Source organism: Sphingomonas sp. SphC10 (assembly GCF_057004845.1).
In genome coordinates, this window is sequence record NZ_CM168044.1 from 3,302,038 (window position 1) to 3,525,930 (window position 223,893).

General features: G+C 67.1%; 218 protein-coding genes, 4 tRNA genes and 2 pseudogenes (2 of these 224 cut by a window edge). 135 read left to right on the forward strand and 89 right to left on the reverse strand.

Annotated features, from left to right (window positions below; translation table 11 throughout):
- Window positions 1-1,218, forward strand: partial view of a hypothetical protein gene (locus tag ACWKSV_RS15215; RefSeq protein ID WP_483666814.1) — the 3' portion only. 525 nt of this gene lie to the left of the window's left edge; only the last 1,218 of its 1,743 coding nucleotides appear in the window; its start codon lies beyond the left edge, outside the window; the stop codon is at window positions 1,216-1,218.
- Window positions 1,219-1,276: 58 nt separating this feature from the next.
- Window positions 1,277-1,571, forward strand: a pseudogene (locus ACWKSV_RS15220) (GMP synthase (glutamine-hydrolyzing)); the annotation flags it as partial.
- A 128-nt stretch (window positions 1,572-1,699) separates the two neighbouring features.
- On the opposite strand, the gene ACWKSV_RS15225 reads toward ACWKSV_RS15220, so the two are convergent.
- Together ACWKSV_RS15225 and ACWKSV_RS15230 are read right to left on the reverse strand one after the other, a co-directional pair.
- Window positions 1,700-2,827 carry a sensor histidine kinase gene (locus tag ACWKSV_RS15225; RefSeq protein ID WP_076714745.1) on the reverse strand — a complete coding sequence of 376 codons (1,128 nt, stop codon included), beginning with the start codon at window positions 2,825-2,827 and terminating at the stop codon, window positions 1,700-1,702.
- Window positions 2,817-4,070 (reverse strand): response regulator, encoded by a 1,254-nt coding sequence (locus ACWKSV_RS15230; protein WP_172839619.1) that lies wholly within the window; start codon window positions 4,068-4,070, stop codon window positions 2,817-2,819. The genes ACWKSV_RS15225 and ACWKSV_RS15230 overlap by 11 nt, the downstream gene beginning before the upstream one ends.
- 153 nt (window positions 4,071-4,223) lie before the next feature.
- Between ACWKSV_RS15230 and ACWKSV_RS15235 the strand changes: the two genes are divergently transcribed.
- The 3 genes from ACWKSV_RS15235 to ACWKSV_RS15245 are packed head-to-tail and all read left to right on the forward strand — an operon-like array spanning window position 4,224 to window position 9,782.
- Window positions 4,224-4,901: an ABC transporter ATP-binding protein gene (locus tag ACWKSV_RS15235; protein WP_076717855.1), complete on the forward strand. Its 678-nt coding sequence runs from the start codon at window positions 4,224-4,226 to the stop codon at window positions 4,899-4,901.
- Window positions 4,902-4,921: 20 nt separating this feature from the next.
- A complete protein-coding gene (locus ACWKSV_RS15240) occupies window positions 4,922-7,345 on the forward strand; it encodes an ABC transporter permease (protein ID WP_191864735.1) in 2,424 nt (807 codons plus the stop codon).
- Window positions 7,346-7,370: 25 nt separating this feature from the next.
- The gene (locus ACWKSV_RS15245; protein ID WP_076714747.1) at window positions 7,371-9,782 is read left to right on the forward strand and encodes an ABC transporter permease; all 2,412 of its coding nucleotides are present in this window, start codon (window positions 7,371-7,373) and stop codon (window positions 9,780-9,782) included.
- A gap of 553 nt (window positions 9,783-10,335) precedes the next feature.
- Here the strand turns inward: ACWKSV_RS15245 and ACWKSV_RS15250 are convergent.
- Complete coding sequence (locus ACWKSV_RS15250) at window positions 10,336-10,755, reverse strand: DUF2721 domain-containing protein (RefSeq protein ID WP_237243510.1); 420 nt, start codon at window positions 10,753-10,755, stop codon at window positions 10,336-10,338.
- Between the two features lie 219 nt (window positions 10,756-10,974).
- On the opposite strand from ACWKSV_RS15250, the gene ACWKSV_RS15255 reads away from it, so the two are divergent.
- The 3 genes from ACWKSV_RS15255 to ACWKSV_RS15265 all read left to right on the forward strand — a co-directional run bounded on the left by ACWKSV_RS15255 (window position 10,975) and on the right by ACWKSV_RS15265 (window position 15,727).
- A complete protein-coding gene (locus tag ACWKSV_RS15255) occupies window positions 10,975-13,470 on the forward strand; it encodes a DegT/DnrJ/EryC1/StrS family aminotransferase (protein ID WP_191864734.1) in 2,496 nt (831 codons plus the stop codon).
- Entirely contained in the window at window positions 13,467-14,546 is a 1,080-nt protein-coding gene (locus ACWKSV_RS15260; RefSeq protein WP_076714749.1) for a glycosyltransferase family 2 protein, read from the forward strand. The genes ACWKSV_RS15255 and ACWKSV_RS15260 overlap by 4 nt, the downstream gene beginning before the upstream one ends.
- Before the next feature lie 449 nt (window positions 14,547-14,995).
- The gene (locus ACWKSV_RS15265) at window positions 14,996-15,727 is read left to right on the forward strand and encodes a phosphatase PAP2 family protein (RefSeq protein WP_237243512.1); all 732 of its coding nucleotides are present in this window, start codon (window positions 14,996-14,998) and stop codon (window positions 15,725-15,727) included.
- Here ACWKSV_RS15265 and ACWKSV_RS15270 read toward each other — a convergent pair.
- Complete coding sequence (locus ACWKSV_RS15270) at window positions 15,704-16,543, reverse strand: HpcH/HpaI aldolase/citrate lyase family protein (protein ID WP_076714751.1); 840 nt, start codon at window positions 16,541-16,543, stop codon at window positions 15,704-15,706. The two genes, ACWKSV_RS15265 and ACWKSV_RS15270, sit on opposite strands and share 24 nt — an antisense overlap.
- A gap of 4 nt (window positions 16,544-16,547) precedes the next feature.
- Entirely contained in the window at window positions 16,548-17,552 is a 1,005-nt protein-coding gene (gene galE / locus ACWKSV_RS15275; RefSeq protein ID WP_056431964.1) for a UDP-glucose 4-epimerase GalE, read from the reverse strand.
- A 79-nt stretch (window positions 17,553-17,631) separates the two neighbouring features.
- Here galE and msrA point away from each other — a divergent pair, with 79 nt between their 5' ends.
- Complete coding sequence (gene msrA, locus ACWKSV_RS15280) at window positions 17,632-18,171, forward strand: peptide-methionine (S)-S-oxide reductase MsrA (RefSeq protein ID WP_056431961.1); 540 nt, start codon at window positions 17,632-17,634, stop codon at window positions 18,169-18,171.
- Between the two features lie 260 nt (window positions 18,172-18,431).
- Here the strand turns inward: msrA and ACWKSV_RS15285 are convergent, their stop codons facing one another.
- Entirely contained in the window at window positions 18,432-19,367 is a 936-nt protein-coding gene (locus ACWKSV_RS15285) for an L-threonylcarbamoyladenylate synthase (RefSeq protein ID WP_076714753.1), read from the reverse strand.
- A 68-nt stretch (window positions 19,368-19,435) separates the two neighbouring features.
- Between ACWKSV_RS15285 and ACWKSV_RS15290 the strand changes: the two genes are divergently transcribed.
- From ACWKSV_RS15290 to ACWKSV_RS15370, 17 genes are all read left to right on the forward strand, one after another.
- Window positions 19,436-20,254: an arylamine N-acetyltransferase family protein gene (locus tag ACWKSV_RS15290; protein ID WP_076714755.1), complete on the forward strand. Its 819-nt coding sequence runs from the start codon at window positions 19,436-19,438 to the stop codon at window positions 20,252-20,254.
- Window positions 20,255-20,697: 443 nt separating this feature from the next.
- On the forward strand, window positions 20,698-21,009 hold the full coding sequence (locus ACWKSV_RS15295; RefSeq protein ID WP_056431953.1) for an STAS domain-containing protein: 312 nt from the start codon (window positions 20,698-20,700) through the stop codon (window positions 21,007-21,009).
- Window positions 21,006-21,374: a response regulator gene (locus tag ACWKSV_RS15300; protein ID WP_056431950.1), complete on the forward strand. Its 369-nt coding sequence runs from the start codon at window positions 21,006-21,008 to the stop codon at window positions 21,372-21,374. The genes ACWKSV_RS15295 and ACWKSV_RS15300 overlap by 4 nt, the downstream gene beginning before the upstream one ends.
- On the forward strand, window positions 21,371-23,341 hold the full coding sequence (locus tag ACWKSV_RS15305; protein ID WP_076714757.1) for a chemotaxis protein CheA: 1,971 nt from the start codon (window positions 21,371-21,373) through the stop codon (window positions 23,339-23,341). The genes ACWKSV_RS15300 and ACWKSV_RS15305 overlap by 4 nt, the downstream gene beginning before the upstream one ends.
- A gap of 4 nt (window positions 23,342-23,345) precedes the next feature.
- Window positions 23,346-23,843: a chemotaxis protein CheW gene (locus ACWKSV_RS15310; RefSeq protein ID WP_056431945.1), complete on the forward strand. Its 498-nt coding sequence runs from the start codon at window positions 23,346-23,348 to the stop codon at window positions 23,841-23,843.
- A 352-nt stretch (window positions 23,844-24,195) separates the two neighbouring features.
- A complete protein-coding gene (locus ACWKSV_RS15315) occupies window positions 24,196-25,998 on the forward strand; it encodes a methyl-accepting chemotaxis protein (protein ID WP_191864733.1) in 1,803 nt (600 codons plus the stop codon).
- A 129-nt stretch (window positions 25,999-26,127) separates the two neighbouring features.
- Window positions 26,128-28,035 (forward strand): methyl-accepting chemotaxis protein, encoded by a 1,908-nt coding sequence (locus ACWKSV_RS15320; RefSeq protein ID WP_076714761.1) that lies wholly within the window; start codon window positions 26,128-26,130, stop codon window positions 28,033-28,035.
- A complete protein-coding gene (locus ACWKSV_RS15325) occupies window positions 28,032-28,517 on the forward strand; it encodes a chemotaxis protein CheW (protein ID WP_076714763.1) in 486 nt (161 codons plus the stop codon). The genes ACWKSV_RS15320 and ACWKSV_RS15325 overlap by 4 nt, the downstream gene beginning before the upstream one ends.
- A gap of 37 nt (window positions 28,518-28,554) precedes the next feature.
- The gene (locus tag ACWKSV_RS15330) at window positions 28,555-30,459 is read left to right on the forward strand and encodes a methyl-accepting chemotaxis protein (protein ID WP_076714765.1); all 1,905 of its coding nucleotides are present in this window, start codon (window positions 28,555-28,557) and stop codon (window positions 30,457-30,459) included.
- A 170-nt stretch (window positions 30,460-30,629) separates the two neighbouring features.
- The gene (locus ACWKSV_RS15335) at window positions 30,630-32,303 is read left to right on the forward strand and encodes a methyl-accepting chemotaxis protein (RefSeq protein ID WP_076714767.1); all 1,674 of its coding nucleotides are present in this window, start codon (window positions 30,630-30,632) and stop codon (window positions 32,301-32,303) included.
- Complete coding sequence (locus ACWKSV_RS15340) at window positions 32,300-32,788, forward strand: chemotaxis protein CheW (RefSeq protein WP_076714769.1); 489 nt, start codon at window positions 32,300-32,302, stop codon at window positions 32,786-32,788. The genes ACWKSV_RS15335 and ACWKSV_RS15340 overlap by 4 nt, the downstream gene beginning before the upstream one ends.
- A gap of 70 nt (window positions 32,789-32,858) precedes the next feature.
- Entirely contained in the window at window positions 32,859-33,713 is an 855-nt protein-coding gene (locus tag ACWKSV_RS15345; RefSeq protein ID WP_076714771.1) for a CheR family methyltransferase, read from the forward strand.
- A gap of 5 nt (window positions 33,714-33,718) precedes the next feature.
- Complete coding sequence (locus ACWKSV_RS15350; protein WP_056431193.1) at window positions 33,719-34,792, forward strand: protein-glutamate methylesterase/protein-glutamine glutaminase; 1,074 nt, start codon at window positions 33,719-33,721, stop codon at window positions 34,790-34,792.
- Window positions 34,793-34,805: 13 nt separating this feature from the next.
- The gene (locus ACWKSV_RS15355) at window positions 34,806-36,554 is read left to right on the forward strand and encodes a hypothetical protein (RefSeq protein ID WP_156884169.1); all 1,749 of its coding nucleotides are present in this window, start codon (window positions 34,806-34,808) and stop codon (window positions 36,552-36,554) included.
- 134 nt (window positions 36,555-36,688) lie between these two features.
- On the forward strand, window positions 36,689-38,413 hold the full coding sequence (gene poxB / locus ACWKSV_RS15360) for a ubiquinone-dependent pyruvate dehydrogenase (protein WP_076714775.1): 1,725 nt from the start codon (window positions 36,689-36,691) through the stop codon (window positions 38,411-38,413).
- The gene (locus ACWKSV_RS15365) at window positions 38,410-38,928 is read left to right on the forward strand and encodes an FUSC family protein (RefSeq protein WP_056431185.1); all 519 of its coding nucleotides are present in this window, start codon (window positions 38,410-38,412) and stop codon (window positions 38,926-38,928) included. The genes poxB and ACWKSV_RS15365 overlap by 4 nt, the downstream gene beginning before the upstream one ends.
- A gap of 286 nt (window positions 38,929-39,214) precedes the next feature.
- Entirely contained in the window at window positions 39,215-41,026 is a 1,812-nt protein-coding gene (locus ACWKSV_RS15370) for a glycoside hydrolase family 127 protein (protein ID WP_483666815.1), read from the forward strand.
- 447 nt (window positions 41,027-41,473) lie between these two features.
- On the opposite strand, the gene ACWKSV_RS15375 is transcribed toward ACWKSV_RS15370, so the two are convergent.
- A tRNA-Val gene (locus tag ACWKSV_RS15375) sits at window positions 41,474-41,549 on the reverse strand.
- Window positions 41,550-41,737: 188 nt separating this feature from the next.
- Between ACWKSV_RS15375 and ACWKSV_RS15380 the strand changes: the two genes are divergently transcribed.
- The 18 genes from ACWKSV_RS15380 to ACWKSV_RS15465 all read left to right on the forward strand — a co-directional run bounded on the left by ACWKSV_RS15380 (window position 41,738) and on the right by ACWKSV_RS15465 (window position 56,462).
- Complete coding sequence (locus tag ACWKSV_RS15380) at window positions 41,738-42,217, forward strand: hypothetical protein (protein ID WP_076714779.1); 480 nt, start codon at window positions 41,738-41,740, stop codon at window positions 42,215-42,217.
- The gene (locus ACWKSV_RS15385) at window positions 42,217-43,527 is read left to right on the forward strand and encodes a DNA-packaging protein (protein WP_076714781.1); all 1,311 of its coding nucleotides are present in this window, start codon (window positions 42,217-42,219) and stop codon (window positions 43,525-43,527) included. Before ACWKSV_RS15380 ends, ACWKSV_RS15385 begins: the two co-directional genes overlap by 1 nt.
- Before the next feature lie 151 nt (window positions 43,528-43,678).
- The gene (locus tag ACWKSV_RS15390; RefSeq protein WP_076714783.1) at window positions 43,679-44,782 is read left to right on the forward strand and encodes a phage portal protein; all 1,104 of its coding nucleotides are present in this window, start codon (window positions 43,679-43,681) and stop codon (window positions 44,780-44,782) included.
- On the forward strand, window positions 44,779-45,084 hold the full coding sequence (locus ACWKSV_RS15395) for a DUF6127 family protein (protein WP_056431169.1): 306 nt from the start codon (window positions 44,779-44,781) through the stop codon (window positions 45,082-45,084). The genes ACWKSV_RS15390 and ACWKSV_RS15395 overlap by 4 nt, the downstream gene beginning before the upstream one ends.
- Entirely contained in the window at window positions 45,081-45,461 is a 381-nt protein-coding gene (locus ACWKSV_RS15400) for an HK97 family phage prohead protease (protein WP_076714785.1), read from the forward strand. Before ACWKSV_RS15395 ends, ACWKSV_RS15400 begins: the two co-directional genes overlap by 4 nt.
- Window position 45,462: 1 nt before the next feature.
- Entirely contained in the window at window positions 45,463-46,461 is a 999-nt protein-coding gene (locus ACWKSV_RS15405) for a phage major capsid protein (RefSeq protein WP_076714787.1), read from the forward strand.
- Between the two features lie 198 nt (window positions 46,462-46,659).
- Entirely contained in the window at window positions 46,660-47,154 is a 495-nt protein-coding gene (locus tag ACWKSV_RS15410) for a hypothetical protein (RefSeq protein WP_237243516.1), read from the forward strand.
- Window positions 47,151-47,540 carry a tail completion protein gp17 gene (gene gp17, locus ACWKSV_RS15415; RefSeq protein WP_076714789.1) on the forward strand — a complete coding sequence of 130 codons (390 nt, stop codon included), beginning with the start codon at window positions 47,151-47,153 and terminating at the stop codon, window positions 47,538-47,540. Before ACWKSV_RS15410 ends, gp17 begins: the two co-directional genes overlap by 4 nt.
- Before the next feature lie 11 nt (window positions 47,541-47,551).
- Entirely contained in the window at window positions 47,552-47,959 is a 408-nt protein-coding gene (locus tag ACWKSV_RS15420; RefSeq protein ID WP_076714791.1) for a phage major tail protein, TP901-1 family, read from the forward strand.
- Window positions 47,956-48,264: a gene transfer agent family protein gene (locus ACWKSV_RS15425; protein WP_076714793.1), complete on the forward strand. Its 309-nt coding sequence runs from the start codon at window positions 47,956-47,958 to the stop codon at window positions 48,262-48,264. Before ACWKSV_RS15420 ends, ACWKSV_RS15425 begins: the two co-directional genes overlap by 4 nt.
- Complete coding sequence (locus ACWKSV_RS15430; protein WP_076714795.1) at window positions 48,261-48,458, forward strand: phage tail assembly chaperone; 198 nt, start codon at window positions 48,261-48,263, stop codon at window positions 48,456-48,458. Before ACWKSV_RS15425 ends, ACWKSV_RS15430 begins: the two co-directional genes overlap by 4 nt.
- On the forward strand, window positions 48,451-48,987 hold the full coding sequence (locus ACWKSV_RS15435) for a tail tape measure protein (protein ID WP_076714797.1): 537 nt from the start codon (window positions 48,451-48,453) through the stop codon (window positions 48,985-48,987). Before ACWKSV_RS15430 ends, ACWKSV_RS15435 begins: the two co-directional genes overlap by 8 nt.
- A 160-nt stretch (window positions 48,988-49,147) precedes the next feature.
- The gene (locus ACWKSV_RS15440; protein ID WP_076714798.1) at window positions 49,148-51,421 is read left to right on the forward strand and encodes a DUF2460 domain-containing protein; all 2,274 of its coding nucleotides are present in this window, start codon (window positions 49,148-49,150) and stop codon (window positions 51,419-51,421) included.
- A complete protein-coding gene (locus tag ACWKSV_RS15445; protein WP_076714800.1) occupies window positions 51,418-52,224 on the forward strand; it encodes a phage/gene transfer agent baseplate hub protein in 807 nt (268 codons plus the stop codon). The genes ACWKSV_RS15440 and ACWKSV_RS15445 overlap by 4 nt, the downstream gene beginning before the upstream one ends.
- Window positions 52,221-52,589 (forward strand): hypothetical protein, encoded by a 369-nt coding sequence (locus tag ACWKSV_RS15450; protein ID WP_076714802.1) that lies wholly within the window; start codon window positions 52,221-52,223, stop codon window positions 52,587-52,589. The genes ACWKSV_RS15445 and ACWKSV_RS15450 overlap by 4 nt, the downstream gene beginning before the upstream one ends.
- Window positions 52,589-54,712 (forward strand): phage tail protein, encoded by a 2,124-nt coding sequence (locus tag ACWKSV_RS15455; protein WP_076714804.1) that lies wholly within the window; start codon window positions 52,589-52,591, stop codon window positions 54,710-54,712. The genes ACWKSV_RS15450 and ACWKSV_RS15455 overlap by 1 nt, the downstream gene beginning before the upstream one ends.
- Entirely contained in the window at window positions 54,712-55,218 is a 507-nt protein-coding gene (locus ACWKSV_RS15460) for a DUF2793 domain-containing protein (RefSeq protein WP_076714806.1), read from the forward strand. The genes ACWKSV_RS15455 and ACWKSV_RS15460 overlap by 1 nt, the downstream gene beginning before the upstream one ends.
- Window positions 55,219-55,334: 116 nt before the next feature.
- Window positions 55,335-56,462, forward strand: a complete 1,128-nt coding sequence (locus ACWKSV_RS15465) for an OmpA family protein (RefSeq protein ID WP_076717867.1) — start codon at window positions 55,335-55,337, stop codon at window positions 56,460-56,462.
- Between the two features lie 271 nt (window positions 56,463-56,733).
- Here the strand turns inward: ACWKSV_RS15465 and pncB are convergent, their stop codons facing one another.
- Complete coding sequence (pncB, locus tag ACWKSV_RS15470; RefSeq protein WP_056430985.1) at window positions 56,734-58,038, reverse strand: nicotinate phosphoribosyltransferase; 1,305 nt, start codon at window positions 58,036-58,038, stop codon at window positions 56,734-56,736.
- Between the two features lie 143 nt (window positions 58,039-58,181).
- On the opposite strand from pncB, the gene ACWKSV_RS15475 reads away from it, so the two are divergent.
- From ACWKSV_RS15475 to ACWKSV_RS15485, 3 genes are all read left to right on the forward strand, one after another.
- Window positions 58,182-60,269 carry a DUF3857 domain-containing protein gene (locus ACWKSV_RS15475; protein ID WP_237243517.1) on the forward strand — a complete coding sequence of 696 codons (2,088 nt, stop codon included), beginning with the start codon at window positions 58,182-58,184 and terminating at the stop codon, window positions 60,267-60,269.
- 198 nt (window positions 60,270-60,467) lie between these two features.
- A complete protein-coding gene (locus tag ACWKSV_RS15480) occupies window positions 60,468-62,051 on the forward strand; it encodes a Na+/H+ antiporter (protein WP_483666816.1) in 1,584 nt (527 codons plus the stop codon).
- A 62-nt stretch (window positions 62,052-62,113) separates the two neighbouring features.
- Window positions 62,114-62,704 carry an NADPH-dependent FMN reductase gene (locus ACWKSV_RS15485; protein WP_056430979.1) on the forward strand — a complete coding sequence of 197 codons (591 nt, stop codon included), beginning with the start codon at window positions 62,114-62,116 and terminating at the stop codon, window positions 62,702-62,704.
- Between the two features lie 46 nt (window positions 62,705-62,750).
- On the opposite strand, the gene ACWKSV_RS15490 is transcribed toward ACWKSV_RS15485, so the two are convergent.
- Window positions 62,751-63,461 (reverse strand): VIT1/CCC1 transporter family protein, encoded by a 711-nt coding sequence (locus tag ACWKSV_RS15490; protein WP_076714810.1) that lies wholly within the window; start codon window positions 63,459-63,461, stop codon window positions 62,751-62,753.
- Between the two features lie 101 nt (window positions 63,462-63,562).
- Window positions 63,563-63,652 (reverse strand) — tRNA-Ser (locus ACWKSV_RS15495).
- Between the two features lie 165 nt (window positions 63,653-63,817).
- Here ACWKSV_RS15495 and ACWKSV_RS15500 point away from each other — a divergent pair.
- Complete coding sequence (locus ACWKSV_RS15500; RefSeq protein WP_056430973.1) at window positions 63,818-64,582, forward strand: DUF1134 domain-containing protein; 765 nt, start codon at window positions 63,818-63,820, stop codon at window positions 64,580-64,582.
- Window positions 64,583-64,710: 128 nt separating this feature from the next.
- Here ACWKSV_RS15500 and ACWKSV_RS15505 read toward each other — a convergent pair whose 3' ends face one another.
- Together ACWKSV_RS15505 and ACWKSV_RS15510 are read right to left on the reverse strand one after the other, a co-directional pair.
- Window positions 64,711-65,112, reverse strand: coding sequence for a hypothetical protein (locus ACWKSV_RS15505; RefSeq protein ID WP_076714812.1), 402 nt, complete (start codon window positions 65,110-65,112; stop codon window positions 64,711-64,713).
- Entirely contained in the window at window positions 65,109-66,428 is a 1,320-nt protein-coding gene (locus ACWKSV_RS15510) for a dihydroorotase (protein ID WP_076714814.1), read from the reverse strand. The genes ACWKSV_RS15505 and ACWKSV_RS15510 overlap by 4 nt, the downstream gene beginning before the upstream one ends.
- A 47-nt stretch (window positions 66,429-66,475) precedes the next feature.
- Here ACWKSV_RS15510 and ygfZ point away from each other — a divergent pair, with 47 nt between their 5' ends.
- The gene (ygfZ, locus tag ACWKSV_RS15515; protein WP_076714816.1) at window positions 66,476-67,237 is read left to right on the forward strand and encodes a CAF17-like 4Fe-4S cluster assembly/insertion protein YgfZ; all 762 of its coding nucleotides are present in this window, start codon (window positions 66,476-66,478) and stop codon (window positions 67,235-67,237) included.
- Window positions 67,238-67,250: 13 nt separating this feature from the next.
- Here the strand turns inward: ygfZ and ACWKSV_RS15520 are convergent, their stop codons facing one another.
- Window positions 67,251-67,772, reverse strand: a complete 522-nt coding sequence (locus ACWKSV_RS15520) for a PilZ domain-containing protein (RefSeq protein WP_076714817.1) — start codon at window positions 67,770-67,772, stop codon at window positions 67,251-67,253.
- Window positions 67,773-68,039: 267 nt separating this feature from the next.
- On the opposite strand from ACWKSV_RS15520, the gene ACWKSV_RS15525 reads away from it, so the two are divergent.
- The 4 genes and pseudogenes from ACWKSV_RS15525 to ACWKSV_RS15540 all read left to right on the forward strand — a co-directional run bounded on the left by ACWKSV_RS15525 (window position 68,040) and on the right by ACWKSV_RS15540 (window position 72,256).
- The gene (locus tag ACWKSV_RS15525) at window positions 68,040-68,495 is read left to right on the forward strand and encodes a hypothetical protein (protein ID WP_156884170.1); all 456 of its coding nucleotides are present in this window, start codon (window positions 68,040-68,042) and stop codon (window positions 68,493-68,495) included.
- Between the two features lie 103 nt (window positions 68,496-68,598).
- The gene (locus ACWKSV_RS15530; RefSeq protein WP_076714819.1) at window positions 68,599-69,693 is read left to right on the forward strand and encodes a Gfo/Idh/MocA family protein; all 1,095 of its coding nucleotides are present in this window, start codon (window positions 68,599-68,601) and stop codon (window positions 69,691-69,693) included.
- A 317-nt stretch (window positions 69,694-70,010) separates the two neighbouring features.
- Window positions 70,011-70,385, forward strand: a pseudogene (locus ACWKSV_RS15535) (PAS domain-containing protein); the annotation flags it as partial.
- A gap of 89 nt (window positions 70,386-70,474) precedes the next feature.
- On the forward strand, window positions 70,475-72,256 hold the full coding sequence (locus ACWKSV_RS15540) for a hybrid sensor histidine kinase/response regulator (RefSeq protein WP_483666925.1): 1,782 nt from the start codon (window positions 70,475-70,477) through the stop codon (window positions 72,254-72,256).
- Window positions 72,257-72,262: 6 nt separating this feature from the next.
- Here ACWKSV_RS15540 and ACWKSV_RS15545 read toward each other — a convergent pair whose 3' ends face one another.
- Entirely contained in the window at window positions 72,263-72,682 is a 420-nt protein-coding gene (locus tag ACWKSV_RS15545) for a DUF4383 domain-containing protein (protein ID WP_076714821.1), read from the reverse strand.
- Between the two features lie 141 nt (window positions 72,683-72,823).
- Between ACWKSV_RS15545 and ACWKSV_RS15550 the strand changes: the two genes are divergently transcribed.
- Window positions 72,824-73,678 (forward strand): MBL fold metallo-hydrolase, encoded by an 855-nt coding sequence (locus ACWKSV_RS15550; RefSeq protein ID WP_076714822.1) that lies wholly within the window; start codon window positions 72,824-72,826, stop codon window positions 73,676-73,678.
- A gap of 114 nt (window positions 73,679-73,792) precedes the next feature.
- Entirely contained in the window at window positions 73,793-75,556 is a 1,764-nt protein-coding gene (locus tag ACWKSV_RS15555) for an aspartyl protease family protein (protein WP_237243518.1), read from the forward strand.
- Window positions 75,557-75,689: 133 nt separating this feature from the next.
- Here ACWKSV_RS15555 and ACWKSV_RS15560 read toward each other — a convergent pair whose 3' ends face one another.
- The gene (locus ACWKSV_RS15560; protein ID WP_156884171.1) at window positions 75,690-77,831 is read right to left on the reverse strand and encodes a TonB-dependent receptor; all 2,142 of its coding nucleotides are present in this window, start codon (window positions 77,829-77,831) and stop codon (window positions 75,690-75,692) included.
- Between the two features lie 156 nt (window positions 77,832-77,987).
- Here ACWKSV_RS15560 and ACWKSV_RS15565 point away from each other — a divergent pair, with 156 nt between their 5' ends.
- Window positions 77,988-78,167, forward strand: a complete 180-nt coding sequence (locus ACWKSV_RS15565; RefSeq protein WP_042490606.1) for a hypothetical protein — start codon at window positions 77,988-77,990, stop codon at window positions 78,165-78,167.
- A gap of 45 nt (window positions 78,168-78,212) precedes the next feature.
- On the opposite strand, the gene ACWKSV_RS15570 is transcribed toward ACWKSV_RS15565, so the two are convergent.
- Both ACWKSV_RS15570 and ACWKSV_RS15575 read right to left on the reverse strand, forming a co-directional pair.
- Window positions 78,213-78,764 carry a phosphoribosyltransferase gene (locus ACWKSV_RS15570; RefSeq protein ID WP_076714823.1) on the reverse strand — a complete coding sequence of 184 codons (552 nt, stop codon included), beginning with the start codon at window positions 78,762-78,764 and terminating at the stop codon, window positions 78,213-78,215.
- A 99-nt stretch (window positions 78,765-78,863) separates the two neighbouring features.
- Window positions 78,864-79,214, reverse strand: coding sequence for a VOC family protein (locus tag ACWKSV_RS15575; RefSeq protein ID WP_076714824.1), 351 nt, complete (start codon window positions 79,212-79,214; stop codon window positions 78,864-78,866).
- 266 nt (window positions 79,215-79,480) lie between these two features.
- Between ACWKSV_RS15575 and ACWKSV_RS15580 the strand changes: the two genes are divergently transcribed.
- From ACWKSV_RS15580 to ACWKSV_RS15590, 3 genes are read left to right on the forward strand one after another with little or no spacing between them, the layout of a single operon-like run.
- Window positions 79,481-80,767, forward strand: a complete 1,287-nt coding sequence (locus ACWKSV_RS15580) for an MFS transporter (RefSeq protein ID WP_076714826.1) — start codon at window positions 79,481-79,483, stop codon at window positions 80,765-80,767.
- Window positions 80,764-81,870 carry a metallophosphoesterase family protein gene (locus ACWKSV_RS15585; RefSeq protein WP_083706536.1) on the forward strand — a complete coding sequence of 369 codons (1,107 nt, stop codon included), beginning with the start codon at window positions 80,764-80,766 and terminating at the stop codon, window positions 81,868-81,870. The genes ACWKSV_RS15580 and ACWKSV_RS15585 overlap by 4 nt, the downstream gene beginning before the upstream one ends.
- Window positions 81,867-83,117, forward strand: coding sequence for an arsenic transporter (locus tag ACWKSV_RS15590; RefSeq protein ID WP_216637089.1), 1,251 nt, complete (start codon window positions 81,867-81,869; stop codon window positions 83,115-83,117). The genes ACWKSV_RS15585 and ACWKSV_RS15590 overlap by 4 nt, the downstream gene beginning before the upstream one ends.
- Window positions 83,118-83,206: 89 nt before the next feature.
- Here ACWKSV_RS15590 and ACWKSV_RS15595 read toward each other — a convergent pair whose 3' ends face one another.
- The 3 genes from ACWKSV_RS15595 to ACWKSV_RS15605 form a co-directional block, all read right to left on the reverse strand.
- On the reverse strand, window positions 83,207-84,430 hold the full coding sequence (locus ACWKSV_RS15595; protein WP_076714828.1) for a threonine synthase: 1,224 nt from the start codon (window positions 84,428-84,430) through the stop codon (window positions 83,207-83,209).
- Window positions 84,431-84,470: 40 nt separating this feature from the next.
- Window positions 84,471-85,250: an SDR family oxidoreductase gene (locus ACWKSV_RS15600; protein ID WP_076714830.1), complete on the reverse strand. Its 780-nt coding sequence runs from the start codon at window positions 85,248-85,250 to the stop codon at window positions 84,471-84,473.
- A 296-nt stretch (window positions 85,251-85,546) separates the two neighbouring features.
- The gene (locus ACWKSV_RS15605) at window positions 85,547-86,149 is read right to left on the reverse strand and encodes a DUF2238 domain-containing protein (RefSeq protein ID WP_237243519.1); all 603 of its coding nucleotides are present in this window, start codon (window positions 86,147-86,149) and stop codon (window positions 85,547-85,549) included.
- 111 nt (window positions 86,150-86,260) lie between these two features.
- Between ACWKSV_RS15605 and ACWKSV_RS15610 the strand changes: the two genes are divergently transcribed.
- The 4 genes from ACWKSV_RS15610 (at window position 86,261) to ACWKSV_RS15625 (ending at window position 89,554) form a co-directional block, all read left to right on the forward strand.
- The gene (locus tag ACWKSV_RS15610; protein ID WP_076717879.1) at window positions 86,261-87,004 is read left to right on the forward strand and encodes a dienelactone hydrolase family protein; all 744 of its coding nucleotides are present in this window, start codon (window positions 86,261-86,263) and stop codon (window positions 87,002-87,004) included.
- A gap of 146 nt (window positions 87,005-87,150) precedes the next feature.
- Window positions 87,151-87,690 (forward strand): TadE/TadG family type IV pilus assembly protein, encoded by a 540-nt coding sequence (locus ACWKSV_RS15615; RefSeq protein WP_237243520.1) that lies wholly within the window; start codon window positions 87,151-87,153, stop codon window positions 87,688-87,690.
- Window positions 87,691-87,698: 8 nt separating this feature from the next.
- Entirely contained in the window at window positions 87,699-88,238 is a 540-nt protein-coding gene (locus tag ACWKSV_RS15620; RefSeq protein ID WP_237243521.1) for a TadE/TadG family type IV pilus assembly protein, read from the forward strand.
- Window positions 88,235-89,554, forward strand: a complete 1,320-nt coding sequence (locus tag ACWKSV_RS15625) for a TadE/TadG family type IV pilus assembly protein (protein ID WP_076714838.1) — start codon at window positions 88,235-88,237, stop codon at window positions 89,552-89,554. Before ACWKSV_RS15620 ends, ACWKSV_RS15625 begins: the two co-directional genes overlap by 4 nt.
- Window positions 89,555-89,597: 43 nt before the next feature.
- On the opposite strand, the gene ACWKSV_RS15630 is transcribed toward ACWKSV_RS15625, so the two are convergent.
- Window positions 89,598-91,382 (reverse strand): ABC-F family ATP-binding cassette domain-containing protein, encoded by a 1,785-nt coding sequence (locus ACWKSV_RS15630; RefSeq protein WP_076714840.1) that lies wholly within the window; start codon window positions 91,380-91,382, stop codon window positions 89,598-89,600.
- A gap of 119 nt (window positions 91,383-91,501) precedes the next feature.
- Here ACWKSV_RS15630 and ACWKSV_RS15635 point away from each other — a divergent pair, with 119 nt between their 5' ends.
- The 3 genes from ACWKSV_RS15635 to ACWKSV_RS15645 all read left to right on the forward strand — a co-directional run bounded on the left by ACWKSV_RS15635 (window position 91,502) and on the right by ACWKSV_RS15645 (window position 93,930).
- Window positions 91,502-91,813, forward strand: coding sequence for a PepSY domain-containing protein (locus tag ACWKSV_RS15635; protein WP_076717881.1), 312 nt, complete (start codon window positions 91,502-91,504; stop codon window positions 91,811-91,813).
- A gap of 46 nt (window positions 91,814-91,859) precedes the next feature.
- Complete coding sequence (locus tag ACWKSV_RS15640; protein ID WP_056430910.1) at window positions 91,860-92,549, forward strand: response regulator transcription factor; 690 nt, start codon at window positions 91,860-91,862, stop codon at window positions 92,547-92,549.
- 70 nt (window positions 92,550-92,619) lie between these two features.
- Complete coding sequence (locus tag ACWKSV_RS15645) at window positions 92,620-93,930, forward strand: sensor histidine kinase (RefSeq protein ID WP_483666926.1); 1,311 nt, start codon at window positions 92,620-92,622, stop codon at window positions 93,928-93,930.
- A gap of 369 nt (window positions 93,931-94,299) precedes the next feature.
- Here ACWKSV_RS15645 and ACWKSV_RS15650 read toward each other — a convergent pair whose 3' ends face one another.
- Window positions 94,300-95,301 (reverse strand): LLM class flavin-dependent oxidoreductase, encoded by a 1,002-nt coding sequence (locus ACWKSV_RS15650; protein ID WP_076714844.1) that lies wholly within the window; start codon window positions 95,299-95,301, stop codon window positions 94,300-94,302.
- Between the two features lie 49 nt (window positions 95,302-95,350).
- Complete coding sequence (locus ACWKSV_RS15655) at window positions 95,351-97,642, reverse strand: S8 family peptidase (protein ID WP_261340775.1); 2,292 nt, start codon at window positions 97,640-97,642, stop codon at window positions 95,351-95,353.
- 170 nt (window positions 97,643-97,812) lie between these two features.
- On the opposite strand from ACWKSV_RS15655, the gene ACWKSV_RS15660 reads away from it, so the two are divergent.
- Both ACWKSV_RS15660 and dapD read left to right on the forward strand, forming a co-directional pair.
- Window positions 97,813-98,475 carry a pyrimidine 5'-nucleotidase gene (locus ACWKSV_RS15660; RefSeq protein WP_076714846.1) on the forward strand — a complete coding sequence of 221 codons (663 nt, stop codon included), beginning with the start codon at window positions 97,813-97,815 and terminating at the stop codon, window positions 98,473-98,475.
- 2 nt (window positions 98,476-98,477) lie between these two features.
- Window positions 98,478-99,305: a 2,3,4,5-tetrahydropyridine-2,6-dicarboxylate N-succinyltransferase gene (gene dapD / locus ACWKSV_RS15665; protein WP_076714848.1), complete on the forward strand. Its 828-nt coding sequence runs from the start codon at window positions 98,478-98,480 to the stop codon at window positions 99,303-99,305.
- 405 nt (window positions 99,306-99,710) lie between these two features.
- Here dapD and ACWKSV_RS15670 read toward each other — a convergent pair whose 3' ends face one another.
- Both ACWKSV_RS15670 and ACWKSV_RS15675 read right to left on the reverse strand, forming a co-directional pair.
- Window positions 99,711-101,252 carry a glycine betaine ABC transporter substrate-binding protein gene (locus tag ACWKSV_RS15670; RefSeq protein ID WP_076714850.1) on the reverse strand — a complete coding sequence of 514 codons (1,542 nt, stop codon included), beginning with the start codon at window positions 101,250-101,252 and terminating at the stop codon, window positions 99,711-99,713.
- Window positions 101,249-102,004 (reverse strand): ATP-binding cassette domain-containing protein, encoded by a 756-nt coding sequence (locus ACWKSV_RS15675; RefSeq protein WP_076714852.1) that lies wholly within the window; start codon window positions 102,002-102,004, stop codon window positions 101,249-101,251. The genes ACWKSV_RS15670 and ACWKSV_RS15675 overlap by 4 nt, the downstream gene beginning before the upstream one ends.
- A 159-nt stretch (window positions 102,005-102,163) precedes the next feature.
- Between ACWKSV_RS15675 and glpX the strand changes: the two genes are divergently transcribed.
- Both glpX and ACWKSV_RS15685 read left to right on the forward strand, forming a co-directional pair.
- Window positions 102,164-103,138, forward strand: coding sequence for a class II fructose-bisphosphatase (gene glpX / locus ACWKSV_RS15680; protein ID WP_056430890.1), 975 nt, complete (start codon window positions 102,164-102,166; stop codon window positions 103,136-103,138).
- A gap of 134 nt (window positions 103,139-103,272) precedes the next feature.
- Complete coding sequence (locus tag ACWKSV_RS15685; protein ID WP_083706538.1) at window positions 103,273-103,992, forward strand: CPBP family intramembrane glutamic endopeptidase; 720 nt, start codon at window positions 103,273-103,275, stop codon at window positions 103,990-103,992.
- Between the two features lie 127 nt (window positions 103,993-104,119).
- Here the strand turns inward: ACWKSV_RS15685 and ACWKSV_RS15690 are convergent, their stop codons facing one another.
- Genes ACWKSV_RS15690 through ACWKSV_RS15705 form a run of 4 tightly spaced genes read right to left on the reverse strand, consistent with a single transcriptional unit; the run spans window position 104,120 to window position 107,897 of the window.
- Window positions 104,120-104,881 (reverse strand): ABC transporter permease, encoded by a 762-nt coding sequence (locus ACWKSV_RS15690; RefSeq protein ID WP_058745464.1) that lies wholly within the window; start codon window positions 104,879-104,881, stop codon window positions 104,120-104,122.
- Window positions 104,878-105,810: an ABC transporter ATP-binding protein gene (locus tag ACWKSV_RS15695; protein ID WP_076714854.1), complete on the reverse strand. Its 933-nt coding sequence runs from the start codon at window positions 105,808-105,810 to the stop codon at window positions 104,878-104,880. The genes ACWKSV_RS15690 and ACWKSV_RS15695 overlap by 4 nt, the downstream gene beginning before the upstream one ends.
- 33 nt (window positions 105,811-105,843) lie before the next feature.
- Window positions 105,844-106,551 carry a DsbA family protein gene (locus ACWKSV_RS15700; protein WP_076714856.1) on the reverse strand — a complete coding sequence of 236 codons (708 nt, stop codon included), beginning with the start codon at window positions 106,549-106,551 and terminating at the stop codon, window positions 105,844-105,846.
- Window positions 106,551-107,897 (reverse strand): M48 family metalloprotease, encoded by a 1,347-nt coding sequence (locus ACWKSV_RS15705; protein WP_076714858.1) that lies wholly within the window; start codon window positions 107,895-107,897, stop codon window positions 106,551-106,553. The genes ACWKSV_RS15700 and ACWKSV_RS15705 overlap by 1 nt, the downstream gene beginning before the upstream one ends.
- Before the next feature lie 147 nt (window positions 107,898-108,044).
- On the opposite strand from ACWKSV_RS15705, the gene ACWKSV_RS15710 reads away from it, so the two are divergent.
- Window positions 108,045-108,407 (forward strand): hypothetical protein, encoded by a 363-nt coding sequence (locus tag ACWKSV_RS15710; RefSeq protein WP_483666817.1) that lies wholly within the window; start codon window positions 108,045-108,047, stop codon window positions 108,405-108,407.
- 132 nt (window positions 108,408-108,539) lie between these two features.
- On the opposite strand, the gene ACWKSV_RS15715 is transcribed toward ACWKSV_RS15710, so the two are convergent.
- Genes ACWKSV_RS15715 through ACWKSV_RS15730 form a run of 4 tightly spaced genes read right to left on the reverse strand, consistent with a single transcriptional unit; the run spans window position 108,540 to window position 110,893 of the window.
- A complete protein-coding gene (locus ACWKSV_RS15715) occupies window positions 108,540-109,427 on the reverse strand; it encodes an LOG family protein (RefSeq protein ID WP_042490639.1) in 888 nt (295 codons plus the stop codon).
- Between the two features lie 33 nt (window positions 109,428-109,460).
- On the reverse strand, window positions 109,461-110,123 hold the full coding sequence (locus tag ACWKSV_RS15720) for an extensin-like domain-containing protein (protein WP_076714862.1): 663 nt from the start codon (window positions 110,121-110,123) through the stop codon (window positions 109,461-109,463).
- A gap of 42 nt (window positions 110,124-110,165) precedes the next feature.
- On the reverse strand, window positions 110,166-110,387 hold the full coding sequence (locus ACWKSV_RS15725) for a helix-turn-helix domain-containing protein (protein ID WP_076714864.1): 222 nt from the start codon (window positions 110,385-110,387) through the stop codon (window positions 110,166-110,168).
- Window positions 110,387-110,893 carry a DUF2975 domain-containing protein gene (locus ACWKSV_RS15730; protein WP_076714866.1) on the reverse strand — a complete coding sequence of 169 codons (507 nt, stop codon included), beginning with the start codon at window positions 110,891-110,893 and terminating at the stop codon, window positions 110,387-110,389. The genes ACWKSV_RS15725 and ACWKSV_RS15730 overlap by 1 nt, the downstream gene beginning before the upstream one ends.
- Window positions 110,894-111,206: 313 nt before the next feature.
- On the opposite strand from ACWKSV_RS15730, the gene ACWKSV_RS15735 reads away from it, so the two are divergent.
- The 5 genes from ACWKSV_RS15735 (at window position 111,207) to ACWKSV_RS15755 (ending at window position 117,419) form a co-directional block, all read left to right on the forward strand.
- On the forward strand, window positions 111,207-112,361 hold the full coding sequence (locus ACWKSV_RS15735) for a phosphoserine transaminase (RefSeq protein ID WP_076714868.1): 1,155 nt from the start codon (window positions 111,207-111,209) through the stop codon (window positions 112,359-112,361).
- Between the two features lie 150 nt (window positions 112,362-112,511).
- On the forward strand, window positions 112,512-114,089 hold the full coding sequence (gene serA / locus ACWKSV_RS15740; RefSeq protein ID WP_076714869.1) for a phosphoglycerate dehydrogenase: 1,578 nt from the start codon (window positions 112,512-112,514) through the stop codon (window positions 114,087-114,089).
- Window positions 114,090-114,572: 483 nt separating this feature from the next.
- On the forward strand, window positions 114,573-114,914 hold the full coding sequence (locus ACWKSV_RS15745; RefSeq protein ID WP_076714871.1) for an endonuclease domain-containing protein: 342 nt from the start codon (window positions 114,573-114,575) through the stop codon (window positions 114,912-114,914).
- Window positions 114,911-116,017 carry an ATP phosphoribosyltransferase regulatory subunit gene (locus tag ACWKSV_RS15750; protein WP_076714872.1) on the forward strand — a complete coding sequence of 369 codons (1,107 nt, stop codon included), beginning with the start codon at window positions 114,911-114,913 and terminating at the stop codon, window positions 116,015-116,017. Before ACWKSV_RS15745 ends, ACWKSV_RS15750 begins: the two co-directional genes overlap by 4 nt.
- A 112-nt stretch (window positions 116,018-116,129) precedes the next feature.
- Window positions 116,130-117,419, forward strand: a complete 1,290-nt coding sequence (locus ACWKSV_RS15755) for an adenylosuccinate synthase (protein ID WP_483666818.1) — start codon at window positions 116,130-116,132, stop codon at window positions 117,417-117,419.
- Between the two features lie 123 nt (window positions 117,420-117,542).
- Here ACWKSV_RS15755 and ACWKSV_RS15760 read toward each other — a convergent pair whose 3' ends face one another.
- From ACWKSV_RS15760 to ACWKSV_RS15785, 6 genes are all read right to left on the reverse strand, one after another.
- The gene (locus ACWKSV_RS15760; RefSeq protein ID WP_076714876.1) at window positions 117,543-117,959 is read right to left on the reverse strand and encodes a hypothetical protein; all 417 of its coding nucleotides are present in this window, start codon (window positions 117,957-117,959) and stop codon (window positions 117,543-117,545) included.
- 62 nt (window positions 117,960-118,021) lie between these two features.
- The gene (aroC, locus tag ACWKSV_RS15765; protein WP_076714877.1) at window positions 118,022-119,089 is read right to left on the reverse strand and encodes a chorismate synthase; all 1,068 of its coding nucleotides are present in this window, start codon (window positions 119,087-119,089) and stop codon (window positions 118,022-118,024) included.
- On the reverse strand, window positions 119,086-119,631 hold the full coding sequence (locus tag ACWKSV_RS15770) for a GNAT family N-acetyltransferase (RefSeq protein WP_076714879.1): 546 nt from the start codon (window positions 119,629-119,631) through the stop codon (window positions 119,086-119,088). Before ACWKSV_RS15770 ends, aroC begins: the two co-directional genes overlap by 4 nt.
- Window positions 119,632-119,836: 205 nt before the next feature.
- Window positions 119,837-120,628: an enoyl-ACP reductase FabI gene (fabI, locus tag ACWKSV_RS15775; protein WP_076714881.1), complete on the reverse strand. Its 792-nt coding sequence runs from the start codon at window positions 120,626-120,628 to the stop codon at window positions 119,837-119,839.
- 8 nt (window positions 120,629-120,636) lie between these two features.
- Window positions 120,637-121,608 (reverse strand): YihY/virulence factor BrkB family protein, encoded by a 972-nt coding sequence (locus ACWKSV_RS15780; RefSeq protein WP_056430834.1) that lies wholly within the window; start codon window positions 121,606-121,608, stop codon window positions 120,637-120,639.
- Window positions 121,609-121,615: 7 nt separating this feature from the next.
- Entirely contained in the window at window positions 121,616-122,584 is a 969-nt protein-coding gene (locus tag ACWKSV_RS15785; protein WP_076714883.1) for a DnaJ C-terminal domain-containing protein, read from the reverse strand.
- Between the two features lie 100 nt (window positions 122,585-122,684).
- Here ACWKSV_RS15785 and ACWKSV_RS15790 point away from each other — a divergent pair, with 100 nt between their 5' ends.
- Window positions 122,685-122,915: a hypothetical protein gene (locus ACWKSV_RS15790; protein ID WP_076714885.1), complete on the forward strand. Its 231-nt coding sequence runs from the start codon at window positions 122,685-122,687 to the stop codon at window positions 122,913-122,915.
- A gap of 143 nt (window positions 122,916-123,058) precedes the next feature.
- Here ACWKSV_RS15790 and ACWKSV_RS15795 read toward each other — a convergent pair whose 3' ends face one another.
- The 4 genes from ACWKSV_RS15795 to ku are packed head-to-tail and all read right to left on the reverse strand — an operon-like array spanning window position 123,059 to window position 129,794.
- Complete coding sequence (locus tag ACWKSV_RS15795) at window positions 123,059-123,952, reverse strand: transglutaminase family protein (protein ID WP_076714887.1); 894 nt, start codon at window positions 123,950-123,952, stop codon at window positions 123,059-123,061.
- A gap of 10 nt (window positions 123,953-123,962) precedes the next feature.
- A complete protein-coding gene (locus ACWKSV_RS15800) occupies window positions 123,963-126,419 on the reverse strand; it encodes a circularly permuted type 2 ATP-grasp protein (RefSeq protein WP_076714888.1) in 2,457 nt (818 codons plus the stop codon).
- Window positions 126,420-126,463: 44 nt separating this feature from the next.
- Window positions 126,464-128,914 carry a DNA ligase D gene (ligD, locus tag ACWKSV_RS15805; protein WP_076714890.1) on the reverse strand — a complete coding sequence of 817 codons (2,451 nt, stop codon included), beginning with the start codon at window positions 128,912-128,914 and terminating at the stop codon, window positions 126,464-126,466.
- The gene (ku, locus tag ACWKSV_RS15810) at window positions 128,907-129,794 is read right to left on the reverse strand and encodes a non-homologous end joining protein Ku (RefSeq protein ID WP_076714891.1); all 888 of its coding nucleotides are present in this window, start codon (window positions 129,792-129,794) and stop codon (window positions 128,907-128,909) included. The genes ligD and ku overlap by 8 nt, the downstream gene beginning before the upstream one ends.
- A 96-nt stretch (window positions 129,795-129,890) precedes the next feature.
- Here ku and pdxH point away from each other — a divergent pair, with 96 nt between their 5' ends.
- The 3 genes from pdxH (at window position 129,891) to ACWKSV_RS15825 (ending at window position 132,225) form a co-directional block, all read left to right on the forward strand.
- On the forward strand, window positions 129,891-130,472 hold the full coding sequence (pdxH, locus tag ACWKSV_RS15815; protein ID WP_076717885.1) for a pyridoxamine 5'-phosphate oxidase: 582 nt from the start codon (window positions 129,891-129,893) through the stop codon (window positions 130,470-130,472).
- A 62-nt stretch (window positions 130,473-130,534) separates the two neighbouring features.
- The gene (locus tag ACWKSV_RS15820) at window positions 130,535-131,422 is read left to right on the forward strand and encodes a cation diffusion facilitator family transporter (RefSeq protein WP_428970626.1); all 888 of its coding nucleotides are present in this window, start codon (window positions 130,535-130,537) and stop codon (window positions 131,420-131,422) included.
- A complete protein-coding gene (locus ACWKSV_RS15825; RefSeq protein ID WP_076714894.1) occupies window positions 131,422-132,225 on the forward strand; it encodes a PhzF family phenazine biosynthesis protein in 804 nt (267 codons plus the stop codon). Before ACWKSV_RS15820 ends, ACWKSV_RS15825 begins: the two co-directional genes overlap by 1 nt.
- A gap of 211 nt (window positions 132,226-132,436) precedes the next feature.
- Here ACWKSV_RS15825 and ACWKSV_RS15830 read toward each other — a convergent pair whose 3' ends face one another.
- On the reverse strand, window positions 132,437-135,823 hold the full coding sequence (locus ACWKSV_RS15830; RefSeq protein ID WP_076714896.1) for a chromosome segregation SMC family protein: 3,387 nt from the start codon (window positions 135,821-135,823) through the stop codon (window positions 132,437-132,439).
- Between the two features lie 238 nt (window positions 135,824-136,061).
- Between ACWKSV_RS15830 and ACWKSV_RS15835 the strand changes: the two genes are divergently transcribed.
- A complete protein-coding gene (locus ACWKSV_RS15835) occupies window positions 136,062-136,358 on the forward strand; it encodes a hypothetical protein (RefSeq protein WP_083706539.1) in 297 nt (98 codons plus the stop codon).
- A gap of 52 nt (window positions 136,359-136,410) precedes the next feature.
- Here the strand turns inward: ACWKSV_RS15835 and ACWKSV_RS15840 are convergent, their stop codons facing one another.
- On the reverse strand, window positions 136,411-137,676 hold the full coding sequence (locus ACWKSV_RS15840) for an NAD(P)/FAD-dependent oxidoreductase (RefSeq protein WP_076717889.1): 1,266 nt from the start codon (window positions 137,674-137,676) through the stop codon (window positions 136,411-136,413).
- Window positions 137,677-137,721: 45 nt separating this feature from the next.
- Between ACWKSV_RS15840 and ACWKSV_RS15845 the strand changes: the two genes are divergently transcribed.
- Window positions 137,722-138,735 carry a 4-hydroxyproline epimerase gene (locus ACWKSV_RS15845; RefSeq protein WP_216637078.1) on the forward strand — a complete coding sequence of 338 codons (1,014 nt, stop codon included), beginning with the start codon at window positions 137,722-137,724 and terminating at the stop codon, window positions 138,733-138,735.
- Window positions 138,736-138,954: 219 nt separating this feature from the next.
- Here the strand turns inward: ACWKSV_RS15845 and ACWKSV_RS15850 are convergent, their stop codons facing one another.
- The gene (locus tag ACWKSV_RS15850) at window positions 138,955-140,157 is read right to left on the reverse strand and encodes a M24 family metallopeptidase (RefSeq protein WP_076714897.1); all 1,203 of its coding nucleotides are present in this window, start codon (window positions 140,155-140,157) and stop codon (window positions 138,955-138,957) included.
- A 259-nt stretch (window positions 140,158-140,416) separates the two neighbouring features.
- The gene (locus ACWKSV_RS15855; protein WP_083706540.1) at window positions 140,417-141,925 is read right to left on the reverse strand and encodes a S10 family peptidase; all 1,509 of its coding nucleotides are present in this window, start codon (window positions 141,923-141,925) and stop codon (window positions 140,417-140,419) included.
- A gap of 149 nt (window positions 141,926-142,074) precedes the next feature.
- Here ACWKSV_RS15855 and uvrA point away from each other — a divergent pair, with 149 nt between their 5' ends.
- The 3 genes from uvrA (at window position 142,075) to ACWKSV_RS15870 (ending at window position 146,454) form a co-directional block, all read left to right on the forward strand.
- The gene (gene uvrA / locus ACWKSV_RS15860; RefSeq protein ID WP_076714899.1) at window positions 142,075-144,975 is read left to right on the forward strand and encodes an excinuclease ABC subunit UvrA; all 2,901 of its coding nucleotides are present in this window, start codon (window positions 142,075-142,077) and stop codon (window positions 144,973-144,975) included.
- Window positions 144,976-145,493: 518 nt separating this feature from the next.
- A complete protein-coding gene (locus ACWKSV_RS15865) occupies window positions 145,494-145,904 on the forward strand; it encodes a glycine zipper 2TM domain-containing protein (RefSeq protein ID WP_153008083.1) in 411 nt (136 codons plus the stop codon).
- A 226-nt stretch (window positions 145,905-146,130) separates the two neighbouring features.
- Complete coding sequence (locus ACWKSV_RS15870; protein WP_076714900.1) at window positions 146,131-146,454, forward strand: hypothetical protein; 324 nt, start codon at window positions 146,131-146,133, stop codon at window positions 146,452-146,454.
- Here the strand turns inward: ACWKSV_RS15870 and ACWKSV_RS15875 are convergent.
- The 14 genes from ACWKSV_RS15875 to ACWKSV_RS15940 form a co-directional block, all read right to left on the reverse strand.
- On the reverse strand, window positions 146,442-147,470 hold the full coding sequence (locus ACWKSV_RS15875) for a cell wall hydrolase (RefSeq protein ID WP_076714902.1): 1,029 nt from the start codon (window positions 147,468-147,470) through the stop codon (window positions 146,442-146,444). The two genes, ACWKSV_RS15870 and ACWKSV_RS15875, sit on opposite strands and share 13 nt — an antisense overlap.
- 172 nt (window positions 147,471-147,642) lie before the next feature.
- Window positions 147,643-150,483: an insulinase family protein gene (locus ACWKSV_RS15880; protein ID WP_191864563.1), complete on the reverse strand. Its 2,841-nt coding sequence runs from the start codon at window positions 150,481-150,483 to the stop codon at window positions 147,643-147,645.
- Window positions 150,484-150,510: 27 nt separating this feature from the next.
- A complete protein-coding gene (locus ACWKSV_RS15885; RefSeq protein WP_076714903.1) occupies window positions 150,511-150,723 on the reverse strand; it encodes a hypothetical protein in 213 nt (70 codons plus the stop codon).
- A gap of 22 nt (window positions 150,724-150,745) precedes the next feature.
- Window positions 150,746-151,876: a tRNA guanosine(34) transglycosylase Tgt gene (gene tgt, locus ACWKSV_RS15890; protein ID WP_076714905.1), complete on the reverse strand. Its 1,131-nt coding sequence runs from the start codon at window positions 151,874-151,876 to the stop codon at window positions 150,746-150,748.
- The gene (locus ACWKSV_RS15895) at window positions 151,873-152,379 is read right to left on the reverse strand and encodes an EF-hand domain-containing protein (RefSeq protein ID WP_076714906.1); all 507 of its coding nucleotides are present in this window, start codon (window positions 152,377-152,379) and stop codon (window positions 151,873-151,875) included. The genes tgt and ACWKSV_RS15895 overlap by 4 nt, the downstream gene beginning before the upstream one ends.
- A complete protein-coding gene (gene queA / locus ACWKSV_RS15900) occupies window positions 152,376-153,413 on the reverse strand; it encodes a tRNA preQ1(34) S-adenosylmethionine ribosyltransferase-isomerase QueA (RefSeq protein WP_076714908.1) in 1,038 nt (345 codons plus the stop codon). Before queA ends, ACWKSV_RS15895 begins: the two co-directional genes overlap by 4 nt.
- Window positions 153,410-154,192 carry a peptidylprolyl isomerase gene (locus ACWKSV_RS15905; protein ID WP_056431388.1) on the reverse strand — a complete coding sequence of 261 codons (783 nt, stop codon included), beginning with the start codon at window positions 154,190-154,192 and terminating at the stop codon, window positions 153,410-153,412. Before ACWKSV_RS15905 ends, queA begins: the two co-directional genes overlap by 4 nt.
- Before the next feature lie 274 nt (window positions 154,193-154,466).
- Window positions 154,467-154,970: a pantetheine-phosphate adenylyltransferase gene (coaD, locus tag ACWKSV_RS15910; protein WP_056430774.1), complete on the reverse strand. Its 504-nt coding sequence runs from the start codon at window positions 154,968-154,970 to the stop codon at window positions 154,467-154,469.
- Complete coding sequence (locus ACWKSV_RS15915; RefSeq protein WP_076714909.1) at window positions 154,967-155,866, reverse strand: polyprenyl synthetase family protein; 900 nt, start codon at window positions 155,864-155,866, stop codon at window positions 154,967-154,969. The genes coaD and ACWKSV_RS15915 overlap by 4 nt, the downstream gene beginning before the upstream one ends.
- A 2-nt stretch (window positions 155,867-155,868) precedes the next feature.
- Window positions 155,869-156,108 (reverse strand): exodeoxyribonuclease VII small subunit, encoded by a 240-nt coding sequence (locus ACWKSV_RS15920; RefSeq protein ID WP_007406073.1) that lies wholly within the window; start codon window positions 156,106-156,108, stop codon window positions 155,869-155,871.
- Window positions 156,109-156,155: 47 nt separating this feature from the next.
- On the reverse strand, window positions 156,156-156,335 hold the full coding sequence (locus ACWKSV_RS15925; protein WP_082442044.1) for a hypothetical protein: 180 nt from the start codon (window positions 156,333-156,335) through the stop codon (window positions 156,156-156,158).
- Window positions 156,332-158,104 carry a sensor domain-containing diguanylate cyclase gene (locus ACWKSV_RS15930; protein WP_083706734.1) on the reverse strand — a complete coding sequence of 591 codons (1,773 nt, stop codon included), beginning with the start codon at window positions 158,102-158,104 and terminating at the stop codon, window positions 156,332-156,334. The genes ACWKSV_RS15925 and ACWKSV_RS15930 overlap by 4 nt, the downstream gene beginning before the upstream one ends.
- Window positions 158,105-158,269: 165 nt before the next feature.
- Complete coding sequence (clpA, locus tag ACWKSV_RS15935; protein WP_076714912.1) at window positions 158,270-160,588, reverse strand: ATP-dependent Clp protease ATP-binding subunit ClpA; 2,319 nt, start codon at window positions 160,586-160,588, stop codon at window positions 158,270-158,272.
- A 188-nt stretch (window positions 160,589-160,776) separates the two neighbouring features.
- Window positions 160,777-160,971 carry a DUF1192 domain-containing protein gene (locus ACWKSV_RS15940; RefSeq protein ID WP_056430762.1) on the reverse strand — a complete coding sequence of 65 codons (195 nt, stop codon included), beginning with the start codon at window positions 160,969-160,971 and terminating at the stop codon, window positions 160,777-160,779.
- Window positions 160,972-161,098: 127 nt separating this feature from the next.
- On the opposite strand from ACWKSV_RS15940, the gene ACWKSV_RS15945 reads away from it, so the two are divergent.
- The 4 genes from ACWKSV_RS15945 to ACWKSV_RS15960 all read left to right on the forward strand — a co-directional run bounded on the left by ACWKSV_RS15945 (window position 161,099) and on the right by ACWKSV_RS15960 (window position 164,164).
- The gene (locus tag ACWKSV_RS15945; protein WP_076717895.1) at window positions 161,099-162,106 is read left to right on the forward strand and encodes an NAD(P)H-quinone oxidoreductase; all 1,008 of its coding nucleotides are present in this window, start codon (window positions 161,099-161,101) and stop codon (window positions 162,104-162,106) included.
- A gap of 70 nt (window positions 162,107-162,176) precedes the next feature.
- Window positions 162,177-162,905, forward strand: coding sequence for a hypothetical protein (locus ACWKSV_RS15950; protein WP_237243522.1), 729 nt, complete (start codon window positions 162,177-162,179; stop codon window positions 162,903-162,905).
- Window positions 162,906-163,062: 157 nt separating this feature from the next.
- Window positions 163,063-163,740, forward strand: coding sequence for a DUF1013 domain-containing protein (locus ACWKSV_RS15955; RefSeq protein ID WP_076717898.1), 678 nt, complete (start codon window positions 163,063-163,065; stop codon window positions 163,738-163,740).
- A 115-nt stretch (window positions 163,741-163,855) separates the two neighbouring features.
- The gene (locus tag ACWKSV_RS15960) at window positions 163,856-164,164 is read left to right on the forward strand and encodes a hypothetical protein (protein WP_076714914.1); all 309 of its coding nucleotides are present in this window, start codon (window positions 163,856-163,858) and stop codon (window positions 164,162-164,164) included.
- A gap of 193 nt (window positions 164,165-164,357) precedes the next feature.
- Here the strand turns inward: ACWKSV_RS15960 and ACWKSV_RS15965 are convergent.
- Window positions 164,358-164,433: transfer RNA gene (locus ACWKSV_RS15965), tRNA-Trp, on the reverse strand.
- A 304-nt stretch (window positions 164,434-164,737) separates the two neighbouring features.
- On the opposite strand from ACWKSV_RS15965, the gene rpsL reads away from it, so the two are divergent.
- From rpsL to ACWKSV_RS16110, 29 genes are all read left to right on the forward strand, one after another.
- Window positions 164,738-165,109: a 30S ribosomal protein S12 gene (gene rpsL / locus ACWKSV_RS15970; RefSeq protein WP_007406072.1), complete on the forward strand. Its 372-nt coding sequence runs from the start codon at window positions 164,738-164,740 to the stop codon at window positions 165,107-165,109.
- A 66-nt stretch (window positions 165,110-165,175) separates the two neighbouring features.
- Entirely contained in the window at window positions 165,176-165,646 is a 471-nt protein-coding gene (rpsG, locus tag ACWKSV_RS15975; protein ID WP_042491196.1) for a 30S ribosomal protein S7, read from the forward strand.
- A gap of 147 nt (window positions 165,647-165,793) precedes the next feature.
- A complete protein-coding gene (gene fusA / locus ACWKSV_RS15980) occupies window positions 165,794-167,869 on the forward strand; it encodes an elongation factor G (RefSeq protein ID WP_056430756.1) in 2,076 nt (691 codons plus the stop codon).
- Window positions 167,870-168,001: 132 nt separating this feature from the next.
- Entirely contained in the window at window positions 168,002-169,195 is a 1,194-nt protein-coding gene (gene tuf / locus ACWKSV_RS15985) for an elongation factor Tu (protein ID WP_056430753.1), read from the forward strand.
- A gap of 595 nt (window positions 169,196-169,790) precedes the next feature.
- The gene (gene rpsJ / locus ACWKSV_RS15990; protein WP_007406109.1) at window positions 169,791-170,099 is read left to right on the forward strand and encodes a 30S ribosomal protein S10; all 309 of its coding nucleotides are present in this window, start codon (window positions 169,791-169,793) and stop codon (window positions 170,097-170,099) included.
- A gap of 284 nt (window positions 170,100-170,383) precedes the next feature.
- A complete protein-coding gene (gene rplC, locus ACWKSV_RS15995; protein ID WP_056430750.1) occupies window positions 170,384-171,118 on the forward strand; it encodes a 50S ribosomal protein L3 in 735 nt (244 codons plus the stop codon).
- Window positions 171,119-171,121: 3 nt separating this feature from the next.
- Complete coding sequence (gene rplD, locus ACWKSV_RS16000) at window positions 171,122-171,748, forward strand: 50S ribosomal protein L4 (protein ID WP_056430747.1); 627 nt, start codon at window positions 171,122-171,124, stop codon at window positions 171,746-171,748.
- Window positions 171,741-172,052, forward strand: coding sequence for a 50S ribosomal protein L23 (locus tag ACWKSV_RS16005; RefSeq protein WP_042491181.1), 312 nt, complete (start codon window positions 171,741-171,743; stop codon window positions 172,050-172,052). The genes rplD and ACWKSV_RS16005 overlap by 8 nt, the downstream gene beginning before the upstream one ends.
- Window positions 172,053-172,056: 4 nt before the next feature.
- Window positions 172,057-172,908: a 50S ribosomal protein L2 gene (gene rplB, locus ACWKSV_RS16010; RefSeq protein WP_042491179.1), complete on the forward strand. Its 852-nt coding sequence runs from the start codon at window positions 172,057-172,059 to the stop codon at window positions 172,906-172,908.
- Between the two features lie 6 nt (window positions 172,909-172,914).
- Window positions 172,915-173,193, forward strand: coding sequence for a 30S ribosomal protein S19 (rpsS, locus tag ACWKSV_RS16015; protein WP_037569384.1), 279 nt, complete (start codon window positions 172,915-172,917; stop codon window positions 173,191-173,193).
- The gene (gene rplV / locus ACWKSV_RS16020) at window positions 173,193-173,570 is read left to right on the forward strand and encodes a 50S ribosomal protein L22 (RefSeq protein WP_042491177.1); all 378 of its coding nucleotides are present in this window, start codon (window positions 173,193-173,195) and stop codon (window positions 173,568-173,570) included. Before rpsS ends, rplV begins: the two co-directional genes overlap by 1 nt.
- Window positions 173,570-174,280 (forward strand): 30S ribosomal protein S3, encoded by a 711-nt coding sequence (gene rpsC, locus ACWKSV_RS16025; RefSeq protein ID WP_056430744.1) that lies wholly within the window; start codon window positions 173,570-173,572, stop codon window positions 174,278-174,280. The genes rplV and rpsC overlap by 1 nt, the downstream gene beginning before the upstream one ends.
- A gap of 12 nt (window positions 174,281-174,292) precedes the next feature.
- Window positions 174,293-174,727 carry a 50S ribosomal protein L16 gene (rplP, locus tag ACWKSV_RS16030; RefSeq protein WP_007406071.1) on the forward strand — a complete coding sequence of 145 codons (435 nt, stop codon included), beginning with the start codon at window positions 174,293-174,295 and terminating at the stop codon, window positions 174,725-174,727.
- Window positions 174,727-174,927 carry a 50S ribosomal protein L29 gene (gene rpmC, locus ACWKSV_RS16035; RefSeq protein ID WP_007406063.1) on the forward strand — a complete coding sequence of 67 codons (201 nt, stop codon included), beginning with the start codon at window positions 174,727-174,729 and terminating at the stop codon, window positions 174,925-174,927. The genes rplP and rpmC overlap by 1 nt, the downstream gene beginning before the upstream one ends.
- Before the next feature lie 12 nt (window positions 174,928-174,939).
- Window positions 174,940-175,212, forward strand: coding sequence for a 30S ribosomal protein S17 (gene rpsQ, locus ACWKSV_RS16040; protein ID WP_056430742.1), 273 nt, complete (start codon window positions 174,940-174,942; stop codon window positions 175,210-175,212).
- A 234-nt stretch (window positions 175,213-175,446) separates the two neighbouring features.
- Window positions 175,447-175,815: a 50S ribosomal protein L14 gene (gene rplN / locus ACWKSV_RS16045; RefSeq protein WP_007406105.1), complete on the forward strand. Its 369-nt coding sequence runs from the start codon at window positions 175,447-175,449 to the stop codon at window positions 175,813-175,815.
- Complete coding sequence (gene rplX, locus ACWKSV_RS16050; RefSeq protein WP_007406132.1) at window positions 175,815-176,132, forward strand: 50S ribosomal protein L24; 318 nt, start codon at window positions 175,815-175,817, stop codon at window positions 176,130-176,132. The genes rplN and rplX overlap by 1 nt, the downstream gene beginning before the upstream one ends.
- Window positions 176,125-176,706, forward strand: a complete 582-nt coding sequence (gene rplE / locus ACWKSV_RS16055) for a 50S ribosomal protein L5 (protein ID WP_042491169.1) — start codon at window positions 176,125-176,127, stop codon at window positions 176,704-176,706. Before rplX ends, rplE begins: the two co-directional genes overlap by 8 nt.
- Before the next feature lie 57 nt (window positions 176,707-176,763).
- A complete protein-coding gene (gene rpsN / locus ACWKSV_RS16060; RefSeq protein WP_042491166.1) occupies window positions 176,764-177,069 on the forward strand; it encodes a 30S ribosomal protein S14 in 306 nt (101 codons plus the stop codon).
- A gap of 12 nt (window positions 177,070-177,081) precedes the next feature.
- Entirely contained in the window at window positions 177,082-177,477 is a 396-nt protein-coding gene (gene rpsH, locus ACWKSV_RS16065) for a 30S ribosomal protein S8 (protein ID WP_042491163.1), read from the forward strand.
- On the forward strand, window positions 177,477-178,010 hold the full coding sequence (gene rplF / locus ACWKSV_RS16070; RefSeq protein WP_042491159.1) for a 50S ribosomal protein L6: 534 nt from the start codon (window positions 177,477-177,479) through the stop codon (window positions 178,008-178,010). Before rpsH ends, rplF begins: the two co-directional genes overlap by 1 nt.
- Window positions 178,010-178,366 carry a 50S ribosomal protein L18 gene (gene rplR, locus ACWKSV_RS16075; protein WP_076714915.1) on the forward strand — a complete coding sequence of 119 codons (357 nt, stop codon included), beginning with the start codon at window positions 178,010-178,012 and terminating at the stop codon, window positions 178,364-178,366. Before rplF ends, rplR begins: the two co-directional genes overlap by 1 nt.
- 1 nt (window position 178,367) lies before the next feature.
- Window positions 178,368-179,087, forward strand: coding sequence for a 30S ribosomal protein S5 (gene rpsE, locus ACWKSV_RS16080; protein WP_076714917.1), 720 nt, complete (start codon window positions 178,368-178,370; stop codon window positions 179,085-179,087).
- Between the two features lie 6 nt (window positions 179,088-179,093).
- Complete coding sequence (gene rpmD / locus ACWKSV_RS16085; RefSeq protein WP_042491154.1) at window positions 179,094-179,270, forward strand: 50S ribosomal protein L30; 177 nt, start codon at window positions 179,094-179,096, stop codon at window positions 179,268-179,270.
- Between the two features lie 148 nt (window positions 179,271-179,418).
- Window positions 179,419-179,949 carry a 50S ribosomal protein L15 gene (gene rplO / locus ACWKSV_RS16090; protein ID WP_056430736.1) on the forward strand — a complete coding sequence of 177 codons (531 nt, stop codon included), beginning with the start codon at window positions 179,419-179,421 and terminating at the stop codon, window positions 179,947-179,949.
- Window positions 179,950-180,107: 158 nt separating this feature from the next.
- A complete protein-coding gene (gene secY / locus ACWKSV_RS16095; protein ID WP_056430733.1) occupies window positions 180,108-181,472 on the forward strand; it encodes a preprotein translocase subunit SecY in 1,365 nt (454 codons plus the stop codon).
- A gap of 44 nt (window positions 181,473-181,516) precedes the next feature.
- Window positions 181,517-182,164 (forward strand): adenylate kinase, encoded by a 648-nt coding sequence (locus ACWKSV_RS16100; protein WP_058746484.1) that lies wholly within the window; start codon window positions 181,517-181,519, stop codon window positions 182,162-182,164.
- A 319-nt stretch (window positions 182,165-182,483) separates the two neighbouring features.
- The gene (locus tag ACWKSV_RS16105; RefSeq protein ID WP_076714918.1) at window positions 182,484-183,362 is read left to right on the forward strand and encodes a tyrosine recombinase XerC; all 879 of its coding nucleotides are present in this window, start codon (window positions 182,484-182,486) and stop codon (window positions 183,360-183,362) included.
- A 128-nt stretch (window positions 183,363-183,490) separates the two neighbouring features.
- Entirely contained in the window at window positions 183,491-183,718 is a 228-nt protein-coding gene (locus tag ACWKSV_RS16110) for a hypothetical protein (protein WP_156884174.1), read from the forward strand.
- A gap of 18 nt (window positions 183,719-183,736) precedes the next feature.
- Here ACWKSV_RS16110 and ACWKSV_RS16115 read toward each other — a convergent pair whose 3' ends face one another.
- Window positions 183,737-184,342: a DedA family protein gene (locus ACWKSV_RS16115; RefSeq protein ID WP_056430728.1), complete on the reverse strand. Its 606-nt coding sequence runs from the start codon at window positions 184,340-184,342 to the stop codon at window positions 183,737-183,739.
- Window positions 184,343-184,660: 318 nt separating this feature from the next.
- On the opposite strand from ACWKSV_RS16115, the gene lepB reads away from it, so the two are divergent.
- Entirely contained in the window at window positions 184,661-185,479 is an 819-nt protein-coding gene (gene lepB, locus ACWKSV_RS16120) for a signal peptidase I (RefSeq protein WP_076717900.1), read from the forward strand.
- Entirely contained in the window at window positions 185,434-186,141 is a 708-nt protein-coding gene (gene rnc / locus ACWKSV_RS16125; RefSeq protein WP_237243591.1) for a ribonuclease III, read from the forward strand. Before lepB ends, rnc begins: the two co-directional genes overlap by 46 nt.
- Window positions 186,142-186,180: 39 nt before the next feature.
- On the opposite strand, the gene ACWKSV_RS16130 is transcribed toward rnc, so the two are convergent.
- Entirely contained in the window at window positions 186,181-186,402 is a 222-nt protein-coding gene (locus ACWKSV_RS16130; RefSeq protein WP_056430721.1) for a hypothetical protein, read from the reverse strand.
- 138 nt (window positions 186,403-186,540) lie between these two features.
- On the opposite strand from ACWKSV_RS16130, the gene era reads away from it, so the two are divergent.
- Window positions 186,541-187,437, forward strand: coding sequence for a GTPase Era (gene era / locus ACWKSV_RS16135; RefSeq protein ID WP_076714924.1), 897 nt, complete (start codon window positions 186,541-186,543; stop codon window positions 187,435-187,437).
- A 243-nt stretch (window positions 187,438-187,680) separates the two neighbouring features.
- Here the strand turns inward: era and queG are convergent, their stop codons facing one another.
- Window positions 187,681-188,730 (reverse strand): tRNA epoxyqueuosine(34) reductase QueG, encoded by a 1,050-nt coding sequence (gene queG / locus ACWKSV_RS16140; RefSeq protein ID WP_076714926.1) that lies wholly within the window; start codon window positions 188,728-188,730, stop codon window positions 187,681-187,683.
- A gap of 41 nt (window positions 188,731-188,771) precedes the next feature.
- Between queG and ACWKSV_RS16145 the strand changes: the two genes are divergently transcribed.
- The 3 genes from ACWKSV_RS16145 to msrB all read left to right on the forward strand — a co-directional run bounded on the left by ACWKSV_RS16145 (window position 188,772) and on the right by msrB (window position 191,566).
- Window positions 188,772-189,683: an ABC transporter ATP-binding protein gene (locus ACWKSV_RS16145; protein WP_483666819.1), complete on the forward strand. Its 912-nt coding sequence runs from the start codon at window positions 188,772-188,774 to the stop codon at window positions 189,681-189,683.
- Window positions 189,680-190,906 (forward strand): ABC transporter permease, encoded by a 1,227-nt coding sequence (locus tag ACWKSV_RS16150; protein WP_076714930.1) that lies wholly within the window; start codon window positions 189,680-189,682, stop codon window positions 190,904-190,906. Before ACWKSV_RS16145 ends, ACWKSV_RS16150 begins: the two co-directional genes overlap by 4 nt.
- Before the next feature lie 165 nt (window positions 190,907-191,071).
- Window positions 191,072-191,566 carry a peptide-methionine (R)-S-oxide reductase MsrB gene (msrB, locus tag ACWKSV_RS16155; RefSeq protein ID WP_076714932.1) on the forward strand — a complete coding sequence of 165 codons (495 nt, stop codon included), beginning with the start codon at window positions 191,072-191,074 and terminating at the stop codon, window positions 191,564-191,566.
- A gap of 194 nt (window positions 191,567-191,760) precedes the next feature.
- Here msrB and ACWKSV_RS16160 read toward each other — a convergent pair whose 3' ends face one another.
- Both ACWKSV_RS16160 and ACWKSV_RS16165 read right to left on the reverse strand, forming a co-directional pair.
- Window positions 191,761-192,255 (reverse strand): CHAP domain-containing protein, encoded by a 495-nt coding sequence (locus tag ACWKSV_RS16160; RefSeq protein WP_237243523.1) that lies wholly within the window; start codon window positions 192,253-192,255, stop codon window positions 191,761-191,763.
- A gap of 224 nt (window positions 192,256-192,479) precedes the next feature.
- Window positions 192,480-194,336, reverse strand: coding sequence for a M1 family metallopeptidase (locus ACWKSV_RS16165; RefSeq protein WP_076714934.1), 1,857 nt, complete (start codon window positions 194,334-194,336; stop codon window positions 192,480-192,482).
- A 98-nt stretch (window positions 194,337-194,434) separates the two neighbouring features.
- On the opposite strand from ACWKSV_RS16165, the gene ACWKSV_RS16170 reads away from it, so the two are divergent.
- A complete protein-coding gene (locus tag ACWKSV_RS16170; RefSeq protein WP_076714936.1) occupies window positions 194,435-194,836 on the forward strand; it encodes an HIRAN domain-containing protein in 402 nt (133 codons plus the stop codon).
- Between the two features lie 91 nt (window positions 194,837-194,927).
- Here ACWKSV_RS16170 and ACWKSV_RS16175 read toward each other — a convergent pair whose 3' ends face one another.
- From ACWKSV_RS16175 to ACWKSV_RS16190, 4 genes are all read right to left on the reverse strand, one after another.
- Entirely contained in the window at window positions 194,928-195,164 is a 237-nt protein-coding gene (locus tag ACWKSV_RS16175) for a hypothetical protein (protein ID WP_056430701.1), read from the reverse strand.
- A gap of 178 nt (window positions 195,165-195,342) precedes the next feature.
- The gene (locus ACWKSV_RS16180) at window positions 195,343-195,963 is read right to left on the reverse strand and encodes a LysE family translocator (protein ID WP_076714938.1); all 621 of its coding nucleotides are present in this window, start codon (window positions 195,961-195,963) and stop codon (window positions 195,343-195,345) included.
- Window positions 195,963-196,343, reverse strand: coding sequence for a hypothetical protein (locus tag ACWKSV_RS16185; protein WP_089413639.1), 381 nt, complete (start codon window positions 196,341-196,343; stop codon window positions 195,963-195,965). The genes ACWKSV_RS16180 and ACWKSV_RS16185 overlap by 1 nt, the downstream gene beginning before the upstream one ends.
- A complete protein-coding gene (locus ACWKSV_RS16190; protein WP_076714940.1) occupies window positions 196,340-197,014 on the reverse strand; it encodes an EI24 domain-containing protein in 675 nt (224 codons plus the stop codon). The genes ACWKSV_RS16185 and ACWKSV_RS16190 overlap by 4 nt, the downstream gene beginning before the upstream one ends.
- A gap of 128 nt (window positions 197,015-197,142) precedes the next feature.
- Between ACWKSV_RS16190 and ACWKSV_RS16195 the strand changes: the two genes are divergently transcribed.
- The gene (locus ACWKSV_RS16195; protein WP_483666820.1) at window positions 197,143-198,135 is read left to right on the forward strand and encodes an adenosine kinase; all 993 of its coding nucleotides are present in this window, start codon (window positions 197,143-197,145) and stop codon (window positions 198,133-198,135) included.
- Window positions 198,136-198,315: 180 nt separating this feature from the next.
- On the opposite strand, the gene ACWKSV_RS16200 is transcribed toward ACWKSV_RS16195, so the two are convergent.
- The 8 genes from ACWKSV_RS16200 to hisB form a co-directional block, all read right to left on the reverse strand.
- A complete protein-coding gene (locus ACWKSV_RS16200; RefSeq protein ID WP_076714944.1) occupies window positions 198,316-199,854 on the reverse strand; it encodes an amino acid permease in 1,539 nt (512 codons plus the stop codon).
- A gap of 317 nt (window positions 199,855-200,171) precedes the next feature.
- On the reverse strand, window positions 200,172-200,549 hold the full coding sequence (locus ACWKSV_RS16205; protein ID WP_056430687.1) for a histidine triad nucleotide-binding protein: 378 nt from the start codon (window positions 200,547-200,549) through the stop codon (window positions 200,172-200,174).
- A gap of 17 nt (window positions 200,550-200,566) precedes the next feature.
- A complete protein-coding gene (locus ACWKSV_RS16210) occupies window positions 200,567-200,881 on the reverse strand; it encodes a phosphoribosyl-ATP diphosphatase (protein ID WP_076714945.1) in 315 nt (104 codons plus the stop codon).
- A gap of 32 nt (window positions 200,882-200,913) precedes the next feature.
- Window positions 200,914-201,069, reverse strand: coding sequence for a hypothetical protein (locus tag ACWKSV_RS16215; RefSeq protein WP_172839620.1), 156 nt, complete (start codon window positions 201,067-201,069; stop codon window positions 200,914-200,916).
- A gap of 388 nt (window positions 201,070-201,457) precedes the next feature.
- A complete protein-coding gene (hisF, locus tag ACWKSV_RS16220) occupies window positions 201,458-202,219 on the reverse strand; it encodes an imidazole glycerol phosphate synthase subunit HisF (protein WP_076714947.1) in 762 nt (253 codons plus the stop codon).
- Window positions 202,216-202,950 carry a 1-(5-phosphoribosyl)-5-[(5-phosphoribosylamino)methylideneamino]imidazole-4-carboxamide isomerase gene (gene hisA / locus ACWKSV_RS16225; RefSeq protein ID WP_076714949.1) on the reverse strand — a complete coding sequence of 245 codons (735 nt, stop codon included), beginning with the start codon at window positions 202,948-202,950 and terminating at the stop codon, window positions 202,216-202,218. Before hisA ends, hisF begins: the two co-directional genes overlap by 4 nt.
- The gene (gene hisH / locus ACWKSV_RS16230; RefSeq protein WP_076714951.1) at window positions 202,947-203,552 is read right to left on the reverse strand and encodes an imidazole glycerol phosphate synthase subunit HisH; all 606 of its coding nucleotides are present in this window, start codon (window positions 203,550-203,552) and stop codon (window positions 202,947-202,949) included. Before hisH ends, hisA begins: the two co-directional genes overlap by 4 nt.
- On the reverse strand, window positions 203,549-204,136 hold the full coding sequence (gene hisB / locus ACWKSV_RS16235; protein WP_191864564.1) for an imidazoleglycerol-phosphate dehydratase HisB: 588 nt from the start codon (window positions 204,134-204,136) through the stop codon (window positions 203,549-203,551). The genes hisH and hisB overlap by 4 nt, the downstream gene beginning before the upstream one ends.
- 71 nt (window positions 204,137-204,207) lie before the next feature.
- Between hisB and ACWKSV_RS16240 the strand changes: the two genes are divergently transcribed.
- The gene (locus tag ACWKSV_RS16240) at window positions 204,208-204,693 is read left to right on the forward strand and encodes an SspB family protein (protein ID WP_042486441.1); all 486 of its coding nucleotides are present in this window, start codon (window positions 204,208-204,210) and stop codon (window positions 204,691-204,693) included.
- Window positions 204,694-204,836: 143 nt separating this feature from the next.
- Here ACWKSV_RS16240 and ACWKSV_RS16245 read toward each other — a convergent pair whose 3' ends face one another.
- Both ACWKSV_RS16245 and ACWKSV_RS16250 read right to left on the reverse strand, forming a co-directional pair.
- The gene (locus tag ACWKSV_RS16245) at window positions 204,837-207,101 is read right to left on the reverse strand and encodes a DPP IV N-terminal domain-containing protein (protein ID WP_191864565.1); all 2,265 of its coding nucleotides are present in this window, start codon (window positions 207,099-207,101) and stop codon (window positions 204,837-204,839) included.
- Entirely contained in the window at window positions 207,098-210,205 is a 3,108-nt protein-coding gene (locus ACWKSV_RS16250; RefSeq protein WP_076714953.1) for a glycoside hydrolase family 2 TIM barrel-domain containing protein, read from the reverse strand. The genes ACWKSV_RS16245 and ACWKSV_RS16250 overlap by 4 nt, the downstream gene beginning before the upstream one ends.
- Before the next feature lie 145 nt (window positions 210,206-210,350).
- On the opposite strand from ACWKSV_RS16250, the gene ACWKSV_RS16255 reads away from it, so the two are divergent.
- From ACWKSV_RS16255 to ACWKSV_RS16275, 5 genes are all read left to right on the forward strand, one after another.
- Complete coding sequence (locus ACWKSV_RS16255; protein WP_076714955.1) at window positions 210,351-210,764, forward strand: MerC domain-containing protein; 414 nt, start codon at window positions 210,351-210,353, stop codon at window positions 210,762-210,764.
- Window positions 210,765-210,780: 16 nt separating this feature from the next.
- Window positions 210,781-211,581 carry an acid phosphatase gene (locus ACWKSV_RS16260; protein WP_076714957.1) on the forward strand — a complete coding sequence of 267 codons (801 nt, stop codon included), beginning with the start codon at window positions 210,781-210,783 and terminating at the stop codon, window positions 211,579-211,581.
- 77 nt (window positions 211,582-211,658) lie between these two features.
- Window positions 211,659-212,558, forward strand: coding sequence for an ROK family protein (locus ACWKSV_RS16265; protein WP_083706543.1), 900 nt, complete (start codon window positions 211,659-211,661; stop codon window positions 212,556-212,558).
- Window positions 212,559-212,755: 197 nt separating this feature from the next.
- The gene (locus ACWKSV_RS16270; protein WP_076714959.1) at window positions 212,756-213,313 is read left to right on the forward strand and encodes a glycoside hydrolase family 108 protein; all 558 of its coding nucleotides are present in this window, start codon (window positions 212,756-212,758) and stop codon (window positions 213,311-213,313) included.
- Window positions 213,310-213,561: a 3TM-type holin gene (locus tag ACWKSV_RS16275; RefSeq protein WP_056430661.1), complete on the forward strand. Its 252-nt coding sequence runs from the start codon at window positions 213,310-213,312 to the stop codon at window positions 213,559-213,561. The genes ACWKSV_RS16270 and ACWKSV_RS16275 overlap by 4 nt, the downstream gene beginning before the upstream one ends.
- Here ACWKSV_RS16275 and ACWKSV_RS16280 read toward each other — a convergent pair.
- Together ACWKSV_RS16280 and ACWKSV_RS16285 are read right to left on the reverse strand one after the other, a co-directional pair.
- On the reverse strand, window positions 213,555-214,787 hold the full coding sequence (locus tag ACWKSV_RS16280; RefSeq protein ID WP_237243596.1) for an aspartyl protease family protein: 1,233 nt from the start codon (window positions 214,785-214,787) through the stop codon (window positions 213,555-213,557). The two genes, ACWKSV_RS16275 and ACWKSV_RS16280, sit on opposite strands and share 7 nt — an antisense overlap.
- Window positions 214,788-214,881: 94 nt before the next feature.
- Window positions 214,882-216,420, reverse strand: a complete 1,539-nt coding sequence (locus ACWKSV_RS16285; protein WP_076717907.1) for a TadA family conjugal transfer-associated ATPase — start codon at window positions 216,418-216,420, stop codon at window positions 214,882-214,884.
- A 52-nt stretch (window positions 216,421-216,472) separates the two neighbouring features.
- On the opposite strand from ACWKSV_RS16285, the gene ACWKSV_RS16290 reads away from it, so the two are divergent.
- The 3 genes from ACWKSV_RS16290 to ACWKSV_RS16300 all read left to right on the forward strand — a co-directional run bounded on the left by ACWKSV_RS16290 (window position 216,473) and on the right by ACWKSV_RS16300 (window position 220,124).
- Window positions 216,473-218,047: a S1C family serine protease gene (locus ACWKSV_RS16290; RefSeq protein ID WP_237243524.1), complete on the forward strand. Its 1,575-nt coding sequence runs from the start codon at window positions 216,473-216,475 to the stop codon at window positions 218,045-218,047.
- Between the two features lie 493 nt (window positions 218,048-218,540).
- Window positions 218,541-218,933 carry a hypothetical protein gene (locus ACWKSV_RS16295; protein WP_191864566.1) on the forward strand — a complete coding sequence of 131 codons (393 nt, stop codon included), beginning with the start codon at window positions 218,541-218,543 and terminating at the stop codon, window positions 218,931-218,933.
- A 774-nt stretch (window positions 218,934-219,707) separates the two neighbouring features.
- Window positions 219,708-220,124 carry a tetratricopeptide repeat protein gene (locus tag ACWKSV_RS16300; protein ID WP_083706544.1) on the forward strand — a complete coding sequence of 139 codons (417 nt, stop codon included), beginning with the start codon at window positions 219,708-219,710 and terminating at the stop codon, window positions 220,122-220,124.
- A gap of 275 nt (window positions 220,125-220,399) precedes the next feature.
- Here ACWKSV_RS16300 and ACWKSV_RS16305 read toward each other — a convergent pair.
- The 6 genes from ACWKSV_RS16305 to ACWKSV_RS16330 all read right to left on the reverse strand — a co-directional run.
- Window positions 220,400-220,475, reverse strand: a tRNA-Phe gene (locus tag ACWKSV_RS16305).
- 31 nt (window positions 220,476-220,506) lie between these two features.
- Window positions 220,507-220,674: a DNA gyrase inhibitor YacG gene (locus tag ACWKSV_RS16310; RefSeq protein WP_076714963.1), complete on the reverse strand. Its 168-nt coding sequence runs from the start codon at window positions 220,672-220,674 to the stop codon at window positions 220,507-220,509.
- Window positions 220,671-221,621 (reverse strand): Rne/Rng family ribonuclease, encoded by a 951-nt coding sequence (locus ACWKSV_RS16315; RefSeq protein WP_076714965.1) that lies wholly within the window; start codon window positions 221,619-221,621, stop codon window positions 220,671-220,673. The genes ACWKSV_RS16310 and ACWKSV_RS16315 overlap by 4 nt, the downstream gene beginning before the upstream one ends.
- Window positions 221,614-222,183 carry a Maf family protein gene (locus ACWKSV_RS16320; RefSeq protein WP_056430646.1) on the reverse strand — a complete coding sequence of 190 codons (570 nt, stop codon included), beginning with the start codon at window positions 222,181-222,183 and terminating at the stop codon, window positions 221,614-221,616. Before ACWKSV_RS16320 ends, ACWKSV_RS16315 begins: the two co-directional genes overlap by 8 nt.
- A gap of 14 nt (window positions 222,184-222,197) precedes the next feature.
- Window positions 222,198-222,416, reverse strand: coding sequence for a translation initiation factor IF-1 (gene infA / locus ACWKSV_RS16325; RefSeq protein WP_007403889.1), 219 nt, complete (start codon window positions 222,414-222,416; stop codon window positions 222,198-222,200).
- Between the two features lie 265 nt (window positions 222,417-222,681).
- On the reverse strand, window positions 222,682-223,893 hold the 3' portion of the coding sequence (locus ACWKSV_RS16330; RefSeq protein WP_076714967.1) for an alpha/beta hydrolase family protein. Its footprint extends 759 nt past the window's final position; the window shows 1,212 of its 1,971 coding nt (coding positions 760-1,971); the start codon falls outside the window, past its right edge; it ends in the stop codon at window positions 222,682-222,684.

The window sequence follows — 223,893 nt, forward strand, 5'->3', positions numbered from 1 at the left end:
CCCGAAACGGTGGCGAAGGTGGTTGCGACGGGCGCGGCGCTGCTACGCGGGTGGCCCACCTCGATGCAGGCGTTCGCCGACGCCCGACTCGAGGCGATCGCCGGCGATGTCATCGCCTACGAGACCATGCGCCGCGACATCCGGTGGATCGCTCAGCGCTCGGCCAGTGAGGAACGGCGGCTCGTCAGTCTGGCGTTCCGTGACATCGACGGACGCAAGGTCCAGACCTTCGCGAAGGACACGCGATACTACACGGCGACTGAGACGAACATCCATCTCTGGACGTCGTCGCAGCAACTGAAACAGCTTCGCAGCGCGAGGGCACTCTGCTTCGAAGAGCTGCCCGGCGGACAGCGCAAGCGCGTGCGATATGACGCGGACGACGTCGACAGGCTTCGGGCCCTCCTTCGTTCGTCCATCACCCCGGAGTCGGCCGCCGCGCGCTTCGAACTGCCGGTCTACGCCATCGGCCAGATCGCATTTCCGAAGCCTGCGCCGACCGCGGGCAAGGGGGACGTCGAACCGAACACTGCTCTGCTTACAGCCTTGGAGCACCCCGGGGTTGTGGTGCTACAGGGTCAGAAGCTCGACGCGGCGTCCGTCGAGGATCTCGCCCGCGACTTAGACGCGACCGCCATCCGACGGCGGCCACCTCAAGGCTTCGTTCCTCTGCGGAGCGCGATGATCAGGTATCCGGGAGAGAAGCCCTGGGGTCGGGTGCTGCGCGCGCTGCTCGCGAGGCGCATACCTTATTATGTCGACGGCACGCAGTCGCCGACCGCACGCAGTATGCACGTGCATCCGGCCAGACTGCCGGCGCTCCCGCTCTCCCGGCAGGAGCGATGCGAGAGCTTCCTGAGCTTCACGCACGTGTCCATGCGGGACGCAGGCGAGATCCTCGGCGCTGGGTTCGAAGAGACCGCCGCGGCGATAGCCTCGCGCGAGATCGAGATTACTCGCCACGGCAAGGGGAACGGAGTCTCGCGCGAAGCGGTCAACGCGCTGGCCAGCACCATTGCGTTCACCGGGGAGGCCGCCGTCTTCGCCAACCGCAACGCGGTCGGCCTCTATCACGAGTTGAAGCGGGGCGGCGTCGCTCGACTGCATGGTGGCTGGTCCCGTCGCGCGTTGGCTGATCTGGGGCTTGTCAGCCCTGTGGGTCACCCGACCGCGGATCAACTGCGCGAACGAAGCGGCGAGCTTGCCTCGTCAGACTAGGACCTGCATAATCTTGGTACAATGCACCAGTGTTCACCAGCCTGCGGCTGGTTCAACTGCTACATTATACCGGGAAATTCGCAAGGCGGGGCTGTACGGACGCCATCTGGCAGGCGTTCGCGGTGCTGCTGCCGGTGCGCTCGGTCGGCGTGATGGGCGACGGCCGGACCTACGACTCGGTGCTGGCGCTGCGCGCCGTGACCTCGGTCGACGGCATGACCGCGCAGGCGTTCGCCTTCCCCGGCGACTTCCTGCCGCGCGGGACGACCCGGATCATCAACGAGGTGAGGGGCATCAACCGCGTCGTGTACAATTACACCAGCAAGCCGTCGGGCACGATCGAGTGGGAATAATCGAGGCGCGTGGCCCTGCGGGTGCGGGCCACGGCCTGGCTATTCGGTGTCGTAAGCCACAGCCGACGCGACCGCAGGCTCGGTCTCCCCGGTAAGAGGGGAGATCGCGGTCGCGCCACCCGGTCCGGTCATCCCGTTCCGCCCGGGATCCGCAACCGGAAGCTCGTCGGCGAAAGGGTCGAAAGGTTTAACGTCCCACCATGCCCGCGTGCGATCTGGCGCGCCAGACTGAGCCCGATGCCGCTGCCCGCCGTCTTGGTGGTGGCGAAGGGGCGAAAGATCGCATGGGCCTGTTCGGGCGCGATGCCCGGGCCATCGTCGCTGACGTCGATCAGGATCGCGCCGTCCTGCACGCGGAGCGACAGGCCGAGATGCCCGTGCGGGCCCGCCGCCTCGACCCCGTTCTGCAACAGCGCCCAGATCGCCTGATTGAGCTGATCCCGGTCGAGCGCGGCATGCAGGGGGTGCGGCATGTCGACGGTAAGCCGTGCGGTCGGCCAGCGGCTGGAGAACAGCCGTTCCAGATCGTCGACCAGTTTGGCCAGCGCAACCGGCTGGCGCAGCGGCGGCGGCAGGCGCGCGAGCGAGCGGTAAGCCTCGGTAAAGCGCTGCAATCCCTCGGCCTGCCGGGCGAGGGTGGTCAGGATTTCGGGAAGCAGGGCGGGGTCGCCCGTTTGCGGGTCGGCGGCGGCGATACCGCATTCGGCCAGCGAGACGATGGGCACGAGGCCGTTGAGCATCTCATGCCCCAGCACCTGGATCATCTCGGCGCTGGCGCGGGCTTCGGCCGTTTGTTCCTCGCTGTCCACGTCGATCAGCGCCACGACCGCCTGCCGGCCGATATCGACCCGGTCCGCGCGCCAGCGTCGCCCGGCATGGCGCAGGTGCGAGGTATCGCGGTCGAGCAGGGCAGGGGGGGCGGGCAGAACCCGGTCGTCGGTTTCGAACAGGCGCCGCGCGGCGCGGTTGAGCGCGCGGGCGACCGTTCCGTCGACGAGCAGCAACGGGGTGGGTGAAACGTCGAACACCATGCGCTGGAGCGCCGTCTCGCGATCTTCGGTCGCGGTGGGCGCCGGGCGCGTGGCGGCGGGGCGTCGGGTGGCCACCACGCTGAGCAGGATCAGCCACAGGATCGCCAGCAGCGCCCCCGCCAGCGCCAGCCACAGACCGTAAAACCATGCGCCGGCCGCCGTGGCGCCTGCCAGCGCGAGCGACAGGCTGATGGCGATCGCATGCCGCTCGGACCTAGAGACCATGCTGGGCCATGCGACGGTACAGTGTGCCCCGGCTGATCCCCAGGGCATCGGCCGCGCGCGAGATATTGTGGCGATGCTCCTTCAGCGCAGCCTCGATCATTAGCCGCTCGGCATCCTCCAGGCGGAAGGCGGGGGCGGGATCCGGTGCGGCTGGTGACGGTGTCGCGGGCGTGACGGGGCGGACCGCCGCCGCGTCGATCACGCCGTCGTCGGACAACAGCACTGCCCGCTCGATAGCCGCCGCCAGCCCGCGCACTTCGTCGGGCCAGTCGATTGCGGCGATGATCGCTTCGGCGGCAGGCGTCAGGGTTACGGTCGCACGGCCATAGGTTTCGCCTGCGATCTGGGCGAAGTGGCGCGCCAGGACCACCGAGTCGTCCCGCCGCGCCGCCAGCGGCGGCACCGCAATCTCCAGCGTGCACAGCCGCCGCCGGAGCGCCGGGGCCAGGCCGTCTAACGAGTCGGCCACGCTGATGCAGCGCAGCCCCGGCAGCAGGCGGTCGAGCAGGCGGGCTTGCGCCACGCCGTCCAGCCGGTCGGGATGGCGCAGCAGGGCCGTGCCCTGGGCCCGATCCAGTGCGCCCCATTGTTCGGCATCGCGCAGGTCGATCCGGATCGGCGGCGCGGCGGCATCGCCCGAGGCGCCGTGCACCGCCATCGCCACCAGCGTCCGGCCGACGCCCGACCGGCCGGTGACGGCGATATTGGCGACGGTTGGCCCGACCCGGCGGACGATCGCGCGCACCTCCGCCATCACGGCCGAATCGCCGAGCAGGGGGGTACCCGTGGTGCCTATGACGGGGCGGGGGGCGGGGGACGCACCGGGCATTTCGCGCCGGCCGATGACGGCGGCGCATTTCGCCAGCAGGTCGTCCTTGCGCCACGGCTTCATCAGGAAATCGCGCGCGCCCGCCTGCATGGCGGCGACGGCGATGCGGATGCCGCTATGCGCGGTGATGACGATCACCCGCGCGCCCGGATGGTCGGCCACGATCCGCCCGATGCACGCCAGCCCCTCCTCGCCGCTCGATCGACCAGCGGTGAAGTTCATGTCGAGCAGGATCGCGTCATAGCGCCGCCGGGCGAGCAGCGAATAGGCCGCGCCCGGATCGGCAGCGAGATCGAGGTGATGACCGGCCAGACGAAACAGGATGTCCGTCGTGCGCGCGACGACCGGATCGTCCTCTATCAACAGGATGTTCCAGGCGCTTGACACGTCCGGCAAGTGTCCGTGCGTGGACATTGTGTTCCGCGCCGCCTGGCCGTTCGATGGCGCCGGAGGAGATAAGTCTTCGTTCATAACGGGTTGGCAGTTCCGGGCTTGGACAGTGACACTGTGTCCATGATGACCGAACAACCAATTGGCGCAAGTGCCGCCCAGGCCCAGGCCACCGCGATGATCCGGCTGGAGAATATCCAGCGCCGCTATGTCTCCGACGAGGTCGAGACGACGGCGCTGCACGACATCGACCTGCACGTCGCGCGGGGCGAGTTCCTGGCGATCATGGGACCGTCCGGCTGCGGCAAGTCGACCTTGCTCAACACGCTGGGCACGGTCGACCGGCCGACCGGCGGGCATTACTGGTTCGACGGTCGCGACCTGGCCGCATTGGACGAGCGGGCGCTGGCGCGGTTCCGGGGCGAGACGCTGGGTTTCGTGTTCCAGAGCTTCAACCTGATCGACGAGCTGACCATCGAGGAGAATGTCGCGCTGGGTCTCGCCTATCGGCATGACGGCGGAGACCGGCGGGGGCGGGTGGCCGCCGCGATGGACAAGGTCGGCATCGCGCACCGCGCCCGCCATTATCCCCATCAGCTTTCGGGCGGTCAGCAGCAGCGTGCCGCCATCGCCCGCGCCATCGTCGGCGACCCGAAGCTGATTTTGGCGGACGAGCCGACCGGCAATCTCGATACCGCCAATGGCGAACAGGTGATGGATATCCTGACCGGTCTCAATACCGAAGGCGCGACGATCGTGATGGTCACCCACTCGCCCAGCCATGCCGATCTGGCGAAGCGCCGCATCGACATGCTCGACGGGCGTATCGTCGCCAGCGCGATGCGCGCAATCTGATCCTCGAAGGGCATATGACGATGAACGGCTTCGCCCTGACCGCGCTCTACCGCTCGCTGACCCGACACAAGCTCCATGCCGCGCTCAATATCGGCGGACTGGCGGTCGGGATCGCGGTGTTCCTGGTGCTGGGCCTCTATGTCCGGTTCGAGACCAGTTTCGAGCGCTGGCTGCCGCATCATGACGAAATCCATGTCGTGCAGACCGAGCTTCGGATTCCCGGCAGCCCCTTCAACGGTGCCTATCCAGTGACGATGCTGGGCCTGCTGGAAGAATTGCGACGGGATTTCCCCGGACTGGTTGGCACGCGCATGCGTGGCGGCAAGCAGGGGGGCAGCGTCATCCGCGAAAACGACGCGATCGGCGCGGACGTGGCGCAGGTCGATCCGTCCTTTTTCGACGTGTTCGACATTCCCATGGTGCGCGGCGACGGACGAAGGGCGCTGGCCGATCCGTCCGGCGCGCTGCTCAGCCGAACCGAAGCCGAGCGACTGTTCGGCAATGCCGATCCCATCGGCCGGACCATCGCCATCGCGGTCGACACGCCGCAGGTCTACCGAGTCGCCGGTATCTTCGAGGATCTGCCCAAGACCACCGATCTTCAGGCGAACATCCTGATCCCGATGCCACGCACGCCGCCGCCTGCGGTGCGATGGTCCTGGTACAAATGGGGCATGGTCGACGGTGCGACCTATCTGCGGTTTCCCGATGCGGCGGCGGCGCATGCGTTCGCGGCCAGGATGCCCGCCTTCGTCCGGCGTCATGCCGGGCAGGATCTGGGCCCCGATCCCGCCAAGATCATCGCGCTCTCGCTGCTGCCGCTCACGCGCCTGCATCTGCAACCGCCCGGTGGGGCGGAGAGCAGCGGCCGCACGCTGACCATCGTGACGCTGGGGCTGGTGGGCTTGCTGACCCTGCTGATCGCGATCATCAATTATGTGAATATGGCGACCGCCCAGTCGGGCCTGCGCGCCCGCGAAGTGGCGATGCGCAAGGTGCTGGGCGCGAACCGGGGGATGCTGATCCGCCAGTTTCTGGGCGAGGCGGCGGCGATGGCGGCGATCGCCAGCCTGCTCGGCATGATCTTGGCGGAGGTCAGCCTGCCCATCGTCAATGCGGCGGGGGGCCTGTCGCTACGCTTTCCTTATACCCTGGCGCTGCCGTTGCTGGTGGCGCTGGTCCTGGTCATCGCACTGGCGGCGGGTTTCTATCCGGCGGTTCTCCTGTCCCGCTTTCCGGCCGCCGCCGTGCTGGCGTCGGCACGGGCGCCGGGGGGCGGGCGCAGCGGCGCGCGGTCGCGCGAGATGCTGGTCATCATCCAGTTTGGTCTGGCCATCGCCTTCATGATCGGTACGGTCGTGCTGGTCGCGCAGACCGCGCATGTCCGGCGATCCGATCTGGGGTTCCGGCGCGACGGGCTGTTGCTCATAGCCTCGCTGGCCGACAAGCGCATCTTCCCGACCCAGGCCCGGCCGATCCTGGATGCGCTCCGTCGTCTGCCCGGCGTGGTGTCGGTCGGCTCGAGCAACTCGGCACCCGGCATGGTCAATGCCAGTCTCGACGTGATCGAGCGCCCCAGCGGACTGAGTCTCACCGTCAACAACATCACCGTCGGACCCGACTTCTTCCACGCCTACGCACCCCGGCTGCTCGCCGGGCGGGTGTTCGACGATGCGCATGGCGGCGACGATTCCAGTGACTGGACCAAGTGGAAATACGGTCGCAACGTCGTCGTCAATCGCAAGGCGGTCGAGCAGCTCGGCTTCCGCACGTCCGAGGCGGCGATCGGCAAGACCGTGGGGCGGGGTGCCCCGCGCACGATCATCGGCGTGGTAGACCAGCTCCGCTTCGCCTCGCCGCGCACCGCCGAAACCGCGACCCTGTATCAATATGCTCGCGACGTCCCACCATCCGCCGTCGCCGCGATCCGCTACACCGGCGACACCGCCGCCATGCTCGCCCGCATCCGTTCGACCTGGCAACGCCTGTCGCCGCAGGTGCCGTTGGTCGTTGGTACGGCGGACCAGCGGCTGGCGGACTTCTATAAGGCGGATGAGCAGGCCGCGCGCCTGTTCGGGATCGGTGCGGGGCTGGCGGTGCTGATCGGCTGCGTCGGCCTGTGGGGCCTCGCCTCGTTCAACACGGCGCGGCGGGTGAAGGAGATCGGTATCCGCAAGACGCTGGGTGCGTCCTCGGCCGATATCGTCAAGCTGCTGGTCGGGCAGTTCCTGCGGCCCGTGCTGATCGCCAACGTCATCGCCTGGCCCTTGGCCTATGTCGCGATGCGCACTTGGCTGGCGGGGTTCGACGACCGGATCTCGCTATCGCCGCTCTACTTCGCCGGGGCCAGCCTGCTGGCCATCGTCATCGCGGTGCTGACCGTCCTGGGCCAGGCCCTGCGCGCTAGCCGCGCCGCCCCCGCCTGGGCGCTGCGCCAGGATTGATCGCATTTTTCGAAAGCCGGACACGATGAACAGCTTTGCCCTGACCTCGTTCTATCGCTCGATCGCCCGTCACAAGCTCTATGCCGCCCTCAATATCAGCGGTCTGGCGGTGGGGATCGCGGTATTCTTCGTGCTGTCGCTCTATGTGCGGTTCGAGACCAGCTTCGAGCGCTGGCTACTGCATCACGACCAGATCTATCTGGTCCAGAACGACTGGAAGCGTGCCGACGGCCCCTATTTCGGCCGGTTCCCCGATACGATGGGCGGTCTGCTGGACGAGATGCGGCAGGATTTCCCCGGCCTGATCGGCACCCGGTACATGGGCGGCAAGGAGGGGGGCAGCGTCATGCGCGGCGGCATCGCCCAGCTGGAGGATATCGCGCAGGTCGATGCGTCCTTCTTCCAGGTGTTCGACTTGCCGATGGTGGCAGGCGACAAGGCGACCGCACTTGCCGATCCGATGAGCGTGGTGATCAGCCGGTCGACGGCGCGGCGATTGTTCGGCGATGCAGATCCGATCGGCCAGACCCTGACCCTGATGCTGGACGAAAAGTCCACGCGCCGGGTGACGGGCGTGTTCGAGGATCTGCCCAAGACGACCGACTTTCAGTTCGCCATCCTGACCCGCCTGTCGACCTATCACCCCGAAGAATGGTGGACCCGTTGGGGCAGCGGATCGGTGCAGACCTTCCTGCGCTTTCCCGACGCGGCGGCGGCGAAGGCGTTCGCGAACCGGATGCCGAGCTTTATCGACCGACGCGGGGCCCGCGATCTGGGGCGGGACGCGTCGGCGAAACTGGGCCTGCCGCTCTTGCCCATTACGCGCCTGCACCTGGAGCCGTCGAACGGCGAGAGCGGCGGGCGCAAACAGACCCTGGTGACGCTGGGCGTGGTCGGTGTCCTCACCCTGCTGATCGCGGTGGTGAACTATATCAACCTGGCGAGCGCCCGGGCGGGCCTGCGGGCGCGCGAAGTGGCGATACGCAAGGTGCTGGGCGCCGACCGGGCGACGCTGATCCGTCAGTTTCTGGGCGAGGCGATCCTGGCGGTCGGCGTGGCCGGACTGCTCGGCCTGATCCTGGCCGAGATCGGCCTGCCGCTGGTCAATGCGGCAGGCGGGCTGTCGCTGGCCATGCCCTATGCCCTCGTCCTTCCGGTGCTGTCGGTGGTTTCGCTAGTGGTCGGCACGGCGGCGGGTTTCTATCCGGCGGTGCTGCTGTCGCGCTTTCCCGCCGCCTCGGTGCTCGCCTCCGCGCGCGCGCCGGGTGGCGGACGCGCGGGGGCGCGAGCGCGCGAGGCATTGGTCGTGTTCCAGTTTACCCTGGTCATCGCCTTTCTGATCGGCACCGGGGTGCTGGTCGCGCAGACCCGTCACCTTCGCACCGCCGATCTGGGCTTTCGCCGCGACGGGATGCTGATTCTGCCCTGGGTCAGCTATGTCGATGCCGCCAAGCGCCCGGCGCTGATCGCCGCATTCAAGGCGGTGCCCGGTGTCGATATGGTCGCGACCGCCGACACCGCCGTGGGGCGGCTGGGGAACAACAATGCCGAAAATGTCCCCATTGCGGGACGGCCGGGACCGGGGCCGTCGCTGCGCCAGATCAATGTCGGCAGCGATTTCTTCGGGCTCTATCGGCCCCGCCTGCTCGCAGGACGCTTCTTCGACGACGACCACCGCACCGATGACGGGACCGACCAGAAGCGCGGCGACCCGCGTAATATCGTCATCAACCGCCAGGCGGTGACCGCGCTGGGCTTCGCCTCGCCCGAGCAGGCGATCGGCAAGACCGTCGGGCAGGAGCATTTGTGGACCATCGTCGGTGTTATCGACGCGCTCCGCTTCTTTTCGCCCCGTGCGCCCGATCAGCCGACCATGTATTTCTACACGCGCGGGATCGTGCACTGGCCCTCGGTCACGGTTCGCTTCACCGGCGATCCGCGCACGGTCCTGACAGCGGTGCGCGCTGCGTGGCAGCGGGTCGCGCCCGAGGCACCGTTCAAAGGCGACACCAGTATGCAACTGCTCCAGACCTATTACGATGCCGATGAACGCGCGACGCGGCTGTTCGGGATCGGCGCGGGGCTGGCGGTGCTGATCGGCTGCGTCGGCCTGTGGGGCCTCGCCTCGTTCAACACGGCGCGGCGGGTGAAGGAGGTCGGCATCCGCAAGACGCTGGGCGCATCCTCCGCCGATATCGTGCGTCTGCTGGTAGGGCAGTTCCTGCGGCCGGTCCTGATCGCCAATGTCATCGCCTGGCCGCTGGCCTATGTCACTATGCGGACCTGGCTGGCGGGGTTCGAGGACCGGATCGCGCTATCGCCGCTCTACTTCGCGGGAGCCAGCCTGCTCGCCATCGCCATCGCGGTGCTGACCGTGCTGGGCCAGGCCCTGCGCGCCAGCCGCGCCGCCCCCGCCTGGGCACTGCGCCACGATTAGGGATCGGCGCCCGCCTATCTCGGTGCCGTCGACCGGGCCGCAACGCACAGCGACGGCGGCGGCGCCACGGGCATCGACCTGATCCTTCACCGCGCTTGGCACGAAACCGGCGCCAGTCAGGTGCTCGGTGTGAGCGGCGTACCATCATTCGACCGCATGGTCCGGTACAAACCTACCCGGGTCATGCCGAGCGGCCCACCCATGCTCGGCTTGGTCTAGGCGCAGGATACCGGACATCCCGATATCCGCATCGAATAGGCCAGGCGTGCGACATGTTGGTCATGCCTCAAAATCGCCTCGGGAAGGGTGGTCGACATACCCTTTCCGACAGGTCGCGGCCGCGCATCCTGGAAATTTTGGGACCTTCGCTGCATTAGGGAACGACACGTGGCGGCCCATCGGACCGGCAGTATGCGTGCCTTGCGCGTGCATTAAGGGGCAGTGTCTCGTCGCGGCTTGCACTGGCACGAGGAGCGTTGCGGTATAATGTAGCAGGTACTTGGCGGTTCAGACGAAGTCCCCTGTGACAAAGTTAAAGCGCCGCAGCGACCGATCAGCCTTCGCCATGATCGTCGCGAAGCGCGCGCCCCGCGATCGTGATCTCCCCGACGAAACATGCCAGCCCTGCCACCGCGCAGATCAGGCCGCCGCCGAAAAAGAAGAACAGCACCCCCGCATGACGCGAGTCGCGCAGCGTCCCCAGGAACAGGGTGATCGCCGCGCAGCAGGTCATCGCGCCCGCCGCCGCGGTCAGGGTGACGGCGATGTCGAGGATTTTCGAGCGCAGGCGCAGGCGGCGCATCTCATAACCGTTCGTCCGGCCATCCCTCTTCAACCCCTGGATACGGTCGCTGATCCGCCCCAGCCGAGTCGCAAAGACGTTCAGCAGCGATCCCACGGCGGTCAGCAGGAAGATCGGCGTCAGGGCCAATTGGATGACGCGGGCAGCGGCGTTCAGGGGTTCGGTCATCATGGCTCGCTTCTCGGAAGATCAACGATCGAACAAATGGCGCCAATGTTCCCGGGATAAGCATCGCCGGAGGATCGCCGCGGGCCGGGGCCAGTATAAAGCGGCGGGACGTCTCTCCCGAAATGGGATGGCGGGGACGATCGTGTGATCCCAATCATCTTGTGCTAAGAGCTTTTTAGGACGGATATGGAAAAGACGGGGCGTTTTCAGGGGGAAAGGCAGATGGAATTTCCGCTCATCGCGCCGCGACCGCCCCGGCTGTCCGAACAGATGGAGGGCCTGAAGCGGATCGAGGCGTCCGGCCAGTTCAGCAATAACGGCCCCGAGGTCCGCGCGCTGGAGGCCGAGATGGTCGCACGGCTGTTCGACGGGCGCGGTGCGGCGCTGGCGGTCGGCAATGCGACGCTGGGGCTGATGATCGCCATCCGGCAGGCGGCGGGGCTGCATCCCCGGCCCGGCACGCTCGCCATGATGCCCGCCATGACCTTTGCCGCGACGGCGCAGGCGGCGATCTGGGCCGGGCTGACCCCCCTGATCGTCGATATCGACCCGCAGGACTGGACCGCCGATGCGGCCGAGGAAGAGCGGATGCTGGCGCAGCATGGCGGCCGGATCGGTGTCGTCGTGCCCTATGCGACCTTCGGCACGGTCATCGATCTGGACCGCTATGCCTGGCTGGCGCGGCGGTACGAGGTCGGGATCGTCATCGATGCGGCGGCCTCGCTGGGGACGCTGGACGAAGCGGGGCGGGGCTTCGGCACGGGGGCGCCCTTTGCGCTGGTCTATTCGATGCATGCGACCAAGACCTTTTCGGTCGGCGAGGGCGGGCTGGTCTATAGCGGCGATGCCGACCGGATCGACCAGCTGCGCGCAATGGTGAATTTTGGTTTTGAGAGCGGGCGCAACGCGACCCTGCCGGGCATCAACGCCAAGATGCCCGAGATACTGGGCCTGATGGCACGGAGCAAGCTGGCCGAACTCGATACGATCTGTAACGCCCGCGCCGCGCTGGACCGCGAATATCGCGCGGCGCTGACCGGGCTGACATGCCAGCATGGGACGGCCAGGCGGCAGGCGACTCAGTTCATGCCGGTGCTGCTTCCCCCCGAACTGGCCTCGCGCCGGACCGCCATCGCCGAGGCCCTGGCGGCGGACGGGGTCGGGACGGGGCAGTATTTCAGCCCGCATCTGGGGGAGCAGACGCTGTTCCGCGACACCGCGCTGGTCGAGGCGACGCCGGTGGCGGATGACGTTTCGGCGCGGATGCTCAGCCTGCCGATCACCGATGCGATGCGGCCCGGCGATGCGACGATCGTGGCCGGGCGGCTGATGCGCGCGATCGCGCGTGTTGCTGCCGATGCCGGGTCAGCTGGGGCAGGGCAGGCGCGCGGCGACGCCGTGCTGGGCTGCGTGATGATCGGCGGCGGACCGGCGGGCACCGCCGTGCTGACCGCCGCGAGCAAGAAGGGATTGCTGGAGCGGCTGGCTGGCGACGGCCTCGTGCTGGTCGAGCGGTCGCCCCATGTCGGGCCGGGCGCGCTGGGCGGCTATGCGATCCGTTCGGACACCACGGCGGAAACCTTCCTGTCGGCGGTGCGCGGCAACCCTTATCCCGAACTCGCCGCGCTGGAGACGCATCCGGCCGGGCAGATGATGGCGCGGCATTGCGGGGCGCTGGGCGCGCCGCTGGCCGAGACCGCGCCGTTGCTGGCGGCGACCGCGCAGCGGCTGCGCGGCATCGTGACGGCGCATGGTGGTGAGATCCGTAGCGATACCGAGGCGCTGAGCGCCCAAGCCACGGCAGACGGGCTCTGGCGGACCACCATTGTCGGTCGCGAAGGGCAGCGCATCCTGACGTCGCGCCATCTGGTCGTGGCGACCGGCGGCTACCAGACCGATGCGCATGTCGCGGACAAGAGGGTTGCGGGCGCCAGCCTGGGTGAATTGGCGGGTGACCGGCTGATGCGCTCCGACTTGTTGTTGCGGCGGGGCGGGGTGGAGGCGGTGGCGGCACGGCTGGCCGACCGGCGCGCGCCGCGCGTGGTGATCGTCGGGGCCTCGACCAGCGCGCTGGCCTCGGCGGTGCAGCTGCTCAAATGCCATGACCTGCCCTGGGGCGCGGGCGCGATCACTTTGATGGTGCGCACCCCGCCCAAGCCCTTCTTTCCATCGGTAGAGGCGGCGGCGGCGGAAGGCTTCACCGACTTCACCGCCGACGATATCTGCCCGGTCAGCGGATTCGTGCTGCGCCTTGCCGGGCTCCGGCTGGAGTCGCGCGAGTTGGTGATGCGGATGCTGGGCCTGGGCGGACGGACTCCCGACCCGCGCCTGCGCCTCCACCGGATCGCGGGAGAGGACGATGCCGAGGCGCGTCGGATCATCGGCGAAGCCGACCTGGTGGTCGGGGCGCTCGGCTATCGTCCGCGCGCGCTGCCGCTGTTCGACGTCAACGGACAGCCGATCGCGCTGGCGCACCGCGCGGGGCGACCGATGGTCGACCGGCATTGCCGCGTCCTCGACGATCAGGATCGACCGGTGCCGGGCGTCTTCGGCATCGGCCTTTCCGCCGGTTTCGTGCCTTGGGGTGCGCTGGGCGGGGAGAAAAGTTTCCGAGGGCAGGCCAATGGCTTGTGGCTCTGGCAGAATGATGTCGGCCAGATGATCGTCGACCAGCTGCTCAGGCAGGATGCAGCGGCACGGAGCAGCGCGGCGGCATGAGCGATCCGGTCGCCGATCCTGTCGTCAGCGTCGTCATCCCCGCCTATAACGGCGCGGCGCTGATCGGCGAAACGCTGGCGAGCCTGGGCGAGCAGACGCTGACCGCCTGGGAGGCGTTGGTCGTCGATGACTGTTCGTCGGACGACACCCGCGAACTGGTGCGGAACTGGCCCGATCCCCGCGTTCGCCTGATCGAAAATGCGGTCAATGGCGGTCCGGTGACAACGCGCAACCGCGGATTTGCCGAGGCGCGGGGGCGCTATCTGGCGGGGTTGGACCAGGACGATCTGTGCCGCCCGGAACGGCTGGCGCGGCAGGTCGCGTTTCTGGAGGCGCATTCCGATATCGTGCTGGTCGGCACCCAGACCGAGCAGCTGGTCAGGCGGCGCGTGCTGCCCATGGACTATGCGCCGCACACCACGCCCGAACTGATCGCCTGGCTGAGCTGGATCGAAAATCCGCTGGCATGGTCGACGGTGATGGTCCGCGCCGATGTCGCGCGGCGGCTCGATCCCTTCACCCGGCCCGAAATCCTTTATGCCGAGGATTTCGACCTGTATCACCGCATCGGCGCATTCGGGCGCATCGCGCGACTCGATGAGCCGCTGCTGATCTATCGCCAGCACGAAGGCGGTGCGTCGAAGCGGTTCACGACGATGATGCGCGCCAGCGCGACGCGGGTGCTGGCCGAGGCACATGCGGCGCTGCTTGGCGACGATGCGGACGAGGTCGCGCGGCTGCTGGTCCAGCATAATATGGGGGGTGTGCCGGTCCCGGATGGCGCAACCCTGCGCCGCCTGGGGCAGGCCATCGCGCAACTCCAGAGCGCGTTCGTCGAGCGGTTCGCGCCCGATGCGCAGAGCCTGACGCTGATCCGCTGGGAAACCGCGCGACGCTGGCGGCAAATGGCGCGGGCGGCACTGCGGGGCGGCCAGGTCACGCTGGGCGATGTGCTGGCGTCGCGGCCGCCGCATCTGGGGCTGGGCTATGCCGGTGTCGACGATCTGCTGCGATGGCGCGCGATCGGTATGGCGCGGCACCTATATCGGAAAGGGCGCGCCCATGACCGGGACTGATCCGATCAAGCCCGAGCCATGCGCCGTTTCACGTGGCAATCCCCAGCCGCGGAAAGCCCCGGGGATTGCCCCGACCTGTCTTAGAAAAGGTGCTCGATCAGCTTGGACGCGCCCAGGGCGACGCCGCCGACGGCCAGCCAGCTCGATACCGCACCGATGGTCAGGATCATCAGGCGATCGATCGGCGAAATCATGTGCTCTTCCATGGTGGTGCAGTCCTCTCCCGCCAATCGTGGTCGTCGGCGTGCCTCATTTATGAAACAGAACTGGTTAACAGACAAACCCGTTTTTCGAATGACGCTGATCGATCGGGCCGTTTCTGAAAGAGCTGTCGGCCATTCAATGGCTTGGCCATGACGAAAAGCTCATCCAGCCCCGGTCTAAAAGCCTGATTCGCTTGCCCTTGAAGAGCATTCGCCACAAAGGCCGGGCATGACGAGGCCATTCCCATGATCGATCAGACCCGTTTTTCGGGCGGCGATTCGTCGCGCGACGAATCGCGTGATTCGCCGCTTGCCGCCCCGCCGCGCCTGTCGGCCATGCCGATGGCATTGCGCGGGGCGGCGGCGGGGGCGGTGGCGCTCGCGCTGTTGCTGCTGTTCGGACTGGCGGTCGATCACTGGCCCTTCGACTGGGATCGGGCGATCCTGACAGGCTTGCGGACCCATGCGTCGTCGCCGGGGCTGCGCGCGGCGGCGGTGGATTTCACCGCGCTGGGCAGCGTGCCGGTGCTGGTCCTGATGGTGGCGGGCGCGGCGGTACTACTGCTGGCGCGCGGCTGGTGGCTGCTGGCGCTGATGACGGCGCTTTCGGGGATCAGCGGCGGCGCGGTCGTGACCTGGGTGAAGCTGATGGTCGCGCGCCCGCGGCCCGACCTGGTGCCGCACTGGGTCGATGTTCACAATGCCAGTTTCCCCAGCGGCCATGCCGCGGGCAGCGCGATGGTCTATCTGACGCTGGCGGCCCTCGCGACGCAACTGACCGATCATCGCCGGGTGCGCCATGCCATTGTGGGGATCGCGGTGCTGCTGGTCGGGGCGATCGGGGTCAGCCGTGTCTATCTGGGCGTGCACTGGCCGTCCGACGTGGCGGCAGGCTGGAGCTTCGGCACGATCTGGGCACTGGGCTGGTGGTGGGCGACGGCGGCCGCCCGCCGGTCATGGGTGGCCGACCGCCAGTAACGCCTGCGCCGCCTTCAGGTGCGGTGCGTCGAGCATCTTGCCGTTCAGCTGGAGCACACCGGCCCCCGGATTCGCCGCAAACAGATCGACGATCGCCTGCGCGCGCGCCAGCTCCTCGGGAGAGGGGGTGAAGGCGGCGTTGATGACCGGCACCTGCCTGGGATGGATGGCCATCATGCCGGTAAAGCCGTCGCGCCGCCCGCGCGCGGCATAGGCGGCCAGCCCGTCCAGATCGGCGAAATCGGGATAGACCGTCTCGATCGCCGCCACGCCCGCCGCATGGGCCCCGAACAGGGTCAGCGACCGGGCGAGCTGATAGGGAGCGGTATAGCCGCCATCCGCCTCGCGCGAGGTGACGGCACCGATCGCGGCGGGCAGATCCTCCGCGCCCCAGGTCAGCCCGGCGAGCGGCAGCGGCGATCCGGCATATTCGTGCAGCCGGAACAGCGCCATCGGCGTCTCGGTCGCGATCGGCAGGATCGGGATATGCGCCACCCCGCGTGCCGCCAGCGCATGCAGGCTGACCAGCCCCTCGGCCTTGGGCAGGACGATGCCATCGGGCCGGGCAGGCAGGATCGCGGCCAGATCGTCCGCCGCCAGTGGGCCATCGACCGGGTTGATGCGCACGAACAGCTGCACGCCGGGCCGACGCGGTCGGTCCAGGAACCGCGCCACTTCTTCGCGTGCGCGCGACTTGGCATCGGGGGCGACCGCATCCTCCAGGTCCAGGATCAGCGCATCCGCGCCCATCCCCAGCGCCTTGGCCATCCGCTCGGGCCGGTCGCCCGGCACGAAGAGAAGCGAGCGCAACCGCACCGGATCAGCGGCCCATTTCGGCCAGCTTGCGCTCCCAGGCCAGCGCGTCGCGAACGATGCCTTCCAGATCGTCCCGCTCGGGCCGCCAGGACAGGGTGGCCAGGATCGCGCCATTGTCGGCGACCAGCTCGGCCGGGTCGCCCGCGCGGCGGCCTTCCATGCGGCGCTCGATCGTCAGGTTGGTCACGCGGTCGACCGCATCGAGCACCTCCAGCACCGAGAAGCCACGGCCATAGCCGCAGTTCAGCGTGTGGCTCTCGCCCGGCTGCTCGACCAGCAGTTCCAGCGCGGCGACATGCGCGGCGGCGAGATCGGAGACGTGGATATAGTCGCGCACGCCGGTGCCGTCGCGGGTGGCGAAGTCGGTGCCATAGACGCCGACGGCGTCGCGCTTGCCGATCGCCGCCTCGACCGCGATCTTGATCAGGTGCGTCGCGCCGACCGTCGACTGGCCCGAACGGCCCTGCGGATCGGCGCCCGCGACGTTGAAGTAACGCAGCGCGCAATAGTTGATCGGATGCGCGGCGGCGACGTCCTTCAGCATGATCTCGGTCATCAGCTTGGACATGCCGTACGGGTTGATCGGCGCCTTGGGATCGCTTTCCTTGATCGGCACCCGCTCGGGCGTGCCATAGGTGGCGGCGGTCGACGAGAAGATGAAGTGGGCGACGCCCTCTGCCACCGCGCTTTCCATCAGCGAGCGGCTGGCGGCGGTGTTGTTGCGATAATATTTGAGCGGGTCAGTGACCGACTCGGGTACGATGATCGAGCCCGCAAAGTGCATGATCGCGCGGACCCGGTGCTCGCGGATCGCGGCACGCACCGCGTCGTCGTCGGCGACATTGGCCACGACCAGCGATGCGCGCGGATCGACCGCCCAGTCGAAGCCGGTGACGAGATTGTCGAGCACGACGACCTCATAGCCTGCATCCAGCAGCGCCAGCACGGCATGGCTGCCGATATAACCGGCGCCGCCCGTCACCATCACCTTACCGTCGATCGTCGCCATCACTTTTGCCCCAAGTCGCTGGATTGCCGTGGCCTAGCCGCTTCCTATCTAAGCATACAAGACGACAAGGAGATTCCGAGTGACCGAATATGTAACGCTGGCCGGGGGCTGTTTCTGGTGCACCGAGGCGGTGTTCAAGGACGTGATCGGGGTCGAATCGGTCGAAAGCGGCTATATCGGGGGCACCGTGCCCAACCCGACCTACAAGCAGGTGTGCGGCGGCGACACCGGCCATGCCGAGGCGATCCGCATCGGCTTCGATCCGGAGCAGCTGGCGCTGGGCGATCTGCTCGACATTTATTTCGCGACCCATGACCCGACGCAGCTCAATCGCCAGGGCAATGACGTCGGCACGCAATATCGCTCGGCGATGTTCCCGGCGGACGAGACGCAGGAGGCCGCGATGAAGGCCGCCGTCGAGCGGGCCCAGGCCGGGCTGGACAAGCCGGTCGTGACCACGATCGAGCCGATGGCGCAGTGGTATCCGGCGGAGGATTACCATCAGGATTATTGGGAAACCTCGGGCCGGTCGAACCCCTATTGCATGGCGGTGATCCCGCCCAAGCTGCAAAAGCTGCGCAAGAGCTTCGCCGCGCGGTCGAAGGCGGTGACGGCGTAAGGGATGGGGCGGGGCTGGCGCCGCTCGCTCTGCCCCTGCCTCCGTTCAGCCTGAACGGAGGCCTTGGGTTAATCCCAACATCCGTTCAGCCTGAGCGTAGTCGAAGGCCATGCACGGACCTTCGCCCAAAAATGCCCTTGTGGCATCGAGCATCCCTTGGCCTTCGACTTCGCTCAGGCTGAACGGGGGGTGGGGGCTATCCCCCAAGTCCGCTCGCACCGAGCGAAGTCGAAGTGCACACCGCGAACTCGGCCCAGACCCTAGCGCGTCGCCGCCCGCCGCAACCGGTCGTTGATCGCCTCGCCGATGCCGTCCGCCGGGATCGGTGCCACCGCCAGCCTCGCACGATCGCTGGCATCGGCGCGGTGGAGTGCATCGAACAGGTGCGCCGCCGCCTCGATCGGATCGCCGCGTTCCGACAGGCTGTCCTGCCCGCGCACAGCTCCGAAACCGATCAGCCACTCGTCCGCCGCCGCCTGGGTGACGTTCAGGCGCAGAGGCTTGCGCGGCGCATAATGGCTGGCAAGCTGGCCCGGCGCGGTGACGATGGCGGGGGCTTCCGGGCCTTGCTCCACATCGCCCAGCACCGCCGCCAGCATCGCCGCCGTGACCGGGCCGGGACGCAGGATGGTGCGGCCCGAGACGATGGTCGATTCCAGCCCCGCCTCGGTCGCACCGTCATCGAGGACCGGCACCGCCGGCCCCAGGCTGGCACGAACATGGGCGGCGCGGGTCGGACTGATCCCGCCGCTGGCATTGGCGGAGGGGGCGGCGAGCGGGCGGCCGGTCTCGGCCAGCAGGGCCTGCATCGCGCGGTGGCGCGGCACGCGGATCGCGACCGTATCCAGCCCCGCCGTGACCAGCGAGGCGATCCCCGTCCCCGCTTTCAGCGGCTGCACCAGCGTCAGCGGTCCCGGCCAGAAGGCGCGGGCCAGCGCCAGCGCGTCGTCGTCGAAGTCCGCCAGCGCCAGCGCCGCCGCCAGATCGGGGACATGGACGATCAATGGGTTGAACGAGGGCCGCCCCTTCGCCGCATAGATCCGCGCCACCGCCTCGGCCGCCGTCGCGTCGGCGGCGAGGCCATACACCGTCTCGGTCGGCACGGCGACGATGCCGCCATCCAGGATCACCGTCGAGGCGGCGCGGATCGCATCGGGGCCGAAGGGCAGGGTCGGGTCTTTGAGGGGAAAGGTCATGATCGCCCCGGCCTATATCCCCTGGCGTGCGGTGACAGAAGGGGCCGGGCCCCTTAAAGGACGCACGCATGTTCGATCTCGATTCCTATCTCGCCCGTATCGCTCTGCCCTCGCGCGTGACCGTCGATGCCGAAGGGCTGGGGCGGCTGCAATGGGCGCATCGCCAGGCGATTCCGTTCGAGAATATCGATGTCCGGCTGGGCCGTGCCATCGCGATCGACAGCGCCGGGGTCTTTGCCAAGCTGGTGACGGCCAAGCGCGGCGGCTATTGCTTCGAGCAGAACCGCCTGTTCCTCGACGCGCTGGCGGCGCATGGCTTCCATGCGCGGCCGCTGCTCGCGCGGGTCTGGCTGGCGGCGACCGACGTGCCGCCGACGACCCACACGCTTAGCCTCGTCCATATCGATGGACAGGACTGGATCGCCGATGCGGGCTTCGGGGGCAGCTATCTGCCGTCCATGCCGTTGGTCGAAGGGGCCGAGGCGACCGCGCCCGACGGCGCGCTGTTCCGGCTGGACCGCGATCCGCAGCATGGCTGGATGGTGCTGCGCAACGGTCATCCCGGCCTGACCGATGGCCGCGCGACGGGCGAGGGGTGGCAGCCCCAGTACAGCTTCACCACCGACCACGTGTGGGACGCCGACCTGGCGCTGGCCAATCACTGGACCTCGACCGCGCCGGAGAGCCGTTTCCGTCAGGCGACGATCGTCAGCATCGTTCTGCCGCGCGGCTTCGCGGCCCTGACCGACCGGCATTATCGCCGCCGCGTGGGGGAGGATGAAACCGCCGCGACGATCACCGATCCGCGGGTCTATCGGATGCGGTTGAGCCTGATGTTCGGCATCGACCTGAGCACCGAAGACGCGGGTACGCTGTTCAGCGAATAACTGATTCGTTCTTATGCCGTCATGATCCGGCATCCGGATCGGGTTAGACAGATTATTGCTTGATCCATGTTAGTCGTCGGCTGGCGGGTGGTGCCCATGTACCGCTCGCCCAGGTGACGGCTGCCCTCGTGATTCCGACGATATGCAAGGTGTTGCACGTGGCAAACGGGCCATGGTGCAGCCATTCCCCATTTCCGTCATATGTCTTGTATATTTAAGTCGGATTTTACCATTGCGCGATACACCCCCGAATGAACTTGGGGGACATAAGAGATGATCGGGTGCGATGAGCCCCGGCTGGGACTGAGGGGGTTCAGCCGAGCGATTCCACTCGCAGGCCGTGATGTACACGGCCCAGTCGGCGTTGATGCGTATTTCGTGAAATATTGATGGGGCCGCAGGGCGATCCTGCGTGTCCGAACCTTTGACCTGAAGGAAAGATCATGTCGATCACCATGGTGATGGCAAGCGAGGATGTGTGCCTGCCGACCATCGGCGCTTTGGCCGAAGATTTGAAGAACGCGATCGCCCCTGACGCGACCGTCCGGCTGGACCTGTCCGGCGCCGCCTCACCGGACCTTAGCGTCATCCAACTCGTCCAGGCGGCGCGTGTCCATGCGGCGGCGGCGGGGTGCGATTTCGCGCTGTCGGCACCCGCCGACGCGACGCTTCACGCCCTGCTGACCCGCGCGGCCTTCCTGCCCGCCTCGGTCGACGACACCCAATTCTGGCTTCACGGAGATACCGCCCAATGACCGCTTCCATCCTGACCGTCGACGACAGCGCGAGCCTGCGTATGGCGATCCGCATCGCCCTGACCGGCGCGGGCTATACGGTGACGGAAGCCGCCGATGGCGCCGAGGGCCTGGCCAAGGCGACCGGGACCCGGTTCGACCTGATCGTCACCGACCTGAACATGCCCAATATGGACGGTCTGGAGATGATCCGTGCGCTGCGCCAGCAGCCCGCCCAGGCGGGCGTGCCGATCATCTTCCTGACCACCGAGTCCGATGACTCGATGAAGGCGCAGGCCAAGGCAGCGGGCGCGACCGGTTGGCTGGTGAAGCCCTTCCAGCCCGAACAGCTGATCCGCGTCGCCCAGAAGGTCCTTGCGCGATGAGCGGCGAAGATCCGACAGCCGCCTTTCGGATCGAGGCGGGCGAGCTTCTGGAGCAGGTCGAACAGGGCCTGCTCGACCTGGGGCACCGGCTGGACGACATGAACCTCGTCAACGCCGTGTTCCGTGGCCTTCACACGCTGAAGGGCTCGGGCGCGATGTTCGGCTTCGATGCGCTGGCCGCATTTACCCATCACTGCGAGAGCGCGTTCGACCGCGTGCGCAAGGGCGATGTCCGTGCGACGCCCGACCTAGTGTCGGTGATCCTGTCGGCGGCGGACCATATGCGCGCGCTGGTCGATGGCGACGCGCCCGCCGCCCATGGCCAGGCGATCCTGGACCGGCTGGCGACGGCAGTCGATGCGGCCGCCGGTATCTCGGCCCCCGTGGCCGCGCCTGCCCCGCGCAAGCAGGGCTGGACCCTGTCCTTCCGCCTGCCGCCCGACGCGATGGCCAATGGCACCAGCCCGCTGGCGCTGCTCGACGAACTGCGCGAGCTGGGTGAGGCGACCATCGTCGCGACCTTCGACACGCTGCCGGCGCTGGACGATCTCAACCCCGGTCATTGCTTTGTCGGCTGGGACTGCACGCTGATCGGCGACATTTCGCGCGAGGCGATCGAGGACGTGTTCCTGTTCGTCATGGACGATATGGACATCACCATCACCCCGCTGGCGGTCGAAGAGGCCGGGGAAGCGGACGTGGCGGCGGCCCCCGAACAGGCGCCGGTCGTCGTCGATGCGCCGGTGGCGGCCAACGACATCACGCCGCGCGCTGCCTCGGCCAACCGGGCGCAGGGCGAGCATGTCCGCGTGCCCGCCGAGCGTCTCGACGAGCTGATGGACCGGGTCGGCGAACTCGTGATCGCACAGAGCCGTCTGTCGCAGCTGGCGGGGCATGGCCACGACCTCAGCCTGCGGTCGGTCTCCGAAGAGATCGAGCGTCTGGCGGGCGAGATGCGTGACACGATGATGATCCTTCGCATGGTGCCGGTGTCGACGCTGTTCGGCCGTTTCCGCCGCCTGATCCACGATCTGGCCAACGAAACCGGCAAGGCGATCGAGCTGGTGACCGAAGGCGAGACGACCGAGGTCGACAAGACCGTCATCGAGCGCCTGTTCGATCCGTTGGTCCACATCATCCGCAACAGCTGCGACCATGGCCTGGAAAAGGCCGAGGACCGGATCGCGGCGGGCAAGTCGGCCAACGGCGTCATCCGGCTGAGCGCGCATCAGGCGGGCGGCGAAGTCCTGATCACCATCACCGATGATGGTCGCGGCATCGATGTCGAGCGGGTCCGCGCCAAGGCGGAGGCCAATGGCCTGATCCAGCCGGGCCAGGTGGTCAGCGAGGACGAACTGCTGGGCCTGATCTTCCACCCCGGCTTCTCGACCGCGGCGCAGGTCACGAACCTGTCGGGCCGGGGCGTCGGCATGGATGTGGTCAAGCGCACGATCGAAAGCCTGCGCGGCTCGATCGACGTGAAGAGCGTGTCCGGCCAGGGCTCGACCATCACGCTGCGCATCCCGCTCACGCTGGCGATCATCGAGGGGCTGCTCGTCCGCGTGGGCGAGGGACGCTATGTCATCCCGCTCGCGGCGGTCGAGGAATGCCTGGAGCTGTCGCTGGAGGAGGATTTGCGCTCGCGCGGGCGCAGCATCATCACGCTGCGCGAACGCCTGGTGCCCTTCCTGCGGTTGCGCGACCTGTTCGAGACCGGGACCAAGCCCGACACCTATCAGAAGATCGTGGTGGTCGGCACGGGGGCGGAGCGCGTCGGACTGGTCGTCGACCAGATCGTCGGCAACCACCAGACGGTCATCAAGGCCATGTCGCCCCTGCACCGCAACGTCGCGGCCTTTGCGGGCGCGACCATCCTGGGCGACGGTTCGGTCGCCCTGATCCTCGACATCGCCCAGCTCATCGCGATGAGTCAGCCCAGGGAGGAGCGGCGTCTGGCCGCTGGATAAGCCCATGCCCTATCACAAAGTACCCAATTGGACGCCCGAGAACGGCCTGGAGGTCCTGACCTTCGGCCTGGGCGGCGAGACCTTCGCGCTGGAGGCGGGCATCGTCCGCGAAATCCTGGACATGATGCCGGTGACGATGGTGCCGGGCGCCGATCCGCTCGCCGCCTCAGTGATCAACTTTCGCGGCCGCATCGTGCCGCTGGCCGATCTGCGCGGCTCGTTCGGGATGGAGGCACATGCCAACACCGCTGACAGCCGGATCATCGTGATCGAGCTGGACGTGAATGGCGACCCCTTTCTGATCGGCCTGACCGCCGACCGGGTGAACGAGGTCACGGTGCTGCACGCGGGGGATGCCGAGGAGGCGCCGGTCATCGGCATGCGCTGGCCACGCGACCATGTCCGCTGCCTGGTGCGGCGCGAGGGCGACCTCGTGGTGTTGCCGGACCTGACGGCGCTGTTCGCCCGCCTGACCAGCGACGCCGAGACCACCATCCACTGACCCCTAACACAGAGTGCGTCGGACGCCTTTGAGGCCATGAGCATGCGATAGCATTTCGTATCGACGCCTCTGCAAACGGATCGGACTGCACCGGGTCGGGTTATTTATCATGGCCATCCCGGTGCAGCCCCCCGGCGGGAAAATTCCCGCCCCGGGAGCGACCGTATCGCATTTCGCGGGACCGCCCCGGCACGATGCCGAATGGCGAGATCGCCGCCGACGCCCGCGTATTGGGCAGTATTCCTGACATTCCTGCCGGATCCTTGTCCGGCCTGTACGACCATTCATCGGGCGTCCGACAGCGTGTCGGCGTTTCACACCACCATCGATATTTTCGGGGAGGATCCTGATCATGCGAGCCACGATAAAAATGAAGCTGGGCGCGACATTCGCGCTGATCGTCTGCCTTCTGCTGGCGGTCGTCGGCGTCGGCGTGATGAAGATGAGCGCGCTGAACACCGCGATCACCGATGTCATCGCCGGTCCGTCGAAGCGGCTGGAAATCGCGCTCAGCGTCAACGAGCGGATGAACCGGGTGCTGCGGTTCGAAAAGAACATGGCACTGACGGATGATAATGCGCTGACCCGGAAGTTCGATGCCGAGGTCCTGAAGTCGCGCAACGAAACGCGCGAGCTGATCGCCGCCGGTCTGGCCATCTCCACGACGGAGGGCAAGCCGCGTTGGATGCAAGTTCAGTCGCTGTTTGACCAGTATGTGCCGATCAACGATCAGATCCGCACCTTGGCGCTGGCCAACGACAATGCCGAAGCCGGACGGATTTCGGTCACCAAGTCGCGTGAAGTCGCGGGCCAGATCAGCGGCCAGATCGACCAGATCGTCGGCCTTGCCAAGGACGCGATGAAGCAGGCCGATGCCGATACCAGCGCCCAATATGCCAATGCCCGCAATGTCCTGTTCGCCACGGCGGCACTGGCGCTGCTGGTCGCGGTCGGCGGTGCGCTGTGGATTTCGCGTCTCGTGTCGCAGGGGCTGAACAAGGTTTCGGCGGCGATCGACGCGGTGGCGATCGGCGATCTGTCGCAGGACGTGGCCGTCACCTCGAATGACGAGATCAAGGACCTGGTCGACACGGTCAACCGCATGACCGCCAACCTGCGCGAGAGTGCGCAGCTGGCCGACACGATCGCGGGCGGCGACCTGACCGTCCAGCATCAGCCGCTGTCGGACAAGGACGTGCTGGGCCATGCCCTGGTGTCGATGGTCGAGCGTCTGCGCGGTGTCGTGGGCGATGCGACCCAGGCGGCGCAGAATGTCGCGGCGGGCAGCCAGCAGCTGTCGTCCTCGTCGGAACAGGTGAGCCAGGGCGCGACCGAACAGGCCGCCGCCGCCGAGGAAGCCTCTGCCTCGATGGAGCAGATGGCCGCCAACATCAAACAGAATGCCGACAACGCGACGCAGACCGAGAAGATCGCGCGCCAGTCCTCGCAGGATGCCGAGGTGAGTGGTCAGGCCGTGCAGAAGGCCGTGGTCGCCATGCGCACCATCGCCGAAAAGATCGGCATCGTGCAGGAAATCGCGCGCCAGACCGACCTGCTGGCGCTGAACGCGGCGGTCGAGGCGGCCCGTGCGGGCGAACATGGTCGCGGCTTTGCGGTGGTTGCCGTCGAGGTCCGCAAGCTGGCCGAGCGCAGCCAGTCGGCGGCGGCGGAGATCAGCGGCATGTCGTCGGATACCGTCGGTGCCGCGACCCAGGCAGGCGAGATGCTGATCAAGCTGGTGCCCGACATCCGCCGTACCGCCGAGCTGGTCGCCGAGATCAGCGCGGCCTGCCGCGAACAGGATATCGGTGCGGTCCAGATCAACGAGGCGATCCAGCAGCTCGACAAGGTGACGCAGCAGAACGCCTCGGCGTCCGAGCAGATTTCCTCGACCTCCGAAGAACTCGCCAGCCAGGCCGAGGAGCTTCAGGAAAGCATCGCCTATTTCCGGGTCGAAGCCGGTGGCAATCGCAGCCGCGGCAAGGCGGCGGTCCGCAAGCCGCTCGCCCGTCCGGCGGCCAAGTCCGGCAAGTCGGGCAATGCGCCCCGCGCGGGCTCGGTCGCCGATCAGCAGGCCCGGGTGCGCGGCTTCGCGCTGGACCTGACCAATGGCGGCCCGGATGGCGAGGATGCCGAATTCGGGCGTGCCGCCTGAGCCAAGACGATCGGGGGCGGGCGCTGCTCCGCCCCCTGACAGCCGGGATATTCGCGAACATCCCGCCGCTTCGTAGCCCCCAGGCAGGCGAACCGTACGACGCGCTGGTCAACCCTTTAGGACAAGAACATGCTGGGTTCCTTCAATCACCTGTCGATGTCGAAAAAGCTCACCCTCTGCCTTGGCGCGATCATCGCGATCATGGTGGGGGTTGACGGCGTTATCCTGTCCAATGCCGGGCAGGTGAAGGCGACGACCGAAATCAACGAACATACCTATCAGGTCATCGCCACCGCCGACGGCATCGTCTCCAGCATGGTCAATCAGGAAACCGGCTATCGCGGTTATCTCGTATCGGGGAACGAACAGTTCCTGGCGCCCTATCACAAGGGATGGACCGATTTCGCCCATGCGTGGGGCGACGTCCGAGACCTGACCAGCGACAATCCGGTGCAGCAAGGACGGCTGGACGAGATCAAGCGGCTTGCCGAAAGCTGGCATAATGACGTGGCCGAAAAGGCCATTCGCCTGATGGCGCATCCCGAAACCCGCGAGGCCGGGCGCGCGCTGGAAAGCAGTGGCGCGGGCAAGCAGGCGATGGACCAGCTGCGCCAGCGGGTGGGCGAGCTGATCGCGACCGAAAAGGGTCTGCTGGCGCAGCGGCAGGCAGCGCAGCATCAGTCCTTCTCGTCCATCACGCTCGCCATCTGGATCGGCATGGCGGCCAGCGTGCTGGCCGCGATCGGCATCGGGGTGCTGATGACCCGCACGATCGCGCGGCCCATGTCGCGGCTGACCCAGGCGCTGGCGCGTCTGGCCGAACCGCTGGCGACCGAGCGCCGCGACGAGATCGGGCGGATGCAGGGCAGTGTCGGCGCGGTCGAAGGCGCGTTCGACCAGATTTCGACCGTGCTGACCGCCGTGTCGAAGGGCGATACCGGCGTCGGCATGAACCAGCGCTTCGGCGGCCTGACCGATCAGCTGTCCGCCAATCTGGACGCGCTGCGCACCAGCTTCGAGGGCATGGCGAAGATCGCCGAGGAGATTGCGGGCGGCAATCTGAACGTCCAGCCCCGGGCATTGTCGGACAAGGACAAGCTGGGCCAGGCACTGGTGTCGATGGTCGATCGCCTGCGCGGCGTCGTCGGCGATGCGACCCAGGCGGCGCATAATGTGGCCAGCGGCAGCCACGAACTGTCCTCCTCGTCGGAACAGGTGAGCCAGGGCGCCACCGAACAGGCGGCAGCGGCCGAGGAAGCCTCCGCCGCGATGGAGGAGATGGCGGCCAACATCAAACAGAATGCCGACAATGCGACGCAGACCGAGAAGATCGCGCGCCAGTCCTCGCAGGACGCCGAGAATAGCGGCGTGGCGGTGCAGAAGGCCGTGGTCGCGATGCGGACCATCGCGGAGAAGATCGGCATCGTGCAGGAAATCGCGCGCCAGACCGACCTGCTGGCCCTGAATGCCGCCGTCGAGGCGGCGAGGGCCGGGGAACATGGTCGCGGCTTTGCGGTGGTGGCCGCCGAGGTGCGCAAGCTGGCCGAGCGCAGCCAGTCGGCGGCGGCGGAGATCAGCGGCATGTCGACCGACACGGTCGATGCCGCGACCCAGGCGGGCGAGATGCTGACCAAGCTGGTGCCCGACATCCGCCGCACCGCCGAACTGGTCGCCGAGATCAGCGCCGCCTGCCGCGAGCAGGACATCGGCGCGGTCCAGATCAACGAGGCGATTCAACAGCTCGACAAGGTGACGCAGCAGAACGCCACCGCCTCCGAGCAGATTTCGTCCACCTCCGAAGAACTGGCCAGCCAGGCGACGGAGCTTCAGGAGAGCATCGCCTATTTCCAGATCGATGGCGTGGGACGTGCCGTCATCCGGCATACGGCCAGCCGTCCGGCCCAGGCCAGATCGAAGCAGGCTGCGCGCCGCACCGGTTCGGTCGCCGAACAGCAGGCCCGCGCGCATGGCTTCGCGCTCGACCTGAGCAATGGCGGCCCGGACGGCGAAGACGCCGCGTTCGGACGCGCGGCATGAGCGGCGCGGCCGATATCCAGGTCGTGGTCTTCGGACTGGGCGATGAAGAATTCGCGCTGCCCGTCACCACGGTCCGTGAAATCCTCGACCACCGCACCGCATACCGGGTGCCGCACGCCCCCGACTGGCTCCTGGGGCTGACCGATGTGCGTGGCGATTCCGTGCCGATGGTCGACCTGCGGGTTCGTTTGGGGATGCCCCCGGTCGAACCGACGCTGACCACACGGATTCTGGTCGTCGATGTGGCGGGCGCGCAGGGCCAGCCACTGGCGTTGGGCATGGTCGTCGACCGGGTGCTCGATGTTTCGACCTTCGCGGCCGATTCGGTCGAGAGCGCGCCCGACCTGGGCGGTCGCTGGCGATCCGAGCAGATCGAGGCAATCCTGCGGCGGGGGGCGGGCTTCGTCGCGCTGCTCGACCCGGTGCGCCTGTTCGGCGCGGCCGACCTCGACGTCACCCGTGCGGCTGCGATTGCCGCCTGATTCAGGCTCTCAGCATAGAATAGGAAAGAGGACTATCATGCGTTTCCATGCTTCGTTGAAAGACACCTCGCATGTCGACGTCGCCACGACGGAGATCGGCCGGCTCCAGCGGGCCTTTGCCCAGGGGCGGGTCGGCGAGCGGGCCGACCTGTCGGGTGCGACCGGCAAGGCGCGCGAGATGCTCGTCGCGGTCAACGAACTGCTCGAAACCGCCGCCATCCCCGCCACCGCCTTCAACCGGCGGCTGGCGCATGTCGCCGCCGAGCATGAGCGCGGTGACATCGACGTGCTGCTGCCGGTCGAGGAGTTTTCCGGCGACCTGGCCGTTGCGGCGCGGACCGTCAACGAACTGGTCGCCAGCCATATCGCGGTCAAGAAACAGGCGATGGCCTGTGTGGCCGCGCTAGCGCAGGGCGATTTCGAGGCGCCGCTGGCGCGACTGCCGGGCAAGAAGGCCTTCATCAACGACACGATCGAGCAGCTTCGCGGCAATCTGAAGGGCCTGATCGCCGAGATGAACACCATGTCGGCCGAACATGATCGCGGCGACATCGACGTGTTCGTGCCGGTCGAGAAGTTCCAGGGTGATTTCGGCGTCATGGCCCGCCGCCTGAACGAGATGGTCGCCAACCACATCGCCGCCAAGAAGATGGCGATGGCCTGCATCAAGCAGTTCGGCGAGGGCGATTTCAATGCGCCGATGCAGCAGCTGCCCGGCAAGAAGGCGTTCATCAACGACACGATCGAATTGCTGCGCGCCAATTTCCAGGCGATCATCGGCGAGATCCAGTGTCTGATCGCGGCCTCGACGGCGGGCAAGCTGAGCGAGCGTGGCGACGCGACCCGCTTCCCCGGCGACTTTGCCGGGCTGGTGAGCGGGATCAACGGGATGCTCGACGCGATCCTGCTGCCGATCGGCGAGGGCAATCGCGTGCTGAACCTGGTCAGCACCGGCTCGCTGCTCGAACGCGTGGAGATCGAGTGCGAGGGCGATCACCGCCGGATGAAGGATGCGATCAACAATCTGGTCGACAACCTCACCCAGTTCGCGAGCAATGTCGCGGGGGCGGCCGATCAGGTCGCCAGCGGCAGCCAGCAACTGTCATCCTCGTCCGAACAGGTGTCGGAAGGCGCGACCGAGCAGGCCGCCGCCGCCGAGGAAGCCTCTGCCTCGATGGAGCAGATGGCCGCCAACATCAAACAGAATGCCGACAATGCGACGCAGACCGAGAAGATCGCGCGCCAGTCCTCGCAGGACGCCGAACAGAGCGGTGCCGCCGTGCAGAAAGCCGTGACCGCGATGCGCACCATCGCCGAGAAGATCGGCATCGTCCAGGAAATCGCGCGCCAGACCGACCTGCTGGCGCTGAACGCGGCGGTCGAGGCGGCCCGTGCAGGCGAACATGGTCGCGGCTTTGCGGTGGTGGCCGCCGAAGTCCGCAAGCTGGCCGAGCGCAGCCAGACGGCGGCGGCGGAGATCAGCGGCATGTCGTCGGACACCGTGTCGGCCGCCACCCAGGCGGGCGAGATGCTGACCAAGCTGGTGCCCGACATCCGCCGCACCGCCGAACTGGTCGCCGAGATCAGCGCGGCATGTCGCGAACAGGATATCGGCGCGGTCCAGATCAACGAGGCGATCCAGCAGCTCGACAAGGTGACGCAGCAGAACGCCTCGGCCTCCGAGCAGATTTCCTCGACCTCGGGGGAACTCGCCAGCCAGGCCGAGGAGCTTCAGCACAGCATCGCCTTTTTCCAGGTCGCCGAAAACGCACGACCGGCGGTGCGCAAGCCTGTCACCCGCCAGTCGGTCGCCAGGACGCGCAAGGCTGCGGTGCAGGCGGGTTCGATCGGGCATCAGCAGGCGCGGGTGCGCGGCTTCGCCCTCGACCTGAACGAGGGTGGGCCGGACGGGGAAGATGCCGAGTTCGGCCACGCGGCATGACCCGTGCGTGGTGCTTGCGAAGTGCCGGGGGGCCTTCGCCAGCACCATGGTCATGACGCCGATATCATCGTCCTGAACCAATAATTCATCAATTTCTGCCTATGATCCGCTCAGTTTCGGCGGGTGGTTTCATAGCATCCGAAGTGTCGGGTTTCATAGCGGGGTGGCATATGCGAGTTACGATCAAGGCCAAGCTGGCAGGTACATTTGCGATTGTCTTGTTACTTCTGGCGGTTGTCGTCGGAGTCGGGGTTTCGAAGGTCAACGCGTTGAATGTGATGATCGCGCAAATCATCGACGGACCGGCCCAGCGTATCAAGCTGTCGTTGACCGCCGATGGCGATATCGGTCGCGCCATCCGCGCCGAAAAGAACATGATGCTGACGGAAGATGTTGCGCAAAAGCGCAACTTCGACGGCGGCTTCGCCCAATATGACGCCAAGGTCCTGGAAAGCCTGAACAGCGGCCTGAAGATCGCCACCGAACAGGGGCGGCCGGTCTGGACCAAAGCGCTGGAGGAATGGCGCGCGTACAAGACGATCAGCGACCGTGCGCGCTCGCTGGCGATGCAGAACCACAATGCCGAGGCATCGACCGTTTCGATGACCGAGGGTCGCGCCGTGGCCGTGCGCCTCACCGACACGCTGACCAAGCTGGCGGAGATCACGCAGGGGCAGATGGTCAAGGCCAAGGCCGACTCCGCCATCCTCTATGAGTCGGCACGAACCACGCTGATGGCGACGGCGATCGTCGCGTTCCTGATCGCGATCGGCGGCGCCCTGTGGGTCGCGTTGCTGGTGTCCAAGGGGCTGCGCAAGATCGGCGAAGCCGTGTCCGCCGTCGCCGATGGCGACCTGAGCAACGAGGTGGACGTTGCCAGCAATGACGAGATCAAGGACCTGGTCGACACCGTCAACCGGATGACCGTCCGCCTGCGCGAAACGATCGGCCAGACCACCCAGGCGGCCCACAATGTCGCGGCGGGCAGCCAGCAGCTGTCGTCGTCTTCGGAACAGGTGAGCCAGGGCGCGACCGAACAGGCCGCCGCCGCCGAGGAAGCCTCTGCCTCGATGGAGCAGATGGCCGCCAACATCAAACAGAATGCCGACAATGCGACGCAGACCGAGAAGATCGCGCGCCAGTCGTCGCAGGACGCCGAACAGAGCGGTGCCGCCGTGCAGAAGGCCGTGGTCGCGATGCGCACCATCGCGGAGAAGATCGGCATCGTCCAGGAAATCGCGCGCCAGACCGACCTGCTGGCGCTGAACGCGGCGGTCGAGGCCGCCCGTGCAGGCGAACATGGTCGCGGCTTCGCGGTCGTGGCGGCCGAAGTCCGCAAGCTGGCCGAGCGCAGCCAGTCGGCGGCGGCGGAGATCAGCGGCATGTCGTCGGACACCGTCGGTGCCGCGACCCAGGCAGGCGAGATGCTCATCAAGCTGGTCCCCGACATCCGCCGCACCGCCGAACTGGTCGCAGAGATCAGCGCGGCGTGCCGGGAACAGGATATCGGTGCGGTCCAGATCAACGAGGCGATCCAGCAGCTCGACAAGGTGACGCAGCAGAACGCCTCTGCGTCCGAGCAAATTTCCTCGACCTCCGAAGAACTCGCCAGCCAGGCCGAGGAGCTTCAGGAAAGCATCGCCTATTTCCGGGTCGACGGACAGGGTGCGCAGATCCGCTCGGTGCGCCGCGTCGCGCCGCGTCCCACCAAGGCCAAGCCCAAGGCGGCTCCGGCACGCAGCGGCTCGGTCGCCGATCAGCAGGCCCGGGTGCGCGGTTTCGCGCTGGACCTGACCAATGGCGGCCCCGACGGCGAAGACGCCGCGTTCGGACGCGCGGCATGAGCGGCGCATCCGACATCCAGGTCGTGGTCTTCGGGCTGGGCGACGAAGAATTCGCACTGCCGGTGACGACGGTCCGCGAAATCCTGGACCACCGTAACGCCTATCGGGTGCCCCATGCACCCGACTGGTTCCTGGGCCTGACCGATGTGCGCGGCGATTCCGTGCCGATGGTCGACCTGCGGGTTCGCCTGGGCATGCCCCCGGTCGATCCGACGCTGACCACCCGCGTTCTGGTGGTCGACGTGGCGGGGGGCGAGGGCAAGCCGCTGGCGCTGGGGATGGTCGTCGACCGGGTACTCGACGTCGCGACCTTCCCGGCCGAATCGGTCGAGAGCGCGCCAGACCTGGGCGGTCGCTGGCGATCCGAGCAGATCGAGGCGATCCTGCGGCGAGGTGCAGGCTTCGTCGCACTGCTCGACCCGGCGCGCCTGTTCGGCGCGGACGGTGCCGAGGCCGCCCTGGCCGATTTCGGCATGGCGGCGTAATCCCATTGCTTTTCGGCCGCCCGGCGCGGCGGCCGATCCCTTCCTCTCGCTTCCGACAGGAGCCGTTCCTTTGAGCAGTCTGGCCCGCGCGGCATCGGCATCGCCCGACGCGCTACAGCGTCGCGATTTTGATCGCATCTCCGCCTATGTCTACAAGGAGTGCGGGATTCGCCTGCCGCCCGCCAAGATGACGATGATCGAAGGGCGCCTGCGCCGTCGCGTGCGCGCGACGGGGCTGAGCAGCCTGGGCGATTATTGCGCCTGGGTGTTCCAGGCCGATCATCTGGAGGGCGAGCGCGAGCATCTGCTGAACGCGGTCACGACCAACAAGACCGACTTCTTCCGCGAACCCAAGCATTTCGACTATCTGATGGGCACGGTCATGCCGCGCCTGCGCGACGAGGGGCAGCGCCGGGTCCGCGTGTGGAGCTCGGCCTGCTCGACCGGCGCGGAGCCCTATACGCTGGCGATGCTGCTCGACGCCTTTGCCGCCGACAGGGGCGGCCCCGACTTCGGTATCCTGGCGACCGATCTGGACAGCGAGGTGCTGCGCACCGCGCGTCGGGGCATCTATGCGGCCGCAATGCTCGATCCGGTGCCGACGGCCTTGCGCAAACGCTATGTCATGAGCGCCAGCGATCCCAAGCGCGACGAGATGCGCATCGTGCCCGCGCTGCGTTCGTCGATCGGCTTTGCCCAGATGAACCTGATGGACGAGCGCTATCCGGTGGGTGATCCGATGGACATCATCTTCTGTCGCAACGTCCTGATCTATTTCGACAAGCCGACCCAGGAAAAGGTCGTGCGCCGTCTGGCCGAATGCCTGCGCCCCGGCGGCTGGATGTTCCTGGGCCATTCCGAATCGATCACGGGTTTCGACCTTCCCCTGAAGACGGTGTCCAACACCGTGTTCCAACGGATCTGACGGCCATGAGCAAAGTCCGCGTGCTGGTGATCGACGACAGCGCCAGCGTCCGCCAGGCGATGACCGCGATCCTGTCCGCCGATCCCGATATCCAGGTGATCGCCGCCGCCGCCGATCCCTTCGCCGCCGCGCGCTATATCCATGAGGAGGTGCCCGACGTCATCACGCTGGACGTCGAGATGCCGCGCATGGACGGCATCACCTTCCTGCGCAAGCTGATGGCGCAGCGCCCGCTGCCGGTGGTGATGTGCTCCTCGCTGGTCGAGGAAGGCTCGGAAACGCTGCTCCAGGCGCTGGAGGCCGGGGCGGTCGACGTCATCCTGAAGCCGCGCGTGGGGGTCGCCGACCACCTGAACGAAGCGCATATGATGATCCGCGAGACGGTGAAGGGCGCGGCCAAGGCGCGGCTCGGCGCACGGCGCTCCCAGGTCAAGCTGAACCCGGCGCAGAAACTGACGGCCGATGCCGTCCTGCCGCCGCCGACCGGCCGCGCGATGAGCCGCACGACCGAGATGGTGGTGTGCATCGGCGCCTCGACCGGCGGCACGGAGGCGCTGCGCGAGGTGCTGGAGGCGCTGCCCGCCAATTCGCCGGGCATCGTCATCGTCCAGCATATGCCGGAGAGCTTCACCCGCGCCTTTGCCAAGCGGCTCGACGGGCTGTGCCAGGTCGACGTCAAGGAGGCCGAGGACGGCGACACGGTGATGCGCGGCCGCGTGCTGATCGCGCCGGGCGGCCTGCGCCACACCATGCTGGAGCGGCAGGGCGCGCGCTATGTCGTGTCGGTGCGCGAGGGGCCGCTGGTCTCGCGCCATCGCCCCTCGGTCGATGTGCTGTTCCGTTCGGCGGCGCGCAACGCGGGCTCCAACGCGGTCGGCATCATCTTGACCGGCATGGGCGACGACGGCGCGCGCGGCCTGCTGGAGATGAAGCAGGCGGGCGCCCGCACCTTTGCGCAGGACGAGGCGACCTCGGTCGTGTTCGGCATGCCCAAGGAAGCGATCGCGCGCGGCGCCCATGACAAGATCATCCCGCTGGGCAGCGTCGCACGCGAACTGCTCCACGCCACGGCACGCTAAGAAGGAACGACACATGTTTGTGGCACGGATCGATACCGACAATGCGGCTCCGCTGGCCGGCGACCTGCCGACCTCGCCCGCTATTTCCTTCGCGACACTGGCGGAGCAGGTGCAGGACCGGATGGGCGGCCTGGAGGATGCCTTTCGCGAAACCGGCGAGACGCTGGCCACCGCGATCGGCACGATCGACGGCATGGCGGACGGGCTGACGACCATTCGCCAGGCCCTGTCGCACGACACCGCGGGAGTGGCGGTCTCCCGGCTGCGCGACGTCGCCTATCGCCTGATCACCCTGCCGATCATCCAGAAGCGGCGCGCGATTGAGGTCGAGACGCTGACCGGCCGTACCCGCGAGCTTCGCGGCCTGTTGAACGAGGTCAGCACCATCCTGAAGCTGCTCGGCATCTATGGGATGAACATCAAGATCGCCTCGTCGGGCGAGGCGGCGTTCTTCAACTTCGTCGTCGGCATGGACGAGAAGCTGACCACCGGCCGCCAGGAACTGCGCCAGATCGAGCGCCAGCTGGACCAGTTCGGCCGGGTGGTAGGCGACGTGCAGCAGGCCGACCGCCTGCTCGCCACCGAATGCGACCGCGCCGGGGCCGCCGTGCCCGCCGAACTGACCGCCAACGCCAATGCGCTGCAGGATCATATCGAATCGGTGATGCGCATGACCGACGAGGTCGGCGGCATCGTGCGCACCGTACAGGGTGAGGTCGCGCGCATCCTGGGCGCGATCCAGATCGGCGACAGCGTGCGCCAGCGCGCCGAACATGCCATCGCCATGCTGCGCCTGGTCGCGATGGACGATGCGCAGGGCGGCATGCCGGAAGGGGCCAAGGCGCATATGGCCCGGCTGATCTCCGCTCAGCTGAACGCGATGGCCGACGAGTTCGGGCGGGAGATCGCCTCGATCGTCACCGCGCTGGAACGGCTGGCGCCGCTGGCGGATCACTTGCGCGAGCTGCTGGGGTCGCAGGGCGGCGCGGACGGACAGCTGCTGTTCCGGCTGGAACATGGCATCTCCTCGCTGGGCAATGTCACCGACCAGCTGTGCGACGCCGATGGCCATCTGGCCGAGCTGACCGGCTTTGTCAGCCGCACGCTGGCCGACCTGACCGACGGGCTGAGCCGCATCCGCCACATCGCCGTCAATGTGCAGGATATCTCGACCAACACCCAGCTGCTGTGCCGTCGCCACGGCACGCTGGGCCGCGCGGTGGCCGTGATCGCCAAGGAAGTCGCCCCCTGCGCCAGCCGCCTCGACCAGTTGAGCGTGGCGGTCGGTTCGCTGATCGGCGTGCTCAGCGGGATCGATCTGGTCCAGCAGGACAACACGCACAGCGAGAATGGCGACACGCGCGGCGCGCTTCAGGAAGCGCTGGCGGTCGTGCGGCGCGCCTGCGAAAGCTCGGCAGGGGCCATGGTCAAGGGTGGCGGGGATGCCGAGCGGATCGTCGCCTCGCTGCAGGCGAGCGCCGGGGATCTGGGCGAGCAGCATGATTTCGTGGGGACGCTGTGCACCGTCGCTCTGGAGCTGACCCGCTACGCCGATCGGGTCGCGCCCGAAACCCCGAACGGCACCGAAATGACCGCGGCGGACGAGGCCGTGCTGGCGGACATGCTGCCCTGGGCGGCAAGCCTCTATACGATGGCGTCCGAACGTCTGATCCATGCGGCCTATCTGCTGCCCGGCATGGAGCCGGTCGCGACGGTGACGGCGGCGGTGACGTTCGACGATGATGATGACGGGCTGTTCTGATCCCGATTGCACGGCGCTTTAGCCGCCTTGCACGAAGTTCATCCCCGGGGTGCGAAGCCATTCGCACCCCGGATCGTTTCGCTCTTGCAGCATGACGGGCACCGGCCCCGTCCACAGCAAGGGAAAGACGAACCATGGCCGAGACGATCGCCGATCTTTTGAACCGCACGCTGGTCGAGGCGGGCGTCGAGCGGATCTGGGGCGTGACGGGCGACAGCCTGAACGCGTTCAACGACTCGCTCCGCAAGTCGGGCAAGATCCAATGGATGCATGTCCGCAACGAGGAAGCGGGCGCCTTTGCGGCGGGGGCGGAAGCGGCGGCGACCGACAGGCTGGCGGTCTGTGCAGGCAGCTGCGGGCCGGGCAATCTCCATCTGATCAACGGGCTGTTCGACTGCCACCGCAACCATGTGCCGGTGCTGGCGATCGCGGCGCATATCCCGTCGAGCGAGATCGGCCTGAACTATTTCCAGGAAACGCATCCCACCGAGCTGTTCCGCGAATGCAGCCATTTCTGCGAGATGCTACAGGACCCGCGCCAGATGCCCGAACTGCTCCACCGCGCGATCCGCACCGCCATCGGCAAGCGCGGCGTGGCGGTGCTGGTCATCCCCGGCGATGTCGCGCTGAAGCCCGCACCCGAGACGCGCAGCGTCGCCTTTCCGCCGCTGGCCACGCCGCGCCTCGTGCCGCCGCAGGCGGAACTGGGCAAGATCGCCGACCTGCTCAACGGGTCGAAGGCGGTGACGCTGCTGTGCGGCGCAGGCACGGCGGGTGCCCATGCCGAGGTCGTGGCGCTGGCCGAAGCGCTGAAGGCCCCGATCGTCCATGCATACCGGGGCAAGGAATGGATCGAATACGACAACCCCTATGATGTCGGCATGACCGGGCTGATCGGCTTTTCGTCGGGCTATCACGCGATGATGGAGTGCGACACGCTGCTGATGCTGGGCACCGACTTCCCCTATCGCAACTTCTATCCCGAAAAGGCGAAGGTGGTGCAGGTCGATCGCGACCCGGGTGCATTGGGGCGGCGGGTGCCGCTGGACCTGGGCGTGGTTGGCGACGTCGCCGAGGTGGCGCGCGGCCTGCTCCCGCTGATCGCGGGCGAGCGCGACGGGCGTTTCCTGGACAAGGCACGCGCGCATTACCGCGACGCGCGCAAGGGGCTGGACGACCTCGCCACCCCGCGAGACGGCGACAAGCCGCTGCATCCGCAATTCGTCGCGCGCACCATCGACCGGCTCGCCAATGAGGATGCCGTCTTCACCGCCGATGTCGGCACGCCCGCCGTCTGGGCGGCGCGCTATCTGACGATGAACGGTCGGCGTCGGATCATCGGCTCGTTCAACCATGGCTCGATGGCGAACGCCCTGCCGCAGGCGCTGGGCGTGCAGGGGGCCTATCCAGGGCGGCAGGTCGTGTCGATGTCGGGGGACGGCGGACTGACCATGTTGATGGGCGACATGCTGACCGCCGTGCAGATGAAGCTGCCGGTCAAGATCGTCGTCTTCAACAATTCGACGCTCGGCTTCGTCGCGCTGGAGCAGAAGGCGGCGGGCTATGTCGACGACAATGTGTCGCTCCAGAACCCGGACTTCGGCGCGATCGCGCGCGAGATGGGCTATTTCGGGGTGCGCGTCACCCGTTCTGACGCGCTGGAGGGCGTGTTGCGCGAAGCGTTCGCGCATGACGGCCCGGCACTGGTCGATGTCGTGACCGAAACGCAGGAACTCATCATGCCGCCCAAGATCCAGGCCGAGCAGATCAAGGGGTTCAGCCTCTATGCCGCGCGCGCGGTCCTGAGCGGGCGTGGCGACGAGGTGTTGGAACTGGCGCGGGCCAATCTCTTCCGGTGACGCCGCCGCCGCTCTTGCGCGACTGGGTGACGGCGCATGTGTCGCGCGAGGAGACGGTGCGCACCATCGCCTTCGTCGCGCGCTGTACCGGCGCGGCGGTGCTGGCGCTCAGCATCGCCGACCGGCTGCACCTCGACCATCCGGTCTGGGCGAGCGTCTCCGCGCTCGTCGTCTCGCAGGACCGGCTGGGCGACACGCATCGCTCGCTCACCTGGCGGATCGTCGCGACGCTGATCGGGGTGGCGGTGGCGCTGCTCGTCGCCTTTGCCATGCCCGATGCCGGGGCGGTCGCGATGCTGGCGGTGGCGGTCGGAGTCACCGCCGCCATTGCGCGGATCCGCACCGAATTGCGGGTGTGCATGTGGACCTCGGTCATCGTCCTGCTGACCGTGCCGCCGGGGGGCACGATCCTGACCGCCGCGCTGGCGCGGGCGCAGGAAGTCATGCTGGGCGTCGCGATCGGGGCGATCCTGCACTGGGGCTTCGAGCGATTGCTGTTCCGCCGAACCGGCTGAACCAGGCCTAACCTGTCGGACAAATAAACCAGATCGATCGGCCTCCAACAACGCCATTTGCGTGCACATACGAAAACATTTGCGGATTCGCGTGGCGCAACGCACACTGGCATAAAATAAGATTAGTCGGAGAAGATCGGTGCCTTCATGCTGTCCCGCCCCGTCGCGGCGTCAAGTCCTTGCCACGGCCAGCACGGCCGCGTTGGCGACAGGATGGGGGGCGGTGATGCCCGCTTCGGCCTGGGCGCAGAATGGCCTCAAGCCGATGGCATCTATGGCGGCCCCCATGCCTGCTAACGCGGTGCAGCCCTTCGACATGGCCGACGTCATGCTGGCGGACAGTCCCTTCCTCCACGCGCAGAAGATGACCGAGGCGTATCTGATGCGCCTGCAGCCCGACCGGTTGCTCGCGAATTTCCGCACCAATGCCGGATTGAAGCCCAAGGCGCCGGTCTATGGCGGCTGGGAGTCGGAGGCGCAGTGGGCCGACATCAACTGCCATGGCCATACGCTGGGCCATTATCTCTCGGCCTGTGCGCTGGCGTACCGCGCGACCAAGGACAAGCGCTACCGCCAGCGCATCGACTATATCGCGAACGAGCTGGCCGCGTGCCAGCAGGCGGCGGGCACCGGCCTGGTCTGCGCCTTTCCGAAGGGGCCCGCGCTGGTCGCGGCGCATCTGCGTGGCGAGCCGATCACCGGTGTGCCCTGGTACACGCTGCACAAGGTCTATGCGGGCCTGCGCGATGCGGTGCAGCTGGCGGGGAGCGAGGCGGCGCGGCCGGTGCTGATCCGGCTGGCCGATTGGGGCGTCGTCGCCACCAAGCCGCTGTCGGATGCCCAGTTCGAGACGATGCTGGAGACCGAATATGGCGGCATGAACGAGGTGTATGCCGATCTGTATTTCATGACCGGCAACGACGACTATCGCCGCCTCGCCGAACGCTTCTCGCAAAAGGCGGTGATGAAGCCGCTGGGCCAGGGCCGCGACTATCTCGACGGGATGCACGCCAACACCCAGATCCCGAAGATCATCGGTTTCCAGCGCGTCTATGAGGCGAATGGCGATGACGCCTATCACAACGCCGCCGCCTTTTTCTGGCGGACGGTCGCGCATACCCGCGCCTTCGCCACCGGCGGGCATGGCGATGGCGAGCATTTCTTCGCCATGGCGGACTTCGACAAGCATGTCTTCTCCGCCAAGGGATCGGAGACATGCTGCCAGCACAATATGCTGAAGCTGACCCGCGCGCTGTTCCTGCGCGACCCGCAGGCGGAATATGCCGATTATTACGAGCGGACGCTCTACAACGGCATCCTCGCCTCGCAGGACCCGGACTCGGGCATGGCGACCTATTTCCAGGGTGCGCGGCCGGGGTACATGAAGCTCTATCACACGCCCGAGGACAGCTTCTGGTGCTGCACCGGTACGGGCATGGAAAATCATGTGAAGTATCGCGACTCGATCTACTTCCATGACGACCGCGCGCTGTACGTGAACCTGTTCATCCCCTCGACCGTGACCTGGGCCGACAAGGGGGCGTCGCTGACCCAGGCGACGAACTTCCCCGAGGCGGGCAACACCCAGTTCCGCTGGAAACTGCGCCAGCCGACCGAACTGACCCTGAAGCTGCGCCACCCGAAATGGAGCCGCACCGCGACCCTGCTGGTCAACGGCGCGGAGGTGCAGCGCTCCGACAAGCCGGGAAGCTATGCGGAACTGACCCGGACCTGGAAGACCGGCGACACGGTCGAATGGCGTATGGTCATGGAACCCGCCGTCGAGAGCGCCCCCGCCGCGCCCGAGATCGTCGCCTTCACCTATGGCCCGCTGGTGCTGGCCGGTGCGCTGGGCCGCGAGGGGCTGGCGCCGGGTGCGGACATCATCGTCAGCGAGCGGAAGTACGGCGAGTATAACGACACGCCGTTCCAGGCCCCGACGCTATCGGGTGAGCCCGATGCCTTAGCGAAGACGATCAGCGCGACCGGCAAACCGCTGGAGTTCACCATCCCGGCGGCGGATGGCCAGAAGGTGCGGCTGGTCCCGTACCACCGCATCGCACATGAACGTTACGCGACATATTGGAAGCTGGCCTGATTGCGGACTAGGACCACCCCGGCGAAGGCCGGGGTCCAGTTGCCCTGTCACCGCGGTTGATCCCGGAAGATTTGTTCGCGCGGAGGCGCGGAGGACGCAGAGAGGGTGTCCGGTTGGCGACGGCGCAGCTCCATCAGCACATGATGGAGAGAGGCAGAGCAGGATGACATTACGCTGAGTCTATGAGAGCCCCTTCCCTTCAGGGGAGGGGTTGGGGTGGGGCCTTTCCACGAACGCCGCGCTTGCGGAAGCGCCCCACCCCCGGCCCCTCCCCTGAAGGGGAGGGGGGCCATTTCAGGTCATCAAGGTCGAGAGCTGCCCCATGCGAGACACCTCCGCGTCCTCCGCGCCTCCGCGCGAACATAATCGCTCTCGGCGCTCCACCGATCGCGTGGCAACTGGACCCAGGCCTTCGCCGGGGTGGGGCTATAGAGTGATGTCGGAAAATGGTGGGCGATGACGGGCTCGAACCGCCGACATTCTCGGTGTAAACGAGACGCTCTACCAACTGAGCTAATCGCCCCCTCTCGGGAAGCCCCGCCTAATGCCGATGCGCTTGGCGTCTGGCAAGCCGCTTTTGTGCGTTAAACCCATCTGGTTCGTTTGTTGGATACAAACCCGACTGTCATCGGTACATAACAGGAACATCGAGGGGCGGATGCGATCGGGGGAGCGGTCGGGTTCGCGCTCGGTGTTTCGGGGGGAGCGGGGATGGCCGGAACGGGGGAGGGCGCGCGGTGGACGCTGGCGCGGCGACGGCAATTCCTGGCGGCGCTGGCGGTCAGCGCCGATGCGGGGGCGGCAGCACGCGCGGTGGGAGAGACGCTGCGGGCTGCACGCACTTTGCGGGCGCGCGACCGGGCCTTTGGCGAGGCCTGGGATGAAGCGATCGGCGCGGCGCATGCGCTGGTCGAGGAAGGGCTGCTGCGCCGGATGCTGACCCTGTTGGCGGCCGAGGACGGGGAGGAGGGCGGAGAGGCCGGTGCGGGGACCACCGGCCTCTCCATCACCCCGCCGCTCAGCGCCACCGAGGTGCAATTCTATCTGAAGCTGCTCGCACGCCGCGATGCGCTGGCCAAGGCTGGTGACGGCGCGAGCGAAGCGGCACGGGCCGACTCGGCCGAGACCGATGCGGCGCTGGAACGCGCGCTCGATGGGCTGGCGCGTCGGCGGTTGAAGGGGATGGCGTGATGGCGGGACAGGATGCGGCGACGCGGCTCGCCACGCTGGCGATGCTGGAGCCGGGTGCGCGCGAACAGGCGCTGGCCGCGCTGAGCCCTGCGCAGAAGCGCGAACTGGTCGAGCGATGGGAATTATGGGCGCATGATGGACAGGTGGCGCCGCCGGGCGACTGGCGGGTGTGGCTGATCCGCGCCGGGCGTGGTTTCGGCAAGACGCGTGCGGGGGCGGAGTGGGTGAGTGCGCTGGCCCGCGAGCATCCGGGGGCGCGGATCGCGCTGATGGGCGCGACCTTGCGCGATGTCGAGCGCGTGATGGTGCGCGGCGAAAGCGGACTGCTGGCAGTGGCGCGCAAGGGCGAGACGCCGAAGTGGATCGGTAGCCTGGGGCAGGTGCATTTCGCATCCGGCGCGATCGGCTTCGCCTATTCGGCCGCCGCGCCCGAGGCTCTGCGCGGGCCGCAGCATCATGCCGCCTGGTGCGACGAACTGGGCAAGTGGAAGGGGGAGGCCGGATGGGACAATCTGATGATGACGCTCCGGCTGGGCGAGCGGCCGCGCGTGCTGGTCACGACCACGCCGCGCGCGACGCCCCTGATGCGCAAGGTCATGGCGCTGCCCGATTGCGTCGAGACGATCGGGCGGACCAGCGACAATGCGCATCTGCCCGACAGTTTTCAGGATGCGATGCTGGCGCAATATGGCGACACGCGGTTGGGGCGACAGGAACTGGACGGCGAGATGGTCGACGACCGCGAGGGGGCCTTGTGGACCCGCGCGCTGCTCGACCGGCAGCGGGCCAAGACGGTGCCCGCGCTCGATCGGGTCGTGGTCGGCGTCGATCCGCCCGCGACCAGCAGCGGCGATGCCTGCGGGATCGTGGCGGTCGGGCTGGGGCGCGACGGCCATGGCTATGTGCTGGAGGATGCCAGCGAGGCCGGGCTTTCGCCGGAGGGCTGGGCGGCGCGGGTGGCGGGCTGTGCCAGGCGCAACCGCGCGGACCGGGTGGTGGCCGAGCGCAACCAGGGCGGCGACATGGTGGAAAGCGTGCTGCGGCTCGCCGATCCGACCCTGCCGGTGCATCTGGTGTACGCCTCGATCGGAAAGGCGGCGCGGGCGGAGCCGGTGTCGTTCCTCTATGCGCAAGGTAGGGTTTGGCATTCGCGGGGTTTTCCGGCGCTGGAGGATGAGCTGTGCGGGCTGGGGGTGGCGGGGGCCTATGACGGGCCCGGCCGCTCACCGGACCGGGCGGATGCGCTGGTCTGGGCGCTGACCGAGCTGATGCTGTCGGGGCGGGGGGCCCCGGGCATACGGAATTTATGAGCTGATCCTCCCCGGAACGGGGAGGGGGACCGCCGCGAAGCGGTGGTGGAGGGGGCGTGCCGCAAAGGGCGACCCGTGTGGAAGCCCCCCTCCGTCAGCGCTGCGCGCTGCCACCTCCCCGTGCCGGGGAGGAGCTAAAGGAGATTCGACAATGAGGATGTTCGGTCGCAAGACCGGGCGGGGGGCTGCGCGTCCTTTGCTCGGGCTGGGTTTGGCGCGGTCGGGGGTGCCGTTGACCGGTGCCGCGCCGTCCTATGAGACGCAGGTCCGCGAGGGTTACTTACGCAATCCGGTGGCGCAGCGGGCGGTGCGGATGGTCGCGGGCGGACTGGCCGATGCGCCGCTGACCGCTTCGCATCCCGAACTGGTTGCCTTGGTCGCGGCGCGCAGCGAGGGGCAGGCGCTGCTGGAGACGGTGGCGACGCACATGCTGCTGCACGGCAATGCCTATGTGCAGATTCTGCGCGATGCCGAGGGCGAGGTGGCCGAGCTGTTCGCGCTGCGCCCCGAGCGGGTCGCGATGGAGCTGGACGCCAGCGGCTGGCCCGCCGCCTATCTCTACCGCGCGGGCGGTCGCGTGACGACCTTGCCGGTCGATCCGGTGAAGCCGTCGGTCGTGCATCTGAAAAGCTGCCACCCGCTCGACGATCATTACGGGCTGGGCTGTCTGGGCGCGGCGGCGGGGGCGATCGCGATCCACAATGCGGCCGCCGTGTGGAACCGGGCGCTGCTCGACAATGCGGCGCGGCCGTCAGGGGCTTTGGTCTATGATCCGGGCGACGGTTCGACGTTGACGCCCGACCAGTTCGAGCGGTTGCGCGCCGAGATGGAGGGCTTTGCGGGTAGCGGCAATGCCGGGCGTCCGCTGCTGCTGGAGGGCGGGCTGAAGTGGCAGGCGATGAGCCTGACCCCGGCCGAGCTGGACTTCATCGCGGCCAAATCGTCGGCGGCGCGCGAGATCGCGCTGGCCTTCGGGGTGCCGCCGATGCTGCTCGGCCTGCCCGGCGACAACACCTATGCCAATTATCGCGAGGCGAACCGTGCCTTGTGGCGACAGGCTATCCTGCCGCTGGCGGGTGGAATCCTGAGCGGCCTGGCGCAGGGACTGGCGGGCTGGTTCGAGGGAGCGAGCCTGTCGGTCGACATCAACCGCGTCACCGCGCTGGCCGAGGAACGCCAGATGCTTTGGGCCATGGCGGCGAGCGCCGACTTCCTCGATCCGGCGGAGAAGCGCCAGATGGTCGGCCTGTCATGAGCGGGGACGTTTTGGCGCGACTGCTGGCGCAGGCGGCGGATAGCGGTGCGGACCTGGTGACGCTGCGCGCGGTGGCGGAGGAAGCGGGCGAGCTGGGCGCGACGCGGGCGCTCACCCGGCTGGGCCTCGCCGATGCCGACGCCGCAGAGGATGTCGCCGAACTGCGCGAACTGCTGACCGCCTGGCGCGAAGCCAAGTCGTCGGTGTGGAAGAGCGCGGTCGGCTGGCTGACCCGACTGCTTGGCGCACTGCTGCTGGCGGGAATCGCGATGCGGCTGGGGATGGAGGACTGGCTGAAATGAGCCTTTCCTTCACCGGCTATGCCGCGATCTGGGACCGGATGGACCGGGCGGGCGATGTCATCCGGCGCCGGGCCTTTGCGGGGGCGGGCGACGTGCCGCTGCTCTGGCAGCATCGGGGCGAGGCGATGGGGCGCATCACCGCGCTTACCGAGGACGATAGCGGCTTGGCGGTCGAGGGCGTGGTCGACGACCCGGCACTCGCCGCGCTGGTCCGTTCGGGCGCGGTGGCGGGCCTGTCGGTCGGGTACCGACCGCGTGTCGTCCACCAGGGCGCGGCCCGCGCGATCCTGTCGGCCGAGCTCATCGAGATCAGCCTGGTGACGGTGCCGATGCAGCCGCTCGCCCGCGTGACTCACATTTTGACCAAGGGGGACTGATATGGACGTGATCGAACGACCCGTGCTGGACGGCGCGGCGGCCAAGACGAACGGCGCGTTCGACGGCTATGTGCGCAGCGGCACCACCGTCGAGCTGAAGGCCTTTACCGGCACCACCGGCGACAGCGGCGGTTTCGCCGTGCCGCGTGAAATCGACGCGGCGATCGGATCGGTGCTGCGCAACGTCTCGCCGATCCGCGGGATCGCCAATGTCGTGACGGTCGGCTCGGCGGGCTATCGCAAGCTGGTGACCACCGGCGGCACGCCTTCGGGCTGGGCGAGCGAGACGGCGGCGCGGCCCGAAACGGCGACGCCCAGCTTCGTCGAACTCGCGCCGCCGATGGGCGAGCTCTACGCCAATCCCTCGGCCAGCCAGGCGATGCTCGACGATGCGGCCTTCGATGTCGAAGGCTGGCTGGCCAGCGAGATCGCGACCGAGTTCGGCCGCGCGGAGGGGCAGGCCTTTGTCAACGGTTCGGGCGTCAACCGGCCCAAGGGCTTCCTGACCAACCCGGTCTCGACCGCCAAGGACGGGGTACGCCCCTTCGGCACGCTGCAATATATCCCGAGCGGCGCGTCGGGCGCGTTCATGGCTGGCGGGGAGGATCGGCTGATCGAGCTGGTCCAGCTGCTGCGTGCACCATACCGACAGGGGGCCTGTTTCGTGATGAATGCGGCCACTTCGGCCCGCATCCGCAAGCTGAAGACGACGGACGGCCAGTTCCTCTGGGCGCCCGGTCTGGTGGCGGGGCAGCCCGCCACGCTGCTCGGCTATCCGGTCGTCGAGGCGGAGGATATGCCCGATGTCGCACAGGATGCCTGTGCCATCGCCTTCGGCAATTTCCAGGCGGGCTATCTGATCACCGAACGCGCCGAGACCGCGATCCTGCGCGATCCGTACAGCAACAAGCCGTTCGTCACCTTCTACGCCACGCGGCGAGTCGGCGGCTGCGTCAGCGACTCGGAGGCGATCAAGCTGATGAAGTTCGCGACGGCCTAAGCCCCTGAAAAATCGGGGCAGCCGACAAAGGGCTGCCCCGTAGTTCAGGGAGGATGCCGAACCGGCCGGGGGGCGCGGGGTCGGCATGGCCGGTGCCCAAGGGGGAGGCGGGCAGCGGCTGTCGGACTCTCTGCGCGCCAACTGTGACGCCCGTGTGTCGAGCTTGTCGCAACTTGTATCGGTGAAGGAGAATTCATGATGAGCGGGACGAAGGAGGCCATGCCCCTTGCGACCGTGACGGCGGCGGCGGGCGCGGTGCGCGCATTGCTCCGGCTGGAAGAGGGCAATGAAGCGGCGCTGGTCGAGCGCGTGGCGGGCGTTGCGCTGGGACTGGCCGAATCCTTTTGCGGGCAGATGCTGATTCAGCGGTTGGTCGAGGAACCGATGCCGGGATCGGTAGCGTGGCAGGCGTTGGCGGCGACGCCGGTCGTGACGATCCTGTCCGGCGGGGAAAACGCGATCGACCGGGACGGGCGCGGCTGGGTTCGCATGCAGGAGGCCGCGACGGTGCGCTATCGTGCAGGCCTGGCCGAGGCTTGGGACAGCCTGTCGCCCGAGATCGCGCATGGCGTGGCGATCATGGGGGCGCATCTGTTCGACAATCGCGATGCCGCCGCCGTGCCGCCCGCCGCCGTTGCCGCACTCTGGCGGCCCTATCGGCGGATGCGGCTCGATGGGCCGAGGCGGGCATGACCGCGCGGGAGGCACTGCGGGCCGGATTGATGACCGTGCTCCGCCCCGCGCTCGCGCCGCTGGGGGTGGCCCTGTTCGATGCGGTGCCGGTGCGGGCGAGCGTGCCGCAAGCCGTGCTGGGCGAGCCGAGCGATAGCGATTGGGGCGCGGCGGGAATCGAGGGGCGCGAGCTGCGCGTCGCGCTGACCCTGACCGATGAGGGCGAACAGCCCCGACGGCTGCGCGCCTGCGTCCAGGCGGCGGAGGCGATCGGTCTGCCAGAGATTTTGGCGGACGGGTGGCGGGTGGCGGGGCTGAGCGTGACCGCGACCCGCATGGCGAAGACGGGCGCGCGCTGGACTGCGAGCCTCGAATGGCGCGCCCGGCTGTGGCGCACGGGACAATAGGGGGACGGGACATGGCAATCGAAAAGGGAAGCGCCTTTCTGCTCAAGATCGGCGACGGGGCGGAGCCGCCCGCCTTCGCGACGATGGCGGGGCTGCGCACCACGCAGCTGTCGATCAATGGCGAGACGGTGGTGGTGACCAGCAAGGATTCGGGCGGCTGGCGCGAATTGCTGTCGGGCGCTGGCGTGCGGCATGTCAGCGTGGCGGGCGCGGGCGTGTTCACCGGATCGGCGGCGGAGGCGCGAATGCGCGGCCATGCGCTGGCGGGCACGATCGAGACCTATCGGCTGAGCTTTGAGAGCGGCGGGTCGATGACCGGGCGGTTTCTGGTCACGCGCCTCGACTATAGCGGCGATTTCGGTGGCGAGCGGACCTACACGCTGGCGCTGGAAAGCTCCGGCCCGGTGGTGTCGGCATGAGCGCGAATCCGATGCGCGGCGAGGCGAGCGTTCGGGTGGGCGGCAGCGAGCTGGTCGTACGGCCGAGCTTTCAGGCGCTGGTCGCGGCGGAGGGCGAGCTGGGGCCGTTGTTCGAGCTGGTCGAGCGGGCGGGCGAGGGCAAACTCTCGCTGGGGGAGGCGGCTACGCTGATCTGGCATTGCCTGCGCGAGGTGCCCGAGGGGCTGAGCCGCGAACAGCTGGGCGAGGCGCTGGTCGATCTGGGTCTGGCGGCGCTGGCACCCGTACTGCGGCAATTGCTGCGCCAGATACTGGGCGGCCGATGACCTTTGCCGAGGTGGCGGCGCGGCTGGCGGGGGTGGCGGGCGCGGTGCTGGGCTGGTCGCCCGACCGCTTCTGGCGCGCCACCCCGGCCGAGCTTCAGGGAATCGTGGCGGCGATGACGGGCGGGGCGGAGGGTGGCGATCCGCCCTCGTCCGCCACCCTCGCCCGCTTGCGGGAGATGTATCCGGATGGATGAGCAGGATTTCGCACCCCGCATCGATATGCGGGGCTTCATGGCGGACATGGGGTCGATGCGGGCCGAATTGTCGCGCGGACTGGCCGATGCGGCGGAGATCGGCGCGCGCTCGGTCGAGGGGGCGCTGCTACGCGCCGCGCGGACCGGAAAGTTCGGTTTCGAGGAACTGAAGGCGACGGCGCTGTCGGTGCTCGACCAGATTGCGCGCATGGCGCTGAAACAGGGGGTGGGCGCACTCAGCGACGGCGGGTTGCTCGGCCTGCTGGGCGGCCTCGCCTCGGGCCTGCCGGGGCGGGCGACCGGCGGGCCGGTATCGCCCGACCGCCCCTATCTGGTCGGTGAGCGCGGGCCGGAGGTGTTCGTGCCGACGAGCAGCGGGCGGGTCGAGACGCTGCGCCCCGGTGGTTCTCCGCGCGACGTGCGGGTGGCGATCACGATCAACGCCGGGGCGGGCGATGCGGCGGGCGTGCTTCAACGCTCCAGCCGACAGGTGGCGCGGGCGGTGCGCGCGGCGCTGGCGGAGGATTGAGCATCTTTCCTCCCCTGCAAGGGGAGGTGGCAGGGCGCAGCCCTGACGGAGGGGAGTCGCGGTGAGAGAGACGGTGGAGACTCACCACTGGGGACACCCCTCCACCATGCTTCGCATGGTCCCCCTCCCCTTGCAGGGGAGGAAATGAAGGAACGAAATCATGCAATGGTGCCTGCATAGCAAACGCCGCGACCAGCGGAGCGACACGCTGTCGCGCTTCGATCCGCGTTACTGGACGGTCGATTTTCCGCGCCCGATGATGGCAGCGGTGGTCGCGACCGCATCGGACGCGCTGCGGATCGACGCGATATTCTACCGTGCCGACGATCTGGCGGGGCTGATCTGGGAATCGGCCGACCGGCACGACCATCCGCTGCTGCGCTACGACACGGTGCGCGACTATCGCGATTGCCGGTTGCGGTTCCGCTGGCGCTCGGGCGGGATCAAGCCACTGGACGCGCGGCATGGGCCGACGTTGACGATCGAGGGGCGCGACGAGAGCGGCAAGGTCCGTGCATGGTATGTCCGGCTATGGAATTACGCGACTGGCACGCCGGAGGATGCGGAAGTCGTGATCGACTTCGCCAACCTCGCGGGCGGGTTCCGATTTCCGGAAGATCGCGATCCCGTCTGGGCGGGGGATGTCGACCGCATGTTCGTCTCGCTGGTCGCCCCCGATTATGATGCGGGCGCTACCCTGCTGGCGCAGCCGCACGAGGGCTGGGTCGAGTTGACCGGCATCGCCTGTGACGGACCGGGCGCGGTGATCGGGGTCGGCGCAGGCATTATGCCCGAACAAGGGTTCCGCATCGCCAGCGGTTATGACGACAGCTATCACCTGACGCCGCAGCGTTTGCTGCGCAACATGCTGCACCTCGGCTATCGCGGCGGGATCGTCCATTATGTCGGCATGAGCCATTATTTCCGGCTGGAACGCAGCGGGGACGGTCTTTACGCCAGCTTGGTCGGCGGCGTGCTCAACATGGCCTGTGCGGCTTGGCATCGAGCGTTCGCGGGAGAGGCGAAGGCGCTGGGATACGACCTGATCTGGTCGCTATCCTACGAATTGTTCGACGCGCATTGCTGGGGCGACTGGAAACAGCGCTCTGCCGATGGCGCGCCCGCGCTGACCGGCTGGGAGCCGCCCTCGACCCTGCTCAGCCCGGCGCATTCTGGCGCGATGGCCTATCTCCAGGCGGTGGCGCGGGCGTTCCTGGCGATCGGCCAAGCGGCCGGGCTCGCCCCGCAATTCCAGGTCGGCGAACCCTGGTGGTGGGTGCGGCCCTCGGACGGTGCGCCATGCCTGTACGACGCGGCGGCGGTGGCGGCCTTCGCGCCGGTGCCGATGGCAAGCATCGCAGGTGCGAAGAGCCAGGCGCAGCGCGACACGCTGGACCGCGCGGGGGCGTGTCTTGCGGCCTCGACGGCGGCGTTGTGCGCGGCGGCAAAGGCGGCGGCGCCGGGCTGCGTCACGCATCTTCTCACCTATCTGCCGACCGTGCTCGACCCGCTCGCGCCCGAGGCTAGCCGCGCCAACATGCCGATCGGCTGGGCGAGCCCGGCCTTCGATGTGCTGCAACTGGAGGATTATGACTGGGTGACGGCGGGCGACACCGCCTCGACCCGCAAGGGCGTCGCGCTGGCCGAGGCACGGCTCGGCTATCCGCCTGCGCGCCAGCATTACCTGTCGGGCTTCGTGCTGCGCGCCGACCAGCGTGCGCAGTGGGGCTGGATCACCGAGGCGGCGCAGACGGCGCGCGAGCGGGGCGTTGCCGCAACCTATCTGTGGGCGATGCCGCAGGTGATGCGCGACGGATTTGTGTGCTGGGAAGGGGAGGAGGACGAGGTGCAGGCTTTCGACGATGTGCTGTTCCCGCTGGCGCTGGGGCGCGAGGCGGAGGTGACGCCGGGCTTCTCGACCGCGATCCTGACCAGCGCGGGCGGGCGCGAGGCACGCAATGCGGCCTGGGCGGAGGCGCGGACGACCTATGATGTCGGCCCCGGCATCCGCTCGGCCGAGGACATTGCCGCGCTGCTCGGCTTTTTCCGGGCGCGGATGGGACCGGCACGGGGCTTCCGCCTCCGCGATCCCTTCGACAGCATCGGCACCGACGAAGCGATCGGCATCGGCGACGGCACCACCCGCCGCTTTGCGCTGGTCCGCCATTATGGTGGCCAGTCGCGCCGTATCACCCGACCGGTGGCGGGCAGTGTCTCCGTGAAGGTCGCGGGCCTCAGCGTCACCGGCTTTGGACTGGAGCCGGGCGGCTGGCTGCTCTTCGACACCGCCCCTGCCAAGGGCGCGGCGATCACCGCCAGCTTCATCTTCGACGTGCCCGTCCGCTTTGCCGAGGATCGGTTGAGCGCGACGCTGGCCGGGTTCCGGGCGGGCGCGGCGGCGTCGGTCCCGCTGGTCGAGGTGCGGGAGGCATGAGTGCCGATACGCTGACGACATGGGTGCTGTGCTGGCGGATCGACCGGCGCGACGGGGTGACGATCGGACTGACGGGCCATGACCATGACCTGTGGATCGAGGGGCTGCGCTATCGCGCTGCGCCCGGCCTGACGCCCAGTGCGATCCTGCGCGGCGATGGCCTCAACCCCGATCTGATGGAAGCAACCGGCGCGCTGACCAGCGCGGCGATCGGCGAGCGCGATCTGCTGAGCGGCCGCTGGGACGGGGCGAGCGTGGCGGCGATCGCGGTCGACTGGACCGGCGAGGCAGCGCCTGTGCCGCTGGGACAGGGAACGATCGGCGCGGTCCAGCTGGGTGAGGGCGGCTTCAGCGCCGAATTGCGCGGGGTGGCGGCATCGCTCGATCGGCCGGTGGCGGAGGAAACATCGCCCGATTGCCGCGCCTCGCTGGGCGACCGGCGGTGCCGCGTGGCGATGGCGGGGCGGCGGCGGTTCGCGCGGGTGACGGCTTGGGACGGCGAAGTCATGCTGACCCTCGGCGCCGCCGAGCCGGTCGCCAACGCCTATGGTCAGGGGCGGCTGATCTGGTTCGGCGGCGACAATGCCGGATTGGAAGCCATGGTGGCGCGGTCCGAGGGGAACCGGCTGTGGCTGTCCGCCGCACCTGCCTTCGCGGTCGCACCGGGCACGCTGCTCGAACTGGTCGAGGGGTGCGACAAGCGGCTCGAAACCTGCCTGTCGCGCTTCGGCAATGTCGCGAATTTTCGCGGCGAGCCGTTCCTGCCCGGCATCGACCTGCTCACCCGCTATCCCGGCGCATGAACGGCGTGGAGGCGACGGCGCGGGCGCTGGTCGGCGTGCGCTTCCGGCTGCACGGGCGCGACGCGGTGCATGGGCTGGATTGCGTCGGGCTGGTCGCGCTGGCGACGGGGCGGGAGGCGCCGACCGGTTATGGCTGGCGCAGCGGCGACGAGGGGCGGGTGGCGGCGCTACTCGATGCCGTGTTCGAGCGAGGCGGGGATGAGCCGGGCGCGGTGCTGCTGATGCAGGCCGGGCCGGGCCAGCTTCATCTGGCGATCCGGGTGAGCGACGGGATCGTCCATGCCGATGCGGGGCTTCGCCGTGTCGCCTGGCGGCCGGGTGCGCCGCCTTGGCCGGTGCTGGGATATTGGAAGGGGGAGGGGTAATGGCGACCTTGGTCTTGGGCACGGTGGGACGTGCGCTGCTGGGGCCCGTGGGCGGCGCGATCGGCGCGCTGATCGGCAATCGGGTCGATCATGCGGTGCTGGGCCCGCCACGCAGGCAAGGCCCGCGCCTGGCCGAACTGTCGGTGCAGACATCGACCTATGGCACGCAAATGCCCGCCGTCTTCGGCACGATGCGCGTCGCCGGGCCGCTGATCTGGGCGACCGATCTGGTCGAGGCGCGGGGCGTGACCGGCGGCGGCAAGGGGCGGCCGGGTACGGAAAGCTACAGCTACTCCGCCAATTTCGCGGTCGCCTTGTCGGGGCGGGCGATCCGGCGGGTCGGGCGGATCTGGGCTGATGGCCGATTGCTGCGAGGGAGCGCGGGGGACTTCAAGGTCGCGACCGGCTTTCGCGTCTATCCGGGCACCGAGGACCAGACCGTCGACCCGCTGATCGCCTCGATCGAGGGGGCGCGGGCATCGGCCTTTCGCGGTGTCGCCTATGCGGTGTTCGAGGGGCTGGCACTCGCCGAGTTCGGCAATCGTATCCCGCAACTGACCTTCGAGGTGGAGGCCGATTCCGGTCCCGTCTCCTGTGACGGGATCGCACAGGCGCTGTCGCCCGTGGTGCGGCCCGGCGATGCGGGGATGAGTGTGGCGGGCTTTGCGGCGAGCGGTGGCAGCGTGCGCGCGGCGCTGGAGATGCTGGCCGACATGAGCGGTGGGCAATGGGTCGCCGAGGGGGCGGGCGTACGGCTGGCCGTGCCGGGTGCCGGGGCCGGGACGGTCATCCGCGACGATGGCATGGGCGCGAAGGGACCAGGGCGTCGCGGCGTGCGCGAGATGGCGGGGGAGGATGTGGTCCCCGCCAGCGTCACGGTCGCCCATTACGACCCGGCCCGCGATTATCAGATCGGCGTGCAGCGCGCCCGTCGCCCCGGTGGCGTGCGGGACGACCGAGTCGAACTGGCCGCCGCGCTTGATGCCGCGACCGCGCGCACGCTGGCGCAGGATCGGCTGGCGCGCCACGCCGTGGAGCGGGTGCGGCGTATCGTGACGCTCGGTCCCGAGGCGCTGACCGTCACGCCGGGCGGCATTGTGCGGATCGATGGCGAGGCGGGGCGCTGGCGCGTGATCGAGGCGGCGTGGGAGGCGATGGCGGTCCGGCTAAGCTGCGTACCGCTGGGGCAGGGCGGGCCGATGCTGTCTGCCTCGCCCGGCCGGATCGCGCGGGCGGCGGATCGAGTGATCGGCGCGACCCGGCTGATCGCGTTCGAGGCGCCACCGCTGACCGACGAACTGCTCTCAGCGCCGCGCCTGTCGGTCGTGGCGGCGGGCGGCCCCGGCTGGCGACAGGCGGAGCTGGCCTATAGCCTCGACGACGGCGCAAGCTGGACGGCGCTCGGCCCGACCGCGCTGCCCGGTATCATCGGCGTGGTCAGCGCGGTGACGCCCGGTGGCGGCAGCGCCCTGGTCGATCGTCGGGGAAGATTCGACGTGCAACTGGCCGAGGATCTGGCGGATGCCGATGACGCCGCGCTGGAGGCGGGCGCCAACCTCGCCTGGATCGACGGCGAATTGATCCAGTTCGCCCAGGCACGGCCGCTGGGTGACAAGCGCTGGCGATTGAGCGGCTTGCGGCGCGGGCTTCGTGGAACCGAGGCGATGATCGGGCAAGCGGCGCCCGGCGCATCCTTCGTCCTGATCGCGCCCGGTTCGGTGCGGACATTGGACGTGCCGGTCGAGATGCTGGGCCGCAACGTCCGCTTTCTGGCGCACGGCCTGGGCGACCCGGTCGAGGGTGTTCAGGCGTCGGCGGCAGTCACTGGCCTATCGGTCCTGCCGCCTCCGCCGGTCGGCTGGCGGTGTCGGCGCGGTGCGGACGGGCGCGTCACCATCGGTTGGACGCGGCGGAGCCGGATCGGCTGGCGCTGGCTGGACCGGGTGGATGCGCCGCTGGGCGAGGAGACGGAGCGCTATCGCATCACCATCGGCGACCGGGTCGAGGAACTGACCGCACCCATGTGGAGCGGCACGGTGGCGGACGGAACGCGGGTGGCGATCCGGCAGATCGGGACCTGGGGTGCATCTGCGCCGCTGGTTGGAATCGTGGGGGAGGGATGATGACGACGAACGACACACCGCGCTGGATGTTGCCCATGCTGGCGGCGGGACAGGCGCAGAAGGAGCTGACCCACAACGAGGCGCTGAGCCTGCTCGATCTGGTCGTGCAGCCTTGCGTCGAGGCGGTCGGCGTGAATGCGCCGCCCGCCGCTCCATCGCCCGGCCAGGCCTGGATCGTCGGCGACCGGCCGGACGATATCTGGACGGGCCGTGCCGGAATGATGGCAGGCTGGACCGATGGCGGCTGGCGATTCCTGGTTCCGCGGGTAGGATTGTCGGTGTGGAGCCGGGCCGATGACTGCCGCTGCGAATGGGACGGAAATCAGTGGCGGCTGGGCCGTGTCGCGGCCCGGTCGCTGGTGATCGAGGGAAAAAAAGTTGTTGGCGCGCAACGACCTGGCATCGCGCTGCCATCTGGCGGACAAGTCATTGATTCCGAAGCGCGTTTAGCGCTGAACGCGATTGTCGCGACGCTTTCCGACCATGGTCTGGTGGCCTCTGGCTGACCGGAAATCTGTGCTTTTAATGCCACAGTCGGGGGCTTTTGTTCGCTTGCGTGGAAACCAACGCTCCGATAGTGGGTTTGCGCTGTCCGTAGTGACAACCAAGAAAGGGGACTATGATGCGGAAGCTTGCCATTGTTCTGGCACTCGCCTCCACCGCTCTGGCTTCGCCTGCCCTCGCCCGCGACAAGTCGTGGTACGTCGGCATCGAAGGCGGCGGGATGATCGTCGAAGACATCGATTATGATGTCACCGGCACGCGCACCGGCGTTGCGACCGTCGACCATGACTATGGTTACGACGTTGACGGCGTGATGGGTTACGACTTCGGTGGTTTCCGTCTGGAAACCGAAGTCGGCTATCGTCGCGCAACGGTTGACGGCTTCAGCTCGACCACGTTGACCAACACCGGCATCGGTGCTGGCACCGTTCCGGCTGGCAGCTACAGCTATGCCGGTGGTTCGACCTCGGCGCTCAGCTTCATGCTGAACGGCTTGCTCGACTTCGGTGCTGACGACGGCATCCAGGGCTTCGTCGGTGGCGGTGTCGGTGTGGCTCGCGTCAAGGCGAACTACGCTCTCAACAACCGCGCTGACTTCCTGAACGACTCGGACACCGTGTTCGCGTGGCAGGCTCTGGCGGGCATCCGTGCACCGCTGACCGACCACATCGACGCGACGCTGAAGTATCGCTTCTTCAACGCCGAGAACGTCAAGCTGGTCGACGTCGCCAACAACACGCATGACGGCCGTTTCCGGTCGCACTCGCTGCTGGGTGGCGTGGCGTACAACTTCGGTGAGCCGGCTGCTCCGCCGCCTCCGCCGCCGCCCCCGCCGCCCCCGCCGCCTCCTCCCCCGCCGCCCCCGCCGCCGGCTCCCGAGGCCGTGCCGTGCTCGCCGGGTCCGTTCATCGTGTTCTTCGAGTGGAACAAGTCGGACATCACCCCGGAAGCAGCGTCGATCCTCGACAACGCGATCACCCAGTACCAGAGCTGCGGCAATGCCCGCGTGATGGTTGCAGGCTTCACCGACACGTCGGGTACGCCGAAGTACAACATGGGTCTGTCGCAGCGTCGTGCCGACGCGGTGAAGGCGTACATGACCTCACATTCGATCCCCGATGGCTCGATCGCCACGGAAGCCTTCGGCGAACAGCGCGACAAGCTGCGCGTTCAGACCGCCGACGGCGTCCGCGAGGTCCAGAACCGTCGTGTCGAGATCACCTACGGTCCGGGCGCTGGCCAGTAAGCCACGCTCAACCAAGGTTGATTGCGAAAAGAAGGAGGTCGGCGAAAGCCGGCCTCCTTTTTTCTTGTCCGGAATGCGAGGGGGAGAGGGTTAGCGACGCTTGCTCGCCGGAGGCTCGGTCCACCCCTTACTCAGGATGCGCTAGCCAGCTACTCCAGCAGTCTCCGCCGACCCCCCCTCTAAAGTGAGAGGGGAGAGGCGGCATTATGAATGATGATCAATCCCGGCGTGACAATCCGGCGAACCGCCCCTGCCAGCAACGGCTATCCCGTCACACACGGACCGCCTTGGCGCGGCGTCCATCCTCGCCGAAGATACGCAGGTAACGTTCGATTTCGGCCGGATCGCCGGTCGCCTTGGCGGGATTGTCGGACAGCTTGACCGCCGGATGCCCATCCGCGCTGATGACCTTGGCCACCAGCGAGATCGGCTCCAGCCCCGCCGCGCCCGCCGGATCGCAGTCGCGAAAGTCGTTGGTCAGGTTGGTGCCCCAGCCGAAGCTCATCCGCACCCGGCCATGGAAATGGCGATAGGTCGCCTCGATACTGTCGACATCCATCCCGTCCGAAAAGATCAGCAGCTTGCGGCGCGGGTCGCGGCCATGCGCCTGCCACCAGGCGATGATCTGCTCGCCCCCCTCGATCGGCGGCATGGAGTCGGGGCGAAAGCCCGTCCAGTCGGCCAGCCAGTCGGGCGCGTTGCGCAAGAAGGCGGTGGTCCCGAACGCATCGGGCAGCGCGATCAGCAGGTTGCCGTCATACAGCGCCTGCCACTCCTCCAGCACCCGGTACGGCGCTGCCGCCACCCCCGCATCGTCGGGGGCGAGGGCGGCCATGACCATCGGCAGCTCATGCGCGTTGGTGCCGATCGCCTCCAGGTCATTGTCCATCGCCAGCAGCACGTTGGACGAGCCGATGAACCGGTCCCCCAGCCCTTCCTTCAGCGCCTCGACGCACCAGCGCTGCCACAGGAAACCGTGCCGCCGCCGCGTACCGAAATCAGAGAGAACCAGATCGGGCAGATCGCGCAGCCGCTCGACCTTGTCCCACAGCTTGGCCTTGGCGCGGGCATAGAGGATGTCGAGTTCGAACCGCCCCTTGCCTTTCAGTGCGGCGCGTGAGCGCAGTTCGTTGACGATGGCGAGCGCCGGGATTTCCCACATCGTCGTCTCGGCCCAGGGGCCGTCGAAATGCAGCTCGAACTGCCCGTCGACGGTGCGCAGCTCGTAATCCGGCAGCTGGAAGCGGGCGAGCCAATCGAGAAACTCGGGCGAGAACATGCGCTGCTTGCCGTAGAAGCTGTTGCCCGCCAGCCAGATCAGCTCCTTCTTGCCGAACCGGAGCGAGCGCGCATGGTCGAGCTGTTCGCGCAGTTCGGCTTCGTCGATCACTTCGGCCAGCCGGACATGCTTGCTGCGGTTGATGAGCGAGAAGGTCGCCGTCACCTCCGGATGGAGCCGCCGGATCATCTGCAGCATCAGCAGCTTGTAGAAATCGGTATCCAGCAGGCTGCGCACGACCGGGTCGAGCCGCCAGCCGTGATTATAGACGCGGGTGGCGATGTCGGTGACGGGCATGGACGCTCCCCCAGATCTTGGGCCAAACTCAGCCGTGGGACCCGGGCGATGCACCATCGCCCGGACAGGGGCAAGCATGGCGCGGCTTGCGCCCGCCGCTCTTTTGGCCACTATGGCGGCCATCCGGGGAGGATGGGGGGACTATGAGGTTGCGTGGCGTAATGGCGATCGCGCCGGTGTGGGCGCTGGTGTCGGTATTGGCGGCGGGGGGCGCCGGGGCCCAGAGTGCGGCGAAGCAGGCGGGGCGGCCCGTAGCGGCCGAGCGCGGCCCGCAAACGGGGCCGGTCCCCGCCTGGGTCACGCGGTCCGAACCGCTGGCGGTGCCCGGCGATGTCGGGGGCCCGGTCTTCATGCGCCGACAGGATGTCGTGGCGCACATCACCGACCAGGGGCAGGCCCAATATATGGGCTATCGCATCAAGATCCTGCAATCCAACGCCCTGCAGATCGGCAATATCGCCATCGCCTGGGACCCGGCGGCGGGGCCGCCGATCGTCCATGGCATCCATGTTATCCGCGACGGCCAGACGATCGACGCGATGAAGGCCGCCGCGTTCGAGGTGCTGCGCCGCGAGGGCAAGCTGGAAGAGGCGATGCTCGACGGCACGCTGACCGCCGTGCTGCGCGTGCCCGACCTGCGCGTCGGCGACGAGCTGGAGGTCGAATGGACGACCTTTGCCAAGGACCCGACCATGGGCGGCAAGGCATCGGGCCTGCTGGTGCTGGCCGCCAGCCCGGCGCCCGGTCGCTATCATCTGGGGCTGAACTGGGATGCCGGGCACAAGCCGCAGCTGAAGATCAGCCCGGACATGACCGCCGCGCTGAAGACGCAGGACCAGGGCGTCGACTTCCACTTCGACAATCCCGCGACGCTGACCCCGCCCAAGGATGCGCCGCCGCGTTACCAGTGGCAGCGCATCGTCGAATATAGCGATTTCGCCGACTGGCCCTCGGTGTCCCGCCACTTCGCCCCGCTCTATACCAAGGCGGCGACCCTCGCGCCCAATTCGCCGCTGCGCCAGGAAGCGGCGCGGATCGCCGCGGCTGCGCCCAAGCCGCTCGACCGGGCGGCCGCCGCGCTGAAGCTCGTCCAGCAGGATGTCCGCTACATCTATGTCGGGTTGAACGGCGGCAACCTGACCCCCGCCTCGGCCGACGAGACGTGGCAGCGGCGCTATGGCGACTGCAAGGGCAAGACCGCGCTGCTGCTTGCCCTGCTCCGCGAACTGGGGATCGAAGCAGAGGCGGTGCTCGTCAATTCCAACGCCGCCGATGACGGCTTCGACCAGCGTCTGTCGGGCCCGCAGCTGTTCGACCATGTGCTGGTCCGCGCGCATGTCGATGGCGCAACTTATTGGCTGGACGGAACGATGCCCGCCGTCGTGCCGCCCGCCGCGCGGCCGGTCTTTCCGGTGCAATGGGTCTTGCCGCTGACCACGCGCGGCGAGGCGCTGGAAAAGCTGAACCGGACGCTGGCCGACGTGCCGGACGAGACGACGCTGTACGACATCGACACGCGGGCCGGGTTCGACAAGCCCGCCAGGATCACCTCCACCACGATCACGCGCGGCGTCGCGGGGCTTCAGCAGCAGGTGCAGTTCTCGGCGGTGACGCCGGGGCAGATGCTCGACGCCTTTCGCCAGCAACTGACCGGCGATTTCTGGCAGGCGATCGACAGCGTGCAGTGGCGTTACGACCAGAAGGCGCAGGCGAGCATCCTGACGATCGCAGGCACCGGCACGGTCGACTGGGACAAGGATGATTACGGTGGCCGCTCCCTCGCGCTGCCCGGCGGCGGCTTCAGCCCGCCCGATCGCCGCGTGCGCAGCGCCGATCAGCCGCAGGGCGTGCCCTTTTATTCAAAGCCCGAATATAGCTGCCATGTCACCACCGTCCGCCTGCCCACAGGCACCGACGCGAAGCAATGGTCGTCCAAGCCCAGCTTCGACACGATGATGTTCGGCCGCCATTACCGCCGCGCCTGGGAGATGCGCGACGGCACCATCCGCATGGTCCGGGGCTCGCGCGTCGAACAGCCCGAGATCGATGCGGCCATGGCGGCGCGCGACAATGGCCGGATCGACGCCTTCGACAACAGCATGGCCTGGATCTTCTATGCGCCGAAGGGGACGAAGCCCGGCGTCGGCCAGGGCGAAACCGTGCCCGCCAGCTACGACCATGACTGGGTCGCCGATCCAGCGCCGTGCATGCCGACCGCCAAGGGGGTGTGAAACGATCCTGCCCTGCAAGGATCCCCCTGCGAATGTCGGGCCGTCGCTCCAGAGCATGCACCACCCCGGCCTTCGCCGGGATGGGGGGGGGAGTTTCGTCGGGGGAATCCTGCAAGGGTAAGGAACCGGCCAAGCCTGTTGATTTTGCGCCCTTTCTGCGCTTTCCCTTGATCGTCGCAGCGGGGGGAGAGCAGGGCGGTGCATCCGGCGGAAGGTTTCGAGCTGATCATCGCCATGTTCCTGGCGGTGGTCGGGCTGCATTATCTGGCGCATCGGCTGTCGCTGCCGCCCGCCGCCGCGCTGATCGTCGGGGGCGGGGCGATCGCCTTCATGCCCGGCCTGCCAGGGATCACCATCGATCCCGAGCTGGTGCTGGTCCTCTTCCTGCCGCCGCTGTTGATGGACGGCGCTTGGTTCACCGCGATCGCGCCGTTTCGACGGCACATGGTCGGGATATTGTCGCTGGCGGTCGGCGCGGTGTTCTTCACCACCGCCATCGTCGCGGTCGTGACCAAGCTGCTGCTGCCCGCGCTGCCCTGGGCCGCCTGTGTCGCGCTGGGCGCGATCCTGTCGCCGCCCGATGCGGTGTCGGCACGCGCGGTGTTGCAGCGCGTGCGCCTGCCGCGACGGCTGTCGACCCTGCTGGAGGGCGAGAGCCTGCTCAACGATGCTGCCGGGCTGGTGCTGTTCCGCTTCGCCGTCGCCGCCGTCCTGACCGGCGGATTTAGCCTGGGCGCGGCAGTGGGCAGCTTCTTCCTGCTGGTACTGGGCGGGATCGCGGTCGGTGCGGCGATCGGCGCGGCCTGGGTCCTGCTGCTCCGGCGGCTCGGCGACGATACGCTGATGATCGCGCTGACGCTGCTGGTTTGCTGGAGCGCCTATATCGCGGGCGAGCTGCTCCATGTCTCGGGCGTGATCGCGGTGGTCACGGCGGGGCTGACCTGCGGCTGGTACCAGCATGTCGTGTTCAGCGCGAGCGTGCGCATCCGGGCGCTGGCCTTTTGGCATGTGCTGGTCTTCCTGCTTGAAGCGGCGGTATTCACCCTGATCGGTCTGTCGCTGCGCGGCCTGTCGGAGCGGGTCGGCGATCCGGCGGTGGTGATCGATACCATGGGGCTGCCGGTGCTGGTCATCGTGGCGGCGGTGATCGTCGCGCGGTTCGTGTGGATATTCGGGGTCGATGCGGTCGTGGCGGGCCTGCGCCGCGTCGGTTGGCGGATCGCCCGGCCGCTGGGAGGGCGCGCCGCGCTGGTGATGAGCTGGGCGGGCATGCGCGGCGTCGTGACGCTGGCGGTCGCGCTGTCGCTGCCCGAACAGATGCCCGCGCGCGACCTGATGCTGGTGACGGCCTTCGTCGTCATCCTCGTCACCGTGCTGGTGCAGGGCACGTCGCTGGGCTGGGTGATCCGGCGGGCCGCACCGCGCGAGAACCCCGCCTCGCATCCCCCGCTCAACCTTCATGCGGCGGAGGCGGCGATGTTCCGCGCCCAGCTGGTCGCCGTGGAGCGCGAGGCGCATGACGATGACGGGCAACTGATCCACCCGCAATTGCTGCGCCGTTACCAGGCGCGCGCGACGGCCGGGCAGAATTTCGAGGGCAGCGCCGAGGAACTCACGGCCGCGATCACGAGCCATTTCGACGTCATCATCGCCGCCGTCACGGCGGGCCGCGCCGAACTGGTCCGCCTGCACCGCGCGGGTGAGATCGACGACGAGACGCTGCACGATCTGGAACATGACCTGGACCTGGAGGAACTGGCCGCCACCGCCGCCAAGGGGTGAGGCCGGATCGCCGCCACGCCCCCTCGCGTTGTGCAGGCGGGCAGACCTTAAGGAGACATCTGATGGCCGACCATATCCTGATCTTCTACGGTTCCTACCGATCCGATCGGCAGGGCATCCGGCTGGCCGATTATCTGGTCCGATCCTTCCGCGAACGCGGTGCCGAACCCGAGCTGATCGACGCCAAGGCGGTCGGGCTGCCCATGCTGGACCGGATGTACAAGGAATATCCCGCCGGTGAGGCACCTGAGGCGATGGAGACGCTCGCCGCCAAGATCCGTGCCGCCGATGCCTTCGTCTTCGTGACCGGCGAATATAATTGGGGGCAGCAGCCGGGGCTGAAGAACCTGACCGATCACTTCCTGGAGGAATGGTATTGGCGCCCCGCCGCCATCGCCAGCTATTCGGCCGGACGGCTGGCGGGCGCGCATGCCAGTGTCGCATGGCACGGCACGCTGAGCGAAATGGGGATGGTCGTGGTGTCCAGCACGCTGACCGTCGGCGGCATCGGCCAGACGCTGGATGCCGGGGGGCAGCCGACCGGCGATGGCGGGGCCGCGCTGTCGCGCAGCTTTCCGCGCTTCGCCGACGATCTCGCCTGGTGGACCCAGGCGGCGCGGGAACAGCGGGCGAAGGTCGCCCCGCCTTACTGAACCTCCCCTCCCCTGAAGGGGAGGGCCTAAAGCTTCTATACTATCGTCAGATCACCGTGCCGGTCAGCGTCCCGATCAGCGCGGTCACCCCCATCGCCAGCGCGCCCAGCAGGACCACGCGCGCCATGCCGCGCCCGACCGGCGCGCCGCCCGCTTTCGCGCCGAGTGCGCCCAGCACCGCTAGCAGGACCAGCGCCGTCGCGGGCGTCAGATAGAGGACCCAGGCCCGGGGCGACAGCGCGGCGGCCAGTACGGGCAGGATCGCGCCCCCGCTGAACGCCCCCGCCGAGAACAGTGCCGCCTGGAGCGGGTCGGAGCCGCCGTCATCGGCCAGCCCCAGTTCGTCACGGCGATGCGCGCCCAGCGCGTCATGCGCCATCATCTGCTCGGCCACCTGCCGCGCCAGCCCCGCCTCGACTCCGCGCTGTTCGTAGATCGCGGCCAGCTCGCGCGTTTCGGCCAGCGGCGCACGGACGAGCTCCGCCGCCTCGCGCGCCAGATCAGCCCGCTCGGTATCGGCCTGCGAACTGACCGACACATATTCGCCCGCCGCCATCGACAATGCGCCGCCGACCAGAGCGGCGATCCCGGCCACCAGCACGGCGGCCGCCGTCGCACCGGGCGCGGCGGCGACGCCGACGATCAGGCTGGAGACCGAGATGATGCCGTCATTGGCCCCCAGCACGGCGGCGCGAAGCCAGCCCGTGCGATGGACCAGATGCTGTTCGCCCATGGCGTGAATGGTGGTCTGGCTCATGGGGTATCCTCAGGCATGCCGGACGCACAGGATCCGGCGCGCGCCTGTGGCGGGGGCCCGTCCGGGCGGTCGATCGAATGTCGGGAAGCGGCGGCGCAATATGGCGGAGACGGAGGGATTCGAACCCTCGGTACGGTTTCCCGTACGACGCTTTAGCAAAGCGTTGGTTTCAGCCACTCACCCACGTCTCCGGCTGCGGCGAGGTGCGGCTATAGCGGGGCCGGTGGAGGCAATCAACCGGGTCTGGGCGGGATTTTATCAGGAAAATCGACTAATCCCCATTTCGTCATTCATTGCGCCGCAAGCTGCGGGCTGGTTAACGTGGCCTATCAGTTCGCCGGGGGAGTTGAGAATTCATGCGTATCGTCTGTCTGGGCCTGTCATGGCGTCTGTCCCTGCTGGCTGGCCTGGCCATGGTCGCCACCGCGCCGGTTGCGGCGCAGGTCCGCACGATCGACCCCAATCAGGGCATCGACAGCGACCTCGGCACCCAGCCTTCGCGCCCCGCACCCCAGCAGAGCGCACCGCCGCAGGACTATGATCCGCCGGTCCAGTCGACCCCGCCCGCCCAGCAACCGCCGGTCACGACCACGCCCGGCACCCCCGATTCGCGCGCGGCCCAGACGACGCAGGCTGCCGATACGTTCGAGCGCGACGACCTGTTGGCGGCGGGTGAGGGTGTGTTCGGACAGGGCGCCGAGGGGCTGGCGGGCATCATCGAGCGAATCCTGCGCGAACAGGGTCGGCCCAACGCCTATATCGCCGGGCGCGAGGCATCGGGCGCGTTCGTCGTCGGCCTTCGCTATGGCTCGGGCGTGATGACCCACAAGGTCGAGGGGCAGATGCCGGTCTATTGGACCGGGCCGTCGCTGGGCTTCGATATTGGCGGCGATGCGAACAAGGTGTTCGTGCTGGTCTATAACCTCTACGACACCGAGGAACTGTTCCACCGCTTCCCCGCGGCCGAGGGGCGGCTCTATTTCGTCGGCGGGTTTGCGGCGACCTATTTGCGGCGCGGCAATGTCGTGCTGATCCCGGTGCGGCTGGGCGTCGGTTGGCGCGCGGGCGTCAATGTCGGGTATATGAACTTCACGCACAAGGCGCGGTGGCTGCCGTTCTGATCGGGTCTTGAGGGCCGGGGGATTCCCTTGGCCTTCGACTTCGCTCAGGCTGAACGGTGGTGGGGTAGTGTGGCCAAGCTTTTACAACGGCCGTTCAGGCTGAGCGAAGTCGAAGCCCACGCTCGACCCTATCCCCGCATCAGCAACCGATAAGGCTCGCTGACGGCCATCACCGGCACGTCCCAGGGATGCGCGGCGAGCAGGGCGTCCGCCAGCGCCTCCACATCCGCCTCCGCATCATGGATCGCGGTCAGGATGACGGTCGGCGACCAGCTCGCCGCACCGACCGCGCCCAGGGTCGGCACCGCGCCCGCGCCCGGCCGGAACCCCTCATAGCCGAGCGCCAGCTCGACCACTTCGCGATATCGCCCGAAATCGCCGAGCGGGGCTGTGCGCAGGATCGCCAGCAGCGCGGCGGCGGTGGGATCGTCCTCCACCGCCGCCGGATGGCCCGCCATCAGCGCCGCGAGCGTGGCGGGTGCGACCGGGCAATAGACCCGGATGTCCCGCACCCACCGGCTCTCGCTCATCCGAAGTCGACCGCCTCGAAGCGGATCGGCTGGCCGGTCGGCGCCTCGGCGAGCTGGTCTTCCCACATCGCCACCTGGCCGCGCACGATGGTGCCGATCGGCTTGCCGGTCAGTTCCATGCCGGTGAAGGGCGACCAGCCGCACTTGGACTGGAGCCACCGATCCTCGATGGTCCAGCGCTTCTTCAGGTCGACGATGGTGAAGTCGGCGTCGTAGCCCGCCGCGATCCGCCCCTTGCCGACGATGCCGAAGATGCGCTGCGCACCCGCGCTGGTCAGTTCGATCACGCGCTGCAGCGACAGGCGGCCGTTCGCGGCATGGTCGAGCAGCAGCGGCAGCAAAGTCTGCACGCCCGGCATACCGCTCGGGCTGCCTGGATAGGGCTTGGCCTTTTCCTCAAGCGTGTGCGGCGCATGGTCCGAGCCGATCACGTCGGGCACGCCCTGGTTCAGCCAGTGCCACAGCCCGTCGCGATGCGCGCCCGAGCGGATCGGCGGGTTCATCTGCGCCAGCGTGCCGAGACGCGGATAGGCTTCCTCACCCGCCAGCGTCAGATGCTGCGGCGTGACTTCGCAGGTCGCGATGTCCTTGTGCTGCGCGATATATTCCAGCTCGGCGGGCGTGGTCACGTGCAGGATGTGGATGCGGCGATTCGCCTCGCGCGCCAGGCGAAGGATGCGACGGGTGGCGAGCAGCGCGCTCTCGTCGTCGCGCCAGACCGGGTGCGAGGACGGATCGCCCTCGATCCGCTCGTCGACGCGGGCGTTCATCCGGTCTTCGTCCTCGGCATGGATCGCGACGCGGCGATGGCCCGAGGCGAGCACTTCGGCCAGCCGCGCATCCTCGGACACCAGCAGGTCGCCGGTCGAGGCGCCCATGAAGATCTTGACGCCCGCCGTGCCCGGCATCCGCTCCAGCTCGGCCAGGTCGCGGGCATTGTGATTGGTCGCACCCACGTAAAAGGCATGGTCGCAGAACATCGTCCTGGCGCGGGTCAGCTTGTCGGTGATCGCCTCGGCCGAATCGGTGTTCGGCTTGGTGTTGGGCATTTCGAACACGGCGGTGACGCCGCCCATCACCGCCGCGCGGCTGCCGGAGGCCAGGTCTTCCTTGTGCATCAGGCCGGGCTCGCGGAAATGCACCTGGCTGTCGATCACGCCGGGCAGGATGTCGAGGCCGGTGCAGTCGATCACCCGGCCCGCATCGCCTTTTGCCCCGATCGCCACGATCCGGCCATCGCGCACGCCGACATCGGCGCGGACGGGGCCGCCGGGGGTGTGGACGGTGCCGCCGGAGAGAAGCAGGTCGAAGGTCATGGCAAACGGGCCTTTCGCATAGGGTCACGCCCTCCTACCTTGCGGTCATGACCGATGCCACCCCAACAGCCATTCCTGCGACGACCTCCGCAACGACCCTTTCCGACCGTCGCCTGATCCGCATCGCGGGCGAGGATGTGCGCGGTTTCCTGCAGGGGCTGGTGACGCAGGATGTCGTGGGCCTGAAGCCGGATGCCCCGCGCTGGGCCGCGTTGCTGACGCCGCAGGGCAAGGCGCTGTTCGACTTCCTCCTATGGGCCGAGGGCGAGGCGGTGCTGGTCGATGCGGAGGCGTCGCAGGCCGAGGCGCTGGCACGGCGGCTGGGCATGTATCGCCTGCGCCGCGCGATCACGATCGATCCGGTCGAGGGACTGGCCGTCCATTGGAGCCGCAGCGCCGAGGGACGCCCCCATGATCCGCGCCTGCCCGCGCTGGGCCATCGCTGGCTCGCCCCGGCGGGGGAGGCGGCGAGCGGCTGGACCGCGCACCGGTTGTCGCTGGGCGTGACCGAGGGTGTCGGCGAGCTGGGCTCGGGCGAGACGCTATGGCTGGAGTGCAATGCGCGCGAGCTGAACGGCGTCAGTTTCACCAAGGGCTGTTATGTCGGGCAGGAGAATACGGCGCGGATGCACCACCGCTCGAAGGTCAATCGGCGGCTGGTCGTCGCTCCCCTGGGCGAGGCGGGCGACCGGACCCGCGCGACCTATCCGGAACTGGGCCTGATGGTCGAGCATCGCCGCGTCGAGTCGCTGGGCGACGCGATCCGCCCCGACTGGCTGGCGGCGGCGTTGCAGGCCGATCAGGACTGACCGACCCCTCGGATTATCGAGACAGGGCCTGGGTGATCTGCGCGGCCGGGGCGGCCAGCACATGGCCGACCTGAATCGCGATGGTCGCGGCGGCAACCAGCCCGAAAAGGCCGAGCGCACCGAATTGCATTGCCTGCGACAATGAGCGGCTGCGCTCCATGCGCCGGGCGGCGTCGATCTCCCCGGCCATGGTGTGACGCAGGGTGGAGCGGTCCTCGCTGCGACGCGTGCCAGTCGGCCGCGCTTCGAGGCGGGGCTCGTTGACCAGCGCATCGGCGCTGATGACATCCTGCGTACGGACGCCCGAGAATCGGTCGCGCCGCCAGACGACCCGGCCGATCACCACCTGACGGCCGCGCCGCAGGTCCAGATATTCGCCCGGCGCGAGGGGATCGTCACAGGCGATCATCATGCCCCGCGACGAGATATTGTGGATGCACGCATCGCCCCAGCCGCGGACGGACTTGATCCGACAGGGAATCAGAACCTGTCGGCGCGCTTCGCGATTCTTATAGCCCGGTCCGGACCGCCCCATGGCAGTTTCCCTGCTCCAAATTCGACCAAGTCCCTGTCCATAGTGGGCAGAGGGAAAGAAAGGATGAATCGGTTTTCACTAATGTATGTTGCGCCGGGCGTAACGGTGTGGACAGCCGTCTCGGCCGTGGCATGTCCCGTGTCGGGAGGAATCGGAAAGGCATGACGCGCCCGCCCTTTTCGGTTAGCTTCGGGGTAGAGAAACCGAGGAGAGGTCATGCCGAAGATCGGTCTTGCGCTTGCCCTGTTGTGCGCGTCGTCAGCCGCCTTGGCCGCAACCCCCCAGCCCTATAGCTGGGGCAGGCCCGGCGCTTCGCGGGAGGCTTTCGACGGTGGCAGCCGCGCCTGTATGTTGAAAGCGGCCCGGCGCGACGTGGCCGGGGACACGGCGGCGAAACGCTATGTACGCGGCGCTGCCGTGTTGGATCGCGAAGCGAACGTCCCCCCGGTCGTCCCGACCGACGACATATTCGACATCAGCACGCGCCAGATGCTGTTGCGGCGCGCCTATGCGCCGGACCGGCAGGTCGATGCCCTGCAGTCGCAACTGCAATCCGAAGTCGACCAGTGCCTGGTCCGGTCGGGCTATGTCCGCTTCGCCTTGACCCGCGAACAGGCGCGCATATTGCGTCGCTACCGCCCCGGCTCGGAGCAGCGAAAGACCTATCTCTATACGCTGGGCAGCGACGCCCGGATCGTCGAGGCACAGAGAATGCGCGACTGATCCCCCCTCCCGGCGGGAGAGGATTACCATGACAGGTCTTCGTCGTTCATGATAACCCTCTGATCGAACAGGCGAACATGCCTGGCGAACACGGGAGAGCATCATGCGGGACGCCGATCGTCGGACCATCATCGCGGGGCTGGGGGCGGGGCTGGCCCTGGCGGCGGGGGGCGGGGCCTGTGCCGCGCCGCGCGGGCGCAAGGCGGGGTACGCCATTGTCGGGCTGGGCCGCTATGCCGAGCTGATCATGTCGAAATTCGCCGAATGCGAGCAGTCGCGGCTGGTCGCGCTGGTCAGCGGCACGCCGGAGAAGCTGGCGCGCTTCGGCGAGAAATATGGCGTGCCCGAGAGCCACCGTTATTCCTATGCCGATTTCGACCGCATCCGCGACAATCCGGATGTCGACATCGTCTATGTGATCCTGCCCAATTCCATGCACGCCGAATATACGGTGCGCGCGGCCAAGGCGGGCAAGCATGTCATGTGCGAAAAGCCGATGGCGATCTCGGTCGCGGAATGCCGCACGATGATCGCGGCGTGCCGGGCGGCGGGGCGCAAGCTGATGATCGGATATCGCTCGCGGTTCGAGCCGCACAATCGGCTGGCGATCGACATGGCGCGGAAAGGTTTCGTCGGGCCAACGCGGATCATCACCGCCGACCATGGCTTCAACGCGCAGCCCAACCAGTGGCGGCTGGACCGCAAGCTGTCGGGCGGCGGCTCGCTGATGGACATCGGCATCTACAGCCTGAACGCCACCCGCTATCTGACCGGGGAGGAGCCCGTGGAGGTCAGCGCGATCGAATCCACCGACCGCAGCGATCCGCGTTTCCGTAACGTCGAGGACCGGATCAGCTTCCTGCTGCGCTTTCCATCCGGCATCGAGGCGACCTGCGTGTCGAGCTACAGCTCCAACCACAATATGTACCGCGTGTCGGGCACCGATGGCTGGATCGAGCTGGAGCCCGCCACCTCTTATGAGGGGCAGAAGATGTGGGTCCGCCGCAATGGCCGGACCGAGGAGCAGCAGGTGCCCGCAGGCAAGGGCCAGCATGCCGGACAGCTAGACCATTTCGCCGAGTGCATCACCAACGGCACCGATCCGCTGGTGCCCGGCGAGGAGGGGCTGGCGGATATGCGGGTGATCGAGGCCATCTATCGCTCGGCGCGGGAGGGGAGGCGGATCACCCTGGCCTGACCGTTGCCACGGGGCGGTATGGCGGATTTTGCCCTGAAATCCGTCGCATGGCGCGGGAATTTGGTCTAGCGTCGGGATCGCAGCCCGGCTCCGTCGGTCGCGGCCCTGGAGGATTGCACCCACTCATGACGACCGCCCCCGGCTTTCGCGACAGCCTGTACAGCGGCGGGATGTGCGGCGCGCTGATCGCCGAGCGTGACTGGTCGCAAACGGCGCTGGGGCCGATCGAGGGCTGGAGCGCGCCGCTGCGCACCGCCACGCTGATCCTGTTGCGCTCGCCCGTGCCGATGGTGATGCTGTGGGGCGAGGGCGGCGTCATGCTCTATAACGACGCCTATGCGGTCTTTGCGGGCAAGCGGCATCCCCAGTTGTTGGGATCGCCGGTGCGTGAGGGCTGGCCCGAAGTGGCCGACTTCAATGACAACGTCATGCGCGTCGGGCTGGCGGGGGGCACGCTGCGCTATCAGGATCAGGAACTGACCCTGTACCGCAACGACGTGCCCGAACAGGTATGGATGAACCTGGATTACTCGCCGGTCATCGACGAGGACGGGCGGCCCGGCGGCGTGCTGTGCGTGCTGGCCGAGACGACGGGCCATGTCACCGCCCGCGCCGCGCTGGTCGAGAGCGAGGCGCGGTTCCGGCTGATGGTCGACACCGTGCCGCAGATCATCTGGATCGCCGATGCCGAAGGGCGGATGGAGTTTCTGAACCGGCAATTCTCCGACTATACCGGCGCCGCCTTTCAGTCGCTGTCCCCGGCGGAGATTGCGGGGCCTTCATCCATCCCGGCGACGGCCCGCATGTCGTCGCGGCGTTCCAGGCGGCCCGCGACAGCGAAGGCGTGCACCGGTCCGAGCACCGTATCCGCTCGGCCGCGGGGGAATATCGCTGGTTCCTGGACCTCGCTCACCCCTATCGCGACCCGCGCACCGGCGAGATCGTCCGCTGGTTCGGATCGTCGGTCGACATCCATGACCGCAAGGTGGCCGAGGACCGGCTGCGCGAGCTGAACGCCACGCTGGAGCAGAGGGTGGCCGAGCGGACCGCCGAGCGCAACATGCTGGCCAAGCTGGTCGAACATACCGACATCATGGTCATGGCGATCGACCTGGATTTCAACATCCTGGCGCTGAACGCCGCCAATGCCGCCGAGTTCGAGCGGGTGTTCGGCGTGCGCCCGCACACCGGCGACAATATGCTGGCACTGCTCGACGACCAGCCGGTGCTCCGCGAGGAGGTGCGCGCGGCCTGGACGCGGGCCATGGACGGCGGGCGCCTGACCGTCGTTCAGGAGTTCGGCGATCCCGACCGTGACCGACCCTGTTACGAGATCAGCTTCCACCCCCTATTCGACGAGGCGGGTGCGCAGGTCGGCCTGTACCAGTTCGTCACCGACGTGACCGAGCGTCTGCGTCGCGAGGCACAGCTGGTCGAGGCGCAGGAGGCGCTGCGTCAGGCGCAGAAGATGGAGGCGATGGGCCAGCTGACCGGCGGCGTCGCGCATGACTTCAACAATCTGCTGACCCCGATCGTCGGGACGCTCGACCTGTTGCAGCACAAACAGTTGGGCGGCGCGCGCGAACAGCGGCTGATCGCGGGCGCGGCGCAGTCCGCCGAGCGCGCCCGCACGCTCGTCCAGCGGCTGCTCGCCTTTGCACGGCGCCAGCCGCTTCAGCTGATCCCGGTCGACATGGCCCAGCTGGTGGCGGGCATGAGCGATCTGGTCGCCAGCACCACGGGGCCGCAGATCGCGATCGAGGTCGATATCGCCCCCGGCCTGCCGCCCGCCGATGCCGATCCCAACCAGTTGGAAATGGCGCTGCTCAACCTGGCGGTTAATGCGCGCGACGCGATGCCGGACGGCGGCACGTTGCGCATCACGGCGTCACGGCGCGACGTGGGCACCGATGGCGCGCCGGGCGACCATATCTGCCTGTCGGTCGCCGATACGGGCAGTGGCATGGATGCCGCCACGCTGGCGCGCGCGGTCGAGCCGTTCTTCTCGACCAAGGGCGTGGGCAAGGGCACGGGGCTTGGCCTGTCGATGGTTCATGGCCTGGCTTCGCAGCTCGGCGGTGCGCTCGATATCCATAGCGTCCCGGGGCAGGGGACGCGGGTCGCGCTGTTCCTGCCGGTCAGCGGATCGGCCTCGCCCGTCGCCGCAGCCGGACCGGCCTGTGCGGGGCCCGCGAAGCGCAGCGGCCGGGTGCTGCTGGTTGATGACGAGGAACTGGTGCGGCACAGCACCGCCGATATGCTGGGCGACCTGGGCTATGCGGTGATCGAGGCGGGCTCGGCCGAGGAAGCGGTCCGGCTGGTCGAGGCCGACACGGCGTTCGACCTGCTCGTCACCGACCATCTGATGCCCGGCATGTCGGGCACCGATCTCGCCCGGCTGGTTCAGGCACGGCGGCCGGGCGTCGCGATCCTGCTCGTCTCGGGCTATGCCGAGGCGGAAGGGGTCGAGCCCTCCATGCCGCGCCTGACCAAGCCGTTCCGCAAACAGGAACTGGCGCAGATGCTGGCGCAATTCACCAACGCGCCGGCGGCGGTGGCCTGACCGCCGTTACCGCAGCGTGCCGTTCACGACATGCTCGCGGTGGACGAAACCGAAATAGCCCGCGACCAGCGCCAGCAGCGCGTGCAGCCAGATGTCGTTGCCATAAAGCGGCACCAGCCCGAAGGTCGTCGCGGTCAGCGGGATCAGCCCCATCACCGTCAGCACGGCATAGATGATCGCCACCCCCTTGGCATAGCCGAAGGCGGTCGGGATACGGCGCGCCGCCAGCACGCCCCACAGGCCGAAGGCGAGGTGGACCAGATTGTGCAGGATGTTCACCGGAAACAGCCCCAGCGCCAGCCGGGACGATGCGGTGACGCTGACCCCCGGATGGGCGTGCGTGGGCGACAGGCCGGGCACGAACCCCGCCGCGCCCGCGAGAAGGAAGACGATACCGAAGATCATGGCAAAATGTCTGACCGACATGGGGGTGCTCCTGTGGCGTTGCTTGTCCCAGCGTCTCCGGCGGGGGGCTTGTTCCCCGCCCCTGATCCAGATGAGTCGATTTAACCGATTGGAAGAGAACGGAATAAGGAACCGTCCTTTGCGTCGTCCGGTTGAGGGGATATGCGGATTCACCATCTCAACTGTGGCACCGACTGCCCATTGGGCGGGGCGCTTTTCGACGGACGCAGCCGGGGCCCGATCGGCCAGCTCGTCTGCCATTGCCTGCTGATCGAGACCGAGGCGAACGGGCTGGTGCTGGTCGATACCGGCTTCGGCCTGCGCGATGTGGCGCATCCCCATCGCCGTCCCGAACCGCGCATCCCCCTGGCGTGGCGCGCGATGCTCAACATCCGGCTGCGCGAGCAGGAGACGGCGATCCGCCAGATCGAGGCGCTGGGCTATACCGCGCACGACGTGCGGCATATCGTTCTGACCCATCTCGACTTCGATCATGCGGGCGGGCTGGAGGATTTTCCGCACGCGACCGTGCACGTCATGGCCCGCGAATATGACGATGCGACCGGCCCCCATGACGGCATCGTCGCGCGCAACCGCTGGCGCCCGCCGCAATGGAACGGGGTGGATCGCTGGCGGCGCTATACCGCCAGCGGGGAATCCTGGTTCGGCTTCGACGCGGTGCGCGATCTGGCCGGGCTGCCGCCCGAGATTCTGATGGTGCCGCTGCCGGGTCATACATGGGGCCATGCCGGGGTCGCGATCCGCCAGCCGGGCGGGCGCTGGCTGCTCCATGCGGGCGACGCCTATTTCTACCGGGGCGAGATGCGCAGCGCCCGGCGGCATTGCACGCCCGGCCTACGCGCGTACCAGCGTTTGATGGAGGTCGACGCCACCGCGCGCATGACCAACCAGGCCCGCTTGCGCGCATTGTCGATCGAACGGCGGGACAGCGTCACCATGGCCTGCTCCCACGACCCCGTGGAATGGGAACGCTGTCGCGACGGGCATCCGCTATAGCCGAATAGCTGGCGGGAAACGGCCCCGTATTTCGAGAATGTCAGGCGCGCGTCATCCTGGCCCGCGCCCTGCGCTGATATGCTCGGCCCCTATAGCTGGCATGGGGATGGTGGCATGGTGAAGGGGGCAGGGCGCAGGCGGATCATGGTCGCGGCGCTGTGGGTCGGGGCGGCGGCGAGTCCGGCCATGGCGGAGACGTGTAAGGTCGGCCAGATGGCGGCGATTCCGGTCACGATGCAGGGCCTGCGCCCGGTGGTCGAGACCCGGATCAACGGCAAGCCCGCCCCCTTCATCCTCGACAGCGGGGCCTTTTACAGCAACATCTCGCCTCCCGTCGCACGCGAACTGGGCCTGCCGGAACAGCCCTTGCCCTTCGGCTTCCGGGTGAACGGGATCGGCGGCAGCTCGGACGCCACCGTCGCCACGGTCAAGCATTTCACGCTGGCCGGAGCCGACATCCTGAACATCCAATTCATCGTCAGCGGCAGCGATGTCGGACAGACCGGCCTGCTCGGGCAGAATGTCCTGGGCCTTGGCGACGTCGAATATGACCTGCCCGGCGGCATGGTCCGCCTGTTCAGGCCCAGTGGCTGCGCACACGCCTCCATGGCCTATTGGACCGGCGGCAAGCCCTATTTCGAGATCCCGATCGAGACCAAGGATCAGGCGCACAGCCACACCGTCGGCACGGTCGAGCTGGACGGCGCGAAGCTGAACGCGACCTTCGACACCGGCGCGGCGCAGACCGTCCTGAGCTTGCGTGCCGCCGCCCGGGCGGGCGTCCATCCCGGCGATCCGGGCGTCGAGGCGGCGGGATGGGAGCGTGGGCTGGGCCGCCATGTCGTCCAGGGCTGGACCGCGTGGTTCAAGCTGTTGAAGATCGGCAATGAGGAACTGCACAATGTGCGCCTCCACATCGCCGATCTGGGGCCGCTGGAGACCGACATGCTGCTGGGCGCGGACTTTTTCGTGTCGCACCGGCTCTATGTCTCCAATCTCCAGCACCGCATCTATTTCACCTATAGCGGCGGGCGACTGTTCGATGCGGTGGCGCATGCCGATCCGGGCACGGCGGCGGTCGTCGCGCAATCCACCACCGAGGCCGCGCCGCCAGGCGATGCCGAGGGTTACAGCCGTCGCGGCGCGATGTTCGTCACCCAGCACGACCTGCCCCATGCGATCGACGCCTTTACGCAGGCGATCGCGATGGCACCCAAGGACCCGCGCTTTCCCCGCCAGCGCGCGCTCGCCTATCTGAACCAGCATCGCCCGGTGCTGGCGATCGACGATCTCAACACCACGCTGACGCTCGACCCGGCCGATACGCAGGCGCGGTTGATCCGCGCCGAACTGCGGTTGCGCGCGGGCAATCCGGCGGGGACGATCACCGATCTCGACCTGCTGAACGGGCAGTTGCCGCGCGAGGACGCGGTACGGCTTCAGATGGCGCGGCTCTATTCGGGGGCGGACGCCTTCGATGCGGCGATCGCGCAATATGATCTGTGGATGGCCGCGCATCATGACGACTCGCATCGCAGCAATGCGCAGAACGGCCGGTGCTGGTCGCGGATGCTGGCCGACAAGGATCTCGACAAGGCGCTGGGCGACTGCAACGCCGCCGTCCACGCGATCCCCGGCGATCCGAGCTTTCTCGACAGCCGGGCCTTCATCCATCTCCGCCAGAAGGACGACCGGGCCGCGCTTGCGGATTTCAACGCCGCGCTGGCGATCGATCCGAAGCGACCCTGGGCGCTGTACGGGCGCTCGATCGCCGAGACGCATCTGGGCATGACCACCGAAGCCGCGCGCGACCGGACGCTGGCGACGGGGCTGGACAAGCGCATGCCGGAGCGGATGAGGAAATACGCGATCGGCTAAAGATCCTCCCCGGTACGGGGAGGTGGCAGGCCGAAGGCCTGACGGAGGGGGCGTGCCACAAAGGGCACCCCTTGCCGCACGCCCCCTCCACCATGCTGCGCATGGTCCCCCTCCCCGTGCCGGGGAGGATTTCTTAGAACGCCTTCGACACGCCGACGAAGAAACCGCGACGCGGGCCATATTGCGGCGCGCCGACACCCACGCCGGTCCCGTCGCGGATTTCGTATTTGTGGTCGAGCACGTTGATGACGTCGAACCGGATGTCCAGGTTCGGCCCCGCCAGATGCTGGCTCGCGGTCAGGTTGAATTGCGCATAGGGCGACAGCTTGGCGCCGTTGGGGATGGAATTGACGTCGTCGTCGCGGCGCAGGCCCGAACCATAGATCATGCTGCCGCCCAGCTTGGTCCCTTGCGCAAAGGCATAGGACAGGCCCGCCGATCCGGTGAACGTCTGGTCGTGGTCCAGATAGATGTAATGCCGCGCAATATAGTCGAGATCGTCCTGGCCGAAGCTGAACTGGCTGGAGACGATGCTGCGCCCCTTGGCCTTGGCGGCGGCGAAATTGGCATAGGCGAGCAGGCCGCCGCGGGCATAGCTCATATTCGCCTCGATCCCACCGATGCGGCCCTGCTTGTAGTTGAACGGCGTCAGGATGATCGGCGCGCCGAACTGCCCCTCGTCGATCAGGTTCTTCGAGATGCGGTAATAGGCGTCGACGCCATAGGTGAAGTAGCGGCTGGGCTTGGCCTGGAATCCGACATCGAAATAATCCTGCCGCTCGGCATAGGGCACGTCGTTGACGGTGACGGCCGGATAGGCGCTGGTGCCGACGAACTTGGCGATACTGGTGTTGCCGACCAGCTCGAAGGGCGGCGGCACGAAATAGCGCGAATAGCCCGCGTGCAGCGTGTAGATATCACCCGGCTGCCAGACCAGGTTGACGCGCGGCGACAGCTGCCCCTCGCGCCGATAGCCATTGTAGAGGTCGTAACGCGCGCCATAGTTGAGCGTCAGCTTGGGCAGGAGCTTCCATTCATCCTGGAGATAGGCGCTGAAGCTGGTCGCGGTCTTGCCGCTATTGTCGGGAATCGCGATCGGTTCGCCCGCTTGGGCACCATTGCCGTCGACCGGGAAGACATTGGTCGTCGTCGCGCTGGTCGAGCGGTCGCGCGTCACCAGCAGGCCGCCGCGCAGCGTGTGTGCATCGCCGACATGATAGACCGCATCGACCTGTCCGCCGATCGCGAAGTCCTGCTTATACGCCTGTTGCGCTTGCCCGTTATAGAGAAGCTCGCCCAATATGTCGGGGCGATAGCGCAGCGACGAATAGCGCGCGAAGAGCGAGGCCTGCACGGTCAGCGGCTCGGCATCGTGGAGAAAGGCGACCTGGCCGAAGCCGGTCTTTTCCAGCTGCGTCTCGTTCAGCTTTTCGCTGGGGAAGGCGGTCTGGCCGCCGACGCTCCACCCGGCGCTCGGCTGCTGGCCGACGGGGTTGGGAATCTGGAACCACTGGTTGGAATAGCCGCCGACGAACGACACGCGATTCTGATCGTCCAGGATATGGTCGATATAGGTGAAGGCCTGATATTGGTCGGTATCGTCATGCACCGGGTTCGACCGGCCGTCGACGCTCTCGATTCCAAGCCCGCTGTGCCGGTAATCGCCCGACACGAAGTAATTGGTGCTTCCCGAAGAGCCGCCATAGGTCAGGCTCGGCTGGATGGTATTGTGGCTGCCGCCATAGATGGAGGCGGTGCCGCCATTGTCGAACAGCCCGCTCTTGGTGGTAATGTCGATGATCCCGGCGGTGCGCAGACCGTATTGGGCAGGCAGGGCGCCGGTCAGGATGTTGACCTTGTCGACCAGGCGCGGCGACAGGGTCTGACCGAACACCGCCAGCCCCTCGGGCAGGATGGTGCCGTTGATGCGATATTGCAGACCGTTGTGATCGTCGCGGACATGGAACTGGCCGAAACCGTCCTGCACGACGCCGGGGGCCTGGAGCAGGATCTGGTTGAACTGCTGGTTCTCGCCACCGGGCAGCGCCTTGATCGTGGCGCTGGTGATTTCATAATTGGAGGCGCCCAGGCTGGGCTGGATATGCTCGCGCGCGGTGTCGAGCCGCTTGGCCGTGACGACGATGTCGGAGGGCTGATTCGCCGTGGCCGCCGGGGTGGCGTCCGCATCGGGCGTCGGCACGCCGCGGGTCTGCGCCAGCGCAGGAAAGGCGATCGCGGACGACGCGACACAGCAGAGGAGAGCACAAAAACGCATCGATAACCCCAAATGTTATAACGTCTCCCGAGCGAGCTATCTTGCTGCGCCGCAATGGGATGGCAAGGCAGGTCAGGGTTCATGACGCATTTGTAAGCGGGCCATCATGCGGGGCGCCGCCATGGTCAGGGGCCCGCGAGCGCGCTATAAGGGGGCATGGCCGAACGCTTCGAACGACACCGCCAGCCCTGGCGGCAGGACGAGATTCAGAAACTCCACACCCTTGCGAAGAAAGGCATGGCGCTGAAGGCCATCGCCAAGGCGCTGACCCGCAGCGAGGAGTCGGTCAAGGCGCGGGCGAAGGAAGACGGGCTGTCGATCGCCAAGCTCCACTGAGGTTTCGGGGCGCAGTCCGTCCGCGCCCGGCCCGCGCCTCGACCGTCAGCGCAGGATGATGGCGGCCCCGTGCTTGTGGGCGCGAATTTCCTCTTCGGTCAGGCCGTTGATCTCGTGCGGGAAGATCAGCCAGTCATTCGTCTCATGGACGAAGAAGTCCGGCGTCAGGTCGGTCACGTTGCGTGACGGCTTGTAATAGACGGTCGCGACCTTCACCTCGTCCGGGAGATTGTTCCGGCAGCGTTGCTTCAGTTCCTTCAGCAAGGCGCGGACCGAACGCCCGGAATCGAACACATCGTCGATCAGGAGCAGACGATCCTCCGGGTTCAGCACGTCGACCAGATGACCCAGCCCGTAAATGCGGACCTGCGGCTCCTGCTGGTCGATGCCGGTATAGGAGGCGGTGCGGATCGCGATATGGTCGCTCTGTATGCCGCGATATTCGAGCAGTTCCTGGACCGCGATGCCGACCGGCGCACCGCCGCGCCAGATGCCGACGATATGGGTCGGGCGAAAGCCGGAGTCGAAGACCAGATTGGCCAGGCGGAAGGAATCCTCCAGCAGGCGGTCGGCGGACAGGTAGATTTTGGTGGTCACGGCAGTCGTCCATCATCATTGCGGAGCCGGGCACATAGGCTTCGGCATCCGGACAGGCCGCCTATGTGATGCGGTCGGGCCGACAGGGCAAGTTGGGGGCTATTCGACGATACGGCCGATCCGCACCAGCACCCCGGTCGGATCGCTGACCGCGAACTCATAGGTGCCCCAGGGCTTGGCGTGCGGCGTGCCCGGCTCTATGATGCAGTCGCGGACCCGCTCGGCGACCGCGTCGACATCCTCGACATAAAGATAGAGACCGAACGGATTGTCCTGCGTGCGCACCGGCCAGCCCGGCATGTGGTTGAGGTGCAGATGCCAGCCGCGTCCGTCCTCCAGGATGCGATAATGACCGAAATCGGCGGCGACCGAAAAGCCGAGCCGTTCGTAGAAGGCGGTGCTGGCATCGAGGTTGTCGGCGGGGACGATGGCGACGCAGTGGTGGTTCATGCTGATGCCTTCCTTGCGGCCGAAGGGATGTGCCGAATCCTGAAGTCATGGCCATCACCGTTTTGACCATCGGGCGAAAAGTTCCGGCGCTTTCTCATGAAGTTATTGTCATGAATTCTTGCGCGGTATTTGAGTTGGTAACGGGTTTATCCTTGTTGTACAGCAGGATAACTTTGCCGCCAATCGTTCGCCAAACATAAATCATACGATCGGCGGATATTTCAAACTATTGCTGGGTTGGGCCCCGCATCTCGCGGAGACCTATCATGGCCACAGCGGCATTACCCGATTCTCGAACGTCCCCATCGTCCGAAGGCGATCGCCGCCGCGCGACACGCTGGTTGCAGGCGCTCAACTTCTTCATGGCCGATATGCAGGCGGGCATCGGCCCGTTCCTGGGGGTCTTCCTGCAACAGCGCGGGTGGCAGACCGGGCCGATCGGCACCGTCATGACGCTGGGCGGCGTGGCGGGCATGGTGATGACGGTGCCTGCGGGCGCGTTCATCGACCATACCGACAAGAAGCGCTGGGTCGTCGTCATCACCGGCATCTGCACGGTTCTGGCCTCCTTCCTGATCCTCTGGTCGCAGACCGGCATCGTCGTCGGGGTCAGCCAGGTGGCGACCGCCATTGCGGGCGCGGCGATCGGCCCGGCGGTGACCGGCATGACGCTGGGCGTCGTCCGGCAAAAGGGCTTTAACGCGCAGAACGGCCGCAACCAGGCCTGGAACCATGCGGGCAACATGGTCGGCGCGGGGCTTTCCGGCTTTCTCGGCTGGAAGTTCGGCATGCCCGCCATCTTCTTTCTCGCGGCGGCCTTCGGCGTGTTGGCGATCATCTCGGTCCTGTCGATCCCCGAACGCGCCATCGACCACCGCGCCGCGCGCGGGCTTGAGGATGAGGACGGCGACGATCAGGAAGGCGGCCAGGCCGAGGGTTTCAAGGCGCTGCTCGCCAACAAGCCGATGCTGATCCTGGCGGCGGCGCTGGCCTGCTTCCATCTCGGCAACGGCGCGATGTTGCCGCTATACGGCATGGCGGTGGTCGGCGCAGGGAAAGGCGATGCGGCGATGTTCACCGCGACCACCGTCATGGTGGCGCAGGCGGTGATGATCATCGCCAGCCTGGTCGCGATGAAGGTCGCTGCCGGGCGCGGTTACTGGCTGGTCCTGCTGATCTCCTTTGCCGCCCTTCCCCTGCGTGGCTTTCTGGCCGGCACCTTTATCGAGCATTGGGGCGTGTGGCCGGTCCAGGCGCTCGACGGCATCGGTGCGGGGCTTCAGAGCGTCGCGGTGCCCGGCCTCGTCGCCTGCCTGCTCAGTGGTACCGGCCGGGTCAATGTCGGGCAGGGCGCGGTGATGACCATCCAGGGCGTCGGCGCCTCGCTGTCGCCCGCCATCGGTGGCTGGCTGGCGCAGGAGTTGGGCTATCACATCGCCTTCTATATTCTCGGCGGTTTCGCGATGGCGAGCCTGGGGCTGTGGATCGGCTTTGCGGGCACGTTGCGCCCCGCCTGCTCCGGTGGTGCCAAGCCCGAGGAGGCACAGGCGTGAGCGGCATTTGCTGGGTCCATATCGGCGACCTGCATCTGGACGAAGCGGACGACTGGCAGGGCCTCGACCGGCTGGAGACCATCGTCGCGCAGGTGAATGCGCGGATGGGCGACGCGGACTTCGTCTTCGTGCCCGGCGACAACGCCAATCACGGCACGCCCGAGCAATATGCCCGGATGATCGACGCGCTCGCGCCGCTGTCGCTGCCCTGGCGGATCATCCCGGGCGACCATGATTTCGAGCCGGGGGACCTGTCCCACTACGAAGCGGCGATCCTTAAGGCCAACCGGCCCGAGACGGAGGTGATTGCCGGGCATCGCTGCCTGTTCCTGGACGTGGTGTCGGCGGGGGCCGGTGGTCCCGACTTCCGTCTGACCATGCACCACCGCAACAAGCTGGCCGAGGAGCTGGCACGGGCAAAGGCGTCGGGCGAAGTGCCGCTGGTCTTCATGCACGCCTATCCCGGCGATCTGGCGGCGGACGGCGACATGATCGCGCGCCAGTTCATCGACGGCGAGGTCGCCTTCGTCGACACCGGCCATACCCATTATAACGAGCTGCTCAACGACGGCCGCGTGATCTATGGCGCGACCCGCTCGACCGCGCAGATCGAGGAGGATGGCGGCGCACCGGGCTTCACTATCGTGTGTGTCGAGGACCGGGTGGTCAGCTGGCGCTTCCGGCGGCTGGATGCGGCTTGGCCGCATGTGCAGATCGTGTCGCCGGGCGATGTCCGGCTCATCACCCGCCCGACCGACCCGCATCAGGTGCCTCGGCCCGGTGCGGTCGAGATCGTCGCTCGGCTGTTCGGTGCGGATGCGACGCCGGTCGCGCGGGTCGGCGATAACGACACGCCGATGACGCGGGGCGAGGACGGCCTGTGGCGGGCGACCGTGACTTTGGCCGAGGGATTGAACGCGATCGAAGTCCGCTGCGGCGAAGGCTATGACCGGATCGACTGTCTGGTCCGCGGCGCCCATGCCATCCCGAAGCGCCGCCTGCCCGTCGCACCGGGCGAGGATTGCCACGCGATCGGCGCCTGGCCTATCGCCGGGATCGATGGTGCCCGGCTCGGGCCGAACAAGAATGGGTGCGGATGGTGACGCTGGCTTATGGAGCCACCTGGGCGATTGCGGGGCTGTCGACCGCGGGCGTGATCGCGCGGCCGATGCGCTGGCCCGAATGGATCTGGGCGGTGGCGGGCGCGGTGCTGCTGATCGTGCTCGGCCTGATGCCGCTGGGCGAGGCGGGGCAGGCGATCGCGAAGGGCACCGACGTCTATCTCTTCCTGATCGGCATGATGCTGCTCAGCGAGACGGCGCGCGAGCATGGCGCGTTCGACTGGATCGCGGCGACCGCCGTCAACATGGCGGGCCGGTCGCGCGCCAAGCTGTTCGCGCTGGTCTATGCGACGGGCGTGGTCGTCACGACCTTCATGTCCAACGACGCCACCGCTGTGGTGCTGACGCCCGCCGTGTTCGTCGCGGCGAAAAAGGCCAAGGCCGATCCGCTGCCTTTGCTGTTCGCCTGTGCGCTGATCGCCAATGCGGCCAGCTTCGTGCTGCCCATCTCCAACCCGGCGAACCTCGTCCTCTATGGTGGGCACATGCCGCCGCTGGGCGCATGGATGGCGGCGTTCGCGCTGCCCTCGCTGGCGTCGATCCTCGTGACCTTCGCGGTGCTGCGTTTTACCCAGCGGGCGCGGATCGCGGGGGACTGCGAGAGCGATGTGACTCGCGACCCGCTGTCGACGGGCGGCAAGCTGGCCATTGCGGGCATCGTGCTGACGGCGCTGCTCCTGTTGGTCGTGTCGGCGCTGGATGCCGAACTGGGCCTGCCGACCGCATTGGCGGGGATCGCGACGGCGGTGATCGTGTCGCTGCTGGCGGGGCGCTCGCCGCTGACGCTGGCCAGGTCGGTGTCCTGGGGTGTGCTGCCGCTGGTCGCGGGGCTGTTCGTGCTGGTCGAAGCGCTCGACCGGACGGGCGTGATCGCCTGGGTGGCGCGGGGGCTTCGCGACATGCTGGCCGATCCGACGCGGGCGGCGGCGGTGTCGGGCACGACGCTGGCCTTTGTCAGCAACGCGATGAACAACCTGCCCGCTGGCCTCGTTGCCAGCAGTGCCATCGCCCAGGCGCATCCGCCGCAGATCGTCACCGACGCGTTGTTGATCGGTGTAGACCTCGGCCCGAACCTGTCGGTCACGGGGTCGCTCGCGACGATCCTGTGGCTCCAGGCGATCCGGCGCGAGGGGGAGGATGTGAGCTTCCTCGCCTTCCTGAAGGTCGGCGCGGTGGCGATGCCGCTGGCGTTGCTGGCGGCGTTGGGAATTCGGCTGTTGATCGGGTGAGGCTGGAACGTGCACTTCGACTTCGCTCAGTGCGAACGGGGTTCAGTACCAATTTCCGTTCAGCCTGAGCGAAGTCGAAGGCCAAGGGACTACAGCGCCGCCAGATCGATCGCCCCGTTCTTGTCCAGCCATTGCCCCGCTTCGGGCATCGGGTATTTCAACCCGGTGGCGCAGTTGAACAGCACGACCCGCTCATCCTCATCGACCAGATTGTCGCGCACCGCCTGATTGTACGCCGCCAGCGTCGCGCCGCCCTCGGGACAGAGCAGCAGTCCGTCCTTCTTGGCGCAATCCTCCACCGCCTTCAGGATCGCCGGGTCGCCCACCGCCAGCGCCGCGCCGCCGGACTCGCGGACCGCGCGCAGGATCAGGAAGTCGCCGACCGCCTTCGGCACGCGGATGCCCGCCGCCACCGTCGCGGCATCCTCCCAGCGTTCGGCATGTTCCTCGCCCGCTTCATAAGCACGAACGATGGGGGCGCAGCCGCTCGCCTGTACCGCATACATGCGCGGACGTTTGCTGCCGATCCAGCCCAACCGCTCCATCTCGTCGAACGCCTTCCACATGCCGATCAGGCCGGTGCCGCCGCCGGTCGGGTAGAAGATCGCATCGGGCAGCTCCCACCCCAATTGCGCGGCGAGTTCCAGCCCCATCGTCTTCTTGCCCTCGATCCGGTAAGGCTCCTTCAGCGTCGAGAAGTCGAACCAGCGCCCCTCGGCCGCACCGCGCCCGACGATCGCGCCGCACTCGTCGATCTGGCCGTTGACCCGCCAGACGCGCGCACCCTGGGCGGCGATCTCGCGGACATTCACTTCCGGCGTTTCCTCCGGGCAGAGGATGACGGTCTCGATCCCGCAGCGCGCGGCATAGGCGGCCAGCGCCGCGCCCGCATTGCCGTTGGTCGGCATCGCGATGCGGGTCACGCCCAGTTCGCGCGCCATCGCCACTGCCATGACCAGTCCGCGCGCCTTGAACGAGCCGGTCGGCAGTCGCCCCTCATCCTTGACCAGCACATTGCCGCCGCCCGATCGGGGAATGGGGATCAGCGGCGTCTCGATCTCGCCCAGCGAGACGATGCTCCCGGTGCGGCGCACGGGCAGCAGTTCGCGCCAGCGCCACAAGTCCGTCTCACGCGCGGCGATGGTGTCGCGCGACACCGCCTGGCCCAGGGCCTCCAGATCGTAGCGGACCAGCAGCGGGCGTCCGGCGCGCGACAGGCCGTGAAGCTGGTCCGCCTCATAGCGTTCGCCGGTCAGCGAGCATTCCAGATGGGTGATGAAGGTCGGGCGGTCTTCGGTGAGGTTGCGATTCATGGCCCCAGCCTATCGGCCGAAACCGCCCGACACCATAGGCTTAGCCTGGGCTCGCCGCCGACCCGGCCAGCAGCCCGCCATCGATGGTGAACTCCGATCCGGTGATATAGCTCGCCTCGTCCGAGGCCAGCATGACCGCGATCGCAGCCACCTCGTCCGGTTCGCCGAAGCGTTTGAGCGGCGTATCGGCGACGAGCGCGGCCATCCTAGCGGCGCGGTCGGGGCCGTCGCCCAGCATCGGCTCCCAGATCGGCGTCAGGATCGCGGCGGGGTGGATGGAATTGCAGCGGATTTTCCACCCCGCCTGCGCACAATAGAGCGCGACCGTCTTGCTGTGGTTGCGGATCGCCGCCTTGGACGAGGCATAGGCCGCCGCGCCCGGTATCCCGACCAGGCCCGAGCGCGACGAGATGTTGATGATCGAGCCGGTGCCCGCCGCCTTCATCGCGCCGATGGCATAGCGACAGCCCAGGAAGGTGCCGTCCAGATTGACCCGGTGCACCGCCCGCCAGTCCGTCAGCGACGCATGTTCGGGATCGTGCGGTACGAAGCCGTCCTCGAACCCGGTGATCCCGGCATTGTTGACGACGACATCGGCGGTGGGCACGACCCGGGAGAGGCGCTCCCAGTCGGCTTCTTCCGAAACGTCGAGCGGTTCGAAGCGGCAGCCGATGCTCTCTGCCGCTTCGACGCCGGTGTCGGCATCGCGATCGGTCAGGATGACGGTTGCGCCTTCCTCGTGAAAGCGGCGGGCGATGGCATGGCCGATCCCGCGCGCAGCGCCGGTGACGACGCACGTCTTATTCTGCAAGCGTGACATGAATCTCTCGAAATGATGGGGCAGGGGGCGGTGCGTGCCGCCGTGCAAAGCTGTGCCGCGTCAGCGGTGCCGCTGGACCATGTCGAGAACTCCTGGTGTCGGCCCGACTTTACCATAGAGCGGTGTGCGCTTCATCTTTTTTTGTTCGCGCGGAGGCGCGGAGACGCGGAGGTGTCTGGATTTGCCGCGCTTTCGCACACCCTCTCGATCGGAAGACGAAGTCGATTGGTTGTGAATGGAGGCAGCCTGCGGCTGGGCGAGACTCCTCCGCGTCTCCGCGCCTCCGCGCGAACAAATCACCGCTCCACCATCCCCGCCATCTGCCGATCATGCACCCGCGACAGCGTAACCACCGCCGCGACCGCGCCGATGAGGCACATCAGCATGTCCCATTGCGTGTCCCACGGATCGCCCTGCGTCCCCAGAAACTCGTCCGCGCCCTGGCCCAGCGCCATTGCCGCGCCGAACTCGATCAGTTCATACGCCGCGCTCACCGCCAGGCAGCACGCGATCACGAGGAAGGTCAGCATCCCGCCGCGCACCAGCCCGCCCCGCCGGACCAGCCATTCCCGAAACACGATGGCGGGCACGAACCCCTGCGCGAAATGGCCCAGCCGGTCATAGGGGTTGCGCGCCAGATGCAGCCAGGCCTGCACCCAGAACCCCGCCGGCACGCGCGCATAGCTATATGCCCCACCGAGCATCAGGATCAGCCCGTGCACTCCGATCAGGACCAGCGCCAGCTCGGTCAGCGGAAAGTGCCGCCGCCATCCCCAGAGCAGAGGCAGCGCAACCAGCACCGGCGCGACTTCCATCCACCAGGTCGCCCGGTCGAACGGATGCAACCCCGAGGCGATCAGTCCCAATATCCAGACCGCGCTCAACAGCGCCAGCCGCATCCTGCTCCCCGACATAGGCCGACGATAGCGACGGCCGTGGTCCACGCAACCCGATTGCCCTGCCTTCAACGGGATGCGATGGGCAAGGCCATCAACCAGGACAGGCCCGCCATGATCATACGCAGCGACGAGACCCAGGATGTCGAGGTGCCCGGCAACGGCACGATGCGGATGCACCTGTTCCGCCCCGCCATCGACGGGCGCTTTCCCGGCATCCTGCTGTTTTCCGAAATCTATCAGGTGACCGCCCCGATCCGGCGGCTGGCGGCGATGCTGGCGGGGCAGGGCTATGTCGTCGCGGTGCCCGAGGTCTATCATGAATATGAACCCGCCGGGACCGTGCTCGCCTATGACAAGCCGGGCACGGACCGGGGCAACGACCTGAAGTTCACCAAGCCGGTCGCCGCCTATGACGCGGATGCGACCGCAGGCCTGACCGCGCTGTCCGCGCATCCCGCGTGCAACGGGCATCTCGGCACGTTCGGCGTCTGCTTGGGCGGGCATCTGGCCTATCGCGCCGCGCTCGATCCGCGCGTGGGCGCGGCGGCATGCTTCTATGCCACCGACATCCATTCGGGCACGCTGGGCGAGGGGCGCTGCGACGACAGCCTGGCACGCATGGGCGAACTGAAGGCCGAGACGATGTTCGTCTGGGGGCGGCAGGACCCGCATGTCCCCTATGCCGGGCGCGAGACGATCCGCGCGCGCCTGGAAGAGGTCGGCGCCTCCTATGAATGGCATGAGGTCGCCGGGCAGCATGCCTTTCTCCGCGACGAGGGGCCGCGTTACGACCCCGCGCTGTTCCTTCAGGCGATGAGCTGGACATTGGCGCTCTACGCCCGCGCGCTACGCTAAGGCAGGAAGGGGCGGCTCGATCGGTTCCGTTACGCAGCCGGTTTGTTTGCCGAAGTTTAACCGGTTCTGACCAATATGGGCGGGAAGGATATCCGCCGCCCATGTCACCCTCTCTCCCCTCCCGCCATTCCGGCGACGTTCCACCCGTGCTCCGGACCGATCGGCGGGGGGCGGTGATCGTCGAGTTCGCGCTGGTCGCCGCGCCGTTCATCGCGCTGCTGCTGGCGATCCTGCAGTCGAGCCTCGCCTATCTGGCGCAGGAGGCGCTGGAGAGTGCGGTCGAGGTCGCGGCGCGCGGTATCGTCACCGGCCAGACCCAGGCCGCCGATCTCGAGGGCCTTGGCGACGGCATGACCAAGGCGCAGCTGGCCGAGCGGTTCCGCAGCAAGGGGTGCCAGTCGCTGCCCAGCTTTCTGTCCTGCTCGCGGCTGTTCGTCGATGTGCAGAGCGTCGCGGCGGGGGCGACCATCCCGACGGGCGGCACGGGATCGTTGAACTTCGATGCGGCGGCCCGGAAGTTCACCGACCTGTCCTATGACGTGGGATCGCAGGGCTCACTGGTCACGGTGCGTTTCATCTATCTCTGGCCGATGCCGATCGCACCTGCCGCCGATCTGTCGCCGCTGAGCAGCAAGCCGACCATCCTGATCGCGACATCGGTGTCGAAGACCGAGGCCTATCTGTGACGGCGCGCGTGTTTCGGGCCCTGCGCGGCGACGAGCGCGGCGTCGCGCTGGTCGAATTCGCGATCATCCTGCCGGTGATGCTGGTCCTGTATCTGGGCGGGGTGCAGTTGCAGGACGCGATGGCGTGCAAGCGCAAGGTGACGATCACCGCCCGCGCCGCCGTCGACCTGATCGCGCAGAACGCGACCGGCAAGATGACGAAGGCCGAAATCCAGTCGAATCTGGTCGCGGCCTCACAGGTGATGCAGCCCTATGTCGCCGGGGATTCCCAGATTCGGGTGAGTGAGGTGTCGACCGATGCCACCGGAAATACCAAAGTGGTCTGGAGCCAAGGCTTGTCGATCGCGCCCTATGCGCCCGGCCAGGCGATCGACATTCCCGCCGCCATGAAGACGCCCAACGCCACCTTCCTGCTGGCGCAGGTCAACTATCCCTATCGTCCCCCCACCAGTTTCGGTCAGTTCGGCCCGATGACGCTCGGCGACACGCTGTGGATGGTCCCGCGCAACACCGACCAGATCGCCTGTTCGGATTGCTCACTCCCATGATCCTTTCGCTTTATCGCTTCGTGTGCGGCGTGCTGCGTCATCGTCGCGGTGCGGTGATGATGATGTTCGCCATGGCGCTGCCCGTCCTGATCTTCGCGATCGGCATGGGCATCGATTATGCGCGGGCGATGAAGGCGCAGACCAAGATGAATGCGGTGGCGGACTCCGCCGCGCTGTCGGCGGTCAGCAAGGTCGCGATGGGTATGAATGACGGCGATGCGGTGGCCTATGCCCGCAAGATTTTCGACGCCCAGGCGGCAGCTTTGATCGCGGCGGGCGACATCACGGTCGGCACGGTGACCATCACCGCCCCGACCGACAGCAACGGCCGCCGGAACGCCGCAGTCAGCTATAGCGGCGTGTCGAACAACGTTTTTGCGGGTATCCTGGGACTGGGAACGCTCGCGATCTCCGGCAAGTCGGAGACAACGAACGCCGTCGCGCCCAACATCAACTTCTACATGTTGCTCGACGTGTCCAGTTCGATGGCCCTGCCCACGACCAGTGCGGGTCTGGCCAAGGTGGCGGCCAGCAATTCGAAAAAATGCCAGTTCGCCTGTCACGCCGAAAATGACCTGAAGGGCCGGAACGCTTCGGGCAATACGGTCGATCTCTACGACGTTGCGCAATCCTATAACCTGACGCTTCGCATCGACGACGAAGGGACCGCCGTGTCGAAGCTGACGACAAATGCCACCAGCACGTCCAGCAAGACCGGAGCAAAGTATCGGATCGCCGTCGGGACATTCCGGGGACGCGGCGGGTTTCAGCTGATCCGCAAGCTTACGTCCAGCATGTCGAAGGTCGTTGCGGCGACACAAAATCTGGAACCGTTCAAATATGACCGGAACGGGTGCCCGACGTCTGCCTGCCGGTCGAACGAAGTGGGTTACAACGACACCGACACCGGCACCAGTGACGCGATGGTCCAGATGAACAAGGTCATGGGCACGCCCGGCACCGGCATCAACAACGACACGCCGCAGGCGGTGATGTTCCTGGTCACCGACGGCATGCGCGACGAATTGCGCAGCGGAGGTCTCCCGGAAATCGCGATCGACACCGTGCCCTGCGATACCATCAAGGCGCGAGGTATCCGGATCGCCGTCCTCTACACCGAATATCTACCGGAATCGCTGACCGGCGACCCGTGGTCGGAAACCTATATCAAGCCCAATCTCTACAAGATCGAACCGGCGCTTCAGGCGTGCGCGTCGCCCGGTCTCTACACCAAGGTTTCGACCGACCAGGATATTTCGGCGGCCATGGCCGCGCTGTTCCAGAACGCCGTCGCAACCGCACGGATCACGCAATAAGCGAAGGGGCGGGGGATACCCCGCCCCGATTACCCCGCTCCGATTACCCTGCCAGCGCCTCGACCTGCTCGGCCAATTCCAGCCAGCGCATCTCGGCCTCGTCCTTTTCGTCGCGCGCCTTTTCGATCGCCTTCATCAGGCGGTCGAACTGGGCCGGGTCCTTGGCATAGAGATCGGGATCGGCAAGCTTCGCCTCGTCGCGCGCGATGCCCGCCTCCAGCTCCTCGATCCGCTTGGGCAGCAGTTCATAGTCGCGCTGATCCTTGTAGCTCAGCTTAGTCTTTGCCTGCACCGGCGCGGCGGGCGAGGGGGCGGCCTTGGCCGGGGCCTTTTTCGCTTCCGGGGCGGCCTTGCGCTTGGCGACCCAGTCGGCATAGCCGCCCGCCACCACATCGACACTGCCCGACCCGTCGAGGCCGAGCGTCACCGTGACCGTGCGGTCCAGAAAGTCGCGATCGTGGCTGACGATCAGGACGGTGCCCTCATAATCGCCGATCACTTCCTGCAGCAGGTCCAGCGTCTCCAGGTCGAGGTCGTTGGTCGGCTCGTCGAGGACCAGCAGGTTGGACTCGCGCGCGAACTCGCGGGCCAGCAACAGGCGCGAGCGCTCGCCGCCCGACAGGGTGCCGATCTTCGCCTCGGCCAGCGAGGGGTCGAACAGGAATTCCTTCAGATAGCCGTGGATATGCTTGCGCACGCCCCGCACGTCGATCCAGTCGCCGCCGTCCGCCAGCACCTCGCGCACGCGCTTTTCCGGGGCCATCAACTTGCGCTGCTGGTCGATGATCACGCCGTCCAGCGTCTTGGCCAGGAAGACGCTGCCCTCGTCGGGCTGGATCTCGCCGGTCAGCAGGCGGAGGAGCGTCGTCTTGCCCGCCCCGTTCGAGCCGACGATGCCGATCCGGTCGCCGCGCGTGACCTTCAGGCTCAGGTCCTTGATGATCGTGCGGTCGCCATAGCGCTTGGTGACATGCTCGGCCTTGATGACCTCCTTGGTCTTCACATCGTCCGACGCGATGCCGAGCTTGGCGGCGCCCTGGGGCCCGATCATCGCGGCACGGGTGGCGCGCATCTGGACCAGCTTTTCCAGACGGCCCTGGTTGCGCTTGCGCCGCGCGGTCACGCCGCGGTGGAGCCAATGCTCCTCGATCTTGAGCTTGGCGTCGAGCTTTTCGGCGGCGCGCTGTTCCTCGGCATAGACCTGTTCGGTCCAGGCATCGAAGCCGCCGAAGCCGACCTCGTTGCGCCGCATCTGGCCGCGATCGAGCCACAGCGTCGACTTGGTCAGGCGGGTCAGGAAGGTACGGTCGTGGCTGATGACGATGAACGCGCCGGTGAAGCGCTTCAGCCAGTCCTCCAGCCATTCGATCGCGGCAAGGTCGAGATGGTTGGTCGGCTCGTCGAGCAGCAGCACGTCCGGGTTCATCGCCAGCGCGCGGACGATCGCCGCGCGCCGCCGTTCGCCGCCGCTGGCGGTCAATGCCTCGCGCGTCAGGTCGATGCCGAGCTGTCCGGCGATGGCATCGGCCTCATAGGCTTCCGGCGCGTCGTCGCCCGACAGGACATAATCGCCCAGCGTTGCGCACCCGGCCAGATCGGGGTCCTGTTCGAGATAAACGACATGGGTGCCCGGCACGATCACGCGCCGCCCTTCGTCCGAATCGATGATCCCGGCCATCAGCTTCAGCAGGGTCGACTTGCCCGCCCCGTTGCGCCCGATCAGCGCGAGCCGGTCGCGCGGACCGACATGGATGTCGAGATGCTGGAAGAGCCAGCCCGAACCTTGTACAAGGCCCAGGTCTTCGTAGGAAAGAACGGGTGCTGCCATGATGGCCTTGCAGTTAGGGGCGGATGCGGAACCCGGCAAGCACCCCAAGCGCTGTCGCGCGGCTGCATGATCCATTCAGAGGCTGTTCAACGGTTGACCGCTATGCCAATTTCATGTCGATGACCGTCCTTCTGGCTCTGCTCGCCGCACCGATGGGTTCGCCGCCGCTGATCGAGGCCCCGATGGGAATGGGCGCCGATCAACGTCGCGGCGACCAGATGCGCGCCTATCAGCAGCGCAAGGAAGGCAATCTGTCGCTGCGCGAGATCGAGGCGCGGGTCGTGCCGACCATGCGCGATTCGCAATATATCGGTTTCGATTATGATGCGGGTGCGTCGGTTTACACGCTCAAATTCCTGCGCAATGGCACGGTGATCTGGGTGGAGGTGGACGGCCGCACCGGCAAGGTCATCGGCCGAACCGACGGCTGATGACCGGCTTGTCGGTCAGCCCCATAGAAATACAGGGAGTTTTGCGATGCGCGTTCTGATCGTCGAGGACGAGCCCAATCTCGGCCAGCAGTTGAAGGCCACGCTGGAAGGCGCGGGCTATGCCATCGACCTCGCCACGGACGGCGAGGAAGGGCATTTCCTGGGCTCGACCGAAAGCTATGACGCGATCGTGCTCGACTTAGGGTTGCCCGAGATTGACGGGCTGACCGTGCTCGACCGCTGGCGCAAGGAGGGCAAGACCACGCCCGTCCTCGTCCTGACCGCACGCGACAGCTGGTCGGACAAGGTGGCGGGGCTGGATGCGGGGGCCGACGACTATGTCGCCAAGCCGTTCCAGACCGAGGAGCTGATCGCCCGCCTGCGCGCGTTGATCCGCCGGGCCAGCGGCAATGCCTCGTCCGAGCTGACGGCGGGTGACGTCCGCCTCGACACGCGTTCGGGCAAGGTCACGCGGGCGGGCGAGCCGGTGAAGCTGACCGCGCAGGAATATAAGCTGCTCAGCTATCTGCTCCATCACAAGGGCAAGGTGGTCAGCCGCACCGAGCTGATCGAGCATATCTACGATCAGGATTTCGATCGCGACTCGAACACGATCGAGGTGTTCGTGACGCGTATCCGCAAGAAGCTGGGACAGGATGTCATCACCACCATCCGGGGCCTGGGCTACAGCCTGGATGATCCGGCGGCGGGGGCTGTGGCGGGTTCGGCGGCCTGATCCGGCTTTTTCCGTGACGGAGGGACATACACCGCGCCGGACTTTGCGCACGGGATCGCTGTCACGCCGCATGATCCTGATCGCCGCCGGGTGGATCCTGGTCCTGCTGGCAGGCGGCGGCTTCGCGCTCGACCGGGTGCTGGTATCCGCCGTCACGCAAAATTTCGACGACCGCCAGGCCTATGTGCTGAAATCCTTGCTGGTGTCCGCCGGGATCGACTCGCAGGGAGAGGTCTGGTTCAACCGCGAGCCAGCCGATCAGGGGTTTCTGGAGCCCGGCTCCGGCGTCTATTGGCAGGTTTCGGGCAAGGGTTATGACCCCTTCCCGTCGCGATCGCTCTGGGATCGGCGCCTCGCCTATGGCCCGGCGCGCAACGACGACGACATTCACGTCTATAACAGTACCCAGTTTCCGGACGAAAAGCTGCGTATCGTCGAACGGGACGTCAAGCTGCCCGGATCGGATGTCCGCTGGCGTTTCCAAGTGGCGCAGCGAACGACTGAGCTGGACGCACAGATCGGCGCATTGCGCCGCATCCTGGTGCGCAGCTTTGCGCTGCTGGGCGTCGGCCTGTTGCTGATGGCGGCGATGCAGACCTTTTACGGCCTCTATCCCTTGCGCCGCGTGCGCGAGGAGATTGCGGCGATGCGCGCCGGAAAAGCCGATCGCATCTCCGACGCGATGCCCAACGAGGTCGCGCCGATGGTCGAGGAGCTGAACGCGCTGATCGAGCATAACGAGAAACAGGCCGAGGAGGCGCGGCGTCATGCGGGCAATCTGGCGCATGCGCTCAAGACGCCGCTGACCGTCATCATGAACGCGGCGACCGCCCAGTCCGAGGATCTGGCCGAAACGGTGATCCGCGAGGCGCGCACGATGCGCCGCCAGGTCGACCACCATCTGGCGCGCGCCCGCGCGGTCGGACGACGCGGTTCGGCGCACAGCCGCGCCGAGGTCTGGCCCAGCCTGCAATCGGTAGAGCGCGCGTTCGGCCGCCTCTATCGCCATGTCCGCATCGACGTGGATGGGCCGAAGGACCTGGTCGTCCATGTCGAGCGCCAGGACCTGGACGAGATGCTCGGCAATCTGGTCGAGAACGCCGCCAAGTACGGCGGCGGCAGCGTCTTCGTGACGGTGGGTGCACAGGCCGGGTTCGTCGAAATCCTGGTCGAGGACGACGGCACCGGTATTCCGGAAGACCAGCGCGTCCGCATCTTCGATCGCGGCGTGCGGCTGGACACGGGCAAGCCGGGGACGGGCCTGGGCCTCGCCATCGTGCGCGACGTGGCCGAAATCTATGGCGGCACCGTGGCGCTGGAGGAAAGCGAGGATTTGGGCGGCCTGCTGGTGCGGCTCCGGCTTCCGGCGGCTGTGGGGTGATTTCGGTTCGCGCGAAGCCGCGATGGCGTGAAGAGGATTGTGTTCGCGCAGAGGCGCTGAGGACGCAGAGGTGTCGGGTAAGTGGCTGGGCCAAATCGCCCCGTCTTATGTCTTTGCTGACGGTATGACGGATTTCATTCCTCCCCTGTAAGGGGAGGGGGACCGTCCGGAGGATGGTGGAGGGGTGTCCCCTATCGACAGCGCGACACCCCTCCGTCAGCGCTTCACGCTGCCACCTCCCCTTGCAGGGGAGGAATGAGGGGAGGGGACTCTGTTCAAGAAGCCAAACCCCCTCCGCGTCCTCCGCGCCTCCGCGCGAACCATCCTCTTCTCTTCGTATCGTCGCGGCTTCGCGCGAACCCCAACAGTTCAGGCCGCCACCATACCCAACGCGTCCATCGCGCGCGCCGCGATCCCGATGGACCGTTTCCGTGCCGCATGGTCGAAGATCGAGCTGACGATCATCACCTCGTCCACCTTGGTCCGCTCGACAAAGGCCGCCAGCTGCCGCTCCACGCTCGCAGGCGAGCCAATGGCCGAGCAGGACAGGACATGGTCGAGGATCGCCGATCCTTGCATCCCCAGGCTTTCGCGATAGCCGGGGACGGGCGGGGGCAGCTTGCCGGGGTTGCCGGTGCGCAGCGCGACGAAGGCCTGTTGCTGCGAACTGGCCAGCAATTCGGCTTCGGCGTCGGTATCGGCGGCAAAGACGTTGAAGCCCGCCATCGCATAGGGCTTGTCGAGCATTGCCGAAGGTCGGAAATCGCGACGGTAGATGGCCAGGGCATCGTCCAGCGCGTCGGGCGCGAAGTGCGAGGCGAAGGCATAGGGAAGGCCCAGTGCGGCGGCGAGCTGCGCGCCGTAGAGGCTCGACCCCAATATCCACATCTGCGGTTTCGCGCCCGCGCCGGGCGTTGCCACGATGCCGGTCTGCCCGTCATCGGCGAAATAGCTTTGCAGCTCCATCACGTCGCGCGGGAAGGCGTTGGGATCGCTGTCCAGCGTCCGGCGCAACGCGCGGGCGACGCGCTGGTCCGATCCCGGTGCGCGGCCGAGCCCCAGGTCGATCCGGCCGGGGAACAGCGCATCGAGCGTCCCGAACTGCTCCGCGATGGTCAGCGGCGCATGGTTGGGCAGCATGATGCCGCCCGCGCCGATGCGGATCGTCTTCGTCGCCTGCCCGACATGCGCCAGCACCACGGCGGTCGCGGCGGACGCGATGCCCGCCATGCCATGATGCTCGGCGGTCCAGTAACGGTGAAAGCCGACCGCTTCGGCATGGGCGGCGAGGGCGGCGGCGTTGGCCAGTGCCTGGGCCACGGTGCCGCCCTCGACGACGGGCACCAGATCGAGCAGGGAATAGCGTGTCATATGAGGAAGATGGGGACGATCTGCCGCCCCCGCCAGCCAAGACCGCGTATCAGAAGGTCAAGCCATACTTCACCGCCATGCCCCGCTCGGGCGGCAGCATCGCGATGTTGCCGGGGTCACGCCGCCAGAACAGATGCGTCGACCACTCGCCCCCGCCCAGCCGGATGCCATGGCGCAGCTCGACCAGCGTTTCCTGCCCCGTGGGGGCCAGCGAAAGACGGTTGCTCGTCCAGCCATCGACCTGCCCGCTGGCATAATCCCAATGACCGGGCAGCCGCAGGTCCAGCCCGCCGCCACTGACCCGCAAGGGCCGCGACAGGCGCAGGTCGATCCGGTCGTGGCCGAACAGTCCGGCCTTGCCCGCCTCGACCGACCAGGCGCGGCTGGCCAGCATGCCGCCGCCCAGGCCCCCGATCGCGCGGGTCCAGCCGCTGCGCCAGCGAGCCCCCAGCGTCCAGCCGCCATCGTCCTGCCAGCGCGCGGCCCCGTCGGCGAACCAGCTGAGCCCACGTGCCTGGCCCAGCGCGCCGCCGAACCAGCCGCCCAGCACGGTCGATTGCTCGTCCAGCCGGGTCACGCCCAAGGTCGCGGCGATAGGCCCCAGCCTGCGGTCGAACGTCACCGTCATCTGGTCATAGCCGGGCGCAGCCATGCCGGGCATCGGCGCGGCGAAGCGGCCATTCTCGGCCGCGACGCTGACGCCCACCCGGCCCATGACGTGATGCAAGGCTGCGGCGGCGCGGGGCGCGCGGTCCATGCCCGCGCCGGGATCGGTCATCAGATAGGCGGGGCCGGACTGGCCGGTCCATCCCGAGACCATCGCGTCGCCGGTGCTGGCAAAGCCGAATCCGATGGCGGTGTCGGGGGTGAGCGTCTGGGTGACGCTGCCCGCGACGATCCGCTGGGTGGCGCTGGGCGCGTCGGTGGGGACGATCGCGCGCAGCCGCGCCTCGCCGGACGAGGTGATCGCACGGGTCAGCGCGATCGAACGGGTGCCGTCGCTGACGACCGTGCCCTCGATCCGGCCGAGCAGCGATGGCGCCAGCATCGGGCGGGGGGCGGCCTGCGCCACCGTGCCGGATATGTCGATATGGTAGGCGCGGGCATAGCCGTCGAGCGCGACCAGGGTCAGCCCCTCCGCCCGCGAATCGCCCATCGCCGGAGACAGTCGCGCATTGACCCCCATTGAGACGGCGGCACCGGTGCCAGCCACGCTGGTGCTGCCGACCGGTCGGAAGGCGGCAGTCAGGTCCAGCGTGCCGCGACCATAGACATCGTCGGTGCCGCTCGTCCCCGCCTCGCGCGCGGTGCGCAGCAGCAGGTCGGCGATCTGCGCGCCGGTCAGGTTGGGAAAGGCCTGGGCGAGCAGGGCGACTGCGCCGCTGATCTGCGGTGCGGCAAAGGAGGTGCCCGACCAGAGGAACCGTTCGCCCTTGGCATCGGGGGCCTCCACCCGTTCGCCCAGCGCGGTCAGATAATGGGCGGCCGACTGGCCCGCCCGGTTGCTGAACGTCGAGATGGAGCCGCCCGCGTTCACCGATCCGGCGATGATGACCTGTCCGCGCGCGACCGCATTGTTGTTGGCGATCTGTGCCATCAGCGTGGGGTTGGATTCGCCGTCGTTGCCCGCCGAGATGACGATCACCATGCCCGCCGCCGTCGCCCGCCCGATCGCCGCGAGCAGCGCGCTGGGCGGCGTATCGTTGGAGCCGAGCGAGATGTTGACGACCCGCGCGCCTGCGTTGCGGGCGGTGTCCAGCCCTCGGGCGATGGCGTCGGAGGAAAAGCTGCACGTCCCGCCCAGCCCGCCATTTTCGGTGGAGCCGCCGCAACTGCCCGGCTCGTCGGCGCGCAGCGCGACCAGCGTCGCGTCGAACGCCACGCCCTGCGCCCGGTTGCCGTTGCGGCCGCCCAGGGCGGTGAAGGCGACGGCGGTGCCGTGCCCGTCCAGATCGCCGGTGCCGCGCGTCCCCGCGACATCGGCGGAGGCGCTGGAAATCCGCCCGGTAAAGGCGCCGGTGCGATCGTCCACGCCCGAATCGATGACGCCCAGGGCAACACCCGCGCCGGTCGCCCCGCGCTGATAGGCGGCCAGCGCATTCATCGCGACCGCGCCCGCCGTCGCCCGATAGCCCGCCGTGTCGTAATTCTGGGTCGGTGCAGGGGCGGGAGTGGGTGCTGGAGTCGGCGTCGGAGTTGGGGTCGGACTGGCGATCGGGGTTGGAATCGATTGGATGCCGTTGCCGCCGCCGCCACAGGCCGCGACCATCGTGCCCGCGCCGATGACCAGGCTCCAGACTGTCGCGATGCCCCCGGCACCGCGCGCTTCCCGCGCTCGCAAGCTCAGCCCCCTCATCCCATCATTCCGCCTGCCCAACCGACAGGGGTGAGCCTGATCTTTGGGATAGCATGATTTTCTTGCGCCGTCGTTAAGGGGGGGCCAGCGATGGGGCGCGGACGGGCCACGGGGCGGCTTGCGGCCATGGGGCCTCACGCCTACACGCTGCCGCCATGCTGCCCGCGCTTGCCCATATCGACGCCTGGATCTTCGATCTGGACAACACGCTGTATCCGGCGAGCGCCAATCTGTTCACACATATCGACCGGCGCATGACGCAATTCGTCAGCGACCTGCTGGGCCTGGACCCGGCCGAGGCGTTCCGGGTGCAGAAGGAGTATTTCCACGCGCACGGCACCACGCTGGCGGGGCTGATGGCCGAGAATGACGTCGATCCCGCCGCCTTCCTCGCCTATGTCCATGATATCGAGATGGACGTGCTGGAACAGGACGCGCCGCTCGCCGCCGCGCTGGCCAAGCTGCCGGGGCGCAAGCTGGTCTTCACCAATGGCGACAAGCCCTATGCGCTGAAGGTCCTCGACCGGCTGGGGCTGGGCAGCCATTTCGAGGCGGTGCACGACATCACCGCCATGGGCCTGGTGCCGAAGCCGCAGCCGTCCGCCTATGCGGGCCTGTGCGCGGCGTTCGACATCGATCCGACCCGCGCGATCTTTTTCGAGGACATGGCGCGCAACCTGGTCCCCGCCAAGGCGATCGGGATGACGACCGTGTGGGTCGACAATGGCTCCGAACAGGGGCCCGAAGCCGCCCGCGACCATATCGACTATACCGTCCACGCGCTGACGCCGTGGCTGACGAGCATATTGGAGGACTGACGATGGCACATGAACTGGCCGCCACCATCGATGCCGCCTGGGACAACCGGGCCGAGCTGAACTTTGCCACGCAGGGTGAGGAGCGGATCGCCGTCGACCGCGCGCTGGCGCTGCTCGACCGGGGCGAGGCGCGCGTGGCCGAGCCCGACGGCGATGGCGGCTGGACCGTCAACCAGTGGCTGAAAAAAGCCGTCCTCCTCTCGTTCCGCCTGAACGACAATGTCCTGATCGACAATGGTCCGGGCGCGGGCCATTGGTTCGACAAGGTGCCGTCGAAGTTCAGCGGCTGGTCGGAAGCCGATTTCCGCGCCGCCGGGTTCCGCGCGGTGCCGGGATCGGTCGTGCGCCGCGGCGCGCATGTCGCCAAGGGCGCGATCCTGATGCCGAGCTTCGTCAACATCGGCGCCTATGTCGGTGAGGGCACGATGGTCGACACCTGGGCGACCGTGGGCAGTTGTGCGCAGATCGGCAAGAACGTCCACCTGTCGGGCGGTGCCGGCATCGGCGGCGTGCTGGAGCCGCTTCAGGCCGATCCCGTCATCATTGAGGACGGCGCGTTCATCGGCGCGCGCGCCGAGGTGGCCGAGGGCGTCCGCGTCGGTGAGGGCGCGGTGCTGTCGATGGGCGTCTATCTGGGCGCCTCGACTAAGATCATCGACCGCGAGACGGGCGAAGTCTTCCGGGGCCATGTGCCGCCTTACTCGGTGGTGGTTCCTGGCACGACGCCGTCGGTGGACGGCAAGCCGGGCCTCTATTGCGCGGTGATCGTCAAGCGCGTGGACGCGCAGACCCGCTCGAAGACCAGCATCAACGACCTGCTGCGCGATTGATTGCGCTGAACGCCTGACCCTTGGCACGCCCCTCCCGTAAACGGGAGGGGATGGGGGAGGGCAAGGCCACGCGCGACGGTCTCGGTGAGACTCCTCGCCCTCCCCAAACCCAGTTTCAGGTAAACGATGCCCCGCATCGTTTAGGTCATGCCGGGGGCATGACCGACCTGAAACTCGCCTGCGGGAGGGGCTTAAGGTTCACGCGAAGCCGCAAAGTCGCGAAGAAGATTTTGGTTCGCGCGGAGGCGCGGAGAACGCAGAGGTGTCGGGCCGGCGGCAGCCTTCATCCTGCCTCTTTGGTCGGTGGAAAAAACAGGACGATCGCCCAGCGCGATCCCCCTCCGCGCCTCCGCGCGAACCAAAATCTTCCCTGCTTCGCGTCCTCGCGGCTTCGCGTGAATCAAACTACAGTCCCACCCGCTTGGCCAGCCACCGCGCCGCCGCCTCCGTGCTTTCCTTCGCTGCGTCATCGCGGTCGACCCGGTAGTTCGCCTCGCGCATCGCCTCGACGGGAATCCGATTCAGCATCGGCCGCAGCGCCTGAACGAACTTCGCGTCCCCCGCCCGGTCCTTAGCCACCAGCAGCACCGCATCGTAACCGGGGATCGCCCGTTTCGGATCGCCCAGCACGGTCAGCCGTTCCGCCGCGATCCGGCCATCGGAGGAGAAAGCCGAGATCACATCCGCCCGTCCGCTCTCCAGCGCGCGGTACATGAAGGTCGGGCTGTACGGCGTCATGCGGGCGAAGCGCAGGCCGTAAGCGTCGCGCACCGCCGCCCATTCGGGTCGGTCAAGAAACTCCAGGTCGCTGCCCAGCTTCAATCGCGGTGCAGCGGCGGACAGATCGGCGAGCGACCGCACCCCCATTCGCTGCGCCAGCGGCGCCTTCATCGCGAAGGCATAGGCATTCTCGAACCCCAGCGGCCCCAGCATCGTCACGTCGCGGGTCGCCGCCCAGTCCTTCAGCGCACCCAGCATCGCCGCGCGGGGCGGGGAATCATGCCGACGCATCGCGGTCGTCCATAAGGTCCCGGCATAATCGACATAGACGTCCACACGCCCGCCCGCCGTCGCCTCGAACGCCACGGTCGAGCCCAGTCCGTCGCGATAGCTGACGTCATAGCCCGCGCGCGTCAGCCGGTCGCCGATCAGCCGTGCCAGTATATATTGCTCGGAAAAGTTCTTCGCCCCGATCACCACCTGTCGCCGCGCATCGCCACCGCGCGGCCAGAGCGGCTGTGTCGCCAGTGCGATCCCCAATGCCAGCGCAACCAGTCCGCCCAACCACATCCAGCGCCGCCGCGTCGCCAGCCCGCGCTCGATCAGCCCGATCAGGGCGTCGACCACCAACGCCAACGCGGCGGCGGCAAAACAGCCCGCCAATACCAGCGCCCAGGCCTGGGTCTGGAGGCCCGCAAAGATCAGGTCGCCCAAGCTCGGCTGGCCCACCGTCGTCGACAGGGTGGCGGCCCCGATCGTCCACACCGCCGCCGTGCGGATGCCCGCCGCCAGCACCGGCGCGACCAAGGGCGCCTCGACCAGCCGCAGCTTCTGCGCCCGGGTCATCCCCACCGCATCGGCGGCCTGCAAGACCGCTGGGTCGAGCTCGACCAGCCCCGTCACGCCATTGCGCAGGATCGGCAGCAGCGCATAGAGCGTCAGCGCCAGCAGCGAGGGCAGGAAGCCGAGCGCCGGTATCCCGCCGCCGACCAGCCCCGACAGGCTGAGCAGCACCGGATAGAATAGCGCCAGCAAGGCCAGCGCCGGGATGGTCTGCACCAGGCTGGCGAAGCCCAGCGCCACGCGCGACAGCCCCGGCCGCCGCGCGCAGGCAAAGGCCAGCGGCACCGCGATCAGGATGCCGAGCAGCAGCGCGGCCATGCTGACCAGCACATGCTGGGCCAGCAGCGGGGGAACGCGGGTGAGGGCGTCGAGAAAGGGGCTCATGCCTGGAGCGCCGCGAGCCGTTCAGCCTGATGCCGGGGGACCGCCATCAAATCCTGCGCCGCGCTGCCGCCTTCGCCGCGTACCAGTTGGGCAGGGGTGGCATCGGCGACGATCCGGCCGGCTTCCATCACCAGCACGCGGGCGGCGGTCAGCAATGCCTCGGCCATGTCGTGCGTGACGAGGATGGTGGTCAGCCCCAGCCTTTGATGCAGTTCGACCAGCCGCCCCGCCACCGCATCGCGGGTGACCGGATCGAGCGCGCCCAGCGCCTCGTCGAGCAGCAGGATCGGCGGCTCTGTCGCTAGCGCGCGGGCGATGGCGACGCGCTGGCGCTGGCCGCCCGACAGCGCATCGGGCATACGCTGCGCCACGTCGCGCGGCAGGTCGACGAGATCGAGCAGTTCGTCCATCCGGTTTCCCACGGTCCGCCCGGCGATGCGCAGGCCGATGGCGATATTGGCCGCGACCGTCATGTGCGGGAACAGGCCATGTTGCTGAAAGACATAGCCGATGTGGCGACGGAGCAGGGGCGGGGGCTCGGCGGTCACATCCTGTCCGTCGATCAGGACCCGGCCCGTATCGGGCTGCTCCAGCCGGTTGATCATGCGCAGCAGCGTCGACTTGCCCGATCCGGATGCGCCGACCAGTGCGACGAACGCGCCCCGCTCGACGGTCAGCGACACGGTGTCGACCGCCGCGACCGTGCCATAGCGGCGGCTGACTTTCTCCAGCACGATCATCGGTTTGGGCATGGGGCCATCTTGGGAGGGAAGCGGGAACGGGTCAAACGCGGTGGCGTGCCGTTTCGCTGCACCGGCTTCGCGGCTTTCGGGCTATGCCTGTGCCGCCACGCGCGATATGGCGCCGTAAAACATGTTCAACATAGCCACGGGTCAGTGGCAGGAGAGTTTATGAGCCAGACCGATCTTCAGAGCGCCAGCCAGGTTCTCGACCGTGTCCTCGTCCTCGAAATGGTGCGCGTGACCGAGGCGGCGGCGATCGCGGCCTCGACGCTGGTCGGGCGTGGGGATGAAAAGGCGGCGGACGCGGCGGCGGTCGAGGCGATGCGCGCCGCGCTCAACGAGCTCGACATGGACGGCACCGTCGTCATCGGCGAGGGTGAACGCGACGAGGCCCCGATGCTGTTCATCGGCGAGAAGGTCGGCACCGGCAACGGCCCCGAGATCGACATCGCGCTCGATCCGCTGGAGGGCACGACCATCTGCGCCAAGGCGGGGCCGAACAGCCTGGCGGTGCTGGCGATCGCGGAGAAGGGCCATCTGCTCAACGCACCCGATGTCTATATGGACAAGATCGCGGTCGGCCCCGGCTATCCGGCGGGTGTGATCGATCTGGACCGCAGCCCCAGCGACAATATCCGCGCCATCGCCGAGGCCAAGGGCGTGGCGGCCAAGGATATCGTGGTCTGCGTGCTCGACCGGCCGCGTCACGAGGGGCTGATCGCCGAGCTGCGCGGCTTGGGGTGCGGCGTGGTGCTGATCGGGGACGGCGATGTCGCGGGGGTGATCGCGACGACCGATCCGGACACGACCATCGACGTCTATATGGGCTCGGGCGGTGCACCCGAGGGCGTGCTGGCCTGCGCCGCGCTGCGTTGCGTCGGCGGGCAGTTCAAGGGACGGCTGCTGTTCCGCAACGATGCCGAGCGGGCGCGGGCGCACAAATGGGGCGTGACCGACCTCGACAAGCAATATGACCTGACCGAACTGGCACAGGGCGACTGCATCTTCGCGGCGACCGGCGTGACCGACGGCTCGCTGCTGGCCGGGGTGAAGCGTCGGCCCAAGGTCATGACGACCGAGAGCGTGGTCATGCGCGCTTCGTCGGGCACGGTGCGCTGGGTGAAGGGGCAGCATCGGCTTTGATGTGCAATGCGTGAGGGTTCCGTCTTGACCAAGCCCCTCCCCTTCAGGGGAGGGGTTGGGGTGGGGCCTCACCTCAAACCCTGTGCTTGCGGAAGCGCCCCACCCCCGTCCCCTCCCCTGAAGGGGAGGGGTGAATGACGACGGCCGCCGCCCTCCTGCTGCTGGCCGCCTTGGCGGGCATCTGGTGGTTCCAGAAGGGCGATCTGGGCGAGTATCGGCGGTTCAGCGCGCTGAACGACAGCCATTCGCGGCGGATGCGCTTCCGGTTGTGGCTGGCGCGGTCGGCGCTGGCGTTCCTTTTGCCGGTTCTCGTCGGGCTGGCGCTGCTCGGCCGGAGCGATGCATTGGTCGTGATGCCGGACGAGTTCGCCCCTGTCGCCGCGACCATGCCGCCGATCTTCGACAGCGGCGAGGCGATGCAGGGGATGCTGATCGGCGGCGCGATCGGCGGGCTGGTCGTGGGGGCCGTGCTGGCACGCCTGCGCAAGCGCAAGCCGCTGGGCAATATTTCCGCCCTGCTGCCGCGCGAGCGGCGAGAGGTGAAATATGCCGCCGCGCTCAGCATCATGGCGGGGGTGACGGAGGAGGCGTTCTTTCGCCTCTATCTGCCGCTGCTGGTCGCGATGGCGACGGGGCAGGCGGGGATCGGCTTTGTCGCCTCGCTGATCCTGTTCGGGGCGATGCACCGTTATCAGGGCTGGGTCGGTGTGGTCGCCACCACTGCGCTGGGGGCGGTGATGACCGGGCTGTATCTGATGACCGGCAGTTTGTGGGTGGTGATGCTGGTCCATGTGCTGGTGGACCTGAACGGGTTGGTGGTGACGCCGGTACTGGGCGGGGTGCTCAGAAAGTAGATATTCCTCCCCTGTAAGGGGAGGGGGACCAGCGAAGCTGGTGGAGGGGTGTCCCGCTGTCGAGAGGGTGACACCCCTCCGTCATCGCTACGCGATGCCACCTCCCCTTACAGGGGAGGAATTACGCTCAATTCTTAAGCCGCCAGCCGGTGCGGAAGATCCAGCCGATCCATGCCAGGCACGCCAGCAGGAACAGCGCGGTCACCCCCAGGCTGACCCCCGGCGTCACGTCCGAGGTGCCGAAGAAGGTCCAGCGGAAGCCGTTGATCAGATACACGACCGGGTTGAACAGCGTCACCGTCCGCCACGGCTCGGGCAGGATCGTCACCGAGTAGAAGGCGCCGCCGAGGAAGGTGAGAGGCGTGACGATCAGCAGCGGGATGACCTGCAACTGCTCGAACCCGCGCGCCCAGATGCCGATGGCAAAGCCGAACAGCGAGAAGGTCACGGCGACCAAGAGCAGGTAGAAGAGCATCGCGACCGGGTGCAGGATCGTCAGGTCGACGAACAGATGGGCGGTCGCGAGGATGACGAGGCCGATCACCATCGACTTGCTGGCCGCCGCGCCGACATAGCCCAGCACCGTCTCGATCGGTGACAAGGGGGCGGAGAGGATTTCGTACATCGTCCCGGTGAATTTGGGCATGTAGATGCCCAGGCTCGCGTTCAGGATGCTCTCCGAAAAGATCGACAGCAGCATGAGGCCCGGCACGATGAACGCGCCATAGGGCACGCCCGAAACCTGGTTCATCGCCGAGCCGATCGCGGTGCCGAACACCACGAAATAGAGGGTCGTGGTGATGACCGGCACCATCAGGCTGGTCCACACCGTCCGACGGAACCGCGCCATTTCGAAGCGATAGATCGACCAGATGCCATGCAGGTTCATGCGCGTGTCCCCTCGACCAGATCGACGAAGATATCCTCCAGCGAGGATTTATAGGTTTCCAGATCGTTGAACCCGATCCCCAACTCACCCAGCCTCCGCAAGAGCGAGGGGATGCCGGTATGTTCGGCGCGCGCGTCGAAGATGTAGCGCAGGCGCTTGCCCTCGTCCTCCAGTGTCAGCTGCCATTCGGCCAGCGTCGCCGGGATCGCCGCCATAGGTTCGGCCAGCGTCAGCACCATCTCGCGCTTGCCGAGCTTCTTCATCATCTCGGCCTTTTCCTCGACCAGGAGCAGCTTGCCCTTGGCGATCACGCCCACCCGGTCGGCCATCTCCTCAGCCTCTTCGATATAATGGGTGGTCAGGATGATGGTGACGCCGCGCTCGCGCAGGCGGTGGACCAGTTTCCACATGTCGCGGCGCAACTCGACATCGACGCCCGCGGTCGGCTCGTCGAGGAAGAGCAGGTCGGGTTCGTGGGACAGCGCCTTGGCGATCAGCACGCGGCGCTTCATGCCGCCCGACAATTCCATCAGCTTGGCGTGACGCTTGTCCCAGAGCGACAGGTCGCGCAGCACCTGCTCGACATAGGCGGGGCTGGGCGCGCGCCCGAACAGGCCCCGGCTGAAATTGACGGTGTCGATGACTCGCTCGAACATGTCGACCGACAATTCCTGCGGCACGAGCCCGATCTTGCGCCGGGCGCCCTTATAGTCGCGCAGCGCATCATGCCCGTCGACCCGGATGGTCCCGGCCGAGGGCGTAACGATGCCGCAGACGATCGAGATCAGCGTCGTCTTGCCCGCGCCGTTCGGTCCCAGCAGCGCGAAAATCTCGCCGCGCCGGATGCTCAGATCGACCGGCTGGAGGGCGGTGAACCCGCCCTTATAGGTTTTGGTCACGCCCTCGACGGACAGGATCGGGTCGGTCATGCGGCAGTCCCCCGTTGGAAGACCGCCGCTTTATCAACGGTTTCGCGCTTCGGCGACGGCCTTTTGCAATTGTTCGAGCGGCAACGCGCCCGACAGGATGCGGTTGCCGACGATCCAGCTCGGCGTGCCGGTCAAACCAAGCCGCCCGGCGGCTTCGAGGTTGCGGGCGATCTCGGCATCGGCCTGGGGCTGGAAGGCGGCCATCCTGCTCATGTCGACGCCCGCCTTGGCGGCGGCGGCGGCGATGGTCGCGTCGCTGACCGGACCCCCGGCATAAAGCGCGTCGTGAAAGGCGGCGAACTTGCCCTGCGATGCGGCGAGCAGGCTGGCGCGCGCCGCCGCACGGCTGGACGGCGCCAGGATCGGCAGCTCGCGATAGACGATGCGCAGTTTGGGATCGGCCTGGGCCAACTGCTTCAACAGCGGCAGGCTGGCCCGGCAATAGCCGCAATTATAGTCGTAGAACTCGACCAGCGTGACATCGCCCTTGGGATTGCCGGTATAGGCATTGCCGAACGGCTTGGTCAGGTCGCCGCCGATCGCCGCCACCGCCTTGCCCTGTTCGCGGTCCTGCAGGCGCTGCATCGCCTCCGGGATGACTTCGGGATGGTCGAGCAGATAGGCGCGGACGCTGTCGCCCGAGGCGCCGCCCGACGCGACCAGCGGAGCCAGGGCCAGCGCGGTGCCGCCACCGACCAGGCCGCCCAGGACCGCGACGGCGGCCAAAGTCTTCATGCCCATCAGCGGCGCTTCTTCTTGGAACTGGCGGCGGCGTCGGCAGAGGTCATGGCGATATCCTGCGCCCGAATCCATTCGGACGTATTGGGGGTGAGATTGGCCATCGCATAGCGTGCGCTCTGGATGGCGGTGCGGGTGTCGCCCATCATGCTCGCCCGCTCGGCGGTGGCGAGCGCGGCGCGGGGTTCGTCGCCCATCTGTTCATAGGCGGTGCCCAGCTGGACCCAGGCAAAGGGATTGTCCTCGTCCCGCTGGACCGCGACCTTCAGGACCTTCACCGCCTCGGGCAGGTTGCGCTTGTCCTCGGTGGCGATCAGCGCATGGCCGAAGGTGGTGGCGATCAACGCATTCTGGCCCGAGCCCATGGTCGCGGCACGTAAAGGCGCCAGCGCCTCTTGCGGCTTACCCGATTCCAGCAGGATCTGCCCCTGGATTTCCTGGAAATACGGGTCCTTGGGGTCCTTGGCGATCAGCGCGACGGCCTCCGCCTCGGCTTTGTCGGGATACGCGGCCTTATGATAGGCATAGGCGCGGGCATAATGCGCATAGACCGATTGGTCGGTGTCGGGATATTTGCTCAGCGTCGTCTCGGGCGGCGAGACATAGCCGAACAGCTTGGCCTTCACCCGCAGGAAGCGTTCCTGGAGCCTGGGATCGATCGGCGTGTTCCAGGCGGGCGATCCCTGGAGATCGGCGGTCAGCGACTGGATACGCGTCGCCGACAGCGGATGGGTCTGCGCGAACGGATCGATATTGGTATAGCCGTACCGATATTGCTGGTTCTGCAACTTCTTGAAGAAGCTAAGCATCCCCTTGCCGGTGATACCCGCCGTGGTCAGATAGCGCGCGCCCGCCGCGTCCGCCGCCGATTCCTGGTTGCGGCTGAAGGCGAGGACCTGGCCCATCGCGGCCTGCTGTCCCGCAGCGAGCACGCCCATGCCCGCCGCACCGCCGCCCATCGCAATGGTGGCCAGGCCCAGCACCATCGACAGAAGCTGCATCTTCATCGCGGGCTTCATCGCCTGTTCGCTCAGGATGACATGACCATCGGCGATATGGCCGAGTTCATGCGCGACGACGCCCTGTACCTCGTTCACATTGTCCGCCGCCTGAAGCAGCCCTGAATGAACATAGACGATCTGTCCGCCCGCCACGAAGGCGTTGATCGAATCATCGTTGATCAGGACGATCTTCACGTCGCGCGGGGACAGCCCAGCGGCCTTGATCATCGGCGCGGACATGTCCGCGAACAGCGATTCGGTTTCCGCATCGCGCAGGATCGACTGCGCGGCGACCGGCTGCGCCCAGATCAGGACCGTAACGGCGAAGGCGGCGATCAGACGCTTCATGCTTCCTCTATCGACGGGTCGGCCGTGGTAGACAACCGGGTTTGCGGCGGTGATAGTTATTGCCTCTGACACCGAGCGGCTGAACGCCCGGCGAACGAAAAGGGTGGCGCGGCTATGCTGATGATCGATGCCGGACAGGTTTCCCCGATGCCCGCTCTTCCGAACTGCGCCATCGCTGGCGCCCGGCCGGCGACGCGGCGGATGGCGGAGCTGCCGACGCCGGTGCATGATGCGTTGCTCGCATCGGTCGGACAGCCGATCGCCGAGGCGGGGGGGCCGTTCCACGCGTCGGACGTCGTGCCGCCGAACGCCCCGCCGCGCGTGCGTTTCCTGCGAGCGTATCGGGTGCGCGACCTGTGGCTGGTCTGGGTCGAGAAGGGCGGCATCGGCCACGACTTCCGCCTGCTTGCCTTTCGCGATGCCGCGAAGGGGGCGAGCGTTGCGGTGCCCGTGCCGCAGGATACAAGCCGCAACCTGTGCACCGCGTCGCGGGCGATGGCGAAGGTTTGATTCACCCCTCCCCTGAAGGGGAGGGGGCGGGGGGTGGGGCGCTTCCGCAAACGTTTCGCCGGTGGACAGGCCCCACCCCAACCCCTCCCCTGAAGGGGAGGGGCTATCGATGGTCCAATCAACCGACCAGCATTACGCCTGTTCGGCTTCCTTGCGGGCGCGTTCCTCGTAGAAGTTGCGGACCACGTCCCACGCCTCTTCGGCGGTTTCGACATAGGTGAAGATGCCGAGATCGCGCTCGGACACCACGCCTTCCTCGACCAGCGCCTCGAAATTGACGACGCGTTCCCAGAAGGCGCGGCCGAACAGCAGGACGGGAATCGGCTGGATCTTGCCCGTCTGGATCAGGGTCAGCAGCTCGAACAGCTCGTCGAACGTGCCGAATCCACCAGGAAAGGCCGCCAGCGCGCGGGCGTGCAGCAGGAAGTGCATCTTGCGCAGCGCGAAATAGTGGAACTGAAGGCTCAGCGACGGCGTGACATAGGGGTTGGGCGCCTGCTCGTGCGGCAGGACGATGTTCAGGCCGACCGACTCGGCGCCGACGTCAGCCGCACCGCGATTGGCGGCTTCCATGATCGACGGGCCACCGCCCGAGCAGACGACGAACTGGCGCATCCCGCGATCGTCGCGGGGCAGGCGGCTGGTGATCTGGGCCAGCTCGCGCGCGATGTCGTAGTATTTGCTCTTGGCGACGAGATTCTCGGCGATCTTGCGCGACTTGTCGTCATGCGCCAGCGCCAGCAGCGCCTCGGCCTTGGCGGGCTCGGGGATGCGCGCCGAGCCGTAGAAGACGAAGGTCGAGGCGATCTTGGCCTCTTCGAGCAGCAGCTGCGCCTTCAGCAGTTCCAGCTGGAAACGGACGGGGCGAAGGTCTTCGCGCAGCAGGAAGTCCATGTCCTGAAAGGCCAGCGTATAGGCGGGGCTTTCGGTCTGCGGCGTCGAGACGATCGTCTTGGCGCTCTCGGCGTCCTGGCTGGCATTGGGGAAGACGCGGTTCGGTACTTGGGTTTTATCGGTCATTTTGGGTGATGTAGGGTATCGCCGGTCCATGCGCTACCGGCAAAAATGCGCGGCATCATCCTCCAGATGCAGGTGGTTGCGATGCGCGGCGTTGTAATCCGGGCTTAAAACCGTGCCGAAACGCTTGCAGGCCGAGGCGCGGATGACCGTCCAGAATTGCCGCACCTGCGGGTCGGTCGAATGCCAGTCGTTCAGCAGGGTGATCCGCCGCCCGTCCTTCAGCACGAAGCCGCCGACATCGACCGCATTGGCCAGCGCATGGCCCGAACGCCGGTCGCCGATCCGCTTGGTCCCGACGATGTTGCGACAGGCATAGGTGCCCATACCTTCCACCTTGGCCAGCGGTGAGCCCAGGATCTGCCAGGCGGCGGGCGCGACGGCGTTGCGCACCCATCCGGCAAAGGCGCGCGCATTGCCGCATCGCATCGCGGTGACGCCGGTGACGGGCACGCCGATATCGGTCAGCTGCACCGCGCCATAGAGGCCGCAGCCGGGCCCCAGTTCCTTGTCGGGCAGGCGGCGATAATCGACGCCCTCGCGCCGCAGATCGGCCTCGCACTGCGCGGTTTCACGGACCGGCGGGCGATAGGGTTCGGGGCGCGAGGCCTGCTGGACGGGCCGATCGGGACGCCCGCAGGCAGAGAGGAGCGCGGCCCCCAGGATCGGAACGACGAGAAACAGGGGGACGCGAACCATGCGACCCCTTGCTCCCTTTACCGCCGCTTTGGCCAGCCCCGATCAGCCATTCTGAGGCGTGTCTGCGACATGTTCCAATATGTCGCCCGGCTGGCAGTCGAGCACGGTGCAAATGGCATCGAGCGTGGTGAAGCGGATCGCCCGCGCCTTGCCGGTCTTCAGGATCGACAGATTGGCGAGCGTCAGGTCGACCCGCTCGGCCAGTTCGGTCAGCGACATGCGCCGGTCGAGCAGCAGCCGGTCGAGATTGATGCGGATCGCCATCAGATGGTCCCTTCCGCATCCTCGCGCAGGCGCACGCCCTCGCGAAAGATTTGTGCCAGCACCAGGGTCAGCAGGATGGCGAACACGCCGTCCACGCCCATCGGTTTGACCATGTCGTGCGCGTCGAAGGGCAGGATAGGGGGCAGCGCGAATTGTAGCAGATAGGCGACCGCGATGGTGCCCGCGATCCAGTTCAGCCGCTTGACGTTGGCGAGGGTGAAGGGCGCGCCCGCCGCCGTGCTGCGCAGCATCTGGATCAGCGGCAGCAGCGAGGCCCAGGCAAGCCCCAGTGCCGTCAGCATGACCGCCAGCGCAGCGGCGACCACGCCGGAGGTCTTCATGTCCAGCGCTTTTGCGTTCACATGCACCGCCCCCAGCGCGCCGGGCGAGATCGCATCGACGATCAACACACCGGCAGCCGCCAGGATAACGGCCGTGACGAACGCCAGAATGGCGAGCAGCGCGACGTAGAGTAACGTGCTGATGTGACTGGCAAAGCGTGTCATGCGGCCTATCCTCCATTCCGAATCAATATCGATATTCAATAATTCATCATCGAATATCGTGCAATAAATATATTGAAAATCGATATGACGGATAACGAGGATGGCTTCTTTGGGTGTGTAGAGAGCGCACGCTCGACAACGTACGAAAAGGGTAGGCGAGGCTCACATTGCAAAAGTCCTGCGTCTAGCCGCACGACAAAAGTAAAATTGCGTCATCGCGATTGTGGTTGTCATCGTCGATCGACATCGCTAGGGCCGTCGACGGGCCACGCGGTCCCAACGCCGCGCGTGCTCTCTGTGAGGAGAGTCTTAAATGACTGATTTGAATACCGCTGACGCCACTCTTGCGCCCGCGAAGCCCGCCACCAAACCGGCGCGTCCCTATTTCTCCAGCGGCCCCTGCGCAAAGCCTCCCGGTTGGGAAGCAGCCAAGCTCGCGACGGACAGCCTCGGCCGTTCGCATCGCTCGAAGATCGGCAAGCAGCGGCTGCAATATTGCATCGACCTGATGCGCGAGCTGCTCAAGCTGCCCGACACCCACCGCATCGGCATCGTCCCCGGCTCCGACACCGGCGCGTTCGAGATGGCGATGTGGACCATGCTGGGCGCCCGCCCGGTCACCACGCTTGCCTGGGAAAGCTTCGGCGAGGGCTGGGTGACCGACGCGGTCAAGCAGCTGAAGCTCGATCCCACCGTCCTGCGCGCCGATTACGGCCAGATCGCGGACCTGGATGCGGTCGACTGGTCGAACGACGTGCTCTTCACCTGGAACGGCACCACCAGCGGCGTGCGCGTGCCCAACGGCGACTGGATCGCCGACGACCGCGAGGGCCTGTCCTTCGCCGACGCGACCAGCGCGGTGTTCGCCTATGACCTGCCCTGGGACAAGATCGATGTCGCGACCTTCTCGTGGCAGAAAGTGCTGGGCGGCGAGGGCGCGCATGGCGTCCTGATCCTGGGGCCCCGTGCGGTCGAGCGTCTGGAGACCTACACCCCCGCCTGGCCTCTCCCCAAGGTCTTCCGCCTGGTGTCGAAGGGCAAGCTGGCCGAGGGTGTCTTCAAGGGCGAGACGATCAACACGCCCTCGATGCTGGCCGTCGAGGACGCGATCCTCGCGCTCGAATGGGGCAAGGGTCTTGGCGGCGCTGAGGCGCTGATCAAGCGTTCGGACGCCAATGCGGCGGCGCTGAACAAGATCGTCGAGGAGCGCGACTGGCTCGGCCATCTGGCGGCCGATCCGGCGATCCGCTCGACCACCAGCGTCTGCCTGACGGTCGAGGGTGCGGACGAGGCGGTCATCAAGAAGATGACCGCGCTGCTCGAAGCCGAAGGCGCGGCCTATGACGTGGCGGGCTACCGCGACGCGCCCGCCGGCCTGCGCATCTGGTGCGGCGCCACGGTCGAAACCGCCGATATCGAGGCGCTCGGCCCCTGGCTCGACTGGGCCTACGCGACCGCCAAGGCGTAATCCTTTTTAGCCCTCTCCCCGCCGGGGAGAGGGTTGGGTGAGGGGCGATGCTGGGCCATCGGCGCGTGTGTCGCCAAGCCCCAACCCCTCACCCCGACCCTCTCCCCAGTTGGGAGAGGGAGAAATCCCCCTATTCCCGGAGCTTTCCCCATGCCCAAAGTTCTCATCAGCGACAAAATGGACCCCAAGGCCGCCCAGATCTTCCGCGAGCGCGGGGTCGAGGTCGACGAAATTACCGGCAAGACGCCCGAAGAGCTGAAGGCGATCATCGGCGAATATGACGGTCTGGCGATCCGCAGCTCGACCAAGGTTACCAAGGAAATCCTGGAGCACGCGACGAACCTGAAGGTCGTCGGCCGCGCCGGGATCGGCGTCGATAATGTCGACATCCCCGCCGCCAGCGCCAAGGGCGTGGTGGTGATGAACACGCCGTTCGGCAACTCGATCACCACCGCCGAACACGCCATCGCCCTGATGTTCGCACTCGCCCGCCAGCTGCCCGAGGCCGATGCCTCGACCCAGGCGGGCAAGTGGGAGAAGAACCGCTTCATGGGCGTCGAGCTGACGTCGAAGACGCTGGGCCTGATCGGTGCGGGCAATATCGGCTCGATCGTCGCCGACCGCGCGCTGGGGCTTCGCATGAAGGTCGTCGCCTTCGATCCCTTCCTGACGCCGGAGCGTGCGCTGGAAATGGGCGTCGAGAAGGTGACGCTGGACGAGCTGCTCGCCCGCGCCGACTTCATCACGCTGCACACGCCGCTGACCGACCAGACTCGCAACATTCTGTCGGCGGAAAATCTCGCCAAGACCAAGAAGGGCGTGCGCATCATCAACTGCGCGCGCGGCGGCCTGATCGACGAAGAGGCGCTGAAGGCAGGGCTCGATTCGGGCCATATCGGCGGCGCGGCGCTCGACGTGTTCAAGGTCGAACCGGCCAAGGAAAGCCCGTTGTTCGGCACGCCCAACTTCATCTCGACCCCGCATCTGGGCGCCTCGACCACCGAAGCGCAGGTCAATGTCGCGATCCAGGTCGCCGAGCAGCTGGCCGATTTCCTGGTCTCGGGCGGCGTCACCAACGCGCTCAATATGCCCAGCCTGACCGCCGAGGAAGCGCCCAAGCTGAAGCCCTACATGGCGCTGGCGGAAAAGCTGGGCTCGCTGGTCGGTCAGCTGTCGCATGGCGCGGTGACCGGCATCGCGATCGAGGCGGAGGGGGCCGCCGCCGCGCTCAACCTCAAGCCGATCACGGGCGCCGTGCTGGCGGGCTTCATGCGCGTCCATTCGGACACGGTGAACATGGTCAACGCGCCGTTCCTCGCCAAGGAGCGTGGGCTCGACGTGCGCGAAGTGCGTCATGACCGCGAGGGCGATTACCACACGCTGGTCCGCGTGACGGTGACGACGGCGGACGGCGAGCGCTCGGTCGCGGGCACGCTGTTCGGCGATCAGGCCCCGCGCCTGGTCGAACTGTTCGGCATCAAGGTCGAGGCCGACCTCGCCGGGCCGATGCTGTACGTGGTCAACGAGGACGCACCGGGCTTCATCGGGCGTCTGGGCACCACGCTGGGCGAGGCGGGCGTCAACATTGGTACCTTCCACCTGGGCCGCCGCTCGGCGGGCGGCGAGGCAGTGCTGCTGCTCTCGGTCGACGAGGCGGTGGATGCGGAGCTGCTGGCCAAGGTCAAGGCGCTGCCGGGCGTGAAGACCGCGATGGGTCTGGTGTTCTGATCGGCTGAAATCAGAAGCTGATGGAAAGGGCCGGATGCGGAAACGCGTTCGGCCCTTTTTCTGCAAAAGCTATTCGAGCGGGGCTTCTGCTCCGCTCGACAAGGGCCGCGGTCTCGGTCCTGACGGAGGCTCGACAGGTTCCGGTCCATCGTCGCGGCGTAAGGGCGGGAATTTGGGTGGTGGACGGCCGCCTGCCACGAATATCGCCGTGATCCCGGCTCGTATGGCTTCCCTTTCCGCATCGGTCATGCGGGAAGGGCCGGTAAGGTCCTTGATGGGCATGAGGTCATCCTCGCTGCTGCTGATCGGTGTATAGCATATCACCGAGCGAATGGGGAAAGCCCTCTCCCCGCCGGGGAGAGGGTTGGGTGAGGGGCGGGGGCTGGGCCGCGACGTCTCACCCGGCCCCAGCCCCTCACCCCGGCCCTCTCCCCAGTGGGGAGAGGGAGTGGTACATTCCTCCAAACGGGGGGGCGATAAACTATGCAGACTGATCCGGTACTCCGCGATCGCGCCCGCGCCATGCGTCGGGAGATGACCGAGCCGGAAAAACGCCTTTGGCTGATCCTGCGTGATCGCCGCTTCCACAACATCAAATTCTCGCGCCAGGTCGCGATCGGCCCATACATTGCCGACTTCGCTGCGCGGTCCCACAAGCTGGTCATAGAGGTTGACGGCGATACGCATAACGACCAATCACGCGACGCCCGCCGTACCACCTGGCTCCAAAGCCGAGGCTATGCGGTGATCCGCTTCCGAAACGCGGATGTCATGACCAACCCCGACGGCGTGGCGCACACGCTGATGAACAGGCTTATCCGATGACCGCGCTCCTTCCCGAAGGCTATCACGACCGTCTTCCCCCCTATGCCGATGCCGCCGCCTCGGTGGAGGCGCGGGTGCTGGAGGCGGCGCGGCTGCATGGCTATGAGCGCGCCGATCCGCCGTCGATCGAGTTTGCCGAGGCGCTGGGCTCGCGGCTGAAGGCGGGTGGCTTGCATGACGCGGTGCGCTTCGTCGATCCGGTGTCGCAGCGCACGCTGGCGATCCGGCCCGACCTGACCGCGCAGGTGGCCCGCATCGCCGCCACCCGCATGGGCCATCACCCGCGCCCGGTGCGCCTGTCCTATGCGGGCACGGTCGTCCGCCTGCGCGGCTCCGAACTCGCGCCCGCGCGTGAGTGGCGGCAGATCGGGGCGGAGCTGATCGGCCTCGACTCGACCGCCGCCGCCACCGAAGTGGTGCGGGTCGCGGTGGAGGCTCTGATCGCTGCGGGGACGACGGGCATTTCGATCGACTTCACGCTGCCCGATCTGGTCGATCTGCTCGCCGCCGGGCCGCTGCCGGTCGCTGCTGATCAGGTGGCAGCGCTGCGGGACCGGCTGGACGCCAAGGATGCGGGCGGGGTCGCGGCGATCGCACCGGACTATCTGCCGTTGGTTGAAGCCGCCGGGCCGTTCGCGACGGCGATGGAGCGGCTGCGAGCCTTCGACGCCCAGGGTGTGCTCGCCGGCCGCCTTGACGCGCTGGAGGCGATTGCGGGGGCGCTGGGCGAGCGGGTGTCGATGACGCTCGACCCGACCGAGCGGCATGGTTTCGAGTTTCAAAGCTGGCTGGGCTTCTCGCTGTTCGTCGCCGGTCCCCCGCGCGAGGTCGGGCGCGGCGGCACCTATACGATCTTTCACGAGGACGGTGCGGAGGAGAAGGCCACCGGCTTCTCGCTCTATGCCGACGCCATCGTCGCCACCGCGCCGCCGACCGAGCGGCGGCGGCTGTTCCTGCCCTTCGGCACCGCGCCTGAAACGGGCGCTTCGCTGCGGGTGCAGGGCTGGGTGACGGTGCAGGCGCTGGAGGAGGGCGACACGCCCGAAGCACAGCTTTGCACCCATATCCTGAACAACGGCCAGCCGACCGCCATCGCCGGTTGACATAGGGGGCCGCGTCCCGCTAGGCGCGCCCCGCACATTATTGGAAACCCCCATCCGCCGAGTCCTGTCGAAGGGCGCATGGGGTCCGTCCGGCAGGCGGAGCATAGCATCCATGGCAAATGTAGCAGTCATCGGCGCGCAATGGGGCGACGAAGGCAAGGGCAAGATCGTCGACTGGCTGGCAGAGCGCGCCGACATGGTCGTCCGCTTCCAGGGCGGGCATAATGCCGGTCATACGCTGGTCGTCGGCGAGAATGTCTACAAGCTGTCGCTGCTGCCCTCGGGCATCGTGCGCGGCACCCCCAGCGTCATCGGCAACGGCGTCGTCCTCGACCCCTGGGCCCTGAAGGCCGAGATCGAGCGTCTGGCCGAGCAGGGTGTCCATGCCTCGCCCGAGACGCTGCGTATCGCCGACAATTGCCCGCTGATCCTGCCGATCCACCGCGACCTGGACGGTCTGCGCGAGGACGCCAGCGGCGCGGGCAAGATCGGCACGACGCGGCGCGGCATCGGCCCGGCCTATGAGGACAAGGTCGGCCGCCGCGCGATCCGCGTGTGCGACCTGGCGCATCTGGACGACCTCGGCCCGCAGCTCGACCGTCTTTGCGCGCATCACGACGCGCTGCGTGCCGGGTTCGGCGAGCCGCCGGTCGATCGCGAGCGGCTGCTGGCCGATCTGCGTGAGATCGCGGCCTTCGTCCTGCCCTTCGCCAAGCCGGTGTGGCGCGACCTCAACGAGGCGCGGACTGGCGGCAAGCGCATCCTGTTCGAGGGTGCGCAGGGTGTATTGCTCGACATCGATCACGGCACCTATCCCTTCGTCACCTCGTCCAACACCATCGCCGGTGCGGCGGCGGGCGGATCGGGCCTGGGGCCGTCGGGCGTCGGCTTCGTGCTGGGCATCGCCAAGGCGTACACCACCCGCGTCGGCTCGGGCCCGTTCCCGACCGAGCTGGAGGACGAAACCGGCCAGCTCCTGGGCGAGCGCGGTCATGAGTTCGGCACCGTCACGGGCCGCAAGCGGCGCTGCGGCTGGTTCGACTCGGTGCTGGTGCGCCAGTCGGCGGCGGTCGGCGGCATCACCGGCATCGCGCTGACCAAGATCGACGTGCTCGACGGGTTCGACGAGGTGAAGATCTGCGTCGGCTACAAGCTGGGCGACGAGACGCTCGACTATTATCCGACCCATGCGGCGGATCAGGCGAAGGTCGTCCCCGTCTATGAGACGATGGAAGGCTGGCAGGAATCGACGGCGGGTGCGCGGAGCTGGGCCGATCTGCCCGCCCAGGCGATCAAATATATCCGGCGGATCGAGGAGTTGATCCGCTGCCCCGTGGCGCTGGTGTCGACCAGCCCGGAGCGCGAGGACACGATCCTGGTTCGCGATCCCTTCGCGGATTAATCTTGGAGGCCCCGGCGGAAGTCGGGGCCTTTTTTGGCAGGTTTCCCTTGCCCCGCAACCATAGCAAAGGGCCCGGCCGCCTGTGCGACCGGGTCCTTGCCATAGTGACGAACCCGAAAGGGATTACATGCCGCCGCTGCTGCCCGGCGGCGTCGTGGTCCCACCGCTGGTGCCGGTGCCGACTTGGCCGCTGGTGGTCGGATCGCTGCCAAGCGTACCGCTGCCGGTCGTGGTGGACGATCCGGTGGCGTCCGGCAGGGTCGAGGGGGTGTTGACCGTGCTGTCCGGCGTGGTCGTCCGGCTGCGGCTCTTGCCGCGCGTCGTCGAGCGGGTGGTGGTGCCGGGCGTCGTGCTCATCGTGTCACCGGGCTGGCCCATGGTCTGGCCGGGCATCTGCCCCGGCATGGTCTGACCCGGCATCGACTGCCCCGGTGCGGTGGTCTGTCCCGACATTCCGCCAGCCGTGCCGCCCGACACTTGGGCGAAGCCCGCAGCGGGGATCACAAGCGCGGCGGCGGCGATTACATGCATGTAACGCATTGATTCTCTCCTGCTTTATTCTCGTAATGGTTAACGAGGCAGGAGAACGTCCGTTCCTCTAGTTAACCACATTGGCCGCGATGAAGCAACGCCTGATCGGCTAAAACCAGCGCGACCATCGCCTCGACCACGGGAACGCCGCGAATGCCGACACAGGGGTCATGACGGCCCTTGGTGGCGATCTGCGTTTCCTCACCGGTGCGGGTGATGGTGTCGACCGGGGTCAGGATCGAGCTGGTCGGCTTGAACGCGACCCGCATCGTGACGGGCTGGCCGGTGGCGATACCGCCCGCGATGCCACCCGCATGGTTCGCCAGGAAGCGCGGGCCACCATTGCCAGCGCGCATCGGATCGGCATTCTGCTCACCGGTCAGCGCAGCGGCGGCGAACCCGTCGCCGATCTCGAAACCCTTGACCGCATTGATGCTCATACAGGCGGAGGCGAGTTCGCTGTCCAGCTTGGCATAGAGTGGCGCGCCCCAACCGGCGGACACGCCGGTCGCTTCGCACGCGACGACGGCGCCGACGGAGGAGCCGGACTTGCGCGCGCCGTCGACGATCGCTTCCCAGCGTTCGGCGGCCGCCGCATCGGGGCAGAAAAAGGGGTTGGCGTCGATCTGCGCATCGTCGAACGCCTCATAGTCGATCCGATCGCCGCCGATCGACTCGACCCAGGCGCGAATCTTCACCTGCGGGATCACGGCGCGGGCGACCGCACCCGCCGCGACCCGCGCCGCCGTCTCGCGTGCCGAGGATCGCCCGCCGCCGCGATAGTCGCGAAAGCCGTACTTCGCGTCATAGGCATAATCGGCATGGCCGGGGCGATAGGCGAGCGCGACGTTGCCATAATCCTTGGACCGCTGGTCGACATTCTCGATCATCAGGCTGATCGGCGTGCCGGTGGTCCGCCCCTCGAACACGCCCGACAGGATGCGGACTTGATCGGGTTCGCGGCGCTGCGTGGTGAAGCGGCTGGTGCCCGGACGGCGCTTGTCGAGCCAGGGCTGGATGTCCTCTTCCGACAGCGCGATGCCCGGCGGGCACCCGTCGACCACCGCGCCCAGCGCCGGGCCATGGCTCTCGCCCCAAGTGGTGAAGCGGAACAGGCGGCCGAAACTGTTGAAGCTCACGCAGCATCTCCCAGCCGGGCAAAGGCCGGCGCATGTGTGGCGGCCCCGCGCACGCCGCAGGGGATCAAGCCGCCCTGCAGCGGGGCGGCCAGGAAATAGTCGCCCGCATAGGGGCTGTCGAAGCCGCTCGCGACATCGGCGGCGAAACCGAAGCGGCCATAGAAAGCGGGATCGCCCAATGCGAAGCACAGGACGACGCCTTCCTTTTCAAGCCGTTCGAGCCCAGCGGCGACCAAAGCCTCGCCGACGCCCTGCTGCCGCCAGTCGCGCGCGACCGCGATGGGGGCGAGGGCGACGGAATTGATGGGCTTGCCGCCGATCTCGACCGCCATCCGGCTGAAGGCGATCGCGCCGATCAGCCCGTCCGTGGCCTCGTCGATGGCGACCAGCATCAGCACCATGTCGCCCTCCACGCACAGGTCGCGGACCAGCGCGGCTTCGGCGGGGGCGGGGAAGCTGGCGACGAGCAGCGCGTCGAGCGCGGCGACGTCCTGCCCTTGGGCCGGGCGGATGGTGATGGCGGCGGAAGGCTGGTCGGACATGGGTTCGTCTTTAGCGTCGCCGAGGCGCAAGGCGCGATAGATAAAGTTGGCCGCCCATTCCTCCCCTGTAAGGGGAGGTGGCAGGCCGCAGGCCTGACGGAGGGGTGTCGCATTCTGGAAGGCAGGTTGTCTTACGACCCGCCATGCCCCTCCACCATACTTCGCATGGTCCCCCTCCCCAAGCAGAGCTTGGGGAGGATCGGGGTTACGCCAGCGCGATGTCCGGCGCGTCTTCGGCCTTCATGCCGATGACATTATACCCGGCGTCGACATGGTGGATCTCGCCGGTCACGCCCGAGGACAGGTCGGACAGCATATAGAGGCCAGCGCCGCCGACATCCTCGATGGTCACGGTGCGACGCATCGGCGCGTTCAGCTCGTTCCACTTCAGGATATAGTTGAAGTCGCCGATGCCGCGCGCGGCCAGCGTCTGGATCGGGCCCGCCGAGATCGCGTTGATGCGGATATTCTCCGGGCCGAGGTCGACCGCGAGATATTTCACGCTGGTCTCCAGCGCCGCCTTGGCCACGCCCATGACGTTATAATGCGGGATGACCTTTTCCGCGCCATAATAGGTCAGCGTCAGGATCGAGCCGCCCTTGGGCATCATCGTCCGCGCACGCTGGGCGACGGCGACCAGCGAATAGGCCGAGATGTTCATGGTCATCAGGAAATTGTCGAGCGTGGTGTCGTAATATTTTCCACGCAGCTGCGACTTGTCCGAAAAGCCGATGGCGTGAACCACGAAGTCGATCGTCGGCCACTCGACCTTCAGATCGACAAACAGCTTGTCGAGCGACTCCATCTCGGAGACGTCGCAATCGAACAGGCGCGCCACGCCCAGCTGTTCGGCCAGCGGGCGGACCCGCTTTTCCATCGCCGCGCCCTGATACGAAAAGGCGAGCTCCGCGCCCGCCTCCGAAAGCTGCTTGGCGATGCCCCAGGCCAGCGATTTGTCATTGGCCAGGCCCATGATGAGCCCCCGCTTGCCTGCCATCAATCCGTTCACGCCGTTACCGCTCCTGCCGGTTCACTTCCATCAATCCCCCTCTCTAGCGCCGGTTCGGGGGGTTCCGCCAGTGCCGCGTTCAAATGCGCGCCGAAAACCAGCCCCAGGCCTATGAGATAGAAGAACAATAGCATCACGACGACGCCCGCCAGGCTGCCATAGGTCAGGTCATAGCCACCCAGCTTGGACAGGACCCAGGGCAGCAGCGCGGTCATGCTGACCCACCAGGCGGCGGTGAACAGGGCCCCCGGCCATTTGGGGCAGTCGCTCTCGCGATATTTCCCCGGCGTGACCGAATAGAAGAGCAGGTAAAGCGCACCGAACATGACTACGCCGGGGATCAGTCGCGACAGGCCGATCCAGCCCGCCATGTCCTGCGCGAAGGGGACGAGGCGATAGATGAACTGCTCCGCCGCCGTCAGGATACCGGCCGCCAGGAAGGACAACAGCGCGACGACGACCGAGGCGATCATGACCAGCGTCGAGGACAGCCGCGATTTCCAGAAGGCGGCCGTCGCCTTTACGCCGTAAGCGCGGTGGAAGATGTCGCGGATCGTCTCAATGAACCCGCCGACCGTCCACAGGCCAACCAGCCCGCCCAGCCACAGCAGCGATCCGGTCCGTGCCGCCAGCACGTCGGAGATGGGCTTGCGCAACAGCTCGCTGACATCGGGGGGCAGGACGTGGAGGAAGCTCTCCACCGCATGCTGCGTCTCGTTGCTTTGCCCGAACAGCGAGAGCAGCGCGGCGGTGGTGATGAAGAAGGGGAACAGCGTCATCAACGCCAGATAGGCGAGGTTCCCGGCATGGATGAACCCGTCATTGAACACGCCCAGGCTCGTTCGTTTCAGGATTTCAAAAGCATAAGAGCCGGGCCGGACCTTGGCGATCTGCCGGTCCAGCCGCTGTCGAGCCTTGCCTGGATGGTGTGCGCGTTCTTCTGGAGTCAGGCCGTTCACATCGCTCATGGAACGATCAGACGCCCATGGCGGCCCTCGGGTTCCTGCCGTCGGTCCATTCCGCCGCAAACTGTTGTAGCGCGGCATCATCGGCGGGGATGTCGATCATCAGCGTGATCAACTGGTCGCCGCGCCCGCCATCCTTCTTGTGAAAGCCCTTGCCCTTCAGGCGCAGCGTCTTGCCCGAGCTGGTGCCCTTGGGCACGGTCAGCATCACCGGACGCTCGACCGTCGGCGCCTTCACCTGGCCGCCCAGCACCGCCTCGGCCAGCGAGATGGGCAGGTCCAGTCGGACATCGTCGCCGTCGCGGGTGAAGAAGGCATGGGGGACGACCTCGATGGTGATGATCGCGTCGCCGGGGCCGCCGGGGCCTTGCTCGCCCTTGCCGCCAAGGCGCATCTGGGTGCCGCTCTCGACACCGGCGGGCAGTTTCAGGTCGATCGTCTTGCCATCGGCCAGCGTGATCCGCTGCGGGCTGAGCGTGGCGGCGTCGACAAAGGGGACACGCAGGGCATAGGCGCTGTTCGCGCCCTTGGCGGCGGAACGGCCCCGTCCGCCGAACCCGCCAAAGCCGCCCGAAAAACCGCCGCGCCCGGCACCGCTGAACATCCCTTCGAAGATATCCGACATGTCGGCGCCCTCGCCGCCGAAATCGAATTGCTGGCGGAAACCGCCCCCGGCCCCACCAGTGCCGCCCGCACCCGGGCGCGGACCGCCGCCGAAACCGCCGGGGCCGCCGCTATAGCCGAAGGGCGAGGTGGGGTTGCCGTCGCCATCGATCTCGCCCCGGTCGAACCGGGCGCGCTTGTCCTTGTCGTTCAGCAGGTCATAGGCGTTGGTGACCTGGCTGAACTTCTCCGCCGCTTTCGGATTGTCCTTGTTGCGGTCGGGATGCAGTTCCTTCGCCAGCTTGCGATAGGCTTTCTTGATATCGGCTTCGCTGGCCATGCGGCTCACGCCCAGCGTCTGATATGGATCGGCCACTCTGTTCCCCGTTGGCAGTGTATTACCTTCTCATGTGGGGGAGTCCGTGCCGGAGCGCAATCCGTTCCCCATGCGTTGGACCGCCGGAAGGAGACGGATCATGACCGAACCGATGCAGGCCGTTGGCAAGGACGGCAAGAAGGGGGCGCCGGACGGCGTTTCGGATGCGCCCGGCAAACATGGTGGCGAGAGCCAGGGCGGCGGGTACGAAGGCGTGCCCGAGCGCGAAGGCGATTTCCATGGCGGCCAGAGCGGCGCGGCCTATCACGGCAAGGGCGGGCATCCGGACCCGGACAAGGACAATCCCAATGCGGTGACGGAAGAGGGCTAAACCCGACCTGCGTCTATCCCCAACCTCCGTTCAGCCTGAGCGAAGTCGAAGGCCACGGGATACAACTCGCGGGGAACGGTCCGGCGTGCACTTCGACTTCGCTCAGTGCGAACGGAGGTTGGGTCTGGTCGCGGGATGGCGGGCTATCCCGCGACCATCTCTTCCAACGGCGCGACGTCGACGCTGACGTCCATTTTCTGCGCGCCCGAGCCTAGGACGACGCCATCGACCGGCGCGATCTCGGCATAGTCGCGGCCGACCGCGACGATGATGTGATCGCCCGCCATCCAGATGCCGTTGGTCGGATCGACCCCGACCCAGCCATGCTCCGGCCCGCCCCAGATCAGCACCCAGGCATGGGTCGCGTCCGCGCCGACCAGCCGCGCCTGGCCCGGCGGCGGCAGCGTGCGGATATAGCCCGAGGCATAGGCCGCCGGGATGCCCGCGGCGCGCAGGCCCGTGATCATGATCTGCGCAAAGTCCTGGCACACGCCGCGCCGCTGGCGGAACGCCTCGGCCGGGGGCGTGTCGACCAAAGTGGCGGCGGGGTCGAAGGCGAATTCGCGCTGGATGCGGTTGGCGAGCGCGAACCCCGCCTCCAGCGCGCCGCGTTCCGGCGACAGATCCGGCGCGCACCATTCGGCTATGGCGGGGTCGAGCGGGATCAGCGGCGAGGGGAAGATGTAATTGGCCGGGCTCACCGCCGACAGGTCGCGGCTGCTTCGGGCGAGCGCGGAGACTTCGGCCAGTGTCGGATCATTCGGGGACGGCATCGGCACCGGACGATCGACGACCATGCGCGCGCGGCTCTCGATGGTCAGGCTGCGCACCGGGCGGTCGACCACCAGCCGGGTGACATGCGCCAGCCCCGCTTCGGCATGGGCGGCGCGCGTGCGGCCGACCGGCTCGACGATCAGGTCGTACGCCTCCAGCGTCTGGCCGGGCCAGTCGATGGGCTTCAGCCGCAGATTGCAGCGCGCATATTTGACCTGCGCGCCGTAATCGAAGCGGGTGATGTGGCGGATGTCGTAGATCATGCCCCGTCTCTCATGCCAGGGTAAGTCCCCCGGCGCGCAACGGCTCCGCGCCTTGAAGGAAATAGCGGCGCGCGATCGCTTCCGACAGCAGGCCCAGCCGCCGCTCGACATCGCCCAGCGTATCGGCGTCGAGCGTGCGGGCGTCCGCCGTTTCCAACGCGGCGCGGATGGCGATGGCTTGCGCCTGTTGCGGCTCGGCCATGTCGTCGTCGGACAGGACGGGCAGGCGCGACAGGCAGTCGGCGATGCGCGCGGTCTGATAGGCGAGCGCGCGCGGGTTGTTGGGATCGAGCGCGACCAGATCGACCACGGCGACGCGGGCCAGGCCGGTCGGATAACGCTGGCGATAGCTGATCTGGCTGTTGGCGAGGTCGAGCAGGGTGGACAGGTCGTCCGCCGACGCCCCCGCCATGCCGAACAGCCGCGTCGCGCGCGCCACCGCCACCGCCCGCTCGACGCGGCGACCGAGATCGTGGAAGCGCCAGGCGGTGGTGCGCACCATATGCTCGGCCGACAGCCCGGCGATCGCGGCATAGCGGCGTTGCAGCGATCCCGCCCGGTCGAGCATCCCGGCATGGCTGGGGAAGGGGGCTTCCAGCAGCCGCACCATGTCGGCGGACAGGCGGTCGCGCGACCCTTCGCTGATCCCGCGCGCGAGCCGGTTGATGCGGGCGACCGAATGAAAGCCCTCATCCTCCATCGCGGTCCGCGCGAACTGGGTGAGCGCGGCGCGGTGCAGGCTGTCGGGATGCGGGGCCGCGCCGCCGCCGGTGATGAGGCCGACCAGCCGCCCGACCGTGCGCGGGTCGAGCGCGGCGCCGCCATCGACGTCGATCGAATTGCCCAGCATCACGCGGATCGCCGCGAGCAGCGCCTCGCCCCGCTCCAGATAGCGGCCCAGCCAATAGAAATTGTCCGCCACCCGGCTGGGCAACGTCCCCGGATTGCGCCGGACATGCAGCGAATCGGGGTCGGCGAGCAGTGACATGGGCGTCACCGGCTCCGGCCCATGGACACAGACATCGGCGGACCACAGCCCTTCGCCGATCATCGCCGCGGTCGCCTCGGGATGGTCGCCGATCCGGCCGAAGCCGCCGGGCATGACGGTCCACCGCCCCTCGCCGTCACGCGCGGCAAAGACGCGCAAGGTGAAGGGGCGCGGCTCCAGCCGGTCGCCGATGACCACGGGCATGGTCGACAGGCGCACCATCTCCTGCCCGACATAATCCTGCGGGCGTTTCGCCATGTCGGTGAGCAGCGTGGCGCGCTCCTCGGCCGACAGGCTCGCACCTGTGCGAGCGCCATCTGGCAGGCCCAGCGGGCGGGGGCCGAAGGCGGGGGCGATCAGCAGCGTGTCGAGATGCTCGGCGACATGCGCGGCCTGGCGCGGACCACCGCACCACCATGTCGCGATATTGGGCAGCATCAGCGGCACACCCGCCAGAGCCTGTGCCAGCGCGGGCAGGAAGGCGGAGACGGCGGGGCTCTCCAGCACGCCCGCGCCTGGCGCATTGGCGATCACCACCTGCCCCTCGACATAGGCGTCGATCAGGCCGGGCACGCCGATCTGCGAATGGCTGTCAAAGGCCAGCGGGTCGAGCATCCGGGGGTCGAGCCGCCGCCACAGCGCGTCGATCCGCTTCAGTCCCGCAACGGTGCGGACATAGACCTGCCCCTCGATCGCGGCGAGGTCCGCGCCCTCGACCAGCAACAGGCCGAGATAGCGCGCCAGATGCGCCTGTTCCGGGTAGCTCGGGTTGAACCGGCCCGGCGTCAGCAGGCCGATACGCGGATCGGTGCGGCGGCATTGGGCGGCCAGCCCGGCGCGGAAGGCGGCGAAGAAGGGCGCGTGCCGCTGCACGTTCAGCCGGTTCTGCAGGCCGCCCAGCGTCCGGCTGACCGCCAGCCGGTTCTCCAGCGCATAGCCCGCCCCCGCCGGGTTGCGCAGATGATCGGCCAGCACCCGCCACTCGCCGTCCGGCCCGCGCGCCAGGTCGAAGGCGACGAAGCTCAGATGATGGCCGCCGGGCGGCGTCACACCGACCATGGGCCGCAGGAAATAGGGGCTGCCGGTCGCCAGTGCGGCGGGGATGAGCCCTTCCGCCACGAGCCGACCGGGGCCGTAGAGATCGGCGAGGATCGTCTCCAGCAGCGCGGCACGCTGCATCACGCCCGCCTCGATCCCCGCCCATTCCCGGGTGTCGATCAGCAGGGGGACGGGCGAGACGGGCCAAGGCCGCTCGTCGGTTTCGCCGATGATGCGAAAGCCGGTACCGATATCGGCGGCGTGGCGCTGCACCCGCTCGCGCGCATGGGCCAGGTTGCTGGCGACGGCGGCCAGTTCCTCCAGCATGGCGGACCAGGCCGGGTCGCCGGACCGCGCCAGCACGTCCGCGCCGGGGGCGGCCGCGCGATAGGCGTCGATCCAGGCGGCGGCCTGCGCGGGGCTATCCTCGGAGGGGTCCATCGGCGGGGAAAATCGCCGGATCGGCCCAAGGTTGCAACAGGCGATTAGAGATCGGGCAGGATTTGATCCGCCACACCCCAGCCGCGCAACGCCGCGCTGCCCGCGCGCGTCGCCAGTTCCCCGGCATCGCGGATCGTCCAGCGCGCCGCCGTATCGATGCCGTCCAGCTCGCGCCACGCCACCGGGGCCGCGACCGGCGCGCCCGATCTCGCCCGCGCCGAATAGGGCATGACGGCGGTCGCCCCGCGCTGGTTGCGCAGCCAGTCGATGAAGATTCGGCCCTTGCGCCTGGCCTTGGTCGCCACCGCGACGAAGCGGTCGGGATCGCTCTCTGCCAGTGCCTTGGCGAAGCGTTCGGCGAAATCCGACACGGCGGGCCATTCGGCGTTCGGGGTCAGCGGTACGACGACATGCACCCCTTTGCCGCCCGACAGCATGGCAAAGCTGGTCAGGCCCAGTTCGGCGAGCTGGTCATGGATATGCACGGCGGCGCGTTTCACATCGTCGAAGGTCACGGACGGGTCGGGGTCGAGGTCGAAGATCATCCGGTCGGGCTGTTCCAGCGTGGCGATGGAGGAGCCCCAGCCGTGAAACTCGATCGAGCCCATCTGGATACAGGCGCGCAGGCCCTCCGCATCCTCGATATAGAGATAGGGTTCGGTGCCGCCGTCCTTTTCCTGGATCGGCACCGAATGGACATGCGGTCCGAAACTGCCCGCGTCATGCTTCTGGAAGAAGCATGCCCGCGCCCGCCCCTGCGGACAGCGGACCAGGCTGACCGGTCGGCGCGCGACCCAGGGCAGCATCAGCGGGGCGACCGCCGCGACATAATCGGCGAGATTGCCCTTGGTCAGGTCGCCGTCGGGAAAGATCACCCGTTCGGGATGGGTGATGGCGATATCGCTCTCCTCGGCCGAAGGCGCGGGGGCGGGGCGTTCCTCGACCACCTGATCGGCAGGCTTGTCCTCGCGAAGGCCGATGAAGCTGGGGTGGCGGAGCAGGCCGTCGGGCGTCGTCTCGGTAAAGGCGATCTCGGCGACCAGATCGGGGCGCACCCATTTCGCGCCGCGTACCATCGCGCGCGGCGCCTCGACGGGGGCGGTCTTGCGGGGGCGGGCGTCGAGCAAGGTGCGCAACTCGGCCATGCGGTCTTGCGTAAAGCCGGTGCCGACCTTGCCGACATAGGCCAGCTTGCCGTCGCGGTTCACCCCCAGCAGCAGCGACTTCAACCCCCGCCGCGCCTTGTCGGACGGCAGCCAGCCGACGATCACGAACTCCTGCCGCTTCAGGCATTTGATCTTCAGCCAGTCGCGGCTGCGCGCATTGGGATAGCGGCTGTCGGCGCGTTTGGAGACGACGCCTTCCAGCCCCTCGGCACACAGTTTGTCGAACAGCGCCTCGCCCGAGCCGGTGACGTGTTCGGCGAACTGGATCGTCCCGTCGCCCTTGGGCACGATGCCGCGCAACCGTTCCTTGCGCTGGACCAGCGGCAGGCCGGTCACATCCTCGCCGTCCAGTGAGAGGAGGTCGAAGGCGAACAGGCTCATCGGCTTGGCCGTGCCGATCGCATCCTTCAGCGTCGAGAAGTCGGGACGGCCGTCCTCGAACGCGACGATCTCTCCGTCGATCAGCGCGCTGGTGACGGGCAGGTCGGCGGCGGCCGCCACGATGCCGGGGAATTTCTCGCTCCAGTCCAGCCCGCTGCGGGTGAAGACCCGCGCCTCGCCCCCGCCGACCGCGATCAGCGCGCGGTAGCCGTCATATTTGATCTCATGCAGCCAGCCATTTCCGGCGGGGACCTGATCGACCAAAGTGCAGAGCGCCGGGGGCTGAAATTCGGGCATCGTGCCCGCTTTCGCCTCGGCCTTCGCTTTCGCACTGCCCGGCCGCGCCTTCGCTGCCTTGGCGGACTTTGGCTTCGCCGCTTTCCCTTCGGCGATCTGCGCCATAGTCCGTCCGGTCGACACGCTGGTCAGCGCCTGATCGGTCAGCGTGTCGGTGCCCCCGGCCTGGGCGTCGGCAACCTTGCGCAGCAGCCAGTTCTCGCGCTTCTCCTTGCCCCGTGGCTTCATGCGGACGAGCAGCCATTCGCCCTTCATCCGCTCGCCATCGAGGATGAAGTGGAGATGCCCGTCCTCCAGATCCTTCGCGCTCTTGCCCGCGACCGGCGACCAGGTGCCGCGATCCCACAGCATCACCGTGCCGCCGCCATATTCGCCCGCCGGGATGGTCCCCTCGAACGTCGCATAGGATAGCGGATGATCCTCGGTCCGTACCGCCAGCCGCTTTTCGTCAGGGTCCAGGCTCGGCCCGCGCGTGACCGCCCAGCTTTTGAGCACCCCGTCCACCTCCAGCCGGAAGTCCCAGTGGAGCCGGGTCGCGTCATGCTTCTGCACGATGAAGCTGTTGCCCTGGCCCGGCGCCAGCGTCCCCGCCGGTTCGGCGGTGCGGGTGAAGTCGCGCTTGGCGTTATAGCGTTCGAGCGGATCAGCCATGTTTGCGCGCCGGGGCTTTGCGGGTGGTCTTTTTCGCAGGCGTCTTGCGGGTCGTCTGGGCCGGAGCCTTGCGGGATCGGCTGCGCGTCTCGCCCGTCTCCATCGACTGTTTGAGTGCCGCCATCAGGTCGGCGACATTGCCGCTCGACTTGGGCGTTGCGTCCTCCTCGTCCTCGATGACCTTCTTGCCCTTGGCCTTGCGCTTGCGTTCGATCAGGCGGTGCAGCGCCTCGACATAATGATCGTGGAATTGCTTGGGGTCGAAGGGGCCGGACTTCTTCTCGATCAACGCTTCGGCCAGATCGAGCAGCTCGGCATCGGGCTTGGCATCGCCGATGTCGCTGAAATAGCTTTGCGCCTTGTTCACCTCGTCGGCGTAGCGCAGCGTCTCCAGGATCAGCCCGCGCCCGCAGGGCCGCAGGCTGACGATATATTCGCGCCCCCGCAGCGCCAGCTGGCCCAGCCCGACCTTGCCCGTCCGCTTCAACGCCTCGCGCAGGACGATAAAGGCTTCCTCGGCCAGATCGTCGGCGGGCACGACGAAATAGGGGCGCTCATAGTAAAGGACGTTGATCTCGCCCGCATCGACGAAGCGGGTCAGCTCCAACGTCTTCTTCGACTCCAGCTTGACCGCGTCGATCTCGTCCTGGTCGAGCAGGACGTAATCGCCCTTGGCGACCTGATAGCCCTTCACGATCTCGTCGGTGTCGACCGGGCCGATGTCGTTGACGACCTTTTCGTAATGGATCGGCTTGCCGCTGGGTTCGTGGATCTGCTTGAACTGGATGGTCGCGCCGCTTTTGGTCGCCGGATAGATCTCGACCGGGATCGATACGAGCGCGAGGCGTATCTGGCCCTGCCAGTAAGCGCGTGCGGGCATTGGGGAAATCTCCGTTGCGTAATCCCTCCAATGACGGACTCAGCGTTTCCGTTCCCGACATTGGTTTTCCGACCCCACAGGCGTATGGGCGGGCGCATGGCTGACGATCCCTTTGCCCTGTTCGATGCGTGGCTTGCCGAGGCGCGGGCGAGCGAAATCAACGATTACAACGCGATGGCGCTGGCGACGGTAGATGCGCGCCTGCAACCTTCGGTACGCATGGTCCTGCTGAAGGGCCATGACCGCCGCGGATTCGTGTTCTACACCAACCGCGAGAGCCGCAAGGCGCAGGACCTGGGCGAGGGCAGCAACGCCGCGCTTCTCTTCCACTGGAAATCGCTGCGCCGCCAGATCCGCATCGAGGGGCCGGTGTCGCGCGTCGACGATGCCGAATCGGACGCCTATTTCGCCAGCCGGGGCCGCGACTCGCAGCTCGGCGCCTGGGCCTCGGACCAGTCGCGCCCGCTCGACGCCCGCGAGACGTTCGAGGCGCGCTTCGAGGAGATGCGCGCCCGCTTCGAGGGCGGCGCTGTGCCGCGCCCGCCGCATTGGGGCGGATACCGCGTGACCCCGCAGCGGATCGAGTTCTGGCTCGACCGCGAACACCGGCTGCACGAGCGCCGCGTCTTCACCCGCACCGGCGAACATGGCTGGGACGAGGGATTGCTGTTCCCGTGACCCAGGACGAACGCAAGAAGGTCATCCCGCTGGCGACCAAGGCGGCGCTGGCCAGCGTCGCGATGGCGCTGTTCCTGCTGGCGCTGAAGGGGTTCGCCGCGTGGCGGACGGGCTCGGTCGCGATGCTGGGGTCGCTCGCCGACACCGCGCTCGACCTGCTGGCCAGCCTGGTGACGCTGTACGGCGTGCGGCTGGCGGCGACCCCGGCCGACCACGACCATCGCTTCGGGCACGGCAAGGCGGAGGCGCTGGCGGCCTTGTTCCAGGTCGCGCTGATCACCGCCTCGGCGGCGGGGATCGCCTGGCGCGCGGTCATGGCGCTGGGCGCGGACAATCCGACCAGCGACGCGGAATTCGGCATCGGCGTGTCGGTGATCGCGATCCTGGCGACCATCGTCCTGCTCGCCTATCAGCGCAGCGTGATCCGTCGCACCGGTTCGGTCGCGATCCTGGCCGACAATGTCCATTACCAGTCGGACGTGCTGCTCAACGGATCGGTCATCATCGCGATGGTGCTGGACCAGTATTTCGGCTGGCACGGCGCGGACCCGGTCTTCGGCATCGCCATCGCCGTGTGGCTGGCCTGGGGCGCGTTCCAGGCATCCTCGACCGCGATCGACCAGCTGATGGACAAGGAATGGTCCGACGACCAGCGCGCCGCCTTCCTCGACGTCGCCGCGCGCCAGCCGGGGCTGAAGGGCATACACGACTTCCGCACCCGCCGCTCGGGCAGCCACGACTTCGCGCAATTCCATATGGAGGTCGACCGCGACATGACGGTCGCCGCCGCGCATGACGTGGTCGAGGGCGTCGAGCGGGCGCTGCGCCGCGCCTTCCCCAAGGTCGAGGTGCTGATCCATCTCGATCCCGAAGGCCATGTCGACACCGACAATCCGCTGGTCGAGGCGGACGTGACCCCCCACTGGTTCGGCAAGCGGGTAGGCTATTGATGCGCATACCCTTCACCCAGGTCGACGCCTTTGCCGACGCGGCTTTCGGCGGCAATCCGGCGGCGGTGATGACGCTGTCCTCCTGGCCGGGCGACGCCACGCTGCTGGCGATCGCGCAGGAGAACAACCTGTCGGAGACCGCCTTCCTGGTGCCGATGGACGGCGGTGAGGCGGATTTCGAGCTGCGCTGGTTCACGCCGGGCGACGAGGTCGAGATGTGCGGCCACGCCACGCTGGCGAGCGGACATGTGGTGCTGTCGTCGGATACGACGCGCGACCGCGTGCGGTTCGCGACGCGCCATGCCGGAATGCTGGAGGTCGCGCGCGACGGGCTGGGCTACAGCATGTCCTTACCGGAGCGTACGCCGTCGCCCGAGGCGCTGCCGGAGGTGATCGAGGCGCTGGGCGTGGACGGCGTGGTCGAGACGCTGCGCCATCCGGCGGGCTATGCGGTCGTGGTTGTCGACGATGTGGCGACGGTGCGAGGCTGCACGCCGGACTTTACCGCGCTGGCCAAGGCGGGGCGCTATGTCGTGATCCTGACCGCGCGCGGCGGGGCGGGGGAGGCCGATGTGGTGAGCCGCGTCTTCGTGCCCGCCTTCGCCATCGACGAGGACCCGGTGACGGGCGCGGCGCATGCGGTGCTGACGCCCTACTGGACGCAGAAGCTGGGCCGTGAGTCCTTCGTGGCGGAGCAGGCCAGTGCGCGGGGCGGACGGTTGACCTGTCGGCTGGATGGCGACCGGGTGATCCTGGGCGGTGGATGCGTCACGGTGATCGAGGGGACGTTCCTGCTGCCGTGAGGGCTTCGCCTTCACTCATCCTAAGAGGCGTTTCTAAAAATGCAGCCGTACCCCGGCGAAGACCGGGGCCCAGGCTCCACCAAGTCGGTGGCGCGCTATTCGATGCGGGGGAGGCAAAGGCGTCCCACCTGCGACAGCGCACCGCAACTGGACCCCGGCCTTCGCCGGGGTACGGCGATGATTCGCCAGGTCGGCGTTTTGAAACGCGGCCTCACTCCGCCGCCAGCAACGTCTCCGCCGCCTGCAAATCCACCGACACCAACCGGCTGACCCCGCGCTCGATCATCGTCACGCCGAACAGCCGGTGCATCCGGCTCATCGTCACCGCATTGTGCGTCACGATCAGATAGCGCGTATCCGTCTCGCGCGTCATCCGGTCGAGCAGGCCGCAGAAGCGGTCGATATTGGCGTCGTCCAGCGGCGCATCGACCTCGTCCAGCACGCAGATCGGCGCCGGATTGGTCAGGAACAGGCCGAAGATCAGCGCCACCGCCGTCAGCGCCTGCTCGCCCCCCGACAAGAGCGTAAGCGACTGGAGCCGCTTGCCCGGCGGCTGCGCCATGATCTCTAGCCCCGCCTCCAGCGGATCGTCCGAGTCGATCAGCGCCAGATGCGCCGAGCCGCCGTCGAACAGCGTCGCGAACAAGGTCTGGAAATGACCGTTCACCGCCTCGAACGCCTCCAGCAGCCGCTGCCGCCCCTCGCGGTTGAGCAGTCCGATCGAGCTGCGCAGCCGTGCCACCGCCTGCACCAGATCCTCGCGCTCGGCGGCGCTGGCCGCGCCGCTCGCCTCCAGATCGGCCAGTTCCTGTTCGGCGACCAGATTGACCGGGCCGATGCGTTCGCGGTCGGCGGACAGCTTGTCATGCGCGGCCGCCTCGGCCTGGGGCGAGCCGACGCTGGCGCTGTCGAAGGCCAGTTTCTCGGGCAGCACCGGTGCGGGGCAGGCGAAGCGTTCGCCCGACACACGGCCCAGCTCGACCCGGCGGAGTTCGTGATTCTCAACCCGCGCCAGCGCGCCCGCGCGCGCCTCCCGCGCGGCGGACAACAGCGCATGGGTCTCGGCATGCGCGGCCTCGATGGCACGCAGCGCGCGTTCGGCGTCGGCTTCCTCGATCTGGGTGCGCTCCGCCTCGGCCTTGGCGGTGTCATGCGCGGCGGCGAGCCGGGCGATCTCCTCGGCCAGCAGATCGGGCTGGTCGGCCAGCGCGGCGGCGTCGCGGTCGAGCGTCGCGGCGCGGTCGTCCATCTCGGCGATCCGGCCCGCCGCCTGGCCCGCACGCTGGTCCCAGCCCTGCGCCTCGGCCATCGCGGCGGACAGCCGGTCGCGAGTCTGGGTCAGGCTGCGCTCCAGCGTCGTCCGCTCCGACCGGGCCAGCGCCACCGCCGAGCGCGCCAGCTGTGTCTCCTGCTGGAGCCGCGCCGTCTCCGCCGCATTTGCCGTGCCATCGGGCAGTCCGGCCAGCGTCGCCTGGGCGCGGTCGCATTCGGCCAGCGCCTCGTCCATCTCGGCGGCGATGCGTTCGGCGCGTGCGGCAAGATCGGTGCGCTGGGCGGACAGCCGCTCGATCACCGCCTGCGCCCGGTCCTCGGCACGCTGGGCATCGCGCAAGGATGCTTCGGCGGTGGCGTGGAGGTTCCGCGCGCTGGCGGCGGCGGCGCGGGCGCGGGCGATCCGGTCCTCGATCGCGGCGCGCGCCTCGGTCGCGGTCTGTACCGCCGCCTCGGCCGCCGGACGTTCGGCCTCCAGCGCGGCGAGCCGGTTGCGCCGCTCCATCCGCTCCGCCGCCGCCGCGCCGCCGCCCTCGCCGATATATCCGTCCCAGCGCCGCAGCCGCCCCTCGCGCGTGACCAGCCGCTGCCCGACGCTCAAATGCTGGCCAGAATCCGCCTCGACCAGGAAAATCTGCGACAGCCGCCGGGCAAGCGTAGGCGGCGCCTTGATCCGCTCACCCAGCCGCAGCGTGCCGACCGGCGCGGCGGGGTCGTCAGGTGCGACGGGGGAGCCATGCCAGTCGACGAGCGGCGTCTCCAGCTCGTCGCCCAGCGCGGCCGCCAGCGCGCGTTCGAACCCCGGCTCGGCCTGCACCTCGTCGAGCAGTCGGTCGCCGCCCTTGCTCGCGGTCGCACGGGTCAGCGTCGCCGCCTCGGCCTCCAGCGCGGCGAGGGCGGCGATGGCGCGGGCGCGGGCTCCCTCGGCGGCATCGCGTTCGCCGGTCGCGGTCAGTTCGCTTTCCTCGGCCCAGCCCAAAGCCGCGCGCGCCTTGTCCGCATCGACCTTGGCGGCGGCCTGGGTCGCGATGGCCGCTTCGCGCGCCGCCTCCTGCTCGGCCATGTCGGGCAGCGCCTCGATCGCGGAGGCGACCGCGCGGGCATCGCGTTCGGCACGGGCATGGCGGGCGCGGGCGGCGGTCAGCGCCGCCTCCGCGATGCGGCGCTCGGCGGCCTCGGCAGCCTGGGCCGACAAAGCGCGGGCCAGCGCGACCTCGGCATTGCGGTTCTTCGTCTCCGCCTCGGCCAGCAGCGCGTCGAGCCGGGGCATGGCCTGCACCGCATGGGCGATGCGCGCCTCCAGATCCTCGCACTCCTCGGCCAGCCGCCGGATCGCGGCGGCCGCGTCGTGCGCCAGCGCATCCTCGCGCGCGCGGTCCTCGTCGATGCGGGTACGCGCGGCGGCCAGTTCCTCGATCCGCCGTTGCAGCCCATGGCGGCGGTCGCGAGTGCGCGACAGGGCATGACCCGCCTCGCTCAGCGTATCGCGCGCGGCGAGCGAGGCGGCGCGGGTCCGGGCGGCGCGCGCTACCGCCTGTTCCTGCGCGGCGGCGGCTTCGCGCTCGGCGGCGGTGGTTTCGGTGACGCGGCGCTCGGCGGCCTCCGCCTCGATCTTGGCCGCGCCCGCCGCCTCGGCCGCATCGCGCCAGCGGGCGAAGATCATCCGCGCCTCGGCCACCCGGATCTGGTCGGAGAGCAGGCGATACCGCTCCGCTGCGCGGGCCTGTCGCCGCAACGTCCCTATGCGGGCGTCCTGATCGGCGATCGCCTCGTCCAGCCGGGTCAGGTTCGTCTCGGTCGCGCGCAGCTTGGTCTCGGCATCGCGGCGGCGGACATGGAGCCCGGCGATCCCGGCAGCTTCCTCCAGCATCGCGCGGCGCTCGGCGGGCTTGGCGGCGATGACCGCGCCGATCCGGTTCTGGCTGACCAATGCTGGCGAATGCGCGCCGGTCGCGGCGTCGGCGAAGAGCAGCGCCACGTCCTTGGCGCGCACGTCGCGCCCGTCGATGCGATAGGCCGAGCCCGCGCCCCGCTCGATCCGGCGGACGATCTCGGTCTCGTCCCCCTCGCGTTCGGCCAGGATCGTGACTTCGGCAAAGTCGCGCGGCGGGCGGGTGGCTGTCCCGGCGAAGATCACGTCTTCCATGCCCGCGCCGCGCATCGAGCGCGCGCTGTTCTCGCCCATCGTCCAGCGCAGTGCTTCGAGCAGGTTCGACTTGCCGCAGCCATTGGGCCCGACAACGCCGGTCAGCCCCGGTTCGATGACCAGATCGGCCGGATCGACGAAGCTCTTGAAACCCGAAATGCGAAGCCGCTTGATCTGCACGGACCCGGTCGCCGCTCCCCCGATGCGCTGTGGTTAACCGATAGCGAATGGGGGCGGGATGTCGAGGGAAGGATTGTGATACCGCCGACGTGAGTATGACCTCGATCGCGTGGTATCGCGGGTCGCTCATGAGGGGGGGGCATTCGCCCAAGCGGTCGACAAGCGCCATATTCGGCCACTTTCCTTACCCGGCAAACAACGTCATGATGCTGACCGCCGTCCGTCAGATGGAGTGCTTATGCAATTGATCCATAATCCACGGGGGAGCAATTCCCGGGCATTGCGGAATTTCGTCTGGGCGCTGCTGACGTGCGTGCTTCTCGCACCGGCGCTAGCAATGCCATTTACCAGTGAGGTCGATTGGAGCCTGGTCGACTTCATATTTGCCGCCATATTGCTCGGGACGATCGGCGTTGCCTGCGAATGCGCCCCGCGCCTGTCGGCTCCCCTGGCGGTCCGTGCCCTGATCGTGATCGGAACAGTGGCAGTGGTGTGCACGATATGGGCCGATGCGGCGGTTGGCATCTTCGACTAGCTACTGCCCGACATTCGGCAAGACCCGTCGTCCGACGGAGAGTTTCCCCGGATCACCTGAATCGCTGCAATTCGAACGGCGACGTGGGAACGGGCGTCGACTCCCCAGCCACCATTGCCGCCACCAACTCGCCCGTAATCGGGGCAAGCGTCAGGCCGAGATGGTTGTGCCCGAACGCGTAGGATACGCCTCTGGTCCCCGGCACCTTGCCGATCGCGGGCAGGTAATCCGGCAGGGTCGGCCGCGCGCCCATCCAGGGCTTGGCATCCTCACCGATCGGCAGGCCCAGCGCGGCGATATGGTGGCGCAGGCGGTTCCACTTGGCGGGGTCGGGCTTGGCTTCGGCGCGGGCGAACTCGACGATGCTGGCGGCGCGCAGGCCGCCTGCGAAGCGGGTGACGATCATCGAGCGGTCCTCGAACACCACCGGCGGCAGGTCGGCGGGCCAGTCGACGTCGGGGCCGGTCTGGAGGTGATAGCCGCGCTCGGCGATGATCGGAGCCTTCAGGCCGAAGGGGCGGAGTAGGGCAGCGCTCGCCACGCCCGCCGTCACGATGATCTGGTCGGCGGACAGGGGGCGATGGTCGGTCAGGCGGACCTCGCCGTCGCCGACAACCGCGACGCGCGCGATGAGGCGGGTGCCGCCATCTGCCAGAAAGCGCGCGGTCGTGGTTTCTGCCAGCCGGGTCGGGTCGGCGATCTGGCCGCTGCCCTCGAAGCGGATGCCGCCTGCGATGGACACGCGAACCCGGGCGCGCCAGTCCTGCAATTCCGCCTCGGGCAGCGAGCGGAAGCGCGTGGTGCCAGTATCCGCCGCCTGCCAGTTGGCCAGCCCGCGCGCGGCGCTCTCCGGCGTTTCCCACAGCACGACATGGCCGTCTGGGCGGAGCAGATCGGGCTCTCCGAGCGCGGCGACGTGCCGCTGCCACGCAGGCATGGCTTGGGCGAGCAGCGCAGCCAGCGCTTCATGCGAACGTTCGTACCGTGCGGGGCGGGCGGCCTTCAGCAGGCGGAGCGAAAAGGGCAGCCATGTCGCGATCTCACGCGGCGGCAGGGCGAGTGCACCGCCGCGACAGAATAGCCGTTTGGCAAAACCGCGCACCATCGCGGGCGAGGCTATCGGCTCGGCCTGTTCGGTCGCAATATGGCCCGCATTGCCCCAGGACGCGGCGCGCGGAGTGTCCTCCGCCTCGATCAGCGTCACTGTCCAACCGGTGCGTTGCAGCGCAAGTGCGGTGGTGGTGCCGATAACGCCGCCGCCCACGACGATGGCGCTGCGACGATCCGAGGCTGAGGTGTAATTTTCCGGCTTGGGCATGAGCCTGGTCATATCGTATACGGATTTTACAGCAAGGGAATCCCGATGACGTCACCCACGATCCGCCATACCTTTTTCTGCATCGACGGCCATACGGCGGGCAATCCCGTCCGGCTGGTGGCGGGCGGCGCGCCGCTGCTGCGCGGGTCCAGCATGGCCGAGCGGCGGCTGGACTTTCTGGAGCGGTTCGACTGGGTCCGCACCGGCCTGTGCTTCGAGCCGCGCGGGCATGACATGATGTCGGGCGGCTTCCTCTATCCGCCCTGCGAGCCGGACAGCGACGCCGCGATCCTGTTCATCGAGACGAGCGGCTGCCTGCCCATGTGCGGGCATGGCACGATCGGCATGATCACCTTCGGCCTGGAAAACGGCCTGATCACCCCGCGCGAGCCGGGCAAGCTGAAGGTCGAGGTGCCCGCTGGCACCATCCATATCGAATATGAGAAGGAGGGCGCCAAGGTCACGGCCGTACGTATCCGCAACGTCCCCGCCTATCTGGCGGCCGAGGGGATTCAGATCGACGTGCCGGGCTTCGGTCCGTTGACGCTGGATGTCGCCTATGGCGGTAACTATTATGCGATCATCGAGCCGCAGGGGGCCTATACCGGGCTGGACGATCTGGGCGCGTCGAAGCTGGTCGAACTGAGCCGCACGATCCGCGAGCTGGTGCGCGAAAAGTTCGAGCCGGTGCACCCGCTCGAACCCTCGATCCGGGGGGTCAGCCATGTGCTGTGGGCCGACAAGCCCTCGGCGGAGGATGCCGACGGCCGCAACGCGGTCTTCTATGGCGAGCGGGCGATCGACCGGAGCCCGTGCGGCACCGGCACCTCGGCGCGGCTGGCTCATCTGGCGGCGAAGGGGCGGCTCAAGGTCGGCGACCGCTTCGTGCATGAAAGCTATATCCGCAGCCGTTTCATCGGTCGGGTCGAGGAAGCGACCGAACTGGGTGGTCAGGCCGCGATCGTGCCGTCGATCCAGGGCTCGGCGGTGTCGACTGGCTACAACACGATCTGGATCGACCGCGAGGACCCGTTCTGGGCGGGGTTCACGGTGGTATAAGGCCGTCGTTCACGCGAAGCTGCGAAGGAAAGAGGTTCGCGCGGAGGCGCGGAGACGCGGAGGGTTGGGACTTGCCGCGCCAGCGGCCCTGTCATCTCCACCTGTCGACGATGTCCAAGCGCTGCCGCGCGGGCTGTCATCTCCGCGCCTCCGCGTCTCCGCGCGAACCTCTTCGCGGCTTCGCGTGAAGCTTGCCCCGGCCTTTGCCGGGGCGATCCTTCATCCCAGATCGTCGATGGCGGGCTGGGGCTGGGTGAACCAGGCGGCGCCTGTCTCGGTCACGTGGAAATGATCCTCCAGCCGCACGCCGAAGCGGTCGGGCACGACGATCATCGGCTCGTTGGAGAAGCACATGCCCGGCGTCAGCGGGGTCTTGTCGCCGCGCACCAGATAGGCGGGTTCGTGGATCGACAGGCCGATCCCGTGACCCGTGCGATGCGGCAGGCCGGGCAGGCGATAGTCGGGGCCGAGGCCCGACCGCTCCAGCACGGCGCGCGCGGCAAAGTCGACCGCCTCGCACGGTTCGCCGGGCCGGACGGCGACGAAGGCGGCGGCTTGCGCTTCCTTCTCGATGTCCCAGATGCGGCGAACCTCGTCACCGACCTCACCGAACGCATAGGTGCGGGTGATGTCGCTGTGATAACCGTCGATCAACGTGCCGGTGTCGACCAGCACCACGTCACCGTCGCGCAGCACATCGTCCTGCGGCAGGCCATGCGGGAAGGCCGTCGAGCGCCCGAATTGCACCGCGCAGAAATAATTGCCGGTCGACGCACCCAGCGCGCGGTGCGCCTGGTCGATGAAGCGGATGACCTCCGACGCGCGGATGCCTTCGTGCAGAATGCGCGCGGCGCGACGATGCACCTCCAGCGTGATGTCCATCGCCTGTTGCATCAGCGCGATCTCGGCAGGCGACTTGATCATGCGGCAGCCATCGACGACCGGCCCGGCATCGACCAGCGCGACGCCCGGCGCGGCGGCGCGGATACGCTCGACGAACAGGAAGGCCATGGCGGGGTCGATCGCCAAGGTCTGGGCCCCCGCCGCCTTCAGCGCGTCGGCGACCAGCGCGGAGGGGCTTTTATCCTCTTCCCACAGGCGGATGTCGGTGGCGGGGATGGACAGGCTGGCCTCGAACGAGCCCAGTTCGAAGCCGGGGCAGATGAAGATCGGCTCGCCCGCGATCGGCAGCAGCATCGCCACCAGCCGCTCGGTCGCGCCCCAGGCGACGCCGGTGAAATAGCGCAAAGAGGCGCCCGCATCGATCAGCAGCGCGTCGGCGCCCATCTGGCCCATCCGTTCGCGCGCGCGCGTCAGCCGCTGCGCCCGTTCCTGTGCCGTGATGACCGGCGCGGGGTTCGCCCAGGGCGACAGGCTCGCCAGTTCGCGCTCCGCCGTCGATCCGCCGATCATTCCCGCCATGTCACTCGCTCCGTTTCGTATACGGTTGGCGTGTTAGCGCGGGTTGGCATGAGGCGCCAGACAGGGCGTGGGCTTCGACTGCGCTCAGCCCGAACGGAGCGGGGGAGCCGGGGCGTAATCTATGCCCCTAACCCCCGTTCAGCCTGAGCGAAGTCGAAGGCCAAGGGATGAACTTCGCCCAGCAAATATCATGGGACGTACGCTTCGACTTCGCTCAGCGTGAACGGCTGTGGGATATCGTTCCACAGAGGTGCGAGGCTCACCCCCCGTACATCGCCATCGCATCCCGCCGGAACGCCGCGCCGCTGTCAGTGCGGCTGTAGAACATGTGTCCACCCGGATAGACGTTCAGCTTCACCCGCTGCGCCACGCCATAGCTCGGCATCTGGTCGACGATCAGCCGCGACGCGAAGTACGGGCAGGACAGGTCGTCCCAGCCGTGCACGATCATCACCTTCATCTTGGGATCGTTGGCGATCGCCTTGCGCAGGTCGGTGACGGGGGCATCCTCGGGCTTGCCGCGATCCCAGGCGCTGTTCACCTCATAGGATAGCGCATGATAGCGCGCATCGGTCTTCCAGCCCACTTCGCGCGTCACGAAGTCGACCATCGCGCTGGTCGTCGGCGCGATCAGCGAGTCGAGCAGCGGGTCGTTGGACCGCTGCTGCGACGACCAGGGGAAGGGATCGAAGGCGGTGACGTTCGAATCGTAGATGCTGCCGATCGTCGAATCGTTGCGGTGAATCTCGCGCAGGTACGTCCGCGTGTCGATCCGCCCGCCCAGCTTGCGGACCAGGGCGGGGTCCAGCCCGGTCAGCTCGGTGACGCGGGTCACCATCCGGTCGACGGCTTGCGTATCCGACCGCCCGCGCATCAGGTCGCGCAGGTAGTCGCCGCGCGCATAGGCCTCGACCCCGGCCATCGCTTCGGGCGTCAGCTTGCCCTGCCGCTCCAACTGGGCGGCGGCCATCGAGGGCAGGTCGATCATCCACGGCAAGGGCGACAGCGCGGTGGCATCGTCGCCCGAGGCGGGGTCGAGATAGGGCGACACCATGATCAGGCCATTCACCCCGACGCCGATCTGCGACTGGAGCTCATAGGCGATGCGCGGCGCGCGATAGCCGCCATAGCTTTCGCCCATGACGTACTTCGGCGAACGCAACCGGCCTTCCTTGACCAGCCAGTCATAGACGACCTTGGACAGATATTTGATGTCCGGGTCGTTGGCGAAGAAGGCCTTTTTGGTCTCCGCCTCATCGACCAGGCTGCGGCTGAAGCCGGTGCCGATGGGATCGATGAAGACCAGGTCGGTGAAGTCCAGCCAGCTGTTCGGATTGTCGGTCGTCACCGGCGCGTCGGAGGGCGCATCGCCCTGCGCGCCGAATGGCACGCGCTTGGGACCCACTGCGCCCAGGTTCAGATAGACCGAGGCCGCGCCCGGCCCGCCGTTGAACGCGAAGGTGACGGGGCGCCGCACATCGCCGCCAGGCACAGTATAGGCGGTGTAGACGACCTGCCCGATCTCCTTGCCCTTGTCGTCGCGCACCGCGATCTTGCCGATGGTCGCCTTGTAGTTGACGACCCGGCCGCCGATCCGTGCCGATTGGCTGATCGTCTTGTCGGCGGGCAGGGGCGGACGCTTGCTGTCATCGTCCTTCGTTTCGGTGGTCGTCTTGGTCTCGGTCTTCTCGGCCTTTTGCGCGAAGGCAGGCGTGGCGGCGCTGGCGGCCAGCAGCAACAGGGCGGTCAGGTGCAAGGTCTTGGACACGTTGGAAACTACTCCCCCTCGAACGGCGATCGGCAGGGATCATGCGCCGGACTTCCGCGTTCCCGCAAGCCCGCCCCTCTCGAAACGGCCGTTCCCGCTCCCTATCTCGCCTCTGGCATTCCTCCCGGAACAGAAGTAGAACCTGCCTCATGCTGACCAAGATTTCCGTCCGCGGCGCGCGCGAGCATAATCTCAAGGATGTCGATATCGACATTCCCCGTGACACGCTGACGGTCATCACCGGCCTGTCGGGGTCGGGCAAGTCCAGCCTCGCGTTCGACACCATCTATGCCGAGGGGCAGCGGCGCTATGTCGAGTCGCTGTCGGCCTATGCGCGCCAGTTTCTGGAGATGATGCAGAAGCCGGACGTCGACCATATCGAGGGGCTGTCGCCCGCCATCTCGATCGAGCAGAAGACGACCAGCCGCAATCCGCGTTCGACCGTGGCGACGGTCACCGAAATCTACGACTATATGCGCCTGCTCTGGGCGCGAGTCGGCATCCCCTACAGCCCGGCGACCGGCGAGCCGATCGCGGCGCAGACGGTCAGCCAGATGGTCGACCGAGTGATGACCCTGCCCGAGGGGACGCGCCTCTATCTGCTCGCCCCCGTCGTGCGCGGCCGCAAGGGCGAGTATCGCAAGGAAATGGCCGAGTGGCAGAAGGCGGGCTTCACCCGCGTTCGCATCGACGGCCAACTCTACGAGATCGACGAGGCGCCCGCGCTCGACAAGAAGTTCAAGCACGACATCGAGGTGGTGGTCGACCGTCTGGTCGTGCGCGAGGATATCGCCACGCGCCTGGCCGACAGTTTCGAGACCGCGCTGAAGCTGGCGGACGGGCTGGCCTATGTCGACCCCGCTGATCCGGTCGAGCCCGCGACGCCCAAGTCCGCCGTGCTGGGCAACAACGCGCCCGATGGCCGGATCGTGTTTTCGGAAAAGTTCGCCTGCCCGATCAGCGGCTTCACCATTTCCGAGATCGAGCCGCGCCTGTTCTCGTTCAACGCGCCGCAGGGGGCCTGCCCAGCCTGTGACGGTCTGGGCGAGAAGCTGATCTTCGACGAGGACCTGGTCGTCCCCAATCACGAGTTGTCGATCAAGAAGGGCGCGGTCGTGCCCTGGGCCAAATCCAACCCGCCCAGCCCCTATTATATGCAGGTGCTGGGCAGCCTGGCGCGCGAGTTCGGTTTCTCGCTGGAGACGCCGTGGAAGGATCTGGAGGACAAGGTCCGCGAGGCGATCCTGCATGGCACCAAGGGCAAGGCGGTCACGCTGACCTTTGTCGACGGCAAGAAGTCATACGACGTGAAGAAGCCGTTCGAGGGCGTCATTGGCAATCTCAACCGCCGGATGCTTCAGACCGAAAGCGCCTGGATGCGCGAGGAACTGGCCAACTACCAGTCGTCGCAGCCCTGCGAAGTCTGCCACGGCGCGCGGTTGAAGCCCGAGGCGCTGGCGGTCAAGATCGCCATGCAGGACATCAGTTACGCCACGCATCTGTCGGTGGTCGATGCGCTGGCCTTCTTTACCGGCCTGCCCGAACATCTGACCGACCAGCAGCGCGCCATCGCCCAACCGATCCTGAAGGAAATCGTCGAGCGGCTAGGCTTCCTCAACAATGTCGGCCTCGATTATCTGAATCTCGATCGGACCAGCGGCACGCTGTCCGGCGGCGAGAGCCAGCGCATCCGGCTGGCGTCGCAGATCGGCTCGGGCCTGTCGGGTGTGTTGTACGTGCTCGATGAGCCGTCGATCGGGCTTCACCAGCGCGACAACGACATGCTGCTCGCGACGCTGCGCCGGTTGCGTGACCTGGGCAATACGGTGCTGGTCGTCGAACATGACGAGGATGCGATCCGCACCGCCGACTATGTCATCGACATGGGGCCGGGCGCGGGCGTGCATGGCGGCCAGATCGTCGCGCATGGCACGCTCAAGCAACTGCTCAAGTCCAAGACCAGCGTCACCGCCGATTACCTGAACGGCACGCGCGAGGTCGCGGTCCCGGCCAAGCGCCGCAAGGGGTCGGGCAAGAAGCTGACCGTGCACAAGGCGACCGCCAACAATCTGCAAGGCGTGACCGCGAGCATCCCGCTGGGCACCTTCACCTGCATCACCGGCGTGTCGGGGTCGGGCAAATCGAGCTTCACCATCGACACGCTCTATGCCGCCGCCGCGCGGTCGCTGAACGGCGCGCGCATCCTGGCGGGCAAGCATGAGAAGATCACCGGGCTCGACCATCTCGACAAGGTGATCGACATCGACCAGTCGCCGATCGGCCGCACGCCGCGTTCGAACCCGGCGACCTATACCGGCGCCTTCACCCAGATCCGCGACTGGTTTGCCGGACTGCCCGAGGCGCAGGCGCGCGGCTACAAGCCGGGCCGTTTCTCGTTCAACGTCAAGGGCGGCCGATGCGAGGCGTGCCAGGGCGACGGCGTGCTCAAGATCGAGATGCACTTCCTGCCCGACGTCTATGTCACGTGCGACGTGTGCCACGGTGCGCGCTACAATCGCGAGACGCTGGAAGTGAAGTTCAAGGGGCACTCGATCGCCGATGTGCTCGACATGACGGTCGAGGACGCCGCCGAGTTCTTCCAGGCGGTGCCGCCGATCCGCGACAAGATGGCGATGCTGGTCGAGGTGGGCCTGGGTTACGTCAAGGTCGGCCAGCAGGCGACGACCCTGTCGGGCGGCGAGGCGCAGCGGGTAAAGCTGGCCAAGGAATTGTCGCGCCGCGCGACGGGCAACACGCTCTACATCCTCGACGAGCCGACGACCGGCTTGCATTTCGAGGACGTTCGCAAACTTCTCGAAGTGCTCCACGCGCTGGTCGAGCAGGGCAATACGGTGGTGGTGATCGAGCATAATCTCGATGTCATCAAGACCGCCGACTGGATCGTCGACCTCGGCCCCGACGGCGGTGTGAAGGGCGGCGAGATCGTCGCGGTCGGAACGCCGGAAGTGGTCGCCGCCGAACCGCGCAGCTTTACGGGCAAGTATCTGAAGCCGTTGCTCGACAAGGGGCAGGCGCAGGCGGCGGAGTAAGTCCTCCCCAGGACGGGGGTGCGCGGGTTTTGATAGGCCCCGGCATTGAAGATGGTGCGGCCTGTGCCATCTGGCTGGCACAGGCCGCGTCCTAGTGCAGGCGGTTGGCCGACTGTGCCGACCGTATCCGCCACGGAAGGGGGCCTTCTCTTCTTCCTGCCACCCCGGCGAAGGCCGGGGTCCAGTTGCGGAACGGTCGGAGGCACCGTCGGCGGCCACCCAACTGAATCCCGGTCTTCGCCGGGATGGTATGACGGGTCGTTGGCGAGCTTCGGCCGAGACGCCGCTTGGCTTGGGAATGGGCCGGCCACCTCCCTGCGCCGATAGGTTGTCCCTTGGCCTTCGACTTCGCTCAGGCCGAACGGAGGTTGGACACTTCTCCCGTTCGCACCGAGCGCAGTCTAACTGCACGCCCCACCCGCAAACGCCCGCACCAAATCCCGGCAAAACCCCTTAACATATCGCAACCTTTGGCCCCGCAAAGCGATTCCCCCGCATCACCCATGAGGGAGGATGTAATGCGTGCATGGACACTCGGCCTGATCGGGGCCGCGACGCTGGTTTCCGGTTGCTCCACTTATGACAATGGTTTTGGCGGCTTGGGCGGCGGCCCGCGTTATGCCTATGACTATAACCGGCCCGATCCCGCTTATGGCGGCTATTATGCCGACCGTTATTATGTCGACAATGCGCGGTATCGCGAGCGGCGGCTGAGCCGGAACGACCGTGTCTATGTCGGGCAGGACGGCCGCTATTATTGCCGTCGCAATGACGGCACCACCGGCCTGATCGTCGGCGGTATCGCGGGCGGTGCGCTGGGCGCGGCGATCACCTCGGGCGGGTCGCAGACGCTCGGCACGCTGCTGGGCGCCGCCGGTGGCGCGCTGGCTGGACGCGCGATCGAGCGGAACAATGTCCGCTGCCGCTAAACCCGGCTGTTGACGTTTGACAAAGGATCGGGCCGGGCCTCTCCCTGTGGCAAAGAGAGGTCCGGCCTTGTCGTGTCCGGCGCCAATAAACGCGAGATGAACGGCCTGTCACTTTCTGCGACAATTGGCGACATAATAGCTAAGTCGTTGGTATAGCTTTGCGATTGTCGCGACCCATATTGTGGATCGGGCCAGTAATCGCCCGCTTTATTATGGGAGTGTCATCATGAAGGCCATGATCCTTGCTAGCCTGGGTTTTGCCACCATCGCCGTCCCCACGGCCGCCGAGGCGCAGCGCTGGACCCCGATCGCGCAGCGCCAGGGCCAGTTGCAGCAGCGGATCGACCAGGGCATCCGCTCGGGCGCGCTCAATCGGCGCGAGGCAGGGCGGCTCCAGTCCGAATTGCGCGGCCTGAGCCAGCTCGAATATCGCTATCGCCGGTCGGGCGGGGGCCTGAGCGTCTCGGAGCGCAATGATCTGGACCGTCGCTATGCGATGCTGAGCCGTCAGGTCCGCTTCCAGAAGAACGACCGCAATTATCGTCGCTGATCGGTGCCGGTCGCCCGGCTTGGCAAATCGGAGCTCGGAACGTTCGAGCGCGGTGTGTCGGGCCGCTCGATCGGACGGCCGCTATCCTTCCATTTGTCCAGTATCTGGCCCGATGTGGCCAGCCGGTCGCTGATCCCCGTTTCGCGTGGCGGAGCGGGGGTCGGCGTTTCGCGCGTTATGGCAGGGCGTGCGGGAGCCAGCGTCGCGCCGGGCAGAGGCGGCGCGGGCAGGGTCGCCGGGGCGGGCGGCAGCACGTCGCTGCTAGCCGCTTCGGGTGCCGGAGCGAGCGACGGAAGCACCTCTCCCCCCGCATAGGCGCGGCTCATCGCGGCGGCGGTGCCCCAATAGCCCTTCCAGCGATGGAAGAGATGCGCGCCGACCATGTCGGTCATCACCATGGCGCGGTTCCAGGCGGGCGCGACGGCAAAGGTATGGTAATGCGTCGCCAGCCCGACCGGCGCATAGACTCCGCCCGACAGCGCCGCCGCCGCGACCTGCGCCGCACGGGACCAGCCGGTGATGGCCGGGGTACGAGACAGGGCGCCGTCGCAGGCGAAGCTGAACTGGCAATGCGCGCGCTCCACCCCCTGATAGACGACGCCGCACACTGTGGCGGGGAAGGCGGGATGCCGCGCGCGGTTGAGCACGACCTGCGCCACGGCACGCTGCCCGTCGATGCTTTCGCCGCCCGCTTCGTAATAAATGGCGGCGGTCAGGCATTGCATCGCACGCGCGCGGTCGATCGCGCTCGCGCGGTCCCAGGCAAAGGGCCGGGCGGCCACCACGCCGCTATCGGCGATGCTGGCCCCCGGCGGGATCGGCAAGGCGGGCAGGGCGACGGTGCCCGTGCTGCCGTCGATGGCGGGCAGGGCGTCGCCGACGGGAGCGGTGGCGGGTGTGGGCCGAAGTTGCGGCGTGGCGACGACCACAGGCTCCGCCCGCTTGGCACCTTGCGCGGCCAGTATCATGCCGAACGCCAGCATCAGGCCGAGCAGCGCCAGCCAGACCTGTATCATCCGCCTTACTGTCCGCTTCGCCACCCGCAATGTGGGGAGTCCTCCAGCCCTGCCGCTCTCAGGTTATGGTTATACCCGCGAGGGTTAAGGATTTTGCGTAGCGGCGGATCTGCCCCTCCACCATCCTTCGGATGGTCCCCCTCCCCAAGCAGAGCCTGGGGAGGATGGGGGGTCAGCGTAGTTTCGGCGAGTCGAGGTTGACCGAGGCAGCCGGGATCACCTCCACCTCGGGATGCGCCTGACGCAGTGCGGGCAGGAATTGCTTGGCATCGCCGACCACGATGATGCTGGCCGCCTTGGGATCGAGGAGCGTGGCCGAAACCGACTCGACCGCTGCCGGGTCCACCGCCTGGACACGCGGGATATAGCGGCTCAGTTCCTCCAGCGGCACGCCTTGCAGCGTGTAGTTGGCCAGAATGTCGGCGATGCCATCGGTCGTCTCGATCGTCCGGCCGAAATTGCCGACCAGCACCGCCTGCCGCGTCGCCAGTTCGTCCTGCGGCACGGGCGCGGTGCCCAGCTTGCGCATCTCGGCATCGATCAGCCCGACGACTTCGGCGGCCGAGGGGTTCTTGGTCTGGGTCCGCGCGGAGATCAGGCCGATGTCACGCCCCGTCGCCACCGAGCTGCCCGCGCCGTAAGCCAGCCCGCGCTTGATGCGGATTTCCTGGTTGAGCCGCGACGAGAAGCCGCCGCCCAGCACGGTATTCGCCACCGCCAGCGGGTAATAGCGGTCATCGGCGCGGCGGATGCCCGAACGTGCGACGACCACGCCCGCCTGTCCGGCATCGGGCATGTCGACGACGATGACGCGCGGCGCGGGGAAGGCGGGTTCGGGGGGCTTGGCCGTCGTCGCGGCGGCTCCGGCCACCTGCCAATTGCCCAGATAACGCTCGGCGACCTGTTGGGCCTGGGCGGGGGTCACGTCGCCGACCAGCAGCAGCGTCGCCTGACTCGGCTTCCAGCTACGCGCATAGGCGGCTGTCAGGTCAGCGCGGGTCAGCCCCTTCAGCGAGGCGGGCGTGCCCGACAGCGGCTGGCCATAGGGACGCGCGCCATAGACCACGCGGTCGGCGACCATCGCCGACAGCTGCGCCGGGTTCTGCATGGCGACGTTCAGGCTGTCGATCGACTGGGTACGGGCGCGGTCGATCTCCTCTTGCTTGAACGCCGGGTTGGTCGCGACATCGGCCAATATGGTCATCGCCGTACCGAGCTGCGCCGAGGGGACGGTCAGGTCGATGGTCGCGCCGTCATCCGAGGCGCCCGCTGCAATCGATCCGCCCAGGCTTTCGACCGCGCGCGCGATCTCGGTCGCCGAGCGGGTCGTGGTACCCTTGGTCATCAGCTCGGACGACAGGCTGCTGGCGCCCGCCTTGCCAACCGGATCGCTCGCCGCACCGCCCAGCGCCACCAGCGACGCGGTGACGAGCGGCAAATCGTGCCGCTCGACCGTCACGACGCGCAGGCCGTTGGGCAGCGTGGTCGCGACCGGTTGCGGCAGGGTGGGGGCGATGGCCGCGCCGGGCGCGGGGGGCAGGATGCGCTGCCCCTCGGGGGCGGGCGTCACCACCTCGATATTGGCGGGCGGGGTCAGCGCCGCGGTCTGGACCGTCGGCGCGATCTCGATCGGCATCAGGCGGACATTCGCCGGGCGTTCGCTGTCGGGCAGATAGCGGATGGTCGCGCTCTGGCTGTCCTTCAGATAGGCACGGGCGACGCGCTGGATATCGGCGGCCGTCACCTTCTGCACGGCGGCGATCTGGCGGTCGGCGGCGCTGGGATCGCCGTCGACGATGACGCTGTTGGCGATCAGACTGGCCTTGCCCTCAGCGGTCTCCCGCTGCTTGAGCGCGGCGGTCAGCAGCTCGTTCTTCGCCTCGACCAGTTCGGTGGCGGAGACGGGGGCGTCGCGCAGCCGGGCGACCTCCTTCTTCAGCGCCGCCTCGCCCTCGGCCACCGGCTTGTCGCTCGCCATCATCGCATAGAGAACGATGTTGCCGGTCGACTGCTTGGTGTCGAGAAAGGTCGCGGCCGACTGGGCCAGCTGGTCGCGGTACACCAGATCCTCATACAGCCGCGAGCTTTCGCCCGCCGACAGGATGGCGTTCAACACCATCAGCGCGGGGGTATCGGCGCTCCGCTCGGGCGGAATGTGATAGCTGATCAGGACAGCGGGCAGCGGCGTGTTGGGCTCATAGACGGTGCGCGATACGGCTTGCGTCCGTGCCGGTTCCTGCACGGTGACGCGCGGGATCGCGGTCGCGGGCCGCTTGATGTTCGCGAAATACTGGTCGACCCAGCGGTTCAGCTGCGCGGGGTCGAAATTGCCCGACACGACCAGTACCGCATTGTCGGGCCGGTAATAGGTGGCGTGGAAGGCGCGCACATCGTCGATGCCCGCCGACTCCAGTTCCTCCAGGCTGCCGATGCCCGGCCGCGCATAGGGGTGCGTCGTGTACGCCAGCTTGGGATAATAGATGGAGAACAGCTTGCCATAAGGCTGGGCGAGGGTCCGCTGGCGCAGTTCCTCCTTCACCACGTCGCGTTCGCTGGCGAAGCTCTTGGGCTCGACGACCAGCGCGGCCATGCGGTCGGCTTCCGCGAACAGCAGGCGCTGCAGATGGTTGGCGGGCACCACCTCGAAATAATTGGTGTAGTCGTCGGCGGTGGAGGCGTTGTTATAGCCGCCGACATCCTCGGTCAGGCGATCCATCTGTTCGGGGACGAGGTTGCGCGTCGCCTTGAACATCAGATGCTCGAACATGTGGGCAAAGCCCGAGCGGCCCTTGGGATCGTCCTTCGACCCGACATCATACCAGACCTGGACCGAGACGTTGGGCGTCGTCGTGTCGCGAATGGCATAGACGCGCAGGCCATTGGGCAGGGTGCGCGTGGCGAAGTCGATGGGCTTCACGCTTTCCGTGCGCGCCGGGCCTGGCGCGGTTTGCGCTCCTGCCAGCGAGGGAAGGGCGGCGACGCCGAGCAGAAGCGCGGCACGGAAAAGGCGCATGAAAACCCTCGTTTCAGTGGAAGCGGATTATTTGGACTTGTTGCGCGTGCCGTACAGCACCGCCGCCGCGATCGCGGCCGAACCGATGCCGACGCCCAGGCTGATCTTGCCCATCGGCCAGTTGCGTGTCTTTTCCTTGATCGACGTGGCGGTCGCCTCGGCGGCGGCGACGGCGTGATCCTTGGCCTCCTTGGCGGCGGCGAGGATTTCGTTGGGGGCGTCTTCGCTATGATCGGTCATGCTACTCTCCTACTCGACCCGATTATTCCCTGGCAGCGTAGCGCGCCCGGAAGTCGTCCGCAAAGGCCGTGAGGCGACCTTCGGTGATGGCGGCGCGCAGATCGGCCATCATCTGCTGATAGAACCAGATATTATGCTCGGTCATCAGCATTGCGCCCAGGATTTCGCCCGCGCGCACCAGATGGTGGAGATAGGCGCGGCTCCAGGTCGCGCAGACCGGGCAGCCACAGGCGGGGTCGAGCGGACCCTGATCCTCGGCGAAGCGCGCATTGCGGATGTTGATTGGGCCGTTGCGGGTAAAGGCCTGTCCGGTGCGGCCCGAGCGGGTCGGCAGAACGCAGTCGAACATGTCGACGCCGCGCTCGACCGCGCCGACGATATCGGTCGGCTTGCCAACGCCCATCAGGTAACGCGGCTTTTCCAACGGCAACTGGCCCGGTGCGAAATCGAGGCAGCCGAACATCGCCTCCTGCCCCTCACCGACCGCGAGGCCACCGATCGCATAACCGTCGAACCCGATGTCGATCAGCGCATCGGCGGAGGACTTGCGGAAACTCTCGTCCAGGGCACCCTGCTGGATACCGAAGATCGCATTGTCCTCGGCATGTTGTCCGCCCGCGTCGAAGGCGTCGCGGCTGCGCTTCGCCCAGCGCATCGAGCGTTCCATGGCGCTCGCCTGGACCTCACGCGTCGACGTCGTCGGGACGAGTTCGTCGAATGCCATGACGATGTTGGAGCCGAGCAGCCGCTGGATCTCGATCGAGCGTTCGGGGCTGAGCAGATGGCGGGTGCCGTCGAGATGGCTCTTGAACGCCACGCCATCCTCGGACCGCTTGGTCAGCTCGGCCAGGCTCATCACCTGATAGCCGCCCGAATCGGTCAGGATCGGCCGGTCCCACCCCATGAAGCCGTGCAGGCCCCCCAACCGGTTCACCCGCTCGGCCCCTGGGCGCAGCATCAGGTGATAGGTGTTGCCCAGGATGATGTCCGCGCCGCTGGCGCGCACGTCGCCGGGCTTCATCGCCTTGACGGTCGCGGCGGTGCCGACAGGCATGAAGGCAGGGGTGCGGATCTCGCCCCGCTTCATGGCGATGGTGCCGGTACGGGCGCGGCCATCGGTGGCGTGGATGGCGAAAGAGAAGCGGGCGGTCATTTTCTGTCTCGGGGCCGAAGTGGGCCGGTCGGGCCGTTGGCGTCAACGGGGGTGGTACGGATGGTCAGCGCCTCGGCGCGGCTGATCGCGCCGTCCTGGTCGCGGTCGAAGCGCGAAAACAGGCGCGAGAAATGGGCCTGGAGTTCGGCCAGTGTGATGCGGTTGTCGCTGTTCTTGTCGACGTCGAACGGGCTGGGCAGCGCGTTGCGATCGCCCAGCCAGCGCTCGGCCCAGTCGGCGAACTGAAGATAGCCGATCGATCCCTGATGCACGGTGTCGATCGCGTCATAGCTGCGCTTGACGCCCGCCTCCATCTCGGCGCGGCTGGTCTTGCCGTCGCCGTCGCTGTCGAGCGTCGCGATCATCATCGCCACCGGCTCGACCACCATGGTCGCGGGCGTCTGCGCGAAGGGTTTGGGGCGTGCGGTGACGACGACCGTATTGTCCGCCTCCTGTGCGGGGGACTGTGTCGCCTGCATCAGAAGCAGCGCGAACAGGATCATGCAGAGCGTTCCGGCAGCAGCAGCGACGCGTCGCCATAGGAATAGAAGCGATACGCGTTCGCGATCGCATGGGCATAGGCCGCCTGCATTCGGTCCAGCCCCATCAGCGCGGATACCAGCATGAACAGGGTAGAGCGCGGCAGGTGGAAGTTGGTCATCAGCCCGTCGATGCCGCGAAAGCGATAGCCCGGCGTGATAAAGATAGCGGTGTCGCCCTCGAACGGACGGATCACGCCGTCTTCGCCCGCCGCGCTTTCGATCAGGCGCAGCGAGGTGGTGCCGACCGCGATCACCCGGCCGCCGCGTGCCTTGACCGCGTTCAGCCGGTCGGCGGTGGCGGCGTCGATGCGCCCCCACTCGGCGTGCATCTTGTGGTCGACCGTGTCCTCGGCCTTGACCGGCAGGAAGGTGCCCGCGCCGACATGCAGGGTCAGCGTCGCATGCTCGATCCCCGCCGCGGCCAATGATTCCAGCAGTTCGGGCGTGAAGTGCAGCGCCGCCGTGGGTGCGGCGACCGCACCCGGCTCGTTGGCGAACATGGTCTGATAATCGTCGGCGTCCTTCTCGGTGACGCCCCGCTTCTGCGCAATATAGGGGGGCAGGGGCATGGTGCCCGCCCGCTCCAGCAGCAGCTCGACGGGTTCCTCACCCGCGAAGTCGAGCGCGAAGCTGCCATCCTCGGCCCGGTCGCGCGCGGTGGCGGAGACGCCCGCACCGAAGTCGATCACGTCGCCGTCGCGCAACCGCTTGGCGTTGCGGATGAAGGCGCGCCAGCGTCGCGTGCCTTCGCGCTTGTGCAGGGTCGCGCCGATCCGCGCCTCTCCCCGCACGCCTTCCAACTGGGCGGGAATGACGCGGGTGTCGTTGAACACCAGAAGGTCGCCCGCGCGCAGGGCAGCGGGCAGGTCGCTCACCCGCTGGTCACGGGTGGCGTCACCGTCGAGGACCAGCATCCGCGCCGCGTCGCGCGGGGATGCGGGGTATAGCGCGATCCGCTCGGGCGGCAGCGCGAAGTCGAACAGGTCTACGTTCACTTGGTGGCCGTTGCCGCCTTCTTGGCCGGAGCCGCCTTCGGGGCGGGGCGGCGCGCCGGGGTGATGGTGACGGGCTTGGGCGCCGCACCCGGCAGGGTCACGGGCGCACCCAGATTGGGGGCGGGGGCCTGGGGCATCGGCACATAGGCCGGGGGATTGTCCGCCGCGACATAGGCGTGGACGATCCGGCTCGGATTCGCAGGCGGCTCGCCCCGCTCGATCCGGTCGACATATTGCATGCCGTCGATCACCCGGCCGAACACCGTGTACTTCTTGTCGAGCGCGAAGCGCGGCTGGAAGACGATGTAGAACTGGCTGTTGGCGCTGTTGGGATCGTCGGCGCGCGCAGCGGCCACCGATCCACGGACGTGCGGCAGATAGTTGAACTCGGAGGGCACGTTGGGCAGGTCCGAGCCGCCGGTGCCGTCGCCCTTGGGATCGCCGCCCTGCGCCATGAAGCCGTCGATCACGCGGTGGAAGACCAGGCCGTCATAGAAGTGACGGCGGGTCAGCGTCTTGATCCGCTCGACCATCTTGGGCGCGACGTCGGGGCGCAGCCAGATCGTCACGCGGCCGCCGGTCGACAGGTCGAGCAGCCAGAGATTCTCCTTGTCGGTGACGGGCGGCGGGGTGGCGCGGCCGGTGACATTGTCCTCCAGAACCTGCGCGGCCTTGGCGGGGGAGGTGAATTTCGGTTGGGCCTGGGTCTGAGCTTGCGCCTGCGCCGGAACGGCGATCGGGCTGGCCATCAACATGGCAAGAGCGGCGAGAACGCGCATCATATCTCTACGACAAGGGAAGGAATGGGGAGGCTGTAGAGCAAATCGCCCCTTGCGCCAATCTGAACCTTTGGATGTCGTCATCCTCCCCGGAACGGGGAGGGTGTGCGGGCTTTGACGTGCCCCCGGCACGTCAAGATGGTGCCGGGGGCACCATCTCGCTCGCACACATGCGCAGCATGGTGGAGGGGGCCGTCGGCTGGGGATGTCCTATGAGGAGGCCCCCCTTCCGTCAGGGCTTCGCCCTGCCACCTCCCCGCGAGCGGGGAGGATATCAGGAGCCCTTGCGGCCGATCTTCTCGACGCGCGCGACCACGTCCTCGCACACGGCGGGCGTCACGAACTTGGCGATGTTGCCGCCGTACATGGCGATTTCCTTGACCAACCGGCTGGCGATGGGCTGCAGCGCGACATCGGCCATCAGGAAGACGGTCTCGACCCGCGGATTGATCTGCTGGTTCATGCCCGCCATCTGATACTCATATTCGAAGTCGGCGACCGCGCGCAGACCACGTACGATGACCTTTGCGCCCTCGCGCTCGGCAAAATCCATCAGCAGCGAATCGAAGGCGACGACATGGATCTCGCCCGCGACATCGGCGACCTCGCGCCGGACCATCTCCATCCGCTCGTCCAGCGTGAACATGGGCGATTTGGACGGGTTGGTGGTGACGCCGATCACCAGCCGGTCGACCAGCTTCGCGCCGCGCCGGATGATATCCATATGGCCCAGCGTGACGGGATCGAAGGTGCCGGGATAGACGCCGATCCGGGTCATCGGTCGCGCTCCACCACATAGGCGGCGATGGCGCGAAGCAGATCGGCCTCGGGGCCATAGTCGCGTAAGTGCGCGATCGCCTGATCGACCAGCATCCGGCATTGTTCGCGGGCGCGCTCGACGCCGAGCAGGCTGAGGAAGGTCGCCTTGCCCGCATCCTGGTCCTTGCGTAGCTTCTTGCCCGCCGCCACCTCATCGCCCTCGGCGTCGAGCAGGTCGTCGGCGATCTGGAAGGCCAGCCCCAGGTCATGGGCATAGCCGCGCAAATGGGTGCGCCCCTCGGGCGGCACGCGGCCCAGGATCGCGCCCGCCTCGACCGCCGCACAGATCAGCGCGCCGGTCTTCATCTGTTGAAGCCGGGTGACGGTGGCGAGGTCGAAGACCTGCCGCTCGGCCTCCAGGTCCATCTGCTGCCCGCCCGCCATGCCGCTGGGGCCGGAGGCGCGCGCCAGGTCGAGGATCAGCTCGGAACGGACAAAGGGATCGGCATGGGTCGACGGATCGGCCAGGATCTCGAAGGCCAGCGCATGGAGGCAGTCGCCCGCCAGAATCGCCGTCGCCTCGTCGAACGCCTTGTGCACGGTCGGCTTGCCGCGCCGCATATCGTCGTCGTCCATCGCGGGCAGATCGTCATGGATCAGCGAATAGACGTGGATCGCCTCCAGCGCGGTGGCGACCCATCCCGCGCAATCGCGGTCGACCGCGAACAGATGCGCGGTGGCGAAGACCAGCAGCGGGCGCAGCCGCTTGCCGCCGCCGATCGCGGCATGGCGCATCGCGGCATAGAGCGAGGCGCGCGGATCGCCCGGATCGGCGAGCAGCTCGGCAAAGCGGCGGTCGATATCCTCTGCGACTTCGGCCAGGGCCTCGGGCAGGGTGGTGGCGGCGAGCGTCACCCTCAACCCGCCTGAAACGGGCGGGTGCCCGCGGCCTTGCCCTCGGCGTCGAGGCGGATCGCCTCGATCCGGGCCTGGGCGGCGTCGAGCCGTTCGGCGCAGCGTTGGCGCAGACGATCGCCGCGCTCATAGAGGCGGATCGATTCGTCGAGCGTCGCTTCGCCGCTTTCCAGTCGGCCGACGATCCTCTCCAATTCCTTGAGGGCGTCCTCGAACGTCAGTTCTTCGATGGGCGTATCCATGACGCCGCTATGCGTCACGCCCGGCGGGTTCGCAAGCAGCGTCGCGCTTAGCGCAGGCGGTTGACGGTCCAGGTGTAGAGAAACGAAACACCGAACAGGCCCAGGTCGAGCGCGGCCTGCACTCGGCGGGGCGAGCGGTCGGTGAGGTCGTGGGTGATGAGGCGGACATCGGCGGTGGGATGGCGATAGGCCAGCGCGATCAGCGCCAGCACCAGTCCAGCCATCATGATCCGCCGTTCGCGCACAGTCCCCTCCCCTTGCGCACCGTCTTACGATGCGGGCGGATTGCGGGCAATAGGCCGCTCGGCGGCGGCGCAAGGGGGATCGGGACACCCCAGCAGGCGCGGTCGCGCCCGCCGTCCTTGGCGGCGAACAGGGCCTGATCCGCCTCGCGGTACAACAGGCGCCAGTCCGATTCGTCGGCAATCGGGCCGGTGCACAGGCCGAAACTGGCGGTGACGGTCAGCCCCGAGGGATAGCTGGTGCCGCGCAGCCGGACGAGCAGCGTCTCTGGGTCGGGCGCGCGTTCGGCATCGGCCAGCAGCGCGAACTCCTCGCCGCCGATCCGGGCGACCAGCATGTCGAGGCCCACCGCCTCGCCCAGCGTCCGGGCGAAGATGCGCAGCACCTCGTCGCCGCCGTCATGGCCCAGCGTGTCGTTGATCCGCTTGAAATGATCGATATCCGCCAGGATCAGCGTCTGCGGCCCGCTGCGTCCGATCGCCTGTTCCAGGAAGGCGCGGCGGTTGAACAGCCCGGTCAGCGGATCGGTATCGGCCAGACGCCGCGCCACCCGCTCGTCGGCGCGCGCCAAATCGCGCTCGCGGCTGAGCAGATAGATGCGATAGGCGACGCCCAGGCTGGCGATTAGCGCCTCGACGCCCATCGACAACACGGTCGACTGGTCGATCCAGGGCCGCCACTCGATCAGGTGCAGCGCGTTGAGTACCCGGAACATCGCCAACCCGATCGGCGTGCCCCAGGCGATGGCGAAGGCCCAGAGGAAATTGCTCCGCCGCCGCCAGGCCCGCGCCAGCACCGCGATCAGGAAGACCAGCAGCACCATGAAGCCCATCAGCACCGCCTGATCCAGCGCGATGATCCAGCGCGGGGCGAGCAGCGCGAAGGCGATGTTGGGAATGGCGATCAGGATGAAACAGATCACCGCCATGCGGTCTAGCCAGCCTGCGAACACCTTTCGTTCGAAGAAATGGCGCGAGAAGATGACCAGGGTCATGGCGACCCCGCCCAGCATGATCGCGTTCCATCGATGCCGCTCGTTATTGTCGAGCCAGGGCAGCCACTGGCCGATCAGTCCCGAGGAGGACAGGGTATAGCCGGTGATGAAGAACAGCAGCAGGCAATAGACCGGCTGGAGCGGCTGGCGGAGCGCTGGCCACAGGGCCATGTTGTACACCGCCAGGCCGACCACGACGCCGATGATGACGCCATAGATCAGCCCGAGCGAGGACTCGACCGCCAGCATGTCGGCATGGATGCCGATCCGGGCGCCGCGCACGACGCCGCGCATATTCGCCGCCCCATGCGCCTCCCACAGGATTCGCACGGGCCGGGTCCCCTCATGGGGCAGGGGCACCGCGATCATCGGGCCGAGCAGCAGATAGGGGGCGGTCGTCGCGCTGGTGAAGGCGACGGTACGGATTTTCCCGTCGGCATACAGGATGTGCAACGCCGTCGCGTCCTGCCAGGTGCTGGCGAAACTGACGGCCAGCCGGTCGCGAAGGTCGCCCGACAGCGGCGGCAGCGGTTGCGACAGGACCCAGAAATCGCCGACGCCATAGGCGGACTGGTCGCCGGTGCAGTCGAAACCGCGCGGCCGGGTCAGTTGCGTGCGGGCATCGTCGCCGGCGCGGATCGGGCGAATACAGGTGGTCAGGCTCTGGCCGACCTGGGCCTGGGCGTCCGCCAACGGCCACAGGACTGCCAGCACCGCCAGCAGCAACGCGCCTATCGTGATCGGCCAAGCGCCCTTCATGTGGTCCATCTGTCTGCGAAAGGCCGAAAATAGAGTTAACGGCGGCGTAACACAGTTTACATGTATCACCGCGCCTCATGGATGAGACAATCCAAAATGCACATGAAAAGGGCCGGGTGTCGCCACCCGGCCCTTCTTCAATCGTCACCATTTCGGTGCAGTCGATCAGCTTGCATCGATCGCGGCGGGCTTGCCGCCCTTCTTGCGCGGCTTCTTGGGCGCGGCCGGTTCGATCGCGAAGGACAGCGCGCCGTCCTTCATCTTTACCGTCACTTCGCCGCCATGGACCAGCTTGCCGAACAACAGTTCCTCGGCCAGCGGCTGCTTGATCTTCTCTTGGATCAGGCGGCCCATCGGACGCGCGCCATACAACCGGTCATAGCCCTTTTCGGTGAGCCAGCTCTTTGCCGCCTCGTCCAGGCTGATATGGACGTGACGGTCGGCCAGCTGGAGTTCGAGCTGGAGGATGAACTTGTCCACCACCCGCGCCACGACTTCGGGCGGCAGGTACCCGAAGGGCACGATCGCATCCAGACGGTTGCGGAATTCCGGCGTGAACATCTTCTGCACGGCCTGCTCGTCCTCGCCCTCGCGGGTGAGGGTGCCGAAGCCGACCGTCTCGCGCGCCATGTCGGCGGCGCCCGCATTGGTCGTCATGATCAGGATCGTGTTGCGGAAATCCACCGTCTTGCCGTGGTGATCGGTCAGCTTCCCATTGTCCATCACCTGCAACAGGATGTTGAACAGATCGGGATGCGCCTTCTCGATCTCGTCGAGCAGCAGCACCGAATGCGGATTCTGGTCGACCGCATCGGTCAGCAGACCGCCCTGGTCATAACCGACATAGCCCGGAGGGGCACCGATCAGACGGCTGACCGAGTGACGCTCCATATATTCGGACATGTCGAACCGCTGGAGCGGAATGCCCAGGATCGTCGCCAGCTGGCGCGCGACCTCGGTCTTGCCGACGCCGGTGGGGCCGGTGAACAGATAGTTGCCGATCGGCTTGTCCGGATCGCGAAGACCCGCCCGGCTGAGCTTGATCGCCGAGGACAGGTTCTCGATCGCGGCATTCTGTCCGAACACCACGCGCTTCAGGTCGGTCTCCAGCGTTTCCAGCTGCTGGCGGTCGTCGGTCGACACGCTCTTCGGCGGGATGCGCGCCATGGTGGCGATCACGGCCTCGATCTCCTTGGGCGTGATCGTCTTCTTGCGCTTGCTGACCGGCACCAGCATCTGCATCGCGCCGACCTCGTCGATCACGTCGATCGCCTTGTCGGGCAGCTTGCGGTCGTTGATGTAGCGCGCCGACAGCTCGACAGCCGACTTGATCGCATCGGGGGTATATTTGACCTGATGGTGATCCTCGAACGCCGAGCGGAGCCCTGCCAGGATCTTGATCGTATCCTCGATCGTCGGCTCGTTCACGTCGATCTTCTGGAACCGGCGCAGCAGGGCGCGGTCCTTTTCGAAGTGATTGCGGAACTCCTTATAGGTGGTCGAGCCGATGCAGCGGATCGTGCCGCCCGACAAAGCAGGCTTGAGCAGGTTCGACGCATCCATCGCCCCGCCGCTGGTCGCGCCCGCGCCGATGACGGTATGGATCTCGTCGATGAAGAGCACTGCGTGGGGCAGCTTCTCCAGTTCGTTGACGACCGCCTTCAGCCGCTCCTCGAAATCGCCGCGATAACGGGTGCCCGCCAGCAGCGCGCCCATGTCGAGCGAATAGATGACGGCGTTGAGCAGCACTTCGGGCACGTCGCCCTCGACGATCTTGCGCGCCAGGCCCTCGGCGATGGCGGTCTTGCCGACGCCGGGATCACCCACATAGAGCGGGTTGTTCTTCGACCGGCGGCACAGGATCTGAACGGTGCGGTCCACTTCGGGGCCGCGCCCGATCAGCGGATCGACCTTGCCGATCTTGGCCTTTTCATTGAGGTCGACGGTGAACTGCTTGAGCGCGCTTTCGGCCTTGCCCTTCTCGGCGGGCTTGGCGGGCTTTTCCTCCTCGACGCCCTTGGGCGGGGTGGATTCGCTCGTCGCGCCGCCCTTGCCGACGCCGTGGCTGATGAAGCTGACGGCATCCAGGCGGCTCATGTCCTGCTGCTGCAGGAAATAGACGGCATAGGATTCACGCTCGGAGAACAGCGCGACCAGCACGTTCGCGCCAGTCACTTCGTCGCGGCCCGAGGACTGGACATGCAGGATCGCGCGCTGGACGACACGCTGGAACCCGCTGGTGGGGGAGGGGTCGGTCGCCGCCTCGACCTTCAGCGCGTCGAGTTCGGTGTCGAGATACTGGGCGACCGTCGCCTTCAGCTCGCCTGTGTCGACATGGCACGCTTCCATCACCTTGGAAGCATGGTCGTCGTCGATCAGCGCGAGGAGAAGGTGCTCCAGCGTGGCATATTCGTGGCGCCGCACGGTCGCGGCTTCCAGCGCCTTGTGAAGCGTGGTCTCGAGCGCGGGGGCGAAAGATGGCATCTACGATACTCCTTCCGAAGCGTCATGGACTGACGCCTCGTTTCGACCAATGTCGGGACGGGGAGGCCCGGCATCAAGCGGGTGTAACGCGCGGCCGCTGAACAAAGCGTATCGCGCGAAACAAAAAACATTGTGCGAAGAAGAGGGGACCGCCTCGGTGCGTGTGCGCCGGGTGAGGCCCATGCGCGTCACCGCTTGAAGAGCGCGTCGGCGCTGGCGCGGTGGAGCGTGGCACGCTCCATGTGGCGGCGGGTCCGCGCGATCTCCTGCTCCAGCACCGCGATCCGCGTCTCCAGCTCGGCGAGCGACAGCGGATCGAGATCGGTCTGGACCAACGCGGCCAGGGCGTCGGGAAGGCGGATCGGAGAATCGTCCTGTTCCATAATGGGATGCAGCGTTGACCCGGTCGCCGCCGATGTCAATAACGGTGGGACGAGAGCCGATGATGGGGGATGGCAGCCGGTGCACGCATTTGGCGAGGGAATGGGGATCGGCGATATCCCGAAGACGATGACCGCCATCGACCCCGAGGAGGCGGGCGGTCCCGAGGTGCTGGTGCCTGTCCGGCGCCCGACGCCCCATCCGGGCGAGGGCGAGGTGCTGATCCGCGTCGCCGCCGCCGGAGTGAACCGGCCCGACGTCATGCAGCGCCAGGGTCTCTACCCGCCGCCGCCGGGCGCGCCCTCGATCCCGGGGCTGGAGATTGCGGGCCAGATCGTCGCGGTCGGTGAGGGCGTCGGGCCCGAGATGCTCGGCCAGCCGGTCTGCGCGCTGATCGGCGGCGGCGGCTATGCCGAATATGCGGTGGCGGTCGCCGACCATTGCCTGACGGTTCCCCATGGCCTGTCGATGGTGCAGGCCGCCGCGCTGCCCGAGACGCTGTTCACCGTGTGGACCAATGTCTTCGAGCGCGCCTATGCCGACCAGGGCGACACGCTGCTGGTGCATGGCGGGACCAGCGGCATCGGGACCATGGCGATCCTGCTGGGTCGCCTCTTCGGGCTGACCGTGATCGTCACGGCGGGCTCGGACGAGAAATGCGCGGCGGCCGAGAAGCTCGGCGCGGCCAAGGCGATCAACTACAAGGCGGTCGATTTCGTCGAGGCGGTGAAGGACTTCACCGAGGGGCGCGGCGTCGACATCGTGCTCGACATGGTCGGCGGCGATTATGTGCCGCGCAACCTGAAATGCCTGGCCGAGGGTGGCCGCCACGTCTCGATCGCGGTGCAGCGCGGCGCCAAGGCGGAAATCCCGATCTGGGAGATCATGCGCCGCCGCCTGATCCTGACCGGCTCGACGCTGCGCGGGCGGGACCGGGATTTCAAGGCGATGGTCGCCGACGAATTGTCGCGGCTGGTCTGGCCGCATGTCGAGGAGGGGCGGTTGCGCCCGGTCATCGATCGCAGCTTCCCGCTGGCCGAGGTCGCCGAGGCGCATCGCCGGATGGAGGCGGGCGACCATCTGGGCAAGATCGTCCTGACGATGGACGGGACGGCGGACGGGGCCGCGGCCGACTGACCAGGACGCCGGTCTTGATCCCGCTGCAAAAGATTGCAACGGATCGAGCGACCGGATCGGCCGTCTCCCCGTGCCGAGTCCATGGGGGATGGCGATGGTGCAGCATGGTGGCCGGATCGGGCTGGTTTGCATGGGTCTGGCGGCCGGATTGGCGATGGCGGCTCCGGCCCGGGCGCAATCGGCCCGTGAGCTGCTGACCCAGGCGTCGTTCAGTGATTCCGACGAGGCGAGCGCGCTGCGCCGCGTTTCGAGTGCCTATATGGTGGCGGCCAACGCCCTGAAGCGGACGCCCGACGATCACGAGTCCCTGCTGATGCGGGCCACCGCGCTCGGCTACCGCGCCAAGCTGACCGGCAATCGCAGCGACGCGATCACCGCGCGCCGCCAGTTCGAGGCGCTGGTGGCGCAGAATCCGCGCGATGCCGAGGCGCAACTGGCACTCGGCGCCTGGCATATCGGCGCAGTCAAGAAACTGGGGGCGATCGTCGGCCGCGCGGCGCTGGGCGTGCAGCGGAGCGTCGGGTTCGCCTCGCTTGACCGGGCGATCGCACTGGGCGGCGATCGGGCTCTGTTTCCGGGGCTGTCGGCGCTTTTGCGGCTGGAGCTGGACCCCCGCGATCCGCGCGGCCGGACCCTGGCGGAGGCGGCGGTGCACGCCGGGACGGTGACGCCGATCGACCGCATCCTGCAACGCGCCTGTGTCGGCGTCCTGGCCTCGCTGCGCGCCGGGGACGGGCCGAAGACGCGCGCGCTCGCCTCGCAATCGCTGCCTTTCGGGCGATTCGACGACGACAACTGACCGGCTGGACGCGGGCGTCGCCAACGTCTATCGCGCCATGTCCCGGCAGTTTGTGGCAGCGCACCTTGCTCTCGGGGACGGCTTTCATTAGATTTGTCGCAGCTACGGCCGCTCCGGTGAGGGGCGGCCCTTTTATTTTCCGACTGGAGTGATCCCCGTGGCCCAGCCGCTCATGCCCCATGCGACCGCTTCCTGGCTGGTCGACAACACGTCGCTCTCGTTCGAGCAGATCGCGGATTTCTGCGGCCTCCACATCCTGGAAGTCCAGGCGATCGCCGACGACACGGCGGCGACCAAGCTGACCGGCCGTGACCCCGTGCGCGCGCACGAGCTGACCCAGAGCGAGATCGAGAAGGCGCAGGCCAATCCCGATTACCGCATGAAGATGACCAAGGGCCCCGAGCAGGTCCGCCGCACCAAGGGGCCGCGCTACACGCCGGTCAGCAAGCGGCAGGACAAGCCGGACGGCATCGCCTGGATCATCCGCAACCATCCCGAAATCTCGGACGGCGCGATCTCGAACCTGATCGGCACGACCCGCACGACGATCGCCGCGATCCGCGACCGCAGCCACTGGAACATCGCCAACATCACCCCGAAGGACCCGGTGACCCTGGGCCTGACCACCCAGCGCGAGCTGGACTCGGCGGTGGCCAAGGCGGCCAAGGCGACCGGCGGCAATGCCGAGGCGCAGCCGACCGACACCCGCCTGGAGGGCGACCGCGAAGCCCTGCTCGCCTCGCTGCGTGCCGAGCGCGAGCAGCAGAGCCGCGACGTCGACTCGGTCGGCCATCATGACGACGTGATCGACCCGCACTCGCTGTTCCGCAGCTGAGCGCAGGCGACAGCCTGACGAAAAGGGGCGTCCACCTTGGCGGTGGGCGCCCCTTTTGCATTTGGGGGAACGGCGTCTCCCCAGCCCCGTTGAACGAGGCCAAAGGAGACCATGCATGTCCGAGCAGGAAAAGCCCTTCGACCATGATCGTGGCCATAGCGGCCAAGCCTATCACCGCGACGACGAGCAGGCGATGGGGCGTGCCGAACCCTCGGGCAGCGTGACGACCACCCCGCCCGCACCGGGGGACGGGAATGCGGATACGTCGCTGCCGGATGACAATGGCAAGCGGGCCACCGTCGATCCGAAGACGGGCGAGGTGCATGGCAGCGGGGCAGGGGCCGGTGGCGGCAACCGCGGCGACGAGATCGACGAAGTGGACCCCGCGACTCCGCCGGGCGTGGGATCGCGACGGGTGAACTGATCAATCCTCCCCGCTCGCGGGGAGGGGGACCATGCGAAGCATGGTGGAGGGGGCGTGCCGCGAGGGGTGTCGCTTGTGGAAGCCCCCCTCCGTCAGACCTTCGGTCTGCCACCTCCCCGTACCGGGGAGGGTAAATGCGCAGGTGCATTCACGGCCTAAGCGGTGTGGGCAAATCCGGCGATGTCATGAAAAGTGGCAGGAGTGCACGGACTCGAACCGTGGGCCCTCGGTTTTGGAGACCGATGCTCTACCAACTGAGCTACACTCCTGCGAGGCGGCCGCCATTAGCCCGGCTGCGCCGTCGGGGCAATAGCCTGTTTCACTATTTTCGCGATTGGCATCGCCGGCGCCTGTAGGCTCCTCCCGCGCCGACATTGACCATCGGCCGACTCCCGAGTATAGCCCGCCGCTGCACGAAGGGGATTTCTCGGGATTCGGGACTTATCCGTCGGGCAAGCTTGAACATTGCTGGATGCGAATAGGGCCGGGCGAAAGCCACGATGGCCCCTTTTTGTATTCCGAAGTGCTGTGATGGCTCCAGCAAAGTAACCTCATGGAAAGGTGAAGGCTTCAATGCCGACGATCAACCAGCTGGTCCGCAAGGGCCGCGAACTGCAGAAGGCCAAGTCCAAGGTCCCTGCAATGGAGCAGAACCCGCAGAAGCGCGGCGTTTGCACCCGTGTCTACACGACGACCCCGAAGAAGCCGAACTCGGCGCTTCGCAAGGTGGCCAAGGTCCGTCTGACCAACAGCCGCGAAGTCATTTCGTACATCCCGGGCGAAGGCCACAACCTGCAGGAGCACTCGGTCGTGCTCATCCGCGGCGGCCGTGTGCGCGACCTTCCCGGCGTGCGCTACCACGTGCTGCGCGGCGTTCTCGACACGCAGGGCGTGAAGGATCGCAAGCAGTCCCGCTCGAAGTACGGCGCAAAGCGTCCGAAGTAAGCCGGTCGGGCCTCAACTGAGGCTCCTCGACCATCAAAGGCTGAAGTTTTGTAAGGAAATACGAGAATGGCTCGTCGTCGTCGTCCCGAAAAGCGGGAAATTCTGCCGGACCCCAAGTTCGGAGATGAGGTCCTGTCGAAGTTCATGAATTCGGTCATGCTGGACGGTAAGAAGTCCGTGGCCGAAGCCATCGTTTACGGTGCTCTGGAAACCGTCGAGACGCGCGCCAAGCGCGATCCGATCGGCGTGTTCCACGATGCGCTGAACAACATCAAGCCGGGCATCGAAGTCCGTTCGCGCCGCGTCGGCGGTGCGACCTACCAGGTTCCGGTCGAAGTCCGTCCGGAGCGTGCCCAGGCTCTGGCCATCCGTTGGCTGATCGGCGCGTCGCGCGCCCGTTCGGAGAACACGATGGCCGCCCGTCTGTCGGGTGAGCTGATGGACGCTGCGAACAACCGCGGCAACGCGGTCAAGAAGCGCGAAGATACGCACCGCATGGCGGAAGCGAATCGCGCCTTCTCGCACTACCGCTGGTAAGGGTCTTGCGGCGGACCGGATTTATTTCCGGTCTGCCGCAACCTTTTCAGGGTGCGGTGCCGGCGGTCTTCCGCTGGTCACGCAAACAGCCTATATAAGGGGGAGCCGGGCCAACCGGCTCCCCCCTACGCTTGAGGAAGATCGATCATGGCCCGCAGCCATCCGCTCGAGAAGTATCGCAACATCGGCATCATGGCGCACATCGATGCCGGCAAGACGACCACGACCGAGCGCATTCTTTATTACACCGGCAAGTCCTACAAGATCGGCGAAGTGCACGAAGGCACCGCCACCATGGACTGGATGGAGCAGGAGCAGGAGCGCGGCATCACGATCACGTCGGCCGCGACGACCTGTTTCTGGAACGACAACCGCATCAATATCATCGACACCCCCGGGCACGTCGACTTCACCATCGAGGTGGAGCGTTCGCTCCGCGTGCTCGACGGCGCGGTCGCCTGCTTCGACGGCGTGGCGGGTGTTGAGCCGCAGTCGGAAACCGTGTGGCGTCAGGCCGACAAGTACGGCGTGCCGCGCATGTGCTTCGTCAACAAGCTCGACCGCACCGGCGCCGACTTCTATTTCTGCGTGAACTCGATCATCGAGCGCCTGGGCGCGCGTCCGGCGGTCCTGTATCTGCCGATCGGCATCGAGGGCGGCTTCAAGGGTCTTGTCGACCTGGTCGAGAACCGCGCGATCATCTGGCTCGAAGAGTCGCTGGGCGCGAAGTTCGAATATCAGGACATTCCTGAGGAACTGGCCGAGAAGGCTGCGAAGTATCGCAGCGACCTGATCGAAATGGCCGTCGAGCAGGACGACGCCGCGATGGAAGCGTATCTGGAAGGCAACGAGCCTTCGGTCGCCGAACTCAAGGCGCTGATCCGCAAGGGCACGCTGGAAATGGCGTTCGTCCCCGTGGTCTGCGGCTCGGCGTTCAAGAACAAGGGCGTGCAGCCCCTGCTCGACGCGGTCATCGACTATCTGCCGTCGCCGCTCGACGTTCCGGCCATCAAGGGCGTGAAGCTCGACGGCGAGACGCCGGACGAGCGTCCTTCGTCGGACACCGAGCCCTTCTCGGCGCTGGCGTTCAAGATCATGAACGACCCGTTCGTCGGTTCGCTGACCTTTGCCCGCATCTATTCGGGCAAGCTCGAGACCTCGTCGCAGGTCCTGAACTCGGTCAAGGACAAGAAGGAAAAGATCGGCCGCATGCTGCTGATGCATGCGAACAGCCGTGAGGACATCCAGGAAGCCTATGCCGGCGACATCGTTGCGCTGGCGGGCCTCAAGGATACCACGACCGGTGACACGCTCTGCGCGCAGAACGCCCCGATCATCCTGGAGCGCATGGAATTCCCCGAGCCCGTGATCGAGCTGTCGGTGGAGCCGAAGACCAAGGCCGACCAGGAGAAGATGGGCGTCGCGCTCAATCGTCTCGCTCGCGAGGACCCCTCGTTCCGCGTGACCTCGGACGCCGAGTCGGGCCAGACCATCATCAAGGGCATGGGCGAGCTCCATCTCGAGATCCTGGTCGACCGCATGAAGCGCGAGTTCAAGGTCGAGGCGAATGTCGGTGCGCCGCAGGTGGCGTATCGCGAATACCTCAAGAAGCCGGTCGACATCGACTACACGCACAAGAAGCAGTCGGGCGGCACCGGCCAGTTCGGCCGCGTCAAGGTCAAGCTGACCCCGGGCGAGCGTGGTTCGGGCTTCGTCTTCAAGGACGAGATCAAGGGCGGTAACATTCCGAAGGAATATATCCCCGCGATCGAGAAGGGCTTCCGTGAGACCGCGGAAACCGGTTCGCTGGTCGGCTTCCCGATCATCGACTTCGAAGTCCTGCTGTATGACGGCGCGTACCACGACGTCGACTCGTCGGCGCTGGCGTTCGAAATCTGTGCCCGCGGCGCGATGCGCGAAGCGGCCCAGAAGTCGGGCATCACGCTGCTCGAGCCGGTCATGAAGGTCGAAGTCGTGACCCCGGAAGACTATCTGGGCGACGTCATCGGCGACATGAACAGCCGTCGTGGCCAGATCCAGGGCACCGACACGCGCGGCAACGCGCAGACGGTCGAGGCGATGGTCCCGCTGGCGAACATGTTCGGCTATGTGAACGCGCTCCGCTCGTTCACCCAGGGCCGTGCGCAGTACTCGATGCAGTTCTCGCACTATGACGAAGTGCCGCAGAACGTTGCGGACGAGGTCAAGGCGAAGATGGCCTAAGCGTCTCCCGCGCCCCCGGGCAACCGGGGGTGCGGACACGCTAGGGGCTGGCAATCGCTTCAAACACCCGCTATGGGGCCGCGTTCGCGTGGCCTCGGATGCGGCACCGAATTCGATTCAGAAGGTAGGAAAATGGCAAAGGCAAAATTCGAGCGGAACAAGCCGCACCTCAACATCGGCACCATCGGCCACGTCGACCATGGCAAGACCTCGCTGACCGCAGCGATCACCAAGGTTCTGGCTGACAACGTCGCCGGCAACGCGGCGGTGGACTTCGCGAACATCGACAAGGCGCCGGAAGAGCGTGAGCGCGGCATCACCATCTCGACCGCGCACGTCGAGTATGAGACCGAAGCGCGCCACTATGCGCACGTCGACTGCCCGGGCCACGCCGACTATGTGAAGAACATGATCACCGGCGCGGCGCAGATGGACGGCGCAATCCTCGTCGTTTCGTCGACCGACGGCCCGATGCCGCAGACCCGCGAGCACATCCTGCTCGCCCGCCAGGTCGGCGTGCCCGCGATGGTCGTGTTCATGAACAAGGTTGACCTGGTCGACGACGAGGAAATCCTCGAGCTGGTCGAGCTGGAAATCCGCGAGCTGCTCAGCTCGTACGAATTCCCGGGCGACGACATCCCCGTCGTCAAGGGTTCGGCGACCTGCGCGCTGTCGGGTTCGAACGACAAGTTCGGCAAGGATGCCGTTCTCGAGCTGATGAAGCAGGTCGACGAATACATCCCGCAGCCGGAGCGTCCGCTCGACAAGCCGTTCATGATGCCGATCGAAGACGTGTTCTCGATCTCGGGTCGCGGCACCGTCGTCACCGGCCGCGTCGAGACCGGCATCGTCAAGGTTGGTGAAGAAGTCGAGATCGTCGGCATCAACAACACCCGCAAGACGACCGTCACCGGCGTTGAAATGTTCCGCAAGCTGCTCGACTCGGGCCAGGCCGGCGACAACATCGGCGCGCTGATCCGTGGCGTGGCGCGTGACGAAGTCGAGCGTGGTCAGGTTCTGGCCAAGCCGGGTTCGATCACCCCGCACACCGACTTCCAGTCGGAAGTGTACGTCCTGTCGAAGGAAGAAGGCGGCCGTCACACCCCGTTCTTCGCGAACTATCGTCCGCAGTTCTACTTCCGCACGACCGACGTCACCGGCACCGTCGAGCTGCCTGAGGGCACCGAGATGGTCATGCCGGGCGACAACGTCGCTCTGGGCGTGAAGCTGATCGCTCCGATCGCCATGGACATCGGTCAGCGCTTCACGATCCGTGAAGGCGGCCGTACCGTCGGCGCGGGCGTCGTCAGCTCGATCGACAAGTAAGTCTCGGGCGAAAGCCTGAAACTTCTTTAGGAAAGGGCCGGCCCCGGCGACGGGGTCGGCCTTTTTCGTTTGTGGGTGGGAGAGTAACACCCTCACCCTTCCGGCGCTGACGCGCCTCCCTCCCTCTCCCGCCGGGAGAGGGAAGGGGCCCGCCCGCCGTAGGCGGGTGGGAAGGGTGAGGGTGTTCCGATTACCCCTTCCGTTCGCACTGGGCGAAGTCGAAGTGCACGCCAGGCGGACCGGTCAGAGCGTGGCCTTCGACTGCGCCCAGTGCGAACGGAGGGTGGGTTTGCGGCAATCGCCGCCCGGTTCCATCCCCTCCAACAAAAACCCGCATCTGCCCCTTGCAGCCCCCGGCCCATATGCGTATAGGCACACGCCTTGAGGGAATCGGCTGGCACCGGAAACACCGGAGTCGGCCTTTTGCTTTTAGTGAGGGCAGGGTGGTTCGCCGCTCCTGTCGTAACCCAGAGTTTGTTTCGGCCTAGGGTCGCCTTCACGGCGGACGGTCGGGTGCTTGGTCGGATAGCCGATCGCACTTGTCGTTCATCGTGACCGCGAGCCGAAAGCCCGCTCTTTCGCATCGGTAGGGATCATGGACAGCAATATCCGCATTCGTCTGAAGGCGTTCGACCATCGCGTGCTCGATCAGGCCACTGGCGACATCGCCGACACCGCGCGCCGCACCGGCGCCCTCATCCGCGGTCCGATCCCGCTTCCGACGCGCATCGAGAAGTTCACGGTCAACCGTGGTCCGCACATCGACAAGAAGTCGCGCGAGCAGTTCGAGGTCCGCACCTACAAGCGGATGCTGGACATCGTGCAGCCGACCCCGCAGACCGTTGATGCGCTGATGAAGCTCGACCTCGCCGCAGGTGTTGATGTCGAGATCAAGCTGGCGTAAGAGGGCCAGCGTTCCCGTGGTCGACGATTCCGTCCCGCGGGATTTTGGCGTTTCCCGGTTCTGAAGCTACCAGGATACGCGCCGAGGTCGCTCCCGCGATCCGGCACTCTTTAGGGATACCGCCCGGTGGTTTCGCGCAAGCGAGATGGTGCCGGGGCAGCGTCCCCCGTCTGACCGGCTTGCCGGTCGCCAGCCCGGGACGGGGGCTCGTTTCGCTTTAATCGGGCTGGATATGCCCCCCTTGAATGGTTCTTGGGGGCCTCTGTCGAGGAAGGAACAGGATCATGCGTACCGGCGTGATCGCGAAGAAGCTGGGGATGACCCGCCTGTTCCAGGACGATGGTCGGCACGTGCCGGTCACCGTCCTGGCGCTCGAAGGCGTACAGGTCGTCGCTCGCCGCGAGATGGATCGTGACGGCTACACCGCCGTCCAGCTTGGTGCAGGTGTCGCCAAGACCAAGAATGTTGCCAAGCCGCAGCGTGGCCACTTCGGCAAGGCCGAAGTCGAGCCCAAGCAGGTGCTGGTCGAGTTCCGCGTCAACGAAGACGGCCTGCTGGACGTCGGCGCGGAAATCTCCGCCGACCATTTCGTCCCCGGCCAGTATGTCGATATCCAGGGTCGTACCCAGGGTAAGGGCTTTGCCGGTGCGATGAAGCGCTGGAACTTCGGTGGTCTGCGTGCGACCCACGGCGTCTCGGTCTCGCACCGTTCGCATGGTTCGACCGGTAACCGTCAGGATCCGGGCCGCGTCTTCAAGAACAAGAAGATGGCCGGCCACATGGGCGACAAGAACCGCACGCAGCAGAACCTCGAAATCGTGTCGACCGACGTCGAGCGCGGCCTGATCTTCGTCAAGGGCTCGGTGCCCGGCTCGAAGGGTGGCTGGCTGATCGTCAAGGACGCGGTCAAGGTTTCGCGCCACGCGGACGCCCCGTTCCCCGCCAGCATCAAGGCGGCCGCCAACAACAATGCTTCTGCCGAGCCTGCTCCGGAAGCCACCGAGAGCCAGGAGGGCTAAGTCGTGAAGGTCAAGGTTCAATCCTTCGCCGGCACCGACGCCGCGGACATCGAGCTCAACGACGAGGTCTTCGGCCTCGATCCGCGCGCCGACATCCTGCACCGCGTTGTGACCTGGCAGCTGGAAAAGCGTCGCGCCACCGCGCGCGGCACCCGTGAGCGCGCCGATGTCGCGCGTTCGGGCAAGAAGCTCGGTCGCCAGAAGGGCGGCGGTGTCGCTCGTCACGGCGATCGTCGGGCCCCCGTCTTCATCGGCGGTGGTAAGGCGCACGGCGCCCGCGTCCGCGACTTCAACCCGGGTCTGAACAAGAAGGTTCGCGCTCTGGGTCTGAAGATGGCGCTGTCGAGCCATGCCAAGGCGGGTTCGCTGATCGTGATGAACGATCTGGCGGTCGCTGGTAACAAGACGAAGACGCTGCAGGGCGATCTGGCGAAGCTCGGCTTCGGCAAGACCGCGCTGGTCATCGATGGCGACGCCGTCGAGACGTCGTTCGCACTGGCCGCAGGCAATCTGAAGGAAATCAACGTCCTTCCGGCCGCTGGCGCCAATGTCTATGACATTCTGAAGCATGACACCCTGGTGCTGACGCGCTCGGCTGTCGAAAAGCTGGAGGCCCGTTTCCATGGCTAAGCAGCAGAAGGCGGTCGATCCGCGTCATTACGACGTGATCGTTGCGCCGCACATCACCGAGAAGGCGACGCTCCTGAGCGAGCACAACGCCGTGGTGTTCAAGGTCGCCCCCGGTGCTACCAAGCCCGAGATCAAGGCGGCGGTGGAAGCGCTGTTCGACGTCAACGTCACCGGCGTGAACACCATCGTCCAGAAGGGCAAGACCAAGAAGTGGAAGGGCGCTCCGTACCAGCGCTCGGACATGAAGAAGGCGATCGTCACCCTCAAGGACGGTCAGTCCATTGACGTGACGACGGGGATCTGAGCCGATGGCACTCAAGCATTATAACCCGACGAGCCCGGCCCGCCGCGGCCTGATCCTCGTCGACCGCTCGGCGCTCTGGAAGGGTGCGCCCGTCAAGGCGCTCACCGAAGGCAAGCGCAAGACCGGCGGCCGCAACAACAAGGGCCATGTGACCAGCCGCGGCATCGCGGGCGGCCACAAGCAGCGCTATCGCTTCATCGACTTCAAGCGTCGCCAGTGGGACGTCGAGGGCACCGTGGAGCGGATCGAATATGATCCCAACCGCACCGCCTTCATCGCGCTCATCAACTATGGCACCGACGAAGCCGGCAAGGTCGACCAGTCCTACATCATCGCGCCCCAGCGTCTCGCTGTCGGCGACAAGGTGATCGCGGGCAAGAAGACCGACGTGAAGCCTGGCAACGCCATGGAACTGGGCCAGATGCCGGTCGGCACGATCGTCCACAACGTCGAGATGAAGCCCGGCAAGGGCGGTCAGATCGCACGTTCGGCCGGCACCTATGTGCAGGTCGTGGGCCGCGACAAGGGCATGGTCATCGTCCGTCTGAACTCGGGCGAGCAGCGCTACATCCATGCGAACTGCATGGCGACCGTCGGCGCGGTGTCGAACCCCGACAACGGCAACACCAACCTGGCGAAGGCTGGTCGCAACCGTTGGAAGGGCCATCGCCCGCTGACCCGCGGTGTTGCGAAGAACCCGGTCGACCACCCGCACGGCGGTGGTGAAGGCCGGACCTCGGGCGGCCGTCATCCGGTCACCCCGTGGGGCAAGCCGACGAAGGGTGCGCGCACTCGTCACAACAAGGCGACGGACAAGATGATCATCCGTAGCCGTCACGCCAAGAAGAAGGGCTAACACGTAATGGCTCGTTCCGTTTGGAAGGGTCCTTTCGTGGACCTCCATCTCCTGAAGAAGGCCGAAGTGGCCCAGGATGCTGGCAATCGCGCAGGTCCGATCAAGACCTGGTCGCGTCGCTCGACCATCCTGCCGTCGTTCGTCGGTCTGACCTTCAACGTCTACAACGGTCGCAAGTTCGTTCCCGTCTCGGTGAACGAGGACATGGTCGGCATGAAGCTCGGTGAATTCGCGCCCACGCGCTACTTCCCCGGCCACGCTGCCGACAAGAAGGGTAAGCGCTGATGTCGAAGCCCGCATCCCCCCGCAAGGTCGGTGACAAGGAAGCGCTGTCGGTCGGCACGCAGATCCGTGGTTCGGCGCAGAAGCTGAACCTGGTTGCGGCGCTCATCCGCGGCAAGAAGGTCGGCGACGCGATGAACATCCTCGCCTTCTCGACGAAGGCGATGGCCGTCGACGCGCGCAAGATCCTGGCCTCCGCGATCGCCAATGCTGAGAACAACCACAACCTCGACGTCGACTCGCTCGTCGTCGCCGAGGCGTCGGTCGGCAAGTCGATCACCATGAAGCGTTTCGCGACGCGCGGCCGTGGCAAGTCCACCCGCATCCTGAAGCCGTTTTCGCGGCTCCGCATCGTCGTCCGCGAGCAGGAAGAAGCATAATGGGTCAGAAGAGCAATCCGATCGGCCTGCGTCTCCAGATCAACCGTACCTGGGACAGCCGCTGGTTCGCCGAAGGCCATGACTATGGCCGCCTGCTGCTGGAGGATCTGAAGATCCGCCAGTTCATCATGAAGACGCTGCCCCAGGCTGCGATCTCGAAGGTCGTCATCGAGCGTCCGGCCAAGCTGTGCCGCATCTCGATCTTCGCGGCGCGTCCGGGCGTGATCATCGGCAAGAAGGGCGCCGACATCGAAAAGCTTCGCAAGAAGCTGGGTTCGATGACCTCGTCCGACGTGTCGCTGAACATCGTCGAGATCCGCAAGCCCGAGATCGACGCCAAGCTCGTCGCCCAGGGCGTGGCCGACCAGCTGGAGCGCCGTATCGCGTTCCGCCGCGCCATGAAGCGTGCGGTGCAGTCCGCGCTCCGTCTGGGCGCCGAAGGCATCCGTATCACCTGCGGCGGCCGTCTGGGCGGCGCGGAAATCGCGCGTACCGAATGGTATCGTGAAGGCCGCGTTCCGCTGCACACGCTGCGTGCGAACGTCGACTATGCCGAAGCGCAAGCGCACACCGCTTATGGCGTGTGCGGCGTGAAGGTGTGGATCTTCAAGGGCGAGATCCTGGGCCATGACCCCATGGCGCAGGACCGGCTGATGATGGAGGCTCAGACCTCCGGCGTGCGCCCGGCGCGCGACGATCATCGCCGCTAAGGATCAAAGAACATGCTGCAACCAAAGCGCACCAAGTTCCGCAAGGCCTTCAAGGGCCGCATCCACGGCGATGCGAAGGGCGGCACCAGCCTGAACTTCGGTTCCTATGGCCTGAAGGCCATGGAGCCGGAGCGTATCACGGCTCGCCAGATCGAGGCGGCTCGCCGCGCGATCACCCGTCACATCAAGCGCCAGGGTCGTCTCTGGATTCGCATCTTCCCGGACGTTCCCGTCTCGTCGAAGCCTGCCGAAGTCCGCATGGGCTCGGGTAAGGGTTCGCCGGAATTCTGGGCCGCCCGCGTGAAGCCGGGTCGCATCCTGTTCGAACTCGACGGTGTCGACGGCCCGCTGGCCGCCGAGGCATTCGAGCGCGCGGCGATGAAGCTGCCCATCAAGACCAAGGTCGTTGCCCGTCTGGGCGACACCTCGCACCTCGGAGGCGAGTAATGGCCAAGACTGAATATACCGGCCAGAGCGACGACCAGCTCGTCGAGGCGCTGGGCAACCTGAAGCGTGAGCAGTTCAACCTGCGCTTCCAGGCGGCCACGAGCCAGCTCGAAAAGCCCAGCCGGGTCAAGGAAGTCCGTCGCGACATCGCGCGGATCAAGACCATCCAGGCGCAGCGCACCGCTGCGGCTGCCAAGTAAGGACCGAGACACATGCCGAAGCGCGTGCTGACCGGGGTGATTGTCTCGGACAAGACCGACAAGACGGTCGTCGTCAATGTGGAGCGGAAGGTTAAGCACCCCCTCTACGGCAAGATCATCCGTCGGTCGAAGAAGTACCACGCCCATGACGAGGCGAACGAGTACAAGGCCGGTGAGACGGTGCGGATCGAAGAGACCGCCCCGATCTCGAAGCTGAAGACCTGGAAGGTCGTCGAGCGGGTCGATACCCACATGACGCCGGAACGGGCCTCGGCCGAGGGCTGAACCCTTTGACTTCGGGCCCCGTCCCTCCGGATCGGAGGGGCGGGGTTCGGATTTGAAGGCGCCCTTCGGGGCAAAGAGCGGATTGGTCGAAAGCGGCGGGGCGACTCGCTTGCCTTTCGAGCCAGGAGTGGCTATGGGGCCTCTCCCCCTGGCGCGGACACCCGCGCCGGGGGTCGTTTTTTAAGGCGGGGTAGGGTCGGTATCCTCCCCCAGAAGAGAGAAGGAAGCGGATCCATGATCCAGATGCAGTCCAATCTCGACGTCGCTGACAACAGCGGCGCGAAGCGGGTGCAGTGCATCAAGGTGCTGGGCGGCTCGAAGCGCCGTACGGCATCGGTCGGCGACATCATCGTCGTCAGCGTCAAGGAAGCGCAGCCGCGTGGCCGCGTGAAGAAGGGCGACGTTCACCGCGCGGTGATCGTGCGTACCGCCAAGGACATCCGTCGCGCCGACGGTTCGGTGATCCGTTTCGACGGTAACGCCGCCGTGCTGGTCAACAAGAACGAGGAGCCGATCGGCACCCGTATCTTCGGCCCGGTCGTTCGTGAGCTTCGCGGTAAGAAGCACATGAAGATCATCTCGCTGGCGCCGGAGGTTTTGTAATGGCCGCTGCACGCATCAAGAAGGGTGACAAGGTCATCGTCCTGTCCGGCAAGGACAAGGGCAAGACCGGCACCGTGTCGCTGGCGATGCCGAAGGACGGCAAGGTCGTCGTGGACGGCGTCAACATCGCCACCCGTCACCGCAAGCCGACCCAGGCGAACCCGCAGGGTGGCCTGGAGCGCACCGCTGCTCCGCTGCACATCTCGAAGGTTGCGCACGTGACCGCCGATGGCAAGCCGACCCGCGTCCGTTTCGAGACGCAGGATGGCAAGAAGGTCCGCGTGGCCGTCAAGACCGGGGAGAAGATCGATGGCTGATTACAAGCCCCGCATGAAGGCTATCTATGATGATAGCATCGTCAAGGCGATGACCGACAAGTTCGGTTACAAGAACGTCAACGAGATCCCCCGGATCGAAAAGATCGTGCTCAACATGGGCGTGGGCGAAGCGACGCAGGACAAGAAGCGCGTCGACCAGGCCGCCTCCGAGATGGAGCTGATCGCGGGTCAGAAGCCCGTCATCACCAAGGCGAAGAAGTCGATCGCGCAGTTCAAGCTGCGTGAAGGCATGCCGATCGGTGTGAAGGTCACGCTGCGTCGCGAGCGCATGTACGAGTTCCTGGACCGCTTCATCACGATCGCGCTGCCGCGCGTTCGCGACTTCCGCGGCCTGAACCCGAAGTCCTTCGACGGTCGCGGCAACTATGCCTGCGGCATCAAGGAACAGATCATCTTCCCCGAAATCAACTATGACCGCATCGACAAGGTGCGCGGCATGGATGTGATCGTGACCACCTCGGCGAAGACCGACGACGAAGCGCGCGAGCTGCTCCGTCTGTTCGGCTTCCCGTTCCCCAAGGAAGACGCTGCCGACGAGAAGAAGGCGGCGTAACCGGACTGCCCCCTCTCCACGCCGGGGAGGGGGTCCTTACAGAAAGAGCTTAAGTCCATGGCGAAACTGAGTTCAATCAATAAGAACGAGAAGCGTCGCGCTCTCGTCAAGAAGTATGCGGGCAAGTACGCGAAGCTGAAGGCGATCGCGAACGACCAGAGCCTCGATGAGACCGAGCGTCTGATCGCGCGCCTCAAGATGGCCGAGATCCCCCGCAACGGCAATCCGACCCGTATCCGCAACCGTTGCGAGATCACCGGTCGCCCGCGTGCGTATTACCGCAAGTTCCGTCTCGCTCGCGTCATGCTGCGTGAACTGGCCAATAAGGGCCAGATCCCCGGCGTCACCAAGTCGAGCTGGTAAGGACCATTTGAGATGGCAGTGACCGATCCCCTGGGTGACTTGCTCACCCGCATCCGCAACGGCCAGCGCGCGCGCAAGGACTCCGTCCTGACGCCTGCGTCGAAGCTGCGCGTCCGCGTGCTCGACGTGCTTCAGCGCGAGGGCTACATCCGTGGCTACAGCGAAGAGCAGATGGGCCCCGCGGCCGGCATCCGCATCGAGCTGAAGTATTTCGAAGGCCAGCCCGCGATCAAGCATGTCGCGCGCGTGTCGAAGCCCGGCCGCCGTATCTATTCGGGCGCGCAGGACCTTCCCCGCGTTCGCAACGGCCTGGGCATCACCATCGTGTCGACGCCGCGTGGCGTTCTGTCGGACGCCGAAGCGCGTGAGCAGAACGTCGGTGGCGAAGTCCTGGCGGAGGTGTTCTGATGAGCCGCATCGGTAAGAAGGCGGTCCCGGTTCCGGCCGGCGTCACCGCGACCATCGCCGACAAGGTGCTGAGCGTGAAGGGTCCCAAGGGCACCCTCTCCATGCCGCTCGCCGACGAGATCACCTATGACGTCCAGGCGGACGCCATCGCGGTGCAGCCTGCCAACGCCACGAAGCGCGCGCGCGCGTTCTGGGGCATGCAGCGCACCATGGTGCAGAACCTCGTCACCGGCGTGACCGCAGGCTTCTCGAAGAAGCTGGTCATCACCGGCGTCGGCTACCGCGCCGCCGCGCAGGGCAAGACCCTGAAGCTGCAGCTCGGCTACAGCCACGACGTCAACATCGACGTGCCGGAAGGCCTCGAGGTGAAGACGCCGGACGCCACCACCGTCGAAATCAGCGGTGCGGACAAGCAGAAGGTCGGCCAGCTGGCCGCCGAGATCCGCCGCTGGCGCAAGCCGGAGCCGTATAAGGGCAAGGGCATCAAGTACGACGGCGAGTTCATCTTCCGCAAGGAAGGGAAGAAGAAGTAATGACCAAGGGTCTCTCTCTTTTCGAGAAGCGCCGTCGGCGCAACCGTACCACGCTGCGTGCGCGTGCGGGCACCCGTCCGCGCCTGTCGGTGCATCGCTCGGGCAAGCATATCTATGCCCAGGTGATCGACGACGAGGCAGGTCGTACCGTGGCTTCGGCCTCGACGCTGGAAAAGGACGCACGCGGCCAGTCGGGCGCGAACGTTGCAGCGGCGACCGAAGTCGGCAAGCGCGTGGCCGAAATGGCCAAGGCCGCCGGCGTCACGCAGGTCGTTTTCGACCGTGGCGGCTTCCTGTTCCACGGTCGCGTCAAGGCGCTGGCCGAGGCGGCACGCGAAGCGGGATTGGAGTTCTAATATGGCTGACGAGAACAACGTGGCCGTTGCCGGTGCCGAAGGCGCCGCGCAGGACGCGACCCAGGGTCGTGGTCCCCGGGGCGGCCGTGGCCGTGGTCCGGGCGGTGGTGACCGCGGCCGTGGCGGCCGTGACGGCAACCGTGGTCGTCGCGACGACCGTCGCGGTGGCACCGAGGAGCAGGGCGAAGAGCTGATCGAAAAGCTCGTCCACATCAACCGCGTCTCGAAGACCGTGAAGGGCGGTAAGCGTTTCGGCTTCGCCGCGCTCGTCGTGGTCGGCGACGGCAAGGGACGTGCGGGCTTCGGTCATGGCAAGGCGCGCGAAGTGCCGGAAGCCATCTCGAAGGCGACGGCTGCCGCCAAGAAGGCGATGGTCCGCGTTCCGCTGAAGGACGGTCGCACGCTGCATCATGATGGCAACGGCCATTTCGGTGCGGGCCGCGTGACGGTGCGTTCGGCCCCGCAGGGTACCGGCATCATCGCCGGTGGTCCGATGCGCGCCATCTTCGAATCGCTCGGCGTTGCCGACGTGGTGACGAAGTCGGTCGGTACGTCGAACCCGTACAACATGATCCGTGCCACCTTCGAAGCGCTGGGCGACCAGACTTCGCCGAAGGCGGTGGCGCAGCGTCGTGGCAAGAAGATCGCCGACCTGCTGGGTCGCGGTCACGGTGCCACCCAGCAGACTGCCGAGGCGGAAGCCGCGGCCGTCGTGGAGTAAGCGACCATGGCTACCATCAAGATCAAGCAGACCGGTTCGCCGATCCGCCGCACCAAGGACCAGCGCGCGACCCTCGTCGGCCTGGGCCTGAACAAGATGCACAAGGTCTCCGAGCTTCAGGACAGCCCTGAAGTCCGCGGCATGATCCGCAAGGTGCAGCACATGGTTCAGGTGGTGGACTGAGGCTTGTCGTAAGACAGACTCACATCCGTCACATTGAACAGTGACAAACACGGGTAAGGGGGCTATGCGGCCCCCTTCCTTTTATCCAGCGGCCGCGATTCTCAACGATCACGGCCATGCGCGAAACAAGCGAAAGCGAGTGCAAATCATGAAGCTGAACGAACTTTTCGACAACCAGGGTGCCCGCAAGTCCAAGATCCGCGTCGGTCGCGGTATCGGTTCGGGCAAGGGCAAGACCGGTGGTCGCGGCGTCAAGGGTCAGAAGAGCCGTGAGGGCGTGTCCATCGCGGGCTTCGAGGGCGGTCAGATGCCGCTCCACATGCGTCTGCCGAAGCGTGGCTTCAACAACATCTTCGCCAAGGACTATGCCGAGGTGAACCTGGGCGCGATCCAGAAGGCGATCGACTCGGGCAAGCTGAAGACCGACGGCACTATCGATCACGCCGCGCTGAAGGCCGCTGGCCTGGCGCGTGGCGGCAAGGACGGCGTGCGTCTGCTCGGCAAGGGCGAGCTGACCACCAAGCTGTCCTTCGTCGTGCAGGGCGTGTCGGCTTCGGCGCGTGAAGCGGTCGAGAAGGCCGGCGGTTCGGTCGACGTGCCGCACCTCGTGCCCGCCGCCGAGAAGGCCGCCGCGAAGAAGGGCCAGGCCCGCGCCGCGAAGCTCGCCGCCAAGGCCTGAACCGGATAGGATCCGCCGCTGTCGAACGGCTTTGCGCCGGGGTGACAGCGGCGGATTTTGCATCCGGGTTAGACAAGCGCGTCTTCGCGCCTATATGAGCGGCGGGGCGGTTCAAAACGCATCCCGCCGTTTTTCGTTTCCAGGATAACGCAACAGCTATGGCATCCGCAGCCGACCAGATGGCGCAAAGCATCAGCCTGGCGAAATTCGCCAAGGCCACCGACCTCAAGAAGCGGCTGTGGTTCACCATCGGCGCGCTGATCGTCTTCCGCCTGCTCAGCTATGTCCCGCTGCCGGGCGTCGACCCGACCGCGCTGGGCCTGCTGAGCCAGAAGACCACGGGCGGCGTGCTCGACTTCTTCAACACCTTCTCGGGCGGTTCGCTCAGCCGGATGTCGCTGATCGCGCTGGGCGTGATGCCGTACATCACGGCGTCGATCGTCGTGCAGCTCGCGACCTCGCTCAGCCCGCAGCTCGCCGCCATCAAGAAGGAAGGCGAGAGCGGCCGTAAGAAGCTGAACCAGTATACCCGCTACGGCACCGTGCTGCTGACCGCGATCCAGGGCTATTTCATCGCCGTGGGTCTCGAGACGCTGGGCGCCAGCCAGGGGATCCAGGCGGTGATCGAGCCGGGCATGACCTTCCGCATCGCGGCAGTCATCTCGCTGATCGGCGGTACGATGTTCCTGATGTGGCTGGGTGAGCAGATCACCAGCCGCGGCATCGGCAACGGCGTGTCGCTGATCATCATGGCCGGCATCGTCGCGCATCTGCCGACCACGCTGGTCAACCTGCTCGAAGGCGGCCGGACCGGCAGCATCGATCCGGTCCGCCTGATCGGCATCATCGTCGCGGTCGTCGTCCTGATCCTGTTCATCTGCTTCATGGAGCGCGCGCAGCGCCGCATCCTGATCCAGTATCCGAAGCGCGCAACGCAGCGGGGCATGCAGGCCGATCGCAGCCACCTGCCCCTGAAGATCAACACGGCGGGCGTGATCCCTCCGATCTTCGCCTCGTCGCTGCTGCTGATGCCGCTGACCATCTCGCAGTTCGCGGGCCAGCGCGTGGCGGGCGAGAGCCGCTGGGGCGACTTCATCATCAGCCTGAACCAGTATCTGCAGCACGGCAGCCCCGTGTACATGCTGCTCTACGGCGCGGGCATCATCTTCTTCTCGTTCTTCTACACCGCGGTTGTCTTCAACCCGGAAGAGACGGCGGACAATCTGAAGCGCTATGGCGGGTTCATCCCCGGCATCCGTCCGGGCAAGAACACCGAGACCTATCTCGACTATGTGCTGACCCGCATCACGGTGCTGGGCGCGGCCTATCTGACGATCATCTGTCTGCTGCCGGAATATCTGGTCTCCGCGCTCCAGATCCCCTTTTATCTGGGCGGCACCAGCCTGCTGATCGTCGTCAACGTGACGATGGACACAGTGACCCAGATCCAGAGCCACTTGCTGGCGCATCAATATGGCGATCTGATCAAGAAGGCGAAGCTGAAGGGCGGTCGCCTGCGCTGAGGCGTGGGCGGATTTCAGGGTAAAGAGGGGAGAGAGACGTGGGCGTGAACATCATCCTGCTGGGACCGCCGGGCGCGGGCAAGGGAACCCAGGCGCAGCGGCTGGTGGCCAATCGCGGCATGGTGCAGCTGTCGACCGGCGACATGCTGCGCGCGGCGGTCAAGGCGGGCACCCCCGTCGGCCTCCAGGCCAAGGCGGTGATGGACGCGGGCGAGCTGGTGTCGGACGCGATCGTCTCGGCGCTGATCGGCGAGCGGCTCGACGCGGCCGAGGCGGAAGGCGGCGCGATTTTCGACGGCTATCCCCGGACCGAGGCGCAGGCCGAGGCGCTGGACGTGCTCCTGGCCGAGCGCGGCAAGTCGCTGGACCATGTGATCGAACTGGCAGTGGACGAGGATGCATTGGTCGAGCGGATCACCGGCCGCTTCACCTGCGCGTCGTGCGGGGCGGGTTATCACGACAGCTTCAAGCCGACTCAGGTCGAGGGCGTCTGCGACGTCTGCGGTTCGACCGAGTTCAAGCGCCGCCCCGACGACAATGCCGAGACGGTGCGCACGCGCATGGCCGAATATCGCGCCAAGACCGCGCCGATCCTGCCGCTCTATGAGGCGCGCGGCATCGTGACGCGGGTCGACGGCATGGCGGCGATGGACGCGGTGGGGGCGGAGATCGACGCGATCCTCGATCGCTGATCCGAACCAGAATGTTTGAAGAGAGGCGTTCCCGAAAGGGAGCGCCTCTTTTTCCGTTCTGGGTGGGCGCGGAGCCGTACGCAAAGCCCCTCTCCCGGCAGGGGGAGGGGTTGGGGAGGGGCGAGGGCCACAAGCCGAATGCTCGGTGAGGCCCCGATGCCCTCCCCCATCCCCTCCCGCCTGCGGGAGGGGAGCGTTCCGAGGACAGGGCGGGCCCCAGGCTTTTGACGAATGTCGCGGCGTGGCCTTCGACTTCGTTCAGGCTGAACGGAGGGGGGAAGTGGTTCAATCGGCGGTGATAATGCCCTAGACCTGCCCCATGACCGCGCTGATCGCCGACTATTACCGCCACCTCACGGTCGACCTGCGCCGTTCCGACCATACGGTGCGCGCCTATGTCGCGACGGCGGAACGGCTCTGCGGTTTCTTGTCGACCCATTGGGGCGAGGCCGTCGACGGGCCTGCGCTGTCCCGCGTGACCGCCGCCGACCTGCGCGCCTTTCTGGCCGCGCGCCGGGGTGAGGGGCTGACCGCCGCCTCCACCGCGCGGGAATTGTCGGCGGTGCGAACCTTCCTCCACTGGACCGGCGTCGAGCCGCCCCCGCTGAAAGGCCCCCGCCGCAAGCGAAGCCTGCCGCGCCCCCAGTCTCCTGCCGACATCATGGCCCTGGGCGAGGACATGGCCGAGAATGCCGCCGCGCCATGGATCGCGGCACGCGACTGGGCGGTCCTGCTGCTGCTGTACGGCGCAGGGCTGCGCATCGGCGAGGCGATGGCGCTGACCGCCGATATCCTCCCCCTGGGCGAGACGATCCGCGTGCTGGGCAAGCGCGGCAAGACCCGGATCGTGCCGCTGCTCCCCGAATTGCGCAGCGCGATCGAGGACTATGCCCGCCAGTCGCCTTATCCGTTGATTCCGGGTGAGCCGCTGTTCCGGGGTGCCAAGGGCGGGCCGCTATCGCCCGCGATCATCCGCCGATCGGTGCAGGGTGCGCGTGAGCGATTGGGCCTGGGCGGGCGGACGACGCCCCATGCGCTGCGCCACAGCTTTGCCACGCATCTGTTGGGGCGCGGTGCGGATTTGCGGCAGCTTCAGGAATTGCTGGGCCATGCCAGTCTCAGCTCGACGCAAATCTATACCGCGGTCGACGCCGCGCATCTGCTCGACATCTACCGCACTGCGCATCCGCGTGCTTAGCGCTTGACCGCTTTGGGGCATGACCTGATAGTTTTCAGGCCATCGGATGTTGGAGTGGTTCCATGCCATTGGGCCCGACCTGCCCTTGTTGCCATGCCAGAGTGCCGTTCCGGCGAACGCAGATAGGCGTGGGAAAGGCCTTTATCTGCCGGAACTGTGGCACCCCGTTGGTGATGTCGCGATGGCAATCCTTCCTGATCGTCTTTCCCATCATTGCCGTTTACATGATCGTACGGCCGGCCCTGCGGTCCATGAACCTGGCATTCTGGCTCTTGTCGCTGGTCATGGTGGCCGCCGTGGCTGGCATGAGTTGGCTTTTCATGAAGCCCCAACCTGTCGAGAGCGACAAGGCGTAGGCGGGCTAGGCGTCCGGCCTAGCGTTCCCCGCGTGGCTTCCAGGTGAAGACGCGCCAGAGATAACCGCCGACCATCAGCACGGTCATTGCGATGGCCGCGGGGCCGACATAGCGGTTGATCGCCTCGAAATTGGCACCCAGCCACAGGCCCGCATAGGCGAGGATCGCGTTCCAGATCGTGCTGCCCGCAAAGGTCCAGATCAGGAACTTGGCCAGCGGCATCCGCGTGATCCCGGCGGGCAGCGAGATCATCGTGCGGAAGGCGGGCATGAAGCGGAACACGAATACCACCCATCCGCCATGCCGTACGAAGAACAGGTGCAACCGCTCGACGTCGCGCCACTCCATCGTCAGCCAGCGGCCATATTTGTCGACGAAGGGGCGGAACCGTTCATAGCCGATATAGCGGCCGACCGCGTACCAGGCGTAATTGCCGATCGTGGTCCCGGCCGTACCCCACAGGATCAGCGGGATCATCGCCATGTCGCCGCGCGCGACCGCCATGCCGCCCAGGCCCATAATGACCTCGGACGGGATGGGCGGCACGATATTTTCCAGCGCCATCAGCAGGAAAATACCGAAATAGCCGCCCCAGGCGATGAGGTTGAGGATGAAATCGGTCATGGGTGAAGGGATGTACCGATGAAGGGAAGGGCGGTTCCCCTAGGATGGATCGGCATGAGTTTAAAAGGTCTTCTATCCCTCCCCTGGAAGGGGAGGTGGCAGGCCGCAGGCCTGACGGAGGGGTGTCGTGCTATCGAGAGGGAGTGGCAGGTCGGATTGCCCCCGGCAATTCTCGAACCCGCTCGGCGGGTTCGACCTGTCACTCCCCTCCGACGCGCTTCGCGCGCCACCTCCCCTGCAAGGGGAGGAATGGAAGAGACTTGAGGCCTCTGTTCTGCGACACTTGACGACGGGGGCGGCTTGCGCGAACCCGACGCGATGGCCGACACCCCGCAAAAATCACCTGAAACGTCGCCGGAGAAGTCGGAGACGAAGGACACGTTGCGCTTCTTCCTGAAGCTGGCGCTGTTCGTCTTCATCCTGCGCAGCCTGATCGTCACGTCCTTCGTGATCCCGTCGGAATCGATGCTGCCGCGTCTGCTGATCGGCGACTATCTGTTCGTGACCAAGTGGAATTACGGCTATTCGCGCTGGTCCTTCCCCTTCGGCTTGCCGCTGCTGCCCGGCCGTATCCTGGGGCGCGACCCGGCACGTGGCGATGTGGTGGTGTTTCGCTCGCCCGAGCCGGACGACCATGACGTCATCAAGCGGGTGATCGGCCTGCCCGGCGACACGATCCAGGTGCGTGAGGGGCAGGTGTTCCTGAACGGCCGCGCCATCCCGAAGCAGCGGATCGCCGACTTCATCCTGCCGCTGACCCCCAATTTCGATGCGAACAAGTGCGGACCGTTCCTCGACACCGTCTCCGGCCAGCCGGTGTGCCGCTATCCCCGCTTCCGTGAGACGCTGCCGAACGGCAAGAGCTATGACGTGCTCGACCAGGGCAATTTCCCCGAGGCCGATGATACCGGCGTCTATACCGTGCCCGCCGATCACGTATTCCTGATGGGCGACAATCGCGACGACTCGGCGGACAGCCGCTTTGCCCCGCCGCGCGGCATGGGCATGATCCCGATGAACCGGCTGGAGGGCCGCGCCGCCGTCACCTTCTTCTCGACCGACGGCTCGGCCGAATGGATCAAGCCCTGGACCTGGGTGTCGGCCGCGCGCTGGAACCGGATCGGAGAAGGGTTTTGAGCGCCGTCGATGACTGGCTCGCCGGAATCCTGGGTCGCGTGCCGAGCGATGCGACTCCCTTCCACCGCGCGCTGACCCATGGCAGCCAAGCCGCCGAAAATTACGAGCGGCTGGAGTTTCTGGGCGACCGGGTGCTGGGCCTGATCATGGCCGAATGGCTGTGGGAGCAATTCCCCACCGAGCCCGAGGGGCAGCTGTCGCGCCGCCTCAACTCGCTGGTCACGGGCGCGGTCTGCGCCGATGTGGCACGCGACCTGGGCGTGCGCGAGCATCTGCGGCTGGGCAAGCAGGCGCGCGACGACGGCGCGTCGGACAGCGACAATGTGCTGGGCGACGTGATGGAGGCACTGATCGGTGCCTGGTATCGCGAGGCGGGGCTGGAAGCGGCGCGCACCTTCATCCGCAAGGCGTGGGGCGACCGGGTGCATTCGCAGGGGAAAGCCCCGCAGCATCCGAAGTCGGCGCTTCAGGAATGGGCGGCCGCGCATAATCGCAAGGCGCCGGAATATGTGGTGGTGGACCGTTCGGGCCCGCATCATGCACCGCGCTTCACGGTGGCGGTGCGGATCGGCCGCACGGCGGAAGTGACGGCGACGGGGGCCAACAAGCAGGAAGCCGAGACGGCGGCAGCCAAGGCGATGCTGGCGAAGTTGAAGGCTTGAGGGATTCCCTTGGGCTTCGACCTCGCCCAGTCACCGGAGTCACCGCCCCTTGGCGGCCGCCGCTTCCTTCTTGGCCTGGACCTTGGCGCGGTGATGGCCGATCGCGCAGCCTGCGGCCGCACCGAGCACCGCATGGCCCTTGCCGACGAAATGCCCGCCGACGCCGCCCACGGCCGCTCCCTTCAGGCAACCCTTGGCCGAGGCGGGGCCCGCGACGGTCAACAGCGCCGCGGCCGACAGGGCGGTGAGAAGGGTCTTCATAACGTCTCTCCTTGCACGCGAAATCGTGGCCGGAAAAATGCGCGCGAAGCCGTGGCCGTTCCGTGATCCGACCATTACATTCCGTCCATGTGGGCGGACCGTTGCGGGAAGGGGGCGGGACCTGTACCGCTGGCGGTCATGACTGAACAACGTTGCGGCCTCGTGGCCGTCGTCGGCGCGCCCAATGCCGGCAAATCCACCCTCGTCAATGCCCTGGTCGGCCAGAAGGTCGCGATCGTCAGCCCCAAGGCGCAGACGACTCGGGCCAAGCTGCTCGGCGTCGCGATCGAGGGGGATGCCCAGATCCTGCTGGTCGACACGCCCGGTATCTTCGAGCCCAAGCGCCGCCTGGACCGCGCGATGGTCGCCGCCGCCTGGGAAGGCGCGGAGGGCGCCGACATCCTGGCACTGGTCGTCGACGGCAAAGGCGGCATCGGCCCCAAGATCCACGCCATCGCCGAGTCGATCGCCCACCGGCCCGAGCCGAAGCACCTGATCCTCAACAAGGTCGACATCGCCGACAAGGCGCGGCTGCTGACCCATGCGGAAAAGTTGAACGAGGTCGTGAAGTTCGACGAAACCTGGTTCATCTCGGCGCAGACGGGGGATGGCTTGCCCCAGCTCAAGACCCGGCTGGCCTCGCTCATGCCGGAGGGGCCATGGCATTATCCCGAGGACCAGGTGTCCGACGCCACCGAGCGGGCCTTGGCGGCCGAGGTGACGCGCGAGCAGCTCTATCTCCAGCTTCACGCCGAATTGCCGTACGCCAGCGCGGTCGAGACCGAGGCGTATAAGGAGCGCGAGGACGGATCGGTCGAGATTCACCAGCAGATCCTGGTCGAACGCCCGACCCAGCGCGCCATCGTGCTGGGCAAGAACGGCGTGCGGATCAAGGAGATCGGCGCACGGTCGCGCGCGCAGTTGTCCGAGCTGCTGGGGCAGAAGGTACACCTTTACCTGCATGTGAAGGTCAAGCCGGGCTGGGACGAGGATCGTTCGGTCTACAAGGATATCGGGTTGGATTGGGTGGATTGATTTTTGGGGTGGGGGCTCGGTGAGACATCGGTGCCCTCCCCCATCCCCTCCCGCTTGCGGGAGGGGCGTGCCAAGCGTCACCTACATGCGCTTCAACAAATCCTAAGTTCGTGGTTTACGCTTAACGTTCGCCAAACAACGCACCCCTCCCGCAAGCGAGTTTCAGGTCGGTCATGCCCCCGGCATGACCTAAACGATGCGGGGCATCGTTTACCTGAAACTGGGATGGGGGAGGGCAGGGGGCTAGGCCACCCCTTCACCCAACCGCCCCAAAGCCCATTTCGCCGCCTCTACCACCACCGGATCGCCGTCCCCAAGCAACCCCCGCAACATCGGCACCAGCTCCGCCGCCCCGCTATTCCCCGCCGCGATGGCGGCATTACGCACCATCCGGTTGCGCCCGATCCGCTTGATCGGCGAGCCTGAAAATACCTGCCGGAACTCGGCATCGTCCAGCGACAGCAAATCCCCCAGCTCCGGCGCGGCCAGCTCGGCGCGGGGATGGAACGCCATGTTCGTCTGCGCCGCCGCCGCGAACTTGTTCCACGGGCACACCGCCAGACAATCGTCGCAGCCATAGATGCGGTTGCCCATCGCCACCCGGAATTCCTCCGGGATCGGCCCGGCATGTTCGATCGTCAGATAGGAAATGCATCGCCGCGCATCGAGCTGGTACGGTGCCGGAAACGCGTCGGTGGGACAGGCCCGCTGACACGCGTCGCAGCGCCCGCACGTGTCGCGCGCCACCGCATCGGGCTCCAGTGCCAGCGTGGTGTAGATCGCCCCCAGGAACAGCCAGCTGCCATGATCGCGGCTGACCAGATTGGTGTGCTTGCCTTGCCAGCCCAGCCCGGCCGCTTCGGCCAGCGGCTTTTCCATCACCGGGGCGGTGTCGACGAAGACCTTCAGGTCGCACGCCGCCTCCTGCGCCAGCCAGCGGCCCAGCGCCTTTAACTGGCGCTTCACGACATCGTGATAGTCCGCCCCCTGCGCATAGACCGAAATGCGTCCGATCCGCCCCTGATCCGCCAGCCGCATCGGGTCTTCGGCGGGGGCATAGCTGACGCCGAGCGAGATGATGCTCCTCACCTCGGGCCACAGGCTGGCGGGGCTCTGCCGCTGATGCGCGCGGTCGGCCATCCAGATCATCGATCCGTGGCGTCCCTCGGCGAGCCACTGGTGCAGCCGCTCGGCCGTCTTGGGTGCGGCATCGGCATGGGTGATGCCGATCGCGGCAAAGCCCAGTTCGGCCGCCTTTGCCTTGATCCGGGTTTCCAGCTTGTCTTGCGCCACATACGCCCGCTACCACAGGCGATCAGGGAGGGACAATCAGCGTGGATAATCAGTGGGCGGTCACCGCCTCGGGCCTTGCCAAGCGGTTCGGCGACCGGCGGGTCGTCGATGGCGTCGACATCGCCGTACCGACGGGGGCGGTGTACGGCGTGCTCGGCCCCAATGGCGCGGGCAAGACGACGACGCTGCGCATGCTGCTGGGCATTATCGAACCCGATGAGGGACAACGCAGCCTGCTCGGCCATGCCCATCCGCGCGATGCCAGCGATCTGGTCGGCTATCTGCCCGAGGAGCGCGGGCTCTATCCTGCGATGAAGGCGCGCGATGCGATCGTCTTCATGGGCGCTTTGCGCGGGCTGGACCGCGCGACCGGGCGGGTGCGGGCGGACGAACTGCTCGAACAGGCCGGGCTCGGCCATGCCGCCGACAGCAAGATCCGCAAATTGTCCAAAGGTATGGCGCAGCTCGTCCAGCTGCTCGGCTCGGTCGTCCACCGCCCGAAGCTGCTGGTGCTGGACGAACCCTTTTCGGGGCTGGATCCGGTCAACCAGGAACGGCTGGAGGCGCTGATCCTCGGCGAGCGTGACCGGGGGGCTACCATCCTGTTCTCCACCCATGTCATGGCCCATGCCGAGCGGCTGTGCGACCGGCTGGCGATCATCGCCGGGGGACGCCGCCGGTTCGAGGGGACGGTGGACGATGCGCGGGGCACGCTGACCGCCCAAGTGCGCTATCGTCCGCGCGACCCGCAGCGGGTGCTGCCCAAACTGCTGCCCGCCGATGCGGTGCGCGAAGGCGCGGACTGGCGCTTCCCGATGCCCGAGCAGGGAATAGAGCCGATACTGGGCCGCCTGCTGACGGCGGGGGCGGGCATATTGAACCTGTCGATCGAGCGGCCCAGCCTTCACGAAGCCTTTGTCCGCATCGTCGGCGAACAGGAGATGGCGGCATGAGCCAGACCCGCCGATTGATCCGCCAGACGATGACGATCGCGCGCCGCGATTTCATCGCCACCGTCTTCACCCCCATCTTCCTGCTGTTCCTGTTCGCGCCGCTGATCATGGTGGCGTTCAGCACCATCGGTGCCCTGGGCGCGGCACAGGCGGCGGACCATGGCGCCGACCGGGTGCGGATCGTCGCGATCGTGTCCGATGCGACGGCCACCGCCTTTGCCGCCGCCGACCGCCAGTCGCGCACGATCTTCCGCCGGGACGAGGAGCCGCCCGAGCTGGTGACGCTGCCCCCCGCACGCGATCCGGCCGCGCAGGCGCGCGCCGCGTTCGAGTCGCCCGACTATGACGCGACCGCCGTGCTCTATGGCCCGCTCGACCGGCCCACCATCCTCTACGGCGCACGTGGGCAGCGGGCGGCGGATTATCTGGCGGTGCTGGCGACCGGCGCGCTCTCGGCCGAACGGCTGGGCGGCGAACTGCCCAAGGTCACGCCGCGCAAGCTGGCCTTCTCGCGCCAGCGCGCAACGCTGGGCGGACAGAATCAGACGGCGTCGCTGGCGGTCTTCGGCGTGTTCTTCCTGACCCTGTTCCTGGCGGGACAGGTCGTCGGCACCATGGCCGAGGAGCGTTCGAACAAGGTGATCGAGGTGCTCGCCGCCGCCGTGCCGCTGGAGGCGGTGTTCCTGGGCAAGCTGCTGGGTATGTTCGGGGTGGCGGTGCTGTTCATCGGCTTCTGGGGCACGGTGCTGGGCCAGGTGGCGAGCCTGTTGCCACCCGCCTTTGCCGGGATGGTCGGCGAATTGTCGCCTGCCGTGGGCCTGCCGATATTCGTCATGCTGTTCGTCGCCTATTTCACCATGGCCTATCTGCTGCTCGGCTCGGTGTTCCTCACGATCGGGGCACAGGCCTCGACCATGCGCGAGATCCAGATGCTCTCGCTGCCGATCACCATCATCCAGGTCGGCATGTTCACCCTGACGCTGAGCGGGCTGTCGCAGCCGGGCAGCTGGCTGGCGCTGGTGGCCGAGGTGTTTCCGCTCTCCTCGCCCTTTGCGATGGCGGGCGTGGCGGCGGCGAGCGATGCGCTGTGGCCGCATGCGGTGGCACTGGCGTGGCAGGCCTTGTGGGTGGCGCTGTTCGTGACGCTGGGCGCGCGGCTTTTCCGGCGCGGCGTCCTGCAATCGGGCAGCACGCGACCCTTCTGGCGGCGCAAGGGGGCGTAAGATTTTTCCTCCCCTGTAAGGGGAGGTGGCAGAGCGAAGCTCTGACGGAGGGGTGTCCACACCAGCGGTGACACCCCTCCACCATCCTTCGGATGGTCCCCCTCCCCTTACAGGGGAGGAATGTTGAAGGCTTGCCGGTGCGGGCCATCTCCCTATCTTGGTTCGATGACCGCATCCCCTTCCGATCGCCGCCATTTTCTCTCGTTGATGGGACTTGGCACCTTAGGTGTCGGGCTGTCCGCCTGTGGCCGTCAGGCCGAGGCGGCGGAACGTTTTCCGGTTGCGATGAGCGATGCCGCGTGGAAGCAGAAGCTCGGCCCGGCGGCCTATGACGTACTGCGGCGTGAGGGGACCGAACGGCCCTATAGCAGCCCGCTCAACAACGAGCATCGCAGCGGCGTCTTTTCCTGCAAGGGGTGCGCGCAGCCGCTGTTTTCGTCAAAGACCAAGTTCGAGAGCGGCACCGGCTGGCCGAGCTTCTGGGCGCCCTTGCCGCGGGCGGTGAGGACGGAATCGGATCGGTCGCTGATGATGGAGCGGGTCGAGGTGCATTGCAGCCGTTGTGGCGGGCATCTGGGCCATGTCTTCGACGACGGGCCCAAGCCGACGGGCAAGCGTTACTGCATGAACGGCATGGCGATGACGTTCCGGGCGGGGTGATGGCTGGTCCGTCGCTCCGGCGACGGTTTCCCTTGGCCTTCGACTGCGCTCAGGCTGAACGGAGGTTTGAGGGGCTTGTCTTGCCGTGGGCCAGGGGGGCAGGCGGGGTGCTTCGCCACGGCCGTTCACGCTGAACCAAGTCGAAGCGCACGTTCCGCGCTATGGGCCGGGCTTTCACGACGCCCGGCAGGAAATTACTGGATCGGCGCTGCGAAGGTCAGGATGCCGTTGACGCGGCCGGTGTCGCGCGAAGCGATCTGGGTGGCGGGCAGGTCGGCGACGCCGCTCTTGTGGCCCGAATAGATGAAGCCCTTGGTCGGATAGGCCGACGTGCCCAGGCCGCCATTGGGGCCGTACCAGACCTTGACCATCGACCAGTCGTTGTTCGGCGAGACGTCGACGGCGCGGACGTCGCGCTCGATGCCGCCGCGACGCGACCAGTTGGCATGGGTCAGGAGGACTTCGCGGTCGCTGACGACCTTGCTGACCATGGCGACATGGCCGACGCGCATCCGGCTGGTGGATTCGAAGGCGAGGACCGAGCCCTGTTCCGGGGTGTGGCCGCGCTGGTAGCGGCCCTCGGCCTGGCCCCACCAGGTGTTGGCATTGCCGTGAAGATCGATGCCCGAGATTTCGCGGGCATAGGGGGCGCACTGCCAGAACTGCGCAGCAGCGGGGGTGGCCATCATCAGGCCGCACGTTGCCATCAGCGCGAATCGCACTGCGAATGCCTTGAACTTCACTGGACCCCCCGGTCGGAATGTCGGTGTGAGTGTCGATTAACCGGGGCTAAACATGTTGGAAAGCATCGCGGGAACCATATCCGGTGAACGGTGTTTCGGCGGCGATGACCTGAAAAATCGGCGGCGAAACGAGTTTTTCGTTCCTCGTTTCGCCGCTGGCATGGCTCGGTTTATCGTCCGAGCAGGCGATCCACCGTGACCTGCGTCACTGCGTGATAGCCCGGACGCGCCTTGTCATAGATTCGCTTGGCCAGCGCCTGGCCCCATTCGCCCTGTCCCTGAAGCTGCTGGAACAGTGGCGCGACGAACTTGCGGCGGCCTTGCGAGGTCAGGAATTGCTCGGCCGAAGCCTCGGCGGGCGGATAGCGATTGGCGAGCGCGAGGCGGAGCCAGGCAAAGCGGATCTCGCTATTGCCCGTCTCGTTCCAGTGGAACCGCTCGTCGAGCGCGGCAAGGCGTTCGGCCGATAGCTGGCGGGGCAACTGGTCGAGGAAGCGGACATATTCCTGTGTCGTGACCTTGTCGGGCACCGCCGACACCGGGCCACCGGCGGCGAACGCCTTGGCCGCCGCGTCGATCGCGGGGAAGGCGTCGGAGCGGACATGGACGGCGTTGGCTGGGATACCCGGCTGATAGACCCACTGGTCGACGCCGATCTTTGCGTCCTCGCCGGGCTTGAGCAGATTCTTGCGCAGATCGGCCAGGAAGCCCGCGCTGGTCTGCGGCTGGAAGGCATGGCGGTCGAAATAGCCGCGCAAGTAAGCATCCCAGCGGGCGCGGCCGACCACCGACTCGATCGTGCGCAGGAAGGTCGCGCCCTTGTCATAGGCGATCTGGGTCATGCCGTCGTCGGGATCACGCTTGGCATCCAGATCGAGGTGCAGCTTGGTGTCGGGCGACTGCGGGCCGCCTGCCTCTTTCACCGCATTCATCATGTCGGTCCAGGCCAGGTCGGCCTCCATGGCGGCGCGGCGCTTGCCGTACATCGACTCCATGATCCGGTTCTCGAAATAGCTGGTGAAGCCTTCGTTCAGCCAGAAATCGTCCCAGGTCGCGTTGGTGACGAGATTGCCCGACCAGCTATGCGCCAGCTCATGCGCGATCAGGCTGACGAGGCTGCGGTCCCCCGCCAGCACGGTCGGCGTCGCGAAGGTCAGCATGGGGTTCTCCATGCCGCCGAACGGGAAGCTCGGCGGCAGGACCAGCACGTCGTAGCGACCCCAGCGATAGGGGCCGTACAGCCCCTCGGCGGCGGTGACGAACTTGTCGAGCCCGGCAAACTCCCAGGCCGATTTGTCGAGCATCGCGGGTTCGGTCCAGATGCCCGTGTTGGCGCTGAGCGGCTTGAACTTCAGGTCGCCGATGGCCAGCGCGATCAGATAGGGGGCGACGGGCTTGTCCATGCGATAGCTGGCGGTGTGGCGGCCGTCATTGCACGGCGTCTCGCCGGTCCGCTCGCCGCTCATCACGACGGTCAGTGCGCAGGGGGCGTTTACGGTGGCGTCCCAGGTCTGGCGGATGCCGGGTGAATCCTGGGTCGGGATCCAGCTTCGGTTGAGGATCGCCTCGCCCTGGCTGAACAGATAGGGCTGCTTTTTGCCCGCCGTCTGTTCGGGCGACAGCCATTGCAGCGCCTTTGCGCCGGGCGCCGAGGCATAGGCGATCTTGATCGTGCGATTGCCGTTCAGCGTGATGGTCAGCGGCGCGCCGTGCACCTTGTCGACCGCGCCGACCGTGTAGGGCAGGGGGCGGTTCTGCGCGTCGGTGACGGTGACGATGCGCAGGCCGTTATCGTCGACGACCAGCCGCTTGGCATCCGGTTTGGCATCGACCGACAGGGTCGCGATCCCGCGCATCACATGGGTGTCGAAATCGGCATAGAGGTTCAATGAGACATGGGTGACCCGCGCTTCCAGGGGCTGCGCATAGCTGTGAACGTCACGCGCATCGGCGGAGGTCAGGACCGGTGCGACGTTCGGGGCGGGGGATTGGGCGGCGAGCAGCATCGCCAGGGCGGCCAGGGACATGGGCACTCCGAATGGGACAGGATGATTGCACCATAGCCGGATTGCCGATGAATGGGAGGGCTCTGGACGCAGGGGCTTCGTATAACCAGTTAGGCGGCATGGACGAATTGACGCTGGCCGTGGTCGGAATCGACTTTCCCAATGAGGACAAGGCGCGGAGCAATCGGCGGTTCGAGCTGCTCGCCTCGGCCATCGGCGATCCGGTGAGCCTGCGACCCGAGCCGCGCAACCGCCATGATCCCCATGCGATCGCCGTCTTCAGCGCCCGCGATGTGCAGGTGGGTTATCTCTCCGCCGAGCGAGCGCCGCTGGTCGGTACGCGGATGCGGCGTGGGGAGGACGTACAGGCGGTATATCAGGGGCTGAAAGGCTCGGTGGCCTATATCCGGGTGCGTTTCGGCGGCGGTACACCGACCATCCCCCGTGCGGCCAAGCCTCTGCCGGAGAAAGAGGAGGATGATTTCTTCCCCGATCCCGACGGCCCCGAATGGGGGGCCTGAAGCGGACCACAAAAAAGGGAGCCGAAACCGGCTCCCTTTCCGTCCGCCTGAGCGGTGATGGTCCGGGCAGGATTGCTCCCGCCCGCGACAATCAGTTGCTGTCCGCGCTGTCGTCCTTGACGACGGCGACGACGCCGATCGCGACGACGCCCGCGGCGATCAGAGCCGCCAGGATGCCGCCGCCGGCCAGCTTGTTGCCCTTGGCGGTCGGAGCCGAAGCGCGAACCGACTTCGAAACCGACAGGCTGGCGGCCGGGTTGGTCGGCGCAGCGGCGACCGGAGCAGCAACCAGAGCCGTAGCGGCGACAGCAGACAGGAACTTCATCATAATCAATCTCCCATGGCGAACGACCGCCAAGACGCGGTGGTGTTCATCGTCCCGATAGCGCAAAAGCATGGCCGCGTAAATTTGTTCCCGCACTGCATCATTTTTTAGACGAGGGCGTGGAACAAATGTCGCAGTCGCTAATCAGGGCACGATCGTTTCTGGACCTAAATGATTGGGATCAGCGACGAATGGCGGCCGTTGCCAGTCCGGCGAAAATCAATGCTCCACCGCCTGCCCGCTGTGCCCAGGCTTGTGCCCGTGGCGAGCGCAACAGTCCGCCCGCGCTCGACGCCGCCCAGGCATAGCAGCCATCGGTCAGCGCCAGCACCAGCACGAACGTCACCACCAATATTCCGGCCTGGGCCCAATAGGGGCGATGGGGGTCGATGAATTGCGGGGCGAAGGCGGCGAGGAACAGGATGGTCTTGGGATGGAAGGTGCCGACGCCCAGATTGCCCAGAAAGGCGGCGCGCGGCGAAATCAGACGCGGGCGAATCGCCACCCCATCGGCATTGCGTGCGCGCCAGAGCCCTATGGCACCGACCGTGATCAGATAGGCCGCACCCGCCCATTTCAACAGCCCGAACAGAAAGGACGAGGCCGCCAGCACCGCGCCCATGCCCAGCAGGCTGGCGGTCGAGGCGGCCAGATTGCCGAGCATCAGCCCGCCGACCGAAGCGAAGGCGGTCCGCCGTCCCGATCCAATCGCATAGCCCAGGATCGCCGCGACGCCGGGACCGGGGATCAGCCCGATGACCAGGGTCGCCGCGACAAAGGCGAACCACAGGTCGGGGCGCATCAGCGTCCGCCGTCGCGCCGGGTCAGCGCCGCGACGCAGCTTGCCCGGTCGATCGAACTGCCATCGGGCTCGCGCGCGTCCAGATAGGTGACGCGCGGCTCGGCCCCGTCCTTGGGATAGAGATAGGCGTCGAGGACGCAGAAGCTGCCCTGGAACTGCAGCTTGCGTGCCGTGCCTTCACGGACATCGGCATCGGGCGTGCCGAACAACTTGGTCAGCCCGGCGGCGTCCTGTCCGATCACCCGCTCCAGCCCGACACTGGTATAGGGGACGGGCACCGGAGCCATGCCACCGCTGCGCACCGGCGCGGCGGTCTGCGGCACCGTACAGCCCGCCAGCAATGTCAGGCCCAGTAGCGGCAGCGCGATGAGGCGGGTCACGCCTGTCTCCTGTGAAAGAAATGGGTCGCCATGCTCGCCCCCAGGACGGGTGCGAGCAGATTGAGTCCCGGAACCACGAACAGGGTGGCGACGGCAAGCCCCAGCAGGAAGCGCGCAGGCCCGGTCGCCTTGCGCCAGCGACGCATGGCGGCGCGGTCCATGTGTCGCGCCGCCACCATGTCGCCCAAGTCGCGCGATAGCAGCCAAGCATTGACCAGCAGGAACGCCGCCGCCGTGCCGACGCCGGTCACGAGCAGCACGATGTATAGGGGGAGCAGGATCAGATTGACCGCGATGACCCGCGCGGCCGAGCCCAGACCCATGGCCGTGCCGCGTGCGAAGGAAACCGGCCTGCCGCTCGCCAGCGCATGCGGATAATGCCGCGCCTCGACCGCCGCGACGATATCGTCGGCGAACACGCCCACCACCGCCACCGCGACCGCGCGAAAGGCCAGCCACAGCGCCAGCAGCTCGACGACAAAGGTGAAGGCGGCCGACCATCCGTCCGCCTGTGCGCCCAGCCATCCGGTCAGCGCCGCGCGCATGCCGTACCACAAGGCGACGCCCGCCAGCGCGAAGACGCCCAGCGTCACGCCCAGCGAACGGATCAGGACCCGGCGGATCGCCGGATCGCCCAACTGGGCGAGCGACAGGAAAAAGGCGCGGATCATGGCTCTTCGATGGCGCGGGCGGCATGGGCAAGTCAATGCGGTACGAGGCCGTATGGCGGCTCCCTTGCGCGGGGGTAGCGTGCTGACTAGGGCGGCGACATCACAGCTTGTTTCCCGGAGTCCGTATCTTGACCAACCCCACTTACGACGTGGTGGCGATCGGCAATGCCATCGTCGACATTCTCAGCCCGGCCGAGGACGATTTCATCGCCGAGAACGGCATGACCAAGGGCGCGATGCAGCTCGTCTTTTCGCCGGAAGAAGCCGACGCGCTCTATGCCAAAATGGGTCCCGGTCGCGAGATTTCGGGCGGGTCGGCCGCCAACACGCTGGCCGGCATGGCCGCACTCGGCGGCAAGACCGCGTTCATCGGCCAGGTCGCCGACGATCAGTTGGGCGAGGTGTTCAGCCACGACATCCGTGCGGCGGGCGTCAAGTTCCACACGCCGGTGCGTCCCGGCCAGCCGACCACCGCACGCTGCATGATCTTCGTCAGCCCCGATGGCCAGCGGACGATGAACACCTTTCTCGGCGCCTCGCACTATCTGCCCGCCGAAGCGCTCGACAAGGCGCTGATCGCCGATGCGGCCTATCTGTATATCGAGGGCTATCTCTGGGATCCGGAAGAGCCGCGCGCCGCGATGCGCGCCGCGATCGAGGTCGCCCGCGCGGCGGGCCGCAAGATCGCCTTCACCGCCTCTGCCGAGTTCGTGATCGACCGCCACCGCGCTGATTTCCACGCGCTGATCGACGGCGGCATGATCGACGTGATCTTCGCCAACGAGACCGAGATCGTCGCGCTGACCGAAACGGCGGATGTCGAGGCTGCCATTGCCTCGCTGAAGGACAAGGTCGAGACGCTGGTCGTCACGCTCGCCGAAAAGGGTGCGCTGGCGCAGCGCGGGGACGAGCGCGTGACCGTGCCCGCCCATCCGGTCGACAAGGTGGTCGACACCACGGGCGCGGGCGACCTGTTCGCGGCGGGCTTCCTCTATGGCCAGACGCATGGCCATGACCTGAAGGCCTCGCTGACGCTGGGCGCGGCCTGCGCGGCCGAGATCATCAGCCATTTCGGCGCCCGGCCCCAGGTCGACCTGAAGGCCCTGGCCGCCAGCCTCTGAACGAAAAGCGTGGCCTTCGACTTGGCTCAGGCTGAACGGAGGTCAGACTAACCCAATCCTCCCCAAGCTTTGCTTGGGGAGGGGGACCATCCGAAGGATGGTGGAAGGGGCCAGGCCCCAAAGCAAAAGGCCCGGAGGATCGCTCCTCCGGGCCTTTTTTCGTGTCTCTGCGAAAGCTGATCAGCGATCGAGCGGCTTGGCGACCTCCGGCTGCATCGCGGGATCCTCGACGACATCGACAATGCCACGCCCGACATGGCTGCGCTTGCGGCTGTAGAGGAAGTAGATCGCGAGACCCACCGCGCCCCAGCCCGGCAGGACCAGGATCGCGACCAGCGGCAGCGAGAAATACAGATACGCGCAGCCGATCATCGCGGCGGGCGCGACGATGAACACGGCGGGCGTGCGGAACGGACGCTTGCGGGTCGGATCGGTCTTGCGCAGCACCATCACCGACAGCGCCACCATGAAGAAGGCGAACAGCGTGCCCGAGTTGGAATAGTCCGCCAGCTTGCCGACCGGCAGGAAGGCCGAGGCCAGGGTCGCGGCGATGCCGGTCACGATCGTCACGACGTGCGGCGTGCGATAGCGCGGATGCACCGAGGCCAGCTTTTCGGGCAGCAGGCCGTCGCGCGCCATGGTGAAGAACACGCGGGTCTGGCCGAACATCATCATGAGCACGACCGACGGCAGCGCCAGCGTGGCGGCCAGGCCGATCAGGTTGCCGATCTTTTCCCAGCCGATGGTGCGCAGGACATGTGCCAGCGCCTCACGCGAGCAGGACAGCGGCTCGGTCGCGCCGCTGGCGACGATCGCCTTGCACTGCGCGGCCAGTTCCGACGTGCCGGGCGACAGCACGACACCGGCGGCGTCGCGCACCGGCTGTGCGCCCAGCGGCGAGCCGATCGCGCCCGCCGATACCAGCAGGTAGAAGACCGTGCAGAACAGCAGCGAGGCGATCAGGCCGATCGGCACGTTGCGCTGCGGGTTCTTGGTCTCCTCGGCGGCGGTCGACACCGCGTCGAAGCCGACATAGGCGAAGAAGATCGATGCCGCGGCCCCCGCCACGCCGGTCAGGCCGGTCGGCATGAACGGCTCGAAATGCGCGCCGTTGATGACCGGCACCGACAGCGCGATGAACAGGGTCAGCGCGGCGACCTTGATCGCGACCAGGATCGCGTTGAACCGTGCACTCTCGGTGGTGCCGATGACCAGCAGCCAGGTGACGAGCAGCGAGATGATCACGGCGGGCAGGTTGATGTAACCGCCCGACGACGGGCCGTTGACCCATTCCATCGGTATGTCGATGCCCAGCAGGTTGCGGAGCTGCCCCACCACATAGCCCGACCAGCCGACGGCGACGGCCGACGCGCCGACCGCATATTCCAGGATCAACGCCCAGCCGACCATCCAGGCCAGCAGCTCGCCCATGACCGCATAGGTATAGGTATAGGCCGAGCCCGCGACCGGCACCATCGACGCCAGCTCGGAATAGCACAAGGCCGCCACCGCGCAGACGAAGCCCGCGAGCACGAAGGACAACATCATCCCTGGCCCCGCCTTCTGCGCGGCTTCGGAGGTGAGAACGAAGATGCCCGTACCGATGACGGCGCCGATACCCAGCATGGTAAGCTGGAACGCGCCTAGCGATCGTTGCAGCCCCTTCTTCTCGGCGGTCGCCAAAATGGCGTCCAGAGGCTTAACGCGCCCGAAAATCATGAATGTCCAATCCCCCCGAGGGAAGGGCGGCCCCGACATGGGACACGCCCGGCGTTTGGTGAATGATCCGGGAAGTTAGCTGCAATTTTATTACGCGCAATCCCTAAGGTGCGTGGGATGCGGTCGGGGGAGGAGATTAAAGCCCTTCTTCCGCCTGCTCCGAAGTATAGGGCCGCCGTTCGGTATCGCGCGGTAAGCCCCTCCCGCAGGCGGGAGGGGTTTGGGGAGGGCGGGGTGTCTCACCGAGCCTGTCGCCCGTGGCGTTTCCCTCCCCCATCCCCTCCCGTTTACGGGAGGGGATGGGGGAGGTGGCTCGTTCAGCGCGCCAGCATCGGGCCGAGCGGCTTGCCTGCCAGGATATGGACATGGAGATGCGGCACTTCCTGCCCGGCGTCCGGCCCGATATTGGCCAGCAACCGGTATCCGGGCTCGACCGCGCCTGCCTCACGCGCGACATGACCGACGGCCCGGACGAAACCGGCGATCTCCGCCTCGCTGGCGCGGCCTGCGAAATCGTCCCATGACACATAGGGGCCGCGCGGGATCACCAGGATATGGGTCGGGGCGTGCGGCGCGATGTCGTGGAAGGCGACCGCCCATTCATCCTCATAGACCCGCCGGGATGGGATTTCGTCGCGCAGGATCTTCGCAAAGATATTCTGGTCGTCATAGGGCAGGGTGGCGTCGATCGGCATCGAAACTCTCCAGGGGGTCAGCGGGGCCGGGCGGCCTTTTCGTCATGGCCCGACACGCCCTCGCGCCGCGCCAGTTCGGCGCGAACGTCGTCGAGCGTGTGGCCGGTATCGGCGAGCAGGACGATCAGGTGGAACATCAGGTCGGCGGCCTCGGACACGATCTTGTCGGGCTGGGCCATGGCGGCGATGACCGTCTCTACCGCTTCCTCGCCCAGCTTCTGCGCGATCTTCGGTCGCCCCTTGGCGAACAGGCTGGCGGCATAGGAGGTGGCGGCATCGCCCGCATCCCGGCGCGCGCGGATCGTGGTTTCGAGGCGGTCGAACATGTCCATGACGGCGTGGGTGGCGCGGGGAAGCGCTGACGTCAATCCTTGCGGTTGCGGCGGCGCATCAGGTGGCGGAGCAGCCAGACCGCGCCGATCGCGAAGACGAACAGGCCGATGTCGGACCATTCGGGATGACGGCGCGGCTGCGGCGCTCCGGTATGGACGGTGGCGGCGGTCAGGATGGCGAGCGGCATGGGGGTGGTTTAGCAGCGTGTCGGGCTTGGGTCATTCGGGGGTTTTGATTCACGCGAAGACGCGAGGCCGCGAAGAATTTGGGTTCGCGCGGAGACGCAGAGACGCGGAGGGTCCGGTTGTGGGGTTGGCAATTGGCCGCCACACAGCCGGTTCAAGTCTTCCGCTCGCAACCTCCCCCCCTTCCGTTAACGCTGAGCGAAGTCGAAGCGCACGCCCGGCGCTCTGCCCAGTGGCGCGGTTATCCCTTGGCCTTCGACTTCGCTCAGGCTGAACGGGGATTGGGGCGCTTGCCCTATCGATCGGGGGAGACGTTCTCCCGGTCAGATACGCAGGCCACCGTCCACCCAGCTACCAAAGCCTCCGCGTCTCCGCGCCTCCGCGCGAAAATCAATGGGCCCGAACCGGGACCCCCGCTGCCGCCAGCGCACGATGGGCATCGGCAATCGACGCGTCGCCGAAGTGGAAGATCGACGCCGCCAGCACCGCCGAAGCGTGCCCGTCGCGCACGCCCGCGACCAGGTCGTCCAGCCCGCCTACGCCGCCCGACGCCACGACCGGCACGCTGGTCCGGTCGGCGATGGTACGGATGAGTTCCAGGTCGTATCCGCCCCGCGTCCCGTCACGATCCATCGATGTGACCAGCAATTCGCCTGCACCCAGTTCGGCCAGGCGCAGCGCGTGTTCGACCGCATCGATCCCGGTCGCGCGCCGCCCGCCATGGGTGAACACCTCCCAGCCGGTTGCCGTCCGCCGCGCATCGACGCTGGCGACGCAGCATTGGCTGCCGAATCGCTCGGCGATGTCGGAGACGACTTGCGGGTTGCTGACGGCGGCTGAATTGACCGCCACCTTGTCGGCACCGGCCAGCAGAAGCGCGCGGGCATCTTCCGCCGTGCGCACGCCGCCGCCGACGGTCAGCGGCATGAAGCACACCGCCGCCGTCCGCCGCACCACGTCCAGGATGGTGCCCCGCGCCTCATGGCTGGCGGTGATGTCGAGGAAGCACAGCTCGTCCGCGCCCGCCGCGTCATAGGCGCGGGCCTGTTCGACCGGATCGCCCGCGTCGATCAGGTCGACGAAGTTGACGCCCTTGACCACCCGGCCATTGGCGACGTCGAGGCAGGGGATGACGCGCGCGCGGACGGTCATGCGGCCGCCGCCACCGACAGCGCCGCCGCCAGATCGAGCCGCCCGTCATACAGCGCGCGGCCGGTGATGACGCCTTCCACGCCGTCCTGATGATGAAGCGCCAGCATATGGATGTCGCCGATCCCCGCCACGCCGCCGCTGGCGATGACTGGGATACGCACCGCCCGTGCCAGATCGACGGTGGCGGGCACGTTGCAGCCCTTGAGCATCCCGTCGCGGCCCACGTCCGTGAAGAGCAGCGAGGCGACCCCCGCATCCTCGAACCGGCGAGCCAGATCCTCGACCGACACGTCCGACACATCGGCCCAGCCGCGCGTCGCGACCATGCCATCCTTGGCGTCCACCGCGACGACGATGCCGCCGGGATAGGCCTTGGCCATGTCGCGCACGAAATCCGGATTCTCCAGCGCCGCCGTGCCGATCACGACGCGCGAGACGCCCAGGTCGAACCAGCGCTCGACATTCTCCGGCTTGCGGATGCCGCCGCCCAGCTGGACATGGCCGGGAAAGGCTTTGACGATCGCCTGCACCGCCTCGCCATTGACCGACTCGCCCGCAAAGGCGCCGTCCAGATCGACGACATGCAGATGCTGCGCGCCCGCTTCGGCGAACAGCATCGCCTGATGGGTCGGGTCGTCACCATAGACGGTGGCGCGGTCCATATCGCCCTCGGCCAGACGCACCACTTGGCCGCCCTTCAGGTCGATGGCGGGGAAGACGATCAAGCTCACGGATGCCACTCCAGGAAACGGGTGAGGAAGGAGAGGCCATAACGCTGGCTCTTCTCGGGGTGGAATTGCGCGCCGACCACCGTGTCGCGGCCGATCGCGGCGGTGACGGGGCCTGCATGATCGGTAGTCGCCAGCACATGCTCGCCGGTAAAGGCATAGCTGTGGAGGAAATAGGCTTCGCCCGGCACGATCAGCGGATGCTCACTCACAGGCTGGACATCGTTCCAGCCCATATGCGGCACCTTGGCCGACGGGTCGGCGGGGGCGAGTCGCGTCACCCGGCCGGGAATCCAGCCCAGGCCCCGATGCTCGCCCATCTCGTCGCCGGCGTCGGCGAGCAATTGCATACCGACGCAAATGCCCAGGAACGGCCGCGCACGGGTGAGGGCGGCGTCGCGCAACGCCTCCTCCAGTCCGTCGACGGCGCGCAGGTTTGCCGCGCAGGCGCCGAACGCCCCGACGCCCGGCAACACGATCCGGTCCGCTCTGGCGATCACGTCCGGGTCGGCGGTGATGACCACATCGCTCGCCCCCGCCGCGCGCAGGGCATTGTCGACCGAGTGGAGATTGCCCGACTCGATGTCGATCAGCGCCAGCGTCACAGCATGCCCTTGGTCGAGGGGATGGCATCGGCCTTGCGCGGGTCGATCTCCACCGCCATGCGCAGCGCGCGGGCCAGGCCCTTGAAGATGCTTTCGGCGATGTGATGGTTGTTGTGGCCGTGCAGCAGCTCGACATGGAGCGTGATGCCCGCCTCCTGCGCGAAGCTGTGGAACCAGTGCTCGATCATCTCGGTCTGAAGCGTGCCCAGCATCGGATTGGTGAACGGCACTTTCCACACCAGCCAGGGCCGCCCCGAAATGTCGAGCGCGGTGCGGGTCAGCGCTTCGTCCATCGGCGACAGCGCCTCGCCATAGCGGTAGATGCCGCGCTTGTCGCCCAGCGCCTTGGCAAAGGCCTGTCCGATCGCCAGCGCGCTGTCCTCGGTCGTGTGGTGCCCGTCGATATGCAGGTCCCCCTGAACCTTGACCGACAGGTCAATCAGCGAATGCCGCGACAGCTGGTCGAGCATATGGTCGAGAAACCCGATGCCGGTGGCGTTCTGATAGACGCCGGTGCCGTCGAGATTGACGGTGACGTCGATGACGGTTTCCGCGGTGGCGCGGTGGACGGTGGCGGTGCGCATGGCCTCCCCATAAACACCTATCCGTCCCATGCAATCTTGACCCGCGATCAAAGGCCGCTAGTCCAAGGGATATGACCGAAGGATTGCCCGACAGCCTCATCCCCTATGACGACATCGTGCAGGAGGCCCTGCGCGCCGTGGTGGGGCGTGTGCTCGGCCCGGTGGCGGAGACGGGGCACCTGCCCGGCACGCACCATTTCTATATCACCTTCAAGACGCAGGCGCCGGGTGTCGATATCCCGCAGCGGCTGGTCGAGCGATTCCCGGACGAGATGACGATCGTCCTGCAGAATCGCTTCTGGGACCTGACAGTGGACGAGAATCGCTTCTCGGTCGGCCTCAGCTTCAACCAGGTGCCGTCGAAGCTGGTGATTCCCTATTCGGCGATCACCCGTTTCCAGGACCCCGAGGTTCAGTTCGAGCTCGGTTTCCACGTCGCCGACGATCCGCAGAGCGATCCCGATCCGCACGGCTCGGCCGAGAATGACGAGCCGGTCGCCAAGCCGGTCGAAGACGGCAGCAACGTCGTCGCGGTGGATTTCAAGCGGAAGAAGTAAGGGGTTCCCATAATTCCTCCCCTGTAAGGGGAGGGGGACCATCCGCAGGATGGTGGAGGGGTGTCCCCCTCTCGATAGCGGGACACCCCTCCGTCAGGGCTTCGCCCTGCCACCTCCCCTTAGAGGGGAGGAATGGGAGAGGATCACTCCTCCCCGCGCAACGCCTTCAGAAAAAAGGCATATTGGCGCCGCATGGCATAAGCCACCGGCCCTGTGCTGCGTCCTGCCGTATGCTCCCCGCCGGGAATGACCAGCAGGTCGAAATCCTTGTCCGCCTTGATGAGTGCATCGACCACCTGGGTCGTGCTGGCGGGGTCGACATTGGAATCCTGTTCGCCGACGACCAGCATCAGCTTGCCCTGTAGCTGCTTGGCGTGGACCACGCCCGAGGCGTCCAGATAGCTCTGGTCGACCGGATAGCCGAGCCACTGTTCGTTCCAGTCGATCTTGTCCATCCGGTTGTCGAAACACCCGGCATAGGCGACCCCGGCCTTGTAGAATTCGGGGTGGAAGAGCAGCGCATTGAGCGTGCTCTGCCCGCCCGCCGAGCCGCCATAGATGCCGACACGGGAAATATCGACGCCGGAATCCTTGGCCGCCAGCGCCTTCATCCAGGCGATTCGGTCGGGGAAGCCGCTATCGGCCAGGTTCTTCCAGGCGACATCGTGGAACGCCTTGGAGCGGTTGGCGGTGCCCATGCCGTCGATCATCACGACGACGAAACCGAGGTCGGCGAGCTGCTGCATCCCCATGACCTTGTCGCCGCCGGAGAATCCGCCGAACGGCCAGAACGCCTTGGGCACGAAACTGTCGTGCGGGCCCGCATAGATGTTCTCGATCACCGGATAGCGCTTGGCGGGATCGTAATTGCGCGGGCGGACGACCAGGCCGTAAATATCGGTCTTCCCGTCGCGGCCCTTGGCGGTGAAGCGTTCGGGCGGGCGGAATCCGGCGGCATTCAAGGCGGTGACGTCGCCCTTTTCCAGCGTCTGGATCAGGCGGCCATCGCGCGCGTCGTGTAGTTCCATCGTTTCAGGCAGGTCGGTGCGCGAATAGACGTCGACATAGGTCGCCATGTCGGGGGCAAAGCGGACCTCGTGGGTCGCATTCTCAGCCGTCAGCCGGGTCAGGTTGCGGCCGTCGAAATCGACCCGGAACCAGTGTTTGTAATAGGGGTCCTCGCCGGGCACGAAGCCGCTGGCCGAGAACCAGATTTGCCGCTTCTCGTCATCGACGTGTCCGATGTCGCGGACTAGCCAGTTGCCCTTGGTGATCTGACGCACCACCCGACCGGTCGCGCCGTCGACCAGATAGAGATGCCGCCAGCCGTCGCGCTCCGACGCCCAGAGGATTTCGCGGCCCAGTCCCTTCACGTCATGCGACCAGATGCGGTCGCGGAAGACGAAGGTCTTGGCGGTCTCGGTCACGGCGGCGTGCGCCCGGCCGGTATCGGCATCGACCGCGATGATCTTCGTCTCGCCGAAACCGCGCTTCAGGTCGTTGAACGCGAAGCTCTTGGCGTCGGCGCGCCATTCGGGGGCGGAGAGGGTATAGGCGCCCGCGAACAGGCTCGGGTCGATGTCGGTGCGCGTCCCGTCCGAAACGCGGAACAGCACGGGTGCTTCCTGATCAACGGCATCGCCGGGCTTCGGATAGAGTTGCTGGACGACTTGCGGCTGGACCTTGCCCGGCGGCGCGGCGAGCACACGCGTGACCATGCGGGCATAGCCGGGGCGGACGCGCTGAAGCGCGATGTGCTGGCCGTCGGGGCTCCAGGCGATGGTTTCGGGGTCGTAGAAATTGGCGGGGCTGCCGTCCGGGGACCGCCAGACCTCCTTGCCGCCATTCGCTGCCCGCACGACCAGATTGTCGTCGAGGACCAGCGCCTCCAGCCTGCCGTCTGGTGACAGGCGGGGGTGGTTGTCGGCGGCTACGCGCAGGTCACGCACCACGCCGAAGCCGCGCGGACGGCTGGCGTTTTCGGGCGGGATGACTGCGCAGACCGGCTGGACGAGGGTGCAGCGATAGACGGTATCGTCATAGCCGATCGAGAAGCGGATCGCCGAACGGTCGGGCGTGTAGCTGAAATGCTCGAAGGGCAGGCGCAAGGGGGCCACGGACTCGCCCATGACCCTGGCGAGCGCGGGCGCCAAGGCGGCGGCGTCGAAGGCGGGGGCTTTTGCGCGGGTGGCGGCGTCCACATCGACGAATGCGAAGCCCCCCGCCACGGTCTTGCGGTAATGGAAATGCCGCCCGTCCGCGTCCCACTCGGCGGGCGAGGCGATGTCGCGGGTCAGCCATTGCCACTGGTCGCGAAGCGCCAGCGACTGGGCGATCCGGTCGGGCACGGTCTGCGCGGCGACCGGCGTCGTGGTCAGCAACAGGGCAAGGGTGAACAGTCTCTTCAACGCGCCGCTCCGATGGTGAAGCTGTAGGTCAGCGGCTGGAGCGCGATACGGTAAGGCATGTGCGCACGGCCATCGAGGTTCCAGCCGGTATCGCCGCCGACCCCGACCTGGGCGGCGTCGATCAGCAGCGTACCGTCGCCATGCGGCCGGATGTCCGAGCTATGCGCCTGTGCGGGCGGCTTCATCGCGAGGTCACTGTACGGGAAGGGCAGGGCGTTGACCGACAAGGGCTGCGCGCCCGTGACGCGAAGACCCGTGCCGGTGCCGGTCAGCTGAATCCAGCGCACATCGGTCTTGTTGCCGCTCTCCTGCGGCCGGGCATAGTCATGGAATTGGTCCGCCAGCTTGCCGTCCCAGCGCGCGATCATCGCGCCGGTCTTGCGGTCGGCATAGCTTTCCCACGGACCGCGCCCGAACCAGCTGACCTGCGTGAATTCCTGTCCCGGCGTCGCGAAGGCGAGGCCGACGCGCAGCGGATCGGGCAGCGTCATGCGCAGCGGCACGAAGCGCACCGTCGCGGTCGCCGCGCCGTCGGGTGCCATGGTCCAGCGGGTCTGCATCTTGACCGATCCGACGCCCATGTCGTGATCGACGATGATGGCATTGCCCTCCTGCCGGATCGCGTCGAGGCGGCGATGGTCGGAGAAATATTGCCACATCGCATGGCTCTTGGGCACGCCCGCGCCCACGTCATTGTCGGTCGGCGAACGATAGAAATTGGGCGTGCCGCCAGTCAGCAGCGTCTTTCCGTCACGGGCGTAACGGCGGACGAGGCCGGTCGTCCGGTCGATTTCCAGCACGGCATTGCCTGCCTTCAGCGTCATCGCATCGGCGCTTTCTTCGGGGACGACAGACCCGGCGGGGGCTGCGGTGGAGACGGGGGCGAAGGCGGGGGCGGAGAGCGCGAACTGTTCCCAGCCGATGACCTGGCCTGCGGGCAGCGGCGGGATCGCACCCGCTTTGGTCCGTGCGCGCAGGATCAGCGAGCGTTCGGCGGCGGCGTCCTTCGCAGGCGGCAGGGTGAAGGACAGCGGTGCGGCCTGGCCGGCGGCGACCGAAGGCGTCGCGATGCTGCCGCGCGCCGTCTCGACGCCATTCTCCAGCACCGTCCAGTCCAGCGTGAAGCGCGACAGATCGATATGGTCGTGGCGGTTGACCACCTGCCAGCCGCCGCCCTCATGGGTGAAGTGGATCGGCGACTGGACATGCGCCATCTCATAATATTCGGGATCGGGCGTCCGGTCGGACTGGATCACGCCGTCGCCCACGGGGCTGTCGTCGCCGTGCAGACCGGCATCCTTGGGATCGGGATCATAGTCCAGGCCCTGCCCCCAATAGGGGCGCCCATCCTTGTCCTTCAGGATCATCGTCTGGTCGACCCAGTCCCAGACGAAGCCGCCTTGCAGCTTGGGATATTTGCGGAACGTCTCCCAATAGCCTTGGAAGTCGCCCAGGCTGTTGCCCATCGCATGGGCATATTCGCACAGGATCAGCGGTTGGGTGAATTCGGGGCGGGTGGCATAGTCGGCCAGCTTCTCGACATCGTCATACATGGGCGCGAAGATGTCGACATAGGCGTTGGTCGGGTGCCGCCAGCCGCTCATGCTGTAGCCGAGGAAGTTGATCAGCCGCGTCTTGTCATGCTCGCGGACCCATTTCGCCGCCGCCTCGAAATTGGGGCCGACGCCGCTTTCATTGCCCAGCGACCAGAAGATGACCGAGGGGTGGTTGCGATCCCGCTCGACCATCCGCTGCACCCGGTCGAGATGCGCGGCGGCCCATTCGGGCTTGTGGCCCAGGTTCAGGGTCGGATCGCCCTTTTCCTGGGTGAGGCTCAGATAGCCGTGGCTCTCGATATTGGCCTCGTCCATCACGTACAGGCCATATTCGTCGGCCAGATCATACCAGCGCGGGTCGTTGGGATAGTGCGAGGTGCGGACCGCGTTGATGTTGGCGGCCTTCATCAACTCGATGTCCTTACGCATCGTTTCCTCGGACACGATCCGGAAGGTACGAGGATCATGCTCGTGGCGATTGACGCCGCGGATCATGATTCGCTTGCCATTCACCCGGACTTCGCCGCCCGCCACCTCGACGGTGCGGAAGCCGATGCGGCGGCTGGTCGCCTCGATGAGCTTGCCCTTGGCGTCGAGCAGTTCGACCAGCAGCGTGTAAAGATTGGGGTCCTCGGCGCTCCAGGTCTTCACGCCCGGCAATTCGGCGGTGATCGTCGCGCTGGTGCCGCTGGGCGTCGCGGTCTGGGTCAGGACCGTCCGTTTGCCGTCGAGCAGCGTCGCGCGCACGGCGACAGCCTGCGCCGCACCCGCCAGATCGACCTGGGCCGACAGCGTGCCGTCGCGATAGTCATGGGTCAGCCCGGCGTCGATCGTCAGGTCGCGAATATGCGTCTGCGGCGCGGCATAGAGGGTGATCGACCGCTCGATCCCGTTGACCCGCCAGAAATCCTGATCCTCCAGATAGCTGCCGTCCGCATGGCGATAGAGTTCGATCGCGACGACATTCTTGCCCGGTTTGGCGGCGCGGCTGATGTCGAATTCGGTAGGGAGCTTGGAGTCCTCGGAATAGCCGATCTTCTGGCCATTGACCCAGAGATAATAGGCCGCGCCCGCCGCACCGATGTTCAGCAGCAACCGGCGTCCGGCGAAATGCGCGGGCACCGTGAAGTCGCGGCGATAGGAGGCGACCTCGTTGAGGCGGTGCTCGATCAACGGTTCGTTGCGGGGAAAGGGATAGCCGCTACCGACGAAGACCGGGCGGCTCAAACCCTGTGCCTGGAGGATTCCGGGCACCGCCACTTCGCGCCAGCTCGACACGTCGCGGGCCGGGTCTTCGAAGCCGAGCGGCCGCGCCTCGGGATTGGGGGACATGTGCACCCGCCACAGGCCATCGAGCGAGAGGTGATAGCGTGACTTGGCCACGTTACCGGCCAGCGCGGCGGCACGCGATTCGAACCCGGCAAAGCTGGTGTGCATCGGCTCCGCGCCGATATGGTTGACGGCGGGGTTCTCCCAATCGGGCCGCGCTGGGGCGGTTTGGTCGGGGGCAGCCTGAGCGGCCGAAGCTCCTGCCATCAGGACGGACATGCTCGTGCTCAGCCAAAGCCTGGTGCCTGTCTTCATCCTGTCCTCCTGTCCCGTATCATGGGCAACGTTATATTATACGGAATACGAATGCAAAGCCCGGCAATGATGCCTTGCTAATAATGATACAATGTATCAATAGGCGCTCATGGTCGATGATGCACCCCTGTCTCGCAGCCATCACGGCCGGTTCCGGCATATGGATGCCTTGGCTATCTCGGCCTCGACCTTGTGCCTGATCCATTGTCTGGTTCTGCCGGTGCTGATCGCCTTTCTGCCCGCCATCGCCGAATGGGCCGATCTGGGCGAGGTGTTCCATATCGTCATGCTGGCACTGGCCGTACCGCTCAGTGGCCTGACGCTGTTTGGCGGATGGCGGCGGCATCGGGTCGTCTTTCCGATGATTGTGGGCATGTTCGGCCTGATCCTGCTGATGCTCGGGCTGGCGTTCGAGGGGCAGGGGATGGGAACCGCGCTGACCGTGGCGGGCGGGCTGGTGCTGGCCGTCGCGCATGTCGCCAATCTGCGCGCCACCAATCTTCACCGACTGATGACCCTGTAACGAGGACGTGGTTCCCATGTCGAAAGCCGTCGCCCGCGCCATCGCCGCCGCGCTGATCGCGGTAGCCTGTACCGCCGTCATGGCCCAGCCACGGGAAGGCGACGAGCCGTCCCGCTATCTGCCCGCCACCGGCTTCGACCTGCTGGCCATATTGCCGCCCGCACCCAGGCCGGACGATGCGCGGGGGCAGGCCGACCGGGCGATCTTTCGTCAAACCCGCCGGTTCGTCGGCTCGCCCCGCTGGGCGATGGCGACCAACGACGTGAAGCTGGGCGAGGCCGATATGGCGCGTGATTTCTCCTGCGCGCTGGGGATCGCACTGACGCCGCAGAACGCGCCTGCGACGATGCGGCTGATCGACGGCGCAGGCTCCGACACCGCGCGCGGATCGGGCATCGCCAAGCGCTATTACAAGCGCCAGCGCCCCTATCTGATCGATCGTGGCCCGACCTGCCAACCGGCGAGCGAGTTGCAGGGCAGCTATGACTATCCTTCGGGCCATACGACGGCGGGGTGGACCTGGGCGATGCTGCTGGCCGAGATCGCACCCGACCGCGCCGCGCCGATCCTGGCGCGGGGGCGGGCCTTTGGGGAAAGCCGGATCGTCTGCGGCGTGCACAATGCCAGCGCGGTCGAGGCGGGGCGTCTGTCGGCCACCGTGACGCTGACCGCGCTGTCGCAGGGCCCGGCCTTCCAGCGCGACCTGGCCGCCGCGCGCGCCGAAGTCGACGCGCTGCGCCGCGACCCCGCCACCCCCCGCCCCGACGCCGCCGCCTGCCAGCGCGAGGCGGCCTTGGTAGCCCAACCGATTTTCTGATCCCCGCCCCTTGACCACCCGGCGCGGTTTCGCGCAGGCGCGCAGCGATTAAGCAAAGCGTCTGGCGGGAGAATGGAATGACCGAGGCACAGGATCGGATCGTCGCAGGGGTCGAACTGGGCGGTACGAAATCGATTGTGTTGATCGGGCGCGGACGCGACATCCTGGTGTCCGAGCGCCTGCCGACCACGACCCCCGCCGTCACCCTGGCTGCTTTGCGCCAGCGCCTGGCCGAATGGCACGAGCAGTATAAGCCGGAGGCGCTGGGCATCGGCAGCTTCGGCCCGATCGCGCTCGACAAGACCGATGCGGACTATGGCCATATGCTCGCCACGCCCAAGCCGGGCTGGGCGGGTGCGGACGTGGCGGGTGCGCTGTCCGAGGGATTTGGCGAGCGCGTTGCGATCCATACCGACGTGACCGGCGCGGCGCTGGCCGAGGGGCAGTGGGGCGCGGCGCGCGGCCTGGCCGACCATGTCTATGTCACGGTCGGGACCGGCGTCGGCATGGGCATCATCGTCAACGGCCAGCCGGTATCGGGCCGGATGCACCCCGAGGCGGGGCATGTCCGCGTCCGCCGTATGGCGGGTGACGATTTCGCGGGCGCCTGTCCGTTCCATGGCGACTGCCTGGAAGGATTGGTCGCAGGCCCCGGCATCGCGGCGCGCGTCGGTCGCCCGGCGCAGGAGCTGGCGGCGGACGATCCCGCCTGGACCTTCGTCGCGGATGCACTGGCGGAGAGCTTTGCCGGGCTGTTCCTGACGCTGGCATGCGGCCGCATCGTGATCGGCGGCGGCGTGGGCGTGGGCCAGCCGCAGCTGCTCGACATGGTGCGTGCCGCGACGGTCGAAAAGCTGTCGGGCTATCTCCCCTTCGTCAACGCGGCGGAAGTCGCCAACCGCATCGTCCATGCCCAGCTGGGTGACCAGGCCGGGCCGCTCGGCACGCTGGCGCTGGCACGCACGGTGCTGGACTGACCTGAATCCTCCTCGGCACGGGGAGGGGGACCATGCGAAGCATGGTGGAGGGGCGTGCGGCCAGGTACGACCAGCGTGGAAGCCCCCCTCCGTCAGGCCTTCGGCCTGCCACCTCCCCGTGCCGGGGAGGATGAGATTCTGCTGTCCTACAACGAACCGATATGGTTCCTCCTTCCCCGTAAACGGGGGAGAGCATCATGGGGCAGGGGGACGAAGCACGCGTCGATGCGATGATCGCGCAGGTCATCGCGCGCGAGGGGGATTATAGCGACCATCCCGCCGATCGCGGTGGCGCGACGCGGTTCGGCATTACCGAGGCGGTGGCGCGCGCGGATGGCTATGCGGGGCCGATGCGCCGCTTGCCGCTGGGCCGGGCCGAGGCCATTTATCGCCGCCTCTATTGGACCGCGCCCGGCTTCGACCAGGTGGCGGCGCGCGCTCCCCGGCTGGCGGAGGAGCTATTCGACACCGGCGTCAATATGGGGCCGAACGTCGCGGCCGCGTTCCTGCAACGGGCGCTGAATGCGCTTAATCGCGGGGCACGCGACTATCCCGATCTGGCGTCGGACGGGCGGATCGGAGCGGCGACGCTGGCGGCGCTCGACGCCTTTCTTCGCCACCGGGGCGCTGCGGGCGAAGTCGTGCTGCTCAAGGCGGTCGAGGCATTGCAGGGCGAACGCTATCTGACGCTCGCCGAGCGACGCCCCGCCAATGAGGCGTTCCTGTACGGCTGGCTCGCGGACCGGCTGTCATGAGCGGCGAGCCGGACACCGACCTCTGGACCCGCCGGGCGCGACCGACCTTTCTTTATGTCATGTACGCGCTGCTGCTCTGGAGCATCCCGATGGGGCTGCTGGCGGGCGTGCGGCCGGGCATGGCGGCGGCGATGGTGCGCGGCATGGCGCAGTATCTCGCCGCTATCCCTGAGCCGCTCTATGCGCTCTTCGGCACCGGCTATCTGGGCTATACCGTCGCGCGCGAATGGGGAAAGTCGCGTCAGTAGAAGCGCTTGAGCGTCAGCGTCCGGTCCTGTCCGTCACAGGTGCGCAAGGCGACCACCGTGCCCGGCTTGCCCACCGTCCAACGGGCGACGGGGCTGTCGACATAGTCGCGCGGGATAGGCTGTCCGTCGATGGCGCAGATCGTGTCGCCCTCGCGCCAGCCGCTCGCCGCCGCCGGGCCGCCGCGCATGACGTGCAGCACGCGCAGGCGGTCGCCCGCCACGCCCATTAACAGCCCGGCGGTCGATCGCTGGGCGGGCATGTCGGCCTGGGGGCCGGGCTTCAGGATCATGCGGCCCGCGCCGGGGTCGAGCAACACGCGATAGCGTTGCAGGAAGCCCGAGCCGATCCGCCCGGCCGCGCCGACCGATACGCTGAATCCCTGGGCCGGTTCGACCCGCACCTCCACCTCATGCGCGGTCAGGCTGCCCAGCCGCACGCTTGGCACGATGGCCAGGTCGTTGACCGTCGGCCCCGCCAGCCCGAAGCCGATCGCGGTGGTGGTCGGCAAGCCGGTAAGCCTCGCCGCCCGCCAGCCCGCCTGGGTGACGGTCAGCGCGGAGCCGTCGCCGGTATCGACGATGACCGGGGACAGCTTCGCCGCGCCAAGCCCGACCATGCTCTCATAGACGCGCCGCTCGGTCGACACGGTCAGCGGGGCGGTGGCGCCCGTAAAGGGCATGCGACCCGACGGGATCAGGCGAAACCGCTTGGCGGCATAATCGATGTCGAGCGCATGCGGCGCCAGCAGGTCACGCCCGATCAGCAGGTCGACCGGCGTCGCATCCCCGGTCGCGAGCGCAGGCAGCGGCGCGACCACCACCCCGCCGCCCTTGCGGGTCAGCCCGCCCAGCGACAGGCTGCGCGTCGGCATCCACCCGATCGCCACCGCCCCGCCGATCGCGCTGGCCTGTCCCCCGGGGCGCACCCTGGCCTTGGCCGCGATGGGTGAGGCCTGGGACAGCAAGGTGAAGCTGACCCCGGTATCGAGGATCGCGCCGACCTTCTGCCCGTCGATGGTCATGGCGAAACGGATCTGGTTGCCCGGCGTCAGCTGAAACGGAATCCACCGCTCCTCGGCATCCGGCGCAAGCGTCGAAACCCCCGGATCGCGCGCGGCAGCGGCGACGACATCCTCCTGCGCAGGAACCGCCTTGGGCTCGCGGGGCGCCATCATCGCGGCGGTCAGCAATAGGGGGACGGGAAGCAGATAGAGCAGGAAACGCATCACGCCCCAACGCCTAGCGAAGCGGGAAGCTGCGCGCGAGGTGGCGTGCGCAGTATCGGAAAACGCGCGAGGTGGGCGACGTCATGTCGATCCTCTACAGACACGCCTCCAGCAGCGCCTTGTCGAAGCCGAACTGCTTGGCCTTGTCCAGCGTATAGGGGCGCAGGCCCGACGAGCGATACTCGCCGATGATCTTTCCGTCGGTGCCTTCGTCCAGATATTCGAAGGCGAACAGCTCCTGCGTCACGATCACCGGGCCTTCCATGCCGATCACCTCGGTGATGTTGGTCACGCGGCGGCTGCCGTCGCGCAGGCGCTTGACCTGGACGACCATGTCGACCGAGTCGGCGATCTGGCGGCTGATCGCCTCCTTGGGCACCTTGATGTCGGACATCATCACCATATTCTCCATGCGGGCCAGCGCCTCGCGCGGGGAATTGGAGTGGAGCGTGCACATCGATCCGTCATGGCCGGTGTTCATCGCGGCGAGCAGGTCGAAACATTCCGACCCGCGGATTTCGCCCAGGATGATCCGGTCGGGCCGCATGCGCAGGGCGTTCTTGACGAGGTCGCGGATGCTGATCTCGCCCTGGCCCTCAAGATTGGCGGGACGGGTTTCCAGCGGCAGCCAGTGCGGCTGTTGCAGGCGAAGCTCGGCCGCGTCCTCGATCGTCAGCACGCGCTCGCCCGGGTCGATCATCTTGGACAGGGCGTTCAGCATCGTCGTCTTGCCCGAGCCGGTGCCGCCCGAAATGACGATGTTGAACCGCGATGCCCCGGCGATCTTCAGCAGCGTCGCCATGTCCTCGCTCATCGATCCGCCGTTCGCCATCATGTCGAGCGTGATCGGCTTGGCGGAGAATTTGCGGATCGAGATGGCGGTGCCGCGAAGCGACAGCGGCGGCACGATCACGTTGACGCGGCTGCCGTCCTTCAGGCGGGCGTCGGCCAGCGGCGTGGTCTGGTCGACGCGGCGGCCGACCGAATTCACGATACGCTGCGCGACCTGGAACAGATGCTCCTCGTCGCGGAAACGGATACTGGCCAGCTCCAGCCGACCCTTCCGCTCGACATAGGTCTGCTCGGGCCCGTTCACCATGATGTCGGTGATGTCGGCGTCGGCCAGCAGCTCCTCGAGCGGTCCCAGGCCCAGAAGCTCGTCGACCAGCACCTTTTCCAGCGCGAACTGTTCGCGCCGGTTGAGCGTCAGTTTCAGCTCGGCCAGCACCTCGCCGATGATCGGGCGGAATTCCTCGGCCAGCTCGTCCTTACCCAGCGTCGCGGCGGCCTCCGGGTCGACGCGTTCGAGCAGGCGGGGGAGGACCTGTTCCTTGATGCGGTGGATCGAGGCCTCGAACCCTTCGCCGCGTGCCGGGGTCGGATCGATGGAAGCGGCCTGGCGCTCGGCGAGGCGCTGCATCGCGTCGGCGGCCGTGCCGGGCGCGGCGATCGCGCCTTCCAGTGCGGACAGTGGCGGGAATTGCGAGCCGCCACCGGGAGCGGGCGAATCGGGATCGGGGCGCGTGGTGGAACCGGAATTTGGGCCGGGGCCGTGCATCGGACGCGCGACGCCGAAGGCCGGGCGCCCACCGCCTGCGCTTCCCAAACCCTGACGGCGACCGAACGCACTCATCCCGACATTCCCCATGGCATCCGGCCATTCCCTAAATGCCAAGATTTACCATATGCCTAACCGATCCCGGTTGCAGGCGGTGGAAAGGGCGGGATATGGCCCTGTCCCGATGCTCAGCCGGTTCGTCCTTGCCGTCCTCCTGACCCTGGTCGGACTGTCGCCCGCCATGGCCGGGGCAGACGATATCGCCGCGACCGCGCGCGGCGTGGTGCGGGTCGTCACCATCGCGATGGTCGACGATCAGGTGGCCGGGTTCGGCCATGGCTCGGGCTTCGCGGTGGCGCCCAACCGCATCGTCACCAATGCCCATGTCGTCGAACTGGCCGAACGCTATCCCGACAATGTCGTGATCGGCGTCGTGCCGTCGGAGGGCAGCAAATCCTATCAGGGCCGGGTCATCGCCTATGACTCGCGCCGCGACCTGGCGCTGATCGAGGTCAGCGAGGCGAAACTGCCGCCCGTCGCCCTCTTCACCGGCCCCGTGACCGAGGGCGATCAGGTCATCGCGCTGGGTTATCCCGGCAATGTCGACCTGGCCACGGCGCAGTCGGCGGCGGACTATATTCGCCCGCTGTCACCCGTCCGGTCGCAGGGCGTCGCCTCGGGCCGTCGGGCGCTGACGGGCATCGAGGTGCTGCTGCACACCGCCAGCATCGCGCGGGGCAATTCGGGCGGACCGCTGCTCGACCCGTGCGGGCGGGTGATCGGGGTCAATTCGGCGCTGACCCGCGCCGATGACGGCGATTCGACCTTCGGCTTCGCGATCGCCGATACCGAGCTGATGGCGTTCCTGCGCGAGGCGAAACAGCCCTATGCCTCGGTCGGCGTGCCCTGCACCTCGATCGAGGAGCGGTTGCGCGAGGACAGCGCGGCGGATGCCCGCGCCGTGGTCGAGGCGGCCGCCGCCAAGCGAGAGGCGGCCAATGCGGCGGCGCTGCGCCGCGAGGAGGCGCTGAACGCCGCGCGCGGTGAGGCGGAGCGGCTGCGCGAGAATGTGATGGCGGTGGCGGCTTTGCTGCTGGTCGGCGGCGCGCTGGCGGTTGGTGGTGCCGGGCTGCTGGAGTCGCGCGGGTCGCGCCGGGCGGCGATCTGGACCGTGTCGGCGGGCGGCATCGCGATCGTTGCGGCGGTCGTGGTGTTCCTGCTGCGCCCCTCCGCCGAGATTCAGCTGCCGCGCGAGACCCTGGTGACGGCCGCGAGCGCGAATGCGCCCGGCACGGCGATCGGCCCGATGATCTGCACGCTGATCCCCGATCGCAGCCGGATCACCGTCTCCTCGACCGCCGAGACGCGGCTGGACTGGGGTGCCAAGGGCTGTGCCGATGGCCAGGTCCAGTATCTGGAGGGCGAGGGCGGCTGGCAGCGGATCATCGTGCCCGAGGACGAGCCGACCGTGACCGTCGCTCGCTTCGATCCGGTCACGCGCACCTATACCCAGACCCGCTACATGCTGCCCGCCGCCACGATGGATGCGATCCGCAAGCTGCATCAGCCCAGCACGCCCAACGCCTGCGTGAAGACCGACAAGGCGCTCCAGAATCTGGAGGGCGAACAGGCCCAGATCCGCCAGCAACTGCCGCCGCTGCCCAACGAAAAGCTGGTCTATAGCTGCCGCTCGGCCCGCTGAGTGTTCAGGGCGGGATAGCATTCATCCCCGCCTCCTTCCGTCTCCCCTGGACAGGGGAGAGGGTTAGCAAAGCTTGCCAGCCTGCTGGTTAGACCATGATGACATGAGATGGACTCACCCCTCCCCTTCAGGGGAGGGGCCGGGGGTGGGGCACCTCCGCAAGCACGCCGTCTGTGGCGAGGCCCCACCCCAACCCCTCCCCTGAAGGGGAGGGGTTGGGCTTGGTTCAACGCAATGTCATCACGGTCCAGCGCAGCCTGGGGTGAGGGGTCGAGCGAGCCATCAGCTTGCGCGCTCCGCGCTCCACCCCTCGCCCAGCTCCGACTAAGTCTTTGCTTTCGCAGAGACCAAGTCTGCGCAACCCTCTCCCCTCGTGGAGGCGAGAGGGAAAGGGGAAGGTATATGACTGCTGATAGGGCCGAAGAGGCTTGCGCCGCCGCCACCGTTTCGACGACATAACGACCCTGATCGATGCGGCTTGGGAGGGCCGGGGATGACCAAGGGGGCAATAGGCGCGCGCCGCTGGATGGCGGCCGCGATGATGACATGTCTGGGCCTGTTGGCGGCGACGCCCGCCCAGGCCGAATGGCGCGAGGCGCGGGCGAAGCATTTCATCCTCTACGGAAACATGTCCGAAGAGGCGATCCGCGCCATGGCGACGCGGCTCGAGCAGTTCGACGGTGCGCTGCGCTATCTCTACGGCAAGCCCGAGATCGACGGGCAGGAGAGCAATCCCGTCACCGTCTATGTCCTGCCCACGGTGTCGGCGGTGCGGCGGCTCTATGGAAAGGGCGGCGACCATATCGCCGGTTTCTACAACGGCGTCCCAAGCTCGGTCGCCCATCCTGCCCGGGACTTGGAAGGAGCGGCCCACTACTCTGTTTGAGCACTACGGCATACTCAGCGCCGCATCAGGCGACGAGGTGTTGCGATCACTGAAGCAGGTGGGCCACGAGTTACCGTACAAAGCTGATTGGAATAAAGTTATAATCTATCACCGATTTCTTATGCGATGCATCAATAATCGCTTGATGTAGAACGTGAGCGATTTAATAAATTAAATTACACTTATTAGTATTACGTAATATCACTTTATGATATAATGTGATTATATTATTTCGTATTTCGCTGAGTATTTGGTAGTTGGCGTATGTCCTTCGGATCGTCTGGATTGGCTGTTCTTGGATTTACGCCGTCGTCAGATCTGGATTCTCCTGAGCTTGTAACTATAACATCGTCATCCGAGGTTTGCTGACTTTTTTGCTGTGTGGAAACTGTTTGATTATCCCGCTGGGAGAGGGTCTGAGGTGGTGGCGATAGGGTGGAGCCTAAAGCCAAAAGGCTGGTTAAAAGATAGTTATAATACATATGCATTCCCTATCTTAAAGTATGATTTGGAAGTGCATTCGGCCCCCCGAAAAATTTTCATAAGTGAGGGAAAAGAGTCAATAGAAATTATTAGAATGTCATGATTCTGTGAATGGCATTTTAGGATTTGCATTAAATATTAAAGGTCTGTGTAATTTTTTTTGGCTTACTGGTGTTGCAGTGGCGTAAATAATCTGTGTATTTGGACTGGGATCAAAAAACGGGGTGATGCGCTGGGTCGGCTAGGGGGCGGTCGATTTAATCATGGCGACCCTGACGGTGATCAAGGCTTTTGGGAGGGCGGTCGGAGAAGGCTTCGTCCTGCAAGGACCCCGCGCGGTGGAACGAGGCGCGCAGCTGGATCATCCGTGCCAACCGTGCCGATCCCAACGCGGCCGAGCCGCTGGCGGTCTTCTACAGCAGTTTCCGTATGGCGGGCGAGCGTCCGCGCGAATCGGCGGTGAACGGGCTGGAACGGGCCTTCGAGCTGGTGCCACAGGATCAGGGGCTGCGCTTCATGCTAGCCAGCCAGCAGATTGCGGCCGGACAGATCGACCAGGCGAAGCGCACGCTGCGTCCGCTTGCCTATGATCCCCACGCGCGACCCGACAACCCGGCGGCGACACTGCTCGCGCTGCTCGACAGCGGCAATCAGGATGCGGTGAAGGCCGCGCTGGCCAAGGCATCGGGGGAGGACGGCAAGGAATAGCGCGGTTTGCGTATCCGGCCCTCCGTTGCGCAGGCCGATCATGTCCCTGGGGCGGCCTGCGCTGTGCCGATTTTGCTTCTCGCATATCGATCAACGGCTGCCGCGACGCGGGCGCCGACCTGGATGGTCTTGGCAAGCGTGCCGGTAGCTCTGCCTGACGCGGATCGATAAACCGGAAAGAATGGGCGTAGCGCAGAAAGCCACGGGCATAAGCCCGGCCAAATAAAACAGTCCGCCACAAGCGAACCGTCAAAACACCATCAATGTAGGAAAAATGGTGCCCAAGGGCGGGATCGAACCACCGACACTGCGATTTTCAGTCGCATGCTCTACCAACTGAGCTACTTGGGCCCACACCGCGATTGCGATTGGAGGCGTGCCTTTACGGGTGGCTTTCTCCTATGTCCAGCCCTTCTTCATCATTTTCTTTGACCGGGATGCGATAACCTTCGCCCAGCCATTGCAGAAGGTCGCGATCCTTGCACCCGCGCGAGCAGAAAGGGGCGTGGTCCGGGGCGGTCGGCTTGTCGCAAATCGGGCAGGTGGTCATGAGCGTTCCAATTGCAGGGGACGGCCGGTGCGGCGCTCCAGCGCCTCGCGCCAGGCGGGATTGGCCATCAGGCGGTCATGGACGGCGCCGGATACGGGATAGGTCGGCGCGGGGCCGGGCGGCTCGCGCTCCCATTGCCGCAGCAGCGCGCGGGCACGGGCGCCGATGGGGTCGATAGCCAGACGCTCGGGGATCGAGGCGCGGGGGCGTGGGCGGACGATCTGGAGGAAGCCGAAGCCGTTGACCGCCGTCCGCTCGAAGGGGAGGGGGAGGGCGGCGTCCAGCGCCTCCGCCACCGCCTGGCGCGGGCCCTTGCCCTCCAGCGTGGGGAAGTCGATGCCGATCGACCCTCCGATGCCGTGGCGCAGGATGCTTCCCGCCACCGCGCGGGCAGCGGCGATCGACAGCGGTTCGTGCGGGGGGGATCCGTCGACGTCGAACAAGGTCATCGCCGGGGTCGGGGTCATGCGCAGTACGCCCGCACCGAAACCGATCTCGCCGGTCGCCGCCTCGTCGAGCAGTTCGGACCAGCCCGCCGCCTCTAGGTCGTCGGGCTGATGCGGCAGGATTTCACGCACGGGAAAGCCCGTCGCGGCAATTCGTGCGCGCAGATCGAGGCCGGAGGCGGCGCACGCGTCTTCGGGGGCGAGCTGTGCCTTGGACAGCTTGGCGCGGCCGCGCTCGGGAATCGCCTCGCGCGTGACGATGACGGTCAGCGCGGCCCCCTGCGTCATGCCCTTCGGCACCGGCGACAGCAGCACGTCGCCGCCCTGACTCAACGTCACCCGCCCCTGTCGACCGGGGAGCAGCTCGACCAGCCGCCCTTCGGCCACCGTGCCGACGGTCAGTGTGCCGGTCAGCTCGATCGCGGCCTGGACGATGCGGCCATCCTCGACCAGCGCGGCACGGGCCTCGCCAATCCCGGCCTCATAGAGCCATTCAGACAAGCGGCAGCCCGGCGGCTTTCAACAGGGCGCGGGTTTCGAACAGCGGCAGGCCGATGACGCCGGAATGCGACCCTTGCAGGAAGCGCACGAACGCCTCGGCGCGGCCCTGGATGGCATAGCCCCCGGCCTTGCCCAGCCCTTCGCCACACGCGATGTATGCGTCGATTTCGTCGTCGGAGAGCGGCTTGAACGCCACGATGGTGTCGGCCAGCCGGGTGCGCGCCTTGCCGGTGGCGTCGATCACGCACACGGCGGACAGTGCATGGTGCCGCCGCCCGGACATCAGGCGCAGCAGCTTGCGCTGGACGTCCTCGGTCTCGGCGGGGGGCAGGATGCGACGGCCCAGCGCGATGGTGGTATCGCCCGCGACGACGATCTCGCCGTCCGCACGGTCAACCGCGTGCGCCTTTTCCACCGCCAGCCGCAGCGCGTAGACGCGGGGCAACTCGGCGGGGCGGGGGGCTTCGTCGATATCGGGCGAGGCGACTCGGTCGGGCACGACTCCCAGCCGCGCCAGCAGATCGCGGCGGCGCGGGGAGGAGGATGCAAGGACGAGCGGCATGTGGGGCCGGTCGCTCACTTGAAGCGGTAGGTGATCCGGCCCTTGGTCAGGTCGTACGGCGTCAGCTCGACGAGCACTTCGTCGCCGACCAGCACGCGGATGCGGTTCTTGCGCATCTTGCCCGCCGTATGTCCCAGGATCTCGTGATCATTCTCGAGCTGGACGCGGAACATCGCGTTGGGGAGGAGTTCCACCACGCGGCCGCGCATCTCGAGCAGTTCTTCCTTGGCCAAAAAATACCTCGGTTCGTCGTGTTATAGGGTATGTCGAAGAGGCGCCGCCATAGCCGCAATGGGCCGAAAAGGAAAGGCACGCCGAATCAGCCCTCGATATGGGGTTGGTGAGGGGTTGGGGCAAGGCGTTTGCATCCATCAATTCCTCCCCTGCAAGGGGAGGGGTGTCACCCGCGGTGAGTGAAGTCTTCCCTCGCCGAGCAGGACACCCCTCCGTCAGGCCTTCGGCCTGCCACCTCCCCTTGCAGGGGAGGAATTGGGACCGTCACGCCGGGTTATATTTTTCCAGGAACGCGGCCATTGCCTTCAGGAATTCCAGCCGGTCCTCGGCGCGGGTGAAGTGGTGGTCGGCCAGCGGCTGTTCGATATAGTTCACCGGCTTGCCTGCCGCCTTCAGCGCGGACACCATCATGCGCGACTGGTTGACCGGGACTCGTTTGTCCTCCTTGCCGTGGACGATCAGCAGGGGAATCGCCATGTCGGCCGCGCCGAAGCGGGGCGAGACGGCGTGATAGTCGGGGGCCTGTTTCTGCAGCCAGTCGGCACGCGTCTTGCCGAACAGGAAACGCGAATCGTACCGCTTCATCGCCTGAAGATCGGACACGCCAGCATAGGACACCGCGCAGCGATAGAGCGCACTGTTGCGCTGGGCCGCACGCATCGCGGCATAGCCGCCATAGGAGGCCCCGACCATGCAGGCGCGCTTGGGGTCGGCGATGCCTTCCTTGGCCAGCCAGGCGACCGCATCGTCCAGATCGTCCTGCATCTTCAGGCCCCATTCGCCCTGCCCCTTCTTGGCAAAGGCGGTGCCATAGCCCGAGGAACCACGATAATTGGGCTGGATCACCGCATAGCCCAGTTCGGCCAGATACTGGCTCCACCAGTCCCAGCTTTCGGCGTCGCGGGCAAAGGGGCCGCCATGCGGCATGACGATCAGCGGCAGATTCCTGGTCCCGCGTCCGCGCGGCATGGTCAGGATCGCCTCGATCGAGGTGCCGTCGCGTGCCGGATAGCGCAGGGTGCGGACCGGCGACAGCCGCTGGCCCTTCAACTGGGGATTGGCCCAGGACAGGAACTGCATGTTGCCGTAATCGGTATCCCAGTAATAAAGCGACCCCGCCGAGGACGGGCTGCTGACCGTCACCAGGAAGCGGGTGCGGGCGGTGTTCCAGGACACGATCTCAGCGCGGCGCGGCGCCACCGATTTGTCGAGCGCCGCCTGCAATTCCTTGATCCGCGGATCGGTCCAGGCGTCGTGATAATATTGGTCGGTGTAGCGGATCGCCGAAATATCGTCGCCCGAAGCGGTCTTGATGATGCCGTCGATGTCATAGCCGGTGACGGTGCTGAGCTTGCGACCCAGCTTCAGGTCGGGCAGCGAAACCTCGTACAGCGCGTCATATCCGTCGCTGTCATCGATCGCCAGCGCGGTGCCGTCGGTACGAAAGACGCTGGGCACCAGGACCGATTCGTCCTT

Coding starts and splice junctions, on each gene's coding strand:
- ACWKSV_RS15225 (WP_076714745.1), bottom strand. CDS start 2,827: ATGGTCTCTAGGTCCGAGCGGCATGCGATCGCCATCAGCCTGTCGCTC.
- ACWKSV_RS15230 (WP_172839619.1), bottom strand. CDS start 4,070: ATGTCCACGCACGGACACTTGCCGGACGTGTCAAGCGCCTGGAACATC.
- ACWKSV_RS15235 (WP_076717855.1), top strand. CDS start 4,224: ATGATCCGGCTGGAGAATATCCAGCGCCGCTATGTCTCCGACGAGGTC.
- ACWKSV_RS15240 (WP_191864735.1), top strand. CDS start 4,922: ATGAACGGCTTCGCCCTGACCGCGCTCTACCGCTCGCTGACCCGACAC.
- ACWKSV_RS15245 (WP_076714747.1), top strand. CDS start 7,371: ATGAACAGCTTTGCCCTGACCTCGTTCTATCGCTCGATCGCCCGTCAC.
- ACWKSV_RS15250 (WP_237243510.1), bottom strand. CDS start 10,755: ATGATGACCGAACCCCTGAACGCCGCTGCCCGCGTCATCCAATTGGCC.
- ACWKSV_RS15255 (WP_191864734.1), top strand. CDS start 10,975: ATGGAATTTCCGCTCATCGCGCCGCGACCGCCCCGGCTGTCCGAACAG.
- ACWKSV_RS15260 (WP_076714749.1), top strand. CDS start 13,467: ATGAGCGATCCGGTCGCCGATCCTGTCGTCAGCGTCGTCATCCCCGCC.
- ACWKSV_RS15265 (WP_237243512.1), top strand. CDS start 14,996: ATGATCGATCAGACCCGTTTTTCGGGCGGCGATTCGTCGCGCGACGAA.
- galE (WP_056431964.1), bottom strand. CDS start 17,552: ATGGCGACGATCGACGGTAAGGTGATGGTGACGGGCGGCGCCGGTTAT.
- ACWKSV_RS15285 (WP_076714753.1), bottom strand. CDS start 19,367: ATGACCTTTCCCCTCAAAGACCCGACCCTGCCCTTCGGCCCCGATGCG.
- ACWKSV_RS15290 (WP_076714755.1), top strand. CDS start 19,436: ATGTTCGATCTCGATTCCTATCTCGCCCGTATCGCTCTGCCCTCGCGC.
- ACWKSV_RS15295 (WP_056431953.1), top strand. CDS start 20,698: ATGTCGATCACCATGGTGATGGCAAGCGAGGATGTGTGCCTGCCGACC.
- ACWKSV_RS15300 (WP_056431950.1), top strand. CDS start 21,006: ATGACCGCTTCCATCCTGACCGTCGACGACAGCGCGAGCCTGCGTATG.
- ACWKSV_RS15305 (WP_076714757.1), top strand. CDS start 21,371: ATGAGCGGCGAAGATCCGACAGCCGCCTTTCGGATCGAGGCGGGCGAG.
- ACWKSV_RS15310 (WP_056431945.1), top strand. CDS start 23,346: ATGCCCTATCACAAAGTACCCAATTGGACGCCCGAGAACGGCCTGGAG.
- ACWKSV_RS15315 (WP_191864733.1), top strand. CDS start 24,196: ATGCGAGCCACGATAAAAATGAAGCTGGGCGCGACATTCGCGCTGATC.
- ACWKSV_RS15320 (WP_076714761.1), top strand. CDS start 26,128: ATGCTGGGTTCCTTCAATCACCTGTCGATGTCGAAAAAGCTCACCCTC.
- ACWKSV_RS15325 (WP_076714763.1), top strand. CDS start 28,032: ATGAGCGGCGCGGCCGATATCCAGGTCGTGGTCTTCGGACTGGGCGAT.
- ACWKSV_RS15330 (WP_076714765.1), top strand. CDS start 28,555: ATGCGTTTCCATGCTTCGTTGAAAGACACCTCGCATGTCGACGTCGCC.
- ACWKSV_RS15335 (WP_076714767.1), top strand. CDS start 30,630: ATGCGAGTTACGATCAAGGCCAAGCTGGCAGGTACATTTGCGATTGTC.
- ACWKSV_RS15340 (WP_076714769.1), top strand. CDS start 32,300: ATGAGCGGCGCATCCGACATCCAGGTCGTGGTCTTCGGGCTGGGCGAC.
- ACWKSV_RS15350 (WP_056431193.1), top strand. CDS start 33,719: ATGAGCAAAGTCCGCGTGCTGGTGATCGACGACAGCGCCAGCGTCCGC.
- ACWKSV_RS15355 (WP_156884169.1), top strand. CDS start 34,806: ATGTTTGTGGCACGGATCGATACCGACAATGCGGCTCCGCTGGCCGGC.
- poxB (WP_076714775.1), top strand. CDS start 36,689: ATGGCCGAGACGATCGCCGATCTTTTGAACCGCACGCTGGTCGAGGCG.
- ACWKSV_RS15370 (WP_483666815.1), top strand. CDS start 39,215: ATGCCTGCTAACGCGGTGCAGCCCTTCGACATGGCCGACGTCATGCTG.
- ACWKSV_RS15380 (WP_076714779.1), top strand. CDS start 41,738: ATGGCCGGAACGGGGGAGGGCGCGCGGTGGACGCTGGCGCGGCGACGG.
- ACWKSV_RS15385 (WP_076714781.1), top strand. CDS start 42,217: ATGGCGGGACAGGATGCGGCGACGCGGCTCGCCACGCTGGCGATGCTG.
- ACWKSV_RS15390 (WP_076714783.1), top strand. CDS start 43,679: ATGAGGATGTTCGGTCGCAAGACCGGGCGGGGGGCTGCGCGTCCTTTG.
- ACWKSV_RS15395 (WP_056431169.1), top strand. CDS start 44,779: ATGAGCGGGGACGTTTTGGCGCGACTGCTGGCGCAGGCGGCGGATAGC.
- ACWKSV_RS15400 (WP_076714785.1), top strand. CDS start 45,081: ATGAGCCTTTCCTTCACCGGCTATGCCGCGATCTGGGACCGGATGGAC.
- ACWKSV_RS15405 (WP_076714787.1), top strand. CDS start 45,463: ATGGACGTGATCGAACGACCCGTGCTGGACGGCGCGGCGGCCAAGACG.
- ACWKSV_RS15410 (WP_237243516.1), top strand. CDS start 46,660: ATGAGCGGGACGAAGGAGGCCATGCCCCTTGCGACCGTGACGGCGGCG.
- gp17 (WP_076714789.1), top strand. CDS start 47,151: ATGACCGCGCGGGAGGCACTGCGGGCCGGATTGATGACCGTGCTCCGC.
- ACWKSV_RS15420 (WP_076714791.1), top strand. CDS start 47,552: ATGGCAATCGAAAAGGGAAGCGCCTTTCTGCTCAAGATCGGCGACGGG.
- ACWKSV_RS15425 (WP_076714793.1), top strand. CDS start 47,956: ATGAGCGCGAATCCGATGCGCGGCGAGGCGAGCGTTCGGGTGGGCGGC.
- ACWKSV_RS15430 (WP_076714795.1), top strand. CDS start 48,261: ATGACCTTTGCCGAGGTGGCGGCGCGGCTGGCGGGGGTGGCGGGCGCG.
- ACWKSV_RS15435 (WP_076714797.1), top strand. CDS start 48,451: ATGGATGAGCAGGATTTCGCACCCCGCATCGATATGCGGGGCTTCATG.
- ACWKSV_RS15440 (WP_076714798.1), top strand. CDS start 49,148: ATGCAATGGTGCCTGCATAGCAAACGCCGCGACCAGCGGAGCGACACG.
- ACWKSV_RS15445 (WP_076714800.1), top strand. CDS start 51,418: ATGAGTGCCGATACGCTGACGACATGGGTGCTGTGCTGGCGGATCGAC.
- ACWKSV_RS15450 (WP_076714802.1), top strand. CDS start 52,221: ATGAACGGCGTGGAGGCGACGGCGCGGGCGCTGGTCGGCGTGCGCTTC.
- ACWKSV_RS15455 (WP_076714804.1), top strand. CDS start 52,589: ATGGCGACCTTGGTCTTGGGCACGGTGGGACGTGCGCTGCTGGGGCCC.
- ACWKSV_RS15460 (WP_076714806.1), top strand. CDS start 54,712: ATGACGACGAACGACACACCGCGCTGGATGTTGCCCATGCTGGCGGCG.
- ACWKSV_RS15465 (WP_076717867.1), top strand. CDS start 55,335: ATGCGGAAGCTTGCCATTGTTCTGGCACTCGCCTCCACCGCTCTGGCT.
- pncB (WP_056430985.1), bottom strand. CDS start 58,038: ATGCCCGTCACCGACATCGCCACCCGCGTCTATAATCACGGCTGGCGG.
- ACWKSV_RS15475 (WP_237243517.1), top strand. CDS start 58,182: ATGAGGTTGCGTGGCGTAATGGCGATCGCGCCGGTGTGGGCGCTGGTG.
- ACWKSV_RS15485 (WP_056430979.1), top strand. CDS start 62,114: ATGGCCGACCATATCCTGATCTTCTACGGTTCCTACCGATCCGATCGG.
- ACWKSV_RS15490 (WP_076714810.1), bottom strand. CDS start 63,461: ATGAGCCAGACCACCATTCACGCCATGGGCGAACAGCATCTGGTCCAT.
- ACWKSV_RS15500 (WP_056430973.1), top strand. CDS start 63,818: ATGCGTATCGTCTGTCTGGGCCTGTCATGGCGTCTGTCCCTGCTGGCT.
- ACWKSV_RS15505 (WP_076714812.1), bottom strand. CDS start 65,112: ATGAGCGAGAGCCGGTGGGTGCGGGACATCCGGGTCTATTGCCCGGTC.
- ACWKSV_RS15510 (WP_076714814.1), bottom strand. CDS start 66,428: ATGACCTTCGACCTGCTTCTCTCCGGCGGCACCGTCCACACCCCCGGC.
- ygfZ (WP_076714816.1), top strand. CDS start 66,476: ATGACCGATGCCACCCCAACAGCCATTCCTGCGACGACCTCCGCAACG.
- ACWKSV_RS15520 (WP_076714817.1), bottom strand. CDS start 67,772: ATGGGGCGGTCCGGACCGGGCTATAAGAATCGCGAAGCGCGCCGACAG.
- ACWKSV_RS15530 (WP_076714819.1), top strand. CDS start 68,599: ATGCGGGACGCCGATCGTCGGACCATCATCGCGGGGCTGGGGGCGGGG.
- ACWKSV_RS15545 (WP_076714821.1), bottom strand. CDS start 72,682: ATGTCGGTCAGACATTTTGCCATGATCTTCGGTATCGTCTTCCTTCTC.
- ACWKSV_RS15550 (WP_076714822.1), top strand. CDS start 72,824: ATGCGGATTCACCATCTCAACTGTGGCACCGACTGCCCATTGGGCGGG.
- ACWKSV_RS15555 (WP_237243518.1), top strand. CDS start 73,793: ATGGTGAAGGGGGCAGGGCGCAGGCGGATCATGGTCGCGGCGCTGTGG.
- ACWKSV_RS15560 (WP_156884171.1), bottom strand. CDS start 77,831: ATGCGTTTTTGTGCTCTCCTCTGCTGTGTCGCGTCGTCCGCGATCGCC.
- ACWKSV_RS15565 (WP_042490606.1), top strand. CDS start 77,988: ATGGCCGAACGCTTCGAACGACACCGCCAGCCCTGGCGGCAGGACGAG.
- ACWKSV_RS15575 (WP_076714824.1), bottom strand. CDS start 79,214: ATGAACCACCACTGCGTCGCCATCGTCCCCGCCGACAACCTCGATGCC.
- ACWKSV_RS15580 (WP_076714826.1), top strand. CDS start 79,481: ATGGCCACAGCGGCATTACCCGATTCTCGAACGTCCCCATCGTCCGAA.
- ACWKSV_RS15595 (WP_076714828.1), bottom strand. CDS start 84,430: ATGAATCGCAACCTCACCGAAGACCGCCCGACCTTCATCACCCATCTG.
- ACWKSV_RS15600 (WP_076714830.1), bottom strand. CDS start 85,250: ATGTCACGCTTGCAGAATAAGACGTGCGTCGTCACCGGCGCTGCGCGC.
- ACWKSV_RS15605 (WP_237243519.1), bottom strand. CDS start 86,149: ATGCGGCTGGCGCTGTTGAGCGCGGTCTGGATATTGGGACTGATCGCC.
- ACWKSV_RS15610 (WP_076717879.1), top strand. CDS start 86,261: ATGATCATACGCAGCGACGAGACCCAGGATGTCGAGGTGCCCGGCAAC.
- ACWKSV_RS15625 (WP_076714838.1), top strand. CDS start 88,235: ATGATCCTTTCGCTTTATCGCTTCGTGTGCGGCGTGCTGCGTCATCGT.
- ACWKSV_RS15630 (WP_076714840.1), bottom strand. CDS start 91,382: ATGGCAGCACCCGTTCTTTCCTACGAAGACCTGGGCCTTGTACAAGGT.
- ACWKSV_RS15635 (WP_076717881.1), top strand. CDS start 91,502: ATGACCGTCCTTCTGGCTCTGCTCGCCGCACCGATGGGTTCGCCGCCG.
- ACWKSV_RS15640 (WP_056430910.1), top strand. CDS start 91,860: ATGCGCGTTCTGATCGTCGAGGACGAGCCCAATCTCGGCCAGCAGTTG.
- ACWKSV_RS15645 (WP_483666926.1), top strand. CDS start 92,620: ATGATCCTGATCGCCGCCGGGTGGATCCTGGTCCTGCTGGCAGGCGGC.
- ACWKSV_RS15650 (WP_076714844.1), bottom strand. CDS start 95,301: ATGACACGCTATTCCCTGCTCGATCTGGTGCCCGTCGTCGAGGGCGGC.
- ACWKSV_RS15660 (WP_076714846.1), top strand. CDS start 97,813: ATGCTGCCCGCGCTTGCCCATATCGACGCCTGGATCTTCGATCTGGAC.
- dapD (WP_076714848.1), top strand. CDS start 98,478: ATGGCACATGAACTGGCCGCCACCATCGATGCCGCCTGGGACAACCGG.
- ACWKSV_RS15670 (WP_076714850.1), bottom strand. CDS start 101,252: ATGAGCCCCTTTCTCGACGCCCTCACCCGCGTTCCCCCGCTGCTGGCC.
- ACWKSV_RS15675 (WP_076714852.1), bottom strand. CDS start 102,004: ATGCCCAAACCGATGATCGTGCTGGAGAAAGTCAGCCGCCGCTATGGC.
- glpX (WP_056430890.1), top strand. CDS start 102,164: ATGAGCCAGACCGATCTTCAGAGCGCCAGCCAGGTTCTCGACCGTGTC.
- ACWKSV_RS15685 (WP_083706538.1), top strand. CDS start 103,273: ATGACGACGGCCGCCGCCCTCCTGCTGCTGGCCGCCTTGGCGGGCATC.
- ACWKSV_RS15690 (WP_058745464.1), bottom strand. CDS start 104,881: ATGAACCTGCATGGCATCTGGTCGATCTATCGCTTCGAAATGGCGCGG.
- ACWKSV_RS15695 (WP_076714854.1), bottom strand. CDS start 105,810: ATGACCGACCCGATCCTGTCCGTCGAGGGCGTGACCAAAACCTATAAG.
- ACWKSV_RS15700 (WP_076714856.1), bottom strand. CDS start 106,551: ATGGGCATGAAGACTTTGGCCGCCGTCGCGGTCCTGGGCGGCCTGGTC.
- ACWKSV_RS15705 (WP_076714858.1), bottom strand. CDS start 107,897: ATGAAGCGTCTGATCGCCGCCTTCGCCGTTACGGTCCTGATCTGGGCG.
- ACWKSV_RS15710 (WP_483666817.1), top strand. CDS start 108,045: ATGCCCGCTCTTCCGAACTGCGCCATCGCTGGCGCCCGGCCGGCGACG.
- ACWKSV_RS15715 (WP_042490639.1), bottom strand. CDS start 109,427: ATGACCGATAAAACCCAAGTACCGAACCGCGTCTTCCCCAATGCCAGC.
- ACWKSV_RS15720 (WP_076714862.1), bottom strand. CDS start 110,123: ATGGTTCGCGTCCCCCTGTTTCTCGTCGTTCCGATCCTGGGGGCCGCG.
- ACWKSV_RS15725 (WP_076714864.1), bottom strand. CDS start 110,387: ATGGCGATCCGCATCAATCTCGACCGGCTGCTGCTCGACCGGCGCATG.
- ACWKSV_RS15730 (WP_076714866.1), bottom strand. CDS start 110,893: ATGACACGCTTTGCCAGTCACATCAGCACGTTACTCTACGTCGCGCTG.
- ACWKSV_RS15735 (WP_076714868.1), top strand. CDS start 111,207: ATGACTGATTTGAATACCGCTGACGCCACTCTTGCGCCCGCGAAGCCC.
- serA (WP_076714869.1), top strand. CDS start 112,512: ATGCCCAAAGTTCTCATCAGCGACAAAATGGACCCCAAGGCCGCCCAG.
- ACWKSV_RS15745 (WP_076714871.1), top strand. CDS start 114,573: ATGCAGACTGATCCGGTACTCCGCGATCGCGCCCGCGCCATGCGTCGG.
- ACWKSV_RS15750 (WP_076714872.1), top strand. CDS start 114,911: ATGACCGCGCTCCTTCCCGAAGGCTATCACGACCGTCTTCCCCCCTAT.
- ACWKSV_RS15755 (WP_483666818.1), top strand. CDS start 116,130: ATGGCAAATGTAGCAGTCATCGGCGCGCAATGGGGCGACGAAGGCAAG.
- ACWKSV_RS15760 (WP_076714876.1), bottom strand. CDS start 117,959: ATGCGTTACATGCATGTAATCGCCGCCGCCGCGCTTGTGATCCCCGCT.
- ACWKSV_RS15770 (WP_076714879.1), bottom strand. CDS start 119,631: ATGTCCGACCAGCCTTCCGCCGCCATCACCATCCGCCCGGCCCAAGGG.
- fabI (WP_076714881.1), bottom strand. CDS start 120,628: ATGGCAGGCAAGCGGGGGCTCATCATGGGCCTGGCCAATGACAAATCG.
- ACWKSV_RS15780 (WP_056430834.1), bottom strand. CDS start 121,608: ATGAGCGATGTGAACGGCCTGACTCCAGAAGAACGCGCACACCATCCA.
- ACWKSV_RS15790 (WP_076714885.1), top strand. CDS start 122,685: ATGACCGAACCGATGCAGGCCGTTGGCAAGGACGGCAAGAAGGGGGCG.
- ACWKSV_RS15795 (WP_076714887.1), bottom strand. CDS start 123,952: ATGATCTACGACATCCGCCACATCACCCGCTTCGATTACGGCGCGCAG.
- ACWKSV_RS15800 (WP_076714888.1), bottom strand. CDS start 126,419: ATGGACCCCTCCGAGGATAGCCCCGCGCAGGCCGCCGCCTGGATCGAC.
- ligD (WP_076714890.1), bottom strand. CDS start 128,914: ATGGCTGATCCGCTCGAACGCTATAACGCCAAGCGCGACTTCACCCGC.
- ku (WP_076714891.1), bottom strand. CDS start 129,794: ATGCCCGCACGCGCTTACTGGCAGGGCCAGATACGCCTCGCGCTCGTA.
- pdxH (WP_076717885.1), top strand. CDS start 129,891: ATGGCTGACGATCCCTTTGCCCTGTTCGATGCGTGGCTTGCCGAGGCG.
- ACWKSV_RS15820 (WP_428970626.1), top strand. CDS start 130,535: ATGGCGCTGTTCCTGCTGGCGCTGAAGGGGTTCGCCGCGTGGCGGACG.
- ACWKSV_RS15825 (WP_076714894.1), top strand. CDS start 131,422: ATGCGCATACCCTTCACCCAGGTCGACGCCTTTGCCGACGCGGCTTTC.
- ACWKSV_RS15835 (WP_083706539.1), top strand. CDS start 136,062: ATGCAATTGATCCATAATCCACGGGGGAGCAATTCCCGGGCATTGCGG.
- ACWKSV_RS15840 (WP_076717889.1), bottom strand. CDS start 137,676: ATGCCCAAGCCGGAAAATTACACCTCAGCCTCGGATCGTCGCAGCGCC.
- ACWKSV_RS15845 (WP_216637078.1), top strand. CDS start 137,722: ATGACGTCACCCACGATCCGCCATACCTTTTTCTGCATCGACGGCCAT.
- ACWKSV_RS15850 (WP_076714897.1), bottom strand. CDS start 140,157: ATGGCGGGAATGATCGGCGGATCGACGGCGGAGCGCGAACTGGCGAGC.
- uvrA (WP_076714899.1), top strand. CDS start 142,075: ATGCTGACCAAGATTTCCGTCCGCGGCGCGCGCGAGCATAATCTCAAG.
- ACWKSV_RS15865 (WP_153008083.1), top strand. CDS start 145,494: ATGCGTGCATGGACACTCGGCCTGATCGGGGCCGCGACGCTGGTTTCC.
- ACWKSV_RS15870 (WP_076714900.1), top strand. CDS start 146,131: ATGAAGGCCATGATCCTTGCTAGCCTGGGTTTTGCCACCATCGCCGTC.
- ACWKSV_RS15875 (WP_076714902.1), bottom strand. CDS start 147,470: ATGATACAGGTCTGGCTGGCGCTGCTCGGCCTGATGCTGGCGTTCGGC.
- ACWKSV_RS15880 (WP_191864563.1), bottom strand. CDS start 150,483: ATGCGCCTTTTCCGTGCCGCGCTTCTGCTCGGCGTCGCCGCCCTTCCC.
- ACWKSV_RS15885 (WP_076714903.1), bottom strand. CDS start 150,723: ATGACCGATCATAGCGAAGACGCCCCCAACGAAATCCTCGCCGCCGCC.
- tgt (WP_076714905.1), bottom strand. CDS start 151,876: ATGACCGCCCGCTTCTCTTTCGCCATCCACGCCACCGATGGCCGCGCC.
- ACWKSV_RS15895 (WP_076714906.1), bottom strand. CDS start 152,379: ATGATCCTGTTCGCGCTGCTTCTGATGCAGGCGACACAGTCCCCCGCA.
- ACWKSV_RS15905 (WP_056431388.1), bottom strand. CDS start 154,192: ATGCGCGTTCTCGCCGCTCTTGCCATGTTGATGGCCAGCCCGATCGCC.
- coaD (WP_056430774.1), bottom strand. CDS start 154,970: ATGACCCGGATCGGCGTCTATCCCGGCACCTTCGATCCCGTCACGCTG.
- ACWKSV_RS15920 (WP_007406073.1), bottom strand. CDS start 156,108: ATGGATACGCCCATCGAAGAACTGACGTTCGAGGACGCCCTCAAGGAA.
- ACWKSV_RS15925 (WP_082442044.1), bottom strand. CDS start 156,335: ATGATGGCTGGACTGGTGCTGGCGCTGATCGCGCTGGCCTATCGCCAT.
- ACWKSV_RS15930 (WP_083706734.1), bottom strand. CDS start 158,104: ATGAAGGGCGCTTGGCCGATCACGATAGGCGCGTTGCTGCTGGCGGTG.
- clpA (WP_076714912.1), bottom strand. CDS start 160,588: ATGCCATCTTTCGCCCCCGCGCTCGAGACCACGCTTCACAAGGCGCTG.
- ACWKSV_RS15940 (WP_056430762.1), bottom strand. CDS start 160,971: ATGGAACAGGACGATTCTCCGATCCGCCTTCCCGACGCCCTGGCCGCG.
- ACWKSV_RS15945 (WP_076717895.1), top strand. CDS start 161,099: ATGACCGCCATCGACCCCGAGGAGGCGGGCGGTCCCGAGGTGCTGGTG.
- ACWKSV_RS15960 (WP_076714914.1), top strand. CDS start 163,856: ATGTCCGAGCAGGAAAAGCCCTTCGACCATGATCGTGGCCATAGCGGC.
- rpsL (WP_007406072.1), top strand. CDS start 164,738: ATGCCGACGATCAACCAGCTGGTCCGCAAGGGCCGCGAACTGCAGAAG.
- rpsG (WP_042491196.1), top strand. CDS start 165,176: ATGGCTCGTCGTCGTCGTCCCGAAAAGCGGGAAATTCTGCCGGACCCC.
- fusA (WP_056430756.1), top strand. CDS start 165,794: ATGGCCCGCAGCCATCCGCTCGAGAAGTATCGCAACATCGGCATCATG.
- tuf (WP_056430753.1), top strand. CDS start 168,002: ATGGCAAAGGCAAAATTCGAGCGGAACAAGCCGCACCTCAACATCGGC.
- rpsJ (WP_007406109.1), top strand. CDS start 169,791: ATGGACAGCAATATCCGCATTCGTCTGAAGGCGTTCGACCATCGCGTG.
- rplC (WP_056430750.1), top strand. CDS start 170,384: ATGCGTACCGGCGTGATCGCGAAGAAGCTGGGGATGACCCGCCTGTTC.
- ACWKSV_RS16005 (WP_042491181.1), top strand. CDS start 171,741: ATGGCTAAGCAGCAGAAGGCGGTCGATCCGCGTCATTACGACGTGATC.
- rplB (WP_042491179.1), top strand. CDS start 172,057: ATGGCACTCAAGCATTATAACCCGACGAGCCCGGCCCGCCGCGGCCTG.
- rpsS (WP_037569384.1), top strand. CDS start 172,915: ATGGCTCGTTCCGTTTGGAAGGGTCCTTTCGTGGACCTCCATCTCCTG.
- rplV (WP_042491177.1), top strand. CDS start 173,193: ATGTCGAAGCCCGCATCCCCCCGCAAGGTCGGTGACAAGGAAGCGCTG.
- rpsC (WP_056430744.1), top strand. CDS start 173,570: ATGGGTCAGAAGAGCAATCCGATCGGCCTGCGTCTCCAGATCAACCGT.
- rplP (WP_007406071.1), top strand. CDS start 174,293: ATGCTGCAACCAAAGCGCACCAAGTTCCGCAAGGCCTTCAAGGGCCGC.
- rpmC (WP_007406063.1), top strand. CDS start 174,727: ATGGCCAAGACTGAATATACCGGCCAGAGCGACGACCAGCTCGTCGAG.
- rpsQ (WP_056430742.1), top strand. CDS start 174,940: ATGCCGAAGCGCGTGCTGACCGGGGTGATTGTCTCGGACAAGACCGAC.
- rplN (WP_007406105.1), top strand. CDS start 175,447: ATGATCCAGATGCAGTCCAATCTCGACGTCGCTGACAACAGCGGCGCG.
- rplX (WP_007406132.1), top strand. CDS start 175,815: ATGGCCGCTGCACGCATCAAGAAGGGTGACAAGGTCATCGTCCTGTCC.
- rplE (WP_042491169.1), top strand. CDS start 176,125: ATGGCTGATTACAAGCCCCGCATGAAGGCTATCTATGATGATAGCATC.
- rpsN (WP_042491166.1), top strand. CDS start 176,764: ATGGCGAAACTGAGTTCAATCAATAAGAACGAGAAGCGTCGCGCTCTC.
- rpsH (WP_042491163.1), top strand. CDS start 177,082: ATGGCAGTGACCGATCCCCTGGGTGACTTGCTCACCCGCATCCGCAAC.
- rplF (WP_042491159.1), top strand. CDS start 177,477: ATGAGCCGCATCGGTAAGAAGGCGGTCCCGGTTCCGGCCGGCGTCACC.
- rplR (WP_076714915.1), top strand. CDS start 178,010: ATGACCAAGGGTCTCTCTCTTTTCGAGAAGCGCCGTCGGCGCAACCGT.
- rpsE (WP_076714917.1), top strand. CDS start 178,368: ATGGCTGACGAGAACAACGTGGCCGTTGCCGGTGCCGAAGGCGCCGCG.
- rpmD (WP_042491154.1), top strand. CDS start 179,094: ATGGCTACCATCAAGATCAAGCAGACCGGTTCGCCGATCCGCCGCACC.
- rplO (WP_056430736.1), top strand. CDS start 179,419: ATGAAGCTGAACGAACTTTTCGACAACCAGGGTGCCCGCAAGTCCAAG.
- secY (WP_056430733.1), top strand. CDS start 180,108: ATGGCATCCGCAGCCGACCAGATGGCGCAAAGCATCAGCCTGGCGAAA.
- ACWKSV_RS16105 (WP_076714918.1), top strand. CDS start 182,484: ATGACCGCGCTGATCGCCGACTATTACCGCCACCTCACGGTCGACCTG.
- ACWKSV_RS16115 (WP_056430728.1), bottom strand. CDS start 184,342: ATGACCGATTTCATCCTCAACCTCATCGCCTGGGGCGGCTATTTCGGT.
- lepB (WP_076717900.1), top strand. CDS start 184,661: ATGGCCGACACCCCGCAAAAATCACCTGAAACGTCGCCGGAGAAGTCG.
- ACWKSV_RS16130 (WP_056430721.1), bottom strand. CDS start 186,402: ATGAAGACCCTTCTCACCGCCCTGTCGGCCGCGGCGCTGTTGACCGTC.
- era (WP_076714924.1), top strand. CDS start 186,541: ATGACTGAACAACGTTGCGGCCTCGTGGCCGTCGTCGGCGCGCCCAAT.
- ACWKSV_RS16150 (WP_076714930.1), top strand. CDS start 189,680: ATGAGCCAGACCCGCCGATTGATCCGCCAGACGATGACGATCGCGCGC.
- msrB (WP_076714932.1), top strand. CDS start 191,072: ATGACCGCATCCCCTTCCGATCGCCGCCATTTTCTCTCGTTGATGGGA.
- ACWKSV_RS16160 (WP_237243523.1), bottom strand. CDS start 192,255: ATGATGGCCACCCCCGCTGCTGCGCAGTTCTGGCAGTGCGCCCCCTAT.
- ACWKSV_RS16165 (WP_076714934.1), bottom strand. CDS start 194,336: ATGTCCCTGGCCGCCCTGGCGATGCTGCTCGCCGCCCAATCCCCCGCC.
- ACWKSV_RS16170 (WP_076714936.1), top strand. CDS start 194,435: ATGGACGAATTGACGCTGGCCGTGGTCGGAATCGACTTTCCCAATGAG.
- ACWKSV_RS16175 (WP_056430701.1), bottom strand. CDS start 195,164: ATGATGAAGTTCCTGTCTGCTGTCGCCGCTACGGCTCTGGTTGCTGCT.
- ACWKSV_RS16180 (WP_076714938.1), bottom strand. CDS start 195,963: ATGCGCCCCGACCTGTGGTTCGCCTTTGTCGCGGCGACCCTGGTCATC.
- ACWKSV_RS16190 (WP_076714940.1), bottom strand. CDS start 197,014: ATGATCCGCGCCTTTTTCCTGTCGCTCGCCCAGTTGGGCGATCCGGCG.
- ACWKSV_RS16200 (WP_076714944.1), bottom strand. CDS start 199,854: ATGATTTTCGGGCGCGTTAAGCCTCTGGACGCCATTTTGGCGACCGCC.
- ACWKSV_RS16205 (WP_056430687.1), bottom strand. CDS start 200,549: ATGCCGATCGACGCCACCCTGCCCTATGACGACCAGAATATCTTTGCG.
- ACWKSV_RS16210 (WP_076714945.1), bottom strand. CDS start 200,881: ATGGACATGTTCGACCGCCTCGAAACCACGATCCGCGCGCGCCGGGAT.
- ACWKSV_RS16215 (WP_172839620.1), bottom strand. CDS start 201,069: ATGCCGCTCGCCATCCTGACCGCCGCCACCGTCCATACCGGAGCGCCG.
- hisF (WP_076714947.1), bottom strand. CDS start 202,219: ATGACCGTCCGCGCGCGCGTCATCCCCTGCCTCGACGTCGCCAATGGC.
- hisB (WP_191864564.1), bottom strand. CDS start 204,136: ATGCGCACCGCCACCGTCCACCGCGCCACCGCGGAAACCGTCATCGAC.
- ACWKSV_RS16240 (WP_042486441.1), top strand. CDS start 204,208: ATGACCGAAGGATTGCCCGACAGCCTCATCCCCTATGACGACATCGTG.
- ACWKSV_RS16250 (WP_076714953.1), bottom strand. CDS start 210,205: ATGTCCGTCCTGATGGCAGGAGCTTCGGCCGCTCAGGCTGCCCCCGAC.
- ACWKSV_RS16255 (WP_076714955.1), top strand. CDS start 210,351: ATGGTCGATGATGCACCCCTGTCTCGCAGCCATCACGGCCGGTTCCGG.
- ACWKSV_RS16260 (WP_076714957.1), top strand. CDS start 210,781: ATGTCGAAAGCCGTCGCCCGCGCCATCGCCGCCGCGCTGATCGCGGTA.
- ACWKSV_RS16265 (WP_083706543.1), top strand. CDS start 211,659: ATGACCGAGGCACAGGATCGGATCGTCGCAGGGGTCGAACTGGGCGGT.
- ACWKSV_RS16270 (WP_076714959.1), top strand. CDS start 212,756: ATGGGGCAGGGGGACGAAGCACGCGTCGATGCGATGATCGCGCAGGTC.
- ACWKSV_RS16275 (WP_056430661.1), top strand. CDS start 213,310: ATGAGCGGCGAGCCGGACACCGACCTCTGGACCCGCCGGGCGCGACCG.
- ACWKSV_RS16280 (WP_237243596.1), bottom strand. CDS start 214,787: ATGCGTTTCCTGCTCTATCTGCTTCCCGTCCCCCTATTGCTGACCGCC.
- ACWKSV_RS16285 (WP_076717907.1), bottom strand. CDS start 216,420: ATGAGTGCGTTCGGTCGCCGTCAGGGTTTGGGAAGCGCAGGCGGTGGG.
- ACWKSV_RS16290 (WP_237243524.1), top strand. CDS start 216,473: ATGCCTAACCGATCCCGGTTGCAGGCGGTGGAAAGGGCGGGATATGGC.
- ACWKSV_RS16295 (WP_191864566.1), top strand. CDS start 218,541: ATGACCAAGGGGGCAATAGGCGCGCGCCGCTGGATGGCGGCCGCGATG.
- ACWKSV_RS16310 (WP_076714963.1), bottom strand. CDS start 220,674: ATGACCACCTGCCCGATTTGCGACAAGCCGACCGCCCCGGACCACGCC.
- ACWKSV_RS16320 (WP_056430646.1), bottom strand. CDS start 222,183: ATGCCGCTCGTCCTTGCATCCTCCTCCCCGCGCCGCCGCGATCTGCTG.